At 63.4% G+C, this 222993-nt stretch carries 228 protein-coding genes, 3 tRNA genes and 2 pseudogenes; 137 read left to right on the top strand and 96 right to left on the bottom strand.

The genetic code is table 11. The features are described from left to right. Nucleotides 1-415 precede the first annotated feature (415 nt). A pseudogene (locus IB235_RS01155) lies at nt 416-1981 on the bottom strand (DEAD/DEAH box helicase); the annotation flags it as partial. A 277-nt stretch (nt 1982-2258) separates the two neighbouring features. Between IB235_RS01155 and IB235_RS01150 the strand changes: the two are divergent. The 7 genes from IB235_RS01150 (at nt 2259) to IB235_RS01120 (ending at nt 10007) form a co-directional block, all read left to right on the top strand. After that, nucleotides 2259-4208: a sodium:proton antiporter gene (locus IB235_RS01150; RefSeq protein WP_192334907.1), complete on the top strand. Its 1950-nt coding sequence runs from the start codon at nt 2259-2261 to the stop codon at nt 4206-4208. Between the two features lie 63 nt (nt 4209-4271). Next, entirely contained in the window at nt 4272-6017 is a 1746-nt protein-coding gene (gene argS / locus IB235_RS01145; protein WP_192334904.1) for an arginine--tRNA ligase, read from the top strand. 67 nt (nt 6018-6084) lie between these two features. Continuing rightward, nucleotides 6085-7257, top strand: a complete 1173-nt coding sequence (locus IB235_RS01140; RefSeq protein WP_192334900.1) for an SPOR domain-containing protein — start codon at nt 6085-6087, stop codon at nt 7255-7257. 5 nt (nt 7258-7262) lie between these two features. Then, nucleotides 7263-8249 (top strand): glycoside hydrolase family 3 protein, encoded by a 987-nt coding sequence (locus IB235_RS01135; protein ID WP_192334896.1) that lies wholly within the window; start codon nt 7263-7265, stop codon nt 8247-8249. A gap of 58 nt (nt 8250-8307) precedes the next feature. After that, entirely contained in the window at nt 8308-9144 is an 837-nt protein-coding gene (locus IB235_RS01130) for a ScpA family protein (protein WP_192334893.1), read from the top strand. After that, nucleotides 9141-9800, top strand: a complete 660-nt coding sequence (gene scpB, locus IB235_RS01125; protein ID WP_192334890.1) for an SMC-Scp complex subunit ScpB — start codon at nt 9141-9143, stop codon at nt 9798-9800. Before IB235_RS01130 ends, scpB begins: the two co-directional genes overlap by 4 nt. Nucleotides 9801-9803: 3 nt before the next feature. Next, a complete protein-coding gene (locus IB235_RS01120) occupies nt 9804-10007 on the top strand; it encodes a hypothetical protein (protein WP_155037767.1) in 204 nt (67 codons plus the stop codon). Here the strand turns inward: IB235_RS01120 and IB235_RS01115 are convergent. The 4 genes from IB235_RS01115 to ihfA form a co-directional block, all read right to left on the bottom strand. After that, a complete protein-coding gene (locus IB235_RS01115) occupies nt 10004-11077 on the bottom strand; it encodes a 2'-deoxycytidine 5'-triphosphate deaminase (protein WP_192334887.1) in 1074 nt (357 codons plus the stop codon). The two genes, IB235_RS01120 and IB235_RS01115, sit on opposite strands and share 4 nt — an antisense overlap. A gap of 60 nt (nt 11078-11137) precedes the next feature. After that, nucleotides 11138-11215: transfer RNA gene (locus tag IB235_RS01110), tRNA-Pro, on the bottom strand. A 123-nt stretch (nt 11216-11338) separates the two neighbouring features. Further along, nucleotides 11339-11902, bottom strand: a complete 564-nt coding sequence (locus IB235_RS01105; protein WP_192334883.1) for a MerR family transcriptional regulator — start codon at nt 11900-11902, stop codon at nt 11339-11341. After that, nucleotides 11902-12210, bottom strand: a complete 309-nt coding sequence (gene ihfA / locus IB235_RS01100; RefSeq protein WP_155037765.1) for an integration host factor subunit alpha — start codon at nt 12208-12210, stop codon at nt 11902-11904. Before ihfA ends, IB235_RS01105 begins: the two co-directional genes overlap by 1 nt. Nucleotides 12211-12406: 196 nt before the next feature. On the opposite strand from ihfA, the gene IB235_RS01095 reads away from it, so the two are divergent. Next, nucleotides 12407-12682: a DksA/TraR family C4-type zinc finger protein gene (locus IB235_RS01095; protein WP_192334880.1), complete on the top strand. Its 276-nt coding sequence runs from the start codon at nt 12407-12409 to the stop codon at nt 12680-12682. On the opposite strand, the gene IB235_RS01090 is transcribed toward IB235_RS01095, so the two are convergent. The 4 genes from IB235_RS01090 to IB235_RS01075 form a co-directional block, all read right to left on the bottom strand. After that, nucleotides 12683-13654, bottom strand: coding sequence for a beta-ketoacyl-ACP synthase III (locus tag IB235_RS01090; protein ID WP_192334877.1), 972 nt, complete (start codon nt 13652-13654; stop codon nt 12683-12685). Beyond that, nucleotides 13654-14778 (bottom strand): phosphate acyltransferase PlsX, encoded by a 1125-nt coding sequence (plsX, locus tag IB235_RS01085; RefSeq protein WP_155037762.1) that lies wholly within the window; start codon nt 14776-14778, stop codon nt 13654-13656. Before plsX ends, IB235_RS01090 begins: the two co-directional genes overlap by 1 nt. 13 nt (nt 14779-14791) lie before the next feature. Next, nucleotides 14792-14998, bottom strand: a complete 207-nt coding sequence (gene rpmF / locus IB235_RS01080; RefSeq protein ID WP_155037761.1) for a 50S ribosomal protein L32 — start codon at nt 14996-14998, stop codon at nt 14792-14794. A 302-nt stretch (nt 14999-15300) separates the two neighbouring features. Next, nucleotides 15301-16119, bottom strand: a complete 819-nt coding sequence (locus IB235_RS01075; RefSeq protein WP_192334875.1) for a sulfotransferase family protein — start codon at nt 16117-16119, stop codon at nt 15301-15303. 136 nt (nt 16120-16255) lie between these two features. Between IB235_RS01075 and IB235_RS01070 the strand changes: the two genes are divergently transcribed. Both IB235_RS01070 and IB235_RS01065 read left to right on the top strand, forming a co-directional pair. Further along, a complete protein-coding gene (locus IB235_RS01070; RefSeq protein WP_192334872.1) occupies nt 16256-17833 on the top strand; it encodes a DUF5928 domain-containing protein in 1578 nt (525 codons plus the stop codon). A gap of 17 nt (nt 17834-17850) precedes the next feature. Then, complete coding sequence (locus tag IB235_RS01065) at nt 17851-18225, top strand: histidine triad nucleotide-binding protein (protein ID WP_155037758.1); 375 nt, start codon at nt 17851-17853, stop codon at nt 18223-18225. A 3-nt stretch (nt 18226-18228) separates the two neighbouring features. On the opposite strand, the gene IB235_RS01060 is transcribed toward IB235_RS01065, so the two are convergent. After that, nucleotides 18229-19185, bottom strand: a complete 957-nt coding sequence (locus IB235_RS01060) for an ABC transporter ATP-binding protein (protein WP_155037757.1) — start codon at nt 19183-19185, stop codon at nt 18229-18231. Nucleotides 19186-19254: 69 nt separating this feature from the next. Here IB235_RS01060 and IB235_RS01055 point away from each other — a divergent pair, with 69 nt between their 5' ends. The 3 genes from IB235_RS01055 (at nt 19255) to IB235_RS01045 (ending at nt 23471) form a co-directional block, all read left to right on the top strand. Beyond that, a complete protein-coding gene (locus IB235_RS01055; protein WP_155037756.1) occupies nt 19255-19443 on the top strand; it encodes a zinc-finger domain-containing protein in 189 nt (62 codons plus the stop codon). 191 nt (nt 19444-19634) lie between these two features. After that, nucleotides 19635-22439, top strand: a complete 2805-nt coding sequence (polA, locus tag IB235_RS01050) for a DNA polymerase I (RefSeq protein ID WP_192334869.1) — start codon at nt 19635-19637, stop codon at nt 22437-22439. A gap of 102 nt (nt 22440-22541) precedes the next feature. Continuing rightward, entirely contained in the window at nt 22542-23471 is a 930-nt protein-coding gene (locus IB235_RS01045; RefSeq protein ID WP_192334866.1) for a cation diffusion facilitator family transporter, read from the top strand. Between the two features lie 3 nt (nt 23472-23474). Here IB235_RS01045 and hemN read toward each other — a convergent pair whose 3' ends face one another. Then, a complete protein-coding gene (hemN, locus tag IB235_RS01040; RefSeq protein ID WP_192334863.1) occupies nt 23475-24830 on the bottom strand; it encodes an oxygen-independent coproporphyrinogen III oxidase in 1356 nt (451 codons plus the stop codon). Nucleotides 24831-24881: 51 nt separating this feature from the next. Here hemN and fnrL point away from each other — a divergent pair, with 51 nt between their 5' ends. After that, nucleotides 24882-25631: a transcriptional regulator FnrL gene (gene fnrL / locus IB235_RS01035; protein ID WP_155037752.1), complete on the top strand. Its 750-nt coding sequence runs from the start codon at nt 24882-24884 to the stop codon at nt 25629-25631. Between the two features lie 12 nt (nt 25632-25643). On the opposite strand, the gene IB235_RS01030 is transcribed toward fnrL, so the two are convergent. Continuing rightward, complete coding sequence (locus tag IB235_RS01030; RefSeq protein WP_155037751.1) at nt 25644-26477, bottom strand: universal stress protein; 834 nt, start codon at nt 26475-26477, stop codon at nt 25644-25646. A 235-nt stretch (nt 26478-26712) separates the two neighbouring features. Here IB235_RS01030 and ccoN point away from each other — a divergent pair, with 235 nt between their 5' ends. From ccoN to ccoS, 8 genes are all read left to right on the top strand, one after another. Then, nucleotides 26713-28332, top strand: a complete 1620-nt coding sequence (gene ccoN / locus IB235_RS01025) for a cytochrome-c oxidase, cbb3-type subunit I (RefSeq protein ID WP_192334861.1) — start codon at nt 26713-26715, stop codon at nt 28330-28332. A gap of 9 nt (nt 28333-28341) precedes the next feature. Next, nucleotides 28342-29067 (top strand): cytochrome-c oxidase, cbb3-type subunit II, encoded by a 726-nt coding sequence (ccoO, locus tag IB235_RS01020; RefSeq protein ID WP_155037749.1) that lies wholly within the window; start codon nt 28342-28344, stop codon nt 29065-29067. Nucleotides 29068-29076: 9 nt separating this feature from the next. Further along, nucleotides 29077-29277, top strand: coding sequence for a cbb3-type cytochrome c oxidase subunit 3 (locus IB235_RS01015; RefSeq protein WP_192334859.1), 201 nt, complete (start codon nt 29077-29079; stop codon nt 29275-29277). Beyond that, nucleotides 29277-30311 (top strand): cytochrome-c oxidase, cbb3-type subunit III, encoded by a 1035-nt coding sequence (gene ccoP, locus IB235_RS01010; protein ID WP_225612009.1) that lies wholly within the window; start codon nt 29277-29279, stop codon nt 30309-30311. The genes IB235_RS01015 and ccoP overlap by 1 nt, the downstream gene beginning before the upstream one ends. 155 nt (nt 30312-30466) lie before the next feature. Then, complete coding sequence (ccoG, locus tag IB235_RS01005) at nt 30467-31924, top strand: cytochrome c oxidase accessory protein CcoG (protein WP_192334857.1); 1458 nt, start codon at nt 30467-30469, stop codon at nt 31922-31924. Further along, nucleotides 31924-32388 carry a FixH family protein gene (locus IB235_RS01000; protein WP_192334855.1) on the top strand — a complete coding sequence of 155 codons (465 nt, stop codon included), beginning with the start codon at nt 31924-31926 and terminating at the stop codon, nt 32386-32388. Before ccoG ends, IB235_RS01000 begins: the two co-directional genes overlap by 1 nt. Nucleotide 32389: 1 nt before the next feature. Continuing rightward, nucleotides 32390-34579: a heavy metal translocating P-type ATPase gene (locus IB235_RS00995; protein WP_192334853.1), complete on the top strand. Its 2190-nt coding sequence runs from the start codon at nt 32390-32392 to the stop codon at nt 34577-34579. A 12-nt stretch (nt 34580-34591) separates the two neighbouring features. Beyond that, nucleotides 34592-34750 (top strand): cbb3-type cytochrome oxidase assembly protein CcoS, encoded by a 159-nt coding sequence (ccoS, locus tag IB235_RS00990; protein ID WP_155037744.1) that lies wholly within the window; start codon nt 34592-34594, stop codon nt 34748-34750. Between the two features lie 62 nt (nt 34751-34812). Here ccoS and IB235_RS00985 read toward each other — a convergent pair whose 3' ends face one another. After that, complete coding sequence (locus IB235_RS00985) at nt 34813-36399, bottom strand: serine hydrolase (protein WP_192334851.1); 1587 nt, start codon at nt 36397-36399, stop codon at nt 34813-34815. 302 nt (nt 36400-36701) lie between these two features. Between IB235_RS00985 and clpS the strand changes: the two genes are divergently transcribed. Genes clpS through IB235_RS00970 form a run of 3 tightly spaced genes read left to right on the top strand, consistent with a single transcriptional unit; the run spans nt 36702 to nt 38851 of the window. After that, nucleotides 36702-37019, top strand: a complete 318-nt coding sequence (clpS, locus tag IB235_RS00980; protein WP_155037742.1) for an ATP-dependent Clp protease adapter ClpS — start codon at nt 36702-36704, stop codon at nt 37017-37019. A 3-nt stretch (nt 37020-37022) separates the two neighbouring features. Next, nucleotides 37023-38042, top strand: a complete 1020-nt coding sequence (locus IB235_RS00975; RefSeq protein WP_192334849.1) for a class I SAM-dependent methyltransferase — start codon at nt 37023-37025, stop codon at nt 38040-38042. Next, nucleotides 38039-38851 (top strand): SDR family NAD(P)-dependent oxidoreductase, encoded by an 813-nt coding sequence (locus tag IB235_RS00970; RefSeq protein WP_192334846.1) that lies wholly within the window; start codon nt 38039-38041, stop codon nt 38849-38851. Before IB235_RS00975 ends, IB235_RS00970 begins: the two co-directional genes overlap by 4 nt. On the opposite strand, the gene IB235_RS00965 is transcribed toward IB235_RS00970, so the two are convergent. After that, the gene (locus tag IB235_RS00965; protein WP_192334843.1) at nt 38848-39261 is read right to left on the bottom strand and encodes a hypothetical protein; all 414 of its coding nucleotides are present in this window, start codon (nt 39259-39261) and stop codon (nt 38848-38850) included. The two genes, IB235_RS00970 and IB235_RS00965, sit on opposite strands and share 4 nt — an antisense overlap. Nucleotides 39262-39339: 78 nt before the next feature. Between IB235_RS00965 and hemF the strand changes: the two genes are divergently transcribed. Next, nucleotides 39340-40200, top strand: a complete 861-nt coding sequence (gene hemF / locus IB235_RS00960; protein ID WP_192334841.1) for an oxygen-dependent coproporphyrinogen oxidase — start codon at nt 39340-39342, stop codon at nt 40198-40200. 36 nt (nt 40201-40236) lie between these two features. Here hemF and IB235_RS00955 read toward each other — a convergent pair whose 3' ends face one another. From IB235_RS00955 to abc-f, 4 genes are all read right to left on the bottom strand, one after another. Continuing rightward, complete coding sequence (locus tag IB235_RS00955) at nt 40237-40785, bottom strand: sugar O-acetyltransferase (protein ID WP_281353086.1); 549 nt, start codon at nt 40783-40785, stop codon at nt 40237-40239. Further along, complete coding sequence (locus IB235_RS00950; RefSeq protein WP_192334838.1) at nt 40782-41141, bottom strand: SUF system Fe-S cluster assembly protein; 360 nt, start codon at nt 41139-41141, stop codon at nt 40782-40784. Before IB235_RS00950 ends, IB235_RS00955 begins: the two co-directional genes overlap by 4 nt. A 75-nt stretch (nt 41142-41216) precedes the next feature. Then, nucleotides 41217-41963: a MipA/OmpV family protein gene (locus IB235_RS00945; protein WP_155037737.1), complete on the bottom strand. Its 747-nt coding sequence runs from the start codon at nt 41961-41963 to the stop codon at nt 41217-41219. A 102-nt stretch (nt 41964-42065) separates the two neighbouring features. Then, complete coding sequence (gene abc-f, locus IB235_RS00940) at nt 42066-43913, bottom strand: ribosomal protection-like ABC-F family protein (RefSeq protein ID WP_192334835.1); 1848 nt, start codon at nt 43911-43913, stop codon at nt 42066-42068. 126 nt (nt 43914-44039) lie between these two features. Between abc-f and ndk the strand changes: the two genes are divergently transcribed. After that, nucleotides 44040-44462, top strand: a complete 423-nt coding sequence (ndk, locus tag IB235_RS00935; RefSeq protein WP_155037735.1) for a nucleoside-diphosphate kinase — start codon at nt 44040-44042, stop codon at nt 44460-44462. A 73-nt stretch (nt 44463-44535) separates the two neighbouring features. Here ndk and IB235_RS00930 read toward each other — a convergent pair whose 3' ends face one another. The 5 genes from IB235_RS00930 to IB235_RS00910 form a co-directional block, all read right to left on the bottom strand. Continuing rightward, a complete protein-coding gene (locus IB235_RS00930; RefSeq protein ID WP_192334832.1) occupies nt 44536-45732 on the bottom strand; it encodes a cytochrome b/b6 domain-containing protein in 1197 nt (398 codons plus the stop codon). Then, entirely contained in the window at nt 45732-46307 is a 576-nt protein-coding gene (locus IB235_RS00925) for a thymidine kinase (protein WP_192334830.1), read from the bottom strand. Before IB235_RS00925 ends, IB235_RS00930 begins: the two co-directional genes overlap by 1 nt. 73 nt (nt 46308-46380) lie before the next feature. Then, nucleotides 46381-47943 carry a DEAD/DEAH box helicase gene (locus tag IB235_RS00920; RefSeq protein ID WP_155038516.1) on the bottom strand — a complete coding sequence of 521 codons (1563 nt, stop codon included), beginning with the start codon at nt 47941-47943 and terminating at the stop codon, nt 46381-46383. A 191-nt stretch (nt 47944-48134) separates the two neighbouring features. After that, nucleotides 48135-48584: a D-aminoacyl-tRNA deacylase gene (gene dtd / locus IB235_RS00915; protein WP_192334828.1), complete on the bottom strand. Its 450-nt coding sequence runs from the start codon at nt 48582-48584 to the stop codon at nt 48135-48137. 1 nt (nt 48585) lies between these two features. Next, entirely contained in the window at nt 48586-48813 is a 228-nt protein-coding gene (locus tag IB235_RS00910) for a hypothetical protein (protein ID WP_155037731.1), read from the bottom strand. Between the two features lie 110 nt (nt 48814-48923). Between IB235_RS00910 and IB235_RS00905 the strand changes: the two genes are divergently transcribed. Continuing rightward, nucleotides 48924-49175, top strand: coding sequence for a DUF2312 domain-containing protein (locus IB235_RS00905; protein WP_155037730.1), 252 nt, complete (start codon nt 48924-48926; stop codon nt 49173-49175). 27 nt (nt 49176-49202) lie between these two features. Here the strand turns inward: IB235_RS00905 and IB235_RS00900 are convergent, their stop codons facing one another. Continuing rightward, nucleotides 49203-50078, bottom strand: a complete 876-nt coding sequence (locus IB235_RS00900) for a hypothetical protein (protein ID WP_192334825.1) — start codon at nt 50076-50078, stop codon at nt 49203-49205. A gap of 162 nt (nt 50079-50240) precedes the next feature. On the opposite strand from IB235_RS00900, the gene IB235_RS00895 reads away from it, so the two are divergent. From IB235_RS00895 to IB235_RS00880, 4 genes are all read left to right on the top strand, one after another. Then, nucleotides 50241-51542 carry a lipoprotein-releasing ABC transporter permease subunit gene (locus tag IB235_RS00895; protein WP_192334822.1) on the top strand — a complete coding sequence of 434 codons (1302 nt, stop codon included), beginning with the start codon at nt 50241-50243 and terminating at the stop codon, nt 51540-51542. Next, nucleotides 51535-52197: an ABC transporter ATP-binding protein gene (locus IB235_RS00890; RefSeq protein ID WP_192334819.1), complete on the top strand. Its 663-nt coding sequence runs from the start codon at nt 51535-51537 to the stop codon at nt 52195-52197. The genes IB235_RS00895 and IB235_RS00890 overlap by 8 nt, the downstream gene beginning before the upstream one ends. A 142-nt stretch (nt 52198-52339) precedes the next feature. Continuing rightward, nucleotides 52340-52837, top strand: coding sequence for a phosphatase PAP2 family protein (locus IB235_RS00885; RefSeq protein ID WP_192334816.1), 498 nt, complete (start codon nt 52340-52342; stop codon nt 52835-52837). A 162-nt stretch (nt 52838-52999) separates the two neighbouring features. Continuing rightward, on the top strand, nt 53000-53707 hold the full coding sequence (locus tag IB235_RS00880; RefSeq protein ID WP_155037725.1) for a class I SAM-dependent methyltransferase: 708 nt from the start codon (nt 53000-53002) through the stop codon (nt 53705-53707). 80 nt (nt 53708-53787) lie between these two features. Here the strand turns inward: IB235_RS00880 and IB235_RS00875 are convergent, their stop codons facing one another. From IB235_RS00875 to IB235_RS00840, 8 genes are all read right to left on the bottom strand, one after another. Beyond that, entirely contained in the window at nt 53788-54120 is a 333-nt protein-coding gene (locus IB235_RS00875; RefSeq protein ID WP_192334813.1) for a YnfA family protein, read from the bottom strand. Further along, nucleotides 54120-56090 carry a DNA topoisomerase IV subunit B gene (gene parE / locus IB235_RS00870; protein ID WP_192334810.1) on the bottom strand — a complete coding sequence of 657 codons (1971 nt, stop codon included), beginning with the start codon at nt 56088-56090 and terminating at the stop codon, nt 54120-54122. The genes IB235_RS00875 and parE overlap by 1 nt, the downstream gene beginning before the upstream one ends. A 277-nt stretch (nt 56091-56367) precedes the next feature. Beyond that, nucleotides 56368-57027, bottom strand: a complete 660-nt coding sequence (locus IB235_RS00865) for a glutathione S-transferase family protein (protein ID WP_192334807.1) — start codon at nt 57025-57027, stop codon at nt 56368-56370. A gap of 33 nt (nt 57028-57060) precedes the next feature. After that, nucleotides 57061-58233: a membrane dipeptidase gene (locus IB235_RS00860; RefSeq protein WP_192334804.1), complete on the bottom strand. Its 1173-nt coding sequence runs from the start codon at nt 58231-58233 to the stop codon at nt 57061-57063. A gap of 39 nt (nt 58234-58272) precedes the next feature. Beyond that, entirely contained in the window at nt 58273-58758 is a 486-nt protein-coding gene (locus tag IB235_RS00855) for a GNAT family N-acetyltransferase (RefSeq protein WP_192334801.1), read from the bottom strand. Then, complete coding sequence (locus IB235_RS00850) at nt 58755-60614, bottom strand: M3 family oligoendopeptidase (RefSeq protein ID WP_192334798.1); 1860 nt, start codon at nt 60612-60614, stop codon at nt 58755-58757. The genes IB235_RS00855 and IB235_RS00850 overlap by 4 nt, the downstream gene beginning before the upstream one ends. Before the next feature lie 73 nt (nt 60615-60687). Continuing rightward, entirely contained in the window at nt 60688-61635 is a 948-nt protein-coding gene (locus IB235_RS00845; protein WP_192334795.1) for an alpha/beta hydrolase, read from the bottom strand. Nucleotides 61636-61653: 18 nt separating this feature from the next. Further along, entirely contained in the window at nt 61654-61938 is a 285-nt protein-coding gene (locus IB235_RS00840; RefSeq protein WP_155037719.1) for an SCP2 sterol-binding domain-containing protein, read from the bottom strand. Nucleotides 61939-62072: 134 nt separating this feature from the next. On the opposite strand from IB235_RS00840, the gene IB235_RS00835 reads away from it, so the two are divergent. The 6 genes from IB235_RS00835 (at nt 62073) to IB235_RS00810 (ending at nt 68003) form a co-directional block, all read left to right on the top strand. Then, nucleotides 62073-62696 (top strand): tetratricopeptide repeat protein, encoded by a 624-nt coding sequence (locus IB235_RS00835; protein WP_370576827.1) that lies wholly within the window; start codon nt 62073-62075, stop codon nt 62694-62696. 1 nt (nt 62697) lies between these two features. Beyond that, a complete protein-coding gene (locus tag IB235_RS00830; protein WP_192334789.1) occupies nt 62698-65634 on the top strand; it encodes a helicase-related protein in 2937 nt (978 codons plus the stop codon). Beyond that, nucleotides 65631-65909, top strand: a complete 279-nt coding sequence (locus IB235_RS00825) for an RNA-binding S4 domain-containing protein (RefSeq protein WP_192334787.1) — start codon at nt 65631-65633, stop codon at nt 65907-65909. The genes IB235_RS00830 and IB235_RS00825 overlap by 4 nt, the downstream gene beginning before the upstream one ends. A 160-nt stretch (nt 65910-66069) precedes the next feature. Beyond that, nucleotides 66070-66408 carry a ferredoxin FdxA gene (gene fdxA / locus IB235_RS00820; protein ID WP_155037716.1) on the top strand — a complete coding sequence of 113 codons (339 nt, stop codon included), beginning with the start codon at nt 66070-66072 and terminating at the stop codon, nt 66406-66408. Nucleotides 66409-66776: 368 nt separating this feature from the next. Then, complete coding sequence (locus IB235_RS00815; protein WP_155037715.1) at nt 66777-67286, top strand: CarD family transcriptional regulator; 510 nt, start codon at nt 66777-66779, stop codon at nt 67284-67286. A gap of 204 nt (nt 67287-67490) precedes the next feature. Then, nucleotides 67491-68003, top strand: a complete 513-nt coding sequence (locus IB235_RS00810) for a GNAT family N-acetyltransferase (RefSeq protein WP_192334785.1) — start codon at nt 67491-67493, stop codon at nt 68001-68003. 154 nt (nt 68004-68157) lie between these two features. Here IB235_RS00810 and IB235_RS00805 read toward each other — a convergent pair whose 3' ends face one another. Continuing rightward, nucleotides 68158-68481, bottom strand: a complete 324-nt coding sequence (locus IB235_RS00805; protein WP_155037714.1) for an FYDLN acid domain-containing protein — start codon at nt 68479-68481, stop codon at nt 68158-68160. Between the two features lie 139 nt (nt 68482-68620). Between IB235_RS00805 and IB235_RS00800 the strand changes: the two genes are divergently transcribed. Next, complete coding sequence (locus IB235_RS00800; protein WP_192334782.1) at nt 68621-69316, top strand: M48 family metallopeptidase; 696 nt, start codon at nt 68621-68623, stop codon at nt 69314-69316. Nucleotides 69317-69355: 39 nt separating this feature from the next. Continuing rightward, on the top strand, nt 69356-70006 hold the full coding sequence (locus IB235_RS00795; protein ID WP_155037712.1) for a GntR family transcriptional regulator: 651 nt from the start codon (nt 69356-69358) through the stop codon (nt 70004-70006). A gap of 68 nt (nt 70007-70074) precedes the next feature. Here IB235_RS00795 and IB235_RS00790 read toward each other — a convergent pair whose 3' ends face one another. The 4 genes from IB235_RS00790 to IB235_RS00775 all read right to left on the bottom strand — a co-directional run bounded on the left by IB235_RS00790 (nt 70075) and on the right by IB235_RS00775 (nt 73350). Continuing rightward, nucleotides 70075-71391: a homoserine dehydrogenase gene (locus IB235_RS00790; protein ID WP_155037711.1), complete on the bottom strand. Its 1317-nt coding sequence runs from the start codon at nt 71389-71391 to the stop codon at nt 70075-70077. 66 nt (nt 71392-71457) lie between these two features. Beyond that, the gene (locus IB235_RS00785; protein WP_192334779.1) at nt 71458-71991 is read right to left on the bottom strand and encodes a hypothetical protein; all 534 of its coding nucleotides are present in this window, start codon (nt 71989-71991) and stop codon (nt 71458-71460) included. Further along, the gene (locus tag IB235_RS00780; protein ID WP_192334777.1) at nt 71979-72803 is read right to left on the bottom strand and encodes a glycosyl transferase; all 825 of its coding nucleotides are present in this window, start codon (nt 72801-72803) and stop codon (nt 71979-71981) included. Before IB235_RS00780 ends, IB235_RS00785 begins: the two co-directional genes overlap by 13 nt. Nucleotides 72804-72861: 58 nt before the next feature. After that, nucleotides 72862-73350, bottom strand: a complete 489-nt coding sequence (locus tag IB235_RS00775; RefSeq protein WP_192334775.1) for a GNAT family N-acetyltransferase — start codon at nt 73348-73350, stop codon at nt 72862-72864. A 146-nt stretch (nt 73351-73496) separates the two neighbouring features. Between IB235_RS00775 and IB235_RS00770 the strand changes: the two genes are divergently transcribed. After that, entirely contained in the window at nt 73497-74015 is a 519-nt protein-coding gene (locus tag IB235_RS00770; protein ID WP_155037707.1) for a DUF4174 domain-containing protein, read from the top strand. A 114-nt stretch (nt 74016-74129) separates the two neighbouring features. Next, entirely contained in the window at nt 74130-74315 is a 186-nt protein-coding gene (locus IB235_RS00765; protein ID WP_155037706.1) for a hypothetical protein, read from the top strand. Here the strand turns inward: IB235_RS00765 and IB235_RS00760 are convergent. The 6 genes from IB235_RS00760 to IB235_RS00740 all read right to left on the bottom strand — a co-directional run bounded on the left by IB235_RS00760 (nt 74299) and on the right by IB235_RS00740 (nt 77186). Beyond that, complete coding sequence (locus tag IB235_RS00760; RefSeq protein WP_192334773.1) at nt 74299-74946, bottom strand: hypothetical protein; 648 nt, start codon at nt 74944-74946, stop codon at nt 74299-74301. The two genes, IB235_RS00765 and IB235_RS00760, sit on opposite strands and share 17 nt — an antisense overlap. A gap of 114 nt (nt 74947-75060) precedes the next feature. Then, entirely contained in the window at nt 75061-75273 is a 213-nt protein-coding gene (locus IB235_RS00755; protein WP_155037704.1) for a hypothetical protein, read from the bottom strand. A gap of 63 nt (nt 75274-75336) precedes the next feature. After that, on the bottom strand, nt 75337-75582 hold the full coding sequence (locus tag IB235_RS00750) for a hypothetical protein (RefSeq protein ID WP_155037703.1): 246 nt from the start codon (nt 75580-75582) through the stop codon (nt 75337-75339). A 130-nt stretch (nt 75583-75712) separates the two neighbouring features. Next, entirely contained in the window at nt 75713-76126 is a 414-nt protein-coding gene (locus IB235_RS00745; RefSeq protein WP_155037702.1) for a hypothetical protein, read from the bottom strand. Between the two features lie 93 nt (nt 76127-76219). After that, the gene (locus IB235_RS25515) at nt 76220-76354 is read right to left on the bottom strand and encodes a hypothetical protein (RefSeq protein WP_255524276.1); all 135 of its coding nucleotides are present in this window, start codon (nt 76352-76354) and stop codon (nt 76220-76222) included. A 187-nt stretch (nt 76355-76541) separates the two neighbouring features. Beyond that, entirely contained in the window at nt 76542-77186 is a 645-nt protein-coding gene (locus IB235_RS00740; RefSeq protein WP_155037701.1) for a DUF6497 family protein, read from the bottom strand. Between the two features lie 240 nt (nt 77187-77426). On the opposite strand from IB235_RS00740, the gene alr reads away from it, so the two are divergent. From alr to IB235_RS00710, 6 genes are all read left to right on the top strand, one after another. Next, nucleotides 77427-78446 carry an alanine racemase gene (gene alr / locus IB235_RS00735; protein WP_192334771.1) on the top strand — a complete coding sequence of 340 codons (1020 nt, stop codon included), beginning with the start codon at nt 77427-77429 and terminating at the stop codon, nt 78444-78446. Next, the gene (locus tag IB235_RS00730; protein WP_192334769.1) at nt 78443-79201 is read left to right on the top strand and encodes an ABC transporter permease; all 759 of its coding nucleotides are present in this window, start codon (nt 78443-78445) and stop codon (nt 79199-79201) included. The genes alr and IB235_RS00730 overlap by 4 nt, the downstream gene beginning before the upstream one ends. Further along, the gene (locus IB235_RS00725) at nt 79201-79938 is read left to right on the top strand and encodes an ABC transporter ATP-binding protein (protein WP_192334767.1); all 738 of its coding nucleotides are present in this window, start codon (nt 79201-79203) and stop codon (nt 79936-79938) included. Before IB235_RS00730 ends, IB235_RS00725 begins: the two co-directional genes overlap by 1 nt. Nucleotides 79939-80056: 118 nt before the next feature. Further along, nucleotides 80057-81160, top strand: a complete 1104-nt coding sequence (locus tag IB235_RS00720) for a PhoH family protein (protein ID WP_192334765.1) — start codon at nt 80057-80059, stop codon at nt 81158-81160. Next, nucleotides 81153-81677, top strand: a complete 525-nt coding sequence (ybeY, locus tag IB235_RS00715) for an rRNA maturation RNase YbeY (protein WP_155037698.1) — start codon at nt 81153-81155, stop codon at nt 81675-81677. Before IB235_RS00720 ends, ybeY begins: the two co-directional genes overlap by 8 nt. After that, nucleotides 81674-82606: a CBS domain-containing protein gene (locus IB235_RS00710; RefSeq protein WP_192334763.1), complete on the top strand. Its 933-nt coding sequence runs from the start codon at nt 81674-81676 to the stop codon at nt 82604-82606. Before ybeY ends, IB235_RS00710 begins: the two co-directional genes overlap by 4 nt. Here the strand turns inward: IB235_RS00710 and IB235_RS00705 are convergent. From IB235_RS00705 to IB235_RS00695, 3 genes are all read right to left on the bottom strand, one after another. Then, on the bottom strand, nt 82603-83415 hold the full coding sequence (locus IB235_RS00705) for a GNAT family N-acetyltransferase (RefSeq protein WP_192334760.1): 813 nt from the start codon (nt 83413-83415) through the stop codon (nt 82603-82605). The genes IB235_RS00710 and IB235_RS00705 overlap by 4 nt on opposite strands. Nucleotides 83416-83499: 84 nt before the next feature. Beyond that, entirely contained in the window at nt 83500-85671 is a 2172-nt protein-coding gene (purL, locus tag IB235_RS00700; RefSeq protein WP_192334757.1) for a phosphoribosylformylglycinamidine synthase subunit PurL, read from the bottom strand. 348 nt (nt 85672-86019) lie between these two features. Next, the gene (locus IB235_RS00695; protein WP_155037694.1) at nt 86020-86922 is read right to left on the bottom strand and encodes a LysR family transcriptional regulator; all 903 of its coding nucleotides are present in this window, start codon (nt 86920-86922) and stop codon (nt 86020-86022) included. Nucleotides 86923-87077: 155 nt separating this feature from the next. Here IB235_RS00695 and IB235_RS00690 point away from each other — a divergent pair. The 8 genes and pseudogenes from IB235_RS00690 to IB235_RS00655 form a co-directional block, all read left to right on the top strand. Next, nucleotides 87078-90479 (top strand): annotated as a pseudogene (locus IB235_RS00690) (indolepyruvate ferredoxin oxidoreductase family protein); the annotation flags it as partial. Between the two features lie 64 nt (nt 90480-90543). Further along, nucleotides 90544-91356: a glutamate racemase gene (locus IB235_RS00685; protein WP_192334752.1), complete on the top strand. Its 813-nt coding sequence runs from the start codon at nt 90544-90546 to the stop codon at nt 91354-91356. A gap of 18 nt (nt 91357-91374) precedes the next feature. Continuing rightward, entirely contained in the window at nt 91375-91818 is a 444-nt protein-coding gene (ccmE, locus tag IB235_RS00680) for a cytochrome c maturation protein CcmE (protein ID WP_155037691.1), read from the top strand. A 91-nt stretch (nt 91819-91909) separates the two neighbouring features. After that, nucleotides 91910-92521: a holin-associated N-acetylmuramidase gene (locus IB235_RS00675; RefSeq protein WP_192334750.1), complete on the top strand. Its 612-nt coding sequence runs from the start codon at nt 91910-91912 to the stop codon at nt 92519-92521. Continuing rightward, nucleotides 92512-93030: a holin family protein gene (locus tag IB235_RS00670; RefSeq protein WP_370576795.1), complete on the top strand. Its 519-nt coding sequence runs from the start codon at nt 92512-92514 to the stop codon at nt 93028-93030. Before IB235_RS00675 ends, IB235_RS00670 begins: the two co-directional genes overlap by 10 nt. An 87-nt stretch (nt 93031-93117) precedes the next feature. Next, nucleotides 93118-95079 carry a heme lyase CcmF/NrfE family subunit gene (locus IB235_RS00665; RefSeq protein WP_155037689.1) on the top strand — a complete coding sequence of 654 codons (1962 nt, stop codon included), beginning with the start codon at nt 93118-93120 and terminating at the stop codon, nt 95077-95079. A 4-nt stretch (nt 95080-95083) separates the two neighbouring features. Further along, nucleotides 95084-95536, top strand: coding sequence for a cytochrome c-type biogenesis protein (locus IB235_RS00660; protein WP_192334747.1), 453 nt, complete (start codon nt 95084-95086; stop codon nt 95534-95536). A 66-nt stretch (nt 95537-95602) separates the two neighbouring features. Then, nucleotides 95603-96373: an enoyl-CoA hydratase-related protein gene (locus IB235_RS00655; protein ID WP_192334744.1), complete on the top strand. Its 771-nt coding sequence runs from the start codon at nt 95603-95605 to the stop codon at nt 96371-96373. Between the two features lie 3 nt (nt 96374-96376). Here the strand turns inward: IB235_RS00655 and IB235_RS00650 are convergent, their stop codons facing one another. The 3 genes from IB235_RS00650 to IB235_RS00640 form a co-directional block, all read right to left on the bottom strand. Then, nucleotides 96377-97057: an NUDIX domain-containing protein gene (locus IB235_RS00650; protein ID WP_192334741.1), complete on the bottom strand. Its 681-nt coding sequence runs from the start codon at nt 97055-97057 to the stop codon at nt 96377-96379. Beyond that, nucleotides 97054-97455, bottom strand: coding sequence for a DUF983 domain-containing protein (locus IB235_RS00645; protein ID WP_192334738.1), 402 nt, complete (start codon nt 97453-97455; stop codon nt 97054-97056). The genes IB235_RS00650 and IB235_RS00645 overlap by 4 nt, the downstream gene beginning before the upstream one ends. A gap of 76 nt (nt 97456-97531) precedes the next feature. Beyond that, nucleotides 97532-98920 (bottom strand): diguanylate cyclase domain-containing protein, encoded by a 1389-nt coding sequence (locus tag IB235_RS00640; RefSeq protein ID WP_192334734.1) that lies wholly within the window; start codon nt 98918-98920, stop codon nt 97532-97534. Nucleotides 98921-99031: 111 nt separating this feature from the next. On the opposite strand from IB235_RS00640, the gene IB235_RS00635 reads away from it, so the two are divergent. After that, on the top strand, nt 99032-99301 hold the full coding sequence (locus IB235_RS00635; RefSeq protein WP_192334716.1) for a DUF3572 domain-containing protein: 270 nt from the start codon (nt 99032-99034) through the stop codon (nt 99299-99301). A 15-nt stretch (nt 99302-99316) separates the two neighbouring features. Here IB235_RS00635 and IB235_RS00630 read toward each other — a convergent pair whose 3' ends face one another. Then, on the bottom strand, nt 99317-100678 hold the full coding sequence (locus IB235_RS00630; RefSeq protein WP_192334713.1) for an aminotransferase: 1362 nt from the start codon (nt 100676-100678) through the stop codon (nt 99317-99319). Nucleotides 100679-100822: 144 nt separating this feature from the next. Here IB235_RS00630 and IB235_RS00625 point away from each other — a divergent pair, with 144 nt between their 5' ends. After that, nucleotides 100823-101269, top strand: coding sequence for a DUF2380 domain-containing protein (locus tag IB235_RS00625; RefSeq protein WP_192334710.1), 447 nt, complete (start codon nt 100823-100825; stop codon nt 101267-101269). Here IB235_RS00625 and IB235_RS00620 read toward each other — a convergent pair. Continuing rightward, complete coding sequence (locus tag IB235_RS00620) at nt 101248-101589, bottom strand: TfoX/Sxy family protein (protein WP_192334707.1); 342 nt, start codon at nt 101587-101589, stop codon at nt 101248-101250. The two genes, IB235_RS00625 and IB235_RS00620, sit on opposite strands and share 22 nt — an antisense overlap. 67 nt (nt 101590-101656) lie before the next feature. Here IB235_RS00620 and miaB point away from each other — a divergent pair, with 67 nt between their 5' ends. The 4 genes from miaB (at nt 101657) to IB235_RS00600 (ending at nt 104546) form a co-directional block, all read left to right on the top strand. Next, nucleotides 101657-103006 carry a tRNA (N6-isopentenyl adenosine(37)-C2)-methylthiotransferase MiaB gene (miaB, locus tag IB235_RS00615; RefSeq protein WP_192334704.1) on the top strand — a complete coding sequence of 450 codons (1350 nt, stop codon included), beginning with the start codon at nt 101657-101659 and terminating at the stop codon, nt 103004-103006. A 214-nt stretch (nt 103007-103220) separates the two neighbouring features. Then, nucleotides 103221-103601: a 50S ribosomal protein L21 gene (gene rplU / locus IB235_RS00610; RefSeq protein ID WP_155037679.1), complete on the top strand. Its 381-nt coding sequence runs from the start codon at nt 103221-103223 to the stop codon at nt 103599-103601. A 12-nt stretch (nt 103602-103613) separates the two neighbouring features. Continuing rightward, nucleotides 103614-103886: a 50S ribosomal protein L27 gene (gene rpmA / locus IB235_RS00605; RefSeq protein ID WP_155037678.1), complete on the top strand. Its 273-nt coding sequence runs from the start codon at nt 103614-103616 to the stop codon at nt 103884-103886. 111 nt (nt 103887-103997) lie between these two features. After that, the gene (locus tag IB235_RS00600) at nt 103998-104546 is read left to right on the top strand and encodes a GNAT family N-acetyltransferase (RefSeq protein WP_155037677.1); all 549 of its coding nucleotides are present in this window, start codon (nt 103998-104000) and stop codon (nt 104544-104546) included. A 43-nt stretch (nt 104547-104589) separates the two neighbouring features. On the opposite strand, the gene IB235_RS00595 is transcribed toward IB235_RS00600, so the two are convergent. Continuing rightward, on the bottom strand, nt 104590-105102 hold the full coding sequence (locus IB235_RS00595; RefSeq protein WP_225612005.1) for a hypothetical protein: 513 nt from the start codon (nt 105100-105102) through the stop codon (nt 104590-104592). Nucleotides 105103-105255: 153 nt separating this feature from the next. Here IB235_RS00595 and IB235_RS00590 point away from each other — a divergent pair, with 153 nt between their 5' ends. Continuing rightward, complete coding sequence (locus IB235_RS00590; RefSeq protein ID WP_155037675.1) at nt 105256-105663, top strand: SufE family protein; 408 nt, start codon at nt 105256-105258, stop codon at nt 105661-105663. Here the strand turns inward: IB235_RS00590 and mnmA are convergent, their stop codons facing one another. Further along, nucleotides 105664-106833, bottom strand: a complete 1170-nt coding sequence (mnmA, locus tag IB235_RS00585; RefSeq protein WP_192334701.1) for a tRNA 2-thiouridine(34) synthase MnmA — start codon at nt 106831-106833, stop codon at nt 105664-105666. It lies immediately after the preceding gene. Nucleotides 106834-107003: 170 nt separating this feature from the next. Between mnmA and IB235_RS00580 the strand changes: the two genes are divergently transcribed. The 4 genes from IB235_RS00580 to recG all read left to right on the top strand — a co-directional run bounded on the left by IB235_RS00580 (nt 107004) and on the right by recG (nt 112561). Beyond that, nucleotides 107004-107279 carry a DUF1153 domain-containing protein gene (locus tag IB235_RS00580; RefSeq protein WP_192334698.1) on the top strand — a complete coding sequence of 92 codons (276 nt, stop codon included), beginning with the start codon at nt 107004-107006 and terminating at the stop codon, nt 107277-107279. 90 nt (nt 107280-107369) lie between these two features. Then, nucleotides 107370-108083 (top strand): response regulator transcription factor CtrA, encoded by a 714-nt coding sequence (gene ctrA, locus IB235_RS00575; RefSeq protein WP_155037672.1) that lies wholly within the window; start codon nt 107370-107372, stop codon nt 108081-108083. Between the two features lie 102 nt (nt 108084-108185). Beyond that, complete coding sequence (gene ligA / locus IB235_RS00570; RefSeq protein WP_370576794.1) at nt 108186-110462, top strand: NAD-dependent DNA ligase LigA; 2277 nt, start codon at nt 108186-108188, stop codon at nt 110460-110462. Further along, nucleotides 110438-112561 (top strand): ATP-dependent DNA helicase RecG, encoded by a 2124-nt coding sequence (gene recG / locus IB235_RS00565; RefSeq protein ID WP_192334695.1) that lies wholly within the window; start codon nt 110438-110440, stop codon nt 112559-112561. Before ligA ends, recG begins: the two co-directional genes overlap by 25 nt. 335 nt (nt 112562-112896) lie before the next feature. On the opposite strand, the gene IB235_RS00560 is transcribed toward recG, so the two are convergent. Continuing rightward, nucleotides 112897-113340 (bottom strand): iron-sulfur cluster assembly scaffold protein, encoded by a 444-nt coding sequence (locus IB235_RS00560; protein ID WP_155037670.1) that lies wholly within the window; start codon nt 113338-113340, stop codon nt 112897-112899. Nucleotides 113341-113409: 69 nt separating this feature from the next. On the opposite strand from IB235_RS00560, the gene hisI reads away from it, so the two are divergent. Further along, nucleotides 113410-113775, top strand: coding sequence for a phosphoribosyl-AMP cyclohydrolase (hisI, locus tag IB235_RS00555; protein WP_155037669.1), 366 nt, complete (start codon nt 113410-113412; stop codon nt 113773-113775). Here hisI and gluQRS read toward each other — a convergent pair. From gluQRS to IB235_RS00540, 3 genes are all read right to left on the bottom strand, one after another. Further along, nucleotides 113757-114602: a tRNA glutamyl-Q(34) synthetase GluQRS gene (gluQRS, locus tag IB235_RS00550; RefSeq protein WP_192334692.1), complete on the bottom strand. Its 846-nt coding sequence runs from the start codon at nt 114600-114602 to the stop codon at nt 113757-113759. The two genes, hisI and gluQRS, sit on opposite strands and share 19 nt — an antisense overlap. After that, nucleotides 114599-115939, bottom strand: a complete 1341-nt coding sequence (gene trmFO, locus IB235_RS00545) for a methylenetetrahydrofolate--tRNA-(uracil(54)-C(5))-methyltransferase (FADH(2)-oxidizing) TrmFO (RefSeq protein ID WP_192334689.1) — start codon at nt 115937-115939, stop codon at nt 114599-114601. Before trmFO ends, gluQRS begins: the two co-directional genes overlap by 4 nt. A gap of 106 nt (nt 115940-116045) precedes the next feature. Continuing rightward, entirely contained in the window at nt 116046-116663 is a 618-nt protein-coding gene (locus tag IB235_RS00540) for a 50S ribosomal protein L25/general stress protein Ctc (protein ID WP_155037666.1), read from the bottom strand. A 193-nt stretch (nt 116664-116856) separates the two neighbouring features. On the opposite strand from IB235_RS00540, the gene IB235_RS00535 reads away from it, so the two are divergent. Continuing rightward, the gene (locus IB235_RS00535) at nt 116857-117861 is read left to right on the top strand and encodes an acyltransferase family protein (RefSeq protein WP_192334686.1); all 1005 of its coding nucleotides are present in this window, start codon (nt 116857-116859) and stop codon (nt 117859-117861) included. On the opposite strand, the gene IB235_RS00530 is transcribed toward IB235_RS00535, so the two are convergent. Both IB235_RS00530 and IB235_RS00525 read right to left on the bottom strand, forming a co-directional pair. Beyond that, complete coding sequence (locus tag IB235_RS00530; protein WP_192334683.1) at nt 117852-119015, bottom strand: alpha-hydroxy acid oxidase; 1164 nt, start codon at nt 119013-119015, stop codon at nt 117852-117854. The genes IB235_RS00535 and IB235_RS00530 overlap by 10 nt on opposite strands. Before the next feature lie 5 nt (nt 119016-119020). Next, on the bottom strand, nt 119021-119386 hold the full coding sequence (locus IB235_RS00525) for a hypothetical protein (protein ID WP_155037664.1): 366 nt from the start codon (nt 119384-119386) through the stop codon (nt 119021-119023). Nucleotides 119387-119484: 98 nt separating this feature from the next. Between IB235_RS00525 and IB235_RS00520 the strand changes: the two genes are divergently transcribed. From IB235_RS00520 to IB235_RS00475, 10 genes are all read left to right on the top strand, one after another. Continuing rightward, the gene (locus IB235_RS00520) at nt 119485-120069 is read left to right on the top strand and encodes a TetR/AcrR family transcriptional regulator (protein WP_155037663.1); all 585 of its coding nucleotides are present in this window, start codon (nt 119485-119487) and stop codon (nt 120067-120069) included. 42 nt (nt 120070-120111) lie between these two features. Beyond that, nucleotides 120112-122037 carry a DNA primase gene (gene dnaG, locus IB235_RS00515; RefSeq protein ID WP_192334680.1) on the top strand — a complete coding sequence of 642 codons (1926 nt, stop codon included), beginning with the start codon at nt 120112-120114 and terminating at the stop codon, nt 122035-122037. A 234-nt stretch (nt 122038-122271) separates the two neighbouring features. Next, a complete protein-coding gene (gene rpoD, locus IB235_RS00510) occupies nt 122272-124266 on the top strand; it encodes an RNA polymerase sigma factor RpoD (RefSeq protein ID WP_155037661.1) in 1995 nt (664 codons plus the stop codon). 1 nt (nt 124267) lies between these two features. Beyond that, nucleotides 124268-124681 (top strand): BLUF domain-containing protein, encoded by a 414-nt coding sequence (locus IB235_RS00505; RefSeq protein WP_192334677.1) that lies wholly within the window; start codon nt 124268-124270, stop codon nt 124679-124681. Between the two features lie 159 nt (nt 124682-124840). Further along, on the top strand, nt 124841-126289 hold the full coding sequence (rmuC, locus tag IB235_RS00500; protein ID WP_370576793.1) for a DNA recombination protein RmuC: 1449 nt from the start codon (nt 124841-124843) through the stop codon (nt 126287-126289). Beyond that, nucleotides 126286-126705, top strand: coding sequence for a secondary thiamine-phosphate synthase enzyme YjbQ (locus IB235_RS00495; protein WP_192334671.1), 420 nt, complete (start codon nt 126286-126288; stop codon nt 126703-126705). The genes rmuC and IB235_RS00495 overlap by 4 nt, the downstream gene beginning before the upstream one ends. A gap of 97 nt (nt 126706-126802) precedes the next feature. Beyond that, entirely contained in the window at nt 126803-127672 is an 870-nt protein-coding gene (locus tag IB235_RS00490; RefSeq protein ID WP_155037657.1) for an ABC transporter permease, read from the top strand. Beyond that, on the top strand, nt 127669-128475 hold the full coding sequence (locus IB235_RS00485) for an ABC transporter permease (RefSeq protein WP_155037656.1): 807 nt from the start codon (nt 127669-127671) through the stop codon (nt 128473-128475). The genes IB235_RS00490 and IB235_RS00485 overlap by 4 nt, the downstream gene beginning before the upstream one ends. Nucleotides 128476-128531: 56 nt before the next feature. Further along, nucleotides 128532-129629, top strand: a complete 1098-nt coding sequence (locus IB235_RS00480) for an ABC transporter ATP-binding protein (protein ID WP_192335891.1) — start codon at nt 128532-128534, stop codon at nt 129627-129629. 96 nt (nt 129630-129725) lie between these two features. Continuing rightward, complete coding sequence (locus tag IB235_RS00475) at nt 129726-130169, top strand: pore-forming ESAT-6 family protein (RefSeq protein WP_192334668.1); 444 nt, start codon at nt 129726-129728, stop codon at nt 130167-130169. Nucleotides 130170-130382: 213 nt separating this feature from the next. Here IB235_RS00475 and IB235_RS00470 read toward each other — a convergent pair whose 3' ends face one another. The 8 genes from IB235_RS00470 to IB235_RS00435 all read right to left on the bottom strand — a co-directional run bounded on the left by IB235_RS00470 (nt 130383) and on the right by IB235_RS00435 (nt 138380). Further along, nucleotides 130383-130520, bottom strand: a complete 138-nt coding sequence (locus tag IB235_RS00470) for a hypothetical protein (protein WP_192334666.1) — start codon at nt 130518-130520, stop codon at nt 130383-130385. Between the two features lie 126 nt (nt 130521-130646). After that, nucleotides 130647-130859: a hypothetical protein gene (locus tag IB235_RS00465; protein WP_192334663.1), complete on the bottom strand. Its 213-nt coding sequence runs from the start codon at nt 130857-130859 to the stop codon at nt 130647-130649. Between the two features lie 1858 nt (nt 130860-132717). Continuing rightward, nucleotides 132718-132792: transfer RNA gene (locus tag IB235_RS00460), tRNA-Val, on the bottom strand. 68 nt (nt 132793-132860) lie between these two features. Then, nucleotides 132861-133211 (bottom strand): HU family DNA-binding protein, encoded by a 351-nt coding sequence (locus IB235_RS00455; RefSeq protein WP_192334661.1) that lies wholly within the window; start codon nt 133209-133211, stop codon nt 132861-132863. A gap of 77 nt (nt 133212-133288) precedes the next feature. After that, nucleotides 133289-135706 carry an endopeptidase La gene (gene lon / locus IB235_RS00450; protein WP_192334659.1) on the bottom strand — a complete coding sequence of 806 codons (2418 nt, stop codon included), beginning with the start codon at nt 135704-135706 and terminating at the stop codon, nt 133289-133291. 173 nt (nt 135707-135879) lie between these two features. Beyond that, nucleotides 135880-136080: a CsbD family protein gene (locus tag IB235_RS00445; RefSeq protein WP_155037651.1), complete on the bottom strand. Its 201-nt coding sequence runs from the start codon at nt 136078-136080 to the stop codon at nt 135880-135882. 111 nt (nt 136081-136191) lie between these two features. Continuing rightward, the gene (locus IB235_RS00440) at nt 136192-137124 is read right to left on the bottom strand and encodes a LysR family transcriptional regulator (protein WP_155037650.1); all 933 of its coding nucleotides are present in this window, start codon (nt 137122-137124) and stop codon (nt 136192-136194) included. A gap of 71 nt (nt 137125-137195) precedes the next feature. Beyond that, nucleotides 137196-138380: a 4-hydroxyphenylacetate 3-hydroxylase N-terminal domain-containing protein gene (locus tag IB235_RS00435; RefSeq protein ID WP_192334657.1), complete on the bottom strand. Its 1185-nt coding sequence runs from the start codon at nt 138378-138380 to the stop codon at nt 137196-137198. 354 nt (nt 138381-138734) lie between these two features. Here IB235_RS00435 and IB235_RS00430 point away from each other — a divergent pair, with 354 nt between their 5' ends. Genes IB235_RS00430 through IB235_RS00405 form a run of 6 tightly spaced genes read left to right on the top strand, consistent with a single transcriptional unit; the run spans nt 138735 to nt 145884 of the window. After that, a complete protein-coding gene (locus tag IB235_RS00430; protein ID WP_225612004.1) occupies nt 138735-139805 on the top strand; it encodes an ABC transporter ATP-binding protein in 1071 nt (356 codons plus the stop codon). Next, nucleotides 139802-140737, top strand: a complete 936-nt coding sequence (locus IB235_RS00425; RefSeq protein WP_192334630.1) for an ABC transporter permease — start codon at nt 139802-139804, stop codon at nt 140735-140737. Before IB235_RS00430 ends, IB235_RS00425 begins: the two co-directional genes overlap by 4 nt. Beyond that, nucleotides 140734-141537 carry an ABC transporter permease gene (locus IB235_RS00420; RefSeq protein WP_155037646.1) on the top strand — a complete coding sequence of 268 codons (804 nt, stop codon included), beginning with the start codon at nt 140734-140736 and terminating at the stop codon, nt 141535-141537. The genes IB235_RS00425 and IB235_RS00420 overlap by 4 nt, the downstream gene beginning before the upstream one ends. Nucleotides 141538-141576: 39 nt before the next feature. Beyond that, on the top strand, nt 141577-142593 hold the full coding sequence (locus tag IB235_RS00415; protein ID WP_192334627.1) for an extracellular solute-binding protein: 1017 nt from the start codon (nt 141577-141579) through the stop codon (nt 142591-142593). Between the two features lie 52 nt (nt 142594-142645). After that, nucleotides 142646-144292: an amidohydrolase gene (locus IB235_RS00410; RefSeq protein WP_192334624.1), complete on the top strand. Its 1647-nt coding sequence runs from the start codon at nt 142646-142648 to the stop codon at nt 144290-144292. Next, entirely contained in the window at nt 144292-145884 is a 1593-nt protein-coding gene (locus tag IB235_RS00405; protein ID WP_192334621.1) for a GMC family oxidoreductase, read from the top strand. Before IB235_RS00410 ends, IB235_RS00405 begins: the two co-directional genes overlap by 1 nt. A gap of 39 nt (nt 145885-145923) precedes the next feature. Here the strand turns inward: IB235_RS00405 and IB235_RS00400 are convergent, their stop codons facing one another. The 5 genes from IB235_RS00400 to IB235_RS00380 form a co-directional block, all read right to left on the bottom strand. Then, nucleotides 145924-147993: an FAD-dependent oxidoreductase gene (locus tag IB235_RS00400; protein WP_192334618.1), complete on the bottom strand. Its 2070-nt coding sequence runs from the start codon at nt 147991-147993 to the stop codon at nt 145924-145926. A gap of 90 nt (nt 147994-148083) precedes the next feature. Then, complete coding sequence (locus IB235_RS00395) at nt 148084-149574, bottom strand: aldehyde dehydrogenase (RefSeq protein ID WP_192334615.1); 1491 nt, start codon at nt 149572-149574, stop codon at nt 148084-148086. Between the two features lie 11 nt (nt 149575-149585). Then, nucleotides 149586-150260: a DUF1028 domain-containing protein gene (locus tag IB235_RS00390; protein WP_192334612.1), complete on the bottom strand. Its 675-nt coding sequence runs from the start codon at nt 150258-150260 to the stop codon at nt 149586-149588. A 4-nt stretch (nt 150261-150264) separates the two neighbouring features. Next, nucleotides 150265-150681, bottom strand: coding sequence for a RidA family protein (locus IB235_RS00385; protein WP_192334610.1), 417 nt, complete (start codon nt 150679-150681; stop codon nt 150265-150267). Between the two features lie 107 nt (nt 150682-150788). Continuing rightward, on the bottom strand, nt 150789-152063 hold the full coding sequence (locus IB235_RS00380) for an NAD(P)/FAD-dependent oxidoreductase (RefSeq protein WP_192334607.1): 1275 nt from the start codon (nt 152061-152063) through the stop codon (nt 150789-150791). A gap of 242 nt (nt 152064-152305) precedes the next feature. On the opposite strand from IB235_RS00380, the gene argE reads away from it, so the two are divergent. Continuing rightward, nucleotides 152306-153463 carry an acetylornithine deacetylase gene (argE, locus tag IB235_RS00375; RefSeq protein ID WP_192334604.1) on the top strand — a complete coding sequence of 386 codons (1158 nt, stop codon included), beginning with the start codon at nt 152306-152308 and terminating at the stop codon, nt 153461-153463. A 75-nt stretch (nt 153464-153538) separates the two neighbouring features. On the opposite strand, the gene guaA is transcribed toward argE, so the two are convergent. Together guaA and IB235_RS00365 are read right to left on the bottom strand one after the other, a co-directional pair. Then, nucleotides 153539-155098: a glutamine-hydrolyzing GMP synthase gene (gene guaA / locus IB235_RS00370; RefSeq protein WP_155037636.1), complete on the bottom strand. Its 1560-nt coding sequence runs from the start codon at nt 155096-155098 to the stop codon at nt 153539-153541. A 155-nt stretch (nt 155099-155253) separates the two neighbouring features. After that, nucleotides 155254-155865: a thiamine phosphate synthase gene (locus tag IB235_RS00365; protein ID WP_155037635.1), complete on the bottom strand. Its 612-nt coding sequence runs from the start codon at nt 155863-155865 to the stop codon at nt 155254-155256. Nucleotides 155866-155952: 87 nt separating this feature from the next. Here IB235_RS00365 and IB235_RS00360 point away from each other — a divergent pair, with 87 nt between their 5' ends. Genes IB235_RS00360 through IB235_RS00350 form a run of 3 tightly spaced genes read left to right on the top strand, consistent with a single transcriptional unit; the run spans nt 155953 to nt 159350 of the window. Continuing rightward, nucleotides 155953-156681: an RNA methyltransferase gene (locus IB235_RS00360; protein ID WP_155037634.1), complete on the top strand. Its 729-nt coding sequence runs from the start codon at nt 155953-155955 to the stop codon at nt 156679-156681. A gap of 54 nt (nt 156682-156735) precedes the next feature. Next, on the top strand, nt 156736-157881 hold the full coding sequence (gene ctaA / locus IB235_RS00355) for a heme A synthase (protein WP_192334601.1): 1146 nt from the start codon (nt 156736-156738) through the stop codon (nt 157879-157881). Next, nucleotides 157878-159350 (top strand): carboxypeptidase M32, encoded by a 1473-nt coding sequence (locus IB235_RS00350; protein ID WP_155037632.1) that lies wholly within the window; start codon nt 157878-157880, stop codon nt 159348-159350. Before ctaA ends, IB235_RS00350 begins: the two co-directional genes overlap by 4 nt. 74 nt (nt 159351-159424) lie before the next feature. On the opposite strand, the gene IB235_RS00345 is transcribed toward IB235_RS00350, so the two are convergent. The 5 genes from IB235_RS00345 to IB235_RS00325 are packed head-to-tail and all read right to left on the bottom strand — an operon-like array spanning nt 159425 to nt 164073. Further along, nucleotides 159425-160771, bottom strand: coding sequence for a cytochrome P450 (locus IB235_RS00345; RefSeq protein WP_155037631.1), 1347 nt, complete (start codon nt 160769-160771; stop codon nt 159425-159427). Beyond that, nucleotides 160768-161967, bottom strand: a complete 1200-nt coding sequence (locus IB235_RS00340) for a hypothetical protein (RefSeq protein WP_192334597.1) — start codon at nt 161965-161967, stop codon at nt 160768-160770. The genes IB235_RS00345 and IB235_RS00340 overlap by 4 nt, the downstream gene beginning before the upstream one ends. 55 nt (nt 161968-162022) lie before the next feature. Next, complete coding sequence (locus IB235_RS00335; protein ID WP_192334594.1) at nt 162023-162706, bottom strand: M48 family metallopeptidase; 684 nt, start codon at nt 162704-162706, stop codon at nt 162023-162025. 27 nt (nt 162707-162733) lie between these two features. Further along, nucleotides 162734-163915 (bottom strand): VWA domain-containing protein, encoded by a 1182-nt coding sequence (locus IB235_RS00330; RefSeq protein ID WP_192334591.1) that lies wholly within the window; start codon nt 163913-163915, stop codon nt 162734-162736. Further along, complete coding sequence (locus IB235_RS00325; protein ID WP_170297577.1) at nt 163915-164073, bottom strand: hypothetical protein; 159 nt, start codon at nt 164071-164073, stop codon at nt 163915-163917. Before IB235_RS00325 ends, IB235_RS00330 begins: the two co-directional genes overlap by 1 nt. A 123-nt stretch (nt 164074-164196) precedes the next feature. Between IB235_RS00325 and IB235_RS00320 the strand changes: the two genes are divergently transcribed. After that, nucleotides 164197-165321, top strand: coding sequence for a Ppx/GppA phosphatase family protein (locus IB235_RS00320; protein WP_155037627.1), 1125 nt, complete (start codon nt 164197-164199; stop codon nt 165319-165321). Nucleotide 165322: 1 nt separating this feature from the next. Further along, nucleotides 165323-166090 (top strand): RlmE family RNA methyltransferase, encoded by a 768-nt coding sequence (locus IB235_RS00315; RefSeq protein ID WP_192334588.1) that lies wholly within the window; start codon nt 165323-165325, stop codon nt 166088-166090. A gap of 697 nt (nt 166091-166787) precedes the next feature. Here IB235_RS00315 and IB235_RS00310 read toward each other — a convergent pair. Further along, the gene (locus IB235_RS00310; protein ID WP_192334585.1) at nt 166788-167873 is read right to left on the bottom strand and encodes an AraC family transcriptional regulator; all 1086 of its coding nucleotides are present in this window, start codon (nt 167871-167873) and stop codon (nt 166788-166790) included. 100 nt (nt 167874-167973) lie between these two features. Continuing rightward, nucleotides 167974-168873 (bottom strand): tRNA (adenosine(37)-N6)-dimethylallyltransferase MiaA, encoded by a 900-nt coding sequence (gene miaA / locus IB235_RS00305; RefSeq protein ID WP_192334582.1) that lies wholly within the window; start codon nt 168871-168873, stop codon nt 167974-167976. An 84-nt stretch (nt 168874-168957) separates the two neighbouring features. On the opposite strand from miaA, the gene pyrH reads away from it, so the two are divergent. The 8 genes from pyrH (at nt 168958) to IB235_RS00265 (ending at nt 177524) form a co-directional block, all read left to right on the top strand. After that, on the top strand, nt 168958-169689 hold the full coding sequence (gene pyrH / locus IB235_RS00300) for a UMP kinase (RefSeq protein WP_155037624.1): 732 nt from the start codon (nt 168958-168960) through the stop codon (nt 169687-169689). Nucleotides 169690-169770: 81 nt separating this feature from the next. Next, the gene (gene frr / locus IB235_RS00295) at nt 169771-170334 is read left to right on the top strand and encodes a ribosome recycling factor (protein ID WP_155037623.1); all 564 of its coding nucleotides are present in this window, start codon (nt 169771-169773) and stop codon (nt 170332-170334) included. 4 nt (nt 170335-170338) lie between these two features. Next, nucleotides 170339-171067, top strand: a complete 729-nt coding sequence (uppS, locus tag IB235_RS00290; RefSeq protein ID WP_155037622.1) for a polyprenyl diphosphate synthase — start codon at nt 170339-170341, stop codon at nt 171065-171067. Then, nucleotides 171064-171912, top strand: coding sequence for a phosphatidate cytidylyltransferase (locus IB235_RS00285; protein WP_192334579.1), 849 nt, complete (start codon nt 171064-171066; stop codon nt 171910-171912). Before uppS ends, IB235_RS00285 begins: the two co-directional genes overlap by 4 nt. Before the next feature lie 3 nt (nt 171913-171915). After that, nucleotides 171916-173088, top strand: a complete 1173-nt coding sequence (gene dxr / locus IB235_RS00280) for a 1-deoxy-D-xylulose-5-phosphate reductoisomerase (RefSeq protein ID WP_192334576.1) — start codon at nt 171916-171918, stop codon at nt 173086-173088. Further along, nucleotides 173085-174413, top strand: coding sequence for an RIP metalloprotease RseP (rseP, locus tag IB235_RS00275; RefSeq protein WP_192334573.1), 1329 nt, complete (start codon nt 173085-173087; stop codon nt 174411-174413). Before dxr ends, rseP begins: the two co-directional genes overlap by 4 nt. A 97-nt stretch (nt 174414-174510) precedes the next feature. Further along, nucleotides 174511-176847: an outer membrane protein assembly factor BamA gene (gene bamA / locus IB235_RS00270; RefSeq protein WP_192334570.1), complete on the top strand. Its 2337-nt coding sequence runs from the start codon at nt 174511-174513 to the stop codon at nt 176845-176847. Beyond that, nucleotides 176847-177524 (top strand): OmpH family outer membrane protein, encoded by a 678-nt coding sequence (locus IB235_RS00265; protein ID WP_192334567.1) that lies wholly within the window; start codon nt 176847-176849, stop codon nt 177522-177524. Before bamA ends, IB235_RS00265 begins: the two co-directional genes overlap by 1 nt. A 3-nt stretch (nt 177525-177527) precedes the next feature. On the opposite strand, the gene IB235_RS00260 is transcribed toward IB235_RS00265, so the two are convergent. Together IB235_RS00260 and IB235_RS00255 are read right to left on the bottom strand one after the other, a co-directional pair. Further along, the gene (locus IB235_RS00260; protein WP_192334565.1) at nt 177528-178466 is read right to left on the bottom strand and encodes a nucleoside hydrolase; all 939 of its coding nucleotides are present in this window, start codon (nt 178464-178466) and stop codon (nt 177528-177530) included. Between the two features lie 68 nt (nt 178467-178534). Further along, a complete protein-coding gene (locus tag IB235_RS00255; RefSeq protein WP_192334562.1) occupies nt 178535-180991 on the bottom strand; it encodes a penicillin acylase family protein in 2457 nt (818 codons plus the stop codon). A 133-nt stretch (nt 180992-181124) separates the two neighbouring features. Here IB235_RS00255 and IB235_RS00250 point away from each other — a divergent pair, with 133 nt between their 5' ends. Both IB235_RS00250 and IB235_RS00245 read left to right on the top strand, forming a co-directional pair. Beyond that, nucleotides 181125-181991 carry an NAD(P)-dependent oxidoreductase gene (locus IB235_RS00250; protein WP_192334559.1) on the top strand — a complete coding sequence of 289 codons (867 nt, stop codon included), beginning with the start codon at nt 181125-181127 and terminating at the stop codon, nt 181989-181991. A 61-nt stretch (nt 181992-182052) separates the two neighbouring features. Next, nucleotides 182053-182128, top strand: a tRNA-Val gene (locus IB235_RS00245). A 20-nt stretch (nt 182129-182148) separates the two neighbouring features. Here IB235_RS00245 and IB235_RS00240 read toward each other — a convergent pair. Continuing rightward, nucleotides 182149-183294 (bottom strand): tyrosine-type recombinase/integrase, encoded by a 1146-nt coding sequence (locus tag IB235_RS00240; RefSeq protein WP_192334556.1) that lies wholly within the window; start codon nt 183292-183294, stop codon nt 182149-182151. After that, complete coding sequence (locus tag IB235_RS00235; protein ID WP_155037612.1) at nt 183284-183559, bottom strand: AlpA family transcriptional regulator; 276 nt, start codon at nt 183557-183559, stop codon at nt 183284-183286. Before IB235_RS00235 ends, IB235_RS00240 begins: the two co-directional genes overlap by 11 nt. 145 nt (nt 183560-183704) lie before the next feature. On the opposite strand from IB235_RS00235, the gene IB235_RS00230 reads away from it, so the two are divergent. Next, on the top strand, nt 183705-184076 hold the full coding sequence (locus tag IB235_RS00230; RefSeq protein WP_192334553.1) for a YgiW/YdeI family stress tolerance OB fold protein: 372 nt from the start codon (nt 183705-183707) through the stop codon (nt 184074-184076). Nucleotides 184077-184689: 613 nt separating this feature from the next. On the opposite strand, the gene IB235_RS00225 is transcribed toward IB235_RS00230, so the two are convergent. From IB235_RS00225 to IB235_RS00215, 3 genes are all read right to left on the bottom strand, one after another. Further along, nucleotides 184690-184926, bottom strand: a complete 237-nt coding sequence (locus IB235_RS00225) for a hypothetical protein (protein WP_192334550.1) — start codon at nt 184924-184926, stop codon at nt 184690-184692. After that, nucleotides 184923-185111, bottom strand: coding sequence for a hypothetical protein (locus tag IB235_RS00220; RefSeq protein ID WP_155037609.1), 189 nt, complete (start codon nt 185109-185111; stop codon nt 184923-184925). The genes IB235_RS00225 and IB235_RS00220 overlap by 4 nt, the downstream gene beginning before the upstream one ends. A 285-nt stretch (nt 185112-185396) precedes the next feature. Continuing rightward, nucleotides 185397-185705, bottom strand: a complete 309-nt coding sequence (locus tag IB235_RS00215) for a helix-turn-helix transcriptional regulator (RefSeq protein WP_155037608.1) — start codon at nt 185703-185705, stop codon at nt 185397-185399. Between the two features lie 443 nt (nt 185706-186148). Here IB235_RS00215 and IB235_RS00210 point away from each other — a divergent pair, with 443 nt between their 5' ends. The 5 genes from IB235_RS00210 to IB235_RS00190 all read left to right on the top strand — a co-directional run bounded on the left by IB235_RS00210 (nt 186149) and on the right by IB235_RS00190 (nt 188098). Beyond that, the gene (locus IB235_RS00210; protein ID WP_155037607.1) at nt 186149-186430 is read left to right on the top strand and encodes a hypothetical protein; all 282 of its coding nucleotides are present in this window, start codon (nt 186149-186151) and stop codon (nt 186428-186430) included. Then, nucleotides 186427-186891 carry a hypothetical protein gene (locus IB235_RS00205; protein ID WP_192334547.1) on the top strand — a complete coding sequence of 155 codons (465 nt, stop codon included), beginning with the start codon at nt 186427-186429 and terminating at the stop codon, nt 186889-186891. Before IB235_RS00210 ends, IB235_RS00205 begins: the two co-directional genes overlap by 4 nt. A gap of 262 nt (nt 186892-187153) precedes the next feature. Further along, the gene (locus tag IB235_RS00200) at nt 187154-187483 is read left to right on the top strand and encodes a hypothetical protein (RefSeq protein ID WP_192334544.1); all 330 of its coding nucleotides are present in this window, start codon (nt 187154-187156) and stop codon (nt 187481-187483) included. Continuing rightward, nucleotides 187476-187793, top strand: coding sequence for a hypothetical protein (locus IB235_RS00195; RefSeq protein WP_192334541.1), 318 nt, complete (start codon nt 187476-187478; stop codon nt 187791-187793). Before IB235_RS00200 ends, IB235_RS00195 begins: the two co-directional genes overlap by 8 nt. After that, a complete protein-coding gene (locus IB235_RS00190; RefSeq protein ID WP_192334538.1) occupies nt 187790-188098 on the top strand; it encodes a hypothetical protein in 309 nt (102 codons plus the stop codon). Before IB235_RS00195 ends, IB235_RS00190 begins: the two co-directional genes overlap by 4 nt. Here IB235_RS00190 and IB235_RS00185 read toward each other — a convergent pair. Continuing rightward, entirely contained in the window at nt 188088-188405 is a 318-nt protein-coding gene (locus IB235_RS00185) for a hypothetical protein (protein ID WP_192335926.1), read from the bottom strand. The genes IB235_RS00190 and IB235_RS00185 overlap by 11 nt on opposite strands. Nucleotides 188406-188450: 45 nt before the next feature. Here IB235_RS00185 and IB235_RS00180 point away from each other — a divergent pair, with 45 nt between their 5' ends. The 5 genes from IB235_RS00180 to IB235_RS00160 all read left to right on the top strand — a co-directional run bounded on the left by IB235_RS00180 (nt 188451) and on the right by IB235_RS00160 (nt 194398). Then, complete coding sequence (locus tag IB235_RS00180; RefSeq protein WP_370576790.1) at nt 188451-189587, top strand: hypothetical protein; 1137 nt, start codon at nt 188451-188453, stop codon at nt 189585-189587. Continuing rightward, nucleotides 189580-189828, top strand: a complete 249-nt coding sequence (locus IB235_RS00175; protein ID WP_192334535.1) for a hypothetical protein — start codon at nt 189580-189582, stop codon at nt 189826-189828. Before IB235_RS00180 ends, IB235_RS00175 begins: the two co-directional genes overlap by 8 nt. Further along, complete coding sequence (locus IB235_RS00170) at nt 189825-191675, top strand: phage/plasmid primase, P4 family (RefSeq protein ID WP_192334532.1); 1851 nt, start codon at nt 189825-189827, stop codon at nt 191673-191675. The genes IB235_RS00175 and IB235_RS00170 overlap by 4 nt, the downstream gene beginning before the upstream one ends. Nucleotides 191676-192023: 348 nt before the next feature. Next, a complete protein-coding gene (locus tag IB235_RS00165) occupies nt 192024-192878 on the top strand; it encodes a hypothetical protein (protein ID WP_225612003.1) in 855 nt (284 codons plus the stop codon). Between the two features lie 317 nt (nt 192879-193195). Then, entirely contained in the window at nt 193196-194398 is a 1203-nt protein-coding gene (locus tag IB235_RS00160; RefSeq protein WP_192334529.1) for a Hint domain-containing protein, read from the top strand. A 49-nt stretch (nt 194399-194447) separates the two neighbouring features. Here IB235_RS00160 and IB235_RS00155 read toward each other — a convergent pair whose 3' ends face one another. After that, a complete protein-coding gene (locus IB235_RS00155; RefSeq protein WP_155037599.1) occupies nt 194448-194939 on the bottom strand; it encodes a ferritin-like domain-containing protein in 492 nt (163 codons plus the stop codon). Between the two features lie 364 nt (nt 194940-195303). On the opposite strand from IB235_RS00155, the gene IB235_RS00150 reads away from it, so the two are divergent. From IB235_RS00150 to IB235_RS00060, 19 genes are all read left to right on the top strand, one after another. After that, the gene (locus IB235_RS00150) at nt 195304-196017 is read left to right on the top strand and encodes a hypothetical protein (RefSeq protein ID WP_225612002.1); all 714 of its coding nucleotides are present in this window, start codon (nt 195304-195306) and stop codon (nt 196015-196017) included. 151 nt (nt 196018-196168) lie between these two features. Continuing rightward, complete coding sequence (locus IB235_RS00145) at nt 196169-196831, top strand: DUF1441 family protein (RefSeq protein ID WP_192334526.1); 663 nt, start codon at nt 196169-196171, stop codon at nt 196829-196831. 8 nt (nt 196832-196839) lie between these two features. Further along, nucleotides 196840-198987, top strand: coding sequence for a terminase gpA endonuclease subunit (locus IB235_RS00140; protein WP_225612001.1), 2148 nt, complete (start codon nt 196840-196842; stop codon nt 198985-198987). A 9-nt stretch (nt 198988-198996) separates the two neighbouring features. Further along, nucleotides 198997-199221, top strand: a complete 225-nt coding sequence (locus IB235_RS00135; RefSeq protein ID WP_192334520.1) for a phage head-tail joining protein — start codon at nt 198997-198999, stop codon at nt 199219-199221. A 2-nt stretch (nt 199222-199223) separates the two neighbouring features. Beyond that, nucleotides 199224-200705 carry a phage portal protein gene (locus IB235_RS00130; RefSeq protein ID WP_192334517.1) on the top strand — a complete coding sequence of 494 codons (1482 nt, stop codon included), beginning with the start codon at nt 199224-199226 and terminating at the stop codon, nt 200703-200705. Beyond that, entirely contained in the window at nt 200702-202639 is a 1938-nt protein-coding gene (locus IB235_RS00125; RefSeq protein ID WP_192334514.1) for an ATP-dependent Clp protease proteolytic subunit, read from the top strand. The genes IB235_RS00130 and IB235_RS00125 overlap by 4 nt, the downstream gene beginning before the upstream one ends. A 222-nt stretch (nt 202640-202861) precedes the next feature. Next, entirely contained in the window at nt 202862-203197 is a 336-nt protein-coding gene (locus tag IB235_RS00120; protein WP_192334511.1) for a DUF2190 family protein, read from the top strand. Beyond that, nucleotides 203194-203520, top strand: a complete 327-nt coding sequence (locus IB235_RS00115; protein ID WP_370576789.1) for a hypothetical protein — start codon at nt 203194-203196, stop codon at nt 203518-203520. The genes IB235_RS00120 and IB235_RS00115 overlap by 4 nt, the downstream gene beginning before the upstream one ends. 9 nt (nt 203521-203529) lie before the next feature. Then, complete coding sequence (locus IB235_RS00110; RefSeq protein ID WP_192334508.1) at nt 203530-203964, top strand: hypothetical protein; 435 nt, start codon at nt 203530-203532, stop codon at nt 203962-203964. 51 nt (nt 203965-204015) lie between these two features. Then, nucleotides 204016-204441: a phage tail tube protein gene (locus IB235_RS00105; RefSeq protein ID WP_192334505.1), complete on the top strand. Its 426-nt coding sequence runs from the start codon at nt 204016-204018 to the stop codon at nt 204439-204441. 77 nt (nt 204442-204518) lie between these two features. Then, nucleotides 204519-204785, top strand: a complete 267-nt coding sequence (locus IB235_RS00100; RefSeq protein ID WP_225612000.1) for a hypothetical protein — start codon at nt 204519-204521, stop codon at nt 204783-204785. A gap of 11 nt (nt 204786-204796) precedes the next feature. Beyond that, nucleotides 204797-205099: a hypothetical protein gene (locus IB235_RS00095; protein ID WP_192334499.1), complete on the top strand. Its 303-nt coding sequence runs from the start codon at nt 204797-204799 to the stop codon at nt 205097-205099. A 3-nt stretch (nt 205100-205102) separates the two neighbouring features. Beyond that, nucleotides 205103-207508, top strand: coding sequence for a phage tail tape measure protein (locus IB235_RS00090; RefSeq protein ID WP_192334496.1), 2406 nt, complete (start codon nt 205103-205105; stop codon nt 207506-207508). 2 nt (nt 207509-207510) lie between these two features. After that, nucleotides 207511-208200, top strand: a complete 690-nt coding sequence (locus IB235_RS00085) for a hypothetical protein (RefSeq protein ID WP_192334493.1) — start codon at nt 207511-207513, stop codon at nt 208198-208200. After that, entirely contained in the window at nt 208197-208769 is a 573-nt protein-coding gene (locus IB235_RS00080; protein ID WP_192334490.1) for a hypothetical protein, read from the top strand. Before IB235_RS00085 ends, IB235_RS00080 begins: the two co-directional genes overlap by 4 nt. Beyond that, complete coding sequence (locus tag IB235_RS00075; protein ID WP_225611999.1) at nt 208769-209137, top strand: hypothetical protein; 369 nt, start codon at nt 208769-208771, stop codon at nt 209135-209137. The genes IB235_RS00080 and IB235_RS00075 overlap by 1 nt, the downstream gene beginning before the upstream one ends. Further along, nucleotides 209138-211183 (top strand): hypothetical protein, encoded by a 2046-nt coding sequence (locus tag IB235_RS00070; RefSeq protein ID WP_192334487.1) that lies wholly within the window; start codon nt 209138-209140, stop codon nt 211181-211183. Nucleotides 211184-211224: 41 nt separating this feature from the next. Further along, nucleotides 211225-213594: a hypothetical protein gene (locus IB235_RS00065; protein ID WP_192334483.1), complete on the top strand. Its 2370-nt coding sequence runs from the start codon at nt 211225-211227 to the stop codon at nt 213592-213594. Between the two features lie 358 nt (nt 213595-213952). Beyond that, on the top strand, nt 213953-214549 hold the full coding sequence (locus IB235_RS00060; RefSeq protein ID WP_192334480.1) for a hypothetical protein: 597 nt from the start codon (nt 213953-213955) through the stop codon (nt 214547-214549). Here the strand turns inward: IB235_RS00060 and IB235_RS00055 are convergent. Next, on the bottom strand, nt 214525-214734 hold the full coding sequence (locus tag IB235_RS00055; protein WP_192334477.1) for a hypothetical protein: 210 nt from the start codon (nt 214732-214734) through the stop codon (nt 214525-214527). The two genes, IB235_RS00060 and IB235_RS00055, sit on opposite strands and share 25 nt — an antisense overlap. Nucleotides 214735-215549: 815 nt before the next feature. Here IB235_RS00055 and IB235_RS00050 point away from each other — a divergent pair. From IB235_RS00050 to IB235_RS00035, 5 genes are all read left to right on the top strand, one after another. Then, nucleotides 215550-215813 (top strand): hypothetical protein, encoded by a 264-nt coding sequence (locus IB235_RS00050; RefSeq protein WP_192334474.1) that lies wholly within the window; start codon nt 215550-215552, stop codon nt 215811-215813. After that, a complete protein-coding gene (locus IB235_RS00045; RefSeq protein WP_192334471.1) occupies nt 215813-216712 on the top strand; it encodes a glycine-rich domain-containing protein in 900 nt (299 codons plus the stop codon). Before IB235_RS00050 ends, IB235_RS00045 begins: the two co-directional genes overlap by 1 nt. Continuing rightward, nucleotides 216709-216837: a hypothetical protein gene (locus IB235_RS25510; RefSeq protein WP_255524274.1), complete on the top strand. Its 129-nt coding sequence runs from the start codon at nt 216709-216711 to the stop codon at nt 216835-216837. Before IB235_RS00045 ends, IB235_RS25510 begins: the two co-directional genes overlap by 4 nt. Before the next feature lie 103 nt (nt 216838-216940). Next, nucleotides 216941-217681, top strand: coding sequence for an N-acetylmuramoyl-L-alanine amidase (locus IB235_RS00040; RefSeq protein WP_225611998.1), 741 nt, complete (start codon nt 216941-216943; stop codon nt 217679-217681). Nucleotides 217682-217683: 2 nt separating this feature from the next. Further along, nucleotides 217684-218232 (top strand): hypothetical protein, encoded by a 549-nt coding sequence (locus IB235_RS00035; RefSeq protein WP_225611997.1) that lies wholly within the window; start codon nt 217684-217686, stop codon nt 218230-218232. Nucleotides 218233-218549: 317 nt separating this feature from the next. Here the strand turns inward: IB235_RS00035 and IB235_RS00030 are convergent, their stop codons facing one another. The 5 genes from IB235_RS00030 to IB235_RS00010 all read right to left on the bottom strand — a co-directional run bounded on the left by IB235_RS00030 (nt 218550) and on the right by IB235_RS00010 (nt 221825). Further along, nucleotides 218550-218792, bottom strand: coding sequence for a hypothetical protein (locus IB235_RS00030; RefSeq protein WP_192334465.1), 243 nt, complete (start codon nt 218790-218792; stop codon nt 218550-218552). 438 nt (nt 218793-219230) lie between these two features. Next, on the bottom strand, nt 219231-219593 hold the full coding sequence (locus tag IB235_RS00025; RefSeq protein ID WP_192334462.1) for a hypothetical protein: 363 nt from the start codon (nt 219591-219593) through the stop codon (nt 219231-219233). A gap of 364 nt (nt 219594-219957) precedes the next feature. After that, on the bottom strand, nt 219958-220251 hold the full coding sequence (locus IB235_RS00020) for an addiction module antidote protein (RefSeq protein ID WP_192334458.1): 294 nt from the start codon (nt 220249-220251) through the stop codon (nt 219958-219960). A 49-nt stretch (nt 220252-220300) separates the two neighbouring features. Next, nucleotides 220301-220471, bottom strand: a complete 171-nt coding sequence (locus IB235_RS00015; protein WP_192334455.1) for a hypothetical protein — start codon at nt 220469-220471, stop codon at nt 220301-220303. A gap of 1036 nt (nt 220472-221507) precedes the next feature. Next, nucleotides 221508-221825 (bottom strand): Arc family DNA-binding protein, encoded by a 318-nt coding sequence (locus IB235_RS00010; RefSeq protein ID WP_225611996.1) that lies wholly within the window; start codon nt 221823-221825, stop codon nt 221508-221510. Nucleotides 221826-222620: 795 nt separating this feature from the next. Here IB235_RS00010 and IB235_RS00005 point away from each other — a divergent pair. Next, nucleotides 222621-222890: a hypothetical protein gene (locus IB235_RS00005; RefSeq protein ID WP_192334449.1), complete on the top strand. Its 270-nt coding sequence runs from the start codon at nt 222621-222623 to the stop codon at nt 222888-222890. The last annotated feature ends 103 nt before the right edge of the window (nt 222891-222993 follow it).

Below are 222993 nucleotides of genomic sequence, written 5' to 3'. Positions count from 1 at the left end.
CCGGGGCCTTGGGCTCGGCCTTGGCGGTGGCCTTGCGGGCCGCCGGTTTGCGCTTGGGCTTGACTACCTCGCCTTCGGCTGCCGGAGCATCGGTCGCCACGGGAGCGGCCTCGATCTGTTCTGCAGCAGTGGTTTCGGCCTTGGCCTTGGTTGCGCGCGGCTTGCGGCTGCGCGCAGGCTTTTTCGCGGGCGCTTCGGCCTCGATGGTCTCTACTGCCGGTGCGATCCCAGCGGCAACAGGCGCTTCGACGGCGGCTTCGGGCAAGACCACGGTTTCGACCGGCGCGGGTGCGCTGTCTTTGGGCGCGGATTTACGCGAGCGGCTGCGCTTGGGCTTGCCTGCCGGTTCGGCAGAAACCGGAGTGGCGACCGGCGCGGTTTGCGCGACCGGTGCAACTTCGACAACGACCGGAGCCTCGGCTGCGGGCTTGGCCGGTGCGGCCTGAGGCTCGTCGAATTGGTCGAACAATGCCGGACGGAAGCTGCGGGTCATGAATTCGGGAACGTGGTCGCCCATACCCATGACGGCGTTGCGGTCAGGGCGGCGGTCGTCCCGACGCTCGTGACCGCGGTCATGGCTACGCTCGCGGCGCTCCTGGCGGTCATCCCGACGATCTTCGCGGCGCTCCTCACGACGTTCTTCCCGGCGCTCCTCGCGACGTTCCTCACGGGCGGGGCGGGGCTCGACGGCGGCTTTGACTTCGACCGGCTGCTGCGGACGCTGCTCGCTATCGTCGCGGCGGCCGCGACGGTCACGGGTGCGTTCGCCACGACGGCTACCGGTTTCACGCGGTGCACGCGGCGCATTCTGCGCGGCCGAGGACAGCGTGAACCCTTCGGGGATTTCAGCGCGGGGCAGGGTCTGTTTGACCAGCGACTCAATAGCGGTGAGGTATTTTTCGTCCATGGGCGTCGAGATCGAGATGGCCGTGCCAAGGCGTCCGGCCCGGCCGGTGCGGCCGATGCGGTGGACGTAATCTTCGGCATGCGAGGGCAGGTCAAAGTTGAAGACGTGGCTGACGGCGGGAATATCCAGTCCGCGCGCGGCAACGTCCGAGGCCACGAGGAAGCGCAGCTTGCCCTCGCGGAAATCGTCCAGCGTCGCCATGCGGTGGCGCTGGTCCAGATCGCCATGGATCGGAGCGGCGTCAAAACCATGCGCTTTCAGCGACTTGGCGACGATATCCACATCCGTCTTGCGGTTGCAGAAGATGATGGCGTTCTTCAGTTCCTCACCCTCGGCGCGGATCATGGCGCGCAGCAGTTCACGCTTCTGCTTGGCCGATTGGTCGCGACGGGTGGGCGTGATCTCGACCAGCTTCTGGGTGATGGTTTCGCTGGTGGTGGCCTGACGCGCGACCTCGATCCGCTCGGGCGAATGCAGGAAGGTGTCGGTGATACGCTCAATTTCCGGGGCCATGGTGGCGCTGAAGAACAGCGTCTGGCGGGTAAAGGGCGTCAGCTGGAAGATGCGCTCGATATCGGGGATGAAGCCCATGTCCAGCATCCGGTCGGCTTCGTCGACGACCATGATCTGCACACCAGTCAGCAGCAGCTTGCCGCGTTCGAAATGGTCCAGAAGGCGACCCGGAGTCGCGATCAGCACGTCGACGCCACGGTCGATCAGCTTGTCCTGTTCGTTGAAGCTGACGCCGCCGATCAGCAGCGCCTTGGTCAGGCGGGTATGCTTGGCATAGACGTCGAAGTTCTCGGCGACCTGTGCAGCCAGTTCACGCGTCGGGCACAGCACGAGGCTGCGCGGCATCCGCGCCCGCGCCCGGCCACGGCCCAGAAGCGTGATCATCGGCAGGGTGAAGCTGGCGGTCTTGCCGGTGCCGGTCTGGGCGATGCCCAGCACGTCGCGACCTTCAAGCGCGGGCGGAATCGCCCCGGCCTGAATCGGCGTGGGGGTTTCGTAGCCCGCCTCGATGACGGCTTTCAGAACCTTGGGGTCCAGCTTCAGATCGGTAAACTTGGTCATTCGGGGCTTTCGTGTAAACGCGCAGAATGTTTACTGCGCTGGTCCTGCGTCCATCGCCGTGAACGGGCCCTGCTTCTATTCGAAGGTCCGAAAACGACGGTTCGGGACGCAATCTCCGCACGCCCCTCGCCTTGTCTGCCGGATGCAGACGGCTGTGGACCTAACCGAAATCGGGCGGCGCGTCAATCTGATCGCAGATTTTCCGTGACTGCCACGACGGGACAGAACATCTTGGGCGGTGGTTCGGACCGCAGGTCTGCCTGTCGCGAGGATTTGGATGGCTGCCGAGATTGCCGGGCTGAGCCCGATGGAGGCTTTTGCAATCGTCGGAATTGCCGGGATCGGGGCGCAATGGCTGGCATGGCGTTTCCGCATCCCGGCGATTGTGCTGATGCTGGCTACGGGCCTGCTACTGGGCCCGGTCACCGGGTTTTTCGTGCCCTCACGCGATATCGGTCCGCTGCTGGAGCCGATGATCTCGCTTGCCGTGGCGATCATCCTGTTCGAGGGTGGGCTGACGCTGAACTTCCGCGAATTGCACGATGCCAAGGCCGCCGTCCGGCATCTGGTCTATATCGGCGCGCCGCTGGGCTGGGCGCTGTCGGCCCTGGCGCTGAACCGGATCGCCGGCCTGCAATGGGAGGCGGCGATCGTCTTTGGCGGCATCATGATCGTGACCGGTCCCACCGTCATCGCACCGCTGCTGCGTCAGGCGCGGCTGCAACCCCGCCCCGCACAGGCCCTGCAATGGGAGGCCATCGTCAACGACGCGCTTGGCGGGCTGGCCGCAGTGCTGGCGCTGCTGGTGGTGCTGGTCGGCCATCAGAACCTGGGCGGGGCGGAAGCCTTGTGGAAGCTGATCTCGGGCGTGGGTTTTGCGTTGGCCTTGGGTCTTGCCGCCGGGGCGGGGATCGTCACGGCGTTCCGCCGCAATCTGGTCCCCGAATACATGAAGGTGCCGCTGCTGTTCGTCACCGTGCTGGGTGCCTTTACCGGGGCCAATGCCGTTCTGGATGAAAGCGGCCTGCTGACGGTGACGGTCATGGGCCTGCTGATCGCCAATGCCAACCTGCCCAGCTACACCGAAATCCACCGCTTCAAGGAAAGCGCCACGATCCTGCTGGTATCGGGCGTGTTCATCCTGCTGGGCGCGGGCTTCCGGTTCGAGACCCTGCAACTGCTGGACTGGCGCGCCGTGGCATTCGTGCTGTCGGTGATCCTGATCGTGCGCCCCCTGACGGTCTATGTGGCTTTGATCGGGACCGGGCTGCCTTGGCGGGAAAAGGCGCTGATCGCATTCACCGGCCCGCGCGGGGTGGTGCTGGTCGCGATCTCGGGGATATTTGCCGAAAGGCTGGTCGCCGAAGGGATCGCGGATGGGGCGCTGCTGGTGCCGCTGGCCTTTGTGCTGGTGGTGGCGACGGTGGTGCTGCATGGCTTCACGCTGGGGCCGATGGCGCGATGGCTGGGGCTGGCCTCGGGCGACAGGCCGGGGCTGATCATTGTCGGCGGCTCCGAATTCTCGACCGGTTTGGCGCAGGCATTGGAAAAGGCCGGGGTAGATGTGGTGATCGTCGACCCGAACCGCAGCCGCCTGCTGTCGGCGCGCCACGCCGGGCTGAAATACTATTATGGCGACATCCTGTCCGAGGCCGCAGAAACAAGTGTCGGCCTTGTCGCCTATAACGCGCTGCTCTCGGCTTCGGACAATGATGCCTATAACACGCTGGTGGCGACCGACCTGACCCCCGAACTGGGCCGCGACGCGATCTGGCAGGTGACGCGCGAAAAGGACGAGGTTGCCCGCTATGCCCTGCCCATTCAGCTTGGGGGGCAGGGGATCAGCGGCGGTCGGACACTCTCGCAATATCTGGCGCTGCTGGAGGCGGGCTGGCGGTTCCGCACCACGCGGCTGACGGCGGAATACACGCTGGCGCATTGGCGCGAGAGCCGGGCGGGGTCCATTCCGCTGGCCGTGGTCGATCGCGGCAAGGTGGCTTTTGTTTCGGACGAGGCGCGGATCGTGGCGCGCGCGGGCAGCCGGATCATTGCGCTGGCCCCGCCCGACGCGCCCGAGGTCGAGCGTAGGGACGAAAGCGAAGCCGATGCAGGCACACCCACCGGCCTGCCTGCCGGTATGGTCTGTCTGGGGCGCACACCCGAAGATACGCGCACAATCTTTGCCAATATGGGCAACCCGCGCCCACCCGCCGAGCAGCCGCGATGATTGGTGCGGTTGACGGCCCCCAAGCGCAGGCGGTATCCCGCAGCGAATTTACGGATGGATGCGATGAACCTCTTTTCGGATATCCGCGCGCTCGTGATCGACGCGCTGGCCCAGATGGAACTGGCGGGCGAGCTGCCCGCGGGTCTCGAAACCGCTGCCGTGACGGTCGAGCCGCCGCGAGACGCCGCCCATGGTGACATGGCGACCAATGCCGCCATGGTGCTGGCCAAGCCCGCCGGAAAGAAGCCGCGCGAGATCGCCGAGGCGCTGGCCGCCCGGCTGGCCGCCGATCCCCGCATCACCGCGGCTGATGTCGCTGGTCCGGGCTTTCTGAACCTGCGCCTTGCGCCGTCCGAATGGCAGGGCGTGCTGCGCGCCGCGCTGGGCGAAGGCGCCGATTTCGGGCGTTCGGAACTGGGCAAGGGCACCAAGATCAACGTCGAGTTTGTCAGCGCCAACCCGACCGGCCCGATGCATGTCGGCCATACCCGCGGCGCCGTCTTTGGCGATGCGCTGGCCTCGCTGCTGGATTTCGCCGGCTATGACGTCACCCGCGAATATTACATCAACGACGGCGGCGCGCAGGTCGATGTGCTGGCGCGCTCGGCCTATGAACGCTACCGCGAGGCGAACGGGCTGGAGCCCGAAATCCGCGAGGGGCTTTATCCCGGCGATTACCTGATCCCGGTCGGCGAGGCGCTCAAGGAAAAATACGGCGACAGCCTGCTGGACAAGCCGGAATCCGACTGGCTGGTCGAGGTGCGCGATTTCGCATCGGCGCGGATGATGGACATGATCCGTCAGGATCTGGCGCTGCTCAACGTCCATATGGATGTCTTCAGCAGCGAAAAGGCGCTGTACGGCACGGGCCGCATCGAAGCCGCCATCGACCGTCTGCGCGAAGCCGGACTGATCTATGAGGGCACGCTGGAGCCGCCGAAGGGCAAAACCCCCGAGGATTGGGAACCGCGCAAGCAGACGCTGTTCCGCTCGACCGCGCATGGCGATGACGTGGACCGCCCGGTGATGAAATCGGACGGGGCATGGACCTATTTCGCGCCCGACATCGCCTATCACTGGGACAAGATCGACCGTGGCTTCGACCAGTTGATCGACGTGTTCGGCGCGGACCATGGCGGCTATGTCAAGCGCATGACGGCTGCCGTCGCCGCGCTGTCGGATGGCCGCGTGCCGCTGGACGTCAAGCTGATCCAGCTGGTGAAGCTGTTCAAGAACGGCGAGCCCTTCAAGATGTCGAAGCGCGCCGGGACCTTTGTCACGCTGCGCGACGTCGTCGAACAGGCGGGCGCCGATGTGACCCGTTTCCACATGCTGACCCGCAAGAACGACGCGGCGCTGGATTTCGACTTTGACAAGGTGCTGGAGCAGTCCAAGGACAACCCGGTCTGGTATGTGCAATACGCCAATGCCCGCATCAATTCGGTGCTGAACAAGGCAACCGAAGGCGGCGTTGCGACCGACGACGCGTCCCTTGCTGGCGCCGATCTGGCCCTGCTGAGCCATCCGGCCGAACTGGAAATGGCCCGGAAAGTTGCCGAATGGCCACGCACGGTTGAAATCGCTGCCCGGGCTCATGAGCCGCACAGGATTGCGTTCTATCTGTATGATATCGCCTCGGAACTTCATTCGCTGTGGAATCGCGGCAATGATGAGCTGTCCTTGCGCTTCGTGCAGGATGGCGATCCTGCCGCAACTGCCGCGAAAATCGCGCTGGCGCGGTCCGTCGGCGTTGTCATTTCGGCGGGCCTTGCTATCTTGGGCGTGACCCCGGCCAAAGAGATGCGCTGAAAACAGCGTCCTGCCGGTGTCGAGCAGTGCAACGACAGACACCGGGCAAACCGGCAGGCAGGCAGGAATGGCAATCGTAGACTTCCGCTCCGGCGGTTTTCAGGGCGCGCAGCCGCAACGCTATGCGCAGGATTTCCCCTATGGCCAGGACGCGCAGAATTCCGGCTACCAGGAAGAGTGGCAGGAAGAGGACTGGGACGATCCCCGCTATGCCGATGCGCATCGCGGGGTCGCGACCGAGCCGCAGACGCTGCTGGCGCGGATCTCGCGGCTGACCCATTACCTTGGCGCGCTGGTTTCCGTGGGGTTGATCATCATCCTTGCGGTCTGGGCGTTCAAGCTGGCGGTCCGGGATGTGTCCGGCGTGCCGGTCATCCGCTCGATGCAGGGCGAGGCGCGCACCGCCCCCACTGATCCGGGCGGGGAACTGACCGACCGCACCGGGCTGGCCGTGAACGGCGTTGCCGCCGGAAACGCCGCCAAGGTCGCTGACAAGGTGGCGATTGCCCCGGTTGCGACCGGGCTTGAAACGCAGGATCTGGCCATGGGCGAATTCGGCGCGACTGCGCAGAAGCCGGCCAATCCCGTCGAACTGCCGCTGCTGGACGACACCGCCCGCGTCATCCCCCTGCCGGATGGCGAGGCGGCTGCTTTGGCGGAATCGACGATCGAACCCGATGAGGCGATCGACACCGCCGTGATCTCGGACGTGCCCGCCGCTGGCGAAGCCCCGGTGAACGAGGTTCTGACCGATCTGGCCGGGCGCGAAACCCAGGATGTCGCGATCAATCAGGCCCTGGCCGAGGCGAATGCCATGGTTCCGGTCCCGGTCGCTGCGGCGGTGCAGGAATCGCCCCGCCCCGCGCCGCGTCCGCGCCGTGTTGCCAGCGCCCAGACCGTCGCCACCGACGCAGCGCCTGTTGTCGCCGCCAGCCGCCCCGCACCCGAACCGGCTGCCGCCGAGGAACCGGCGCCTGCCAAGGTCGCCTCGGGTTCGGCCATGGTCCAGATCGGCGCCTTTGACAGCGATGCGCTGGCCAAGGGCGAATGGAAGCGTGTTGCGGGCAAGTTCGGCGGTCTTTTCGACGGCAAGTCCCGCATCGTGCAGGAAGCGCAAAGCGGTGGCCGTACCTTCTGGCGTCTGCGCGCGGGTGGCTTTGCATCCAAGGACGAGGCACGCAAGTTCTGCGCGGCCCTGATCGCGGGCGGCATCGACTGTATCCCGGCAACGGCGAAGTAAGCACAATGACCAATGCGACGATTCTTGGCGGTATCGCCGGGCCCGACCTTTCCGCGGCCGAGCGCGATTTCTTTCGCGCTGCCGATCCTTGGGGTTTCATCCTGTTCGGGCGCAATATCGACACGCCCGAACGCCTGCGCCGCCTGACCTCGGACCTGCGCGACGCGGTGGGCCGTGACGCTCCGGTGCTGATCGATCAGGAAGGCGGGCGTGTGCAACGTATGCGCGCGCCGCATTGGACCGATTGGCCCGCGCCGCTGGATCAGGCCGCGAATGGCGACCGTGCGATCTGGCTGCACCATCATCTGATGGCGCGCGAGCTGCGCGAGATGGGGATCGATTCGGATTGCGCACCGGTTCTGGACATTGCGCGCGAGGATACCCATCCTTTCCTGCGCAACCGCTGCCTTGGCACGGATGCGCAAAGCGTCATCCGACTGGGCCGGATCGCCGCCGATGCGATGCTGGCGGCGGGCGTCTTGCCGGTCATCAAGCACATGCCGGGCCATGGCCGGGCGCGGGTGGACAGCCACAAGAACCTGCCGGTGGTCGATGCCACGCTGGATGAGCTGGACCAGACCGACTTCGCGCCCTTCCGCGCGCTTTCGGACCTGCCGATGGCGATGACCGCGCATATCCGCTTCACCGCCGTGGATGAGGCTCCGACGACGGCTTCGGCCCCGATGATTGCGATGATCCGCAAGGGGATCGGCTTTGAAGGGCTGCTGATGTCGGACGATATCGGCATGGAGGCGCTGTCGGGCACGCCCGCTGAACGCGCTGCGGCGACCATCGCGGCGGGTTGTGATCTGGTCCTGTCCTGCAATGAGACATTGGCCCAGATGGAAAGCATCGTCGCTGCGGCGGGTGCGGCTTCAGCCGATACACTGCGCCGTGGGGCGCGGGCCTTGGCGCTGCGGCAGCCCGCAGATGTGCTCGAAACTGCGGATATGCGTGCCGAATTGCGTGCGCTTGGCGGGCTGGCCGCGTAAGATTGACTTGGCCGACCCGATGCCCGATTCTCGGCCGACACAATCGGCCTGAATTGAAATGACCAAAGTTCCCTATCTGACGCCCGTTCCCGACGAGGAATTGCCGGGCCAGCCCGAGCCATCGCCGGTGGTCGGGCCTGACGACGTTGCCCAACGGCAGGCCGATGAGGTGCTGCGCGTCGATGTCTCGGGCTTCGAAGGCCCGCTGGACCTGCTGCTGACGCTGTCGCGCATGCAGAAGGTGGACCTGATGCAGGTCTCGGTCCTAGAGCTGGCCGACCAGTATCTGGCCTTTGTCGAGCAAGCCCGCGAGCTGCGCATCGAACTGGCAGCCGATTACCTTGTCATGGCGGCTTGGCTGGCCTTCCTGAAGTCGCGCCTGCTGCTGCCGCCCGATCCCGAAACCGAAGGCCCCTCGGCCGAGGACATGGCCGCGCATCTGGCCTTCCAGCTGGAACGGCTGCAAGCCATGCGAGAGGCCGCCGCGCGGTTGATGGCGCGGGACCGGCTGGGGCATCAACGCTTCGCACGTGGCGCGCCGGAAACCGTCACCCGCACCCGGAAGGTCGCATGGCAGGCGACCCTGATCGACCTGATGCGGGCCTATGCGCGGCTGCGGACCAAGGATGAGTTCCGCCCCTTCGCCTTTGACCGCCAGAACGTCTTTACCATGGAACAGGCGCTGGATCGCGTGCGCGGCATGATCGGCTATGTCGGCGACTGGACCACGCTGGCCTCATTTCTGCCCGAGGGGTGGGACGGCGATCCCGCCCGCGTCCGATCGGCCACCGCCGCGACCTTTGCCGCGACACTGGAACTGGCCCGGCAGGGCCGTATCGAACTGCGCCAGTCCGAAACCTTCGCCCCCATCACCATCCGCAGGCGCACCGAATGACCCAATCCGAAACCCTCGCCCCCGAGGCCAATCTGTCGCTTCTGGAGCAGGAGCGCATGGTCGAGGCCGTGCTGTTCGCCAGCGCCGGTCCGATGACGCTGCGCGAGATCGCGGGCCGCCTGCCAGATGGCTGCGATGTCCCGGTGGCGCTGGAAAGCCTGCGCGCCCGCTATGAAGGCCGCGGCGTGCAACTGTCCCGCACCGGTGAGAACTGGGCCTTTCGCACCGCCGCCGATCTGGCTTTCCTGATGAAGGAATCCAGCACCGAGAGCCGGGGCCTGTCGCGTGCTGCGACCGAGACATTGGCGATCATCGCCTATCACCAGCCCGTCACCCGCACCGAAATCGAAGAAATCCGCGGGGTTGCCGTCAGTCGTGGCACGCTGGATCACCTGATTGAGCTCGATTGGGTTCGGGTCGGGCGTCGGCGTCAAACGCCGGGAAGGCCTGTGACTTTTGTCGTGACCGAAACTTTCCTTGACCATTTCGGGTTGGAAAGTGCGCGCGATCTGCCGGGGCTGGCCGAGTTGCGCGCCGCGGGCCTGCTGGAATCGCGCCCGCCGGGCGAAGCGGCGGCGTTGATGGCCCTGCGCGACGATGACGATGACGTGCCGCTGGACGAACCTGCGGCCGAAGATCTGTTCGAGGACGAATAGACGATGAACCTGAACCAGTTTTTCAACATGCTCAGCCGCATGATCACCCACAGGCTGCTGAACTGGGGGATCAACAAGGGCATCCGCCAGATGAATTCCAGTGGTGGCAAGCAGACCGTCCAGCAGCGGCAACGCGAAAAGGCGACACGGCAGATGGTGAAGCGCGCGCGGCAGGCGGCGCGCATCACTCGCAGGTTCGGGCGTTAATCCGCCCGGAACTGCTTGGCCAGTTTCAGCCCCTGACCCTGATAGTTCGAGGCGATGCCGGTGCCGTAAAGCCGCTCGGGCAGGGCGGCCATGCGCTCATAGACCAGACGACCGACGACCTGACCATGTTCCAGCGCGAAGGGGGCCTCGTGGCAGCGCACCTCAAGGACGCCGCGCGCGCCGTGACCGGCTGCACCATGGCCGAAGCCCGGATCGAAGAAGCCCGCGTAATGGACGCGGAACTCACCGACCATGGCCAGATAGGGAGCCATCTCGGCGGCATATTCGGGGGGGATCGCCACAGCCTCGCGGCTGACAAGGATATAGAAGGCGCCGGGGTCCAGAATCAGCTGCCCGTCGCGGGTGCGAAGTTCATCCCAGAAATCTGAGGCACGATAGGCGCCGATCCGGTCCAGATCGATCACGCCGCTATGCGGACGGGCGCGGTAGCCGACCAGATCGCCCTGTTCGGGACGCAGATCGACCGAGAAACCCAAGCCTTCGTCGATCAGCGCCTCGCCCGTGACCAGCGGTTCGCGGGCGTGCAGCGCGCGCAGGTCGGTATCCGACAGTACCGCCTGACCCTGACGCAGCCGCAACTGGTTCAACCGCATGCCGGGGCGGACCAGAACCGAGAAGCTGCGCGGGCAAATCTCGGCATAGATCGGGCCGTCATAGCCTTCGGGCAGGCGGTCGAACTCGGTGCCTTCGTCGGTGATCAGCCGGGTCAGCAGGTCCAGCCGTCCGGTCGAGGATTTCGCATTGGCGACCGCATCAAGCCCGGTGGGCAGCGACAGCCGCTCCATCAGCGGGACCAGATAGACGCAGCCTTTTTCCAGCACGGCGCCGTCCGACAGGTCCATGCGATGCATCTCGAAATCGGCCAGACGCTCACTGACCTTGCGGCCACGACCGGCCAGGAACGAGGCGCGCAGCCGCCATGCCGTCGTGCCAAGACGCAAATCAAGGCTGGCGGGTTGGATCTGTTCGGGAAGAATCGGACGTTCGGCCGTAATGCAGCCGGTTTCGATCAGTTGGCGCAGGGCATGGTCGGGAAGGACACCGTTCACGAAACATCCTTTAGAAAAGGGGAAGCGCCCATCCCCGGAAAGGGATGGGCGCTTTCGGAATGGTCGGGCCGGAGAGATTCGAACTCTCGGCCTTCCGCCCCCCAGACGGACGCGCTAACCAGGCTGCGCCACGGCCCGACGAGGGTCATATAGAGTGAAGCGGGCAGGCAGCACAAGGGGAAGAAGGCGGAAAAATGGGGATAAGTTCGCGATGCGCGAAAAAATATCCCGCGAGGCAGGAAGTCATGAAAAAACATGGGGCTAGAGCGCAGAGCTCAGCCGGTCGCGCAGACCTGCCGCGCCAGCGGGCAGCGAAGATTTCTGGTTCTCAAGTTGCCGCAACGCATGCGAAGTGGCGCAAAGCCGTGCTAGCCAATCCTGTGCCGTGGCAGGCGAGCGTTCGGCGAAAAGCGGCAATGATTCGAAATCGCGCGCCGGTTTGCGCCTTGGCGCAGCGGCACGGGTGACGTCGATCGGCGCAACCGGAGTTGGCGCAATCTCGGGGGCGGTATCGGCTGCGGGCTGGGGCGGGGCGGAAAGCAACTCTCCCAGACGCGATGCGCCGATGCGGCGCACGCTGGCACCGCGATCCGAGGTGATCAGCCGCTTGGCCCCGCGGATGCTAAGGCCTTCTTCGCGCATGACCTGACACAGGCCGGCGACCAGACGCACATCGTCAGGACGGTAATAACGCCGGCCATCGCCGCGCTTGACCGGCGATAGCTGGCTGAATTGCGTTTCCCAATAGCGCAGGACATGCGGCGCGACGCCAACGAGGCGGGAAACCTCGCCGATAGAACGAAAGGCGTCGGGCGACTTATCCATCAGCTACCGTTTTTATTTCCGGCTGCAACCCGATCCTTCATCAGGTGCGAGGGACGGAAGGAAAGCACGCGGCGGGGGGTGATCGGAACCTCTTCCCCGGTCTTGGGATTGCGGCCGATACGCTCATTCTTGTCGCGGACCGAGAATGTGCCAAAGGACGAAATCTTGACCTGTTCGCCCCGGACAAGGGCGTCCGAGATATGCCCCAGCACGCTTTCGACCAATTGGGCCGATTCGTGACGGGACAGGCCAACTTCGCGGAAGACGGCCTCGGCCAGGTCCATGCGGGTCAGGGTGGATTCGCTCATCAGGGAAACCTCTCTCTTGTAGCAAGGATGATTTTTTTGCGGCGACCTGTCAACCAGCAGCCCCCGCCATCGGTTCCCAAATGGCGGAATTCATTCGTCTTATTCTGGATTGTTGCCATTTCCCGGGCAGGAACGCGGTTTGAAAACGTCCCAAGCGCACCTATCTTGGTACGGATCGGCGATGACGGAGGATGCGATGGCCGGAGGATGGGCCCGTGACGACGCGGTAAACGACCAGATCGATGTCTCGACTCGCGAGGCGATCGAGCGGATGCGACTGCGCAATGCGCGCCGCGCGCATACTGAGAGCGCTGAATTCTGCGAGGAATGCGATGAGCCGATCCCCCAGGCCCGGCGTGAGGCCATGCCGGGGGTGCGGCTTTGCGTGGCCTGTCAGTCGGGCCATGACAAGGAATGGCGTCCGGCGGGCGGGATCAACCGGCGCGGATCGAAGGATTCGCAGCTGCGCTGATTACCAGCGCAGCACGACCGAGCCCCAGGCCAGCCCGCCGCCGATTGCCTCGGCGACCAGAATCTGACCGGGCTGGAACTTGCCCTGCGAATTGCCGACCGAAAGCGCCAGCGGGATCGAGGCGGCCGAGGTATTGCCGTGATCGGCGACCGTCAGCACGACCTTTTCCATCGGCAGATGCATGCGTTTGGCGGTGGCTTCGATGATGCGCAGGTTGGCTTGATGCGGAACCAGCCAATCGATCTGCTCGGGGGCAATTTCGGCCAGATCCAGCGCGTGATGCGCGGTATTGGCAAGCTTTTCAACCGCGTGGCGGAAGACCAGATTGCCCTGCATGCGCAGATGACCCGCCGTCCCGGTCGAGGCCACGCCGCCATCGACGTAAAGCAGCTCGCGATACTGGCCGTCGCTGTTCAGATCGGTGGCAAGGATGCCGCGATCTGCCGAGGTGCCGTCGCCTTCCTGCGCCTCAAGGATGACCGCGCCCGCACCGTCGCCAAACAGCACGCAGGTGCCGCGGTCGGTCCAGTCCATGATGCGGCTGAAAGTCTCGGCCCCGATCACGATGACGCGGTTGGCCTGACCCGAGCGGATCATGGCATCGGCATTGGCCAGCGCAAAGACGAAGCCGGCGCAGACCGCCTGAACGTCAAAGGCAAAGCCGCGCTTCATGCCCAGACCGGCCTGAACCATGGTCGCGACCGAGGGGAAGGTGAAGTCGGGGGTCGAGGTTGCCACGATGATCGCGTCGATCTGGTCCACATCCATGCCAGCATTGGCCAGCGCGGCTTTCGCGGCGGCAATGCCAAGATCGCTGGTGCGCTGGTCATCGGCTGCGAAATGGCGTCGCTCGATACCGGTGCGGGTGCGAATCCATTCGTCGCTGGTGTCCAGCTTGTCCTCGAACCAGCTGTTCTCGACCACACGTTCGGGCAGGTAATGGCCCGTACCCCGGACAACAGCGCGCCGCATCAGGATGTCCCCTTGTGTTCTGCGTGTTTTTTGCCGGTTGCTCCGGCATGTTCTGGCGTGATCGAATGCGCGACACGCGCTGCAAGCCGCTCGTGGAAGCCGGACTTGCCCAGCTGGAAGGCCAGCTTGATCGCGGCCGAAATCCCGGTCTCATCCGCCGAACCGTGGGATTTCACCACCGTCCCGTTCAGACCAAGGAATACGCCGCCATTGACGCGGCGTGGGTCGATCCGCTTTTGCAGCCGCTTCAGCGAGGTCATCGCCAGAAGCGCCGCGAATTTCGACATCACGGAATTTCCGAAGGCTTCCTTGAGGAAGTCGCCGACCAGCTTGGCGGTGCCCTCGCCGGTCTTCAGGGCGATATTGCCGGTGAAACCGTCGGTGACGATGACATCGACACGGGCCGAGGGCAGATCGCCGCCTTCGACAAAGCCGACATAGTCGAAATTGCCTTCTTCGGCATTCTGACCAATCAGCTCATGCGCCTGTTTCAGTTCGGCGCGGCCCTTATGTTCCTCGGTGCCCACGTTCAACAGCCCCACCCGAGGACGGGCGAGGCCAAGGCCGTTGCGGGCATAGGATGCGCCCATCAAGGCGTAGGTCAGCAGATCCTGAGCGTCGGCCCGGATGTCGGCACCGACATCGAGCATGACGTTGAAGCCCTGCGGATTGCGCGAGGGCCACAGGCAGGCGATTGCCGGCCGGTTGACGCCGGGCAGCTTGCGCAGCCGCAGCATCGACAGCGCCATCAGCGCGCCGGTATTGCCGCAAGAAACTGCGACGGTCGCCTCACCCTTGCGCACCGATTCGACGGCAGACCACATCGAGGTGCCTTCGCCTTTGCGAAGCACCTGACTGGGCTTGTCTTCCATCGTGACGACACCGGCCGCGTCGCGAATATCGCAACGCTCGGCCAGCCCGTCGCGGCGGGCGATGAGACGCTCGAGCTCGGCCTTGGGGCCGTGGACGATGAAGCGGATCTCGGGGTTCTTTTCAGCGCTCTGTGCGATGCCGGCCACGACCGCGGAAGGTCCGCGATCGCCGCCCATGGCGTCGACAGAGATCACCACGCTGCCCTTTGATTCAGACGCGCGCGAGCCGGTCGAGATTTCCGCCGAAGTCATGTCCGAAGTCGGCTCAGGCCGCGTCTTCGTCCAGGTCGACTTCGTTGGCCTGAGCCACGACCTCACGGTCGGCGTAGTGGCCGCAGGACGGGCAAACGTGGTGCGGGCGCTTCAGCTCGCCGCAGTTGGTGCATTCGTTCGGATTGCCAGCAACCAGGGCATCGTGCGAACGACGCATGTTGCGGCGGGAGCGGGTAACTCGATTCTGAGGGACGGCCATGTCACAACCCCAAGTGGTTCGGGGGGCGGCCTCACGGCGGCCCCGGATTCTGATATCGGTTCTGGGGCGGGGCTTAGGCCAAGGACGCGTCGTCCGCAAGGCACGAAACGCTGTCTCGTGCACGGGGGCCGCGGTCCGGGTCATCCCCCGCCGGTCGAATGAACGCGCGAAAATAGCGAAATCGCGCCGAATCGCAAGGGGAATCTTGGAGAAAGGAAAGCAGCGCGGGGCACCGCTGCCTACAGCGGGGGGATTTGGGAAACAGTGAAAGGCAGGCCCCGGGTGACGGGGCCAACCGCGTGTCAGCGGCCAAGCTTGGCGTGGACCTCGTCCAGATCGACTTCAGCCTTGGGCAGCTTGTTGTCGGGATTGTCGAAGTCGTATTTGAACAGCTGGAAGTCCTTCTTGTAGATCTCCCAGATCAGATGGCGGGACAGGTCGTCGAAATAGGCGCTGACCTTATGGGCGCGTTTCGGGCCGTGACCTTCGGATTCGTTGAACTTCGGCACGTCGTTGACGTCCAGCTTGACAGGGGTGGGGGCGGCGTTCAGCACCTTCTGCATGCCCTCGTTGAACTTCTCGGTGAAGAAGATCTGGTCGTAGCGGCCGCCGTTGACGATGAAGGTCGAGATATGGCCGGACATGGCCGACCAGTGGATGTCGGGCTCCATCGGACGGCGCCAGCGGATGGTATCGCGCGCAAACAGCAGGAAGCGGCGGAAGCTGGCGACCTGGTCGAATTCGAAATTGTTCTCGGGGCTGCCGACATCGACGCCGTAGCGCTGCATCAGCTGTGGGACCAGATTGCCCCGGTAGCGCTTGCCGTTGCGCTGGATGCCCGCAATCTTGTCGAAGAACGAGGACAGGATGCGCGCATAGGGGTTGCGCACGCAGGTGAAGGTCAGCGCGCCGTGGGACTTCACCATGCGTTCGATCGGAGTCTGGCTGCCCTCTTGCGCCCATTTGTGCAGGCCATCGGTCGAATCGTGGATGTCGCCGTCGAAGTAGCGCCCATGATCCGAATAGAACATGATCTGGCCAATGGACGAGCAGGCGCATTTCGGGACGACGCGATAGACCATGCTTTCGCTTTCAGTCATCCAGGTTCCGGGAAAGCCCATATGAGATATTCCTTGTTTGCCGGTCGGGTCGGGTTGCCGACCTTGCCAAAATCGTTAGACACAGAATGCAAATCACTGGGGGAGTTTCAACCTCGTGTGGAACCTGATGGACGTGAAGAACGGACTGATGAGTTAAATGGCGCGCATTGCCTTCATTCTGCTCTGCCACAAGGACCCGAAAGGCGTGATCGCACAGGCCAATCGCCTGACCGCATCGGGGGATTACGTGGCAATCCATTTCGACGCCCGTGCCAATCCCAAGGATTTCGACGAGATCCGGCAGGCATTGGGCGCGAACCCTTCGGTGGTTTTCTCGGCGAAGCGCTGGAAATGCGGCTGGGGCGAATGGTCGCTGGTGGCGGCCACGCTGGAGGCCGTGCGCTCGGCCATCGCGACATTTCCGCAGGCCACGCATTTCTATATGCTTTCAGGCGATTGCATGCCGATCAAGTCGGCGGAATATGCCCATGCGTTTCTTGATGCCGAGGAATGCGATTACATCGAATCCTTCGATTTCTTCGAGTCGGATTGGATCAAGACCGGCATCAAGGAAGAACGGCTGATCTATCGGCATCTGTTCAACGAACGCACCCAGCCCAGGCGTTTCTATGCCAGTTTCGAATTCCAGAAACGCTTCAACCTGAAGCGACCGATTCCCGCCGATATTCAGGTGATGATCGGTTCGCAATGGTGGTGTTTGCGCCGCCAGACGATCGAGAAAGTGCTGGATTTCTGTGCAAGCCGCCCGGATGTGATGCGCTTTTTTGCCACAACCTGGATCCCGGACGAGACGTTCTTTCAGACGATCGTTCGCCATGTCGTGCCCCGCAAGGAGCTGCGCACGCGCACGCTGACCTATCTGGTGTTCACCGATTACGGCATGCCCGTCACCTTCCATAACGACCATTACGACCTGCTGATGGGGCAGAATTACCTGTTCGCGCGCAAGATCAGCCCCGAGGCGCTGCGATTGCGCGAAAGGCTGGGGGCGCTTTGGGCGGCGAAGGGCGTGCATTTCCCGATCTCGAACGAGGGGACGGGTCTGTTCCGCTTCCTGACCGGGAGGGGCCGTGTCGGGCGTCGCTTCGCGCCCCGCTTCTGGGAGACCGAGGGCAGTCTGGGACGCGAGAACTCGTTGCTGCTGGTGGTGGCCAAGAAATGGCATGTCGCCAAGCGCCTGACCGCGTCGATCCGCAAGAACACTGAAATTCCCGCCGTCGATTACCTGTTCAACGAGAACAATGCCGGTCTGCCAGATCTGGGCGGGGTCGAAACCACTGTCTCGAAACGCACCCGGCATCGGCGGGCGCTGTTGCGGTTGCTGTTCGAGCAGTTCGAATCGAACAGTCTGGTGATCTGTCTGGATCCGTCGGCGCTGAAGCTGGTCGAGGATCTGATGCAGGACAAGGCCGATACCCGCATCCTGCTGATCGATTCGGAATTCGACGACGACTATATCCGCGGCCATATCGGCCGGGTCGGGCTGGCCGGACCCGAGACGCCGCCCGAGGTCATTGACCGGCTGCTGCCCACCGTACGCGCCGATCTGGAGCATGAGGCCGAGCGTCTGCGCGATCTGGGACTGCTCGGGTTCCATTCGATCTCGCCCTGGCGCTCGCCCGAGGACAATGCCGTGCAACTGGCACGGTTCCTTGACCTCATGCCCGAGAAGGCGCGCGAACTGGCCACGACACAACATCTGTTCAGCGACTGAAGAACCCGGAGGGGCCAATGCCTGCCTATGACCCGAACAATATCTTTGCCCGTATCCTGCGCGGCGAGATCCCCAACCGCACCGTGCTGGAAACCGAGCATACGCTGGCCTTCCACGACATCATGCCGAAAGCCCCCGTGCATGTTCTGGTCATCCCCAAGGGTGCCTATGTCAGCTATGACGATTTCGCCGCCAATGCCCCGGATGCCGAGATCCTGGATTTCACCCGTGCCGTGGCGCGGCTGACGCGCGAGTTGGGCGTCGATCTGGACAACGGGCAGGGTTACCGCGCCATCACCAATGCGGGTGAGCATGGCGTGCAGGAAGTGCCGCATTTCCATCTGCACATCCTTGGCGGGCGGAATATCGGCCGGATGATCGATCCGGCCTGAGGTCTAACGGGTTGGCCGCGAGGTCAACTGAACGAAGACATCCTCAAGATCCGGGGCCTCGACTGCCAGATCCCGGATCGGAAGGTCCGCGGCGCGCAAGGCGTCGATCAGGTCATCGGTCGGAATGCGTGAGGGTGTATAGCTCATCGCAAGGCGTCCGTCGTCGCGGCGCTGGGCATGGACGCCCTCGGGCAGGGTCGGGATGGCCGTTGCAGGGCCGGTATCCACCACCAGAGTTTTCGAATCGGCACGGCCCAGCAGGGCGGCAGTGTCTTCGCAAAGCAGCAGCTCGCCCCTGTCGATGATCGCGATGCGGTCGCACATTTCCTCGGCCTCTTCGAGGTAATGCGTGGTCAGGATGATGGTCATGCCCTGCTCGTTCAGCTTGCGCACATTGCGCCACAGCATGTCGCGCAGCTGAATGTCGACCCCGGCCGTCGGCTCATCAAGGACAAGGACCTGTGGGCGGTGGACCAAGGCCTTGGCCAGCAGCAGCCGGCGCTTCATGCCGCCTGAAAGGTGGCGGGAGTAGCTTTCGGCCTGCTCGGTCAGTCCGACCAGTTCCAGCAATTCATCGGTCCAGCGCTCGCGTTTCGGGACGCCGTAAAGCCCTGCCTGCACCTCAAGGCTGGCGCGTGGGGACAGGAACGGGTCGATGTTCAGTTCCTGCGGCATGACCCCGATAGCGGCGCGGGACTGGCGGGGATTGATGTCCTGATCAAAGCCCCAGATCGTGACCTTGCCCGAAGTCTTGCGCACGAGGCCGGCCAGGATGTTGATCGTGGTGGACTTGCCCGCGCCATTCGGCCCGAGAAGACCAAAGACCGAGCCCGCCGGGACCGTCAGGTCCAGCCCCTTCACCGCCTGTTTCGGGGCGGCGCCATTTGACGCCGCATAGGTCTTGGTCAGGCCGACAATGCGGATCGCATCTGCATTTCCGGGGCTTTGGGGGGCTGGCATCGGTTCATTCCAGTCTTTATGATGGCTGCCTGTTTAAACCCGTTTGTCGTCAGAGCTCAAGGAAACGCCATGACCCTCCCGGCCCCCGAGACCCAGACTGTCACCTCGTGGAAGGTGGCTTGCGATGGAGATGAGCAGCGTGGATCGGGGCATCCGCGCGTCTGGCTGGCGATTCCGCATGACTCGGGCGAGGTCGAATGCGGCTATTGCGACAAGCGTTTCGTGATCGACCGCGAGCACGCGCACGACGATCACTGATCGGTCCTTTGCGGCAGGAAGTTTCGGACCGTCGGGGTAGACCCGGCGGTCTTTTTGCGTTTGCGCGGTTGCTGGCCTCCGGCGGGGGTATTTGAAAAACGGAGAAAGCCCGGCACCGAGCGCGGGCTTGGACACGGCCCGGCTTCATGGCAGAAGGGGGCTTTGAAAGATGCAGGAAAGGCAGCGTGGACATGACTGAGGTATTCGGCAAGGGCCATCACCTGCATCTGATCGACGGATCGGCCTTTATCTTTCGTGCCTATCACGCGCTGCCGCCGCTGACGCGGCGCTCGGACGGGTTGCCGATCGGGGCGGTCGCGGGCTTTTGCAACATGCTGTGGAAGTATCTGCAGGACGGCAAGGGGTCGGACCAGCCGACCCATGCGGCGGTGATCTTTGACCATTCCTCGAAGACCTTCCGCAATGACATCTATCCGCTTTACAAGGCGAACCGTCCCGAAGCGCCCGAGGATCTGCGCCCGCAATTCCCGCTGACGCGCGAGGCGACGCGGGCCTTCAACATCGCCTGTATCGAGACCGAGGGCTATGAGGCCGATGACATCATCGCCGCCCTGTCCTGCAAGGCGCGCGATGCCGGTGGACGCGTCACTATCATCAGTTCCGACAAGGACCTGATGCAGCTGGTGGGCAATGGCGTCGGCATGCTTGACCCGATCAAGGGCAAGGATATCGGCCCCGACGAGGTGCGCGAGAAATTCGGCGTCGGCCCGGAGCGTGTGGTCGATGTCCAGGCCTTGGCCGGGGATGCGGTCGACAACGTGCCTGGCGCACCGGGGATCGGGATCAAGACCGCAGCCCAGCTGATCCAGGAATATGGCGATCTGGAGACGTTGCTGGAACGCGCCTCCGAGATCAAGCAGCCCAAGCGCCGCCAGACCCTGATCGACAATGCCGAGCAGATCCGCATCTCGAAGCGGCTGGTGCAGCTGGATTGCGACACGCCGCTGGAATACGGGCTGGAGACGCTGGAGCTGCGCGACCCGGATGCGGATGCGCTGATCGAGTTCCTGAACCGGATGGAGTTCCGCACGCTGACCACGCGCGTGGCGGATCGCTATGGCGCGGAAGCGCCCGCCGTCGTCGCCGAGAAGCCCGCATCGGCCGCGGTGGCTTTCGAGCTGCCGCCCATCGCCCGCAGCCACTATGTCATCATCCGCGATGAGGCGACGCTGGCCGAATGGGTCGCGGAAATTGCCGCGAAAGGTGTCGTTGCCGTCGACACCGAGACGACGGGTCTGGATGAGATGGTGGCCGATCTGGTTGGCGTCTCGCTATGCACGGGTCCGGGGCGGGCAGCCTATCTGCCGCTGGGCCATGTCAGCGAAGGAGCGGTGGGCGATCTGTTCGGTGGTCCGGTTGCCGCCGAGGGGCAGATGCCGATGGAACGCGCGCTGGCCATGCTGAAGCCGGTGCTGGAGGACCCTGCGGTCCTGAAGATCGGGCAGAACATCAAGTATGACTGCAAGATCCTCGCACGGCTGGGGCTGAACGTCGCGCCGATCGAGGACACGATGCTGATGTCCTATGCGCTGAATGCGGGCGACCACAATCACGGCATGGATGAATTGGCCGAGCGCTATCTGGGCCATGTCTGCGTGTCGATCAAGGAACTGATCGGCTCGGGCAAGGCGCAGATCGGCTTTGCGCAGGTTCCGGTCGAGAAGGCCGCCGAATATGCCGCCGAGGATGCCGAGGTAACATGGCGGCTGTGGCACCACTTCCGCCCGCGTCTGGGGCGCGAGCGGGTGGCCACCGCCTATGAGACGCTGGAGCGGCCGATGGTGCCGGTGCTGGCCCAGATGGAGATGGCGGGCATCCGCATCGATGCCGACCACCTGCGCCGCATGTCGAGCGCGTTTTCCCAGAAGATGGCCGCGCTGGAAGAGGAAATCCACGGGCTGGCCGGTGGCCCCTTCAACGTCGGCAGCCCCAAGCAGCTGGGCGAGATCCTGTTTGATCGCATGGGCCTGCAAGGCGGCAAGCAGGGCAAGACCGGAGCCTATTCGACCGGGGCTGACGTGCTGGAGGATCTGGCAGCCGAAGGCCATGACCTGCCGGCGCGGGTGCTGGACTGGCGCGGCATCTCGAAGCTGAAATCGACCTATACCGATGCGCTGCCTTTGCATGTGAACGCCGAGACCGGGCGCGTCCATACCAGCTATTCGATCACCGGGGCGCAGACAGGGCGGCTGGCCTCGACCGATCCGAACCTGCAGAACATTCCGGTCAGGACCGATGAGGGGCGGCGTATCCGCGAAGCCTTTGTCGCCGGGACGGGGATGCGGATCGTCAGCCTCGACTACAGCCAGATCGAGCTGCGTATCCTGGCGCATGTGGCCGCAATTCCGGCGCTGAAGCAGGCCTTCCGCGAGGGGATCGACATTCACGCCATGACCGCCAGCCAGATGTTCGGCGTCCCGGTCGAGGGCATGGACCCGATGGTCCGCCGCCGGGCCAAGGCGATCAATTTCGGCGTCATCTACGGCATTTCGGGCTTTGGTCTGGCGCGCAATCTGCGCATTCCCCGCGCCGAGGCGCAGGCCTTTATCGACACCTATTTCGAGCGCTTCCCGGAAATCCGCGCCTATATGGATCGCACCGTGGCCGAGGCGAAGCAGGACGGATTCGTGCGCACGCTGTTTGGCCGCCGCATTAAGACGCCGGGGATCAATCAGAACGGTCCTGCTGCCGGTGGCGCGCGGCGTGCGGCGATCAACGCTCCGATTCAGGGCGCGGCCGCGGACATCATCCGCCGCGCCATGATCCGCATGCCCGAGGCGATCCGCGATCTGCCCGCCAAGATGCTGCTGCAGGTCCATGACGAACTGGTCTTCGAGGTCGAAGAGGGCGCGGTCGATGCGCTGATCGCTGCGGCGAAGGGCGTGATGGAAAATGCCGCCGAACCTGCGGTGAAGCTGGACGTGCCGCTGATTGTGGACGCCGGTATCGGCGCGAACTGGGCCGAAGCGCATTGAACCGGCGGTCGCGCCTGTCATTGGCGCGGCTGGGGTATTTGTGAAACGATGAGATCCGGGGTTGGCGCCCGAGGACCGGGCGTCCCTGCAGGAGGCTTGCGGATGGCGCATCATCACGAGGGTCACGATCATGCCGGGCATGGTCACAGTCATCTGCCCTCGGGGGTGGGAGACGGGGCGATCCTGATCGCGGTGATCGTCAATCTGGGTCTGACTGTGGCCCAGATCGCCGGGGGTTATATCGCCGATTCGACGGCGCTGATCGCGGATGGGGTGCATAACCTCTCGGATGCGATGGCGCTGGTGCTGGCCTTTGGTGCGCGCAGGTTGGCGCGGCGTCCGGCCAGCCCGGCGATGAGCTTTGGCTGGAGCCGGGCCGAAATCATCGCGGCCTTCGTGAACTACATCGCGCTGATCGCGGTCTCGGTCTGGCTGGGGATCGAGGCGCTGGGCCGGTTGTTCGACCCGCCTCAGGTGCAAGGCGGGCTGGTCATGGCGCTGGCAGCGCTGGCGCTGGTGATCGATCTGGCGACCGCGGCGCTGGTCTGGCGCGCCTCGCGCGAAAGCGTGAACATCCGCGCGGCGTTTCTGCATAATCTGGCGGATGCGGCGGTCTCGGTCGCAGTCATCTTCGGTGGCTTGCTGATCTGGGCCCTTGGCTGGCAGATCGCCGACCCGATCCTGACACTGGCGATTTCCGTCGTGATCATGTGGCATGTGGTTCGCGAGTTGAGCCCGGTCATGCGCATGCTGATGCTGGCTGCACCGGACGGGGTCGATCATCAGGCGGTCGAGGAATCCTTGCGTGCCGTTCCCGGCATCGACAGCGTCCACCACATCCATATGTGGCAGATCGATGAGCGCCGCATCGCGCTGTCAGCGCATCTGGTGATGGGGCCGGATGTAGACGCACCCGGTGCGGTCCGCTTGGCCAAGGCCATGCTTCGTCGCGATTTCGGCATCGATCACGCCACCATCGAGACCGAGCGGCAGGGCGATCCCTGCGGTGACCATGCGCATGATCACCATTAGGCGTCAGATCGCCGTGGAATGCCCCGATGCGGCCATGTCGTAAGCGTCGAGCATCCGCGCGATCATGCGGGTAAGCGCACGGCCCTGCGGCGGAATGCGCAGGCCCCGATCGTCGACATGCACCATCATGCCGAATTGCCGCGAAATCGGGGCAAAGACCTGTGCCAATGTTTCGGGGGTAAAGCCGTGGTCGCGGATGAATTCATCGGCGCGGATCTCGAAGTCGCACATCAGCGCCTCGATCATGCGGGCGCGCCAGATATCCTCGGCCGAGAAAGCATGGCCCCGCGTGGTCGAGAAGCGCCCGTCGCGGATCGCGCCGACATGGCTGCCGGTCGCGGGCGAGTTCTGCGCATAGCCCTGCGGAAAGCGCGAGATCGACGAGGCGCCCAGACCGATCAGCACATTGGCCTGATCGTCGGTATAGCCCTGGAAATTGCGGCGCAGCCGACCGGCCTGCTGTGCCTCGGCCAGCCCGTCCGAGGGGCGGGCGAAGTGGTCGATGCCAATTTCGTCATAGCCTGCGTCCAGAAACAGCTCACGCGCGACCTCGAACAGGCGCAGCCGCTGATGCGGGTCGGGCAGCGTTTCCGACGGGATCATCACCTGCCGCTTGGCCATCCACGGCACATGGGCATAGCCGTAAAGCGCCACACGGTCGGGGTTCAGCGCGATCAGCTGCTCGACCGTGCGCGAGATGCGCCACGGGTCCTGATGCGGCAGGCCATACAGGATGTCGGCGTTCAGGCTGGCAATGCCACGGTCGCGGATCATGTCGATGGCGCGCTTGGTGATGTCGTAGCTTTGTTCGCGGCCGATGACCTTCTGGATTTCGGGGTCGAAATCCTGCACCCCGATCGAGGCACGGGTCAGCCCGGCCTCGGCCAGGGCATCCATGCGGGTCTCGTCGATCTCATTCGGGTCGATCTCGACCGAGAACTCCGCGCCATCGGCCAAAGGGAATTCCGACAGAACCGCGCCCGCGACCGTGCGGATCACGTCGGCGGGCATCAGGGTCGGCGTACCGCCCCCCCAATGCAGGCGCGAGAGCTTTACCCCCGGCGCGAGCGAGGCCTTCAGCAACGCCAATTCGTCCAGAAGGGTCTGGGCATAGGCGCGCACCGGGTCCTCGGATTGGGTGCCCTGAGTGCGGCAGGCGCAGAACCAGCACAACCTGCGACAGAATGGCACATGCATATAAAGCGAGATCGAATCCCCCGCCGGAATGGCCGAAATCCATTCCCGAAATCGCGATTCCCCAATGGAATTGCTGAAATGCGGGGCCGTGGGATAGCTGGTATAGCGAGGGACGCGTGCGTCGAACAAACCCAGCCGCTGAAGTTGCGATTGCTGTTCCATATGTCTATCTTGGTCTAAACCACGCCCCTCTTCCTTGATGCAGATCAAATCATGCCGCACGACCTGGCCTTCCAATCGTCGCAGCAAGCCTGTGATGTCTGTCCGATCCGCAGTCGGGCGGTCTGTGCCCATTGCGAGACCGATGAGCTCGCCGATCTGGAGGGCATGAAATACTATCGCAGCTTCGAGGCCGGGCAGGTCATCGTCTGGGCGGGCGACGGCATGGATTTCGTGGCCTCGGTTGTTTCGGGCATGGCCGGACTGACCCAGCAGCTTGAAGACGGGCGCACCCAGATGGTGGGGCTGCTGCTGCCCAGCGATTTTCTGGGACGGCCGGGGCGGCAGATCGCGCCCTATACCGTCACCGCCACCAGCGAGATCGTGCTGTGCTGCTTCCGCCGCAAACCCTTCGAACATTTGCTGGCGCAATCGCCGCATTTGTCGGGCCGCTTGTTGGAAATGACGCTGGACGAGTTGGACGCAGCACGCGACTGGCTGCTGCTTCTGGGCCGCAAATCGGCGCGGGAAAAGATCGCCTCGCTTCTGGTCATCCTTGCCCGGCGCGAGGCGGCCTTGGCACGGCAGCGGCCCAAGGGCCGTTTCGCGGTGGAATTGCCGCTGACTCGTGAGGCTATGGCCGATTATCTGGGGCTGACGCTGGAAACGGTCAGCCGCCAGATGAATGCCCTGAAACGCGAAGGTGTGATCGAGCTGGAGGGCAAGCGCCGGGTCGTCATTCCCGATTTCGAAGCGCTGGTCATCGAAAGCGGTGACGACTCCGACGGCGGCCTGCCCAGCTAGATCGCCCGCGGCCTAGCGCGCCATGAAGACCGGGACCGTGGCTTTCTCCAGCATATTGCGCGTGGCACCGCCCAGAATCGCCTGACGAAAGCGCGAATGGCCGTAAGCGCCCATCACCACCATATCTGCGCCGATCTCGGTGGCGCGGCGGTTGATGATCTCACTGATCTGGGGCAGCGTGCGGGCCAGAACGGCGATCTCGGCCTTGACGCCCTGACGGGTCAGCATCTGGCACAGCGCCCCGCCGGGGTCCGAGCGTTCGGGACCATTGGGTGAGGGATCGATCACCGTGATCTCGACCTGCTCGGCGGCCTGTAGCAGCGGCATGGCGCGGCGGACGGCCACCATGGCCTCGCTCGACTGGTTCCACGCGATCAGGATCTTCTTGCCGAAGGGCTCGCGCAGGTGGCCCGGCACGATCAGCACCGGGGCCGAGCCTTCGAACAGCGCGGCTTCGGTGATCGCCTCGGCATCGGGGGGCGCGTCCTTGCCATAGGGCTGACCCATCACCACCAGATCGGCATAGCGCGCGCGCATGCCGACCAAGGTGGACAGCCCGCCCATCTGGGCCACCGCCGAATCAACGGCCCAGCGGATATCCTCGGCATGCAGGCGGTCGCGGACCTTGTGTTCCAGCGCCGCGGCTGCCGCCATCGCCTGATCGATCGACTCCTGGAACACATAGGCCGATGCCCCGGCATAGTAGTAGCCGCTTTGCGTGTGGTCGATCCCAAGGCAGAACGCGTCCAGATGGCCTTCCTCGCGGCGGGTCATGGCGATGGCGGATTCCAGCTGTTCGTGCTGGGCCTCGCTCGTCATCACAGTCAGAATGGATTTGTACGGCATGGTCGCTCCTTTCCCCCGCGTATGACGCGGCGTCGTGATGCACCGGACTTTGGCATGTTCCGAATTTCATGTCCGGTATTTTTCCAAGTTTACACAGCTTTGCGCGGCGAAGGTTGACGCAGATCAAAGTAGCGTGAGAGGCTTCCCGCGTAGCTTCATTCCGTCAGGCCCGCGGACGGACGCGAGACGGCGTGCAATTTGCGCCCCTGACCGAGCAGGAAGGGACCAGAATCGCATGTTGGATACCGTCAAGCTGATCGTGCTGGGGGTGATTGCGGTGCTTGCCGCGATCGCCGCCAACTGGGCGCGGCCCGATGATCCGGCCTATATCGTCAACGCATTGATCATCATGCTGGTCGCGGGTTTCATGTTCATCCGCGTGCTGCGCCAGATGGGCAATGAACAACCCTCGCTGGAACCCCACCCCGAGACCGAATATTTCGACGGTGTCGTGCGGGCGGGGGTGATCGCCACCGCCTTCTGGGGTGTGGTCGGCTTTCTTGTCGGCGTGGTCATCGCCTTTCAGCTGGCCTTTCCGGCGCTGAACCTGAGCGAGATCACCCATGGCTACACCAACTTCGGCAAGCTGCGGCCGCTGCATACATCAGCGGTGATCTTTGCCTTTGGTGGCAATGCGCTGATCGCAACCTCGTTCTATGTGGTGCAGCGCACCTCGGCGGCGCGGCTCTGGGGCGGCAATCTGGGCTGGTTCGTGTTCTGGGGCTATCAGCTGTTCATCGTGCTGGCGGCGACCGGCTATATCCTTGGTGCGACGCAATCCAAGGAATACGCCGAGCCGGAATGGTATGTGGACTGGTGGCTGACCGTGGTCTGGGTCGCCTATCTGGCGGTATTCCTTGGCACGATCCTGAAGCGGCGCGAGCCCCATATCTATGTCGCGAACTGGTTCTACCTGTCCTTCATCGTGACCATCGCGATGCTGCATATCATCAACAACCTGTCGGTTCCGGTCAGCTTCCTGGGCAGCAAATCCGTGCAGCTGTTCTCGGGCGTGCAGGATGCGATGACGCAATGGTGGTATGGCCATAACGCGGTGGGCTTCTTCCTGACCGCAGGCTTCCTTGGAATGATGTACTACTTCATCCCCAAGCAGGCCGAACGCCCAGTCTACAGCTACAAGCTGTCGATCATCCACTTCTGGGCGCTGATCTTTCTGTATATCTGGGCCGGTCCGCACCACCTGCACTATACGGCGCTGCCCGACTGGGCCTCGACCTTGGGCATGGTCTTTTCGATCATGCTGTGGATGCCCTCATGGGGGGGCATGATCAACGGGCTGATGACGCTCTCGGGGGCATGGGACAAGCTGCGCACCGATCCGGTGCTGCGCATGATGGTCGTTGCGGTCGGCTTCTATGGCATGGCGACGTTCGAAGGGCCGATGATGTCGATCAAGGCCGTGAACTCGCTGTCCCATTACACCGACTGGACCATCGGACACGTGCATTCCGGCGCGCTGGGCTGGAACGGCATGATCACCTTTGGCGCGCTTTACTACCTGACGCCCCGGCTTTGGGGCCGGGATCGGCTGTATTCCAACGCGCTGGTCAGCTGGCACTTCTGGCTCGCGACCATTGGGTTGGTCCTTTACGCGGCCTCGATGTGGGTCTCGGGGATCATGGAGGGGCTGATGTGGCGCGAGGTCGACGCGCAAGGCTTCCTGGTCAACGCCTTTGCCGACACCGTGGCCGCGAAATTCCCGATGAACGTGGTGCGCGCGCTGGGCGGGGTCCTATACCTGACCGGTGGGGTGATCATGTGCTACAACCTCTGGGCCACGGTCAATCGCCAGCCCAAGACGCAGGCGACCACCATCGCCGTCCCGGCCGAGTGAGGACCGATCATGGCAATCCTTGAAAAGCACAAGATCCTTGAAAAGAACGCCACGCTGCTGCTGGTCTTTTCCTTCATCGTCGTCACCATCGGCGGCATCGTTCAGATCGCGCCGCTGTTCTATCTGGAAAATACCATCGAGAAGGTGACGGGCGTGCGTCCCTACACGCCCTTGGAACTGAAAGGCCGCGACATCTATGTCCGCGAGGGCTGCTATGTCTGCCACAGCCAGATGATCCGCCCGATGAGGGATGAGGTCGAGCGCTACGGCCATTACAGCCTTGCCGCGGAATCGATGTATGACCACCCGTTCCAATGGGGTTCCAAGCGCACCGGACCGGATCTGGCGCGGGTCGGCGGGCGCTATTCGGACGAATGGCATATCGACCACCTGACCAACCCGCAGGCCGTGGTGCCGGAATCGATCATGCCCGCTTACGGCTTCCTGCATGACCGGATCATCGACCCCTCGAACATGCGCGAGCGGCTGTCGACCGATGCCGTCGTGGGCGTCCCCTATAGTGACGAGATGGTCGAGGCCGCCATCACCGACTTCCGTGCGCAGGCCGACCCGGATGCTGACGCCTCGGGACTTGAGGAACGCTATCCCGGCGCGCAGCAGCGCAATTTCGACCGCCGCGCTGGCGTATCGGAAATGGATGCGCTGGTGGCCTATCTGCAGGTGCTGGGCACGATGGTCGACTTTTCGACCTTCGAGCCGGACCCGAACAGGTAGGGGGCGGGGATGGAGCATTATTCCTTCCTGCGTCAGCTGGCCGATAGCTGGGTGCTGGTGGTTCTGGTCCTGTTCTTTGTCGGGACCATCCTGTTCGCGTGGCGGCCGGGCTCGCGCCCGCTGCATCGCGACGCCGCCGAAAGCATCTTCCGCAATGAGAAAAGCCCGGCCCTTGAGGGGCAGCCCGAGGGCCCAGAGGAGGTCAAGTGATGGCCGACACGGATGACGAACACACCAGCCCCAAGAATCCTGACAACCGGATCGAGCTGGAGCGCGTGGCCGCCGACAAGACGCATGAGGCGCAGATCGCCGCCGACCCGCCGCTAGGCCCCGATGGCGAGCCACTGCACAAGCCCGGCAGCACCCGCGTCGTGCGCGACCGCAAGGGCGCGCGGGTGGTGGTCGAGGTGCCCTCGACCGGCCATAGCTGGGACGGAATCGAGGAATACGACAACCCTCTGCCGCGCTGGTGGCTGTGGACCTTTTACGCGACCATCGTCTGGGCGGTCATCTACATGTTCCTTTATCCGGCGATCCCGATGGTGACGCGGGCGACCCAAGGGTTGCTGGGAACCAACAACCGCGCCGAGGTCGCCGCCGACATCAGCCGCTTTGCCGAGGCCAATGCGCCGATTCAGGCCCGGCTGGTCGAAACCCCGCTGGAGCAGATCGCCGCCGACCCGGAACTGGCGAATTACACCCCAAATGCGGGTGGGGCGATTTTCCGGACATGGTGCGCGCAGTGCCACGGCTCGGGCGCGGGTGGGGCCACGGGCTATCCCTCGCTTCTGGACAATGACTGGCTGTGGGGAGGCTCGCTTGAGCAGATCTATGCCACCGTCCAGCACGGTATCCGCGATCCCAAGGATGGCGACACCCGCTATTCGGAAATGCCGCGCTTTGGCACCGACGGGATGCTGGACCGGACCCAGATCCGGCAGGTCGTGAATCATGTGCTGGAACTGGGCGGCAAGCCGCATGATGCGGCGATGGCGGCCGAAGGCGCGACGATCTTTGCCGACAATTGCGTGTCCTGCCACGGCGAGGACGGCAAGGGCGACCGCGAGCAGGGTGCGCCGGACCTGACCGACGCGGTCTGGCTCTATGGTTCGGACGCGGCCACGATCACCCGCATCGTGCATGACGGCCCCTTCGGCGTCATGCCGGCATGGTCGGGCCGCCTGTCCGAGGCCGATATCCGCGCCGTTGCCTCTTATGTCCACGGACTTGGCGGCGGCGAATGAATCCTGATCCGCGGCCCGGCAACGGGCTTCGGTGGTACCGGTCCCCGGACTTGCGCGTTTCCCCGGGGACCGGTGCCTGAATTCCAACTGCTGCGCTCGGTTCGGACGCAGATTCAGGCGCAAACCATCCGGTCGCGCGCCTTGAGGAGCCAGACATGTCGCAATCCGACATCGACCCGCCACGACTTTATGCCGCCCGCGAACCGATCTTTCCCCGGCGCGTCCACGGCTGGTTCCGCAATCTGAAATGGATCATCATGGCGGTGACGCTGGGGATCTATTACATCACGCCCTGGATCCGCTGGGACCGGGGTCCGCATCTGCCGGATCAGGCGGTTCTGGTCGATCTGGCCAATCGCCGCTTCTTCTTTTTCTGGATCGAGATCTGGCCGCATGAATTCTATTTCGTGGCCGGGCTGCTGGTCATGGCGGGGCTGGGGCTGTTCCTGTTCACATCCGCATTGGGCCGGGTCTGGTGCGGCTATACCTGCCCGCAGACGGTCTGGACCGATCTTTTCATCCTGACCGAGCGTTGGGTGGATGGCGACCGCAATGCCCGGATCCGCCTGTGGAACGCACCTTGGGACGCGCGCAAGCTGCGGCTGCGGCTGACGAAATGGACGATCTGGCTGATCATCGCGGTGATGACCGGTGGCGCGTGGATCTTCTATTTCACCGACGCGCCGACGCTGCTTGGCAACCTGTTTACCGGGCAGGCGCATCCCGTCGCCTATATCACCATGGGGGTGATGACCGCGACGACCTTTGTCTTTGGCGGCTTCGCACGCGAGCAGATCTGCATCTATGCCTGTCCCTGGCCGCGCATTCAGGCCGCGATGATGGACGAGGACACCCTGACCGTCGCCTATCGCGACTGGCGGGGTGAGCCGCGCGGCAAGATCGCCAAGGGTGAGGCCACGCGCTCGGATGGTGGGGACAAGGGCGACTGCGTAGATTGCATGGCCTGCGTGAACGTCTGCCCGATGGGCATCGACATCCGCGACGGGCAGCAGATGGAATGCATCACCTGCGCGCTGTGCATCGACGCCTGCGACGACGTGATGGACAAGATTGGCAAGCCGCGCGGGCTGATCGACTACATGGCGCTCAAGGACGAGACCGCCGAGCGCGCGGGCGAAAAGCCCAAATCCGTGCTGCGCCACATCCTGCGGCCACGGACGCTGTTGTATTTCACGCTTTGGGCCGGGATCGGGATTGCGCTGATTGCCGCGCTGTTCATGCGCTCACCCTTTGATCTGAACGTGACGCCGGTGCGCAATCCGCTTTACGTGACCATGGCCGATGGCGCGGTCCGGAACACCTATGTCCTGCGCCTGCGCAACAAGCAGGGGGCGAAGCACGAGTTCCGCGTCTCGGTCGCGGGGCCGGATGGCACGGCGCCGCAAGGGGCGGTGCTACTACTGGAAGGGCTGACCGACACCACCATCCCGGTCGAGGCCGACACCACCCACAGCCAGCGCATCTATCTGACCGCCGCGCCCGGTTCGGATCTGGCAGAGGGCGGGCAGGCCGAACTGACCCTTTGGGTCGAGGATGCAGGCGACGGCGTGAAATCCAGCATCGACACGGTATTCCACGGAAGGGGCGAATGATGAGCGGGCAACTGACCGGCCGGCATGTGCTGGCGATTACCCTTGGGGCCTTCGGGACCATCATCGCGGTCAATGTATTCATGGCGATCAAGGCCGTGGGCACGTTTCCGGGGCTGGAGGTCGCGAACAGCTATGTCGCCTCGCAAAGCTTCGATCATGACCGCAACCTTCAGCAGGCTTTGGGATGGGTGGTGACGCCCGAATATGACGGGCGCGAAATGACCCTGTCGATCCAGGATGCGCGCGGCAATCCCGCCCCGGTCGAAACGCTTGAGGTGACGGTGGGCCGCCCGACCTATGTCAAGGACGACCTGCATCCGCGCTTTACCTATGAAGGCGGGGTCTATGTTGCGCCGATGGAGTTGGCTTCGGGGGTGTGGAACATCCGCATCCGTGCGACCGCCCCTGACGGGACCGAGTTCCGCCAGCGCATCGACCATTATCATGGCAGCCGGGTGAAGTAAGATGAGCGACGCGACACTTCACGACGCCCGGCTCTCGGCCTGTCCCGCCTGCGACGCGGCCCCGCTCGCGCAGCGCATCGCCGGACGGGGCGGGGCCGAGGACATCATCCTGTCCCTGCCGACCATCCATTGCGCGACCTGCATTTCCGATGTCGAACGTGCGCTTCTGGCCCATCCCGGCGTGCGTGAGGCGCGGGTGAACCTGACCCTGCGCCGCGTCACTGTGGACGCACCCGGCCTTGCTGCGCCGGAGCTGATTCCCGTGGTCGAGGCCGTGGGCTATGAGGCGCATGAACTGGACCCCGCAGCGCTGAGCGCATCCGCCGCCGACCGGCAGGGCCGCGACATCCTGATGCGGATCGGCGTGTCGGGCTTTGCGATGATGAACATCATGATCCTGTCCGTCGCCGTCTGGTCGGGTGCGGCGGATGCCACCCGCGATCTGTTCCATTTCCTCTCGGGCGCGATCGCGCTGCCGACGGTGGCTTTTGCCGGGCAGCCGTTTTTCTCCAGCGCGGCGCGGTCGCTTCGGGCGGGGCGGCTGGGGATGGATGTGCCGATTTCGTTGGCGCTGATCCTTGCCAGCGCGATTTCGGTCTTTGAAACGCTGCATTCCGGTCATCACGCCTATTTCGACGCGGCGGTGATGCTGTGCTTCTTTTTACTGGTCGGGCGCTATCTGGATTACCGCACCCGCGCCGTGGCCCGTTCCGCCGCCGAAGAGCTGACCGCGCTGGAAGTGCCCCGCGCCTTTCGCCTGACCGCAAGCGGGGATGAGCCCGTCCCGGTTTCGGAACTAATCCTCGGCGACCTGATCCGCCTGCGTCCCGGTGCCCGCGTTCCCGCCGATGGCGAGATCATCGAAGGCGCCAGCGAGATCGACCGCGCCCTGCTGACCGGCGAAAGCATCCCGGTTCCCGCCGCGCCCGGCATGGCGCTGTCCGCCGGAGAGGTGAACCTGACCGGCCAATTGATCCTGCGCGTGACGGCGGCGGGGCGGGACAGTTCGCTGGCCCGGCTGACGCAACTGGTCGCGGCGGCGGAATCGGCGCGGGGGCGCTATACCTCGCTGGCCGAGCGTGCCTCGCGGCTTTATTCGCCCATGGTGCATCTGCTGGCCTTTGCCAGCTTCCTTTGCTGGTATCTGGCGACCCATGACCTGCGCCGCGCGGTGAATATCGCGGCGGCGGTCTTGATCATCACCTGCCCCTGCGCACTGGGGCTGGCGGTCCCGGCGGTGGTGACGGCGGCCTCGGGGCGGCTGTTCCGGCGCGGGCTGCTGATCAAGGACGGGACGGCGCTGGAACGGTTGGCCGAGGTCGATACCGTCGTTTTCGACAAGACCGGGACCCTGACCATGGGCGTGCCGCAACTGGTCTCGCTTGATCCGCTGCCGATGGAGCAGCGCCCCATGGCTTTGGCGCTGGCGCAGGCCTCGTCGCATCCGCTGGCGCAGGCTTTGGCGCAGGCGCTGATTGCGGTGGGAACGGTGCCCGCCGTGCTGGGCGATGTTCGGGAACAGCCGGGCAATGGCGTCTTGGCCATGATGGGGGACACTCAGGTCCGTTTGGGTCGTGCGGAATGGTTGGGGGCCAGTCATGGCGATGCCACCATGTCCGCAACATGGTTCCAGTTTGCGGACATGCCTGCAACCCGTCTGGATTTCGTCGATCGCCTGCGCCCCGGAGCCGAGGAGGCCGTTACGCAAATTCTGGCCAGCGGTCGTCGCGTGGTGTTGCTGTCGGGCGATGCCGAACCAGTGGTGCGCGATCTGGCCGGGCGGCTTGGCATTGCGGAATGGCAGGCCGATGTTTCGCCCATGGCCAAGGCCGACCGGGTCGGCGCCTTGGCGGATGAGGGATGCCATGTGCTGATGGTGGGCGATGGGCTGAACGATACGGCGGCGCTCAGCATGGCGCATGTCTCGCTGTCGCCCGCTTCGGCGCTGGATGCTGCGCGGACAGCTTCGGATATGGTGATGCTCGGGAATGACCTGAGCCCAGTGCCCGAGGCATTGACGGTTGCCCGCAAGGCCCGCGCGCGCATCAAGGAGAATTTCTCGATCTCGGTCCTTTACAATATCGTCGCCGTGCCCTTCGCGATTGCGGGCTTTGCCACGCCGCTGATGGCGGCGCTGGCCATGTCGCTCAGCTCGATCAGCGTTACGCTGAACGCGCTGCGGTTGCGCTGAAAGGAGGATGACATGGAAATCCTCGTGATTCTGATTCCCGTGTCGCTGGGGCTGGGTGCGGTAGGGCTTGCGGCATTTGTCTGGGCGCTCCGCGGCAGGCAATTCGAAGATCCCAAGGGGGATGCCGAACGCATCCTCAGCAAGGATTGGGACGACCGGCCAAAGCCGTAATAAGAAACCGCCCGGCATGAACCGGGCGGTAAAGTCTACTGCGCTGATTGCCTCGGGAACGGTTAAGGTCCGATTACCGTGCAGTTCTGCTGTCGCGCAGCAAGGCGGCCGCAGGCGAGTTCGGCCATGTCCTTGGACATGCCGAGGAAGTTCGCCTCGTATCCTCGTTTGGTGGTATCGACGCGGCTGGCGGCATTGCCCAGCGACGCGCTTTCCTGCAGGGCGGCGCGCTGCAGCAATTTGTGCGCCTCGGCCTCCGAGCGGTAAAGACCCAGCGAAACGCCATAGCCCGTATTGCCGCTGGTACGACGGCTCAGCGTCTGGGTCGCCTTGGTCTGGACCGAGTCGCTGTCGTCGCGGGCAGCAAGGATGATTTCGTCGCCGGTTTCGGCCTGTGCCTGCTCAACTTCTGGCTCGATCGCCGGGGCGGGCAGGGGGCTGAGCATGAACAATGAGGCCGCGCCGGGCTGCGCAAGGCTGGCGGATTCGTCGCGGCGCGGTGCAGCCACCGGGCGCGGAGTGATCGGGGTCACGTCGGCCGGCATGTCACCCTCGGGGCGGCTGCTCGGGCGCGGCGAGGCGACCGAGAGATCATCCGACCCCTTGGTCGAGGCCGAGGCCACCGGCGGCAAAGGCTTGCGCGTCGGGCGCGAGTCCGTCCCGGAAGCGCCTGCCTGACGCGAGGCAGCCTGTGCCTTGGCGACGGCCGCCGAAATCGCCTTGGGTGTCACGATGGCGACGGTCGAGGCGCGGGCCACCGGACGGTCCCCGTCCACGACCGTGACCGGCTCGGATGCCGGTGCCGAGACCGGCGTCGGCTCGATCCGCGCGACCTGAACGCGACGGGTCACTTTCTTTTCGACCATCAGATCGGGGGCGGCGGGCTTGACCTCGCCGACCGAGCGGGGGGCGCTGCCGAAGCCTGCGTCCAGCAATTGCGCCATCACCTGGTTGCGATGCGCGGTCGAATTGCCGCCCAGAACGGTCGCGATGATGCGTTTGGAACCACGCTTGGCCGAGGCGGTCAGGTTGAAGCCGGCAGCGCGGGTATAGCCCGTCTTGATGCCGTCCGCGCCTTCATAGCTGTCAAGGAAGCGCTTGTTCGTGCTGGAGACGGTGGCGATCCCCGCATCCGCCGAACGGCGCGAGAAGATCGAGTAATATTGCGGGAAATCATAGAACAGGCGGCGGCCCAGCAGGCTCATGTCGCGCGCGGTCGAGTAATGCCCTTCGACGGTCAGGCCGTTGGCGTTGCGGAAGTTCGAATTCCGCATCCCCAGCGCCTTGGCCATCGCGGTCATCTGCGCGGCGAACTTCGGCTCGGACCCGGCGAGGTTTTCGCCGATCGTCGTCGCAGCGTCATTGGCCGATTTCACCGCAGCCGCGCGGATCAGGTAGCGCAGCTCGATTTTCTGTCCCGGCTTCAGCCCCAGACGCGACGGCGGCTGGTTCGCGGCATGGCTGGACACGGTGAATTTGGAATCCAGCCGGACCTGTCCACGCTCAATGGCGGTAAACGCCATGTACAGCGTCATCATCTTGGTCAGAGAGGCCGGATGCAGGCGCGTGTCCGCATTCTGGGCGTAGATTTCCTTGCCGGTTCGCGCATCCATGACGAATGCCGCGAAAGGTGCCGCGGCAACAGCCATGGGCAGCGCCCACGCCAAAAGGATCATCAGTCCGAGTCGGACCTGTTTGGTGATTCTGCTCACTGTCCCGGTCTCTTCTGCCTCTGAGGCTCGGTCAAAACATGCCGAGCCTTCGTTAATATTCAGACAATATCACGGCTTCATTGTTGAGAAAACCGTAACCTTGCGTGGATTCCCCGGCTTTTTCTTCGCTTTTGCCCTGAATGCCATTGTGAACGGGGGCTTACATCGGATCAGAAAAATCCTATATTCGGTGCTTGATCCGATCCTACCCCATTGCAGCCGAAGTGACAGATCCGTTCATGACCAATCACCCCCATGACCGTGAGGATGTCGATCTTGCGGTCAAGACCAAGCCGCGCACGCAGCGCCCTCCGATGTACAAGGTCCTGCTTTTGAACGATGACTTCACCCCGATGGAGTTCGTCGTTCATGTGCTGGAGCGGCTGTTCAATATGACACATGCTCAAGCGATCGAGATCATGTTGACCGTCCACCGCAAGGGTGTGGCGGTTGTGGGCGTCTTCTCGCATGAGATCGCCGAAACCAAGGTGGCGCAGGTCATGGAACTTGCCCGCCGTCAGCAGCATCCGCTGCAATGCACCATGGAAAAAGAGTAACACGTGGCAGGTTCCCGACTGGAGCTCGTGTTTGGCGGTACGCCGCCAGAGGGTCGTCTGTTGCTGATCGGCGCAGATGCCCAGAGCGATCTGAATCATTTTGACCCGGCGCGGACGCAGATCGTCCAGCGCCAGTTTCCCGATTTCGCGGCGCTGAAGGGGCAGGGCTTTGCCCCCGTCACCGAGGCGCAGGGCGAATTCGACGCGGCGGTGGTCTTTCTGCCCCGCGCCCGGGCCGAGGCGCGGGCGCGTCTGGCCACGGTGGCGGCGCATGTGCCGCCCGGCGCCTCTGTCTGGATCGACGGGCAAAAGACCGATGGCGTCGATTCCGTGCTGAAGGAATTGCGCGGGATGGCCCCCGTCGATGAGGTGCAATCGCGCGCCCACGGCAAGATCTTCCGCCTGACCCTGCCGCAGCCCGGCTGGCTGCCCGAGGATTGGGCCGCCCGCGACCATATCGCGGCCGAGGGTTTCGTGACCCGTCCTGGCGTGTTCTCGGCCGATGCGCCCGATCCGGCATCCGTGGCTTTGGCCGCGCATCTGCCCGACAAACTGCCGAGCCGCATCGTCGATCTGGGCGCGGGCTGGGGCTGGCTGTCTGCGCAGATCCTGAAGCGTCCCGGCGTCGGCACCCTGCATCTGGTTGAGGCCGATGCCGTGGCGCTGGATTGCGCGCGCCGTAATATCACCGACCCGCGGGCGCAGTTCCACTGGGCCGATGCGCTGGATTTCCGCCTGCCCGAGCCGGTGAACGGCGTCGTCATGAACCCGCCCTTCCACGAAGGGCGTGCCGCCAATCCGCGGCTGGGCGAGGGCTTCATCCGCGCCGCCGCCGGTCTGCTGACCGGGGCCGGGCGGCTGTGGATGGTGGCGAACCGCCACCTGCCCTACGAACAGACCCTGCGTCAGGTCTTTGCCGATGTGGCCGAGATCGGCGGCGATTCCCGCTTCAAGATTCTGACCGCCACCGGCGCGCAGCGTCCGGGCAAGGCCAAACCCATGTCGAAGGGCCGCCGAAGATGAGCCTCTCTGTCCAGGGCAAGACTGCGATCGTGACCGGCGCCGCGCGCGGTCTGGGGCTGGCGATTGCCCGCCATCTGGCCGAGGCCGGCGCCAATGTCATGGTTGCCGACAGCGACGAAGCCGCACTTGATGCCGAACTGGGCGAGGAACTGAAATCCGACGGTCCGTTCCGCGGCTTTGCCGGCGATCTGGGGCAGAAGCTGACCTTGGCCAATCTGGTTTCGGCCACCATCGACGCCTTTGACCGCATCGACATTCTGGTGAACGCCCATCGCGCCGTGCAGCCCTGCGACCCGCTGGCCGTCAGCGACGAACTGATGGGCGACATGATGCGCGAGAACATGATCTCGGGGCTGAAACTGTCGCAGATGGTGGCGAAGCGCATGGTTGCGCAGGCCGAGGCCGAGGACAATCCGGAAGCCTTGCAGAATGGCGCGATCATCAACCTGACCTCGCTGGCCGCCGATCGACCGCAGCCGCAGATGCTGGCCTATTCCATTGCCAGCGCCGCGCAGGCGCAGGCGACGCGCTCATTGGCGATGGCGTTGGCTCCGAAGCGGATCAGGGTGAACGGCGTGGCCTTCGGCTCGATGATGTCGAACCAGTTGCAGCTGAACCTGCGCGAAGACCCGTCCCTGCGCGACCGGCTGATCGCGGCGACGCCGCTGGGCCGGATCGCGGGCGCTGATGAGTTGGGACCGGTCGTGCAGTTCCTGGCCAGCGAAGGCGCAGCCTTCATCACCGGGCAGATCATCCGTGTCGATGGTGGGCGCAGCATTGGCGACCCGCTGGGGCCGCACGCTTTCTAGCCCTTTTCCTCGGGATAGGCGGCCTTGCAGGCGTCGACCGCACGCTTGGCCGAGGTCGACAGCTCGGCCTTGCGCGCTGCCAGATTGTCGCGCTTGCGGGTCTCGGCGGCGGGGTCGATGGCGACGCGGTAGCGTTCGGTATCGGTCACGTCGCGCAGGCAGGTGCGATAGCCGACATGGCGATCCCCGTCGCGGTCATAGACGACAAAGGGGCAATTGTCCCATTCGGTCCGGGTGACCTGCCGTTCCTCCCAGGCGTAGCCGCGGGCAAGGTTTCCCTCGACCTCGGCCAGAAGCCGCGAGACGCTTCTGTATTCGCTGGTGTTCCGGCCGATGCAACGTTCCTGCGGGGTGCCGCAGGCGGTCAGGATCAGCACGGGCAACAAGCCAAGCACGAGGTTGCGGGACATGGTCGCGATCTCTAGTTGTTTCACCCAAGGATATGGCCGGTTCGTCGTCCCGGCAATTCACGAATGCAGGGTAACGGAATGAAGATGCAGGCAGAACGGGAAATGGCGGCGGCGTGGTTCCGCGAATTGCGCGACCGGATCGTCGCGGCTTTCGAGGCGCTTGAGGATCAGGGTCCGGGGGATCTGCCCGCGGGTCGGTTCGAGCTGCGCGAGACGCGCCGCGCCGAAGGCGGTGGCGGCGGGCTGATGTCGGTCATGCGCGAGGGCCGGGTGTACGAGAAGGTCGGCGTGAACTGGTCGGCGGTGCATGGAGAACTTTCGGACGCCGCCCGCAAGTCGATGGCGGCGCGCGGTGTGCCGGGGATCGACAGCGACCCGCGCTTCTGGGCCTCGGGGATCAGTCTTGTTGCGCATATGCGCAATCCGCACGCGCCTGCTGTCCATATGAACACGCGGATGTTCTGGACCCCTGGCGCGTGGTGGTTCGGGGGTGGAACCGACCTGAACCCTTGCCTTGAAGTCACTGAAGATACCGAACATTTCCACGACACTCTCCGCGCGGCCTGCGCGCCGCACGGGGCGGATTACTACGACCGCTTCAAGGCTTGGGCGGATGAGTATTTCTATATCCCGCATCGCGGTCGGGCGCGCGGCGTCGGCGGGATCTTCTATGACGATCTGAACAGCGGTGACTGGCAGGCCGACTTCGCCTTTACCAAGGCGGTGGGCGAGGCGTTCCTGCCCGCCTTCCTGCCCTTGGCCGAGCGCCGCATGAGCCAGCCTTGGACAGATGCCGACCGAGAGGCGCAGCTGATCCATCGCGGTCTCTATGCCGAATACAATCTGGTCTATGATCGGGGAACGAAATTCGGCCTTGCCACCGGGCATGATGCCGATGCCGTGCTGATGAGCCTGCCGCCCATGGCCAAGTGGGTGTGAAACAGCCGCCGCGCCTGAAAGGGCGCGGCAGTCCGGTCAGTCGGCCTGCTTGACGATGCGGGCCGGGTTGCCGGCCACGGTCGCGCCAGCGGGCACGTCATGGGTGACGACTGCACCCGCGCCGATGATCGCACCATCGCCGATGGTGATGCCCGGCAGGATGATGGCGCCGCCGCCGACCCAGACATCGTCGCCAATGGTGATCGGCGCGCCATATTCGATGCCACGACGGCGTTTGTCGGGATCGCGCGGGTGGTCGGGGGTCAAAAGCTGGACCATCGGCCCGAACTGGCAGCGCGCACCGATGCGGATTTCGCAGACATCCAGAAAGACGCAGCCGAAATTCACGAAGCAATCGGTGCCGAAATGGATGTGCTTGCCATAATCGACCGAGAAGGGGGCGCGGATCACCGCCCCGTTCCAGCTGCCCAGCAGTTGGGTCAGGGTGCGGGCCCGCGTCTTGTCCCCGACGATCGTCTGGTTGTAGTCGCGCATCAGGCCCTGAGCCGTCTTGCGCATCGACACAAGTTCTCCGTCGCCGGGCTCATAGGGGTGGCCGGCCAGCATGTCCTCGCGCGCGGTCAAATGAAGCCAAGCTCCAGCCGGGCTTCATCGGACATCATGTCCATACCCCATTGCGGCTGAAAGGTCATCTCGACATCGACCTGCTTGACGCCGGGCAGAGGCTCGACGGCATCGGCGACCCAGCCGGGCATCTCGCCCGCGACCGGACAGCCGGGGGCGGTCAGCGTCATGATGATGCGGACCGCGTTTTCGGCGTTGATGTCGATGGTGTAGATCAGCCCGAGGTCAAAGATATTGACCGGGATTTCCGGGTCGTAGACCGTCTTGCAGGCCTCGACCACGCTGTCATAAAGCGGGTGCTCGGTCGTCGAAGGGGCGATCAGCGGATCGCCTTCCTTGAGAATCTCGGAAGTCATGCGGCACGTCCTGTCAAAGCTTACGGATTATATAGGTCTCCGTGCCGCCTTGGTCCAGTGCGCAAGCCGCGATGATCAGAAGCGGAAATTCAACCGCCGCGCGATGCCCAGATTGATCTCGGGCTGGTTGCGGTCGCGGACGATGGGGCTGTCGCCCGCATCGTTGAGCAGCCGCCCATAGGTGATCTTGCCCAGGATCGAGGTCTTGGGCGTCAGGCTGTAGCGCGCCTCAAGGCCGATATTGGCGGCATAGATCCCGCCCGACGGGTCATATTCGCGGAAATTGCTGGCCGCCGATTCGTCGGCGGTCACGCCGAAATAGGTGTCGGTGAAGCTGTCATCGCCCAATTGCAGCTCGGCCGTGGTCCACAGCGTCAGCTTGTCGTTGATGATGAAGCGGTACTTCGTCCCGATTTCGCCCACCAGACCGTCATGGCCGCCAATGCCGACGCGCATTGCGCCATAGCTGGTCGCATCGCCATCGACATAGTTCACGCGCAGACCGACCTCGGCCGTCCAGTCGATATTGTCGAGACCGTGCAGTTCCTTGTGGTCGCCATCCTTGCGGGTGCCGATATAGCCGAACGACGGGATCAGCGAGAAACCCTGCTTTTCCTCACCGGTTTCGGTGCCCAGCGTCAGGTTGCGCATGGTGCCCCACGGACCCAGCTCGGTCTCGTCATCGCCGAAATAGCCCGGACCGTAGCTGATCCCGGCACCGACATCGAAGGATGCCTCGCTGATGTCGTTGATCCATTGTGCGCTGGCAGGCGCGGCAAGGGTCGAGGCAGTCATAAGGGCAATCGCAAACAGGCAGCGCATCATCGGTTCCGGGAACTAGGTGGCGCAAGCTATTGACGAAACCTTACCCCGCCCTCAACCCGTGAACAGATGGGGGCGGGTGAAATTTTTCGAGTGTGGCTTTCAGGTTCGCTCGGCTTCCTCAAGTCGCTCCAGCGCCTGCACCCACAGGCTTTCGGCGCGCTGCATGGCATTAACGGCCTCAGCGTGCTTGCGGCCGAACTGCTTGGCCCGAAGCGAATCCTCATAGGTCGCGGGGTCGGCGAGAATCGCATCAAGCTTTTTCGTCATCTCGGTCAGCTTCTCGATGCGCTCTTCGGCCTTGCGGACCTCGGCGCGCAGTTCCAGAATCTTGTCGCGCGAGGGCCGCTTGGGCGCGGGTTTTTCCTCAACTTTGACCATCGGCTTCTCGTCGCCTGCCAGCAGCATCCGGCGATAATCGTCCAGATCGCCCTGCCACGGCTCGACATCGCCCTGATCGACCAGCCAGAGACGGTCGGCGACCAGACTCAGCAGGTGCATGTCGTGGCTGACCAGAACCACGGCCCCGGTGTAATCGTTCAGCGCCTCGGTCAGGGCCTCGCGAGATTCGATATCGAGGTGGTTCGTCGGCTCATCAAGGATCAACAGATGCGGCGCGTCGATGGTCGCCAGCAGCAGTGACAGACGCGCCTTTTGACCGCCCGAAAGCTGGCCGACCTTGGTCGACGCCTGCGCCTCCATCAGGCCGAAACCGGCAAGGCGTGCCCGCAAACGGGGTGGAGCCTCATTTGGCCGCAAACGACGGACATGCTCAAGCGGCGTCTCGAGCAGATCAAGCTCATCGACCTGATGCTGGGCAAAGTAGCCGATGCGCAGCTTGCCCGAGCGGGCGATCTTGCCCGCGAGCGGCTCTAACCGCTCGGCGAGCAGCTTTGACAGCGTCGATTTGCCCTGACCGTTCCGACCCAGAAGCGCAATTCGATCGTCCTGATCGATCCGCAGATCAAGCTTGCGCAGAACCGGGCGGCCATCATAGCCGACGGCCAGATCCTCCATCGAGATGATCGGCGGCGAAAGCTGGTCGGGCTGAGGGAAGGTGAAGCGGTGGAACTTGGCCTCTTCCGGGGCGGTGATCGGTTCCATCTTGGCCAGCATCTTGATCCGGGCCTGCGCCTGAACGGCCTTGCTGGCCTTGGCACGGAAGCGGTCGACGAAGCTTTGCAGATGCGCGCGACGGGCGTCCTGTTTTTTGGCCTCGGCGGCTTGCAGTGCGCGCTTTTCGGCGCGGGTGCGGGCAAAGGTGTCGTAGCCGCCGGTGTAAAGCGTCAGCTTGCGCTCTTCGACATGCAGGATGTGGCCCACGGCGCGGTTCAGCAGGTCACGGTCATGGCTGATCACGATGACGGTATGTGGATAGCGTTGCAGATAGCTTTCCAGCCACAGCGCGCCTTCAAGGTCCAGATAGTTGGTCGGTTCGTCGAGCAGCAGCAGATCGGGCTGCGAGAACAGCACCCCCGCCAGCGCCATGCGCATTCGCCAACCGCCCGAGTAATCGCTGGTCGGGCGGGCCTGATCCTCGGTCGAGAAGCCAAGCCCCTTCAGGATCGCGGCGGCGCGTCCTTCGGCGGACCAGGCATCGATATCGGCAAGGCGGGCATGGATTTCGCCGATGCGGATCGGGTCGGTCGCATGCTCGGATTCGGCCATCAGGCTGGCGCGTTCGGTGTCTGCGGTCAGCACCGTGTCCAGCACGCTGATATCGGTCCCTGCGGCCTCTTGCGCGACACCGCCGATACGTGCCCGCGTGGGCAGGCTGATCGCGCCAGCATCCAGCGACAACTCGCCCCTGATCAGCTTGAACAGCGTGGTCTTGCCGGCGCCGTTCGGGCCGACAAGGCCAACCTTGTGGCCATAGGGAATGGAAGCCGAGGCCTGCTCGAACAGCGGCCGACCGGCAATGGAATAGTTGATGTCATCAATGCGCAGCATTCGCACGGCATGGAGCAAGGCGCGGCGGGCGTCAATGCCACGCCCGCTTTTCATCGCAGGCCGCGCGTGTTAACCGGGCGCGGATTTCAGGGCCGTCCGGCCCGACATTGCAAAAGGACATATGACATGGCGACCGAACGCACCCTTTCGATCATCAAACCCGACGCCACCAAGCGCAACCTGACCGGCAAGATCAACGCCAAGTTTGAAGATGCGGGCCTGCGCATCGTCGCGCAAAAGCGCATCCAACTGTCGCTGGCCCAAGCCGGCCAGTTCTATGCCGAGCACAAAGAGCGCCCCTTCTACGGCGAACTGACCGAGTTCATGATCTCCGAGCCGGTCGTGGTTCAGGTCCTGGAAGGCGAAGGCGCCATTCTGAAAAACCGTGAAGTGATGGGCGCGACCAACCCGGCCAATGCCGACGAAGGCACCATCCGCAAGGAATTCGCCCTGTCGGTTGGCGAGAACTCGGTCCACGGTTCGGACAGCCCGGAAGCGGCTGCTCGCGAAATCGCCTTCTTCTTCTCGGGCCTCGAACTGGTTGGCTGATCAGGCCCCGGCCTGACGGTTTCACCGTTTTCCAAATACCCGAAAAGGGCCGCCCATCGGGCGGCCCTTTTTCTTACTTGCGATTGGCGGTCAGATCGAAACGGATCGTGACCCCGAAACCCACGGTGCTTTCGTCGGCATAGCCCGCACCGATGCCGAAATCGCGCCGGTCCACCTTCATCTCGCCTTTGGCCGTTGCCTTGTCGCCGTCGACAGTCAGATCAACGGGCAGCTCGGCAGGGACGGATTTCCCGGCAATGGTCAGCGTGCCCCGCGCCAGATGCGCGGCACCCTCGGTCGTGGGCGGCAGGATCTCGGCTTCGAAGCGGGCGCCGGGGAATTGCGCGGCATTCAGGAAATCCGGGCCCTTGGCATTGTCGCTGACCGAACCCAGCGTCAGCGAGGCGATATCGATGTTCACGTCGACCTTGCCGGCCTGCGTTGCCGGATCATAGTCGATCGCCGCCTGCCATGTCCCGAACTGGCCCTGGATCGGTGTCCCGCCCTGCGCCACCTCGATACCCAGAACCCCCTGTTCGACCACCCAACCCGAGGCGGGCTGTTCGCTGCTGGCCACAGGCGCGGCCTGCTCGGGGTTGCCCGCCGACACAAAGGCCGTGCCAGCCCAGATCAGCAGCCCGGCCAATGCGGCCAGAACATGGGGCAGTACCGATCCATGAGCGACAGGCGGTTCCGGCGCGCGCGAGGCCGGGCCGGCCATGCGCGACATCGTCCCGTCGCGGTCCAGTAGGGCGTGCTTCAGCGCGCCTGCGACATGCAGCACGATCAGCCCCGCCAGAACCCACCACCCGGTAGAGTGGAAATGCCCGAACCGCTCGGCCAGCGCCGCATTCTCGGGGACAAAGGGCAGACGCTGGCCCAGCGGCCAAAGGATGCGGGAAAACCCGCCCGGAGCCGCCGAATGCAGCAACCAGCCGGTCAGCGGCATGATCACCATGCCGATCCACAACGCCCAATGCACGGTCTCGGCCAAGAAATGCTCAAGTTTGCGGTTCGGATGCAGCGGGCGCGGCTTTGACTGGGTCAAGGTCCACAGGATGCGCAGCACTGCCAGCCCCAGCGCCGCCACGCCCACGGTCTTGTGCCACGAGAAGGTTGCGAAAATCGCCTGCAATTCGATCTCGGTCCCGCGGGGCAGCGCATCCGCGTAAAGGCCCAAGGCGATTGCGGCCAGGATCAGGACGGCCACGCTCCAATGGAACAGGCGTGCCATCCAGCCATAGGCGCGGGCGGTGTTTCCGGCGTTCATCAGCATTCTCCCATAGCTTCGCGCCAGTGGCGGCGGCAAAGCGAGACATAGGTTTCATTTCCGCCGACCTGCACCTGCGCGCCCTCACGCAGGGCGCGGCCCTGATGGTCCTGACGCACGACCATGGTGGCCTTGCGTCCGCAATGACAGATGGTGCGCACCTCGCGCATGTCATCGGCCCAGGCCAGCAGCGCCGCTGAGCCGGGGAACAATTTTCCGCGGAAATCGACGCGCAGCCCGTAGCACATGACCGGCAGGCCAAGGTCATCGGCCACGCGGGCCAGTTGCCAGACTTGCGCCTCGGTCAGGAACTGCGCCTCATCGACAAAGACGCAGGCGCAATCGCGCCCCTGATCCTCGATCAGCGCGAACAGGTCGGATTCGGGGGTAAAGGTCACGGCGGGCTCGGCAATGCCGATGCGGCTGCCGATGGTGCCTGCGCCTGCGCGGTCGTCAAAGGCCACGGTCAGCAGCAACGTCCGCATGCCGCGTTCGCGGTAATTGTAGGACGCCTGCAGCAAGAGCGTGCTCTTGCCGGCATTCATCGTGGAATAGTGGAAATAAAGCTTGGCCATGGCGGCAGATAGCCTTGGCCGGAATGGGGTCGCAAGCCGCCGCGCGATCTACACGCGGCGGCTCACGCATTGTTCAGTCGCGTTGAGCCGCTTTCGGCGCACGCGAGGGGCGACGGGCCGGGCGCTTGCGCGCGCCTTGGGCATTGGTGTTGCCCGGACGACCGGCAGGGCCGCCACGTTCGCGCATCTTGCTGGCCTCGAAGGGCACTTCGCCGCCGACGACCGGAATCGTCGCCTTCATCGCCTTTTCAATGGCGCGCAGTTCGCCCATCTCGGCGGGCGAGCAGAAAGCGACGGCACGGCCTTCGCGACCGGCGCGGGCAGTGCGGCCGATGCGGTGGACGTAGTTTTCCGCGACGTTCGGCAGGTCGTAGTTGTAGATATGCGCGACCTCGGGGATGTCGATGCCACGGGCGGCCACGTCGGTTGCGACCAGCACCTTGGTTTCCCCGGCGCGGAAGCCCGACAAGGCGCGCTCACGCTGACCTTGCGATTTGTTGCCGTGGATCGCGGCGACCTTGAAGCCCCATTTCTCCAGCAGCTTCGACAGCTTTTCCGAACCATGCTTGGTGCGGCCAAAGACGATCGCCAGCTCATCGCGGTGCTTGGCGAGGTATTCGGCCAGCAGCGTCGCCTTGTCGCCTTGGTTGACGAAATGCACGCCCTGTTCGATCTTGGCGGCAGCCTGACCCGGCGGGTTCACGGCGACCTTCAGCGGATCGGTCAGGTAGCTTTCGGCCAGCTCTTCCATCAGCTTCGGCATGGTGGCCGAGAACAGCAGCGTCTGACGCTCGCGCGGCAGCATCTTGGCGATGCGGCGCAGCGCGTGGATGAAGCCGATGTCCAGCATCTGGTCGGCCTCGTCCAGCACCAGATACTTGGTCTGCGACAGGTCGACCGCGCCACGCTCGATCAGGTCGATCAGGCGGCCGGGGGTGGCGATCAGCACGTCGACGCCGCGCTCCATGCGCATGGTCTGGACGTTGATCGAGGCACCACCGACGACGCGGAACTGGCGGATCGCCGTGCCCGCAGCGTAGCAGTCGATGTTTTCAGCGATCTGGGTGGCCAGTTCGCGGGTCGGCGCAAGGATCAGCGCGCGGCAGGTCTTCGGCTCGGGCTTGCGACCGATATTCAGCAGACGCGTCAGCATCGGCAGGCCAAAGGCCGCGGTCTTGCCGGTGCCGGTCTGCGCCAGACCCAGCAGGTCACGGCCAGCGACGATGCCGGGGATGGATTTTTCCTGAATGGGCGAGGGAGCCTCGATGCCCATCGGCGGCAGGTTGACGGCGACGCGGGCGTCGATCCCCATGCGGGTGAACGGCGTGTCGATATCCGGGATGGCGCGGCGGATGAATTTCTCCTCCGGCTCGGCGCGCATGCGGCGGTGGTTGGTGTTGGGCTTGTCGCTGAAACGCGGCTTGCTGCCCTGTTCGCCACGGGGTTTGTCGGAATTGAAACGGGGTTTGCCACCCTGCTCGCCACGCGGCTTGTTGTCGCCGTGGTAGCGGGGATTGCTGCCCACGTCATTGCGCGGCTTGTCAGGGTTGTAACGGGGAGTGCCCGAACGGGTCGGACGCGAATTTTCGTTCGTCATGTCGTCTTTCAGCCATGACGCCCGCGTATCGGCGCGCATGGCACGGGGCCGCATGCCCGGTTCAATGGGGGCCTGCGACGGTTGCGAGGGGCGGGCGCGATACGGAACCCGCAAGCCTCCCCGCGTGAATGGGAAACTGAAAACTTGTGCCGACCTGACGCAGAAAAGCGTCGGCTGCTCACGCGGCAGCGGCGGCAACTCGTGGCAGATGGGGCAAAACGCCCGAAAAGTCAAGCTCGGTCGGCGGAATCCATCCAGATGGTCACCGGGCCATCATTGACCAGCGACACTTTCATATCCGCGCCAAAGCTGCCGGTTTCGACCGGCAGACCCAGCGAACGGAGGGATTCGGCAAAGCGCAGATACAGCGCCTCGCCGCGGGCTGGTGCCTCGGCCGAGGAAAATCCGGGGCGGTTGCCGGTGCGGGTGTCGGCGGCCAAAGTGAACTGGCTGACCACCAGAACCGATCCGCCGATATCGGTGACCGAGCGGTTCATCTTGTCGGCCTCATCGCGGAAGATGCGCAGCTTGGCCACGCGCGCGGCCAGCTTTTCGGGGGCGTCAACGGGATCGCCCTGCATGGCGCAGACCAGCACCAGCAGGCCCGGCCCGATGCGTCCGATGCTGTCGCCCGCGACCTTGACCTCGGCTTCCGAGACGCGCTGGATCAGGGCGCGCATGTCACTTGCCCAGCATGATGCCAAGGATCACGAACATCAGTCCAAAGACCGATGCCGCCAGCGCCGCCATGTTGACGGTGACGACGCGGCGCATGACCTGACGCATCTGTTCGTCGTCGATGGTGCGTGCCTTGGCCCGCGCGGCGGTCACGATGCACCAGCACAGCGCCGCAAGGCCCAGCACCGTCAGCGCCGTGCCACCCCAGATCAGCCCGTCCCAGATCGTCATTCCCGCTCTCCGTCCAATGTGCAGCCCGCCAAATACCCAAGGGGGACTACCGGCGATTGCACAAGCCCGCAAGACCGCCTAGACCGCTTCCGACGACAAAGGAGCGGACCATGAGTGACGACAACGCCTATGGCGTCGCAGCCGGCGAGCTGCGCCAGTTCATCGAGCAATTCGAGCAACTGGAGGCGGAAAAGAAGGACGTGGCCGAGCGCCAGAAAGAGTTGATGGCCGAAGCCAAGGCCCGCGGCTACGACACCAAGGTGATGAAAAAGGTCATCGCGCTGCGCAAGCGCGATCAGGATGACATCGCCGAGGAAGAGGCGATCCTTGAAATGTACAAGGCCGCCTTGGGCATGATCTGAAAAAGGGGGCCGCGAGGCCCCTTTTGCTTAGGGCGTGATGAATTCGACGCCGGGCATGGTTGCGATCTCGGCCACGTCCTCGTCGTAAAGATCGCTGATATGGTCGATCAGATCCTGATCCCAGCCCGGCAGATTCACCTCGATCTCGATCTGGTCGGGCAGGGCGTGGCGTTGAAGCGCCGCCGAAAAGATCGAGCGCCGGGTTTCTATCGTCAGGCGCTCCTGTTTGCCCATTTCCTCGCGCACCATGTCCAGCCCTTCGGGGCGCAGGATATCGGCCAGCATCTGCAGCCCGGCCTTCAGCGGCACGTCGCTGGGCATGGTGGCGACGCGGCGGACCACCTCGGGCCAGATCAGCGAGGTATCCTCGTGGCACCACAGGACCAGCCGACAACCGGGAATGGACTTGAGGATGCGGCGGATGGCCGGCGCCCAGCGAAGCTGCTCGGGCGGGATGGCCCCCATCACCTGCTCATAGGTGCCGCTGCCATCTTGCGACATGACAAAGGGAACCAGCGTTGCCGGGTTTTTCAGCGCCAGAAAGAACTCGACTTCGGAATTGGGAAACAGATTGGCCAGCGCCGCCATCTTGGCCCCCGCCCCGGCATAAAGCCCTTCGGATGAGATCGCACGCTCGGCCTTGCCCAGAAAGCCGGGGGTGCTGAAGATGATCCGCCGCGGGTTGTCGGTGTCGAGGATTGCGTCCAGCAGCACCTGTTCCATCTCGGGGGTCGAGGCGTTGCCCTTGAGCGCACCCAGAGCCTCGTTGAAGGCATCGCGGTGGCGGTTTGGGGTCAGTGGCTCTATCCCGTTGCTGTGCAGCCAGTCGCGGTTCTGCATCAGGGTCTTGACCATGCGGTAAAGATCCGTGCCGTGAGCCCCACAGTGAAAGGCGACCTGCATGCGATGCGAACTCCTGAATCGTTTCGGGCGACACTAACGGGCAAAGCCGGGCAGGGAAACCGGGGGCGTGTCACAGGGTCCGCACCGGGCTTCACACCGTTGTTGGCTTGCATATCGGGGCCTGACGCGCCAAGCAGTTGCGACCCAACTGACAGGTGACCGATGGCCAGCCCGGCTCCGTTCTCGCGCTTTGAATTCATGATCGCCTGGCGCTATCTGCGCGCAAGGCGGGCCGAGGGCGGCGTGAGCGTGATGACCTGGATCAGCCTAATCGGGATCACGCTGGGCGTCATGGCTCTGATCGCCACACTAGCCGTGCGTGCGGGATTCAGGGCCGAGTTCGTCGACACGATCCTGGGGGCCAACGCCCATAGCACGGTCTTCTACAGCCCCAGTTCGTTCTACAACGAACTGACCGAGGAAACCTACATCACCCCCGGCCGGATCGAGGATTACGACGCGCTGGCGGCAAAGATTGCTGCGATCCCCGGCGTGACGCGCGCCACTCCGGTCGTGCGCGGTCAGGTCATGGCCAGCCAGAACGACGCCAATAACGTGGCCGAGGTTTACGGCCTGACGCTGGAGGCGCTGAAGGCGATCCCGCGCGTTGCCGATCCGGAAACCGGCATGGGCAATATCGACGATTTCGGCACGGGCATCGCCATCGGCTCGGGCCTCGCACGAGAGTTGGGTGTGGGACTGGGCGATCGGGTGCGGCTGATTTCGCCTGATGGCGCGCAGACCGCCATCGGCACGGCGCCGCGCGTCGAAAGCTATGAAATCACCTATGTTTTCACCGCTGGCCGCTACGATATCGACCGCACGCGCATCTACATGCCGATGCCCGAGGCGCAAAGTTACTTCAACCGCGAGGGCGTCGCCGATGAGATCGAGGTCTTTGTCACCGACCCCGAAAAGGTCGATGACTGGACGATGAAACTGATCGAGGCCGCAGGCGAGCGGGCGCAGGTCTGGACCTGGCGTGATGCCTCGGGCTCGTTCCTCAAGGCGCTGGATATCGAAGATGACGTGATGTTCATCATCCTGTCGATCTTGGTGCTGATCGCCTCGATGAACATCACTTCGGGGCTGATCATGCTGGTCAAGAACAAGGGGCGCGACATCGGCATCCTGCGCACGATGGGGCTGACCGAGGGCTCAATCCTGCGGATTTTCTTTTTGTGCGGGGCGTTTACCGGCGTAATCGGAACCATTGCTGGGGTCGTGCTGGGCGTGATCTTTGCACTGAACGTGGACCATATCATGAGCGCGGTGAACTGGTTCTCGGGTGGCGGGGCATGGGACCCGGCAGTGCGCGGCATCTACGAGCTGCCCGCGAAGCTGCGCGGCGCGGATATCGCCAAGGCGGTGATCCTGTCGCTGGCTCTGTCCTTTATCGTCACCATTTTCCCCGCGCGCCGGGCGGCCCGCATGAACCCTGTCGAGGCGCTGCGCTATGAGTGATGTTCTGGTTCTTGACGCGATTTCAAAGACCTATGGCAAGGGCGGACCCGCGCCCGTGCCGGTCTTGCAGAACCTGTCGCTGTCGGTCGGACGCGGCGAGGTGGTGGCGCTGGTTGCGCCTTCTGGGGCAGGGAAATCGACGCTGCTGCATATCGCCGGGCTGCTGGATACCGCCGATACGGGCCGTGTGATCCTGAACGGGCGCGACATGAGCGGTCAGCCCGACCGCACCCGGACCGAGGCGCGGCGTCAGGATCTGGGCTTTGTCTATCAGTTCCACCATCTGTTGCCCGAATTCTCTGCAGCAGAAAATATCGTTCTGCCTCAATTGGCTAATGGCGTTTCATCAAGTTCCGCTCAGGCGCGTGCGCGTGATCTGCTGGGGCGCGTGGGCTTAAGCCATCGCGCCGACCACCGTCCGGCACAGATGTCGGGAGGCGAGCAGCAGCGGGTGGCATTCTGCCGGGCGCTGGCCAATGCGCCCTCGCTTCTGCTGGCGGATGAGCCGACCGGGAACCTTGACCCGGCGACCTCGGACAAGGTGTTCGACGTGCTGATGACGCTGGTGCGCGATACCGGGCTGTCGGCGCTGATCGCCACCCATAACATGGATCTGGCGGCACGCATGGACCGGGTAATCCGTCTGGGCGACTGACGGGAACAACCCCGCGCGGAGCTTTGAGCAGCGCGTCGGGCTGATGCGTTTCGGTCAGCATTTACTGAGTTTTTGCAGCGATATCTGTGCAGCGCGTGTCGACCGGCTGTAAACAGGTTGGGCAGGATTTCAGGGGGATGGCATGAAGGCGATGGTGGCGGTTTGCGCCCTTGGGATGGTTGCACCTGCGGCGGCGGACCCGTTCGAGCAATTCGGTACGGCAATGAAATACGGGCTGCCTTTGGCGGCAGCGGTTTGCGCGGCGGATCAGGACCGGCTGGAGGATTTCGCCGTCCGGGGCATTTTGCAGACGGCTTTGGTCTGGGGGATGAAGGAGTATTTCGACGGATCGCCGATCTCGCAGCGCCCCTCGGGCGAGGGTAAGGGCTTTCCGTCGGGCCATACGGCGGCGGCTTTTTTCGGAGCCTCGGATCTGGCCGGGAAATGCTTTGAGGATGAGGCGGCGGCTGGTGCCGTGGCCTATGGCGCGGCTGGCCTGACGGGCTGGAGCCGGGTCCATGCCGGAGAGCACACACCCGAACAGGTCTGGACGGGCGCGCTGATCGGTTTCACCTTTGGGGCCGCGAGTTTCGGGATCGGGTCCGAAGAGGCGCGGTTTGAGGTGGGGATGAAGTTTTAACGGCAACGGCAGCTGAAGGATCCCTGACGGGACCTTCGTCAGTCGCATCTGGCCTTCATCGACGCCGAAGTTCGCGCTTTCCCTCATCGCAGCAAATCAGCTTCCCCGCCCATTGTCTTTCACCTAGCTTGAGTTTGAATCTCGTAACGGTGTGAGGTTGTGGTGGAAGCAGCACAGTTAATCGACAGCATTTACGGCGAGAATATTTACACGTCATTCGACGGCTCGGGTTTTGAGCAGGACCTTCAAGGCTGGGGTGGGCATCAATTTCTTCTGAAGGTTATACAAGAGCTTCGTCCGCGCCTGATCATAGAGGTCGGTGTCTGGAAAGGGCGTTCGGCATTGGCAATGGCCGATAAGCTCAAGGAACTTCACCTATCTACGCCGATAATCTGCATCGATACATGGCTTGGTGCCCAAGAGCATTTCCAGACCAGATTTCGTCCAGACATGAATCGAAAGGCTGGCTGGCCAAGGCTCTACGAGCAGTTCTTGTTCAATGTCATAGATCGCAAACATCAGGATATCGTTGTTCCCCTTCCAGTTTCATCGCTTGCCGCAGCGCAAATGCTTCGCAAAATGGACGTGAAAGCGGACCTGATCCATATTGATGCCGGTCACGGATATCTTGAGGTGCGATCTGACATTGATGCCTTCTGGCCACTTTTATCCGAGGACGGTGTGGTCGTGTTTGACGACTATGGCGGATGGGCGGGGGTGACGCGTGCCGTAAATGAATTTGCTGCGGAAAAAGCGCTGCCACTCATCGGAACTCATGGAAAGGCGCTTATTTCGCCGAGTTTGAACATGCGCTTCCGGGCCGAGCTTGATAAAATTGAGATGGGGAAATGGGCACCTAAGAAAGGCTAGCGCCAAGCTTCGCAAAAGGCATGCGCGCGGTGCGGGTGCGAGCGGTGGCAGGGTCTAGCACAGCCGCTTGCGATCTATATCTACCCCCGCGACCCCGCCAGCACCACCATAGCCCCCAGCACGCATAACCCTCCGCCCAGCAGGTCCCAGCGGGTCGGGATCTGGCCCTCGGTCAGCCAGAGCCAGCCGAGGGAGGCGAGGACGTAGATGCCTCCGTAGGCGGCATAGGCGCGGCCGGCGAAGGTGACGTCAATGCGGGTGAGGAGCCAGGCGAAAAGCGCCAGCGACAGCATGCCGGGCAAAAGCCACAGCGCGGACTTGTCCAGCCGCAGCCATGCCCAGAACGCGAAGCATCCGGCGATTTCGGCCAGCGCCGCCAGCAGGTAGATGGCGAGCGGCGCGGCGAGGGTCATTACACGTCCAGTTCGTCGGCATCCGCGAATTGGGCGTTTTCCTGAATGAACTGGAAGCGCAGCTCGGGTTTTTTGCCCATCAGGCGCTCGACCAGATCGCCGGTCTCGCCGCCTTCATCCTCATCGATGGACACCCGGATCAGCTTGCGCGTCTTGGGGTTCATCGTGGTGTCTTTCAGGTCCTTGGCGTCCATCTCGCCCAGACCCTTGAAGCGCTGGACGTCGATCTTGCCCTTGCCGCCAAGGCCCTTGGCCAGCATCCGTTCCTTTTCCGCGTCGTCGGCCACATAGACGCGATGCGCGCCCTGCGTCAGGCGGTAAAGCGGCGGGCAGGCCAGATACAGATGCCCCTTGTCGATCATCGGGCGCATCTGGGTGAAGAAGAAGGTCATCAGAAGCGAGGCGATATGCGCGCCGTCGACATCGGCATCGGTCATGATGATGACCTTGTCGTAGCGCAGATCCTCGACGTTGAACTTGCTGCCCATGTTGACGCCAAGCGCTTGGCAGAGATCGCTGATCTCTTGGTTCGAGCCCAGTTTCGACGATGCCGCGCCAAGGACGTTCAGGATCTTGCCGCGCAGCGGCAGCAGGGCTTGGGTCTGACGCTCACGCGCCATTTTGGCGCTGCCGCCTGCCGAGTCGCCTTCGACGATGAACAGCTCGGTGCCCTCACGGTTGGTGGCCGAGCAATCGACCAGCTTGCCGGGCAGGCGCAGCTTCTTCGTCGCAGTCTTGCGCGCGGTTTCCTTTTCCTGCTTGCGGCGCAGGCGTTCCTCGGCGCGCAGGATCAGGAAATCAAGGATCGCGCCCGCGGATTTGGTATCCGCCGCCAGCCAGTTGTCGAAATGGTCGCGGACCGCGCCCTCGACCAGACGCGTGGCCTCGGTCGTGGCAAGGCGGTCCTTGGTCTGGCCCACGAATTCCGGTTCGCGGATGAAGCAGGACACCAGCGCGCAGCCGCCGGTCAGCAGGTCCTCGCGCGTGATGTTGGCGGCTTTCTTGTTGTTGATCAGCTCGCCATAGCCGCGGATGCCCTTGAGGATCGCGGACCAGAAACCGGCCTCATGCGTGCCGCCCTCAGGCGTCGGGACGGTGTTGCAATAGGACTGGATGAAGCCGTCGCGGGCCGGGGTCCAGTTGATCGCCCAATCGACCTTGCCGGGGACGTTGAACTTTTCCTTGAAATCCACCGTGCCGGCGAAGGGGCGGTCGGCATAGGTCGAGGATTTGCCCAAAGTCTCGGTCAGGTAATCGGCAAGACCGCCGGGGAAATGGAAGGTCGCTTCCACCGGCGTTTCGCCGTCGTCGATTTCCGATTTCCAGCGGATCTCGACGCCCGAGAACAGGTAGGCCTTGGATTTCACCATCTTGATCAGCCGCGCGGGCTTGAAGCGGTGATGGCCGAAGATCTGCTCATCGGCATGGAAGGTGACGGTGGTGCCGCGGCGGTTCGGGGCCGCGCCGACCTTTTCGACCGACCCCTGCGGGATGCCGCGCGAGAAGCTTTGCTGGAACAGTTCGCGGTTGCGGGCGACCTGCACGACCATGCTGTCGGACAGCGCGTTCACGACGGATGCACCGACGCCGTGAAGCCCGCCCGAGGTCTGATAAGCATCGCCCGAGAACTTGCCGCCCGCATGCAGCGTGCACAGGATGACCTCCAGCGCGGATTTGCCGGGGAATTTCGGGTGGGGGTCGATCGGGATGCCGCGGCCATTGTCGCGAACCACGACCGAGTAATCGGCCAGCAATTCGATCTCGATCCGCGAGGCGTGACCTGCGACGGCTTCGTCCATCGAGTTGTCGAGGATTTCCGCGACAAGGTGGTGCAGCGCGCGTTCGTCGGTGCCGCCGATATACATGCCGGGGCGCTTGCGGACGGGCTCCAGTCCCTCAAGGACTTCGATGGAGGCAGCCGAATAGCTCTCGGTTGCCTTATCCGAGACCGGGAAAAGATCGTCTGCCATCGCACCTGCTCGTCTTGTTCTTCTGGGTCGGGGTTATCTCATGCCGCGGTATGTCGGGGCAAGGGGAAGCGTCAGCAGAATCGGGAACCGCAAAGGATGGTAGGAACCGGATCACATTCCGCGACGTCATTGCAGACAAATCATGCAAAACTTGACCTGCGTCAACTTATGGACATGTCCCGGCCGTTAGCCCGGTTCCGTTCACCCGTATGGCGGAAACGCCGCTGTAATGAGTGGTCGCGGCGGGCGGAGCCATAAGCCGGCCGCCGCGATTTGATCATTCAGGCTCGGCCAGACGTTCCTGCCACATCTTCTGAAAGGCGGGGCGCGCCTGACAATCGGCAAGCCATGAGCGGACCGCGGGGAACTGGTCCATCAGCGCGTGATGGGACTGGGCGTAGCGCACGACCTCGGCCACGTTGATGTCGGCCACGGTGAAGCGGCCACCGACCAGATGGCCATGGCGCGAGATCTGTTCCTCAAGCACTGACAGCGGCCGGATCAGCCGTTCCGAGGCATTGGCCACCGAGGCCTGATCCGCCCCCGATTGCACCTGTCCGGCGCGGTGCATGAACAGGATGGTCAGCGCGTCCTGTTCGATGGCGGTGGCGGCGTAGAAGCTCCATTGCAGCATCAGTGCGTCCTCGGTCGCATCCGCCGGGCCAAAGGGCAGGCCGTGCTTGCGCGCCAGATACAGCGTGCAGGCCAGCGATTCCGACAGGACTAGATCGCCGTCCTCGATCACCGGAATCGCACCGGCGGGCGACAGCTTCAGAAAGCTGGCCGAGCGGGTGTTCAGGGGCGCGCCGGGCGCGTCGGGGTCGGAAAGGCGGTAGGCCTGAATGACCGGAACCTGCCGGAAGGGCAGGCCCAGTTCGTGGCAAAGCCAGATGATGCGCGAGGCGCGGGAACGGGTGACCCCGTGGATTGTCAGCATGATCTTCCCCTGTTTGGCGCGACAGTGGCGTGCCTAAAGCGTCTCGGCAAGATAGCGCATCATGTTGCCGCCCATGACTTTGGCGATCTGGCCGTCATTTAGGCCCGCATCCATCAGCGCCTGCGTCAGCGCGGGCAGATGGGCGGCATCAAAGGGCGCGTCGACCGAGCCGTCGTAATCCGAACCCAGCGCGACCTGATCCTCGCCCACCAGACGGATCGCGGCGGCGATGGCTCCGGCGATATCGGCAGGGGTCTTGCCGCAGACCACATCGGCCCAATAGCCGATGCCGATCAGCCCGCCCTTGGCCGCGATGGCGCGAACCAGATCGTCGGGCAGGTTGCGCGGGCTGTCGCAATGGCTGCGGATACCGGTATGCGAGATGATCGGGCGCGAGCCGGGAAAGGCCAGAACGTCGCGCACCATCTGGGGACCGGCATGGGCAAGGTCGACGATCATGTGGCGCTCTTGCGCCTCGCGCACGACCTCGCGGCCGAATTCGGACAGGCCGGAATTCGGGCCGCCCGAGCCATGCAGGCTGCCGCCCAACTCATTGTCGAAGAAATGCGTCAACCCGATCAGCCGGAAGCCCGCGCCGTAAAGCACGCGCAGATTGTCGAGCTTACCCTCAAGCGGGTGGGCACCCTCCATCCCAAGGATTGCGCCGACGGTGCGCGCGCCGTCGCGCCGCGCCTCTAGCAGGGATTGCAGATCCTCGGCCGAGCGGATCACCATGACCTGATCCGGGGCCTGTTCGGCGGCGCGGCTGAGGGCAGCAGCCTGCGCCAGCGCGCGTTCCTTGAGGCTGAACCAGCTGTGGATCGGGCGAAGCTGGCCGATGAACAGCGGCGTGATATTGTCCGGTGCCTCGGCGGCGTTATGGGTGTAATTCTGACCGCGCGGGCTTTTCGTGACCGTGGTGAAGACCTGCACCGCGACATTGCCGTCGGACAGGCGCGGAATATCGACATGGCCGCGATCAACGCGGGTCAGGATGTCGCGATCCCAGAGCAGCGCGTCGGAATGCAGGTCGCCGATGATCAGGCTGTCATGCAGCGCTTGTGCCTGAGGCGAGACCGGCCAGCCGTCCTTGGGCATGGTGACAGGGTTCAGGCTGCGCTCGACATAGGCCGGGCCCCAGACGGCGGTAGCGGTGGCGGCGGCAATGGTCAGGGCGACAAGGATGGTGAACAGGCGCCTGATCACGGCGGACCTCCGAATAGATAGCTTGGGTCGAATAAAGGGTTAGGTGAGGGCCGTGATGGACAGGTCCATGCGCAGGATGTGCTGGGGACCAATGCGACCGCCGTGATGCAGCCCGCCATCGTCCTGAAACCCGGCGGCAAGATAGACCGCGCGGGCGGGCAGGTTGATGACATTGACGGTCAGCACACAGGCGCGGGCCTGCGGGTAATGCCTCAGCAGATAGGGGCGTAAGGCCAACATCGCGGCCTTGCCGGTGCCGCGCCCCTGCTCATGGCGGTCGATCATCACGCCGCGCAGCCCGACCTCGTCAGGCTGCGCGAAACCGTATTGCGCGGCATAGTCGCGGTCGATCTTGAAGAAGCCGACAGGCTGACCGTCGCGGGTCACGACATGAAAGTCGCAACCCGGTTCGTTCATCTCGAAATGTCCGGCAATGGTACCGCAGAAGCCCTCCTGCTCGGGGGCGACGGCAATATGGGCCACCCGGTCGAACTCGTGCCGACCGAGCGGTTCAAGGGCGATCATGCCTCCATCGCTTCCAACTCGTCGATGAAGCCTTCGATCATCGACAGGCCCTTGTCCCAGAAGGCCGGGTCCGAGGCGTCCAGCCCGAACGGGGCCAGCAGTTCCTTGTGATGCTTCGAGCCGCCCGCCGAGAGCATGGCGAAATATTTCGACTGGAAGTCCGGCAGGCCGTCTTCGTAGGCGGCGTAAAGCGCGTTCACCAGCCCGTCGCCAAAGGCATAGGCATAGACGTAGAAGGGCGAGTGCACGAAATGCGGCACATAGGTCCAGAAGGTCTCATAGCCCGGCATGAACTCGAAGGCATCGCCAAGGCTTTCGCCCTGCACCGACATCCACAGCGCGTTGATGTCCTCGGGGGTCAGTTCGCCTTCGGCGCGTGCGGCGTGCAGCTTGCATTCGAAATCATAGAAGGCGATCTGGCGGACAACCGTGTTGATCATGTCCTCGACCTTGCCAGCCAGTAGCGCTTTGCGCTGGACCGGATCGGTGGTCTTGGCCAGCAGCGCGCGGAAGGTCAGCATCTCGCCAAAGACCGAGGCCGTTTCCGCCAGCGTCAGCGGGGTCGAGGCCAGCAGTTCACCCTGCGCTGCCGCAAGGCGCTGATGGACGCCGTGGCCCAGCTCATGCGCCAGGGTCATCACGTCGCGCGGTTTGCCCAGATAGTTCAGCAGCACATAGGGGTGAACGGTGGTGACGGTCGGATGGGCGAAGGCACCCGGAGCCTTGCCGGGCTTCACGCCAGCGTCGATCCAGCCCTTGTCAAAGAACGGCTCGGCCAGTTCCGCCAGTTCCGGTGCAAAGCCCGCATAGGCGTCTAGCACCGTGGCGCGGGCCTCGGGCCAGTCGATCAGGCGCGGGGTTTCGGTGGGCAGGGGGGCGTTGCGGTCCCAGACCTGCAGCCTGTCCAGACCCAGCCATTTTGCCTTCAGGCGATAATAGCGATGCGACAGGCGGGGATAGGCGGCAGTGACGGCATTGCGCAGTGCCTCGACCACTTCGGGTTCGACATGGTTCGACAGGTGCCGCCCGGTTTGCGGGGTCGGCATCTTGCGCCACTTGTCCTCGACGGCCTTTTCCTTGGCCAGCGTGTTGTGGATGCGGGCGAACAGCTTGATGTTCTTGCCGAAGACATGGGCAAGCGCGTGGGCACCGGCCTCGCGCTTTGCGCGGTCATGGTCGGTCAGCAGGTTCAGCGTGGCCTCGATGCCCAGTTCCTCGCCTTCGACGTTGAAGGTCAGGCCGGCGGTGGTTTCGTCGAACAGGCGGTTCCAGGCGGCGGCACCAACGACCGAATTGTCATGCAGGAAGCGTTCCAGTTCGTCCGACAGCTGGTAAGGGCGCATGGCGCGCATCCGGTCGAAGACGGGCTTGTAGCGCGCCGGACCGTCGGTGGCCGCAAAGACTTCCTCGTAGCGGGCGTCGGGGATGCGGTTGAATTCAAGGCTGAAGAAGACAAGCTTCGTCGTATGCTCGGTGATGTAATCCTGCAGGTCGCCCATCTGCTTGGCGCGGGCACCGTCCATGGTGTTCTGGTAGTAGCGCAGGCCCGCATAGGACATCAGCCGCCCGGCCAGAAGATCGATGGTCTGGTAGCGCTCGATGCATTCCAGCATCTGCGGCCCCTCCAGCGAGGCCAGCTTGCCTTCGTAATCGCGCGAGAACTGGCAGCAGGCCTTGCGCAGCTCGGCCATGTCCTCGGTCAGTTCGGGGGCGTCCGGGGAGGGGTAAAGATCGGTCAGGTCCCAGTCGGGCAGCGCGCCCAGATCGGCGGAAGGCGCTGCGGCAGCATGCAGGGCGTTTTCGTCGCGCGGGATATGGCGTCCGGCGATGGTGCGAATCGTGGCGGCAGTCGTCATGGTCGGTCCTTTCGATTGCGCATAGTTTTGCCGGGTTAGGCGCGGGGCTGCAACCCGGAGGCGCTGGGCGGTTTCAGGCGCTGGCCGAGGCCGCCGCGAAATGCGCGAGCATCGCTTGCAGGAACGGGGCGCGGATGCTGTCGCGTTCCATCAGCGGTTCATGCCGGGCACCGGGCAGCAGCATCAGCCGCGCCGAGGGCCAATCGGCCACCCGCCGCCGGATCGCGCTGCTTGAGACAATGCGTTCGTCGCTGCCAAGGCCGACAAGGACCGGCAGCGTGGGGGCGGGCAGGGTAGACATGCGGCGGATCTCGGCCAAAGCCTCGGACAGCCAATGGTTCGAGACCCCGCCAATGGCGCGCTCTGGCCAGCTTGCGGCCTCGGCGACGGTGCGCGCCCAGCGAAGGCCGTCAGTGGTCAGCAGGTTTGCCTGAAACGAGCAGCGCAGCACGAATGTGTCATAGCCACCCGAGCCGGGGGTTGGACGTTCGCCCCAGCCGAAGCGTTCGGCGGTGGCGGTGAAGGCGCGGGCGAACAGCAGGACCGGCGTGGAACGGTTCAACCCCAGCATCGGGGCCGAGAACACTGCGCTTTCTACCGGCAATCCGTCATGGAGCGCGGCAAAGCCGATCGCTCCGCCCATCGAATGCGCCAGCAGGTGCCAGGGCCGGGGCAGGGACAGTTCATCCGCCGCCACCACCAGTTCGACCACATCGCGCTGGTAATCGGTGAAGCGCCCGACATGGCCGGGGCGGGGATCGGCGATCAGCCGGTCCGACAGGCCCTGACCGCGCCAGTCGGCGGCCAGAACGTCATAGCCCGCGGCGTTCAGCTCGCGGGCCAGGCTATCGTATTTCTCAAGATATTCGGTGCGACCGGGAAACAGCAGGACCGAGCCGCGCGGGTTTTCGGCCTGCCAATGTCCCGCCCGCAGCCGCAATCCGTCCTCGGTCCGCAGCCAGAAGGCTTTCGCCGCCGGGCTGGGATCACCGGGTAGAGTGCCGAAGGGGGCGGGCGTCACCGGAAGCGACCCGTCGCGTCAGCCGAGCAGCGAGCCCAGCTTCAGCGCGGTGCCCATCGCGCCGTCGACCTTCAGCTTGCCGGTCATGAAGGCCATGGTCGGGTTGACGTCGCCGCTCAGCATGCCTTCAAAGGTTTCGCGGCTGGCGGTCAGGGTCACGTCGGCTTCGTCATCCGAGGCGCGCGCGCCATTGGCGTCGATATAGACCGAGCCTTCGCCCTCGATCACGAACTTGGCGGTGCCGTCAAAGCCTTTGGCTTTCGGGTCAAGTGCGGCCACGGCGGCCTCGATCACTTTGCTCATTTGATATTCTCCCCTGACTGTGTCTGGAAATGGGTCGGGCTGAAAGTTACATAGTGGTTATGCGTTGGCTAGGTCCCCATTACCAGATTGCCGTCGCGACAGCGTTAAGCCTAGGGCTGACACTGCCGTTGGCCGTGCATGCGCAGTCGGATGTGCCGCTGCCCGCCCCCGATGCGCCCTTCTCCGAGGATGCCCCGCAAGGCGAGCCGCAGGGCGAGGCCGCACCCGAATTCGCCCCCGCCGAACCAAGCGAACCCACCGCCGAGGCCCGGCTACGGGAACGCGAGGATCTGGACATGCTGTTTACCGAACTGGCCCAGACCGGCGGTGAGACATGGGCGCGGGCCGAAACCGATATCCTGCGCATCTGGTCACGCTCGGGGTCGGCCACGATGGATCTGCTTTACAAGCGCGGAGAGGCGGCACTGGATGCGGGCGATACCGAAGCCGCCGTCGGCCATCTGACCGCGCTGACCGATCACGCACCTGACTTTGCCGCCGGATGGTATCTGCGCGGCGTAGCCTTTTACCTGCAGGGCAATTTCGGCCCCGCAATCTCGGATATGGCCGAAGTGCTGAAACGCGAGCCACGGCATTTCGCCGCGCTGACCCAGCTTGGCACCATGTTCGAGGAATTGGGGGATGACGCGCGCGCCATGAAGGCGTATCGCGCAAGCCTGAAGATCCACCCGCATCAGGAAGATGCGGCCGACGCCGTGAAGCGTCTGGAAGAAAAGACGAAGGGCACGGACGCCTGACATGCAGGACAGATCACGGGTCACGGCCGTTCTCGGCCCGACCAATACTGGCAAGACCCATTACGCCATCGAACGGATGCTGGCTCATCGCACGGGGGTTATCGGCCTGCCGCTGCGGCTGCTGGCGCGTGAGGTCTATGACCGCATCGTGAAGGCGCGCGGCCCCTCGGTTGTGGCGCTGGTCACCGGTGAGGAACGCATTGTTCCCGACCGCGTGCAATATTGGGTCGCCACCACCGAGGCCATGCCCGAGGTCGGTGCCGATTTCGTCGCTATCGATGAGATCCAGCTTTGCGCCGATCCCGAGCGCGGTCATGTCTTTACCGACCGGCTGCTGAACATGCGCGGCCTGCATGAGACGCTGCTGCTGGGAAGCGACACCATGCGACCGGCCATTGCCGCGCTGGTCCCCAATGCGCAGTTCATGCGCCGCGAACGTTTCTCGACCCTGACATGGGCGGGATCGAAAAAGATCAGCCGGATGCCGCCCCGCTCGGCGGTGGTCTGCTTCTCGGTCGATGAGGTCTATGCCACGGCGGAACTGATCCGTCGGCAGAAGGGCGGCTGTGCCGTGGTCATGGGGGCGCTGTCGCCCCGGACACGGAATGCGCAGGTCGCCATGTATCAGCAGGGAGAGGTCGACTATCTGGTGGCGACTGATGCCATCGGCATGGGGTTGAACCTCGACATCAAGCATGTGGCCTTTTCGGGGACCGAGAAATTCGACGGTCGCCGCTACCGCCCGCTGTTCCCGCATGAGCTGGGACAGATCGCCGGACGCGCTGGGCGGCATACGGAACCTGGCACCTTTGGCGTGACCGGCGATGCCGGGCAGCTTGAGGAAGGGTTGATCGACGCGATCGAGAACCACCGCTTCCAGCCGATCTCGCGCCTGATGTGGCGCAATGCGGTGCTGGAATTCGGCACGATCGAGCGGCTGATCCAAAGCCTTGAAGCCAGCCCGCAATCGGAATGGCTGACCCGTGGCCGCGAGGCGGACGATCTGCGCGCGCTGAAAGCCCTGGCCGCCATGCCCGAGATCCGCGACCGGGTCAGCCATCCCAAGGATGTGCGGCTGCTGTGGGATGTCTGCCGGATTCCCGACTTCCGCGGGATCTCTCCTGCGGAACATGTGACGCTGCTGGCCCGTATCCTTGGTTTCCTGCAACAGGGGACCGTGCCCAGCGAATGGCTTGCAACTCAGATCAATCGCATCGACAAGGTGCAGGGTGACATCGATACCCTGTCGAAACGCTTGGCATTCATCCGCACATGGACTTATGTCGCGCAGCGTAGTGGTTGGGTTTCGGACGAAAGCCATTGGCGCGCCGAGACGCGCGCTGTAGAAGATCGCTTGTCGGATGCGCTGCATGCCGCACTGACTCAAAGATTCGTGGACCGGCGCACTTCTGTGCTCTTGCGCCGGCTCAAACAGAAGGAGAGCCTTTTGGCCGAGGTGAACGACAAGGGCGAAGTGACGGTTGAAGGCGAATTCGCCGGCCGTCTGGAAGGTTTCCGCTTCCACGCCGATCCCACTGCAACCGGGGACGAAGCGCGCATGTTGACGCGCGCCGCCTATGAGGCGCTGCGCCCCGAATTCCATCTTCGGGCCGACAGGTTCTACAACGCTCCCGATACCGAGCTGGACTTCACCGAGCAGGGCGGCCTCATGTGGGGCAGCTATGCGGTGGGCAAGCTGGTCAAGGGACCCGAGGCGCTGAAACCCGGCGTCGAGGCTTTCGTTGACGAAGAAGCTGGCCCCGAGATCATCGAGAAGGTCAAGCGCCGCCTGCAGCATTTCATCGACCGCAAGGTCGCGACGGCCTTCGAGCCGCTGCTGGCGCTGAAGAACGACGAGACGCTGACCGGTCTGGCCCGTGGCTTTGCCTTCCGGCTGGTCGAGGCGCTGGGCGTGATCCCGCGCGAAGGCGTGGCCACCGAAGTCAAGGAACTGGATCAGGAATCGCGGGGCGTGCTGCGCAAGCATGGCGTGCGTTTCGGTCAGTTCACCGTCTTCCAGCCGGCGCTGCTGAAACCCGCTCCGACCCGTCTGCGGCTGGTGCTGTGGGGTCTGGATCAGGGTCTGGGCGAGTTCCCGGAAAGCCCGCCTCCGGGTCTGGTGACGATCCCGAACCTGCCCGACGTTCCCAAGGGCTATTACACGCTGTCGGGCTATCACCCGGCGGGCGACCGCGCGATCCGCATCGACATGCTGGAGCGTCTGGCCGACATGCTGCGCACGCAGGACAGCCGCGCAGGCTTTGAGGCCACCGCTGACATGCTGTCGATCACCGGCATGACGCTGGAGCAATTCTCGGGGCTGATGGGTGGCCTTGGCTACCGTGCCGAGAAGGGTGAGCGCGCCAAGGCCCGCGCCGAGGCGACCCCGGTCGTCGAAGCCGTCGCCGCTGCCGAGCCCGATCACGACCGCCCGCTGACCGAAGAGGAAAGCGTGCTGGCCGCCGAGACCCGTGCCAAGTGGGAAGCCGAGCAGGCCGCCCGCAAGGCTGCCGAGGCCGAAGCAGGCGATGCCGCCCCCGAGGAGGCCGCCGAGGCCGCTGCGCCCGAGATGGAAGTGTTCTACACCTTCACCTGGGCTCCGCGTCCGCGTGGCAACCGTCGCCCCGAACGTGGTGGCGAGCAGGGTGGCGAACGTCGCGGTGGTGACCGCGCTGAGCGTCAGGGTGATCGCGGCCCGCGCCGCGACCGCGAATCCGCCGAAGGGCAGGGTGGCAAACCCCGCTTCGAGGGCAAGCGCGGCGAAGGCCGTGGCGAGCGTCAGGATCGTGGTCCCAAGGGCAAGCCCCGCCATGACGGCAAGGGCAAGCCGCGCCACGAAGGTCCGAAAAGCTTCGAGGCCCGTCCGCCCAAGGTCGAAAAGAAGATCGACCCCGATAGCCCCTTCGCCATCCTCGCCTCGCTCAAAAACAAGTCGTGAGCGAAGGCGAACATGCAGCCGGCCTTCGTCTTGATCGCTGGCTGCATCACGCCCGACTGTTCCGGACCCGCACCCTTGCTGCCGATGCCATCGGCCGGGGCGGGATCCGACTGAACGGCAAGCCCTGCCTGAAACCTGCGCAGACGGTCCGTCACGGTGATACCGTGACGGTTTCCGCGCATGGTCGGGTCAGGGCTTTGCGCGTTCTGGATCTGGGCGAACGCCGTGGGCCGGCGACCGAAGCCACGGCGCTTTACGAAGAGCTGGAAAGCTGAGCCGGGCAGGGGAACCTTTTTCCCCCAGTGGTGCATTCGCGCGAAAGGCTTTCCTCGCATCGGGCAGGTGGAACGATGCAGGTCTTTTCCCCTCGGGCGGCCTTGAATGATTTCGCCGGCGGGCGTAACTAGCCGGCAAGATACAGGATAGCTTGCCGCCATGACCTACGTCGTCACCGATAACTGCATCATGTGCAAATACACCGACTGCGTGGAGGTGTGCCCCGTGGATTGCTTCTACGAGGGTGAGAACACGCTGGTCATCCATCCCGACGAATGCATCGATTGCGGCGTCTGCGAACCGGAATGCCCGGCCGACGCGATCCGCCCCGATACCGAGCCGGACATGGAAAAATGGGTCGAGTTCAACCGCAAATATGCGGAACATTGGCCGGTCATCACCCGCAAGAAGGACCCGATGCCCGGCTATGCCGATATGGACGGCCAGACCGGTAAGCTTGAGAAGTACTTCTCGGAAGCGCCGGGCGAAGGCGATTGATCACAAACGCGCGGGTCAGGCCCGCGCGGATGCGCGTTTTGCCCCCGGAACGCCTGTGATTCGGGCAGTCCGGGGTTTCGCATTTCTAGGATGTGCGTGTAATACTATGACCAGTCAGGGGAATACTTATCCCCAATCTTGTGAACTGGTCGTTTCACCTCCGCTTTGATTTGAGGCGGATTTTATGATATGTTCCTGACATAAATCGCTGCACGGGCCGCGGGAGTGGCCTGATCGGCGATGCTGCCTTGCCCTGACCGTACTGCCCGGCCCGGGATGCAAAAACAACATTGGTGGCCCAAAAGGTCGGGGGAACCCGCCTTGGGGGCTTTTTGCGCCCAAGCTGGCGCCGCTGTGAAGGAAGCTCAATGTCGAAAGCCAAGAAGACCGAATTCCGCCCCGATGATTTCGTGGTGTATCCGACCCATGGCGTGGGGCGCATCGTTTCGATCGAAGAGCAGGAAGTTGCCGGACTGCGTCTGGAAATGTTCGTGATTTCCTTTGAAAAAGACAAGATGACCCTGCGCGTCCCGACGGCGCGCGCCTCGGAGATTGGCATGCGCGGCCTGTCGACCCCCGATCTGGTCGAGCAAGCTTTGGCCACGCTGAAGGGCAAGGCCCGCGTGAAACGCGCCATGTGGTCGCGCCGCGCCCAGGAATATGAGCAAAAGATCAACTCGGGCGACCTGATGTCGATCGCCGAGGTCGTGCGCGACCTGCACCGCAATGACGAGCAGCGCGAGCAATCCTATTCCGAGCGTCAGCTGTATGAAGCCGCGCTTGAGCGTCTGACCCGCGAAGTCGCCGCCGTCAGCGGCATGGATGAAGCCGGCGCCCAGAAAAAGGTCGATGCCGTGCTGGTCACCCGCGCCGCCTGATCGGTCGCGGTTCGAATTGGAAAGGGCGTCCCGCGGGGCGCCCTTTTTCGTTTTTACCCCACGGACAAACAATCGAATTTTTGGGCCGGTTTCCTGATGCGCCCCTTTGTCCGAGGCGCGTTGGAACTGCCATGCGGACAATTGCCGTCGTTGCTTGATTTACTTAGCATCCCCCGGAAGCCGCAGATCACTGGACGCTGAAGTATGAAGTTTCGCATAGCGGTACCGTCTGACGCTCCGATCCTTGCCGCAATTTCTATCGAGGTTTGGCTGGGGACCTATATCCGCAGAGGCATAAACGCCTTCTTTGCGGAATTTGCGCTGAACGAGTTCAAATCGGCCAGGTTCGCTGCCTTGCTCGAAGATCCGAGTGAACATGTGATCGTGTCGGAAAACTCGGACGGTCTTGATGGGTTTATCCGTATCAGCGAGGGAAAGACAGCTCCTGTTGCAGGTTGCTCAACTGTGGAGGTGTCGACTCTTTACGTTCAGCCTCGGCACCGTGGCAGAGGCCTCGGAAGGGCGCTACTGGAGCAAGGATTGCATTATGCTCGGGGCATCGACGCGCCGTCAGTCTGGCTGGCAACCAATTGTGAAAACGCTTCGGCGATCGCTTTCTATCTGAAGCAAGGCTTTGAAAAGGTCGGAACTACGCATTTTCATATTCATGACCAAGCATATCCGAACGAGGTGTTCAGGCGTGGGGTCTGTCCGTAGAGATCCAAACGCGCGAGCGTCCGCTGAGAGTTCAATTGACCTCTCATAGTCAGAAACCCAAAAGTCAGACTTGAGCAAACCGGCCCTAAAAAAGAACCCCGGTCAGGCATGCTGACCGGGGCCGATGTGTTTTCCTCGCGCCGGGGCGCAGGGATCAGTCGTCGTCGCTGTCCGGGACATCCGCGATGTCGTCCAGCGACACGTCGCCGTCGTCATCATCATCGTCCAGCAGATCATCGTCCAGATCGCCGCCATCGGCGTCGTCGTCCAGATCCTCGTCATCGACCAGATCAACTTGAGCCGCGCCATGCGCAGCGGTTTTCTCTGCGATCAGCGAGCGCGAACGGCCGTTGGTCAGGCTTTCCAGCGAAATGACGTTGCCGCAAGCGGGGCAGGTCATCGGGTCGTTCTTCAGATCGTAAAAGCGGGTCGCACAGTGGGGGCACAGGCGCTTGGTGCCCCATTCCTCTTTGGGCATGGTCTTCTCTTTCCGCCGCAGTTTGATAAATCCGCTGTCCCGTGCCACAGGTGGCGCAGGCTGTCAAAGCCTTTTCTCTTGCGCGCGGGCACCGGTCAAGGCGCAATAGGTAACGAGGGACAGTGGCAGGTTCAAGACCATGACGCAGCGGGACGAACGGATTTTGGTGGGCGGTGACATTCCGGTGCTGCTGCGCCGCTCGTCGCGGGCGCGGCGGATGACATTGCGGGTGACGCGGGCCGAGGGGCAGGTGGTGCTGACCCTGCCCTTGCGCGCCAGCCTGACCGAGGGGCGGGCCTTTGCCGAATCCCGTGCCGAGTGGCTGCGCAGTGTTCGGGCCGAGATGCCGCCCCTGGCGCTTGTGCAGCCGGGCGCACTGCTGCCGGTCGAGGGCCTGCGCTATGAGATCACTCCCGCCGCCACCCGCGCCGTCCGCATCGAGGGCGACCGGTTGCTGGTTCCCAAGGGCCGCCCCGTCGGCACGGTCGTCGCGGCCTACCTGAAGCACCTTGCGCATTCCCGGCTGGTCCCGGCCTGCGACCGTCATGCCGCGCGGCTGGGGCGGTCCTTCCGCGCCATTGCGCTGCGCGACACGCGCTCGCGCTGGGGCAGCTGCACCCATGATGGGCGGTTGATGTTTTCATGGCGGCTGGCCATGGCCCCGCGCGAGGTGCTGGACTATGTCGCCGCCCATGAGGTCGCGCATCTGGCGCATATGGATCATTCCCCCGACTTCTGGGCCGCGACCGAGCGGCTGTATCCCGGCTGTCAGTTGCAGCGGGGCTGGTTGCGCCAGAACGGGCACGAGATCCTTGCCTGGCGTTTCAGCGAATGACGCATTGACCTTGGCGCAGTTTGTGATCACAGGTGGCGCATGAGCATTTCTCCCACGCGAACCGCGGAAACCTCGGCGCATGAGCGGCTGTATCGCAGCCTGCGCGGCCGGATCATGCTGGGCGAATTGCCGCCCGGCCTTCCCTTGACGCTGCGCGGCATTGCGGCCGAGCATCGGGTCTCGATGACCCCTGCGCGTGAGGCGGTGCGGCGACTGGTTGCAGAAGGCGCGCTGACGCTGTCGTCCTCGGGGCGGATTTCGACGCCAGAGCTTTCTGTCGAACGGATCGAGGAACTGGCGGCCCTGCGTGCGCTGATCGAGCCGGAACTGGCGACGCGCGCGCTGCCCCGCGCGCATCAGGCGCTGATCGACCGGCTGGCGCTGATCAATGCCTCGATCGGCGAGGCGGCCGAGGCGCATGATGCGGTGGGCTATATCCGCACCAATCTGGAATTTCACCGCACGCTTTACCTGCGCGCGCAGGCCCCGGCGATGCTCGCGATCCTTGAGACGGTCTGGCTGCAGCTGGGCCCGACCATGCGGGCGCTCTATGGCCGGGTGAAGCGGCAAGAGCCGCCGCGCCACCACCGGCTGATCCTGGCCTCGCTGCGGGCAGGGGATGAGCCGGGCTTGCGGCTGGCGGTTAGGGCCGACGTGACGCAGGGGTTGCGCCACCTGTCGCAAAGCTGACCGAGCCGATGTTTCAGGGCTGTAAGATCAGCTGAAGACGCCCGCCATCTCTGGCGGGCGTCTTGATTTCAGACTTCCTCGATCCGCAGCTCGACCGGCTCTCCGGTGATGACGCCGGTCCGGGGTAGGGCCTCGATGGCAAGATCGATGGCCTCGGGCGTGGTCTTGTGGGTGACGATCAGCACCGGGGCGATGCCCTCAAGGTCATGCTTGCCATATTGGCGCATGCGGTCGATCGAGATCCCGGCATCGCCCAGAACCGCCGCCACCTTGGCCAGCGCGCCCGGCTTGTCAGCCAGATGCAGGCGGATGTAATAGGCGGCGGGAACGGCCGTGCGGGCCGCGATGGGCTTGGCCAACTGGCTGGCAGGCTGGGCAAAGGCGGGCATGCGCACGCCGCGCGCGATTTCCACGATGTCCGACATCACGGCGCTGGCGGTCGGGCCTTCGCCCGCACCGGCACCGCGCAGGACGATCTGGCCGACCGAGTCGCCCTCGATCACCACCATGTTGGTGCCGCCCTGCAATTGGCCCAGCGGGCTGTCGGCGGGGACGAGGCAGGGCGACATGCGCTGTTCCAGCCCGCGCCCGGTCATCTGGGCGACGCCCAGCAGCTTGATGCGGTAGCCCATGTCGGCGGCGCGGCGGATATCGTCGATGCTGACGCGCTCGATCCCCTCGATCTCGACCGCGTCGAAGGCCGGGCGGGTGCCGAAGGCGATCGAGGACAGGATCGCCAGCTTGTGGCTGGCGTCGATGCCGCCCACGTCCAGCGTCGGGTCGGCCTCAAGGTAGCCCAGCTGGCGGGCCTCTTCGAAGACGGTCTCATAGGGCAGGCCTGCATTTTCCATCCGAGTCAGGATGTAGTTGCAGGTGCCGTTCATCACGCCCATGACGCGGCGGATCTCGTTTCCGGCCAGCGACTCGGTCATGGTCTTGATCACCGGGATGCCACCGGCGACGGCGGCCTCGAAGCGCAGGACGCAGCCCTTGGCTTCGGCCAGCTCGGCCAGTTCCTGACCGTGGATGGCCAGCAGCGCCTTGTTGGCGGTGACGACATCCTTGCCCGCGTTCAGCGCGGCGGTCACGGCCTCGCGGGCGATGCCCTCGTCGCCGCCGACCAGTTCGACGAAAACGTCGACATCATCGCGCACGGCCAGCGCGCGGGCGTCGTTTTCCCAGCCATAGGCGGACAGGTCGACATCGCGGTTTTTCATGCGGTCGCGGGCGCTGACGGCGGTAATGGTGACCGGACGTCCGGCGCGGGCCGAAAGCAGATCGGCGTGCTTCTGGATGATCTTGACGGTGCCGGTACCGACCGTCCCAAGACCAGCGATGCCGAGACGAAGCGGAGAGGCGTTTTGCCCCGAGTTCTGGGCGGACATGTGAAGCTCTTTGCTATGGGTGAAGCGGTGTTACCGGATGGCGGTCGGGGTTGCAACGCAAGGCGCTCAACTCTCGTCGTCGCCCGCCCAGTATCCCAGAATGCCAGTGGCGCGCATGACGCGCAGGACCTCGGCCCCGATCCGCATCGTCTCTTCGCGGATGCGGGTCAGGTCCTCCAGCGACAGGTCCGGCTGATAGACCTCGCCCTTGGTGCTGACAAAGGCCGGGTGCCAGCGCCCCGGGTTCTCGGTCGGTCGCCATGAAGCGTGGCACAGCAGGTTGCGCTGATGCTTGATGCGGTTCAGGCGGTCGGTGATGCGGTCGCGGTCATGCAGGCCGGGATGGCGGCGCATTGCGGCATCCAATTGGTCGATCAGCGTGCCCATCGAATCATCCGCCAGATGACCCATCCGCACCATCCATGACTGCAATTGCTTATGGGTCAGGTCATCGGCCAGCCGTGCCTTATCCAAAGCAAAGATCGTGCGTTTGATGATCTCTTCAAGCCAGCCGAAACTGGCGACGCATTGCCCCAGACCCGCCGCGAAATCGGCGGGCAGGGGGTGATGGCTCTCGGGCGGGGCGCCTATTCGCGCCACAGCTTCTCGACCCAGCCGACGGGGCGCAGGTAATGGCGGACATGTTTGAACAGGCTTTCCCGGCGGCGCCCGTCAAAGCCCGCGCGCAGGTGATCCATCGGCGCACGGTGCGTGTCCTTGTGATCCCAGCGGCCCTCGATGGCGTCGGGCGGATTGAGGTTGCCCGGGAAAATCACGATCCGCGTGTCCTTGGGGATGCGGGCCTCGCGGAAATAGTTCAGCGGGAAGTTCGGCACGCAATGCATGCGGAAATGCGCCAGCCAGCGCTTGGGCCAGAACTTCACCCCGCCCGGAGCATTGCGGGTAACGAAGCGCTGTTCATAGCGGTACTTGTCGGCGGCAGCCTGCGGATCGGCGCGAAAGATGTCCTGCAGCGGCTTCAGCTTGCCCACCCGCATCCGATAGACCGAGGTCTGGCCCATCTTTTCCAGCGGAGTATTCGGGTTCAGCCCGACGACGGTGTCATCCGGGTCGCCAAAGGTGAAGAAGTCGTCAAGGTTGCCGGTGACGATGACATCCAGATCCAGAAACAGCACCACCCCGGTCACATCGCCCAGATCGCCCCATAGCCGCGATTTCGGCCATTTGCCGCGGGTGTTGACCGGGGCCTGGTACTCGAATTCGGGCAGGGGGCGGATGGCGATGTCAGGGTGCAGCCCGGTCCCGTCATCGGTAAAACAGAACAGCCGGAAGGGCGGGGTGATGTTTCTTGCGATCATCCCGTGCAGCCGGTTCACATATTCAGGCCCGAATTTCGTGCCCCATTTGATGCAGATGATCTGCTTGACCGTGCCGTTGCGACCGTCGTTCATGCCGTCCTCGTCTTTTCGGGCGACTCTTTCACAGGCCCCGCATGCTGGCAAGGCAGGCTCACAGGATCTTCTGCAGCAGAACCAGATCCAGCCAACGCCCGAACTTGCGCCCGGATTGCGACAGGCGGCCGACGGGCTCATAGCCAAGCGCCAGATGAAAGCTCACGCCCGCCTCGTTCTCGGCCGAGACTCCGGCCACCATCGTATGCGCGCCGCCCCTACGGGCATGGGCCTCGATCGCGGCCATCAGCGTCCGCCCGACCCCGCGCCCGCGTGCCGCTTCGGACAGAATGATCGTATGCTCCATGGCGTGACGATAGCCATTGCCGCCCCGGAACTGGTCATAGGTCACCAGCCCCAGCACCTGCCCGGCATCATCGGCGACAAGGAACTCGCGCCCGGCATCGCGGCGGGTGGCGATCATCCGTCCCAACCCCTCCAGCGTCTTTTCCTCGGATGAAAAGGTCACCGTCGTTTCGCGGATCAGCGGGTTCCAGAATTTCAGAATTTCGGGCAGGTCCTCGGGCGTGGCGGGTCTGATCTGCATCTTGTCCTCATCGACGGGGCGCAAGCGCCGCGCAGTTTCTTCGTTTCACAAATACCCAATGCTCTGCTCGCCGACGAAGCCCCGATCGCAGTTTTCACGCAAGGGACGGGCTTTCCTGTATTCCTTCCCGCCCTATATTGAGAGGCATGAAGGCAAACGTGAAACGGCTGATCCTGATCGCATTCGTACCGCTCATCATGGCGATGGGCGCAAGGACTGATGGGGCGCATCAGCCCTATGTACGGGGCGAGGTTCCTGCGGCCCGCGACGGCTCGGGGGCGGCTGCGGGCACCGCGACCGAGGAGTTGCGTTTCCTGCCTGCGGCCGAGGCCGATCCGGCCGAATTCCTGTGGCAGGCCCGCCCGGTTGTGGTCTTTGCCGACACCGCCGCCAGCCCCGCCTATGTCGAGCAGATCGCGGCACTGCGCCGCGATGCCAATGCGCTGATCCTGCGCGATGTGGTGGTCATCATCGACACCGACCCGGCGGCGAACAGCATCTGGCGACGGCAGTTGCGCCCCGAGGGCTTTTCGCTGGTGCTGCTCGACAAGGATGGGCAGGTCAAGCAACGCAAGCCCGCGCCCTGGTCCGCGCGCGAGATCTCGCGCGCCATCGACAAGTTTCCGCTGCGCCTGCAGGAGATCGGCCGTGCGGCGATGCATTGAGCCATGCAAGAATTCCGTACCGGGGCTTGCCAAGATCATTGAGTAATCCCCCCCGGCCCCCTATCTTGTAGACAGGACGCGCGATCCGCGCGCCCATGCCCCGAAGGAACCGCGATGGCGAAATCGACCTCACCGCGCAAGACCGAGACCCCCGCCGCTCCTGTCCGCAAACCCAGGGCCGAGCCTCGGGGCGAAACCTTTGTCGAACGTCTGGCCCGTGCGCGCACCGCCAATGAGATGAGCAGCATCATGGGCCTCAAGCCGATTACGGGCCGTTCGGGTCCTAAGATCGCCTATTGAGCCTTTCCCGCAGCCCGGCCAGTTCGTCGGGCAGCGTGACGCGGACGCGATCGCGCGCCGCTTCTTCCTCTCGTTCCAGCAATTCCATCACCGCTGCCTCGCCGCCGAAAATGCTGGCGATCAGAAGGCGCATGGCTTCCTGCCCGGTATCGCGCGCGGCCTCGGTCATTTCCAGATAATCGGCGAACATGTCGGCAGCGCGGCTGGGATTGATCTCGATCTGTCGCTGCACGTCGCGGGCCATCGCCGCCATGACCGCGATCTGGCGATAATAGGTCACCACCGGGTCGATCACCCAATGCGGCAGGACATGGACCTCCTCAAGGATGGCGGAATAGATCCGGTCATTGGCCTCGGCGGCGGCCGGATGGATGTAGCCGCCCTCGCGCAGCTTCTGGATCAGCGCCTGCGCCTCGGCGGCGTCCACGCGCTGCATCTCAAGGCTGACGACATGGGCGCGGATTTCGGCCAGCAAGGCGCGCTGAACGTCATTGACCCGCTCGATGCGCAGCCCGCGTGCCCGGCGTCGGTTCAGCAGATCATTGACCGGCCATGCCAGCACCGCCACCGCCGCCGCCACCAGCGACGCGACCACCGTGGGATTGAGCAGGGGTCCGACCCATTCCAGCATGTTCAGGCGACCTCAGGGTTGGCATGACCGCGCATGAAAAAGCCGCCCCGGCGACTGGCCGGGGCGGCTGAAACTCGTTTGACCGAGGCGGCGTTCGCGACGGTCAACGCGTCCTTACTGGCAAAGCTTGACGTCGTTGCAGAGCGCACCGGCAGCAGCACCCGCCGCGGCACCGCCAAGGACGTTGTGGCCCGACAGGTCGGCGATAAGCGCGCCGGTACCCGCGCCGATAAGCGCGCGGTCGGTGTCGGTCGGGTTGATGCCTTGCGTGCAACCAGCCAGACCCATGAGGCCCAGACCGAGGACGAGAGCGAATTTCTTGGACATGCGAGTAGCTCCGATGAGGGGGCCGCGAATCCCGTCAGGGCGTCGCGGCCAGCCGTGAATTGATCAGTAGCGGCGCTGGCAGACGCCGGCGTCGTCGCAAAGCGCACCGCCAGCTGCACCGATGAGGGCGCCGGTCGCGACATTCTCGTCCAGCACCTTGGCGACGGCCGCACCGGCCAGAGCACCGCCAGCCGCACGCTGCGCGTCGGGCGAAAGGGTCGAGCCGCCATAGGGGCTGGATTCGCAGGCGGCGAGACCAGCCACGAGCAGAACGGCGCCCGAAAGACGGAGGATGACGGATTTTTGCATAGCTCTTTGCCTGTATTATTGGCCCCTTGTGGGACCGTTTGGAAATAGGGTGCCGGCAATATTGCATGCCGATATTTCCGAAGAAACTGACAACGATGTGAAAAAAACAAGCTACGCGGCAATCCGCTCATCACTCCTCGTCGTCGTCCCAATCCTCGTCGTCACCCCATTCGATGTCGTCCCAGTTGAACTGGGTGGGTTGGGCGGCGAACAGCGCAGGAAAGGCGGCTTCGGCCTTTTTCATGTCGATGCGCAGGGGTTGCTCGTAATCGGTGGGGTCGAGCTTGCCGACCGCCACAACCTCTCGTCCGATCAGCCAGGACAGCCGTCCGGCGTCCAGATTGCCACGGACAAAGGTTTCCTCGCCAAAGCACTGGATCAGTGCGGCCATGAAGCCTTCATCGGCCTTGCGATCGGCAACCTTGCGGTCGCGGAAGCGTTCGCGCCGGACGATGGGCGTCGCGCCCTTCTTGTTGGCGCGGCGGATGACGAATTGGAAATCTGATCCGGGAAGACGGCCCGGAAAGCCGCGATGTTTCAACATGGCATGCCCCCTTCGTGAAATTTGGGTTCAGGCGGGATGCAGGGCAGTCGCGAATGTCGCGGGCCGCCAAGCAGCCCGCGCTCGGCAAGACGCTTAGTTGGCGCCGTATTTGCCCTGGTAGACCGGCTCGGTGGTGACCGGTGCCGGGGTGATGACTTCCGGTTCCTTCTTGGCGCAAGCGGCGGCGAGGCCAACGAGGATCAGGGCGAGTGCAAGCTTTTTCGACATGTTGTCGGGCTCCTGTATTGCGGGGTTCGCGCGGGGGCGGCCCCGACTGCTCGGGTTAGATTCGGCCGCCCTCTGCGACCGCGCGCAGACCATAACGGCCGGGGGCCTGATGGCACAGCCGAGTGGGAACCGCCAGTGCTGGGGGTGTCCCGGCTGTGGCAGGCATGCATCAGGGCGCAAAGGCCCGTCACCACGGCTCCCATTCGCATTCATCGCGGTCGGCGGGCAGGCGGAAGGCTTCGAACAATTGCAGCACTTCGGGGTCATACGCGCCGAAGGGGATGTCCTTGTCGGCGATGCTGATCATGATGACCTGCGGCCGCGGGGCGGGGCTGGCAACGCGGGGCAGAACCCAGTTCTGACACAGCCAGACCACATCGTCATGCAGCGGGTCCTGCGCCAGCACATCGGGCGCGGCGGGCAGGGCGGGTTCCTCAAGCATGTTGTCGGCCTCGACCTCGGCCGCCTCATCGCCCTCGACCGGGGTCATGTCCAGCTGGTCGGCGTCGATCATGCCGTCATCGCCTTCGACCGTGCCGGATTCGGTGTCGATCTCGATCGGGCCGCGATCGCCGCTGTCCTCGCCATCCAGTCCCGGTTCGCTGGCCGGGCCGGTGGTCGAGGGCACACGCTTGGCCAGATCGGTCATCAGGAAGCGGAAGCGATAGGTCAGCCCCGAGCCGCCGGAATTGTCATGCACGGTTTCCAGCCAGCGCAGCTCTGCCCCCGATGGCAGCTGGATCACCTTGTCCGGCCCGTCCGTTCCGGCGGCGGCTGCCGGAATGGCCAGCGTCGCAAGTGCTACGCCGAACGCGGTGGAACGTGCCTTCATGTCATCCCTCGGAGTGTTTTTGTTCTCTGGGCCGATATTATCGTGCCTTTTCCACGGATTGACCAGATTCTTGCTGCATGCGCGAAGCAATTGGCCGCTGGATGGTTGCCTTGGATGCAGGTTACGGCCAGCCGGGTGCTGCGGAAAGAAAAAATCCCGTTAGTTGCGTTTCCCGCAGTGCTGCTGCCCGCCCTTGCAAAGAGCTTGACGAAAGAAAAGGCGCGGGGCATGGCGTTGCGCATGGGACTTGTCATCGAACTCGCGGCCGTTCAGGCCAATTGGAAGGCCCTTGCGGAGCGCGCCCCTGGCGCGCGCGCCGGGGCGGTGGTCAAGGCGGATGCCTATGGCCTTGGTGCCGAACGTGTCGCGCCTGCCCTTTATGAGGCTGGCGCACGCGACTTCTTCGTGGCCTTGGCCGCGGAGGGGCGGGCGATACGCCCGCATCTGCCGGACGACGCACAGATATTCGTGCTTTCAGGCCATATGGAGGGCGAGGACCTGACCGGTCTGGTGCCGCTTCTGAACAGCCCCGAGCAGTTTTTCCGCGACCGCGCTTTGCGCCCGCGCGGACCCTTTGGCATCCAGCTGGATAGCGGCATGAACCGGCTGGGGCTGGAACCCGGCGAATGGGCCGCGATCCGCTCCGAGGCTCTGGCTGCCGGGCCGCGCCTGATTTCGTCGCATCTGGCCTGCGCCGATGAGCCGGACCACCCCGCCAATGCCGCCCAACTGGCCGCATTCCGGGCCATGACCGAGGGCGTCAGCGCCCCGCGCTCGCTGGCTGCGACCGGCGGCATCCTGCTGGGTCCGGATTTCCATTTCGACGTCGTGCGGCCGGGCGTCGGCATGTATGGCGGCCAACCCTTTGCCGAGGCGCGCCCCGTCGTCACCCTGTCGCTGCCGCTGATCCAGACCCGCGAGGTCAAGCCCGGCGAGTCGGTCGGTTACGGCTATAACTGGACCGCACAGCGCACATCGCGCGTAGCGACGGTTGCTGCGGGCTATGCCGATGGTCTGGCCCGCGCGCTGGCCCGTCATGGAGAGTTGAAGCTGTGGTCGGGTGACCGCGCCTGCCCGGTGATTGGTCGCATCTCGATGGACCTGATCACCGTGGACGTCACCGATCTGCCGGATGTGCCCAAGGAGCTTGAGATCCTGAACGCGCGTCAGGGCGTCGATATGTTGGCGGATCTGTCCGGCACTATCGGCTACGAGATCCTGACCTCGCTGGGACCGCGCTTTACCCGGACCTATCGGTGAGACCAATCCGCCTGATCGGTCGGGCAGGGATCGCGCTGACCCGGACGATCGGGCGCGTGGGCATCTTTGCCGCACGCGGACTGACACGGATCGGGGCGCATCCCTCGGAACTGGCGCGGCAGATGCTGCATATCGGCTGGCTGTCGCTGCCGGTGGTCGGGCTGACCGCTCTGTTCACCGGAGCGGCTTTGGCCTTGCAGATCCATTCCGGCGGTGAGCGTTTTCAGGCGGGCGACGTGGTTCCGGCCATCGTCGCCATCGGCATGGCCCGAGAGCTTGGCCCGGTTCTGGGCGGGCTGATGGTCGCGGCCCGTGTGGCCAGCGCCATCGCCGCCGAGCTGGGCACCATGCGCGTGACCGAACAGATCGATGCGCTGGTCACGCTGTCCACCGATCCGGTGGGCTGGCTGGTCTCGCCCCGGATCTGGGCCGCGATCCTTTGCCTGCCGGTGCTGGTCGGCGTCGGCGACATCATCGGCATTATGGGCGGCTGGCTGATCGGGGTGAATGCGCTGGGGTTCAACTCGGCCACCTATCTTTCCAACAGCTGGGCCTATCTTGAGGGCTGGGACGTGGGTTCGGGCCTGATCAAGGGCGCGTTCTTTGGCTTTGTCGTGGCGCTGTCCGGCTGCTGGTTCGGGATGAGCGCCGGGAACGGCGCCGCAGGTGTCGGGCGGGCGACCACCAATGCGGTCGTCGCGGCCTCGGTCGGGATTCTGGCGGTGAACTTCCTGCTGACGGGGCTGTTCTTCTGATGATCGAAGTGCGCGGCCTGACGAAAAGCTTCGGCCCCAAGCAGGTGCTGGATGGGGTCGATCTGTCCTTGTCCGACGGCGAAAGCCTTGTCGTGATCGGCGGTTCCGGGACCGGAAAATCGGTGCTGCTGCGCTGCATCCTTGGGCTTGAGGCCCCGGATGCCGGGCAGATCCTGTGGCGGGGGCGGCCGCTGGCCGATCAGCGCGCGGAATTCATGGACGGGTTCGGGATGCTGTTCCAGAACGCCGCCCTGTTCGACAGCCTGCCGGTCTGGCGCAACGTCGCCTTCCGCCTGCTGCGGACCATGCCATCGGCGCGCGCTCGCGACATCGCCGTGGAAAAACTGGCCCGCGTCGGTCTTGGCCCCGAGGTTGCCGATCTTTACCCGGCCGAACTGTCCGGCGGCATGCGCAAGCGCGCCGGTCTGGCCCGCGCCATTGCCGCCGACCCCAAGGTGATCTTTTTCGATGAGCCGACGACCGGGCTGGACCCGATCCGCGCCGCCGCCATCAACGCGCTGATCCGCGGCATTGTCGATGAGACGGGAGCCAGCGCCATTACCATCACCCATGACATGACCTCGGTCCGCGCGATCGGGGACCGGCTGGCGCTGCTGGATCGCGGGCAGGTGCGCTGGCAGGGCCCGGTGTCACAGATGGATCACGCGCAAGATGAATATCTGCAGGATTTCATCGCAGGCCGCGCACGGCCGATGGGGTCGCATCCTGCCGGATGACTGCATATATATGCGACAGAGCCTGCGTAAAAGCACATCACACAACCCGCAGGCCTTGTGCGAATCCCGCGCAGTTGCGACCATGAACCTGTACTTCTCGACCTGACCGGAGACGAATTTGGGTCTTTCCCCGACTGCCCCCGCGACCACGACTGCTGGCGAAACCCTGCTGGAGTTCCACGACAACAGGCTGCTGATCGATCTTTGCGGCCCTCATGACCGCCATCTGGCGCGCATCGAGGAAGCGCTCAAGGTCCATATCCTTCGCCGCGGCAATCTTCTTTCCGTTGTCGGTCCCGCCGACGCCCAGGCCGAGGCCGCGCAGGTTCTGCGCGGGCTTTATGCCCGGCTGGAGCAGGGCCGCCATGTCGAGCTGCCAGAAATCGAGGCGGCCTTGCGCATGGGTGTCGAGCAGGCACAGGAAACCCTGTCCCCTGCCGAGCAGCTGGAAATGTTCCAGACCGGCCATGTCGAGCTGCGCACGCGCAAGAAGACGGTCGAGCCGCGCACCGAGGCGCAAAAGGAATATGTCCGCAACCTGTTCGCCAACGAACTGGCTTTCGGCATAGGCCCCGCGGGCACCGGCAAGACCTATCTGGCCGTCGCCGTCGGCGTGACCATGCTGATCGGCGGCCATGTCGACAAGATCATCCTGTCGCGCCCCGCCGTCGAGGCGGGCGAGCGTCTGGGCTTCCTGCCCGGCGACATGAAGGAAAAAGTCGATCCCTACATGCAGCCGCTTTACGACGCGCTGAACGACTTCCTGCCCAGCAAGCAGATGCAGAAGCTGATGGAGGAAAAGCGCATCGAGATCGCGCCGCTGGCCTTCATGCGCGGGCGGACGCTGGCCAATGCCTTTGTCGTGCTGGATGAGGCGCAGAACGCCACCACCATGCAGATGAAGATGTTCCTGACCCGTCTGGGTGAGGGCTCGCGCATGGTCATCACCGGCGACCGCACCCAGATCGACCTGCCGCGCGGCGTTCATTCCGGCCTGACCGATGCCGAGAAGATCCTGAAGGACGTGAAGGGCATCAGCTTCAGCTACTTCACCGCCAAGGACGTGGTGCGCCACCCGCTGGTCGCCCGCATCATCGAGGCCTATGACACCGAAGCCGAATTGGCGCTTGCCCGTGGCGAACCGGTGGACGATCGCGGCCAGCGCATCCCGCGCCGCGAGCCGCGCTTCATTGCCACCGCTGGGGGCCAAAGCGATGCGTGAGCCCTTCGAGGACGAGGTCGAAGAAATGGGCATCATCGATCTGGTGATCGAGGATGAACGCTGGGAAGACGCCGACCTGATGGGCATGGCCGAACGCGCCGCCCATGCGGTCGGCGAATGGCTGGGGCTTGAGCAGTTTCAGGTCGTGGTCATGGGCTGCGACGACCAGCGCATCGCCGGTCTGAATGCCGAATTCCGCGACAAGCCCCGGCCGACCAATGTCCTCAGCTGGCCCGCGATGGAGTTCGAGGAACGCGAGCCGGGTGAAGCGCCCGAACTGCCCGAGATCGAGGAGCTTGGCGACATCGCCATCTCCTACGACACCTGCTGGCGCGAGGCCGAGGCGCAGGGAAAACCCTTTGCCGATCATGCCACACATCTGCTTGTGCATGCGATCCTGCATCTTGCCGGTTACGATCATATCGACGATCAGGATGCCGAAACCATGGAAGATGCTGAACGCGCGATCCTGAGCAAGCTCGGCATCCCCGATCCCTATCTGGAAATGGAAACATGAATAACGACCGAAGTCCCGACACCCCCGTCTCGGCCGAGCCCGCCTCTTGGGCGGATGGAGTCGGAGGGGACGGGCGGGATCTTCCGCAATCGCGCGGCTTTCTGGGCCGCATCCTTGGTGCGTTCGGCGGCGGCGACAGCGAGGCCGAGACGCCCGCCGAAAAGGCCACGGCAAACAATGCACCCAGCAAGTCCGGGCTGGGCATGGTCAATCTGCGCCGGATGCGCGTCGATGACGTGGCCGTTCCCAAGGCCGAGATCGTCGCGGTTCCGGTCAGCACCCCCTTGCCCGAACTGGTCGAGATATTCCGTGAGCATGGTTTCTCACGCGTGCCGGTGTTCAAGGGCACGCTGGACAGTCCGCTGGGGCTGATCCACCTGAAAGATCTGGCGCTGAAATACGGCTTTGGTGCCGAAGCTCCGACCAAGTTCAATCTGCGGCCGCTGCTGCGCCCGCTGCTTTACGTGCCGCCATCGATGCCGATCGGCGTGCTGCTGCAGCAGATGCAGCAAAAGCGCATCCACATGGCCATGGTCATCGATGAATATGGCGGGGTGGACGGCGTCGTCACCATCGAGGACCTGATCGAACAGGTCATCGGTGAGATCGAGGACGAGCACGACGAGATCGAAGGCGGCATGCTGATGGCCGAAAAGCCCGGCCAATGGCTGGTTCAGGCCCGCACGCCGCTAGAGGATGTCGAGGCAGAAACCGGGCTGCGGCTGGCCTCTGACGAAGAGGAAATCGACACGCTGGGAGGGCTGATCTTCATGCTGACCGGCCGGGTTCCGGTCCGGGGCGAGGTCATTCCCCATGACAGCGGCGTCGAGTTCGAAATCGTCGATGCCGATCCGCGCCGGGTGAAACGGGTGCGGCTGCGCCAGATTCAACCGGTGCAGCCTGCCGAGACGACCCCGGACGCCGGTTAAAGCGCCGCGAAAGCGGGGGCATGGGTGATGGCGCTGCCTTTGGGCAGCGCCGGACCCAGCGCCATCAGATGCGGACCAGCATAGGGTGAAGCAAGGTCTGCGGGTTCAAAGCCGAAGCGGCTGTAATAGGCCGGATCGCCCAGAACCACGATCGTATGGCCGGGAACGGCGTCCAGCGCCGCGCGGATCAGCGCGTCGCCGATCCCACGGCCTTGCGCCGCCGGATGCACCGCAACCGGGGCCAGTGCCAAAGCCGGGCCTTCGGCCTGCAGCGGCGACAGCGCGACATGGCCGATGATGCTGCCGCCTGCTTCCGCGACAAAGGACAGGGTCAGGTCGTCCTGATCGCGCAGCATCTCGACCAACCGCGCCTCATCCTGCCCGCCAAAGGCCAGCCGCAGCAGGGCCGAAATCGCGGCGGCCTCTTGCGGATGCTCGGCGCGAATGCGGGGCAGGACCTCAATGCGGTCAAAGGCGCGGGCGATGTCCGTGCTGCGCTGCCCCCATTCGCTGGCCTTGGTGCGGGCCTGATGGGCGGCAAAGGCCTCGGCATCGGCGAAAAGCTCATCCAGACGCCAGATCAGCGGGTCCTCGGTCTGCGACAGGTCAAAGCGCAGATTGCCGGGCTCGGCCCGGCTCAGGGCGACATGGTCGGGCAGCAGGTCCAGCGCCAGCATCATCTGGCTCATGTCCGCGCAGGTCAGATGGCCCGACAACGCGATCAGCGGTTGGGTCAGGGGGATCTCGGTCCCGCCCAATGCGGCGTCGTGATGGTGATGATGGTGATGTCCGCAGGCGCAGCCGCTCATGTCAGGTTGTCCTTTCATTTGCGGGCAAGCTAGCAGGGATTGCGGCAAAGAAAAGGCCGGGCGCTTGGCCCGGCCTTTGTTCGTTCAGGCGATGCCGAGGTTCAGGGTCTCGACAAAGGCGCTGCGATAGAGCGCCGACAGCTCGGCCAGCGCGGCTGCGTCGCCGCCAAGGCTGACGCCTTCGCCGTCGAACTCGCCGACCTTGGCGACCGGAACGCCTGCGCTTGCGGCGGCCTCCAGCAGCTTCGCGGCATTGGTCGCCGAGCAGGCGACCAGATAGCGGGCCTGATCTTCACCGAACAGTTGGGCGATGTCGGATTGCTCCAGCGTGACGCCCAGACCGGCGGCCTCGGCCATCTCGAATGCGGCCAAGGCAAGCCCGCCATCCGACAGGTCGGTCGCAGCCGAGAGCAGCTTGCGATTGGCGCGCAGGAACTCACCATGCTTGCGCTCGGCGGTCAGGTCGACATGCGGGGCGTCGCCGGATTCGACGCCGAAGGCTTCGACGGCCAGAGCCGACTGGCCAAGATGGCCTTGGGTCGTGCCGATGACCAGCGCCACGTCGCCAGCGACGGGCAGACCTGCGATCAGATCGTCCAGATGCGCGATCAGGCCGACGCCGCCGATGGTGGGCGTGGGCAGGATGCCCTTGCCGTCGGTCTCGTTGTAAAGCGAGACGTTGCCCGAGACGATCGGGAAGTCCAGCGCGGCGCAGGCCTCGCCGATGCCTTTGACCGCGCCGACCAGCTGGCCCATGATCTCGGGCTTTTCGGGATTGCCGAAGTTCAGGTTGTCGGTGGTCGCGAGCGGCAGCGCGCCGCAGGCGGTCAGGTTGCGGTAAGCCTCGGCCACGGCCTGCTTGCCGCCCTCATAGGGGTTGGCCTTGACGTAGCGGGGCGTCACGTCGCTGGTGAAGGCCAGCGCCTTGTCAGTGCCGTGGACGCGGACGACGCCAGCGCCCAGACCGGGGCGGCGGACGGTGTCAGCGCCCACTTGCGTGTCATACTGCTCCCAGACCCAGCCCTTATGGGCATGGCTGGGCGAGCCGATCAGAGCCTTCAGCGCCGCGATGGGCGTGATTGCGGGCAGGGTGGGCATAGCCGAGGCTGCGGGCGTTTCCACCCAAGGGCGGTCATATTCCGGCGCGCTGGAGGACAGTTTCGACAGCGGCAGGTCAGCCTTGACCTGATTGTGGTGCAGGATCAGGAAGCGGTCCTCGGCAATGGTTTCGCCGACAATGGCGAAGTCGAGGTCCCATTTTTCAAAGATCGCGCGGGCTTCTGCCTCTTTCTCGGGCTTCAGCACCATGAGCATCCGCTCTTGGCTTTCCGAGAGCATCATCTCATAGGCGGTCATATGCGCTTCGCGCTGCGGCACGTTTTCAAGGTTCAGCTTGATGCCAAGCCCGCCCTTGTCGCCCATTTCCACGGCCGAGCAGGTCAGACCCGCAGCGCCCATGTCCTGAATGGAAATGACGCTGTCGGTCTGCATCAGCTCAAGGCAGGCTTCCAGCAGGCATTTCTCGGTGAAGGGGTCGCCGACCTGAACGGTGGGGCGCTTTTCCTCGATCGTGTCGTCGAACTCGGCCGAGGCCATGGTTGCGCCGCCGACGCCGTCGCGACCGGTCTTGGCGCCCAGATAGACGACGGGCATGCCGACGCCCGAGGCCGCCGAGTAAAAGATCTTGTCGGCATCGGCCAGACCCGCCGCAAAGGCGTTCACAAGGCAGTTGCCGTCATAGGATTGGTGGAAGCGCACTTCGCCGCCCACGTTCGGCACGCCGAAGGCATTGCCGTAAGCGCCGATGCCCTCGACCACGCCCTTGACCAGATGGGCGGTCTTGGGGTGCTGGGGGCGGCCGAAGGACAAGGCGTCCATCGCGGCGATCGGGCGCGCGCCCATGGTGAAGACATCGCGCAGGATGCCGCCGACGCCGGTCGCAGCACCTTGGTGCGGCTCGATATAGGAGGGGTGGTTGTGGCTTTCCATCTTGAAGACCACGGCCTGACCGTCGCCGATATCGACGACGCCGGCGTTCTCGCCGGGGCCGCAGATGACCTGCGGGCCGGTGGTCGGCAGGGTGCGCAGCCATTTCTTAGACGACTTATACGAGCAGTGCTCGTTCCACATCGCCGAGAAAATGCCCAGCTCGGTGAAAGTCGGCTCGCGTCCGATGATCCCCAGGATGCGCTGATATTCGTCAGGCTTCAGGCCATGCGCGGCAATCAGGTCTTCGGTGATCTGCGGTTCATCCATATTCGAGCCCTTTCCCCGGATTTGGGGCCTTTTATGCGGGGACGGGCAATTAGGAAAGGGGCCGCGCGCGCGTAGGCGGACGGGGCTGCCGAAACCGGGATCAGACCGCATTGTCGGGACCGGGCTGTCGGGCAAAAAAAAGCCGGGCATAAAGCCCGGCCTAAGTCCAACAGGGAGGTTGAAGTTGATGAGAGTTTCCTCAAATCATCCCCTTCGACGCCTCAGATATGTGCAGTTTGCGAACCGTTCAAGGATGAAAGCGCAAACTTAGGACATGTCGGATATGCGCCTGTGGCATGGCTTTCGCGGATAGGGGAATCCTTACCATACAAGTGTAGTGGAAACGGATCAGTTGTCCGTTTCCGCCTGCAATTTGCGGATCGACTGGATTTCCTCGAGCACGAAATCGCGGAAAGCACTGACCCGACGAGATGTGCGCAACTCCTCGGGGAAGGCGAGGAAGACCGGGACCTCGCCGGATTCGATTTCCGGTAGCACACGGGTCAGCTGTGGAAAGTCCGCGGTCAGGTAATCGGGCAGCACGCCGATGCCGACATGGTTCAGCACGCCCTGCAGCACGCCGAAATAGTTATTCACCATCAGCATCGAGGTCATGTTGTGCGTGAGCAGCGTCTGCACCAGCACTGCGCCCGAGCTGACCTGCGGGGTCTGCGGGCTTTGGCAGATCAGGCGATGGGGGCGCAATTCCTCGAAGGATTGCGGCGTTCCGTGCCGCTCAAGATATTCCGGCGTCGCATAAAGCCGCATGCGGATGTTCAGCAGCCGGCGCCGGATCAGGTCCTGCTGCGCGGGTTCCTTCATGCGGATGGCCACGTCCGCCTCGCGCATGGGCAGGTCGAGGACGCGCTCTTCCAGCATCAGGTCGATTTTCAGGTCGGGATAGCGTTCGTAAAGCTTGGCCAGACGCGGCACCAGCCACATGGTCCCGAAGCCGGTGGTGGTGGTCACCTTCAGCTCACCAAAGACCTCTTCCTCGCTGTCCTTGATTCGCGCGGCAGTTGTGTCAAGCTTGCGCACCATCGAGGAGGTTGCCTCGAACAGCAATTCGCCCTGTTCGGTCAGGATCAGGCCGCGGGCATGGCGGTGAAACAGCGTGGTTCCCAGTGAATCCTCAAGCGCGCGGATCTGACGGCTGACGGCGGATTGGGACAGATGAAGCACGTCGCCCGCATGGGTCAGCGACCCAGCATCCGCGACGGCGTGAAAGATTCTCAGCTTGTCCCAGTCCATGATCCAGCTTTCTTGTGGCAGCAGCCATGCAATTTTCGCAACGCTTACCACATAGGTGCAATGGGACAATATGCACCCCCATGCAGAAAAATTCTTTATCGGTCAGTTTTGCTGACCTATAGTGCACTAAGACCAGTCATCGCGCTTGGGAGGGCAAGATGAACGTGCAGGATTTTACTCTGGCGGATCGGTTCGATCTTAGTAAGCGGCATGTGCTGCTGAACGGAACGCAGGCTTTGGTGCGGCTGATGCTGATGCAATCGGCTCGTGACAAGGCTGCGGGCTTCGATACGGCAGGGTTGGTGACAGGATATCGCGGATCGCCGTTGGGAGGCGTCGATCTGCAGATGATGAAATCAAAGAGTGAACTGACGGCAGCGCAGGTGCTGTTCCAGCCTGGTCTGAACGAGGATCTAGCAGCGACCGCGATCTGGGGCAGCCAGCAGGCCGAACTGCGCGGCGAGGGCAAGCATGACGGCGTCTTTGCCCTGTGGTACGGCAAGGGGCCGGGGGTGGACCGCTCGGGCGACGTGATGCGGCATGCGAACATGGCGGGCTCGTCGAAATTCGGCGGCGTGGTCATGGCCATGGGCGACGACCATACCGGCGAAAGCTCGACCGTGCTGCACCAGTCCGACTGGGCGATGGTCGATGCCTATATCCCGGTGCTGTCGCCTGCCGGTGTGCAGGAAATCCTTGATTTCGGGCTTTACGGCTTTGCGCTGTCGCGCTTTGCCGGGGTATGGACCGGTCTCAAGACGATGAAGGACACGGTCGAGGCGACCAGCGTCGTCGATGGTGACCCCTTCCGCATGAAGTTCGTCACCCCGGATTTCGCGATGCCGCAGGGCGGTCTGAACATCCGGCTGGGCGACACGCCCGTGGCGCAGGAAGCGCGGATGATCGACTATAAGCGCTTCGCAGCCGAGGCATTTGCCCGTGCGAACCGCATCGACCGCCCGGTCTGGAACGCGCCCGGCGCGCGGATCGGATTTGTCGCGGCGGGCAAGAATTGGCTGGATCTGGTCCATGCCCTGTCGCTTCTGGATATCGATGAAGACGAGGCCGACCGGCTGGGCATCTCGACCTACAAGGTCGGTCAGACCTGGCCGATGGACATGAAGTCCTTTCAGGAATGGTCCGAAGGGCTGGAGGTCATCGTCGTCGTCGAGGAAAAGCGCAAGCTGATCGAGGTGCAGGTCAAGGAAGCGATCTTTGACAACCGCCATGGTCGCCGCGTGCTGGGCTGGAAGCATGACCGCACCCATGAGGAGCTGTTCCCGACCCGTTACGCGCTGGACCCGGTGATGATTGCCCAGAAGCTGGGCAGTATCCTGATCGAAGAAGGCCGCGGGACCGAGGCGATCAAGGCGGGCCTGCAACGCCTGACCGAAGTGCGTCGCAACGACAACGCCCCCGAGGTTGCCACCCGCACGCCTTGGTTCTGTTCGGGTTGTCCGCATAACACCTCGACCCGATTGCCCGATGGCGCGCGCGCCTATGCGGGGATCGGCTGTCACTACATGGTGCAGTGGATGGACCGCGACACCTCGGGCTTCACCCATATGGGCGGCGAGGGTGCGAACTGGATCGGTGAGGGGCCGTTCAGCAAAAGAAACCATGTGTTTCAGAATCTTGGCGACGGAACCTATAACCATTCCGGGTCTTTGGCGATCCGTGCGGCCAAGGCCGCGAACGCGAATATCACCTATAAGATCCTCTTCAACGACGCCGTCGCTATGACCGGCGGCCAGCCAAACGAAGGTGGGCTGACCGCGCAGCAGATCGTGCGCGAATTGCAGGCCATGGGCGTGTCCCCGGTAATCGCCGTCTATGACGAGAAAGAGGAGATCGACCGCGGACAGTTCCCCTCGGGTCTGCGGTTTGAGGAACGCGCCTCGATGTTGGCGGTGCAGAAGGAGTTGGAACAGGTCGGCGGTGTCAGCGCCATCGTCTATATCCAGACCTGCGCTGCCGAAAAGCGCCGTCGCCGCAAGCGCGGCAAGTTCCCCGATCCTGACCGTCGCGTCTGGATCAACCCGGACATCTGCGAGGGCTGCGGTGATTGCGGGGTGCAGTCGAATTGTGTCTCGATCGTGCCCAAGGACACCGAACTGGGCCGCAAGCGCACGATCGACCAGTCCAGCTGCAACAAGGACTATTCCTGCGTGAAGGGCTTCTGCCCCAGCTTCGTCTCAGTCCGCGGGGCCAAGCTGAAAAAGCCCAAGGCGGCCGAGTTGGACCTGCCCTTGCTGCCGGAACCGGCGCTGCCTGCCATTCGCGGCACGCATAATGTCGTCATCACCGGGGTTGGGGGCACCGGCGTCGTGACCATCGGCGCTGTTCTGGCGCAGGCCGCCCATATCGACGGCAAGGGCGCTGGCATGATGGAGATGGCGGGCCTCGCCCAGAAGGGCGGCGCGGTTCATATCCACCTGCGTCTGGCCAATGCGCCTGCGGATATCAGCGCCATCCGCGTTGCCGTGGGCGAGGCCGATTGTGTCATCGGTGGCGATCTGGTGGTGACCGGTGGGGCCAAGACCATCGGGCTGATGACCAAGGGCCGGACCGGGGCGGTGGTCAATGACCACGAGATCATCACCGGCGAATTCACCCGCAACCGCGATTTTCAGATCCCGGCGGACCGGCTGCGCGTGTCGTTGCAGGCCCGACTGGGCGAGAAGGTCGCGTTCTTTGACGCCTCGACGCTGGCGCTGCGGCTGCTGGGGGACTCGATCTATTCCAACATGCTGGTGATGGGCGCGACCTGGCAGCAGGGGCTGATCCCGCTGTCGGAAGCTGCGATCCTGAAGGCGATCGAGCTGAATGGCGCCAAGGTCGCCGAGAACCAGCGCGCCTTCCAGATCGGCCGCTGGGCCATGGCCGAGCCCGCCGCCGCCGCGCAGGTGCTGGCAGCGGCACCCGAGCATGTCGAGGCGGTGGATCCCGCGGCCTACCGCGCTGCGCGGCTGGTCGAATACCAGAATGAGGCGCTGGCCAAGCGGTTCCGCGATCTGGTGGCGCTGGCCCCTGCGGCGCTGCAGGGCAGCGTGGCCGAGGGCTATTACAAACTGCTGGCCTATAAGGACGAATACGAGGTCGCCCGGCTGCATCTGGCCAGCGCCGCGCAGCTTTCCAATGAGTTCGAGGGCGACGCCAAGCTCAGCTTCCATCTGGCCCCGCCCTTCATGCCGGGGCTTGATCCCGACGGGCGGCCACGCAAACGTGAATTCGGCGCCTGGGTGCTGCCGCTGTTCAAGGTGTTGGCGCGGATGAAGGGATTGCGCGGAACTGCTTTGGACCCGTTCGGCCATGCGGCCGAGCGTCGCGCCGAACGCGCCGCCATCGCCGAGTTTGAGGCTGATATGCGCGAAGTCCTTGCAGATGTGACGCCCGCGACGATTGCGCTGGTGCGAGAGCTTGCGGAACTGCCGCTGTCGGTGCGCGGCTATGGTCCGGTCAAGGAGGCCGCAGCTCGTCAGGCCGCGGCGCGTCGGGTCCAGCTTCTGGATGCTTTCCGCAAGGGCGGCACGCCCATGGCGCAGGCAGCCGAATGACATAAATCATGGCGTTCGCCCGCGGCGCGTCCTAAAAAGGCGCGTCGCGAGCAGGAGATTAGTCATGGCGGTAGGGGTTTTCGATTCGGGTCTTGGTGGGCTGACGGTCCTGGACGCCATTGCCGCCCGTATGCCCGAATTGCCGCTGGTCTATCTGGGTGACAACAAGCACACGCCCTATGGCGTGCGCGATGCCGAAGATATCTATCGCCTGACCTGCGCCGGGGTCGAGCGGCTATGGGCCGAGGGCTGTGATCTGATCATTCTGGCCTGCAACACGGCCTCGGCTGCTGCCCTGAAGCGCATGCAGGAAACCTGGCTGCCGCCGAACAAGCGCGTGCTGGGCGTGTTCGTCCCGATGATCGAGGCCCTGACCGAACGCCGCTGGGGCGACAATTCCCCCCCGCGCGAGGTCGAGGTCAAGCATGTCGCGCTGTTCGCCACCCCGGCGACGGTCGCCAGCCGCGCCTTCCAGCGGGAACTGGCCTTCCGCGCCATCGGCGTCGATGTCGAGGCGCAGCCCTGCGGCGGCGTCGTCGATGCCATCGAGCAGGGCGATGAAATTCTGGCCGAGGCGCTGGTCACCAGCCATGTCGAGGCGCTGATGCGCCGCATGCCGCGCCCCGAGGCGGCGATCCTTGGCTGCACGCATTATCCGCTGGTCCAGCCCGCCTTCCAGAAAGCGCTGGGTGAAAATGTGAAGGTCTATTCGCAGCCGCAGCTGGTCGCCGAAAGCCTTGAGGACTATCTGGGCCGCCACCCCGAACTGATCGGTCAGGGCACCGAGTCCCGTTTTCTGACGACGGGCGATCCGGTCCGGGTCTCGGGTAAGGCGACGCAATTCCTGCGCTATGCGATCAAGTTCGAAGCTGCGTAAGAAACGTGTGACTAAGGAATGAAATCGCTCAAGAAAAAACGCCGCATTCAGATCATCATCGCAGCCACCGTCGCGCTGGTCCTGGCGGTCGGGCTGATCGGTTACGGCTTTCGCGATGGCATCAACCTGTACCGCTCGCCAAGCCAGATGGCTGGAAACCCGCCCGAAGCGGGTGAGGTGTTTCGCCTTGGCGGGCTGGTCGAGGACGGCACGCTGAAGCGTGGCGATGGTGAGACGGTCAGCTTCAGCGTCACCGATGGCGGCGCCTCGGTTCCCGTCCGCTTTACCGGCGTGCTGCCCGATCTGTTCGCGGAAGGTCAGGGCATGATCGGCACCGGCCGGATGGAGGGCGACACCTTCATCGCCTCGGAAATCCTGGCCAAGCATGATGAGAATTACATGCCGCGCGAGGTCATCGACTCGCTCAAGGAACAGGGCGTCTATGAGGAGCCCAATTCCTGACGCCCCATTCTTCGATGCAACGCGCGCCGGGTTAAGCAAGGGTTAACCCCGCCGGGCCAGCTTTCTGGACAGTTTCCAGAAGGGGGCCAGCATGAAGACCGTCGAACAGATCGCGGCCGAGATCGTCGCGCGTGAGGGGGGCTACGTCAACGATCCCGATGATCCGGGTGGCGCGACCAATCTGGGCGTCACGCTGACCACGCTGCGGGAATTGGGCGAAGATCGCAATGTCGATGGCAAGGTCGATCTGGCTGATCTCAAGGCGCTGACCAAGGCTGATGCCCAGCGGATTTTCGTCGAACATTACTTTCGCAAACCGGGGCTGGCCGCGCTGCCGGCGCAACTGCAGCCTTCGGTCTTTGACATGCAGGTCAATGCAGGGGCGAATGCGGTCAAGATCTTGCAGCGCATGCTGACCCGGATGGGCTTTGCTATCACGGATGACGGCACGGTCGGGCCAAAGACCGTCGATGCCGCGCGGCTGGCTGCCTTGGCCGCGCCCGCGCATCTGGCCGATGCTTACGGGATCGCCCGGCGGAATTACTACTATGCTTTGGCCGATGCACGCCCGGCCAGTCGCAAATTCGCCCGCAGCCAATCGGGGGGCAAGGGCGGCTGGATCATCCGGGCCGAGGAATTCATCTCGGCCCGCTATCATCTGACGATTGCCGAACACCGGGCGAGGGTTGCAGCATGGGCGTGATGGACCGTTTCCTTGGCGCAAGCAGCGCCGTCACCACCGTCGCCAATGCCGCGACCGGCATGGCCGAGGTGTTCCGCGAAAACTCGACCCGGCGGATGGAGCTGGACGAAGAAGCCTATGCCCGTGCCATGGCACAGCTGACGGCGGAATTTGCCGCGCAACCGGGGGGCTGGTTCGACGGGCTGATGAACGGGCTGAACCGCCTGCCACGCCCGGTGATGACGCTGGGGACGGTGGCGTTGTTCGTCTATGCCATGGTTGAGCCGGTGGGTTTCGGACTGCGCATGCAGAACCTCAACCTTGTCCCCGAGCCGCTGTGGTGGCTGCTGGGCGCGATCATCAGCTTCTATTTCGGGGCGCGCGAGGCGCATTATTTTCGCACCCGGCCGCGGATCACGACCACCGTGCCGACCCCACCCACAGCGCAAGGGCCCATGACCGCGCCAGATGACGATTTCGCGGATAATGCGGCTTTGCGCGACTGGGCAGCCTCGCGGGCTGGGACATGACGGAAATGCGATAAGATCGGTGGCGCTCGGGGCTGGCTTGCCCGACGCGCCGCCGCTATCCTCCGCGCAACTGCCGGGAGGAAGAACATGAACGCGGAAATAGGCCATTTTGCCCTGATCCTTGCCTTTGCCGTGGCCATGTTCCAGATGGTCGTGCCGATGATCGGCGCGGCCAAGGGCTGGAGCGGCTGGATCGACAGCGCGCGCCCCGCTGCCATCGCCCAGCTTGGGCTGATCGGAATCTCCTTCGCGGCACTGACGATTTCCTTCGTGACCTCGGATTTCTCGGTCCTGCTGGTCTATGAAAATTCGCATACCGCCAAGCCGCTGATCTACAAAATCTCGGGCGTCTGGGGGAACCATGAGGGCTCGATGCTGCTCTGGGTGCTGATCCTGGCGCTGTTCGGCGCGGCGGCGGCGGTCTTTGACGCGAACCTGCCGCCGCGGCTGCGGGCACGGGTGCTGTCGGTGCAGGCGGCGATCGGCGCGGCCTTTCTGGCCTTCATCCTGTTCACCTCGAACCCGTTCCTGCGGCTGGCGGATGCGCCCTTCAACGGGCGCGACCTGAACCCGCTTCTGCAAGATCCCGGTTTGGCGTTTCATCCGCCCTTCCTTTATCTGGGCTATGTCGGGCTTTCGATGGCCTTCAGCTTTGCCGTCGCCGCCCTGATCGAGGGGCGGGTGGACGCGGCATGGGCCCGCTGGGTGCGGCCATGGACGCTGGCGGCATGGGTGTTTCTGACCATCGGCATCGCGCTGGGGTCGTGGTGGGCCTATTACGAGCTTGGCTGGGGTGGCTTCTGGTTCTGGGACCCGGTCGAAAATGCCAGCTTCATGCCCTGGCTGCTGGCTGCGGCCCTGCTGCATTCCGCCATCGTCGTTGAAAAGCGCGAGGTGCTGAAAAGCTGGACGATCCTGCTGGCGATCATGGCCTTTGGCTTCTCGCTGATCGGAACCTTCATCGTGCGCTCGGGCGTCATCACCTCGGTCCACAGCTTTGCCAATGATCCCGAGCGCGGGGTGTTCATCCTTGCGATCCTTGCCGCCTTCGTTGGCGGCGCGCTGACGCTGTTCTCGGCGCGCGCGGGGTCGATGCAGGCCAAGGGGGTGTTCTCTCCGGTCTCGCGCGAGGGGGCGCTGGTCCTGAACAACATCCTGTTGGCAGTGTCGGCCTTTGTCGTGTTCATCGGCACGGTCTGGCCGCTGGTGGCCGAGATGCTGTGGGACCGCAAGCTGTCGGTCGGGCCGCCCTTCTTTGAAAAGGCCTTTACCCCCTTCATGATTGCGCTGGCCATCGTCCTGCCGATGGGGGCGATCATCCCGTGGAAACGGGGCAAGCTGGGCCGGGTCCTTGCGCCGCTGCGCGGGGCGTTGCTGTTCGCGGTGGCGGTCATGCTGCTGGTCTTTGCCGTCTCGACCGGGCATTCGGCGCTGGCGGTGATCGGGGCAGGGCTGGGGTCGTGGCTGGTTGCCGGGGCCGTGGTCGATCTGTTGCTGCGGACCGGCAACTCCGGCCTGTCGCGTCTGGGCCGCTTGCCGCGCGCCGATTGGGGCAGGGCCGTGGCGCATGGTGGGTTGGGTGTGACCTTCATCGGGGTCAGCCTGCTGATGGCCTGGCAGGTCGAAGATATCCGCGTCGCCCGGATCGGCGAAACCTTCACCGTTGCGGGCTATGAGATCACGCTGGAAAGCGTCGAGGATGTGCAGGGGCCGAACTATGTCTCGACCATTGCCGCGATGCGGGTCGCCAAGAACGGGCGCGAGGTCGCCTTGCTGCATCCCGAAAAGCGGGTCTATCCGGTGCAGGCCATGCCCACGACCGAGGCCGCCATTCAAAGCGGCTTGTTCCGCGACCTGTATCTGGTGATCGGCGATGCCCAGCAGAATGGCGGCTGGGCAGTGCGCAGTTACATCAAGCCCTTTGCCGGCTGGATCTGGTTCGGCTCGGCACTGATGGCGCTGGGGGGGCTGATCAGCCTTAGTGACCGGCGATATCGCGTGGCGGCTGGGGCGATGCGTTCCGCACCCATCGCCGGACCTGCGGAGTAGGACCATGCGCTATCTGATCCTGTGCCTTGCGCTGCTGCTGGCCGTTCCGGCTTGGGCCGTCCAACCTGATGAGGTCCTGTCCGACCCGGCGCTGGAAGCCCGCGCCCGCGACATTTCCCGCATCCTGCGCTGCCCGGTCTGTCAGGGCGAGACGATCGACGAATCGAACGCGCCGATCAGCCGCGACCTGCGGCTTTACCTGCGCGAAAGACTGATCGCCGGCGACAGCAATGAGCAGGCCGTCGATGCCGTCGTCGAGCGGTTCGGAGAATACGTGCTGTTCGAGCCCCGGGCGCGCGGCATCAACTGGCTGCTTTATCTGGCCGGACCATTGATGGCGCTTCTGGGGCTGCTGATCGGCTGGCGCTTCATCCGCTCTCGTGCCGAGCCCGAGACCCGCCCCGAGACGCTCTCGGAGGAGGAACGCGCGCGGCTGGACCGGATCATGCAGGACTGACGCCGGGTCGCGCTTTCGCATGTCCTTCGCAGCGGTCAGGATGCGCCGCAGAAAAGCGGAGGAACCATGACCACCCAGACCATTACCGTCACCCATCAGGACGGCATCACCCGGATCGCGCTGAACCGCCCCGAGGTCCGCAATGCGCTGAACAGCACCATGCGTGCCGAACTGACGGAAACGCTGCGCAACCTGCCGCAGGATACGCGCTGCGTCGTGCTGACCGGGACGGGGCAGGCCTTTTGCTCGGGGCAGGATCTGGGCGATGCGACGGCAGGACTGGATGTGGAGCGCATCCTGCGCGAGGAATATGAACCCATGCTGGCCGCAATCACCGAGGCGCCGGTTCCGGTCATTGCGGCGGTGAACGGCATTGCGGCGGGGGCAGGGGCCAATCTGGCGCTGGCCGCCGATGTGGTCATCGCGACGGAAAGCGCCGTCTTTGTGCAAGCCTTCAGCCGGATCGGGCTGATCCCGGATGCGGGCGGCACTTTCATCATTCCGCGCAGCGTGGGTAATGCCCGCGCCATGGGGATGATGCTGTTTTCCGAACCCGTCCCGGCCCGTCAGGCCGCGGATTGGGGCATGATCTGGGAGGCGGTTCCCGATGCCGAGTTCGAGGCGCGGGTGACGGCGCGGGCCACGACGCTGGCGCAGGGCGCGACCCAGGCATTCCTCGCGACCCGCGAGGCGATCGCGCGCTCCTCCAGCCACGACCTGTCCGAGCAATTGGCGCTTGAGGCCCGGCTTCAGGGGCAGATGGCCGCGACCTCGGACTTCATGGAAGGGGTTTCGGCTTTCATGCAGAAACGCCCGGCTAAATTCACCGGGCGCTGAGCGTCACGACAGCCAGCTAAAGCGCGGCACCTCGCCGCGATTGTCAAAGAAGGGGACCCGCTCGGGTCCCCTGAGCGGACCCGGCCTTGCGGCAATGGCGGCGATTTCGGCCAGAACGACCTCGGTGATGAAGGGCAGGTCCAGCGCGCGCGCCTCGGTCAGGGGAACCCAGTGCAGATGCGAAAGCTCATCGCAGGCGGCGCTGAAATCGTTGCGGTCGCCCTCTAGCCGATCCGCATCCAGCAGCAGGAAGCGCGCATCGAAACGGCGCGTATTGCGTGGCGGGGTGACCGCGCGAAAGACATAGATCAGCGCCGACGGATCGGGGGCCAGACCGCGCGCGGCGTGCAATGGCCAACCCTGCGGCGCATCCCCCGGCAGGCCCGCGATCAGCCCGGTTTCCTCGGCCAGTTCGCGCAAGGCGGCGGCGGCCAGCGCCTCGGGCAGGTCGGGATGTTCGCCAATGGGGTCAAGCGCCAGCAGGCGGCGCTGCTCGGCTGCAAGCGGTTTTGAGAGGCGCGCGGCCGCATCGCCCGGATCGACCGCGCCGCCAGGAAAGACATATTTCGAGGGCATGAAGGCCGCCGTCGCCCCACGCTGGCCCATCAGCACGGCGGGACCCTGCGGCGTGTCGCGGTCAAGGACGATGACGGTGGCTGCATCGCGGATCGGGGGCAGGTTCATGCGGTGCCCTTCTGCTCCAGTCCAAAGCCATGCATCCGCCGCGCCCATTGAAAGCCGACGAACGCGCCCTTGATCACAGGCAGAAGCGCCAGCGACAAGATTACCGCGCCCAGACCAAAGCCGATCAGCATCGCTGCGGGCGAGGGGCGGTAGGCGATATAGATGGCCAGCAGCAGCGGCGCGCCCAGATGCGAGACCAGTAGGATCGTCAGATAGGCCGGGCCGTCATCGGCGCGCTGGTGGTGCAGCGCCTCGCCGCAATGGGGGCATTGATCCTTGACCCGCAGATAGCCGTTAAACAGCGCACCCTCGCCGCAGGCGGGGCAGCGCCGCATGGCACCGCGCAGCATGGCGGGGCGCAGCGGGCGATCAGCGATGTTGTCGCGGGTCGTCGGCATTCGGGATTCCTTTCGCAACCTGCGACAAATCTAGGCATCGCGCTGGGGAAGCGAAAGTGGGACCTATGTCACAAGTTCAGGCCGCAAGCGCCGCTTCGGCCATGACGATCCGGTTGCGGCCCATAGCCTTGGCCAGCAGCAGCGCGCGGTCGGCGCGGGCCAGCAACTTTTCCGGCCCCGCAGCCAGTTCACCGCCCAGCACGGCCACGCCTGCCGAAAGCGAGACGTGGATTTCATTCGCAGCGCATTCGGGGGGCAGCGTCACCGGGCTTTCCTGCACCTGCAGGCGGATCTCTTCGGCAACGGCCAGCGCCGCGTCCGCGCCGTGGCGGGGCAGGACGGCCAGAAATTCCTCTCCACCCATGCGGGCCAGAAGCGCTTCGGGCGGCAGGGCGAGGGCAAGGCGCTGCGCAACGCTGATCAGGACCGCATCGCCAGCGGCGTGGCCGTGATTGTCATTCACCGCCTTGAAGCGGTCCAGATCCATGACGATGACGGCTAAAGGATCGCCCTCGGACAGTGCCTGATCGTGCAGGCGGGCAAGGCGCGGAAGGGCATGGCGGCGATTGTGCAGTCCGGTCAGCGGATCAAGACTGGCAAGCTGCATCTGGCGCTGTGCCGCCAGACGGCGCTGGTCTGCCTCGCGCTTGCGGTCAAGCTGGGTCTCAAGGCGAATGGCAGCCTCGGCCGCGGCGACCGGATTGGCCATATCCGCAGCCAGCACGTCGCCCGCCCCCAGATCCAGCGCCATCTCGGCCAACTCGGCGCGTTCCGCGTGCAGGGCGATGACAAAGCCCGCATCGCGCGATCCCGGGCGCGAGCGCAATTCCGACATCAACCGCAGCCCGTCGCCCGGCTGGTTCATGTCGGCGGCGATCAGGTAAAGCTCGGGGACACGGCCGCGTGCGGCATCGGCCAGCGCCCGTTCGGGATCGCAGACCGAGATCGAAAAATCCACCTGCCCCTGCAGCGCATGACGCCAGCCAAGCGCAATGTCGGCCTGGCCCGAGATGAAGACGGCGCGGGGTCGGCTGTCATGCTGGAAGGCCGTGGCAGGTTCGGCCAGACCGCTGGGTAGTGCGGCAGCGTCATTCTGGGGATCGGTGCGCATCAGACCGCGGATGCGCGCAAGCAGGGTCAGGTCGTCGTCCATATGGTCGATCAGCGCCGACGCGCCGGCCTGCAAGGCAGCGATCCGCGCCTCACCCTGTGCCTGCGCCAGAATTTGCAGGTCGCCACCGCCGGGCAGGGCGCGCAACCCGTGGCACAGATCGGCCGTGGTCATATCGGGCAGGCTTACCCCGATCACCACGATCCGGGGGCGAACTATCCCGGCCCGCCGCAACGCCTCGGTCCCCGAGGCGGCGGTGCTGACCGCATAGCAGGCTGAGGTCAGACGCACTTTCATGTTGATCCTGGTATGCTGCTCACCATCTACGACCAAGATGCGCCCTGTGAAATTCATGTGTTGTTCTTTACACCAGCTGCCACGTCCGCATCTTGCGTGGATATTGGTTAATAAACGGTTTCACGTCGGGGTATTCCCGGCAGCAAGTCATAAAATCATGAGGATGGAATGCAGATTTCCGAGGCGAGCGACATTGCCGATCAGGGCTTTCAGCACATAGCCGGGGATGCCGAGATGGTCTCGGAACTGCTGGCGCAGTCGGGGACCGATGTGGCGGGGCTGCGCGCCATGGCCGGGCGACCGGAATTCGCGCAATTCGTGCTGGATTTCCTGCTGGAACAGGATCAGCGCGTGCTGGATTTTGCGGCCAGCGCCGGTATTCAGCCGCAGCGCGTGGTCATGGCCCGCGCCGTGCTGGGTGGGGGCGATCCCTGGTAGGATCGCCCGTTTTCGTCAGGCCACTTCGGCAAAGACCTTGTCGAGCGCCTTTTCCAGCTTCTCGAACATCTCGTCCATCTGGCCCTCGGTCATGATGAAGGGCGGGCACAGCACCACCGACTGACCCAGCGGGCGGCAGATTAGCCCCAGATCGGTGCATGTATTGGCGATGCGTTCGCTGACCGAAAGCGCGCCATCGAAGGGGGTCTTGGTCGCCTTGTCCTTGACCGCTTCCAGCGCCCACATGAAGCCCACGCCGCGATATTCGCCGATATTGGGTTTCTGGGCGAGGCGCTGCAGCCCTTCCTCAAAGCGCGGGGCAAGGCGTTTGACGTTCTCGGCCAGACCTTCGTTCATCACCACGTCGATCGCCTTCAGCGCGATGGCGCAGCCGACCGGGTGGCCCGAGGCGGTGAAACCATGCGGGAACTCCTCGATCGCCTCGACCGCGTCCTGCACCCGCTTGGCCAATTCCCCGCCCAGGATCACCGCGCCCATCGGGAAGAAGCCCGCCGTCAGGTTCTTGGATGAGATGATCGCATCGGGCGTATAGTCGTAGGTCTGCGCGCCCCAGGTATTGCCGGTGCGCCCGAAGCCGCAGATGACCTCATCCGAGATCATCGGGATGTCGTATTTGCGCAAGATCGGCAGGATCGCCTGAAAATAGCCCTTGGCCGGGGGAATGACGCCGCCCGCGCCCATTACCGGCTCGGCGAAGAAACCTGCGATGGTGTCGGCACCCTCACGCGCGATGGTTTCGTCCAACTCGCGCGCAAGGCGCTGCACGAATTGCTCCTCGGTTTCGCCCGCCTCGCCAAAGCGCCAGTAATGCGGGCAGGTCAGGTGGATGAAGCCGGGCAGCGGCAGCCCGAAGACCGAGTTATAGGGCTTGCCGGTCATGCTGGCGGAAACGGCGGTGACGCCGTGATAGGCGTTCCAGCGGGTCAGGATCTTGCGTCTTTGCGGCTTGCCCTCGGCGGCATGCAGGAACCACAGGATCTTGACCATGGTGTCATTCGCCTCGGAACCCGAGTTGGTGTAGAACACCTTGCCCGTGGCAAAGGGCGAGACCTCGACCAGCTTTTCCGACAGCATCACCGTCTGGTCGGACATGCGGCCAAAGAAGGAATGATAGCCGGGGAAGCGCTCATATTGCGCCTTGGCGGCCTCGATCAGGCCCTTGTGGTCAAAGCCCGCGACCATGTTCCACAGGCCCGAATTCGCATCCAGATAGCGGCGGCCATGCACATCGACGATATAGGGCCCCTCACCATGGGTGATGACGACCGTGCCCCGCTGGTGGACTGACGGCATGTCGGTGAAGCCATAGAGCGAATACTCCTCGGCCCGCGCTTCCCAGCTTTGCGGTTGGTTCATGGTGTCAGCCTCCGTGTTTCAGGGTTGCAGGCAGGCTAGCCGGGCGCGGAAAACGGTTCAATGGTCGCGGGCAGCCCAGACGATTGTCGCGCTTGCCCAAGGGGTGCATGCGGCGCAGATTGACCCTGCTGGGGGAGGGTCATCATGCGGGGATTTCTGTTTGCCTTGGCGCTTCTGCCGGGGCTTGCCTGTGCCGAGGGGCTGTATGTCCTGCCGGTCAAGCTGCTCGATACCTCCAAGGAGGCGCTGGACCAAAGCGAGGCCCATGCCCGCCGCCAGCAGGCCTTTGCCGAGTCGCTGGCCGCCGATCTGAATGGCACGCTGGTTTCCCCCGAGGAGGTCGCCGCCGCCTGTCCGCGCGAAACACCGGCCTGCCTGATGGACCTGCTGGCGGCGAAATCGGCCGATCGCGGGCTGTTCATCGTGGTGCAGAAATCCAGCACGCTGATCCTTCAGGTCTTTACCGACCTGATGGACGTGAAAGCGCAAAAGCTGATCGCGCATCGCGAGCTGAATTTTCGCGGCGACAATGACGAAGGCTGGCGCCGCGCCGCGCGCTTCCTTGGCCGTCAGCTGCGCGAGCTGGACTGAGGCGCAATCAGCCCGATCTCGCGCAGGGCGGCGTCGATGCCTGTCAGGACGGGGCCGCGGACCTCACCGACCAGAGCGTCGAAATGGCGGCGCAGGGCGGTCTTTTCATCGCCGCGGCAGTCGTTCCACGGGCGGCCCTGAAGCGCCATGTGCAGGACGTAATAGCCGATGAAATGCGGACGCTCGCCGCTGGCAAGCAGGGCGCGATAGGCCTCATGCGCGCCGATGCGGCGCAGGGTGGCCGCATCGGGAATTCCGGCGGCAATCAGGGCCTTGGCGGTAGCAGGGCCGATATTGGGGATGTCGGTCAGATCACTCATTCGCGCCCAGACTTTCCAAAGCTTGAGCTTTCCTGTATCAGCGCCGGAACTCCAAGGACAGCACGGCATGACCGACCAAGCCAGCACCCCCGTTTCGGCGGCCAAGAAGCTCTTCATCAAGACTTACGGCTGCCAGATGAACGTCTATGACAGCCAGCGCATGGCCGAGGCCATGGGGGCCGAGGGCTATGTCCTGACCGAGAACCAGTCGGAAGCCGACATGGTTCTGCTCAACACCTGCCATATCCGCGAGAAGGCCGCCGAGAAGCTGTATTCGGATCTTGGCCGCCTGAAGCCGCTCAAGGCCGAACGTCCCGACCTGAAGATCGGCGTCGCAGGCTGCGTGGCGCAGGCCGAGGGTGCGGAAATCCAGCGCCGGATGCCGATCGTCGATCTCGTCGTCGGCCCGCAGGCCTATCACCGCCTGCCCGCCATGGCCCGCGCGGGTCGGGGTGTCGATACCGAATTCCCGGCCGAGGACAAGTTCGAGCATCTGCCCAAACCCGCCGCCACCCGCCGCGCGCCTGCGGCCTTTCTGACGGTGCAGGAAGGTTGCGACAAGTTCTGCGCCTTCTGCGTCGTGCCCTATACCCGTGGGGCCGAGGTCAGCCGTCCCGTCGACCGCATCCTGCGCGAGGCCCACGATCTGGTGTCGCGTGGCGTGCGCGAGATCACGCTGCTGGGTCAGAACGTCAACGGCTGGCATGGCGAAGGCCCATCCCTTGAAGGTCAGGGCGGCGAATGGGGCTTTGGCCGCCTGATCCGCGCCATGGCCGAGATCGACGGGCTGGACCGCATCCGCTACACCACCAGCCACCCCAACGACATGGCCGATGACCTGATCGAGGCGCATCGGTCCGAGCCCAAGCTGATGCCCTATCTGCACCTGCCGGTGCAATCGGGGTCGAACCGCATCCTCAAGGCGATGAACCGCAAGCATACGGTGGACCAGTATCTGCGCCTGATCGACCGTATCCGCGAGGCGCGCCCGGATATCTTGCTGACCTCGGACTTCATCGTGGGTTTCCCCGGCGAAACCGATCAGGATCACCGCGACACGCTGGATCTGGTGGCGCGGGTCAATTTCGGCACCGCCTTCAGCTTCAAGTATTCGCCGCGTCCGGGCACGCCCGCCTATGACCGCCCCGAGGTCGACACCGATCTCGCCGATGCCCGTCTGCAGGAACTTCAGGCGCTGCTGTCGAGCCAGCAAAAGGCCGTGCAGGAAAGCATGGTCGGGCGCGAGGTAAGCGTGCTGTTCGAAAAGCCGGGCCGCAACGAGGGCCAGATGGTCGGCAAGTCCGATTACCTGCATGCCGTCTTTGTCGAGGCGCCGCAGGCCAAGGTCGGTGATCTGGTCCGCGTCCGTATCACCCATAGCGCGGCGAATTCGCTGGCCGGTGAGCTGGTGGCGTAAGCCGTCCGAAGGATTGCGGCGACAGGCCGCAATCCGGTTGACTTTTCCCATCGAATCCGCCATATGACCGCGACCGGCCGGGTATCCCCCGTTGCCGGTGCGTTATTTTAATCTCACCCGATATACGGGTGCGCTGTCCGAAGGCGGGTCAAGGACCCGACGAACACCTGCCACGCAGGGGCCGCAGGACGCGATGGAAGCAAGGAAAGACGGAATGTTCGCAGTTCTCAAGACGGGCGGCAAGCAGTACCGGGTTCAAGCCGGTGATGTCGTGCGCGTCGAAAAACTGAACGCCGAAGCTGGTGACAAGATCCAGTTCAACGAAGTTCTGATGATCGGTTCGACCGTCGGCGCTCCGCTGGTTGCTGGCGCGGCTGTGCAAGCTGAAGTCATCGACAACATCAAGGCTGACAAGGTCATCACCTATGTCAAACGCCGCCGGAAGCACTCGTCGCAGCGCACCCGTGGCCACCGTCAGCAACTGACGCTGGTTCGCATCACCGAGCTGCTGGAGAAAGGCGCCGAGAAATCGGACGTCAAAGTTGCTGTCGGTGCGCGTCTTGCACGCCGTCACGACGCCGTAACCGCCAACTGAGGAGAGTGACCCATGGCACATAAAAAAGCAGGCGGTTCGTCCCGCAACGGTCGCGACTCGGCTGGTCGTCGTCTTGGCGTGAAACTGTTCGGTGGCCAGGCCGCCATCGCAGGCAACATCATCGTTCGTCAGCGCGGCACCACTTGGTGGGCTGGCGCCAATGTCGGCATGGGCCGCGATCATACCCTGTTCGCGCTGACCGACGGCAAGGTGACTTTCCGCAAGGGCCTCAAGGGCCGCACCTACATTTCCGTGCTGCCGGCCAATCTCGAGGCTGCCGAATAAGCCGATTTTAACACCACGGTGTCAAAATTAGGGGGATCGGCGAAAGCCGGTCCCCTTCCGCATTTCCGGGGAGTGCCTAGATGAATTTAGAGTACGAGGGAGGAAGGACCGATGAATGACCTGATCGCGCCGGAGCTGCTGACGCAGGCCGAGATCGCGACGGAGCGTTTCGCGTTGCGTCCGCTGCGGCGGTCGGATGCGGGATTGATCGCGCATTACACCCAGGATCGCCGCGTTGCCGAAGGCACGCGCTCGATCCCGCATCCGCTGCCGCCGGGCGCGGCCGAGGCCTATGTCAACCGCGCCATGGCCGAGGGCCGGGACGAGGATGTCTGGGCCATCGACGGCTCCAGCAAGCAGCTGGCCGAGCTTCTGGGCGTGGTCTCTCTGACCCGGATCGAGCCGGACCAGTCCGAGCTGGGTTTCTGGGTGGGCGCAGGCTTCTGGAACACCGGTTTCGCGACCGAGGCCGTTGCGGCCCTTGTCGCGGCCAACCCTCATCGTTCGCGTACCCTGTTTGCCGAAGCGTTTCAGGATAATCCCGGCTCGGCCCGGGTGCTGACCAATTGCGGTTTCGAATATCTGGGCGATGCCGAAAGCTGGTCGGTCGCGCGCAATGCCCGCGTGCCGACCTGGACCTATCTGCGCAAGATGGGCTGAGGCTCAGCCGGAAATGGAAAGGGCGCCCTTGCGGCGCCCTTTTTTATTTGTTCAGCGTGACGACATTTCCGGCGCCACTGATGACGACCTGATTGATGCCCGACAGGGCCTCTTTCGGGATGGTCAGGCCGACAGTGATCGTGTCGCTGGCCGGGTTGGGCGCGCTGCGTGCGGCGGCGCTGTCCTTGAGTGGCGGATAGGCCACGAAGCGCAGCCGCAGTACGCCCATGTCATCGGCGCGAATGCGGCCGCGCGGCATGGGTTCCTCGGTGATCAGCGCGGCGTTCCACCAGCCCTTGGTTGCCGGCAGGCCGGTCACGACCAGAAGACGGCCTTCATACATCGGCTCCCATTTGGCGCCCGAGATATAGGCGATGCCGCTGCGATTGTCCTGCGTGGTGGTGGGGTAGCCGCCTTCGGGCTCAAGGCTTTTGGGCTGGCTCGACCCGAACCATGTTGTCGGGTTCCAACTGCTGTCGCCCGCGCTGTCCCCCATGCTGTCGCCAAAGCGCCCGCATCCGGCCAGCATCAATGTCGCGCAGCCGATGAGAGCCATGGTCCTGATCCGCATTCCGCCTGCCCCGTTCCTTAACAGTTTCCGCGAGTGATAGGGCAAAGAGGGCAGCGGCGAAAGCCTCTTTGACCTTCGCCGGGCAACGCGCTATGCCAAAGGCCCCCTCGACATCGCATCGTTGCGAAAGGACGCCCGATGGCCACGCCTGCCTTTGAAGAAATCGCCGAGACCTTCGATTTTCTCGAGGACTGGGAAGAGCGCTATCGCCATGTGATCGAGCTTGGCAAGGCGATGCCCGCGATGGACCCGGCGCTGCAAGTTCCCGCAACCAAGGTCGAGGGCTGCGCCAGTCAGGTCTGGATCATGCCGCGCATCGGGGGTGGGGTGTTCGACTTTCAGGGCGACAGCGACGCGCTGATCGTTCGCGGGCTGGTCGCGATCCTGCACGCGCTTTATTCGGGCGTGCCGGTGGGGCAGGTGGGGGCGGTCGATGCCCCGGCCGAATTGCGCCGGCTGGGGCTGGAAGAACATCTTTCGGCCCAGCGTTCGAACGGGCTGCGCGCCATGGTCGAGCGCATCCGCTTGCTGGCGGCGAACGCCTGATCAGCCGCCGCGGCGCAGCGCGATCCAGCCGCCGCCAAGGACGCGCGTGCCCTCGGTCGCATAAAACACGCAGGCCTGACCGGGGCTGACGCCTTCCTCGGGGTCGAGCAGCTCAACCTCGGCCCGGCCTTTGCCGGTCGGACGCAGGATCGCCGGGCGCGGCGGGCGGGTCGAGCGGATGCGGGCCATGATCGGGATTTCGGCCTCGAAGGGTTCGTCGCCCAGCCAGTTGACCTCGGTCACCGAGACGACCTTCGTGGCGAGGGCTTCCTTGGGCCCGACGATGACGCGGCGGGTCTCGGGGTCAAGGCGGACGACGTAAAGCGGATCGCCCAAGCCACCGATGCCAAGACCGCGGCGCTGGCCGATCGTGTAGTGGATCACGCCGCGATGCTGGCCCAGCACATTGCCATCCATATCGACGATCTCACCCGGATCGGCGGCACCGGGGCGCAGCTTTTCGATGACGCTGGCATAGTTGCCGTTCGGGACAAAGCAGATGTCCTGGCTGTCGGGCTTATCCGCGACAGCCAGTCCGTATTTCGCGGCCAAAGCGCGGGTTTCGGCCTTGCTGGCCAGTCCGCCCAGCGGGAAGCGCAGATAGTCCAGCTGCTCGCCCGTGGTCGAGAACAGGAAATAGCTTTGGTCGCGGGCAGGGTCGGCGGCCATGTGCAGTTCGGCCCCGTTGTCGCCGTCGAAGCGCCGGATATAGTGACCTGTCGCCATGCAATCGGCGTCAAGCTCGCGTGCGGTTTGCAGCAGGTCGCGGAATTTCACCCGCTCATTGCAGCGGATGCAGGGCACCGGGGTCGCACCAGCCAGATAGGCGTCCGCGAACTCCTCGATCACCGATTCGCGAAACTTGTTTTCGTAATCAAGGACGTAATGCGGGAAGCCTACACGCTCCGCGACACGGCGCGCGTCGTGGATATCCTGCCCGGCGCAGCAGGCACCCTTTTTCGCCAGCGCAGCACCATGGTCGTAAAGCTGCAGTGTGACGCCGATCACGTCATAGCCTTCAGCCGCAAGCTGCGCCGCGACGACCGAGCTGTCCACGCCGCCGGACATGGCCACAACCACACGGGTCTCTGCCGGAGGTTTGGCAAAACCCAGCGAATTCAATGGCGTGTCCTGCGCGTCAGCGCGAATGGCGGTATTGCGGCTTGTCATGGATCGTCCTTTCGCGGCGCAGAGCGGGGGAGGCGCGCCGGATTTGGCAACATTTATAGATAAATTGACGGAATTCTCAAGGGTCGGAGGGGTGCGAATGCCGTCGCGCTTCACGGGCATTTAAGGATTTCCTGCCAGAAACGAAGGGGGAGCAGACAGGAAATGTTGCAATGTTCGTCAAGAAGTCGCGCGGCCCCCGCACCGCCGTCCTGCCAGATGGAACGATCCTCAGCCTTGCCGACCTGCCCGAACCGGGCATGCGTTGGGTGGCCAGCCGCAAGGCCGTGGTAGTTGCCGCCGTCAAACACGGTCTGCTGAGCAGGTCCGAGGTGATCGAACGCTATGATCTGAGCGAGGAAGAGTTCGCGTCCTGGGTCCATGCCATCGAAAGGCACGGCAGGGATGCGTTGAAAATCACGCAGTTGCAAAAGTTTAAGCAACTTTAGGTTGCATTATATGTGATGGGCTCTTCGGTAACGTGATATTAACGCTTTCGTGAAAACACTGTCCGGAATCGGATCAACGGGGGCAACGAAATGCGGATCCTTCTTGTCGAGGACGACCAGACCACGGCGCGCAGCATCGAGCTGATGCTGACCCACGCCAATTACAATGTCTATCGCACGGATATGGGCGAGGAGGGCATCGATCTCGCCAAGCTCTATGACTATGACATGATCCTTCTCGATCTCGATCTGCCGGACATGCACGGAATGGAGGTGCTGCGCCAGATCCGCATGTCGCGCGTCGACAGCCCGATCCTGATCCTGACCGGCTCGGATGATACCGAAAGCAAGCTGCGCGGCTTCGGCTTTGGCGCAGATGACTACATGACCAAGCCCTTCAATCGCGAAGAGCTTGTCGCGCGCATTCATGCGATCATCCGCCGTGCCAAGGGCCATAGCCAGTCCATTATCCGCACCGGTGAAATGGTGGTGAACCTTGATGCCCGCTCGGTCGAGGTCGGCGGGCGCCCGGTCAACCTGACCGGCAAGGAATATCAGATCCTTGAGCTGCTCAGCCTGCGCAAGGGCACGACCCTGACCAAGGAAATGTTCCTGAACCACCTTTACGGGGGGCTCGACGAACCCGAGCTGAAGATCATCGACGTCTTTGTCTGCAAGTTGCGCAAGAAGCTGGCCGCGGTGCTGAACGGCGAAAGCCATATCGAGACCGTCTGGGGGCGGGGCTACGTCCTGCGCGACCCGGTGGTCGAGGGTACGGTGGATCGGTTGGCGCTGCGCGCCTGAGGCGTTTGTTCAGTCCTGCACGCTGGACAAGGTCTTGTGCCAGAAGCTATCACCTTGGCCCTGATGAACGGCCCCAAGTGGGCTCAGGCGGCGGAGGCGGGCATGACCCAGGACAGCGAACACCAGCTTGGGATCGGACCGGGCGAGGCGATGCCTGAGCAGATCGACGCGACCACCGCTGCCGAGGAAATCGCCGCGCTGGTGCAGGAGCTGTCGCTGGCGGACAAGGCCTATCACGGTGAGGATGCGCCCTTCATCAGCGACGCCGAATATGACGCGAAAAAGCGCAGGCTCGCCCAGCTTGAGGCGCTTTTCCCGGATATGGCCGTGGCGGAAAGTCCGACCGCCAAAGTGGGACTGGCCCCGGACAGCCGTTTCGCCAAGGCAGAACACCGCCTGCCGATGCTCTCGCTGGAAAACGCCTTTGACGATGCCGATGTCGAGGCCTTCGTGCAGCGGGTACGGAACTTTCTCAGCCTGCCCGCGAATGCGCCGATCGAGGTCACTGCCGAGCCCAAGATCGACGGCCTCTCGTTGTCGCTGCGATACGACCACGGCGATCTGGTGCTGGCCGCGACGCGGGGGGACGGCTCGGTCGGTGAAAACGTCACCGCCAATGCCCGTACCATTGCCGATATTCCCCAACGCTTGCAGGGCGAAGACATCCCCGAGATCGTCGAGATCCGGGGCGAGGTCTATATGTCGCATGAGGATTTCGAGCGGCTGAATGCCTCGGACAGTGGCCGCACCTTTGCCAATCCGCGCAATGCCGCGGCAGGGTCGTTGCGGCAGCTTGACCCGGCGGTGACGGCGGCCCGGCCCTTGCGGTTTTATGCTTATGCCTGGGGGCAACTCAGTGCGCCGCTGGGCGCGACGCAGATGCAGGCCGTGGCCAGGATGCGCAGTTTCGGTTTCCAGACCAATCCGCATATGCGGCTTTGTCATTCGGTGCAGGACCTGATCGCGGTCTGGTCGGGGATCGAACAGATGCGCGCGACCTTGGGCTATGACATTGACGGTGTCGTCTACAAGGTCAACGATCTGGGCTATCAGGCGCGGATGGGCATGCGCTCGACCACGCCCCGCTGGGCGATTGCCCATAAATTCCCGGCCGAGCGCGCCTGGACCCGGCTGGAGGCCATCGACATTCAGGTCGGTCGGACCGGTGCGCTTAGCCCCGTCGCGCGATTGCATCCGGTGACGGTGGGCGGGGTCGTGGTTTCGAACGCGACGCTGCATAATGAGGATTACATCGCCGGTCTTGGCGCCGACGGGACGGAGATCCGTGGCGGCAAGGACATCCGCGTTGGCGACTGGGTCGAGGTCTATCGCGCGGGCGACGTCATCCCCAAGGTTGCGGATATCGACCTGTCCAAGCGCGATCCGGCTGCGCTTCGCTATGAGTTTCCTCATACCTGCCCGGAATGCGGCTCAGTCGCCGTGCGCGAGGAGGGGGATTCTGTCCGGCGTTGCACCGGTGGGATGATCTGCCCGGCGCAAGCCGTGGAAAAGCTGAAGCATTTCGTCTCGCGCGCGGCCTTCGACATCGACGGGCTGGGGGCGAAGGTGATCGAGGAACTGTTCCGCGACGGCTGGATCGCCGAGCCTGCGGACATCTTCACGCTGGAGGAACGTTTTGGTCCCGGCCAGATTCAGCAGTTGAAGAACCGCGAAGGCTGGGGCGAGAAAAGCGCCTCGAGCCTGTTCAACGCCATCGCCCGCAAGCGCGAGATCCCCTTGGCGCGGCTGTTGTTCGCCCTTGGCATCCGCCATCTGGGCGAGGTTGCCGCCGCCGACGTGGCGCGCCATTTTGGCAGCTTCGAGGCGCTTGCCGCAGCCATCGACCGGATGCATCCCGCAGCCGAGGCGCATCGCGCCGCCGATCTGGCTGCCGAGGTCGAGCGCGAGGCAGCACGGCAATCCGGTCGCCGCGCCCGCATCGCAGAGGCGCGCAATGCCGCGCTTGGTCAGCATCAACTGCCGCCGGAAGCCGCCGCCGCATGGGACGATATGCTGTCTGCCAATGGCATCGGTCCGGTTCTGGCCATGTCGTTGGCCGAGGCGTTTTCGAACGCCAAGGAGCGCGCGGCCATCGACCGGCTGACCGCCTTCCTGACCATCCTGCCACCCGAGGCGCGCGCGACTGACAGCGAGATCACTGGCAAGACGCTGGTCTTTACCGGCACGCTGGAAAAAATGACGCGAGCCGAGGCCAAGGCGCGGGCCGAGGCGCTGGGGGCGCATGTCGCGGGCTCGGTCTCGGCCAAGACCGATCTGCTGATAGCCGGACCGGGCGCGGGATCGAAGGCGAAAAAGGCGGCTGATCTGGGCATCAAGGTCATTGATGAGGACGAATGGCTGGCGATCGCCAAGGGATGATGGGCGGGGTGACGGGACGGCCTCCGGCGCTGTTCCCGCTGTTTGCGGGGCTGGAAACTCTGCCCGGTATTGGGCCTCGGGCTGCCGAAGCATTCGAGCAGATGGGTGTCACCCGTCTGCGCGACCTGATCCTGACCTTGCCCCATTCCGGCATCCGGCGTCGCCCGATAGGCAAGCTGGCCGAGGCGCGCCCGCCCGAAATCGTTACCATTACCCTGCGGGTTGAGCGTGTGAACCCGCCTACCGCCAAGGGGCGGCCTTGGCGGATGCATTGTTCGGATGGCGTTTCCGACCTGCAACTGGTGTTTTTCCATGCCAAGAAGGACTGGATCGAGGGGCAGTTCCCGATCGGCGCCCGGAGGCTGATCTCGGGCAAGATCGAGCTGTTCGACGGCATGGCCCAGATGGTCCATCCCGATCACGTCACCGCCGAAGGCGCGGCCCCGCCACCGGAATTCGAGCCAGTCTATCCCCTGTCCGCCCGCCTGACGCAGGGCGTGGTCCAGAAGGCCGCCCGCGCCGCCTTGACGCGGTTGCCGGATACGGCGGAATGGATCGATGCCAGCCTGCTGCAGCGCGAAGGCTGGCCCGGCTGGGCCGAGGCATTGCAGCGCGCCCATGCGCCCGAAGGCTTGCAGAACATTGCACCGACCGATCCGGCGCGGGCGCGGCTGGCCTATGATGAGCTTTTTGCCCATCAGATGACGCTGGCCCTGCTGCGGCGCGATCGGCGGCGGCAGGTGGGGCTGCAGACTGTGGGTGACGGGCATCTGCGCCAGAAGGTGCTGGCGGGCCTGCCTTGGCCGCCGACCGGGGCGCAGAGCCGCGCTGTTGCAGAAATCGCCGAGGATATGGCGGCCGCACGGCGCATGAACCGCTTGCTTCAGGGCGATGTCGGCGCGGGCAAGACGCTGGTTGCTTTCCTGTCGCTGCTGGTCGCGGTCGAGGCGGGCGGGCAGGGCGTGCTGATGGCCCCGACCGAGATCCTCGCGCGCCAGCATTACCGCGCGCTGGAACCGCTGGCCGCGCTGGCGGGCATCCGGCTTGAGGTGCTGACCGGTCGCGACAAGGGCGATGCGCGGGCCAATATCCTGACCGATCTGTCCGAGGGGCGGATCGACATTCTGGTCGGCACCCATGCCGTGATCCAGAAGACGGTCGAATTCCGCGACCTGCGGCTGGCGATCATCGACGAGCAGCATCGGTTCGGTGTGAACCAGCGGATGGAGCTGGGGACCAAGGGCACGCATCTGCCGCCCGACATGCTGGTGATGACGGCGACGCCGATCCCGCGCTCGCTGGCCCTGGCGCAATTCGGGGATATGGACCTGTCGGTGCTGGATGAAAAGCCAGCCGGTCGTCAGCCGGTGCGCACCACGGTCATTGCCGATAGCCGCATGGCCGAGGTTCTTGACCATCTGGACCGCGCACTGGCCGCTGGCGCGCGCGCCTATTGGGTCTGCCCGCTGGTCGAGGAAAGCGAGGCGGTCGATCTGACCGCCGCCGAGGCCCGCTTCAAGGAATTGCGGGCGCGTTTCGGCGATCAGGTCCGGCTGGTCCATGGCCAGATGCCGCCCGATGAACGCGACAGCGCCATGGCGGATTTCTCCTCGGGGCGGGCAGGGATTCTGGTCGCGACCACGGTGATCGAGGTCGGCGTCGATGTCCCGGAAGCGACGATCATGGTCATCGAGCGGGCCGAGAATTTCGGGCTGGCGCAACTGCACCAGTTGCGGGGTCGGGTCGGGCGGGGCAGCAAGGCCTCAAGCTGTGTGCTGATGTATCACGACCCGCTGACCGAAACCGGTCGTCGCCGCCTGTCCATTCTGCGCGAGACCGAGGATGGCTTCCGCATCTCGCAAGAGGACCTTGAAATGCGCGGCGCGGGGGATGTGATCGGCACCGCGCAATCCGGCTTGCCACGTTTCCGCATCGCCGATCTGGAACGGCAGGGCGGCCTGATGGCGCTGGCCCGCAAGGACGCGCAGGCATTCCTTGAGCGTGACCCGACCATGGAAAGCCCGCGCGGCCGCGCCGTGCGGCTGCTGCTGTGGCTGATGGAGCAGGACCGGGCCATCCGTCTGGTCACGGCGGGCTGACCACTTCCGTAAACGTAAAATCAAATGTTCCTAAAAAGTTCTTTACTTCGCTCCGATTCGATGAGAACAAAGTAGCAACTTAACGTGGAGGACTGACATGAGCCGTGACACTCTTGCCGATCTTGCCGGCGTCGTTGCTATCTCGCTGATGGCGATTTTTCTGTTTTCCCTGCCAAGCGTGGTTCCGACCGTCGCTTTCGCCTGATCTGACCCGATTGTTCTGCCCCGCGCTTTGCGGAACCCTCGCCCGGTTCCGCCGGACCGTCCCCGGTCGACCATGCGCGCAACTGCCGGCCCCTGCGGGGGTCGGCATTTTCTTTTCCGGGGTCGGGTTTTCAGGCCGGGTTCTGGGCCGCGTCGATCGCGCCAAGGGTCGCCTGCCATGCCAGCAGGATCGAGGCGTGGCGGTTCGGAAATTCGCGTGCGGGCAGCAGGGTTTCCAGTGCCGCGAAAGGCTCGGACGGGGCGGGGCCGCCGGATTTCAGCATCGCTTCCAGCTCTTCGGTGGCCTGCGCGATCACCTCGCGCGAGGCACCGATCACCGCCGATCCCAGCACCGAGGCCGAGGCCTGACCCAAGGCGCAGGCCCGCACCTCTTGCGAGAACTCCGCGACATTGTCGCCATCCATCACCACATGCGCCGTCACCGACGATCCGCATTGCGGCGAGCGGCGATGCGCGCTGCCTGTCGCATTCTCAAGCTTGCCCAGATGCGGGATATCCGAGGCAAGGGCCAAGATGCGGCGGGAATAAAGCTGCATCAGATCGCTGTCGGACATGTCGGCCTCGGGGTTTTCCTTGGGACGGGTCAGGCTTAGATAGGGGCGACCCAGCCGAAAGGAAAGCCGATGTTCGACCCTGCGACACTGAAATACGACGGGAACGGTCTGATCCCGGCGATTGCGCAGGACCACCGCAGCGGCGAGGTGCTGATGATGGCATGGATGAACGCCGATGCCGTCGCCCGCACGCTGGAGACGGCCAAAGTCACCTATTGGTCACGCTCGCGCCAAAGCTTTTGGGTCAAGGGCGAAAGCTCGGGGCACGCGCAGAAGCTGATCGAGATGCGGGTGGATTGCGACCGCGACTGTCTGCTGGTTCTGGTGGAACAGACCGGCCCGGCTTGCCACACCAACCGCCGCAGCTGTTTCTACACCGCGATCCGCGACGGCGCCGAGGTCGAGATCATGCAGCCTCAGAACCCCAGCGAGTGACGGATCTCGGCGGCGCTCATGCCCCCCTCGCGGTAAAGCCGCAGGGCGCGGGCGTCGTCGCGCTTCGCCAGCCGCTTGCCCTGATCGTCGCGGATCAGGCGGTGATGGTGATAGCGCGGGACGGGCAGGTCCAGCAGGCGTTGGAGCAGAACATGGATATAGGTTGAATCCAGCAGGTCCTTGCCGCGCGTGACCAGCGTGATCCCCTGCGCTGCGTCATCGACCACGACGGACAAATGATAGCTGGTGCCCATGCCGCGACGCGCCAGAACAACGTCTCCGATGCCCGAAATCATCTGTTCTGCCGACAGGTGGTGCGGAATGCCGGGGGCGATGTTTTCATCGTCAAACGCGATACCGTCAGTGGCCAGATGGTCCAGCGCGCGGGCCATGTTCAGACGGATCGCGTCATCGGGGCCAGCGTCGAGCACGTGGCGATGGCGGCAGGTGCCGGGATAGACCGGGCCGTCGGGGCCGATCACCGGCTCGGCCCCTTCCTGCGGGGCCGAAAGCGCCGCGCGGATATCGGCGCGGCGGCATTGGCAGGGATAGGTCAGGCCCAGTTCCCCCAGCCGGTCCAGCGCGGCCTGATAGGCGGGCAGGCGGTCGGATTGGCGCATCACCGGCAGCGGCCAGTCAAGGCCCAGCCAATGCAGGTCTTCGGCGATCAGAGCTTCATATTCCGGGCGGCAGCGGCTTTGGTCGATATCCTCGATCCGCAGCAAAAACTGGCCGGGATCGGCCAGTTTTGCTGCCGTCAGTGCCGCAAAGGCATGGCCCAGATGCAAAGGGCCAGTGGGTGAGGGGGCGAACCGCGTGCGGTTCAATTCTGCCCCGCAAGCCAGTTCTGGAAATCGGCTTTCGCGCGGTCGGTATAGGCCGGGTAGCGGTCCTTGCGCCCCTTGCGGCCGCCGCGCATCTCATCAAGCGGCGGATACAGGCCAAAGTTCACGTTCATCGGCTGGAAGGTCTTGGCATCCGCACCGCCGGTGATGTGGTTGACCAGCGCCCCCATCGAGGTCGTCACGGGCGGCGGCGACAGATCGCGACCCAGCGCCTCGGCGGCGGCGATGCGACCGGCCAGCAGGCCCATGGCGGCGGATTCGACATAGCCCTCGACGCCAGTCACCTGACCGGCAAAACGCAGGTTCGGACGCGCGCGCAGGCGCAGCCGGTCGTCGATCAGGCGCGGCGAGTTCAGGAAGGTATTGCGGTGGATGCCGCCCAGACGGGCGAAGCTTGCGTTCTGCAAGCCGGGGATGCGGCGGAAGACCTCGGTCTGGGCGCCGTATTTCATCTTGGTCTGGAAGCCTACGATATTATACAGCGTCCCCAAGGCGTTATCCCGGCGAAGCTGGACGACGGCATAGGCCTTTTCGGTCGGATTATGGGCATTGGTCAGGCCGACGGGTTTCATCGGGCCGTGGCGCAGGGTCTCGCGGCCACGCTCGGCCATGACCTCGATCGGCAGGCAGCCGTCGAAATAGCCGGCGGTCTCGCCCTCGTGGAACTCGGCCTTGTCGGCGGCCAGAAGCGCGTCGATGAAGCCTTCGTAATCCTCGCGGGTCATCGGGCAGTTGATATAGGCGGTGCGCTCTTCCTCGGTCTCGCCCTTGTCGTAGCGGCTTTGCAGCCAGCAGATCGACATGTCGATGCTGTCGGCATGGACGATGGGGGCGATGGCGTCGAAGAAGGCCAGCGAGCCCTCGCCGGTCGCGGTCAGGATCGACTGGCCTAGCGATTCCGAGGTAAGCGGCCCGGTCGCGACGATCCAGCGGCCCTCGGTGGGCAATTCGCGGATCTCGCCGGGGGCGAAGCTGACCAGCGGCTCATCGCGCAGGGCCTGCGTCACCGCACCCGAGAACGCATCGCGGTCCACGGCCAGCGCGCCGCCTGCGGGCAGGCGGTGGCGGTCGGCCATCGACATGATCAGGCCGCCTGCGGCGCGCATTTCCCAATGCAGCTGGCCCACGGCGTTCATCTGGTCATCATCGGAACGGAAGCTGTTCGAGCAGACCATCTCGGCGCAATCGCCGGTGCGATGGGCGAAGGTCTCGACCGTGGGGCGCATTTCATGCAGCACGACGGGCACGCCCGCGCGCGCGATCTGCCAGGCCGCTTCCGAGCCCGCAAGCCCCGCGCCGATGATGTGGATCGGTTCCATGTCTTACCCCTTCGCATCAGGCGGGCGTCATAGCACCGCGCCGGACCAAGAAAAAGGGCGGCATCCGCTGGGGATGCCGCCCGATCTTTTCAGCCTATGGCCGATATCAGGCTTCGGCGCCTTCGGCAGCTTCCGCATTGTCATCCGAACGCAGGCCCGAGGGTGCTGCGATGTTGGCGATGACGAAGTTGCGGTCGATCGTCGGCTTGACGCCGTTCGGCAGCACGATGTCGTTGATGTGGATGGTGTCACCGATCTGCTTGCCCGTCAGGTCGACGGTGATGTGATCGGGGATATCCGAGGCGGTGACGACCAGTTCGACTTCCGGACGGACGACAACCAGGGTGCCGCCGCGCTTCAGGCCCGGCGATTCTTCGTGGTTTTCAAAGGTCACGTGGATGAACAGGTTCACGCGGGTGTCGCGGTGCAGGCGCATGAAGTCGATATGCGTCGGCAGGTCCTTGACCACGTCACGCTGAACGCCGCGGCAGACGACGCGAACGTCCTCTTGGCCTTCGACTTTCAGGTTCCACAGCGTCGACAGGAAGCGGCCTGCGCGCAGTTTGGTCAGCAGCGAGTTGAACTCGACTTGGATCGGCTGCGGCTCTTTGCCGTCACCGTAAACGATGCCGGGCACTTTACCTTCGCGACGGGCTTGGCGGGCGGCCCCCTTGCCTGTCCCCGCGCGTGCCTCGACGACCAGATCAGGGATCTCTTTGGCCATGTTGGTATTCCTTACATTGAATGTTCGCGGCCATCCTCCAAGGGTGCATGGCCGAAGCGGGGCCTATAGCCGGAGTCGGGTAAAATGTGAAGGAGAAAATTTTTTCGGCCGCCCCGGTTGCATGGCCAGAAAGATAGTTGCCCTAGAATGGTGACGGTCCCACACTCAGCCGCATAGGGTTGAGGTTGTTATTTTGTCCCGAATCCATTCGCTCGACTACCTGAAGCTGCTTATGGCCGTTCTGGTCGCCTTTGCACATACGTATTGGATGCAAGCCCATGTAACACCTATGTGGTTCATGGTCGGCAATGGTCTGATGCGGATGATGGTGCCGCTATTCTGCATCATGGCGGGTTACTTCCTGTACAGAGCGGCAGTCCGGGGCGACGGGGTGCGCTGGCTGATGCGGGTTCTGGCGCTATATGCGTTCTGGAAGCTGGTCTATCTGCCCTTCTGGATCGGCGACGTGCATGGTGCGGTCTCGTTGGTCAAGACGTTGATTCTTGGCTTTTACCATCTGTGGTTTCTGGCTGGCATCCTGTTTGCCGGGTTTCTGCTGCTATCCATTCGACGTGTTGTGCACGTCTTTTCGCATCGGCTTGAGATTCCAGCCCTTATTGCGGCTGCGGGTCTTTGCGCGATTGTCGGATTGGCAATGCAATACATCCACCTGTCGGGCGGTGGGGTTCTGGGACAGCGCAAGTTCCAGAACGGTCTGTTCATCTGTTTTCCCTTCGTCACCATCGGCTATCTGCTTGCCCGGCATATCGCATGGAAGGGGATGACCGGCCTGCCGTCGCGCCGCATGGCTTTGGGGCTGACCTTGCTTGGGATGGGGGCGCTGATGGTCGAGGCCTGGCTGGTTCAGGCGCGCTGGGGCCTTGATGTGATGCTGGACATTCCGATCGGCAGCTACATCGCAGCGCCGTCGATGTTCCTGCTGGCTTTGATGACCGAAATGCCCAAGCCGCCGATCCGGATCGATCCGATTTCGGCGATGATCTATTTCATGCATGTGCTGATGATCATACTGGCGCGCAAGCTTGGCATTACAGGCTTGGGTGGGATGATGCTGTTTGCGGTCGGATTCCCGACGCTTATGGCTTTGGCGCTGGGAAGGCTGGGGATATTCGGTCCCAAAGGGCGGTCGGCAACCGGGCGCGACAATGGCGCCCGGTCGCTTGAGCCTTACAGGTAGGGTTCAAGGAAGTCCTTGGGGACCATGACGTTGTGGCGACCGACATTCTTCACGTCGCGTTCGCCGCATAGCGCCATCGAGATGTCCAGCTCTTTGCGGATCACCTCCAGCGCCTTGGTCACGCCCGCTTCGCCCATCGCGCCAAGGCCATAGATGAAGGCGCGCCCGATATAGGTCGCATGCGCGCCCATGGCCAAGGCTTTCAGCACGTCCTGACCCGAGCGGATGCCGCTGTCCAGATGCACCTCGATCTGGTCGCCGACCGCCTGAACGATCTCGGGCAGCATGCGGATGGAACTGGCCGCGCCGTCAAGCTGACGACCGCCATGGTTGCTGACGACAATGGCGTCGGCACCGAAATCGGCGGCAATTCGGGCATCGTCGGGATCGTTTATGCCCTTCAGGATCAGCTTGCCGCCCCACAGGTCGCGGATGCGGGCGATCTTGTCCCAGTCCAGCTGCGGATCGAACTGCTCGGCGGTCCAGCTCATCAGCGACGAGGTGTCGCCGACGCCTTTGGCGTGACCAACGATATTGCCGAAATGCCGGCGCTTGGTCTGCAGCATCTCAAGACCCCAGCGCCATTTCGTCGCCAGATCCATCATCACCGGCAGAGTCATTTTCGGCGGCGCGGACAGCCCGTTCTTCAGGTCCTTGTGGCGCTGGCCAAGGATCTGCAGATCCAGCGTCAGCACAAGCGCCGAGCAATTCGCCCGCTTGGCGCGCTCAATGATGTTTTCCAGAAACTCCTGATCGCGCATGACGTAAAGCTGGAACCAGAAAGGCGCCTGCGTGGCCTCGGCCACGTCCTCGATCGAGCAGATCGACATGGTCGACAGGGTGAAGGGGACGCCGAATTTCTTGGCCGCCTGCGCCGCCTTGATCTCGCCATCTGCCGACTGCATCCCGGTCAGACCGACCGGGGCTAGCCCCACCGGCATGGCGACCTTTTGGCCGATCATCGTGCTTTCGGTGGTGCGGCCCGACATGTCCACGGCCACCTTCTGGCGCAGCTTGATGCGGGCGAAGTCGGTGGTGTTCTCGCGGAAGGTGCTCTCGGTATAGCTGCCGCTTTCGGCATAGTCGTAGAACATCTTCGGCACCCGTCGACGATAGATCGCCTTGAGATCGTCGATACAGGTGATGACGGGCATTGGCCTTACTCCTTCTGGTCGCTGGCAGGTGGCGTATCGGGATCAGCGCAGGGCGCGGCCCCTTCGGGGCAGGCGTCCAGCGGGGTGTTGGCAAGTTCGGCCGCCCGCGCGCGCAGCGCATCGGCGCGGCGGGACAGTGCGGGGTCGGCGGCAACCGGGGCAGGGGCCGTGCCTGAGATGCGTGCCGCGCGGCTTTTCAGCGCATCTGTCGCCGCAGTCGGATCGGTCGCGGCATCGGCGGCATGGGCGGGCACATTGGGCTCGGCCAGGATCTGGTCGGTCGGCAGCAGATCCGGGTAATCCCCGATGCGGTCATCGCAGCCTGCCAGCGCCAGCAAGGCCAGCGCCCATCCGATCCGATTTGCCGTCATTCTCTTCCCCGTCCGAATGGGTCACACCATAGGCGCGGCGCATCGCCCGACACAAGATGCGCTCTTTCCCTGTGCGCGCCCCCGGCCTAGAAGACGGCATGGCCCGCACACAAGGTTCGAAAGCTGAAATCACCGGCCCGCTCGTTCGCGAGGCGGCGATGAGCCTGTTCGCGCGCCATGGCTACGGCGCGGTGTCGATGCGCCAGATCGCGGCCGAGGTCGGCGTGCAGGTCGGTGCGCTTTACGCCTATACCCCAGAAAAACAGGCGCTTCTGGCCGATCTGCTGCGCAGCCATATGGAGGAACTGCTGGCCGCGTGGCAGGACGATCCCACGCTGCCCGCCCTGTCGCGCTTGCAGGCGTTCCTGCGCTTTCACATCCAGACCAGCCTTGAGCGCCCCGAGGCGGTGTTTCTGTCCTATATGGAATTGCGCAGCCTGACCCCGGACAACCGGCGCGAGATCGCCGCCCTGCGCCGCCGTTACGAGGACGCGTTGGAATGCATCCTGACTGCGGGCGAGGCCGAGGGCGCCATGCGCATTCCCGACCGGCGTCTGACCACGATGGCGCTGATCTCGATGCTGACCGGCGTCACCAACTGGTACCGCGAGGATGGCCGTCTGGATCAGGACCATGTCGTCGCGATCTATTGGGAACTGGTCCGCGGCGCTGTCGGCGCCTGATTTCCCTTTCCAACCACCCCAGCCGATCGGATATAAGAAGGCATGAGTCTTCCGCCCCAATTCCTTGATGAAATCCGTGCCCGCGTCCCCTTGTCTCGCGTGATCGGGCGCAAGGTGGTCTGGGATTTGCGTCGCTCGAATCAGGCCAAGGGCGACTGGTGGTGCCCCTGTCCCTTCCACGGCGAAAAGACCGCGTCCTTCCATGTCGATGACCAGAAGGGGTTCTATTACTGCTTTGGTTGCCACGCCAAAGGCGACGCGCTGACCTTCCTGCGCGAGGCCGAAGGCTTGGGCTTCATCGAAGCGGTCGAACTGCTGGCCTCGGAGGCCGGGTTGCCCATGCCCGAACGCGACCCGCGTCAGGTCCAGCGCGCCGACCGCCGCACGGAACTGGTCGAGGTGATGGAACAGGCGGTGCGCTGGTTCCGCATGCAGCTGGGCACTGGGCTGGCCGAACAGGCGAGGGCCTATCTGGGACGACGCGGGCTGGACGGGGCCGCCTGCGAGCAGTTCGGCATCGGCTATGCCCCCGACCAGCGGCAGGGCCTGTTCAACGCGCTGCGCTCAAAGGGGATCTCGGATGCGTTGATCATCGAGGCCGGGCTTTGCGCCAAGCCCGATGACGGCGGCGCGCCCTTCGATCGGTTCCGAGGCCGGATCATGTTCCCGATCCGCGACGGGCGTGGGCGCTGCATCGCCTTTGGTGGGCGCTCGCTGGACCCGAATGCGCGGGCGAAATATCTGAACAGCCCGGAAACCGCGCTGTTTGACAAGGGACGCAACCTTTACAATGTCGGCCCGGCGCGGGCGGCGGTGGCCAAGGGCAAACCGCTGATTGTGGCCGAGGGCTATATGGACGTGATCGCGCTGGTCCGGGCGGGCTTCGAAGGCGCGGTGGCCCCGCTTGGCACCGCGATCACCGAGGATCAGTTGCGGCTGATGTGGCGCATCTCGCCCGAGCCGGTGATTGCGCTGGATGGCGATACTGCAGGTGTGCGGGCTGCGGTGCGGCTGATCGATCTGGCGTTGCCGATGACCGCGCCGGGTCAGGCGTTGCGCTTTGCCTTCCTGCCGACGGGGCAGGACCCTGACGACCTGATCCGCCAGAAGGGGGCGGCAGCCATGACCGGCGTGCTGGACGAGGCCCGCCCGCTGGTCGACCTGTTGTGGCGGCGCGAGACCGATGGTCGCGTGTTTGACAGCCCCGAACGCAAGGCGGCGCTGGACAAGGCGCTTGGCGACGCAATTGCCAAGATCCCCGACAAGGACACTCGCGACCATTACTTCGCCGCGCTGAAGCAGATGAAATGGGAGTTGTTCAATCCCCGTCGTCAGCCCCAGCAGGACCGCGCCCCGCGTCCGGTCTGGCAGCCCAAGGGCATGCGCGGTCCGATCGTTCCGGTGGCCCCGGTCGCCTCGACACGAGCGTCCTCGCTGTCCTCGCCCGATGCCGATGGGCGCACGGCGGAACAGATGATCGAGGCGATGATCCTGGCCATCTGCGCCACCCATCCGGCACTGATCGCCCCGGTCGAGACCCGGCTGGAGCGGCTGGAGCCCGAGGATGGCGAGCGCGCCGCGCTGATCCATGACCTGCTGGCCGGCAGCCAGTCGCAGGCTGGGCAGCGTGCCCTTGAAAGCATCATGGCCGAGCCCCATGTCAGGACCGCTCCGGCCATCCTGCGTCCAAGTGATGACGATTCGGCGGCCGGAATCCTTGCCAATGCGCTGGACCGGATCGAGGCGCGCCGTGCCGTGCGCGAAGAGATCGCCCGCGCCGAGACCGAAATCGAGGGGCTTGCCGATGAGGGGCTGACATGGCGCGTCGCGCAATCCGCCCGTGCCCGTCAGCAGGCCGACCACCCCTCGCTTGCCGACTTGTCGGATCTGGGCGAGGATCGCGCCGCGCTTTCGGCGGGGCTTAAGGCGGCGCTTGAAAACGAGATCTGGCGCAAGCCGCGCAAGTGATCGACCGTGCGGCACGTGCCGCGCAAAAGCAGACCGCGCGGCGCTGGCCGTGCGTTTGACCCTCGCGGCGGATGCCGCATCAATGACCCGCGCCGCCGTCCGAATCGGCAGCGCCGAATCACTTGGCCCTTCGCCGGGGCACGGGCTTTGAACTCGCCCGCGAACTTGGTTAGAAACGGCCGATACGCCGATCCCGATTCGCTGATTCGCGAATCACCGCTTAAGGGAGCCAGCATGGCAGCCAACGACGACGACCAGAAGCCCGAGACCAAGGACGACGATCATTCGCTGGACATGAGTCAGGCTGCGGTGAAGCGCATGATCGCCGAAGGGCGTGAACGCGGCTACATCACCTACGACCAGCTCAACTCCGTCCTGCCGCCCGAACAGGTCAGCTCCGACCAGATCGAAGATGTGATGTCGATGCTGTCCGAAATGGACATCCGCGTCGTCGAGAATGACGAAGAAGCGGACGAAGGCGAATCGGCGGGCGAACTGGCGACGACGGGCACCGGCTCTCGCGAGGTGGCGGTCGCCACCACCGAGACCGAGAAGCTGGACCGCACCGACGATCCGGTGCGCATGTATCTGCGCGAGATGGGCTCGGTCGAGCTGCTCTCACGCGAGGGCGAGATCGCCATCGCCAAGCGCATCGAGGCCGGTCGCAACACCATGATCGCCGGGCTGTGCGAAAGCCCGCTGACCTTCAAGGCCATCACCATGTGGCGGCAGGAGCTTCTTGAAGAAGAAATCCTGCTGCGCGACGTGATCGACCTGGAAACCACCTTCGGCCGCTCGCTGGACGAAGAGGGCGAGGGCGATGAGGTCGTCGACGTGGTCGTCGACACCGAGGCGCCGCGCGCCAACCCAACCGCCTCGCGCGACGAACCCGAATACGATGCCGACGGCAACCCGATGCGCCGCGCCGACGAGGAGGAAGAGGACGAGGACGGGCAGAACCTGTCGCTCTCGGCCATGGAAGCCTCGCTGAAGCCGAAGGTCCTTGAGACGCTGGAAGCGATCGCGCAGGGCTACGAAGAGCTGGCCCACATGCAGGACAACCGCATGTCCGCCACGCTGAACGAGGACGGGACCTTCTCGGCCACGGACGAGATCGCCTATCAGGTCCTGCGTTCGCGCATCGTTGGTCTGGTGAATGAGCTTCACCTGCACAACAACCGGATCGAAGCGCTGGTCGACCAGATCTATGGTATCAACCGCCGCATCGTGACCATCGATTCCGGCATGGTGAAGCTGGCGGACGCCGCCCGCATCAACCGTCGCGAATTCATCGACGCCTATCGCGGTTCGGAACTGGACCCGACCTGGGTTGACCGGATGATGGCCAACAAGGGTCGCGGCTGGCAGAGCCTGTTCGAGAAAGCGCGCGTTCAGGTCGAAAACCTGCGCGGCGACATGGCCATGGTCGGCCAGCACGTCGGCGTGGATATCGAAGAATTCCGCCGCATCGTGAACCAGGTTCAGCGCGGCGAGAAAGAGGCCCGTCAGGCCAAGAAGGAAATGGTCGAGGCGAACCTGCGTCTGGTCATCTCGATTGCTAAAAAATACACGAACCGTGGCCTGCAATTCCTTGATCTTATTCAGGAAGGCAACATTGGCCTGATGAAGGCCGTGGACAAGTTCGAGTATCGCCGCGGCTACAAGTTCTCGACCTATGCGACCTGGTGGATCCGTCAGGCGATCACGCGCTCGATCGCGGATCAGGCCCGCACGATCCGTATCCCGGTCCACATGATCGAGACGATCAACAAGCTGGTCCGCACCGGCCGCCAGATGCTGCACGAGATCGGCCGCGAGCCGACCCCGGAAGAATTGGCCGAAAAGCTGCAGATGCCGCTGGAGAAGGTTCGCAAGGTGATGAAAATCGCCAAGGAACCGATCAGCCTCGAAACCCCGATCGGGGACGAGGAAGACAGCCAGCTTGGCGATTTCATCGAGGACAAGAACGCGGTCCTGCCGCTGGATTCCGCCATTCAGGAGAACCTGAAGGAAACCACGACCCGCGTTCTGGCCAGCCTCACCCCGCGCGAGGAACGGGTTCTGCGGATGCGTTTCGGCATCGGCATGAATACCGACCACACGCTGGAGGAAGTCGGCCAGCAGTTCAGCGTGACCCGCGAACGCATCCGCCAGATCGAAGCCAAGGCGCTGCGCAAGCTCAAGCACCCGTCGCGTTCGCGCAAGCTGCGGTCCTTCCTGGACCAATAATTTGGAGACCGCGTTCTTTCTCTATCGCAGCCGCACTGAACTGACCGCAAAATCGGGGCAGTGTACGGATATCCTGAACGAGGCAAGGGCGCGGAATCTGGATCTGGATCTGACCGGCTATCTTCATCTGGAAGATGGCCGGTTTTATCAATGGCTTGAGGGGCCGGCTGAACCCTTGGCCCTTGTCCGCGACATGATCCTGCGCGACCCGCGTCACCGCAATGTCGAGTTCCTGTGGCAGGGCGGCCAACCCGAGCGGCTGTTTGACGGCTGGCGCATGGGGTTCGGCACATCCCATGCCGGGACGCTGTTCGACTGGGTTGCCGAGCGCGGGGTGAAGGTCAGCGATTTACAGGATTTCGCCCGAGGATTGCGCGATTTCATGCTGAACGCGCTGCCGACGAAATCGATCTGAGCAAGGCCGGGTTAACGCCCGGCCTTCGTCATTCAGCCATGCTTGCCGCTGATAGATGGCTGCACAACCCGAACTGCTTGATTTTACGGGGCAAAGGGTGAACACTTGCCGTGAATAACAAGCATGGCCGGCAATGACCGGCCCGGACGAGGGCAAGCAGTGCCGGAAAATATCCAAAGCTGGCTGGGGGATAGCGGGCATCTTCAGGCGCTTTTGCTGGGCGTGTCTGCGCTGGCCCTGACGCTTGGCCTGTCGCTGCGCCGGGCGCGACTGGCGGGCGAGCAGACCGCAGCCGCTCACCGCGCCGCCGAGGCCGAATTGCGCACCCGCCTTGAGGCCGAGCAACATGCGCTGCGCGATCAACTGCTGGCTGCCAGCCGGTTTGAGACCCGTGCCCAGTCCCTTGCCCAGCGGTTGGATGAGTTGCTTGAGGAACGCGACGGGCTGACCGACGCGCTGCATCTTGAACGCGGCGCCTTGGCGATGATGCAGCGCGAATTGGCCGAAACCCGGCTGGCCGCCGAAAAGGACCGCGAGGCGAGCGAACGCGAGATCCTGACCCTGCGCGAGTTGCGCGAGGAAATGACCGGCCAGTTCCGCCTGATGGCGAATGAATCCCTGCGTCAGCAGGGGACCGAGATGCAAAAGACCCACGGTGATCAGCTTAGCGCGCTGTTGACGCCCTTCCGTGAACAGGTCGACCGCTTCCAGACCGAGCTTCAGGCCCGCAACAAGGCCACGGATGAGGAGCGTGCCCGCCTGAAGGAGCAGATCGAATATCTGCATAAACGCTCCGAGCAGATCTCGCATGAGGCGGTGGCGCTGACCCGCGCGCTGAAGGGCGACAGCCAGAAACGCGGCGCATGGGGCGAGATGATCCTTGAGCGCATCCTTGAGGATTCCGGCCTGATCGCGGGCACGCATTACCTGACCCAGACCAGCCATCGCGACGACGAAGGCCGGATGTGGCGGCCCGATGTCATCGTCAAGATGCCGCAAAGGAAGTTGCTGGTCATCGACAGCAAGGTGTCCCTGAACGCTTATGAGGAAGCGGTGAATGCCGAGGACGGCCCGACCCGCGACGCTGCGCTGCGCCGCCATGTCGCCTCGGTTCGGGGGCATGTCGCGCAGCTTTCGGCCAAGGGCTATCAGGCGCTGGATCAGGGCTCGGTCGATTACGTGCTGATGTTCATCCCGGTCGAGGGTGCCTTTTCCGAGGCGCTGCGCGTCGATCCCGATCTGGCCCGACATGCGATGGAAAACCGGGTGGGGCTGGCCACGCCGACGACGCTGATGCTGACCCTGCGCACCGTCGATCACATTTGGACCGTCGAGCGGCGGGAATCGAATGCCGCCCAGATCGCTGCCCGTGCGGGGCAGCTTTACGACAAGTTGCATGGCTTCGTTTCGGCGGTCGAGGATGTGGGCGCAGCGCTGGACCGGGCGCAGAAAAGCCATGCCACGGCGATGGACCGGCTTAGCCGCGGCTCGGGCAATGTCATCCGGCAGGCCGAGTTGCTGCGCGAATTGGGCGCGCGTACGCAAAAGCGGTTGGGGGTGGATCATGACGGCGCGACGCTTGCTGCCCCTGAGGAGGCCGCCGAATGACCCTGACCCGCCTGACGGTCCAGACCCACGGCCCGGTCTGCCACGACATCACCCGCGAGGTTGCAGCGGTCATCTCGGGACTTGGCGACGGGGTCGTCACGCTGTTCCTGCGCCATACCTCGTGCTCGCTGCTGATTCAGGAAAATGCCGATCCGGACGTGCAGCGCGACCTGCTGGGCTGGCTTGAACGGATCGCGCCATCCGCTGATCATCCATCAATGGGGTGGATCACCCACCGCGCGGAAGGCCCCGACGACATGCCCGCACATCTGAAGGCTGCGGTCCTGCCGACCTGTCTGCAGATCCCGGTTGAGCGGGGTCGGATGGTGCTGGGGACATGGCAGGGCATCTACCTTGTCGAGCACCGCCGCGCGCCGCATCGTCGCGAAGTGGTGGTGAAGTTTCAGGCAGGCTGAAAGTCGGTCGTGGTCGGGGAAGAAAATGGTTCCACTTGACAGTTTCTTATGAAAACTAGCGTAAGAAAAAGGCACAGCTCGAACGAACAGGGCAGGGATGGCTTCAGGTAACCGATCACAATCCGTTCAGGGCCTGACCCTGATCTCACCCCCTCTGGCCTATGCCTTGCTGGTCATGGCTGCGCCGCTTCTGACCATTCTGGCCTACTCCTTCCTGAAGGATGGCTATCTGACGGTGGTCCGCGAATTCACGCTGGAGAATTACCGCGCCGTCTGGACCGACCCGATCGTTCGCACGATCATGCTGCGCTCATTGGGCGTGGCGGCGCTGGTGACCCTTGTGACGGTCGTTCTGGCCTTTCCGGTCGCCTATTTTCTCAGCTTCGTGGTCTCGCCGTCGCGGAAATCGATGTGGCTGTTTCTGATCACCATCCCGTTCTGGACCAGCTACCTGATCCGGGTGTTCCTGTGGAAGGTGATCCTTGGCTATAACGGCGTGGTCAATTCCGGTCTAAAAACGCTGGGCATCATCGAACAGCCGCTGAGCTTTCTGCTGTACAACGTCAACTCCATGGTCATCACGCTGGCCCATGCCTATGCGCCCTTCGCGATCCTGCCGATCTTCATCGCGCTGGAAAAGATCGACCGCTCGCTGCTTGAGGCCGGGCGCGATCTGGGCGAAAGCCGGGCGATGACCTTCTGGCGGGTGACGCTGCCCCTTGCCATGCCAGGCGTGGTTGCGGCCGCGCTGATCGTCTTCATCCCGACCATCGGTGACTATGTCACCCCGGCCCTGATCGGCGGCGGCAAGATCCCGATGATCGCCAACCTGATCCAGTCCCAGATGCTTGACCTAGACAACCGGCCGCTCGGCTCGGCGCTGGCGGTAACCGCCATGCTGATCGTCGCCGTCTTCAGCCTGATCTTCGTGGCGCTGAACCGCCGCTTCCTGAAGGTGCGGCAATGAAGGGCGGGGGGCTGCGCGCCTATGCGATCCTTTACCTGCTGTTCCTGTACGCACCGATCCTGCTGCTGCCGATCTTTGCCTTCAACTCGGGGACGGTGATCGCATTCCCCCTGAAGGGCTTCACCACCCAGTGGTTCGCCCAGATGGTCGGCAACGATTCAATGCGGCGGGCGCTGGGGAACTCGCTGACCATTGCGGTCTGCGCCTCGATCTTTGCCACCTGCCTTGGGATATTCGCGGCCCGCGCCTCGACCCGGTTCGAGTTTCCGGCCAAGGGCCCGATCATGGGCCTGATCATGCTGCCGCTGGTCCTGCCCGAGATCATCGTCTCGATCTCGCTGTTGGTGGTGCTGCTGTCGTTGGGCGTCAAGCTGAACATCCTGACGGTGATCCTTGGCCACACGCTGATCTGCATGCCCTATGCGACGGTGATCCTGTCCACGGCCTTCAACTCGCTGGACCGCTCGCTTGAGGAAGCGGCCTATGACCTTGGCGAAACGAAATGGAGCGCGTTCCGGCTGGTCATCCTGCCGCTGGTCATGCCGGGGATCATTTCCTCGCTGCTGATGAGCTTCACGATCAGTCTGGACGAATTCATCATCGCCTTCTTCCTTGCCGGGAATGAGCCGACGCTACCGACCTATATCTTCAGCCAGCTGCGCTTTCCCAAGCAGATCCCGACGATCATGGCACTGGGGACGGTGCTGGTGGTCATGTCGATCATCCTACTGACCATCGCCGAATATTTCCGCCGTCGCGGCATTGCCAAGACCGGCGCCAAGGATACCGGAGGCTTCCTGTGACCACTCCCGCAAGCAGCACGGCCGCGCATCGCGCCCGCACCGCCGCCGCGCGCCCGATGATCGAATGCCGGGGCATCCAGAAGCATTACGGCGATTACCACGCGCTGCGCGGCATCGACCTGACCATCCGCGCGGGTGAGTTCTTCTCGCTTCTGGGGCCGTCGGGCTGCGGCAAGACCACGCTTCTACGCACCATCGCCGGGTTTGAGGACATCCAGTCCGGCGTGATCCTGATCGACGGTCAGGACATGGATGGGGTGCAGGCCAATGCCCGCCCGACCAACATGGTCTTCCAATCCTACGCGATCTTTCCGCATCTGACCGTGGCCGAAAATGTCGGCTTCGGCCTGCGCCGCGATCCGCGCAGCAAGGCCGAAAAGGCCGCCGCGGTCGAGGAGGCGTTGGAGATGGTGGGCCTCAAGGGCTACGGAAAGCGCGCCTCGCATGCGCTGTCGGGCGGTCAGCGGCAGCGGGTCGCGCTGGCCCGCGCGCTGATCCTCAAGCCCAAGGTCCTGCTGTTGGATGAGCCGCTTTCCGCGTTGGACCGCAAGATGCGCGAACAGATGCAGGTCGAGCTGATCAAGCTGCAGCGGCAGGTGGGCATCACCTTTGTTCTGGTCACCCATGACCAGGAGGAAGCCCTGGTCATGTCCGACCGCATCGCCGTGATGTTCGAAGGTCAGATCGCCCAGCTTGACGGCCCCGAGGCGCTTTATGCCCGCCCGACCAGCCGCCGCGTCGCGAATTTCATCGGGGTGATGAACTTCCTGCCCGCGCATGTGCGGGGCGACACTCCGGACGGGGTCGAGGTCGAGGTTCCGGGTCTGGGCCGTGTGGAAATCCCCGCCAAGAACGTCAGCAGCAAGGACCCCGGCGACGAGGGGCCATCGGTCGGTTTCCGTCCCGAGGCCGTGTCGCTGGTCGGTGCTGGCCAGCCGGTGCAGGGCCGGGTGACCGAAGGCGTCATCGACGAGGTCGTCTATTACGGCGACATGACCTATTACGACGTGCGGCTGGATGGCTCGGCCAGTTTCGACGGCAAGGCTCGCCCGATCCGCATCGCCATGCGCAATGTCTTTGGCCGCGAGGTGCAGGATGTTGGAACACGCGCAAAAGTCAGCTGGTCGCCCGGATCCTTGGTGCTTTTTCGCTGATCACGCACAATCTATGCGTGAGCCAGCGTTACGTGAATTGCGGTAGAAGGATGGTCGTGCAAGGTTTAGGCCGAATGCAACAGACGGAGATCTGGAATGATCGCACGATCCGCCATCCTTCCCGCACTGGCACTTTCTGCCATGACCGCCGGCGTGGCCGTGGCACAGGCGACCGCCCCGACGACGGGCGGGCCCGAGGGAGCACCGACCGCACAGGCGACCACTCCCACGGTGCCTGACACGACGGCGGCCTATGAAAGCGCGCGCAACCAGCTGGGCGTTCTGACCTATTGCCAGGACAAGGGCTTTATCGACGGAAAAGCGGTCGAGACGCAGGTGAAACTTCTGGCGATGATCCCACCTGGCGATACCACTGCGGGCGATGCGGCGGAAACCAAGGGGAAATCCGGAACGGTCTCGGCCATGGGCGTCGAGCGCAGCCTGAGCGAAGCCGCAACCGAGCAAAAAACCACCGAGGACGCGCTCTGCAGGCAGATGGATACATTGCTGCATCAACTGGCAGCCCAGATCCCCAGCTGATCGCGCAATAGACCCGGCCTTGCTATGGCGTCAACGACAGGCAAGGCCGAGCGTCCGCCGTTTGCGGTGGAGCCGGCCCTCCTCAGCGATCTTCGTCAGATTCGTTGTGCTATCCACGAAAATGTAATGGATCCAGGTCACGCTGGGCAGCTTCGGTGGCCCCGTTTGTCCCGCCGATGGGATGACCGAAAAAACCTCGGATCGTGGAGTTACCTAATCCGATGGTCGGTGGTTACCCTTGGCAAGGTGCTGCTCCGGCGCCAGAGGAAGACCGATGGCCTCCTTGGCGTGAATGATGGGGTTGATGCCGTCCAAGGTATTGATGTGCAGCACATCGGTATTGGGCAGCAATCTATTTCCGCGGCCCTTCAATCAGATGTGGTAAGACGGTTCACCGTCATCGTTGGTTTCCTTGGACACCGCGCCCGGCTCCATCCGGTGCCGTTTGAGCTGTTCGCCCTTGCCGTTGCGCATCACCTACGCGAACCCGTGATCGCACAGCAGCGCGTCGCGGGTCAGCAGTTCACGTAATTCTACGCGGGTCCAGGGACTCGCCTCGCGATGGATCATCTCATAGCTCGGATGGCCCTTTTGCGCCTTGCGGGTGTCGCGGTCATGCGTTGTGAAGGGCGGGTTTCCGCAGGCTTCTGCGATCAGCCCGACAGCGGCAGTGACGGCAGGAACACGCATAGCGGTGGCGCTGGTGACAGCGATGCCGGATCCGCACCGGGACGCGGCCAAACAGGCTGTAAGCCTCGGGGACTGGTCAGTGCGAAATGTTTTGATTCAGTGGCACTTTGCCCGAAGAATCAATAAGGCACTGGATAATATTCATGAACTCGACTCTCGCAAAGATCGCTGCGTGTAATAATACAGCATGTGGTAATATTGTTGTAATTTCTCATGTTGTTCTAAATTTCCTATAATATTTATGTCAGGTAAAGCGCCGATTGCGCGGATTTTGGCGAAGAAAGAAATGTCAACGTAATCGTCAGATGTGGTGTGCCCGACGTGGCCTTGGATTTCATCGACAGTGCGAATATTTGCGTCGAGATCGCGTGCCTGCGTTTTGAAGCGATGCTGCCATGCGTAATTATGCAAATGCCATTCGGAGCGAAGTTGTTTCTTGAAGCAAAGTTCTCACACTTTTAGATATTATCACTGATTTGGCCGAATGCCTCACGAGTTTTCTGGTATGGAATGTACGATCCGGTAATTGGCACTCCGCAAAGGGATAAACTCTTTTGATAATCTACGCATGGAGCGCGACATCGCGGTAATGCCCTACCTTCGTCGTCAGCATCGGGTATGATCCGGATAACCCGCAGTCGCCATCTTGCCGCGCGTCCTCTTGCCGAAGCTGAGTGATCTCGGAAACGCGGGCACCCGAGAGTGCACAAATAATAGGCGTCTACTGTTGAGCACGGACGAATTTAGGGGTTTCGCGGATGCGCCCATATTCGTCAGCTTTCGTTTCATGGGACCGTGAAACATTCAAAGCCTTGACCGCCTCGGCGTCGGTATAACTGGCCTCAAGGTCACGCTGCTTCTTAGGCTTTGATTGCTTGATCGTTGAGTCGACGTTTTCCGGTAGTCTCCCCATTATCAGACGTCATCTAAAAGAGTGTCCGCACCTCTGACAAATACATGTGCCAAGCAGTCTTGGAAAATGGCGAAGTGAGTAACTGTTCGCGCCTGTTGAAAAGCTTCTTTTTTTGTCACCTTTCGGGTATCATTATTTCGAAAAAACTTGCGTAGGCTTTCAACTACAGGTCGTATGCGATTTACGCCATATTTCATAATGCCTGCTATAGCGCGCCTTGATATAATCAGTTCAAAGTTTTGCAAGATTTACCGGTTCGGGTGTATCCTCGGTCGGCGTGGCATTCACTAAAAGCGGTGTCGCGGGGTGGCCGGAATATTCACCTTCATTTCGCACCACCCACACGTGTCAGTGCCTCTAGCTGGATGCTGCGCAGGGCGCGGGCGATGATGGCCATTCATCGGAGGCGGGCGCGGCGTCGAAGTTTTTCGCTGAGCGCAACCGCTTGATGCGGGTCCCGATGATCTCGGGGAGGTCCTCGTCGGTAAACCGCTGCTCTGCAATTAGCGATCATCAATGCTGATGCTGGAGGTAACCGGTTACATCGGACTGTTACGCATCTGTCCGTCAAAGGTGAGGCGCTGCGAGTCGTTACTGGCCGAAATCTGGTTGGGTTCCGGCGGAAAGCGGGCAGGTGTGACCGTGTTGTTCGCCGAGATAGCTACCGCTCGGCCAGCGCGATCTGGTATTGTAGCGACAACAGCGCGCTGGGTAACAACTTCATTGCGGTTCTACGATCCGGCGCGAGGGGTGCACGTAGCTGGTCTTTTCGACGATGCCCAGGGTCTTTCTGGACCGCCAGTCGGGCGAAAAATCGTCCATCGCGGTTAAAAAGGGATCGTCGCGCCCCAGCCATCACAGACTCGCTTTGTAACAGAAACTGCGACGGTAAGACGAAATATCCCCAGCAAAACAAGGGTCTTCTTGGAATTGCTGGGGAAATTATGGTGGGCGATAACGGATTTGAACCGCTGACATCTTCGATGTGAACGAAGCGCTCTACCGCTGAGCTAATCGCCCGGTGCGGGCTAGATAGCCGCAGTCACCGGGGGCTGCAAGGGGTTTTGGGCGGAAAATCGTCCAACCGATCAATCATTTTCATCGTGGTCGTGACCCGCGTCTGCATCAGGTCCAGACTTGCGTCGGCGTAGCCGCAGCACGATCACCTCCGAGCCGGATACGTCCTTCTGCTTGCTGATCCGGGCGCGACCTAGCGGCGGCAGCGCCAGCGTCTGACCTGCCGAGATGGCTTCACCCAGTTCGGCCAGCGTCGCCTCGACGATCTCGCGAACCTCGGCGTTGCGACGTCCGACCCGTTGCGCGATCAGGGCGACCAACTGGCGTTTTTGCAGCACGGTCGCATTGTCGGGATCGGGGCGGTCGCCCGCTTCGGCCCGGCCCTTGCGTTTTCCTTGCCCCCCTGGCCCATTTTTCGCCATGGCATCTCCTGCATGATGATTATGCGGATGCGGATTGAAAAACCGCGCGAAGTTGCCCTCGCGCGGTTCGGTTTCCTTTAGTGGGCGACCGCTGTGCCGCCGCTGCCTTGCTCGCGCGCGGCGGCAAGCTTGCTGGCCTCGGCGGCTTCCTCGGCCGCTTCGTCCCATTCCACCGGCTCGGGCTTGCGCAGCAGCGCATATTCCAGAACCTCGCGGACATGGCTGACAGGGATGATCCGCAGCCCTTCCTTCACATTGACCGGAATTTCGGCCAGGTCCTTCTCGTTGTCGACCGGGATCAGTACCGTCTTGATCCCGCCCCGCAGCGCCGCCAGCAGCTTTTCTTTCAGCCCGCCAATCGCCATGGCATTGCCCCGCAACGAAACCTCGCCGGTCATGGCGATGTCCTTGCGGACCGGGATCTGCGTCAGCACCGAGACGATGGAGGTGACCATCGCGAGACCCGCCGAAGGCCCATCCTTGGGTGTGGCCCCGTCAGGCACGTGGACGTGGATGTCGATGGCATCGAATTTCGGCGGCTTCACCCCAATCTGGGGCGCGATCGAGCGCACATAGCTCGCCGCCGCGTCAATCGACTCCTTCATCACCTCGCCCAGTTTCCCGGTCGTCTTCATCCGGCCCTTGCCGGGCAGCTTAAGCGCCTCGATCTGCAGCAGATCGCCACCGACCTGAGTCCAGGCCAGACCGGTTACTACGCCGACCTGATCGTCCTTTTCGGCCAGACCATAGCGGTGACGGCGCACGCCCAGATATTCCTCGGCCTTGTCGGGGTCGACGGCGACGGACTTGACCTTGCCCTTAAGGATCTCGGTCACGGCCTTGCGGGCCAGTTTCGCGATCTCGCGTTCCAGCGACCGCACGCCCGCTTCGCGGGTGTAGTAGCGGATCACATGGGTCAGCGCCTCATCCGAGACCGAGAACTCGCCCTTGCGCAGCCCGTTCGCCGTAATCTGCTTGGGCAGCAGGTGCTGGCGCGCGATCTCGCGCTTCTCGTCCTCGGTGTAGCCGGCGAGAGAGATGATCTCCATCCGGTCGAGCAGGGGGCCCGGCATGTTGTAGCTGTTGGCCGTGGTCACGAACATCACGTTCGACAGATCGTATTCCACCTCAAGATAGTGGTCGACGAAGGTCGCGTTCTGTTCCGGATCAAGCACCTCAAGCATGGCCGAGGCCGGGTCACCACGGAAATCCTGCCCCATCTTGTCGATCTCATCGAGCAGGATGAGCGGGTTCGTGGTCTTGGCCTTTTTCAGCGCCTGGATGATCTTGCCCGGCATCGAGCCGATATAGGTCCGGCGGTGACCGCGGATCTCGGATTCGTCACGCACGCCGCCAAGGCTGATGCGGATGAATTCGCGTCCCGTGGCTTTCGCTACCGAGCGGCCAAGGCTGGTCTTGCCGACACCCGGAGGGCCGACAAGGCACAGGATCGGCCCCTTCAGCTTGGCCGAGCGGTTCTGCACCGCCAGATATTCGACGATGCGTTCCTTGACCTTTTCCAGACCATAGTGATCGGCGTCCAGCACGGCCTCGGCCTTGCCCAGATCCTTGCGGGTGCGCGACTTCACGCCCCAGGGCAGGGACAGCAGCCAGTCCAGATAGTTGCGGCTGACCGTGGCTTCGGCCGACATCGGCGACATCGACTTCAGCTTCTTCAGCTCGGCATCGGCCTTTTCACGGGCCTCCTTGCTGAACTTGGTCGCGGCAATCTTTTCCTCAAGCTCGGTCAGCTCGTTCGAGCCATCCTCGCCATCGCCCAGCTCCTTCTGAATGGCCTTCATCTGCTCATTCAGGTAGTATTCGCGCTGGGTCTTCTCCATCTGCGTCTTCACGCGGGACTTGATCTTCTTCTCGACCTGCAGGACCGACATTTCGCCCTGCATCAGGCCATAGACCTTTTCCAGACGCTCGGCGGTGTCCAGCGTCTCAAGCAGATCCTGCTTCTTGTCCAGCGCGATGCCGAGATGGCCGCTGACCAGATCGGCCAGACGCGAGGGCTCGCGCGCTTCGGCCACGGCCGAGACGACTTCCTCGGGGATGTTCTTGCGCACTTTTACATAGCGCTCGAATTCCTCGGCGACGGCACGGGTCAGGGCGGTGCGGGTTTCGTTATCGCCCTCGATCTCGGCAAGCGGTTCGCAGCTTGCTTCGAAGAAATTCTCGTTGCTGATGAAGTCCAGAATGCGCACACGCTGACGGCCTTCGACCAGAACCTTGACGGTCCCATCGGGCAGCTTCAGCAGTTGCAGAACATTGGCCAGCACGCCGGTGCGGAAGATGCCGTCCGCGGCGGGTTCGTCGACAGCCGCGTCTTTTTGCGCAGCCAGCAGGATCGGGCGATCCTGCTCCATTACAGCCTCAAGTGCCCGTACGGATTTCTCGCGCCCCACGAACAGCGGCACGATCATGTGCGGGAATACCACGATGTCCCGCAGAGGCAGGACAGGATGGGTGGCATGGGCGAATTCGTTCATGGAATCAGTCCTTTCTCGCCAAGAGACTTGGCCCCGGAAGCGGCAGCGCAGGTCTCCTGCTTCCGCACAAGATAGGTAGGCGGCGCGATCTGTTCAATGGCTCATTGGGGCGCACCCCCTGCACGCAAAAGACCCCCGCCAATGGCGAGGGTCTTGCTGCCCGTATGGCCGGGTCAGGCGCGTTCGCGCAGGAAATCGTCCATGCGACGTTCGGCTTCTTCCTTGGTCCAGCCGTATTTTTCCTGCAGCTTGCCGGCAAGCTTGTCGCGCTTGCCCGCGATTTCGGTCAGTTCGTCATCGGTCAAATCGCCCCATTGCTCTTTGACCGTGCCTTTGACCTGGTTCCATTTGCCTTCGACGATATCCCAGTTCATCGCGCTAGCCTCCATCGCTGATTGCACTGTATCGATGGCAGGACAACGGGCGGGAGAAGGGCTGGGTTGCCGCGCCTCACCCAGACGTGAGGTGGCGTGAAAAAGGGCGGGTCAGGCCTTCACGCCCAGAAGCCGGCCCTGATGCGCCGCGATCCATGTCTCGGCGTGTTTCATGAAGGCCTTGTGCAGCTGGGTTCGTTCGGTCCCCTCGCTGACCAGCACACCCAGCCGCATCGGGCGCTGCTGACCGGTCAGGGGGATGAAGCGCAGCGGTTTGCCGTCGGGGGCCACGTCATGCAGCGGCCGCACGTTCACGATCGAATAGCCGAAGCCGTTGGCAACAAGGCTGCGCATCACCGCCATGTCGCGGGTGCGCTCGGCGATATTGGCGCGCAGGCCTGCCTTGACAAAGAAGGACAGGAAGTAGTCGGCGCTCAGCGGCAGGTCCAGAAGCACCATCGGGTAGGGTGCCAGTTCGTGGATCGATACTGCGGGCAGATGCGCCAGCGGATGCGTCTCGCTAAGGGCAACCGTCGGCGGCAGGTCGAGAATGGGAAAGAAGCGCAGGTCGTTCGGCAGGTCCAGATCATAGGTCAGCGCCAGATCGATCCGCGCCTGCCGCAGCATGCCAAAGATCTCGGCCTGATCTGCCTCGATCTGGCTGATGCGGACCTCACTGTATTGCTCGATGAAGCTGCGGCGCAGGCCCGGCAGCACGATCTGTGCGAATGTGCTCAGACAGCCCACCGCCAGCGGACCCCGGATCGAGCCGGACAAATCCCCCGCCAGATCGCGCATGGCTGCCGCCTGACGCAGCACCGTCTGGGCCTGATCCAGCAGCTTTCGCCCCGCCAATGTCGGGGTCAGACCCTGCGCGTGGTAACGCACGAACAGCTTGACGCCCAGTTCCTCCTCAAGCTGCGAAATCCCGGCCGAGATCGAGGGCGAGGACACGTTCACCTGCTGCGAGGCGGCGGCGATGCTTCCGGTTTCGCCCACGGCGACGAAATATTCCAGTTGTCGCAAGGTATAGCGTAAAGGCATCCGTCATCCCGGTCCGAGCGGCGCAATATTGTCCGAAATGCCGGGGCGTTTCAATCGACCTTGGCGTGGTATCAGACGAGCGCAAGATCCCTTTCCATGGGCGCGTCAAGCTGGGCAATACGCTCGGCGATGGCGACCGGGCTGTCCCAGTCGAAGCTGCGCAAGAAGGCGGCGAGTGCGCCATGATCCATGTCGATTCCGGGGGCGTCCTTGTCCGTCAGTCTTTGTACAAAGGCCAGCAGTTCGGAGTGATCTGACATGTCCGCGGGAAGCGCACCGGTCAGCCGCGACAGCGCCAGCGCGCGCCCGGCATGCAGCAGCGACTGGTTGGGCATCATCAATCCGGCCGGGGATTTCTGGCCAAGGGCGACGGCGGCGGTCAGATGGGCGTGGATGCCCTCGCGCCACAAAGCCAGCCCCAGCAGATCGTCCCGCATGTCCCGCCCGCTCTGCAGCACCGTCCCGATCATCAGGTCGGCCACCCGCAGCAGGCGCTGCAGAAATCCGAACCCGGCATAGCGCGGCAAGCTGTCCGCCATCAGCCGCGCCGCATCCGGATCGCGGTGGAACAGCACGTTTTCCCATGGGACCAGAACGTCATCGAAGACCAGCCGGGTCTCGTCGATCAGGCTGCGCGCCTGATCCAAGCGGCAGCGGAAAGCCAATCCCGGCCTATCCAGATCGCAGATAAAGGACGTGTCGCCCCAAATGGCGATCCGATTGGCAATGGCGGCGGCGGGGGCAAGGCATTCTCCGCCGATGACGATGCCCGCATCGGTTTCCCGCAGGACACGCGGGCCAGGGGTCGTGGTGGCAGGGGTCGCGGCGACCATGAACATGTCCTGATCCAGCGCGCGGGCGATTTGGGTCTGCACATTCTCGGCAAATTCCGGGGCCAGATCGGCCAGCATCGGGGCCGCGTCATGCAGCGACCAGATCTCGCCCATGCCCTCGACCGGGCTGGGGAGGTGAACCGCGCCGCGGATATCCAACCCCAGATCGACTGCACGCCGTTTCGCCCACCAATCCGCCTGCGAGACGGGCAGCCGCGCAGTGATTGCGCAAGTCTCGCCGTTACGCGTGACGGTGAGGATGTCACGAGAGGCGTCCTCGTGCTGCAGGTCGTAAAGACGGGCGCGGGCATCGACCAGCGGGCCAAGGAGGGGGTCCACGGTCACGTCATCGACTCGGGTCCCGTCCAGAAGAATGTCGCGATTGCTCAGGGATTGGCGATACGCCCTGCCGGTGCGGATCATGGCGGCCTCATGCGCTGTGGCCCGACGGGCCCGTTGCGTGAGTATTTTCACGCATGAGGAGAGCGGCAAAGAAGCGCTTCGCTTACGGGTGCTTAGTCTTGCCCTAAGCACAGTTTGGAAAACTGCCGATACTTCGGGCAGGCTTGACCAAAACGATAGCATCCGGGCCGCAACCTTGCGAAATACGCCAATAATCGCAAGAGTTTCCTGACTTTAGTTTCTTCCTAATCAGGGGTTCCGCAAGTCCTCATTTACCCGCAGGGATGCATGCCGGATCAATGCGAAAATGGGTGCAGGAATAGGCCAAGGCGCGCGCGGCCACCCTTGCGCACTATCAGGACAAGGTCTCGCCAGATGAATCAGAAAGCCGTCGAAGTGATCGGGGTCTCGAAAAACTTCGGGTCATATCAGGCGCTGAAGTCGATCAGCTTCGACATCCGCAGCAATGAGTTTTTCACAATGCTGGGCCCGTCGGGATGCGGCAAGACGACGCTGCTTCGCATGCTGGCGGGATTCGAAAGCCCCGATACCGGCTCGATCCTGCTCAATGGCCGCGAGGTGGTCGAGATCCCGCCCCATAAGCGTCGGGTGAACACGGTATTCCAAAGCTATGCGCTGTTCCCGCATATGACGCTGGAACAGAACGTGGCCTTCGGGCTGGAAAATCTGGGCTGGCAGCGCAGCCGCATCCGTGCCCGCGTCGGCGAGATGCTTGAGCGTGTCCACATGACCCAATTCGCCACCCGCAAGCCCGCGCAACTGTCGGGCGGCCAGCGTCAGCGCGTCGCCCTGGCCCGTGCCCTTGCCCCCGAACCCGAGGTGTTGCTGCTGGATGAGCCGCTTTCCGCGCTGGATCTGAAGCTGCGGCAGGCGATGCGGGATGAATTGCGCATGTTGCAGCGCGACACCGGCATCACCTTTGTCTTCGTGACCCATGATCAGGAAGAGGCGCTGGATATGTCCGACCGTATCGCCGTGCTTGGCGGCGGCGAGGTCCAGCAGATTGGCACGCCCACCGAAATCTATGAGGAACCGGTGAACCGCTTCGTCGCCGATTTCGTCGGCGAGACGAACTTCCTGCCCGTCGACGTGCTGGAGGCCGCGGGTGGCATGGCGACGGTCCGCACGCCCTTTGGGCAGTTGATCCGCGTCTCTGCCCCCGCAGGCGTGACCAAGGGCGCGGCGACGCTGTCGGTGAGGCCCGAAAAGATCAATCTGGGCGATCAGGCTCCTGCGACCGCCTTCCCGGCGCAGGTGGTCAACAAGAACTACATGGGCGGCTACACGCATTACCTGCTTTCCGCCAACGGGACCGAATTCCGCGCCTCGCGCCGAAATGCGTCGCGCGAGGGGGATACGATCCCGGTTGGCGGCACGATTGCGGCGGGCTTTGCCGAGACCTCGGCGCGGGTGCTGCTGGCATGACCGACAGCGCCCATCATGGTCCGGTGACCGCGACTGCGCCGCGCGCCCGCACGCCCGGTTTTTGGCACAACCTCGCTTTCTGGGGGCTGCTGCCGTCATGGCTGCTGATGGGCGTGGCGCTGCTTTTGCCCATCCTTATCATCGCGGCCGTTTCGGTCGCGACACGCGGGGCCTATGGCGGGTTCGAATGGGGGTTCGATCTGTCCGGCTATCGCCAGATCCTGTTCAACGAGGGCTGGACAGGGGAACTGGAATTCACCCCGCAATATCTGGTCATCATCCTGCGGACGCTGGCCTTGGCGGGGGTGACGACGCTGATCTGCCTGATGATCGCGGTCCCCGTCGCCTATCACATCGCCTGCCAGCCGCCCCGGCTTAAAGCCGCGCTGGTCTATCTGATCACGCTGCCCTTCTGGGTGTCGATGATCCTGCGGGTCTATGCGTGGATGATCATCCTTGGCCGGGACGGGCCGCTGCCGCGCTTTCTGGAATTCTTCGGCGCGCCTGCGGGGCTGAGCTTCATGTATAATGACGGGGCGACGCTCGCGGCGATGGTCTATACCTACATGCCGCTGATGGTGCTGCCGGTCTTTGCCTCGATCGAGAAGCTGGACGGCACCCTGATCGAGGCCGCGCATGATCTGTATGGCAACCGCTGGGTCACGCTGCGCCGGGTCATCCTGCCCTTGACCGCGCCGGGTCTGATCTCGGGGGCGATCCTTGTGTTCGTGCCCTCGCTGGGCGCGGTGCTGGAGCCCTCGCTGATGGGCGGCGGCAAGCAGATGATGATGGGATCATTGATCCAGTTGCAGTTCAGCGGCGGGCGCAACTGGCCCTTTGGCGCGGCCATCGCCATGACGTTGCTGGTCTTTGTGATGATCGTCCTGCTGCTGATCGCACGCCGCGCCACCACCAAGGAGGCCACCGCATGAGCAAGCGCCATGACGTCAAACGCTACCCCGGCCTGAATGCGCTGAACCTGGCGTTCTTTGCCTATCTTTATGCGCCTTTGGCGGTGGTGGTCGCCTATTCCTTCAACGACAACAAGATCGCGGGCGTCTGGACGCATTTCTCATTGAAATGGTACGGCTCGGCGCTGAACAACCCGGCCCTGATGAAGGCCTTGGAAACGTCGCTGATCGTGGCGGCAGTGGCGACGGTGGTGGCGACGACCATCGCGCTGATGGCGGCATTGGCGATCATCCGTGGCCGCAATGTCCGCTACCGGCGGTTGTCGGAAACCATCGTCAACCTGCCGCTGCTGCTGCCCGAGATCGTGCTGGCCGTGGCAACGCTGATCCTGTTTTCGCTGATCGGGTTGCAGAACGGCATGGTCAAGCTGGTCATCGCCCATTCCGCCTTCTGCACGCCCTTCGCCTTCCTGCCGATCCGCGCTCGCCTGCAAGGCATGTCGCTGGATTTCGAGGAAGCCGCGACCGATCTTTACGCCTCGCGCTGGGTGACCTTCCGCCGGGTGACGCTGCCCTTGATCTTTCCGGGGCTGTTTTCGGGGGCGATGCTGGCCTTCCTGATCTCGATGGATGATTTCATCACCTCGAACATGCTGAGTTCTGGCGGCACGACCACGCTGCCGGTCTATATCTTCTCGCTGATCCGGGCGGGAACATCGCCGGAACTGAATGCCATCGCCTCGCTTCTGATCCTTGCCTCGCTGGTGCTGGCCACGACTGCGCTGCTGGTGGCGGCAAGGGGCAATCGCGACCGGCTGTAAACCACATAAAAACCCAGAAAAGTCCAACAGGAGAAACGAATGAAGAAGTATCTTGCGGCAACTGCGATCGGCCTTTGTCTTGCTTCCGCGGCGCAGGCCGAGGGCAAGCTGAACCTTTACGTCTGGTCCGAGTCGATCTCTCCGGCGCTGATCGAGAAGTTTTCCAAGGAAAACGACGTCGAGGTGCATGTCGACGGCTACACCTCGAACGAGGATCTGCTGACCAAGCTGCAGGCCGGGGCCTCGGGCTATGACCTTTCGACGCCTTCGCAGCATTTCCTGAAGATCATGATCGATCAGGGCCTGATCGAGAATTTCGAGGCGAACAAACTGACCGCCTATGAAAACATCGACCCGCGCTGGCGCAATCAGTGGTGGGACGAAAAGCAGGAATATTCGATCCCGATCGCCTATGGCACTGCGGGCTTCGTCATCAATACCGATCTGTACAAGGGCCCGACAGACAGCCTGAAATACTTCTTCGAACCCGAGGGCGAACTGGCTGGCAAGATCGCCATGCTGTCCTATCCCGATGAGGTGATCGGCGCGGCGCAGCTTTATCTGGGCGTGCCCTTCTGCTCGGAAGACCCGGCCGAGATGAAGAAGGTGCTGGACCTGTTGATGGCGCAAAAGCCCTCGGTCGCGGTCTATTCCTCGGACAACATCGCCAGCCGTCTGGGTTCGGGCGAGGTTTCGGCGCATTTCTGGTGGGATGGCGAGGAGTTGAAGGCCCGCGACGGCGGCGCGCCCTTCCAGCTGGCGATGACCAAAGAAGGTCTGGTCGGCTGGCTGGACAGCATGGTCATCCCGAAAGGCGCCCCCAACCGCGAGAATGCGGTCAAGTTCATCGAATTCATGTCGCAGCCGGAAAACGCCACCGAGCAGATGAACTTCTACGCCCATAGCTCGCCGATGAAGACCGTGGCGGAGAAGGTCGTCTACACCAAGGAAAAGGCCCCCGAGCTTTACCCTGAAGTGCCGGTCGAATTCTCGCGCACCTGCTCGCCTGCGGCGCAGGATCTGGTGACCAAGGTCTGGACCCAGCTTCTGCAGTAACCATCCTAAACGACGGGGGCGCAGGTCGCCCCCGTTTTCGTCCGAGGGACCCATGCCAGCCGATCTTGTCATCCTGAACGCGCGGACCCGCGCGCTGTTTGCGCCTGCGGGCAGCTCTGCCATCGCCATCAGGGATGGCCGCATTCTGGCCCTTGGCGACGATGCCGCGATGCGCGCCCTGTCCGGGCCCGCGACGCAGGTGATCGACGCCAAGGGGGCCGAGCTGCTGCCCGGCTTCATCGAAAGTCACCTGCACCTGTTCACCGGCGGCGCGACGCTGTCGATGCTGAACCTTGGGCCGGTGTTTGGGTTCGACGCGGTCAAGGCGGCCTTCGACGCTTTCATCCGCGCCAATCCGGGTCAGGGCATCCTGTTCGGCTATGCGGTGAATTACACCATCTTTGGCGAGGATCGCCGCCCCGACCGCCATATCCTTGATGCGATCTGCACCGACCGGCCGATCTGCCTGATGGCAACGGACCTGCATTGCGCTTGGGCCAATACCTGCGCGCTGGAATTGGCGGGGGTGCTGCATGGGGCCGATGTCGGACCGGGTTCCGAGGTGGTGATGGGGCCAGACGGGCTGGCCACGGGTGAGCTGCGTGAATTCGCCGCCATGAACCGGGTCAAGATGCTGTCGCCCCTGCGGGGGCGCGACGGGCTGGATTATCGTGGCGGCGATGCGGTTTCGGACGACGACCGGGCCCATGACCGTGCGCTGATCCAACTGGCGGGCGAATATTGCGCGCGCCACGGCATCACCAGCGCCGTGAACATGGATGGCAATGAATACCAAGCGGGGTTGATGCGCGATCTGGCCTTGGCCGGGCAGATGCCGGTCCGCGTCAGCCTGCCCTTGCGGCTTGAGGAGATCGACGGCCCCGAGGGCGTCGCCCGGATCGAGGATTTTGGCCCGGAAGTGCCCGGATGGCTGCGTTTCGGTCGGATCAAGCTGTTCATGGACGGAGTCTATGACACCTGGACCGCGCTGACGGTCAGCGATTATCCCAACCGTCCGGGGTTTCGCTCGGCGCCCTTGATCGCCCCCGCGATCTTCGTCGCGATCTGCATCGAGGCTGACCGGCGTGGGCTGCAAGTCGCGACCCATGCCGTGGGCGACGGCGCGGTGCGTGCGACCATCGACGGCTATCAGGCGGCCAGCCGCGCGAACGGCCCGCGCGATGCCCGCCACCGGATCGAGCATATCGACACGATCACGCCCGAGGATATGGACCGTCTGGTGCCACTTGGCATCACGGCCTCGATGCAGCCGGTGCATCCGCCGGGCTCGGCCGGGCTGCCGCTGGAGCCGACGACCACGATCATGGGCCGCGACCGTTGGCCCACGGCTTTCCCGTGGCGAATGATCCTTGATCGCGGCGTGGCGCTGGCCTTTGGGACGGATTGGCCGGTCTCTCCGATTTCGCCGCTTTACGCGATCCATTGCGCGCTGACCCGGACCCCATGGGCCCCCGACATGCCCGATCAGCGCCTGACGCTGGAGGAATGCCTGTCCGCCTATACCACCGGCGGCGCCTATGCCGATTTCGCTGAAACCCGGCGCGGCAGGCTGGAGGTCGGGCTGGACGCCGATCTGGTTCTGATTGCGGGCGCGCTGGAGGGACTGGCCCATGACTCCGATGCCGCGCGCATCGCCCTGACCGTTTGCGGGGGACGCATCACCCATATGGAGGCCTGATGGAACGCTTTGACTATATCGTCGTCGGTGCAGGATCAGCCGGTTGCGTGCTGGCCAACCGCCTGTCCGCCAATCCCCGCCACCGAGTGCTGGTGATCGAGGCGGGCGGCCACGACCGCGACATCCGCGTCAAAGTCCCCGCTGGCATCCTTGCCATGTATGGCCGTCCCCGTTTCGATTACGGCTATGTCGGCACACCGCAGCCAGAACTGAACAACCGACGCATCCCGGTGAACCGCGGGCGGATGCTGGGCGGCTCTTCCTCGCTGAACTCGATGCTTTATATCCGGGGGGCGGGTGCCGATTACGACGAATGGCAGGGTCTGGGCTGCGAGGGCTGGGGCTGGGACGATGTGCTGCCCGTCTTCAAGGCGCTTGAGCGCAACCAGAACGGACAGGACCCGGCCCTGCACGGGACGACGGGCGAGCTGATCGTCAGCCGTCCCCGCGATCCGAACCCGGTCTGTCAGGATTTCATTGCGGCAGGCGAGGCGCTGCAACTGCCGCGCAACGTGGATTTCAACGGCCCGAGCCAGCTTGGCCTTGGCGTCTATGACGTGACCCAGCGTGAAGGGCTGCGCTTCTCGGCCTATAACGCTTTTCTTGAACCGGTGCGGAACCGCCCGAACCTGACGATCTGGTCCGGCACCACCCTGCGCCGGTTGCTGATCGAGGAAGGCCGCGTCACCGGCATTGAGATCCGGCGCGGCATCGAAATCCAGCGCGTTCAGGCGGGCGAGGTGATCCTTAGCAGCGGTGCCATCGGCACACCCATGGCGCTGATGGCCTCGGGGATCGGGCCGGGCAAGGCGCTGGCCGGGCAGGGGATCGAGGTGATCCATGACATGCCCGGCGTGGGCGCGAACCTGCGCGACCATGTGGACGGGATGATCACGGTGCGCAGCGGCTCGACCCGGACCTTGGGGTTTTCGCTGGGGAATTGGCGCAGGCTTCTGGCCTCACCCTTCCGGTTTGCGGCCAATCGTAAGGGCGAGCTGTCGACCAACTACGTCGTCGCGGGCGGTTTCGCCCGTACGCCGCTGGCTGGTGATCTGCCCGATGTGCAGTTCCATTTCGTCCCCGGCTATCGCAGCCATCGCGGGCGTCTGGTCGAATGGGGGCATGGCTTTGCCATCCATACCTGCGTGCTGCGGCCGCGCTCGATCGGTGAAATCCGCATTGCGCGGCAGGGCGACAGCTTCGCCCCGCAGATCGATCACCGCTTCTTCAGCGATCCCCATGACGCGGCCACTTTGGTCGAAGGGATCAAGCTGGCGCGACGCATCTTTGCCGCAGCGCCCTTGGCCGGGTTGCAGGGGCAGGAAATCCTGCCCGGCCCGGATGTTCGGACCGATGACGCTATCCTTGCCTATCTGCGGGCCGAGGCGCTGACCGTCTATCACCCGGTCGGCACCGCCAAGATGGGCCGTGATCCGATGGGGGTGGTCGATCCGCGCAGCATGAAGGTTCACGGGGTCGAAGGGCTTCGGGTGGCCGATGCCTCGGTCATGCCGACGCTGATTGGCGGCAATACCAATGCGCCCTCGATGATGATCGGGGAAAGATGCGCCCGGGCGATGCTCGGGCAATGATCGTAGGGAAATGGGGGCGCATGATGCGCCCCCGTTCGTTCAATCCAGCGCGAGTTCGGTGATCTCGCGGCGGAAGGGCAGGTTGTCGCCGCGATCGGGCTCGTCCAGCTCGCGCGCGTAGCGGTGACCGGCATAGGTGGCCCATGCGATGGGACCGGGGGCGTTGGCGTCGCCGATGATCTTGACCGACTTGATCCCGGCATCGGCCCAGTCGGCCTCGCGCGATTTCAGGTCCAGATAGACCTGATTTTCTTCCTTGCGCGAGGCGACGATCATCACGGCGTCGCAGCCATGTTCCTGCAATTGATCGGTATAGGTGCAGTTCGACACCACATGCCCCTTGCCGATGGCCACCACGCCACGGTTCAAGACGATATTGACGCCCATTCCGGCCAGCCGGCGGTGGATGGTGTGTTGTTCCAGCGTGTTGACCGTCCAGTCCGAGATATAGGCCGAGGGGGTGATGAAGGTGACCTCGCAGCCCTCCTGCACCAGAAGCTCCGCCAGAACGCCACCCATGTAGTAATGGTCGTCGTCATAGATCACGACCTTTCCGCGCGGTTTGCGGCCCTCCATGATGTCGTCGGGTGTATAGACCGGCACCGACGCATCCATCGGGAAAGGCACGACGTGCTGGCGGCTGACGCCGTCGGCGCGCCATTTCGCCCCGGTGGCGATGCAGACATTCTGGAAGCCGAACTCAAGGATGCTGTCCGCGTCCAGCTGGCTGTCGAAATAGGTCTCGACATTGGCGCGCTGGCTGAGTTGGTATTCGCGATATTCGACCACGCGACCCCAAGCCGACAGGCCGGGAAGCAGCCGCTCGCGGGCGACGCGGCCACCCAACACGGTGCGGCCCTCGGCAATGGCCACGTCATAGCCACGCAGCGACAGGGCGCGTGCGGCCTCAAGCCCGGCGGGGCCGGAACCGACGATCAGCACGCTTTGGCTGTCGCCCTTGGCGTTCATGGTTTCCGGGTGCCAGCCCTTGCGCCATTCCTCCATGAAGGTCGGGTTCTGGGTGCAGCGGCTGATCGACATGGTCATGTCACCGGTGATGCAGATATTGCAGCCGATGCATTCGCGGATGTCCTCGATGCGGCCTTCCTCGATCTTCTTGGGCAGGAAGGGGTCGGCGATGGACGGACGCGCGCAGCCGATGAAATCCAGCGTGCCGGACTTGATCATCCGCACCATCGTATCGGGCGAGGTGAAGCGCCCGACGCCGACGACCGGCTTGTCGGTCAGCTCACGGATGCCGCGAACCAATTGTTCCTGCGCGGATTCCTCCTTGAAGCGTGAGGGGCCGGAGCAGTCCTCCCAAGTGCCCTGCGCCAGATCCCAGAGGTCGGGCAGGTTGCGGTTCATCTCGATGAATTCGCGGACCTCGGCGTTGGAAAAGCCTAATTCACCCACGGTCTCATCCAGGCTGACCCGCAAGGTGATGCCCATGGTGTCGCCCACCGCGTCGCGCATGTCGGCGATGACCTCGTTCACGAAGCGCGAACGGTTTTCCAGGCTGCCGCCATATTCGTCGCTGCGGTGGTTGGTGGCCCGGCTCAGGAAATGCTGGAAGATGCCAAAGCCATGCGCGCCGTAAAGACAGATCAGGTCGAACCCGCCCAGTTTCGAACGCTTGGCCGCATTCACGAACCAGCGGCGCAGGTTCTTGATGTCTGCCTTGTCCAGCGCGCGGGCTTGCACCGGGTCATTTGTGAAGGTGCGGATCGGCATGGCCGAGGGGGCCAGTGGCACTTCCTTGGTGTAAAGGTTGGGGCCGTTGATGCCGGAATAGGCCAACTGGATGCCAGCCAGCGCGCCATGGGTCTTCATTCTGTCGGCCATCTTGCGCAGTTGCGGGATGTCCTTGTCCTCCCACAGGCGCAGCTCGATGAAGGGCGTGATTTCCGAGGTATGGTGCATCTCGCATTGCTCGGTGAAGATGACGCCCCAGCCGCCTTGGGCCTTGATGCCGCGCATCTCGGCCGCCGCCGAAGGGTCGCGATAGCCGCCCCCATTGCAATGCGGCACCTGGTAGAAGCGGTTCTTGGCTGTGACAGGGCCGATCTGCATCGGCTGGAACAGGATGTCGTAGCGGGAATCGCGCAATGTCTTCTCCTTCAGGGGTCGTGATGCAAGGTGCGCCTGAGCACACCCTACGCGGGTTGTAGGGTGCGCTTCAGCGCACCACGCTTCGGGTCAGGTCCGGTACTTGATCCAGACCGTCTTCAGCGCCGTATATTTTTCCAAAGAATGCAGCGACAGATCGCGGCCAAAGCCCGATTGCTTCATGCCGCCAAAGGGTGTCTGCGCCGAAAGCGCATCGACCGTGTTGACGGAAACCGTGCCGACATGCAGCCGCTCCGAGACCCGGCAGGCGCGCGACAGATTGTCGGTCCAGACCGAGGCCGCAAGGCCATAGATCGAGTCATTGGCCATGCGCACCGCCTCATCCTCGCTGTCAAAGGCGATGACCGACAGGACCGGGCCAAAGATCTCGTCCCGCGCCAAGGGATCGCCGTGGCGCACATCGTCAAAGATCGTCGGCTGCACGAAGCAGCCCTTGCCAGCCACGGTCACCCGCTCGCCCCCGGCGACAAGGTTCGCCGTCTGCTTGCCTGCCTCGACAAAGCGCATGATGCCTTGGGTCTGCTTCTCGTCGACAATCGCCCCCATGCGCGAGGCCGGGTCCAGCGGGTCGCCGGGTTGCATGGCCGCCGCACGTGCGATCAGCTTTTCGACCAGCCGGTCTTTAACCGAGCGCTCGACATAAAGCCGCGAATTGGCCGAGCAGACCTCGCCCTGATTGAAGAAGATGCCAAAGGCCGCCATCTCGGCTGCCGCATCCAGATCCTCGCAATCGGCGAAGATGATATTGGGGCTTTTGCCGCCGGTCTCGGGCCAGACCTGCTTCAGGTTCGACTGGCCGGAATATTGCATGAACAGCTTGCCGGTCGCGGTCGAGCCGGTGAAGGCCAGACAATCGACATCCATATGCAGCCCCAGCGCGCGGCCCGCCGTCGCGCCAAAGCCCGGCACGACGTTGAAGACCCCGTCCGGCACACCCGCCTCGGCCGCCAGTTCCGCCAGTCGCAGCGCCGAAAGCGGCGATTGCTCGGCGGGTTTCAGCACCACCGAGTTACCTGCGGCCAAGGCGGCAGCCGCCTTCCACGTCGCCATGTCCAGCGGGAAATTCCACGGCACCACCGCGCCGACGACACCCAAGGGCACGCGCCGCACCAGCGCCAGATCGCCGGGTCCGGTGGGGGCGACCTCATCATAGATCTTGTCGATGGCCTCGCCGTACCATTGGAAGAAATGCGCCGAACCCGGTGCGTCGATCGTCGCGGCATCCGTGACCAGCTTGCCCATATCGAGGCTGTCCAGCAGCGCCATTTCCTCAAGATTGGCCCGGATCAGATCGGCCAGCTTCAACATCACCGCCTTGCGTGCGCCCGGAGCCATCCGCGACCAGCGACCGTCCTCAAAGGCCCGCCTGCCAGCGGCGACGGCGCGGTCGATATCCTCGGCGTCGCATTCGGCGACCTGCGCCAGCACCTCGCCCGTGGCGGGGTTGATGCTGTCAAAGACCCGACCCGAGGCCGCATCGACGAAACGCCCGTCGATAAAGGCCTTGTTGCGAAAGCTCAGTCCCGCTGCGCGCGATTTCCAACCCTGATGGTCCAGCATGTCTCGCTCCTTCATTCGTCGCCCGGAACGCCATATGACGGCGCCGCGCGGGGGTCGAGCGCGCGCTGGACATAGGCCTCCAGCTGCGGTTTGTAGATGTCCCAAAGCTGGGCGATTGCCTCGATCGGGCAGTCCTCAGACCAGTCACAGCGCAGGTCGGCGACCGGCCAGCTGACCTTGTCGACGATCTTCAGGCCCGCCGAATGTACCGGCCCGGCCTCGCCGCCCGCGGCCAACCCGGCGCGCATCGCGGCGATCAGCCGGTCACCGATATGGCCGGTCGCGGCCAGATAGCCGTCAACAATGGCCTGCGGGACACCGTCATTTGCCAGCATGTTCCCGCCCGAAGCGACGTTCGCTGCCTGAGCCTGCGTCCAGATCCCCAGCGAGTTCGGCCCCGAATGGATCGCCGTCCGGCCATTGCGGTCCACGGCCAGCACCTGCCGATACTCGATGAACCGACCGCGCCGCTGTATTTCGGCCACGGCATCGGTGGCGGACATGCCGCCCTCCATCAGGTCCAGCGCCAAGGGGCCAAGGCTGGGATCGGTCACGTTCTGCGAGGCGACCGCGCCCACACCCGCGCGGGCATAGGCACAGCGTGCGGCCACGGCGGGGGATGAGGATGAGATGGCGATACCGAACATGCCGGTATCGGGACAGCGCGCGACCAGCGAAAAGGTCATGACATCAATCCGGGATGACGGCGGTGCCGTCGATTTCGACCAGCCAGTCTGGACGGGCCAGCGCCTGCACCACCAGCCCGGTCGAGACCGGATGCACACCCTTCAGATATTCGCCCATGGTACGATAGACCGCTTCGCGGTGGCGGACATCGGTGATATAGACCACGACCTTGACCAGATGCTCGATCTGGCCGCCGGCTTCCTCGATCAGTTGCTTGATGTTCTGCATGACCTTGTGGGTCTGTTCGACCGGGTCATGGCTTTCGATGTTCTTGGCCGTGTCCAGATCCTGCGGGCATTGGCCGCGCAGCCATACGATGCGCCCGCCGGTGGTCACGACCGCCTGACACAGGTCGTTGTCCAGGTTCTGCTCGGGGTAGGTTTCCTTGGTGTTGAACTTGCGAATGCGGGTATGGGCCATCATGTTCTCCGTGGGCTCGGATTCAGGTTATGTTTTTGACGCAGCCTGAGGAATTGAAAAGAAAACTCTGGCTCATCCCTGCTAAGGGTAGGCCTAACTATCACCGTTCAGGCGTCCTGCGGTTGGCGCGCGGCCTGAGCGTGATAGTCCATGTATTTGCGCTGGATCGCGATCTGTTCGGCGATGTGGCGGGCATCGTGCCAGACGCCCCAGATGAAGCTTGAGCCCCGGCGCGATTGCCACGGCAGGCCAAGGAAGAAGATCCCCCGCTCGACCGAGACGCCGCGCTGATGGCGGGGTTTGCCGCTCTGGTCAAAAGCGTCCAGCTTGATCCAGCCGTAATCGGCGACAAAGCCCGTGGCCCAGATGACCGTCGTGATGCCCGCGTCGGCCAGATCCAGCGCAAGGATCGGGTCGGTCAGGCAGCCGGGATCGGGCTCGCGCTTGCGGGCGGCGGGCTCGGTCGGCAGGTCAAGGCCGTTGCGGGTGGCATAGGCATCGGCCTCATCCAGCAGGCCAAGGTAATTCGCGTCGCCGCGCTCAATGTTCTCGCGCAGGTCGGGGGCGAGGCTCAGGCTGCCGTCACCATACCCCTCGGTCCGGCCCAGCAGGGTGATGCCCTGATTGCCCAGCCGGCGGAAGTCGATGGTCTCGCCGCCACGCGCGCCGCTAACGGCGATGGTGACATGCTCGGTTCCCGGATTGGGCGCGGCCATGTCCCATTTGCCAAGGACGCCCAGCCACCAGCAGAAGTCGCGACCGCGATAGGCGCGTGGGGGGCGGTCATGGGGACCGACCGACAGATAGACCTTGCGGCCCGCCCGGTTCAGCTCATCCGCGATCTGCACCCCGGACGATCCCGCGCCGATCACCAGAACCGCGCCGGGTGCCAGTTGGTCGGGATTGCGATAGGCGCTGGAATGAATCTGCGCCACGCCCGCATCTTGGGGGATTACAGCGGGGATCACCGGGACCTGAAAGGGGCCGGTCGCCGCGACGACATGATCGGCCTCGATCACGCCTGCCGAGGTGGTGACGGTAAAGCCGGGACGGCCCTGATTGCGGCGAAGCTCCTGCACCTCGACCCCACAACGGACGGGGGCCTTGATCTGATCTGCATAGGCGACAAAGTAATCCGCGACCGCTTCCTTGCCGATAAAGGCATCGGGACCGGCATCAGGAAACTCCATCCCCGGAAAGCGGTCATGCCAGGCCGGGCCATTGGCGACCAGCGAATCCCAGCGGCCCGAGCGCCAGCGTTCGGCGATGCGGTCGCGTTCCAGCACCAGATGGGGAATGCCGGCGCGGGTCAGGTGTTCGCTCATGGCAATGCCTGCCTGACCCGCACCCACGACCAACGTGTCGACTTTCTCAACTGCCATTTCTGCGTCCTTTTCAGGGGGTTCCCGGTTGTTCCGGAATGTCTCCGGGGCTTTTCCCTGATCTAGCCTCAGGTTTGGGGAGGCGAAAATTACGGTTTCTTGCAGCAAGGCTTAGGCAGAACCTAATGCAGACCCCGCAACTTAGCTTTCGCCGCAGCACTGGCTTGGCAAAGGCTAATTTCATCGCCACCCGTCTTGCGGGATAGAGGACCGCCGGACGTCGCCGCCAAGGAAATCTGCCCATGACCGTTCCCTATCCCGAAACCCTTGCGTTGCTTGAGCGGCTGATCGCCTTTCCGACGGTCAGCGTGGCCAGCAATCTGGCGTTGGTCGATTTCGTCGAAAGCCACCTGCAGGGCGCTGGCTTCACGACGCATCGGCTGCCGTCGCCGGACGGGACGAAAGCAGGACTGATGGCCCGTCTGGGCGATGGGATGGGCGGGGTGATGCTGTCGGCCCATAGCGATGTCGTTCCTGCCGAGGGACAGGTCTGGACCCGTCCGCCCTTTGCGCTGACGCGGGAAGGTGACCGGCTGTATGGCCGGGGCACGACCGACATGAAGGGGTTTTTGGCGTCAATGCTGGCGCTGGCCGAACGGGCGGCGCGTGAGGGCGTCCAGCGCCCCTTGATGCTGGCGATGTCCTATGACGAGGAGGTCGGCTGCACCGGCATTCGCGACATGCTCCCGGGGATCAGGGCGCTTGGCTGGCAACCCGATCTGTGCGTCGTCGGAGAGCCGACCGGCATGCGCCCCGCCATCGGTCATAAGGGCAAGGCCGCGCTGCTGGCGACCTGTCGTGGCAGCGCCGGGCATTCCTCGCTTGCGCCGCGCTTCGTCAACGCCCTGCATCTTGCGGCCGAGTTCATCGCCGCCCTGCGCAAAATCCAGCAGGATTACGCCCTGTCGGCGCATCAGGACCCTGCCTATGACATTCCCTATTCGACAGTCCATGCCGGTCGCATGCAGGGCGGGTCGGCGCTGAACATCGTCCCGGATCAGGCCCGCATCGAGTTCGAAATCCGCCATCTGCCCGCCGACAGCCTGAGCGAATTCGAAACCCGCCTGCGAAATGAAGCCGCGCGCATCCTTGCGCCGCTCCGGGCGCAGGACCCGGCAGCGCAGATCGAGATCGCGGTCACGAATACCTATCCCGGCCTTGCGATTGCATCCGATCATCCCGCTGTCACGCGCGTCGCGCGGCTCTGCACCAACGCGCAGCCCATCAAGGTCGCCTATGGCACCGAGGCTGGCTATTTTGAGCAGCTTGGCATCCCGACCGTGGTTTGCGGCCCCGGCGACATGAATGCGCAGGGCCATAAACCGGATGAGTTCCTGACCATGCAGCAACTGGCAGAATGTGACGGGATGATGGACCGTTTGCTGGTTGAATTGGGCTGAAGCGATCCGCAAGAATGAAAATCGCCGGAAACTGTCTCCAGCTTCCGGCGATCTGTTCAGGTCAGGCCAGCGGGATCATTCCCACTCGATCGTTCCCGGCGGTTTCGAAGTGATGTCATAGGTGCAGCGGTTGATGCCCTTGACCTCATTGATGATCCGCGTCGCGGTTTCGCCCAGGAATTCATGGGTGAAGGGGTAATAGTCCGCCGTCATCCCGTCGACCGAGGTCACCGCACGCAGGGCACAGGCAAAGTCATAGGTGCGCCCGTCACCCATCACGCCCACGGTGCGGACGGGAAGGATCGCGACGAAAGCCTGCCAGATATCGTCGTAAAGGTCATGCTTGCGGATCTGGTCGATAAAGACCGCGTCCGCCTTGCGCAGGATCTCCAGCTTTTCGCGGGTGATCTCGCCGGGGCAGCGGATCGCCAGACCCGGACCGGGGAAGGGATGGCGGCCGATGAACTTCTCGGGCAGGCCAAGCTCGCGGCCAAGGGCGCGGACCTCGTCCTTGAACAGTTCGCGCAGCGGCTCGACCAGTTTCAGGCCCATCTTCTCGGGCAGGCCGCCAACATTGTGGTGCGACTTGATCGTGACCGAGGGGCCGCCGCTGAAGCTGACGCTTTCGATAACGTCCGGATACAGCGTGCCCTGAGCCAGGAATTCCGCGCCATCGATCTGGTTCGCGTATTTCTGAAACACGTCGATGAACAGCTTGCCGATGGTCTTGCGCTTGACCTCGGGGTCCGAGACGCCTTCCAGTTCACCAAGGAACAGGTCGCTTTCATCGGCATGGATCAGCGGGATATTGTAGGTGTCACGGAACATCGTGACGACCTCATCGGCCTCGTTCAGGCGCAGCAGACCGTGATCGACAAAGACGCAGGTCAGTTGGTCGCCGATCGCCTCGTGGATCAGAACCGCCGCGACCGAACTGTCGACGCCGCCCGAAAGGCCGCAGATCACCTGTTTGTCGCCGACCTGCTCGCGGATCTTGCGGATCGCTTCCTCGCGGTAGCTGGCCATGGTCCAGTCGCCGGTGAAGCCCGCCATGCGCACGAAGTTTTCCAGCATCGTGCGGCCGTTCGGGGTGTGGTGCACCTCGGGGTGGAATTGCACGGCAAAGAACTTGCGCGCCTCGTCCGCGATCATCGCATAGGGGGCGTTGGGCGAGGTGCCGATGACTTCGAAGCCGGGGGCCAGCAGGGTGACGCGGTCACCGTGGCTCATCCAGACTTCCTCGCGGCCGGTATCGAACAGGCCAGCGAAGATGCCGTCGCCATTGTGGCCCTCGGCTGCGGCGATGAAGGCGCGACCGTATTCGGCGTGATGGCCGGATTCGACGCGGCCACCCAGCTGCTCCATCATGACCTGCTGTCCATAGCAGATCCCGAACAGCGGGACGCCAAGGTCGAACAGGCTTTGGGGCGCGCGGGGTGAGTTTTCCTCGGTCACCGAGGCAGGCCCACCGGACAGGATCACCGCCTGGGGGGCAAAGCTTTTCAGGAAGGCGTCGTCCACCGAGTTGAAGGGGTGGATTTCGCAATAGACATTCAGCTCTCGCAGGCGGCGCGCAATCAGCTGCGTGACCTGGGAACCGAAATCAATGATGAGAAGGCGCTGGTGCTGGGTCATGGAAAGCCTTTAGGCCGCGTCATCGTTATTCGCAAGAGGCAGCCCTTGTCTGGGCTGCAACCTTGCTGGGGTATTTAAGAAACGAAGAAAGCCGGGCGCAGCGGCAGAGTTTCTTCGTTTCCCAAATACCCAATCCGGCAGCGATGCTCTCGTGCTCAGCGCCAAAGAAGGCCAAGCGCTTCAACCGGATCATCGGCGGCCCAGATCTCCAGCCCAAGCGCGATGAAGTCGCAGACCGGCGCAAGCTGTCCGATCAGGGCAGGGGTCAGCGCGCCTTCGGCCACGACGGGCGCCTCGATCATCTCGGACCACCATTGGAACAGGTCGTGCTCTGCAACCTGGCCGTGGCCCAAGGCGGTCGTGCGACAGGGGCCGAAGCTGATATAGTCCGCCCCGGCTTCGGCAGCGTTCATGCCGTCATGACGTGAGTTCCCGCAATAGGCACCGACGATCGCGTCGGGGCCTAGTTCTTTGCGGGCGTAGCGCACGCTGCGCGCACCATCGGTCAGGTGGACGCCGTCCAGACCGTGGCGTTGTGCCAGCTCGATATGGTCCTCGATGACCACGGCGACATCGCGGGCATGGGCGATCTCTCGGGTGATGTCGGCAAGACGCCCCAGTTCCTCTTCGCTGCCCGCGCCGGGAATGCGCACGCAGGCGACGGGAAAGCGGTCCATGACTTCGGCCAGAAGTGGCCCGATCGTCGATGCGGCCGCCCCGACTGGGGTGATCAGATAGAGTTGGGGCGAGTTGGGCTGTTCTGTCATGGCGCTGTCATCCTCGTGTTCCCGTCTGCAGATAGCGCAGCAAGCCGCGCCTTGCCAGTGGATCGCGGCAGGGATATTGCCGCGGGCATGGAACCTGCGATCATTCTCGTGCGCCCGCAGATGGGCGAGAACATCGGCGCCGCCGCGCGCGCCATGCTGAATTTCGGCCTGACCGACATGCGGCTTGTTGCGCCGCGTGACGGCTGGCCCAATCCCAAGGCGGTGGCGATGGCCTCGGGCGCGGCGGGACGGGTGTTGGATCAGGCCCGCGTCTTTCCGACTTTGGCCGAGGCCATGGCGGATATCGACTATGCCTATGCGACGACGGCACGCGGGCGCGAGCTGACCAAACCCGTGCTGACACCAGCCACGGCCATGTCCGACGCCCGTACCCGCCAGTCCGAAGGCGGTCGCGTGGCGGTGATCTTTGGCCCCGAGCGCGCCGGGTTGGAAAACGATGACGTCGCCCGCGCCAATGCGATCATCACCGTGCCAGTGAACCCCGATTTCCCGTCCCTGAATCTGGCGCAGGCCGTGCTGCTGACCGGCTATGAATGGTCGCGCGAGAGCCTGCCCGCGCAGCCTGCCCCGCAGGGTCGCCGCCCCGATGGCGAGGTCCCCGCGACCCGCATCGAGATCGAGAAGCTGGCCGACCACTGGGAGGAGCGGCTGGGTGAAGCCGGGTTCTTCTTCCCAGCGGAGAAGGCTCCGGCAATGAAACTGACGCTGCGTAACCTGTGGTCGCGGATGCCGCTGACACGGGCCGACACGCGCATCTTCCACGGCATGCTGCGCCAGCTGATCCGCCGTGACTGATTGATTTCCGGGTCCAAGCCCGTCAAGGTCTGGCCCAACGACAAGGAAACCGAGATGGCAAAACGCCCCGTTTTTCAGGATGTCTCTGATACGGCATCCCGCGCCGCGCCGCCTTCGGGCGGCATGATCGACGCTCGCGGACGGGGCGCGCGGGGCGTGATCCGGCTGTGGCTGATCGTCCTTTTCGTCCTTGTCGTGGCGATGATCGCTCTGGGTGGGGCCACGCGGCTGACCGGCTCGGGTCTGTCGATCACGGAATGGAAGCCGGTGACCGGTGCGATCCCGCCGATGGACCCGGCAAGCTGGCAGGCCGAGTTCGACAAATACAAGCAGATCCCACAATTCGTTCAGGTCAATCCGGACATGGATCTGGCCGGGTTCAAGCAGATTTATTGGTGGGAATGGTCGCATCGCTTTCTGGGTCGGCTGATCGGGCTGGTCTGGGCGGTTGGTTTCGTTGTTTTCCTTGCCACCCGCCGGATTCCGACTGGCTGGACGCCGCGCCTGCTGGTGCTGGGGGCTTTGGGTGGCGCGCAGGGCGCTATCGGCTGGTGGATGGTGCATTCCGGCCTCTCGGGTGATCTGGTCCGTGTTGCCTCGTATCGGTTGGCGATCCATCTGGGGTTGGCCTTTGCCATTCTGGGGTTGATCGCGTGGTCGGTGCTGTCGCTGTCGCGCCCCGAGGCAGCGCTGATGCGCGCCCGCCGTGCCGGAGAGGCCAAGCTTTTCTCGATGACGACCGGGCTGATGCATCTGGCCTTCCTGCAGATCCTGATCGGAGCGTTGGTCGCGGGGATCGATGCGGGCCGGACCTATACCGGCTGGCCGACCATGGGCGGCGAATGGATCCCGACCGAGATCTGGGATGCTACATTGGGCTGGCGGAATTTCTTTGAAAACCCGGCGCTGGTGCAGTTCATCCATCGCATGACCGGCTATCTGGTCGCGATCTTTGCAGTGGTCGTGTTCATGCGGGCGCGCCGCTCGCCGCATCCGGTGACGCGTGGGGCGTTTGCCGTCATGCTGGCCGCAGTCGCGGTGCAGGTCCTGCTGGGCGTCATGAACGTGCTGCATGCCTCGCCTTTGCCGCTGGCACTGGCGCATCAACTGGGCGCGGTCGCGTTGTTCACCCTGATCCTGCGGGCGCGTCACCATGCGCGCTATCCCATTGAAACCTCGGTACGGGGAACCATCCGATGAGCGCATTCGACGATCTTCTCGCGTTTCAGCGCCAGACCGAGGCGCTGTCCTCGATCGCCGAGCGGCTGGGTTGGGATCAGGAAACGGTCATGCCGCGCGGTGCGACTGAGCAGCGCGCCGAGGAAATGGCCGCGATCGAGGCTGTGCTGCATGAACGCCGCACCGATCCGCGTCTGGGCGAATGGCTGGATCAGGCCGAACCCGAGGATGACGAGGACCGCCGCATCATCGAGCTGATCTCGCGCGATTTCCACCGCGCCTCCAAGATCCCGGCGCGTCTGGCGACCGAACTGGCCCGCCAGACTTCGCTGGCACAAGGGGTCTGGGCTGATGCCCGCGCGAATGATGCGCCTGCGGATTTCCTGCCGGTCCTGTCCGATATCCTGATGCTGAAACGCGAAGAGGCGTCGCTGCTGGCCGATGGCGGCGATCTGTATGACGCGCTGCTTGAAGATTACGAGCCGGGCGCGACCCAAGCCCAGATCGCCAACCTGTTCGACGCCATGCGCCCGCGCCTTGTCGCCCTGCGCGAGGAGGTGCTGGGGGCCGACTTCCAGCCTCAGCCGCTGAACGGCCATTACGCGCAGGAACCGCAGTTGCGGTTGGCGCGGATCTGCGCCTCGGCCTTTGGCTATGACTGGTCGCGCGGGCGGATGGACATTGCCGTCCATCCCTTCAGTTCGGGGCGCTGGCAGGACAGTCGGATCACGACCCGCGTGGTTGAAACCGATCCATTCAATTGCCTTTACTCGACCATCCACGAGGTCGGCCATTCCAGCTATGAGTTGGGCATCGACAGCGACTACGCCTTCACGCCGCTGGGGCGTGGAGTGTCGATGGGTGCGCATGAAAGCCAAAGCCGTATCTATGAAAACCAGATCGGCCGCAGCCGCGCCTTTACCGGTTGGCTGCATCAGCGGATGTCGGACAGTTTTGACAGCCTTTCGGTCGCGGATGCCGAAGCCTTCTATGCGACAGTGAACCGGGTGACGCCCGGCTTCATCCGCACCGAGGCCGATGAGGTGCAATACAACCTGCATATCATGCTGCGCTTTGATCTTGAGCGGGACCTGATCTCGGGTCGGCTCGACACGACCGATCTGGTCGAGGCATGGAATGCACGTTTCCTCAAGGATTTCGGCGTCGCGGTCGACCGCCCGGCCAATGGCGTCCTGCAGGATGTGCATTGGGCTGTGGGTCTGTTCGGGTATTTCCCTACCTACGCGCTTGGCAATGTCTATGCCGGCTGTCTGCACCGGGCCTTGCGTCAGGCGGTCCCCGATCTCGATCAATCCTTGGCGCTGGGGGATGCCAGCCCGGCGGTCGAATGGCTGCGCGAGAATGTCCAGCGTCACGGCGGGCTTTACCGGCCGCGCGATCTGATCGAACAGGCGACCGGCGAGGCCGTCAGCGAAGCGCCGCTTCTGGATTATCTGGAAGAGAAATTCGGCGATATCTACCGGCTTTGACCGTCGCATGGGTATTTGAGAAACGGTGAAATCGAGGCGCCGCGCCCGAGTTTCACCGTTTCACAAATACCCAATCAACGCTTCTGCAAGCGCAGGTGGATGCCGTTCTTGCCCCTGAGCGTCAGCCGCATGATCGGGATCGGCGGCGTTGACGGCGGATCGATCCGATAGCGTGCAACGATTGCGGCAAGGATCAGCGGCCCTTCGATCATCGCAAATCCTGCACCGGGACAGGCGCGACTGCCCATCGAGAAGGGCATATAGGCCTCGCGCTGACATTTGCGGCCATTGGGCGTGTCCCACCGGCCCGGATCGAAATCGTCGGGCCGTTCCCACAGCCTTTCGTGGCGATGCAGGTGCCAAGGCGACAACACAAGCTGCGCCCCTGCCGGAGCCTTGCGGTCGCGCAAAGTCTCGGCATGGCGGCATTCGCGCACGGTCATGGCGACCGGCGGGTATAGCCGCAGCGCCTCGCGGAAGACGGCGCGGGCGACCAGAAGATCCTTCATGCAGGCGAAATCCGGGGCAAGGTGCTGGTTTGCCTCGACCGCGATCTTCTCCTGCCATTCAGGATATTCCGCCAGCAGATACAGCGACCATGCCAGCGCCGAGGCGCTGGTCTCATGCCCGGCAAGGAAGAATGTCGCGACCTCGTCGATCATCTCGCGATCGGTGAAACACTTCTTGGTGACCGGATCGGGTGTGGTCATGATCCGGGTCGCCAGATCGGCAGGGGCGGTGCCGTCGCGGATTTCATCGCTGCGGCGCGCGATCAGATCGCGGATCAGATCACGGATGCGGCGGGCGCTGGCCTTGGCGCGGCGGTTATGCATCCGTGCCCATTGCGGCAGCGCCAGCAGTCCCCCCAGATTGACCATCGGCTGGGCATCCTGATGTTCCCGGAATGATGAGAAGACCTGCGCGGCGGTCTGATCCTCGATCGGGATCGAGAACAGGCTGCGAAAGATCACATCGGCGGCGACATGGGCGGCCTGCGGTTCAATGTCGATCTCGGTCCCGTCGGCCAGCGGTTCCAGCCGCGCCACGGCGCTGTTGGCCGCATCCCACATGGCCGGGAAGGCCTCGCGCGTGCGGCCACCCTCGAAGGCGAGGTCGATGATGCGGCGCTGATGCTTCCACGTCGCCCCGTTCGAGATGAAGCTGGAATTGCCCAGAAGCGGTTGCAATCCCGCCGCCATGCGCGGGGATTTGGGGAAATCCATCGGACGGCGGCGCAGGATCATGTCGATCAGCTTCGGATCGTTGCAGGTGAAGCTGTGGACGAAGGGGCCGCGGAATTCGGCCATCCACGCGCGATACAGCCGGTCGGATTGCGCCGAGAGGATGTCGCCACGGAAATCGCGGATGAAGCGCCAGACCGAGCCCTTGCCCTTGCGCGATTTGGGTTTGGGAGGAATCATATTGCGGTCCAGCCGTTCACGGCGCGGGAAATTCGTCCGGGTGAGTGCGTGCGACCGGCGAAGCGTTCGCCCAAGGTCTGCGGGCCTGCGGTGATCGCGAAATAGTCGTAATCCGCAGGCCGGTCAAAGGCGCACAGATACTGAAAATGCAGCCGAAACCAGCGATTGCGCAGTGATTTCTGCTTTTCAGGGGACAAGGTCTGCCGAAATGCCGCGGACAGGATCAGCGGTTGCCGCCGGTCGGGTGGCTCAACCCCGGATACCGCAACCGGATCGCAAAGCCCGAAGGAGCAGGCATCCCCCGGTGCGGTCACATCGATCCAGTCAAGCTCGGCCCGCGCCGACAGATAACGCAGATCGGCACGCAGCCGGTTCGCGCGGGGCAGGAATGACGCCATTGGCACGACTTGGCCCAGCGACAGGAAGGACAGCTTCGCGCCATCATCCGTCACCCGACCCGAGCGGATCAGATCGGCCAGAACCGAGACGCCCAGATACGCCCCGGAGCTGTGGCCAACGACCAGAACCTCGTCCCAATCCTGCTCAAGACAGGTGGCGATCCGGTCGGCAAACTGACCGATCCGCTGTTCCAGCGCCTCGGGGTAGGCACCACCGTGCTGGGCGGTAAAGGCATAGTCATGCATCAGGTAATGGACGAAGATCCGGCCATCCAGACGCTGCCACAGCTTCAACCCGACCCATGTCAGGATCAGCATGATCGGCACGCCAAGCCACCAACCCAGCCCGGTCAGGTGTCCGGCGGTCCAACCGATCAGCCCGCCGACCAGCAGGCTGCTCAGCAGTTGCAGGATCAGCGCCACCACGGGGTAAAGCGCGGCCAGAACCGGTCCGCGACGCAGGCGCATCATGCGAAACAGCGCGCCCGAGGTGATATATGTCCATGCCGTGCGCAAAAGCTGGCCATAGGTCGCCGGGATCGACTGACCCATCGAGGCCTGCACGATGTCGGTCCAGATCAGCACTTCGACCTCGGCTTCGCCGCGCCCGTCGTTGAAATCTCCGCTGACACCCCAGCCGAAGCCGGTGCGGTCCCGGCGCGATCCGAATTCCAGCTGATAGCCCGAAATGCGGGCCTGTTCGGCCCCCTCACGCTTGTAAAGCTCGCGGTAGCGGCGCGGTGGGATCGGGTCAAATCCGGGAATGTAAAGGACGCGGCGGCGAAAGGGACGGGTCATCTGCGCTCGAATTGCAATGCGCCTGCAGCATAGGTGAAAAGCCGCGTCGGGCAAGTCAGCGCGGCTGCCAACGTGATTCAAGTTTTTCGATTGCCGCAATCCGTGCATCGGTCCGGGGATGGGACATCAGCCATGCCGGAGAGGCACCGCGCGGGCCAGCCAGACGGTCCAGCTTGCGAAACAGGCTTTTCTGCGGCTCGGTCCCCAGCCCCGCCTTGATCATCAGGGCGCTGGCAAAGGCGTCGGCCTCGAATTCGTCCTGGCGCGACAGGCGGGCGGCGACGACGGCGGCGACCAGCCCGGCCAGCCATGCGCCAATGCCCGGAATGAAACGACCCAGCACCCCGGCCAGCACGGCGCGGATCACGTTCTGGCCCGCGAAATCGACCATGCGGCGGCGGGAATGGCCATGTGCGACATGGCCCAGCTCATGCGCGATGACCGAGGCCAGTTCCGCCTCGGTGACCTCGTCCCGGTCCAGCCGGTCCAGAAAACCGCGGGTCAGGAACACCCGGCCATCGGGGGCGGCCAGCCCGTTGACCGCCGGGATTTCATAGACATGGGCGCGGATCGGGGGCAGGTCCATCGCCTTGCCCAGACGCTGAAGCATCGGTTTCAGACGTGGGTGGTCCAGCGGCGTTGAACGGCTGTTCAACTCGGCCTTCAGCCGCCAGAGCGAGAAATACCACATCGCGGCGGCGTAAAGCAGGATCAGCAGGATCGGCGTGAAGCGAAGCATGCAGCGAATATGGGGCAGGGGCGGCGTCTAGCCAAGGACGCGCATCGCCTGCGTCAACCCTTCCAGCGTCAGGGGCTGCATCCGGCCTTCGAAAATCTCGTCGATCATCGCGATCGAGCGGGTGTGCCGCCACTGCTCCTGCGGGACCGGGTTCAGCCAGACATGGTCGGGCCAGGTCTCGCGCAGGCGCTGCAGCCATGTCTGGCCGGATTCCGGGTTCCAATGTTCGGTCGCGCCGCCCGGCGCCGCGATCTCATAGGGCGACATCGAGGCATCGCCAACGAAGATCGCCTTGTAGTCGCGCCCGTAGCGGTTCAGCAGATCCCAGGTCGGTGTCGTTTCGGTCCAGCGGCGGCGGCTGTCCTTCCACACGGCCTCATAGACGCAATTGTGGAAGTAGAAATGTTCCAGATGCTTGAATTCGCTGCGCGCGGCTGAAAACAGCTCGTCCACGCGGCGGGCATGATCGTCCATGCTGCCGCCGACATCCAGAAACAGCAGCACCTTGACGGCGTTGCGACGCTCGGGGCGGGTCTGGACGTCGATATAGCCATGCTCGGCACTGGCGCGGATGGTGCCGGGCAGATCCAGTTCCTCGGCCGCGCCATGCCGCGCCCATTGCCGCAGTCGCTTCAGCGCGACCTTGATATTTCGCGTACCCAGTTCGACCGAATCGTCGAAATCGCGAAACTCGCGCTTGTCCCAGACCTTGACCGCGCGGCGATGGCGGCTTTCGCTCTGGCCGATGCGGACGCCTTCGGGATTGTAGCCGTAAGCGCCAAAGGGCGAGGTGCCCGCCGTGCCGATCCATTTGTTGCCGCCCTGATGGCGACCCTTCTGTTCGGCCAGCCGCTCACGCAACCGCCGCATCAGCTCGTCAAAGCTGCCGGGGCCGTCGATAGCGGCGCGTTCCTCGGGGGTCAGCAGCTTTTCGGCCAGCTTTTCCAGCCATTCCTGCGGGATCGACACCTGATCCACCAGCGCCTCGACCGGAATGTCGTCCAGCCCGGCGAAAGCCTCGGCAAAGGCGCGGTCGAAGCGGTCGATATAGGCCTCGTTCTTGACCAGCGTGGCGCGGGCAAGGTGATAGAATCCCTCGGGTGTCCAGTCCGACAGCCCGGCCTGCAATCCGGCCAGCAGGTCCAGATATTCCCGCAGGCTGGCGGGCACTCCATGCCGGCGCAGACTGTCGAGGAAAGGCCGGAACATCAGGTCATCCGGTCAATCAGAACGGTCAGGAACAGGCCCAGAACCGCAAGGCCAAGCGCATGGGCGGCGGCGTATTGCATCCGGTCGAACCGGGCTCCGCCCAGCCGGGCCGCGCGACGCCAGCCGATCAGGGCGCCAAGAATGAGTGCAGCGATCACGATCATATTCAGCCAGATACCCCCCGAACTTCGCTCTGTCGAGGGCTTGGCACAACCGCAGCCCCTTGAACGCAATAGAGGCGCGGGTTAACTTTGTTACAACAAGTAATCGGAGGGCGTGCAATGACGCCCAGGCGTCCCGCGGGTGCGGACGCGATCCCGAGCAATACGGTCGAGCCTTTCGTCACCCGCCCGGCCGAGGACGGGCCGCTTTATGCGGCGCTGGATCTTGGCACCAACAGCTGCCGGATGCTGATTGCCCGCCCCGCGGGCAGTCAATTCCAGGTGGTAGACAGCTTCTCGAAACCTGTCCAACTGGGGCAGGGGCTGGAAGCATCCGGCAGGCTTTCGCGTTCCTCCATGGCGCGGACGGTCCATGCCCTGCAAGTGTGCCGGCGCAAGCTTGAGGCGCATAAGGTCACGCGCATGCGCCTGGTCGCGACCGAGGCATGCCGTCGCGCCCGCAACAGCCGCGACTTTCTGCGCATGATCCGGCGCGAGACCGGCTTGCCGGTCGAGATCATCGATGCCGAGGAAGAGGCGCAACTGGCCGTCATCTCCTGCGCGCCGCTGGTCAGCCACCGGACCGAGCAATTGCTGGTCGTGGATATCGGCGGCGGTTCGACCGAGCTGGTCTGGATCGACCTCGAGGATGTCGAGCCCAAGGAGCGCCCGCGTGCTATCATGCGGCTGGCTGATGATTTTCGCAGCCCGCAGCCGGGTGGCGCGCGGGTGGTCGACTGGATCAGCGTGCCCTTGGGTGTCGCGACGCTGCGGGATCAGTTCGAGGATGTCGAAGAGGACGAGGGCCGCTTTGCCCTGATGTCCTGGCATTTCGAGGAGATGCTGTCGGATTTCAGCCCCTATTCGCTGACGCAGAAGATCGAAGAGAATTTCCAGGTCATCGGCACGTCAGGCACGGTCACCACCGTCGCCGCCAGCCATCTGGGTCTGCGTCGCTATGACCGGACCAAGGTGGACGGGCTGACCATGACCTCGGCCCAGATCGACCGGGTGATCCGCGATTACCTGACGCTGGGCCCGGAAGGGCGGCGCGCCGATCCGCGCATCGGCCGAGAGCGTCACGCCCTGATCATGTCAGGCGCGGCGATCCTGCAGACCTTGATGCGCGTCTGGCCGACGACAAGATTGTCGGTTGCGGATCGCGGTCTGCGCGAAGGCCTGCTATATGCGCAAATGGTAAAGGACGGGGTGCTGGCCCCCGACGGACTGAACGGGGTAGCATGAGATGAGTGAAGGCAAGAAACCGGGCGGCACGAAGAAGACTTCGGGCCGCGGGCAGCGCGATCTGCGCGTAAGGGTGAAATCGGCCAAGGGGCGCAGGCTGTCGAGCACGCTCTGGCTGGAGCGGCAGTTGAACGACCCCTATGTCGTTCGCGCGCGGAAGGACGGCTACCGCGGCCGTGCCGCCTACAAGATCATGGAGCTGGACGACAAGTATCGCTTCCTCGTGCCCGGCGCGCGGGTCGTCGATCTGGGCTGCGCGCCCGGCGGCTGGTGCCAGATCGCCGTGCCGCGCGTGAATGCGCTGGGTGAAAAGTCAGGCAAGAAGATCGGTCGCGTTCTGGGTGTCGACCTGCAAGAGATCGAGCCGATCGCCGGCGCCGAGGTCCATCAGCTGGATTTCCTGTCGGATGGCGCGGATCAACAGGTCAAGGAATGGCTGGGCGGTCGCGCCGATGTGGTGATGTCCGACATGGCGGCCGCATCCTCGGGGCATAAGGGCACCGACCACCTGCGTATCGTGGCCCTGATCGAGGCCGCGCTGCATTTCGCCTTCGACGTGCTGGAGCCCGGCGGCACCTTTGTCGCCAAGGTCTTGGCCGGTGGCGCCGAGAACGAGATGCAGACCCTGCTGAAACGCCGGTTCCGCAAGGTTGCGAACGTGAAACCTCCGGCCAGCCGCTCTGATTCCTCCGAGAAATTCGTCGTGGCGCAGGGGTTCCGCGGGCGTGAAGACGATGTCGCCGCCGAGGCGGAGGCGGATGAGGGCTAAGGTTTTACCGAGTGTTCTTCCTTGGTCAAGGACGGCCGCGGGCGTGACAAGCGTGTCGAACTAAAAGGTCGTGGTCGGCGGCGATGCGGTTGCCTCGTTCAACGCGACGCAAAATGGGCAGGTGTGCGGGGGCCGTGACCCTTCGGGGGTGCTATCCCGCCCATCTGCTCCATTGTCTCGTTCACTTGTTGCCGATCATCAAACGCGTCATTTGATAGACTGAAGTTGGTCTTTAAGCGCTTCATCTTGAGGCTATTGGCGTCGCGCCCTCATGCAGCACGATCATCATGCAATTTGCTGGTGTTTGTGACAGCGTGCCTGTGGATATCGAGGCGTCCGTTCCTTGGAATATCCATCGCGATGACGAGGGCAACGACCGCTTCGCTTTGAACCGATTGCCGGTCTTGCTCGCGTGGCGAACGAGGGACCGTGTCCCGCGCTTCCTCTAGGTAAGTCTGTGATATCGACCATCTCTCGCTACATACGTACTACGCGCGGCTCAGATAGGCAGCGCATCGGCGCAGCGAGACATTAGAATGCCGCCGGGGGTACGATGGCTGGAGCCTTGCAGGGCATTGTCGTTTAATGCATCACCCGATGTACCGTCGTAACTCGCAGATTTGCCGATAAATGGTCATCTGACAGCGATGCTGCGCTAAGCACCGGGAAACCCCATCAGGAAGCACCCGGAAACCGTCTAGTCAGCCCCGTCAGCCCCGCTCCAAGCCATTGCGCGGAACGCCTCGGGGGTGCGGCCGGTGGCGGCGGTGAAGACGCGCATGAAATGGCCGATACCGCTATAGCCGATTTCTTGTGCGATCGAGTGGATGGGCATGTCGGTGTCGCGCAAAAGCTGTGCCGCACGTTCCAGACGCAGCGAATACAGCAGTTCCAGCGGGGTACGACCGCGGCTGTCATGGCAGGCGCGGTCAAGCTGGGCCTGCGTGCAGCCCAGTTCCAGCGCCATATCGGCGATTGTGCGGCCATCGGCCAGATGGTTCGCGGCAAGCTCAAGGAAGCTTTCGGTCAAGGGGCGTGCCACCAAGGATTGCAGATGATCGCCGTCCTGAACCTGCGGCTTGTCGACGGCGCGGGTCAGGGCAAGGGCCAGCAGCCCAAGATGCAATGCCGTGGCGCTTGAGGCTCTGGGTCCCAGCGCGCGATCCTGTCCCAATGCCTGGAAAGCCGGCTCCAACAGCGCCTCGTCCGCCGGATGGGGTGTGCCCTGACGAAAGGCCAGCGGAAAGCCGACCGGCAGTCCGATCCCCAGATTGGGAGGCAAAAGCAGCGCCCAGCCGTCAATATCGGCGGGCGGCTGGAACGAAAACGCTGTTCCCGACGGAATAAAGGCGATGCGCCCCTGACCGATAGGCTGACGTTTGCGCGGAAAGTCGATATCCGCGGACCCTCGGGTGACCAGCAGGATGACGTGATCGCCGCGTACCCGCGGTTGGGCCGAGATCGGTCTGGCCCCTTGCCGGTTCTGCGTCGCACCACCCCAGATGAAGCCCGACAGCGGCATCAGACGCAGGCCGTCGCTGCGCGCGAAGGGGCGCGAGGTCGGGGTTTGGGGCGCGCCAGCCGGCTCGGCCGAGGGGATGACGGGCAGGTCATGGGGCTCGGGCAGCGCCACCCCGGCATAGCCGCGCACCGGGCGCGGATCGGTCTGCGAGGGTTCGAGGATGACATCGGCATTGATCGCCGCGCCGATCAGTTTTTCATCAACCTCATCCTTCGGAGGGGAGGCGTTTCCCTGATCACGCGAGCGCAGTTTTCCGGTCATGCGAGTGCTTTCACGATTCGATGAGTCAAGGCTAACCCGGCTTTTTCGTCCGACTCATGAATAATCCCGTTGAGGTTGAAAATTCGTTAATCTGTTGCTGTCAGGATGCAGCATCCATACGAATTTCTCGCCAGTCCTTCATGCGTCCGCGAAAGAAGATCCGCTGTGATTTTGCATATTGGCGCGAGGCGATGATGGCTCTTTCGACAGCCTCGTCCAAGGTCGTCTCAACACGCAGATAAGCGATCAGTTCCGGTGCACCGATCGCTTTTGCCCAAAGTGCCGTAGGGTCCCAATGCGGCAACATGGCGCGAACCTCGTCCAAGGCGCCCTGATCCATCATCGCGTGAAAGCGCCGCGCGATCCGGTCGGCCAGCCAGTCGCGATCCGATGTCAGGACAAGTCTTTCCGATTTCTCGTGTGGAATCAGGGCGGGGCCGGTTTCGGCCTGCCAGTCGGTGATGCCGCGCCCGGTGGTCTGCAGGACCTCCCATGCACGCTGGACGCGGGCGGGGTTGCGCAGGTCGATCCGCGCGCGCGTCGGCGCGTCCAGATCCTCGACCATGCGGGTCAGACCATCCTCCATCGCGATCAAGGCATTGCCGCGCGCCCGCACGTGGTCGGGGACGGGTGGGATGACCGCCAACCCGCTCGACAGGGCATGCAGATACATCCCGGTCCCGCCAACCACGATCAGGCGCTGGCCGGTGGCCAGAATTTCGGCCACCTGATCAAGCCATTGGCCCACGGAAAAGCTCTGGCCCGGATGCATGTTACCATAAAGCCGATGCGGCGCGGCAGCCTCTTCCTCGGCCGAGGGGCGGGCCGAGATCACCCGCCAGCAGGACCAGACCTGCAGCGCATCGGCATTCACGATCACGCCGCCCTGTGCCTGCGCGATGCGGATGGCCAGCGCCGATTTTCCGCTTGCTGTCGGTCCCGCGATCAGCACATGCTTGTCGCAAGATATCGACGAAAGAATTTCCTGGGGCTGCGTCACTATGCCCGCATGCTCTGGCTGTTGAACATGCGCCCTGTTTGCGACATTTAGCGCCCCAATGAAATACTGAAAGGTTCCTCGGCGATGTCCTCCCTAATCCCGCAAGCTGGCAAATATTCGCGTGTGATGCTGAAGATCTCGGGCGAGGCCCTGATGGGCGACCAAGGCTACGGGCTGCATCCGCCGACTGTTGCGCGCATCGCCCAAGAGGTGAAGTCGGTCCATGACATGGGCGTCGAGATCTGCATGGTGATCGGCGGCGGGAACATCTTCCGCGGGCTGCAGGGCAGCGCGCAGGGCATGGAACGGGCCACAGCCGATTACATGGGGATGCTGGCGACCGTGATGAACGCGCTGGCTATGCAGGCCGCGCTTGAGGCCGAGGATATCCATACCCGCGTCATCAGCGCGATCCGCATGGACGAAGTGGCCGAGCCCTATATCCGCCGCCGCGCCGTCCGTCATCTGGAGAAAAAGCGCGTCTGCGTCTTTGCCGCCGGCACCGGCAACCCCTATTTCACCACCGATACCGCAGCCACCCTGCGCGCCAATGAGATGAGCTGCGAAGCCATCTTCAAAGGCACCAAGGTCGATGGCGTCTATGACAAAGACCCCAAGAAGCATGCCGACGCCAAGCGCTACGACAATGTCAGCTATGACGAAGTGCTGCAAAAGAACCTGGGCGTGATGGATGCCTCGGCGATTGCGCTGGCGCGCGATAACAACCTGCCGATCATCGTCTTCTCGCTGGACGAACCCGGCGGTTTCCGCGGAATTCTTGCTGGAGAGGGTACTTATACGCGGGTTCATGGCTAAAATACCCGCATAGGCTTTGCCTTGCCTGCCCCTCTCGGCTAAAAGCGCTGAAAACCACAGCACAGAAGGCCATGATCGAGCATGTCCGACGAGATTGAGATCGACACCGACGACCTGGAACGCCGCATGAAGGGGGCGATGGACAGCCTGCGCCACGAGTTCTCCTCGTTGCGCACGGGCCGCGCCTCGGCCAGCATGGTCGAACCCATCATGGTGGACGCCTATGGTTCGCCGACGCCGATCAACCAGATCGGCACGGTGAACGTGCCCGAACCGCGCATGGTGACCATCAACGTCTGGGACAAGGCGCTGGTCAGCAAGGCAGAAAAGGCGATCCGCGATTCGGGTCTGGGGATCAACCCGCAGCTGAACGGCACCATCATCATGCTGCCGATCCCCGAACTGAACGAAGAGCGCCGCCGCGACCTGACCCGCGTGGCCGCGCAATATGCCGAGCATGCCCGCGTCGCCATCCGCAACGTGCGGCGTGACGGCATGGACCAGATCAAGAAGGCCAAGTCCTCGGGCATGTCCGAAGACGATCAGAAGTTCTGGGAATCCTCGGTGCAGGAGCTGACCGACAAGATGATCGGGGCGGTCGATCAGGCGCTTGAGGCCAAACAGGCCGAGATCATGCAGGTCTGACCATATGGCCGATCCCGCAGCCAGACTGTCCGATACGAACATCGCCCGACCCCGACATGTTGCCATCATCATGGATGGCAACGGTCGCTGGGCGGTCAACAAGGGCTGGCCGCGGCTGGTCGGTCATCGCCGCGGCGCCGAGCGCGTCAAGCAATTGGTCCGGGCCTGCCCGGATCTGGGCGTGAACTGGCTGACGCTCTATGCCTTCTCGACCGAGAACTGGAAACGCACGACCGAGGAAGTGCTCGGCCTGATGGCGATCTTTGCCCGCTACATCGAACGCGAAGCCGACGGCCTTGCAGCCGAGGGCGTGCGGATGCGCTTCATTGGCGCGCGCGAGCGGCTGGATGCGCGCCTGCAGCGCCTGATGGCCGGGATCGAGGCGCGCACCGCCGGCAATACCCGCCTGAACCTGACCGTTGCGATCAATTACGGCGGCCGGGACGAAATCTCTCGGGCGGCGCAACGGCTGGCACAGCGCGTGGCGCGTGGTGAGGTGACGAACCCGACCGAGGCCGATTTCGCCGCTTGCCTTGATACTGCGGGTCATCCCGACCCGGATCTGGTGATCCGCACCTCGGGCGAGACCCGGACCTCGAATTTCCTGCCCTTTCAGGCGGCCTATTCGGAATATGAATTCACAGAAACGCTTTGGCCGGATTTCACCCCCGAACATCTGGCCGAGATCCTCGACCGCTTCAGCATGCGCGACCGGCGCTTTGGTAGCGCATGAGGGTGCCTGATACTCCCCCCGGAGGTCTTCGCGGCAAGTTGAAGTCGGGCCAATGGGCCGATCTGCGAACCCGGTTCGGCTGGGGCGCACTGCTTCTGCTGTTGGGTGTGCTGCTGCTGGTCTCATCGGGCATGTGGCTGCATTTCGGCGTCGCCATCGTGGTCGGGCTGATGATGTGGGAGCTGGCGCGGCTGACCGGCTGGCGTCACCCCGAGTTTCACAGTCCGCGCCACCCCGTCCTGATTGCCGTCCTGTCGGCGCTGGTCCTGATCGCCATGGTCGAACTGCCGGGCGACTGGCCGTTGATCCTGATCCTTGTTCCGATCCTTGCGGGCCTTCCGGGCACACATAGCCACGAACGCCGCGCCTATATCGCCTTCACCGCGACCATCCTTGGTGCGGGCTATGCGCTGGTCGTCCTGCGCGAGGTGATGGGCCTGCCCACCGTGTTGTGGATCGTGGCGACCGTCGTGCAATCGGATGTCTTGGGCTATTTCGTCGGGCGCAAACTGGGCGGGCCACGCTTCTGGCCCTCGATCAGCCCGAAAAAGACCTGGAGCGGCACCTTGGCCGGCTGGGTTGGGGCGCTGGTCCTCTCTGGCATCCTGTACGCCTTCGGCTGCGCCGGACCAGGCATCCTGCTGATCGGGCCGTTGCTGGCCATTGCCGGGCAGTTCGGCGACATTGCCGAAAGCTGGCTGAAACGCCGGGTTAGCGCCAAGGACAGTTCCGACCTGATCCCCGGCCATGGCGGGGTGATGGATCGCTTTGACGCGATGGCGGGTGCGCTGCTGCTTGCGTTGGTGCTGATGCTTTTCCATATCCTTCCGGAAATCGGAGGCTGAGAGATGCGCAGCATTTCCGTGCTGGGGGCCACCGGCTCTATCGGCGAAAGTGCATTTGATCTGCTGATGCGGGCAGGCGGGCCGGAGACCTTCCGGACCATCGCCCTGACCGGCGCGTCGAATGTCGCACGGCTGGCCGAAATGGCCCGCGCTCTGCGGGCCGAGATCGCGGTTACGGCCATGCCCGAGAAGCTGCCCGAACTGCGCGAGGCGCTTGCCGGCACCGGGATCGAGGCTGCTGCCGGTCCCGAGGCTATTGCCGAGGCCGCCGCCCGTCCCGCTGACTGGACGCTGTCGGCGATCATCGGCGCGGCGGGTTTGCCTCCGGGGCTCGAGGTCCTGCGCCGTGGCGGGACGCTGGCGCTTGCCAACAAGGAAAGCCTTGTCGCTGCAGGGCAACTGGTCATGGCCGAGGCCGCCCGCAGCGGTGCCCGTATTCTGCCGGTTGATTCCGAACATTCCGCTATTTTCCAGTCTCTTAATGGTGAAAACCTCGAACAAGTCGAAAGCGTGACCATCACCGCCTCGGGCGGGGCGTTCCGCGACTGGCCGCTAGAGCGACTGGCCCGCGCGACGGTTTCGGAGGCGTCGTGTCATCCGAATTGGGCGATGGGGCAGCGCATCACCATCGACAGTGCCTCGATGTTCAACAAGGCGCTGGAAGTCATTGAGACACACGAATTTTTCGGCATTGATGAGGAACGCATCCGGGTGCTTGTCCATCCGCAGTCGATCATCCATGCCTTTGTCAGCCACCGCGATGGGGCGAGCATTGCCCATATGGGCGCGCCCGATATGCGTCATGCCATCGGCTACGCGCTGAACTGGCCGCATCGCGCGGCTTTGCCGGTCGCGGCGCTGGATCTGGCGGCGCTTGGCAGCCTGACATTTTCCGCCCCCGATGAGACGCGCTGGCCTGCCTTGCGCCTTGCCCGAGAGGTGATCCGCGCTGGCGGTGCCGCAGGCGCAGTGTTGAATGCCGCGAAGGAGCAGGCTTTGGACGATTTCATCGCCGGACGGATCGGTTTCATGGACATGGCTCCGGCGGTCGAACGGGCGCTGGAGGCCTGCGCACGCGAAACCGGCTTCTCGGCCAGCCCGGCATCGCTGGATGACGTTTTGGCATGGGACCTGCGCGGACGTCGTCTGGCTGCCAGCACGGCAGGTGCGGCATGAGCGCGCTGATTGCGGATCTGGGCGGGCTGATCTGGACGGCCTGCGCCTTTATTTTGGCGCTGTCGATCATCGTGACCGTGCATGAATACGGCCATTACATCGTCGGCCGCTGGTCGGGGATCAAGGCCGAGGTGTTCTCGTTGGGCTTTGGCCCGCGGCTGTTCTCTCGCCGGGACAAGCACGGGACGCTGTGGCAGGTCGCGGCGATCCCGCTGGGCGGTTACGTCCGCTTTCTAGGCGACAGCAATGCCGCCAGCGCGGGTTCTGGCGCAGCTGTTGACCCGAGTTTGGCCCGCCAATCCTTGCCCGGCGCACCGCTTTGGGCGCGTTTCGCGACCGTGGCGGCGGGACCGATCTTCAACTTCATCCTGTCGATCCTGGTCTTTGGCGGAGTCGCGATGTGGCAGGGCATGCCGGTCGATACGCCGCAGGTCGGCACGTTGCGGGCGGCACCCGCCTCGGTCCAGATCGGGCTGGAGCCGGGCGACCGCATCGTGGCGCTGGATGGGCAAAAGGTGGAAAACTGGGCCGATCTGGGCCGGATCGCCACCGATTTGCCACCCAAACCCGTGCATGACTGGACCGTCAGCCGCGACGGGCGGGAACTGACCGTGCCCGGCCCCGATCCGATGCCGGCGCTGCTGACGGGGATCGCGCCGCGCAGTGCTGCCGCCGATGCCGGGTTGCGCGCAGGCGACGTGATCCTTGCCATCGACGGCAAGCCGGTCTCGCGCTTTGACGAGCTGCGCGAGCGGGTGCTGGCAGCGCAGGGCGCGCCGCTGCTGCTGCGGGTCTGGCGCGAGGGGCAGGGCGAGGCGGACTATACCCTGATCCCACGCGAACAGGACCTGCCGACCGCTGAGGGTTACGAAAAGCGCTGGATGATCGGCGTGACCGGGGGCGGGACCTATTTCGACCCGGCCACGCGCTCGACCGGCGTCGTCGAGGCGCTGTCTTTGGGCGCGGCGCGGACCTGGGACATCATCGCCTCGTCGCTGTCGGGGCTGTGGGCGATGATCTCGGGCCAGATCGGCAGCTGCCATCTGGGCGGCGCGATCTCGATCGCGGAAAGCACCGGGCAGGCGGCCTCGGCGGGGGGCAGCGACTTCCTGTGGTGGATCGGCGTTTTGTCGGCGGCGATCGGTTTCCTGAACCTGCTGCCGGTGCCGGTGCTGGATGGCGGCCACCTGATGTTTTATGCCTATGAGGCGGTTGCGCGGCGCAAGCCTTCGGACCGGGTGATCGACATCCTGTCCGCGCTTGGCATGGCGGCTGTGCTGGCACTGATGGTCTTCGGTCTCACCAACGATCTTTTCTGTCCCTGACAAAGCCTTGCCTTTTGACAGTCAGGCCTGCTTCGCTGTATCCATCTTGGCAAATCCGGCGGGACGAACCTGCCAAAAAGGCAAGACGAGGGGCAGCATGACGGATCGAAAACTCGGCAAGGGCGCACTTGCGCTGATTTCGGCGTTGGCCGTGGCTGCACCAGCGGCGATGGTGCCCGGTGCCGCCGCCGCCTATGTCTTCAACAATGTCAGGATCGAGGGCAACCAGCGGATCGAACCCGCGACGATCCTGTCCTATCTGGATTTGCAGCGCGGTCGCGACGTGTCAGGCGGCGACCTGAACGCCGCCCTGCAGCGCCTGCAGAATTCCGGCCTGTTCGAAAAGGTCGAGCTGACGCCGACCGGGGGCACGCTGGTCGTCAGCGTCGCCGAATATCCGACGATCAACACCATCGCCTTTGAGGGCAACAAGCGGCTCAAGGACGAAAACCTGACCGAGGTCGTCAAGTCCAAGTCCAACCGCGTTTTTTCGCCCGCCCAAGCCGAGGCCGATGCCGCCGAAATCAGCAAGGTCTATGCCTCGCAGGGCCGTCTGGCGGCGCGGGTCGATCCCAAGATCATCCGCCGCAGCAGCAATCGCGTCGATCTGGTCTTCGAGATCCGCGAAGGCGACGTCACCGAAATCGAGCGCATCGGCTTTGTCGGCAACCGCGCATTCTCGGACCAGAAGCTGCGCAACGTGCTGCAGACCAAGCAGGCGGGCCTGCTGCGGACCTTCATCAAGCGCGACACCTTTGCGCCCGACCGCCTGCCGGTCGATGAAAAGCTGCTGACCGATTTCTACCGCTCGCGCGGCTATGCCGATTTCAAGGTGCAGGCCGTGGCGCCGGAAGTGGCACGCGAACGCGATGCGTTCTACATCACCTTCCAGATTCAGGAAGGCCCGCGCTACACCTTTGGCACGGTGAACACGATCAGCGAGATCCCGGGCGTCGATGCCGCAGATTTCGCCGCTCAGAACCGCGTCCGCAAGGGCGATGTCTATAACCCGACGATCATCGACACCACCATCCGCCGGATGGAGGCGCTGGCGATCAACAAGGGCCTGAATTTCGTCAATATCGAGCCGCGCGTGACCCGCAATCCGCGCAGCCAGACGCTGGACCTGACCTTTGCCCTGACCCGCGGCCAACGTATCTTTGTCGAGCGCATCGACATCGAGGGCAACACGACCACCATGGACGAGGTGATCCGTCGCCAGTTCAACTCGGTCGAAGGCGACCCCTTCAACCCGCGTGAGATCCGCAACTCGGCCGAGCGGCTGCGGGCGCTGGGTTATTTCGCGGATGTGCAGGCCGAAAGCCGTCCCGGCACTGCCGCCGATCAGGTCATCGTCGACGTGAACGTCGAAGAGCAGCCGACCGGCAGCCTGAACTTCGGCGTCAGCTATGGCGTCTCTACCGGGGTGGGCTTCAACGCCTCATTGTCGGAAAAGAACTTCCTTGGCCGCGGCCAGGAGGTGAACCTGTCCTTCTCGACCGGTGCGGACAACCAATCCTCGGGCGTGACCTTTGTCGAGCCCTTCCTGTTCGGTCGTGACCTGAAATTCCGCGGGCAGCTGTGGTACAACACCACCAACCGCTACAATTCGGATTACAACACCCGCTCGGTCGGCATGATGACCGGGCTGGAATTCCCGATCTCGGAACGCGGCCGCCTTGAGGTCCGCTACAAGCTGAGCAAGGATACGCTGTTCGACGTCGATCCGATCGAAGTAGATCCCGACAGCGGGGAACTGGATGGCTCGTCGCCGATCCTGTTCAATGAGCAGGGGGGCTATATCAGCTCGGCGCTTGGATATACCTACAGCTATGACAGCCGGATTGCCGGGCTTGATCCGCTGACCGGTTATCGCCTGCGCTTCTCGCAGGATTTCGCCGGGCTGGGTGGCGACGTGAAATCGGTGACGACGGCGTTCTATTCCGGCGTGGAAAGCAAGGCCTGGCGCGAAGGCGTGACCTTCCTTGGCGAGTTCGAGGCCGGGGCGGTTCATATGCTGGGCGACAAGGACTCGCGCTTCCTTGAACGCTATACCGGCAACGGCAAAATCCGGGGCTTTGAGCCGAATGGCATCGGCCCGCGCGACAATGCCGCGCCGAACGAAGACGCGCTTGGCGGCAACTATTTCTGGGCACTGCGCACCGAGATGCGCTTCCCGGTCGGGCTGCCCGAGGAATATGGCATCGCTGGCGGCCTGTTCGCCGATGCGGGCTCGGTCTGGGGGCTGGACAACAATATCGGCGCCTACGGAATCGAGGTCGATGACGGCATGCATGTGCGCGCCACAGTCGGGGCCTCGGTCTTCTGGACGACGCCGATCGGGCCGCTGCGCTTCAACTTCTCGAAGGCGCTCGCCAAGGAAGATTACGACCTCGAGCAGAACTTCGACATGACAATCTCGACGCAATTCTGATGCGCGGGCGCTCGGGCATCGCGGCTTTGCTGCTGGTTCTGGGCGCTCCGTTCGCGCTGGCGCAAGAGCCTGCGACGGTCGCCCCGCCGCAGGACAGCCTTGTCGTTCCGCCGGCGCTGGTCGTTGAGACGCCGGAACGTCCCGCCGATCAGAGCAACCCCGCCATCCTGACCATCGATCAGGAGGAACTGTTCAGTGCCTCGGCATGGGGGATGCGCGTGCAGGCCGATCTGGACCAGCGCGGAAGCAAGATTGCCGAAGAAAATGAACGTCTTGCGGTGCAATTCTCGAATGAGGAGGAGCAGCTGACCGCGCTGCGTTCCACACTAAGCCCCGAGGAGTTCCGCAAACGTGCGGATGAATTCGACAAGCGTGTCGTCGAGGTTCGCCGCCAAAGGGACAGCGTCGGGCGCGAATTGCAGGATCATGTCGAGGAAGAGCGCGCGGCGTTCTTCCGCGCGGCCCTACCGGTTCTGGCTCAGGTGATGAAAGAGCGCGGCGCGGTGGTGGTTCTGGATCAGCGCTCGATCTTTGTCTCGGCGCAATCGGCGGACATTACCGCGACGATGATCGAACGCATTGACCGGGAAATCGGGGCAGGCCCGGCCGAGCCTGCACAGAAGAAAACCCCCGAGAAAGCGCCCCCCGCCGCGCCGACGACCCCGCCGCAGCCCTGAGGATCAGCGATCCAGCGTCGTGATGCGCTGGGTCAGCAGGTCAAAGAAGCCGTCGCGGTCGATGTCGCGGATGAACAGCGCGTTGGGCTTGCGTCCCGAAACGCGCCACCAATCCGCGACGGTCATGCCCAGCGTGAATTCGCCCTTGGTCTCGATCTCGACATTGATCTCGCGGCCCGAAAACAGGTCGGGCCGGATCAACCATGCGATGGCGCAGGGGTCGTGCAACGGCGCGCCCTCGCTGCCGTATTTCTCTCGGTCATAACGCTCAAAGAAGTCGGTCCAGCCAGCCACGGCCCGGCCGACCGGACCGCTGGCGCGCATGGTCTCGATCCAGTCGCGATTGGTCACGGCCTGATGGGTCACGTCCAACGGCAGGACGGTCAGAGGCACGCCGCTGGCAAAGACCAGCTTCGCTGCCTCGGGGTCGACATAGATGTTGAACTCGGCGGCGGGGGTGATGTTGCCGACCTCGAAATAGGCGCCGCCCATCAGCACGATCTGCTGGACACGGGACACGATGTCCGGGGCGCGCTGAAAGGCGTGGGCGATATTCGTCAGCGGGCCGATCGGTACCAGTGTCACCGTTCCCGCCGGTTCGCTGCGCAGGGTTTCGATGATGAAATCGACGGCATGACCCTCGGCCAGCGGCGTTTCCGGTTCGAACAGCAGGATGCCGTCCAGCCCGCTTTTGCCATGGACATGTTCGGCGGTGACCAAGGGACGGGACAGCGGCGCGGGGCATCCGGCATAGACCGGGATGTCGCCCCGTCCCGCGATCTGGCAGACGATGCGCGCGTTAAGCTGGGTCAGGTCCAGCGGTACGTTGCCCGCGACCGTGGTGACGCCCAGCACCTCAAGCTCTGGGCTGGCCAAGGCCAGCAGCAGCGCCACCGCGTCATCCTGTCCGGGGTCGGTGTCGATGATGATCTTGCGCGGCATTTTGCGGCCCTCCTGAACGGTTTGGCGCAGAATGGCGGCAGCTGGCGGGGGGATTCAACCCCCCGATGCTATTCGGGAACAGGTTCCAGCCGCGTGACACCGGTGGCCGCCGCACGGGCAAGATCGGGGTCCAGCGACATTCGCACATATTCGCCACGCCGCCACAATTCGGACATGTCGTCGTAATGGCGCGACAGCGGATGGCCCGATTGTCCGGTCGAGATGATGAAGACCGAGCTGTCGGGATCGGCCAGATCATAGACCCCGCGATAGGTCGCACCGGTGACATTCAGATAGGGGTTCGTGCCCTCATTCAGCATCCCGGCCAAAGCGATGGTCGAATCCCCGCCCGAGGTCGGCTGCACGAGGTTCACGATATAGGACAGCCCGCGCAGATCCCCCAGCGCCGGATGGATATGACGAGCGCGGTGGACGTCGCCCCAACGCCAGCTGGCCAGATCCGGGCCGAAGCGGTCGGTCAGTTCCAGCAGCGCCGCGTCCAGCGCCTGACGCGCGATCTGGGTGCAGGTCTCGACGGGGGTGGATTGGCGGATGTCGCACCACTCGCCTGCGCCGTTGATGTTGCGGAACACGCGCTCGATGAATTCGGGATAGAACTCGGTCAGATGCTGGGTCAGAGGGCCAATCTCATCCTGCACGATGCGTTCCTGCAGAGCGCGCATCCATGAGGAGTAGATCAGCGGCTCGGGTAGGTGCTCGCTCATCGTGCCGTCCCAATTGGCCAGCAGGGACAAGGCGTCCTGACGCTGGCGCTCGGGCGTGCCTTGCGGGGCGGGCTCATCGGTGAACCACAGCTCGGCGGCGACGACGGGCAGCAGGGCGCGGGCGTCGGGGCTGACCACGTCGATCTGGGCGGCGATGAAGCTGTCGCGGGAATGGACCTCGCGACTGTCGATCAGATGGCGCAGCCGGTCCTGCCGATAGGGATTGGCGCGGTCAAAGCCGACGATCTGTTGGCCGGGCTGGGCGGCACCCGTTGTCGCGACCACACCGCCTTCGGGGCGCAGGTCGGTCAGTGTCGTGGGGGCAGGGTTCACCCCAAGCCAGCGATGCACCGCGCTCCAGCCCGGCTGAGGCATCCGGCCTTGGATCGGACTGTCGGGCGAACGCTCGGGCAGGGCACCGGCCAGCACCTGACCGACGCCGTTCTTGTCGGCCAGCGTGACGTTCAGCGCTGGCGCGACCAGCGGCACAAGCGCCTGCGCGGCATCCTCGCGGGTGCGAGATTGCATCAGGCTCATCAACGCGGTCATCGAGGTGTCGCCCGCCTGACCGCCAGTCCATGCCAGCGCTGCGACATGGCCTGCGGGCAGGATGCTGGCAATGTCCAGCTGCCCTGCTGGCAGGATCGGGCCGTTTTCGCTTTCGCGCAGGGTGATGGTGCGCGGGGCTTCGCCCTTGACGCGGATGGTCTCGTTGCGGGTGGTGAAGTCGACCCAGCCATTCGCGCCGCGATACCGGTCGGGATCGCCCGGCTGGACTTCTTCGATGAACAGGTCCTGATCGTCGATCTGGGCCGGGGTGATACCCCATGCCAGATCGGCACTGCGACCGGAGAGCACCGCCGGAATGCCCGGAATCGTGCCGCCGATCACCCCGCCCGAGGCGAGTTCCAACCGCGCCAGATACCACAGGCCCGGTGCGGTCAGCGCGAATTGCGGGTCATTGGCCAGCAGCGCACCGCCAGCAGCCGTGCGCCGTGGCGCCACCGCCCAGCCATTGGCCGATGCCCCGAGCGACGGCGACAGGTAGCCCGCTAAACCGGTGTTCCAGTCGGGGTGCGGCACGTGACGTTCGACCCCGGCAAAGCGGGCATCGGGGAACAGCGTGGCATAGGCGGGCATCGGCGGCTCGGCCGTTGTCGCGACGACCTCTTGGCCACGCTCGGGCGCGGCCAAGGACAGGCGCGCGCGCAGCACCTCGCGCCGCAACTGGGTGGTCGAACTGGCGGCAAGCAGCTTCAGGATGGCAAGGGAATCCGCAGGTTCCCAATAGGAAATCTCATCCGGGAACAGGAAGAATTCCGGTGCGCCGCGACCGCGTGCGCCAAGGTTCACCTGTTGAATCCAGGCATTTACGCCTTCGGAATAGGCGGCAAGTGCGGCGCGGGTCGGCGCATCCTGCGCCTCGACCGAGGCGACGGCATTGCGGAACAGCCCCAGACGGCGGGCCAGATCATCAGCGGGCAGGGCGCCCGCGCCATAGATCTCGGCCAGACGGCCTTGTGCCGCGCGACGCAGCACGTTCATCTGGAACAGGCGGTCCTGCGCATGGGCAAGGCCAAGGGCAAAGAAGACGTCATGGTCGTTCTTGCCAAAGATATGAGGAACGTCCTCGGTCGAACGGACGATCTCGACAGGCGAAGTGATCCCCGCGACATCATAGGTCGCGTTGTAGTCAGGCAGAGAACGGATTGCGAAATACCAGACGAGGGCGATCAGCGCGACGCCTGCCACAATCAGTCCGACCGTCAGGCGCACAAGCCAGCGGAAAAGTGTCACCATGAATTGGGCGCGGTCCCGATGCTTGGGCGCAGAGGCTGTTGACCCCTGCGGCAGGTGGTGAAATTCATTCGGCTGAATAGGACAGGGCGCGAGCCGGATCAACGCGCCTTTCAACTTTGGAGCAGAGAAAATTATGGCGCGCGTTTCTTTTCTTGGACTTGGCGTGATGGGCTTCCCCATGGCGGGGCATCTGGCGGCCAAGGGGCACGAGGTCACGGTCTGGAACCGGACGGCCTCGAAGGCCACTGCATGGGCGGAAAAGCATGGTGGCCGCGCGGCCCCGACCGCACGCGAGGCTGCCATGGGGGCCGAATTCGTCATGGCCTGCGTCGGCAATGACGACGACCTGCGCGCGGTCTGCACCGGACCGGATGGGGCCTTTGCCGGGATGGAGGCGGGGGCGATCTTTGTCGATCACACCACCGTCTCGGCTGCCGTCACGCGCGAACTGGCCGGAATTGCCCAAAGCGCGGGGCTGGGTTTTGTCGATGCGCCGGTCTCGGGCGGACAGGCCGGGGCCGAGAACGGCCAGCTTTCGGTCATGTGCGGCGGCGCCGCCGAGGATTACGCCCGCGCCGAGCCGGTGATCGCCGCCTATGCCAAGATCTGCAAGCTGATGGGCCCGTCCGGTGCGGGGCAGCTGACCAAGATGTGCAATCAGATCGCCATTGCCGGGCTGGTGCAGGGCCTCTCCGAATCGCTGCATTTCGCCGAGAAGGCGGGGCTGAGCATTTCTGAGGTGGTCGAGGTGATCAGTCAGGGCGCCGCCGGAAGCTGGCAGATGCAGAACCGCTACAAGACGATCGAGGAAAACCGCTTCGATTTCGGTTTCGCGGTCGACTGGATGCGCAAGGATTTGGGGATCTGCCTGTCCACGGCGGATGAAAATGGCGCGAGCCTGCCTGTCACCGCGCTGGTGGATCAGTTCTACAAGGAGGTCCAGCACATGGGCGGCGGCCGTTGGGATACGTCCTCGCTGATCGCGCGGCTGCGGCGCTGACCGAAATGCGTGAACTGGTGCTTGCCAAGCGACGCCGGTTCACGCTAATAGCCGCCACGGCGGGCGGTTAGCTCAGTTGGTAGAGCGCTTCGTTTACACCGAAGATGTCGGGGGTTCGAGTCCCTCACCGCCCACCATGTTTCAAAGACTTAGCGTCTTAATCTTCTGACATGTTCCCAATCCATGCTGGCGTGTTCCCAATTTCGGGAATTAGTAGCAGGGTTTCGGCGTTCATGGCCTCAACTTCAGCTCGTCTCGCATAATGCCGCGCCATCTTGTCTGAGAGGTGGCCAAGCATGGATTTTACCCTCTGGATCCCTCCGAACACATCCGGGTTTCTGGCGACAGCGTTGGCAATCTGGGTGGCATTTGTGTGCCTCAAGCCGTGGAACGTCGGAGCGAAGGCTTCATCCTCATATTCATCCTTCCGTTTGGGCCTGAGGCCTAAGCGGATCAGTTCAGTACGCCATGACGCTCCAAATCCACTCGGGGTCCATGGCTGCCCCCGCGAATTCGTCAGCAATGGACGCCGCGGATCGACGAGACCTGCTTTGCGACGGTCAGTGCGTTCGAGATCAAGGATCGACAGCACAACCGGATGCAGGGGCACGGGCACGCCGTTCCCGGTTTTGCCTTGCTGGAGATACCATGTCGCACCGTCGATGCTGCAGTCTGACAGTCGTTGGGTCACATCGCCACGGCGTTGCCCGGTGTAGATCGCAACAAGTGCGACCTTCACGATTTCCTTTTTGCCTTTGGTGATGAGCGTCTGCAGTGCTTCATCTGGCCAGGGCTCGTAAGCACCTTCGGACAAGACGCGTTCAATCTTGCTGCATGGGTTGACGTCAACAAACCCGCGCGGCTTGCCCCAACTAAAGGTGGCGCTGATGTCGTCCAGTCTGCGATTGGCGGTCGCTGGCCTATTTGACAAGCTGTCGTAAAGTGCCTGGACATGAACTGGTCGAATTGCCGCGGCTTCGAACTTTCCCCACCGCTCTGTCATAAGTGCCAAGGCTAGGTCTCGTAGCGTCTTAGACTGGCGCGGAAGCTTTCTATAGCGCTCGCTTTCTCGGTGTTGATGGATCATTGCGGCGATACCTGTCGGGCTTTCGCTCTCGCCAGGTGCCGTGCCGAAAACCTTGCGGTGCGCCGTGTCGTACGAGGAGCGATACTCCGCGGAGAAAGGGTGAGGTAGGGCGTGCCGCTCTTCTTTTCCCTGCTTTACTACGCGGAAGTAAAAGAACTCCCGACCAGCGCGGATTTTGCGCTGGACGTAACGCTCAAGCCTAAGATCAGCCGCCACGGCTTGCCCTCAAGATCGGATCATCGACTTCGCCTTCGGCATTTGGCGTAATCCGCTTCTCAACATCGGTCCATTTCCAGCGCGAGGAAACCCCGATTTTCACCGGGCGAGGTAGCAGACCTTTGCGGACCCACTCCCACAACGTGCTGTCGCTGATGTCTAGCATCTGGCAAAGCGTATTGGATCCGACATAAGCGATGATGCGCGGTTCGAGATTGACACGCTCCGGCATGGCCGCTGGCTGAATTGTGAGGTGCTTACCCATCACGCAGCCTCCTGCTTTCGGGTCTGTTGTTCGATGGCATGCGTGCACCTGGGAGGTTCATCGGCAATCCCAAATCGGGAATCCGTTTGCGCCTCGAACCGTTCTCCAGGCGGCCGCGTTCGACTGACTGGTAAGGAGAAACGCGATGAAAAAAATCTTGCTCGCAGCGGCTATGGTCATCACGACGTCCACGATGGCATTCGCACAGTACCGCGGTCCGTCCGACCTGAAGCAGGTTGACGAGGGAACGTATGTAACGACCACAGTGAAGCAGATCCTGGCGGCGCCGAAGGACGAGGCTGCCGTGCAGCTCGAAGGCCGGCTGGTCCGTCAGGTCGAGAAAGAAGTCTATACATTCCGCGATGACACCGGCGAAATCCGGGTGGAAATTGACGAGGACGATTTTCCCGGTACCGAAGTCGATGAAAACAACGTCGTACGCATCGAGGGAGAGGTGGACACGCATCTTCGGAAGGAGACCGACATCGATGTGGACCGGGTAACCATCGTGCAATGAAGGATTCAGCCATTGATTGCACTGACGAATGATCGCGCGGTGATGGCTCCGTATCGAGGAGAGGGACACAGTGGCACAGGCACGTAGTGGGCATGCCGCCATTGTTGGCAGCTGCCCCAACCGTTCCATGTCCCTCGAAAGATCCGCCAGTGACGCGCTTTGTGCGGTAGAGCACAGACCTTGTGTCGTAGCGCAATTATTACTCGAGCTATAACGAGTAACGTGTTGATCAATCGGCCTGCGCTTCGGTTTCCAAACCGGTCGCAGGCCGAAAATTTTGGCCAGTACATCCCTCCAGGTGAAGCTGGCCCATGAGTAGCCGTCCGCGTGTGTGCTCATGCGCCTCTCCAGCTTAGGGATTCATTGAACAGTTCGATTGGGTGGGGCGACACTGGCTGCTCAACAGCTCGATGCGCCGCGCGGGGGGCATCAGTTGCCCGGCCGCGACGAGTGCTTCGTCGGCCTTTCGGACATATTCGCGAAGCGAAACAGGTCCCGAAGGCCAGTTTGTCATGTTTCGTCCGCTTGGTCTCAGAAAAAGGCCCCCGGTCCGAGCAGAGACCGGGGGCAGTCATGCCCGGCAGAACAAGCGACTGTCTGGCGGGCGAATGGGTCATGAGAAAAGGACCGCGAGCATCGATCCGGCGGCGCCGATCACCATGAGTGCGGCGCACATTCCGGCGCCGACAAGGATAGTCACCAGCCGGTTCAGGACGCGTCTCTGGCGAGCCGTGAGTAGTCTCACGTCCATCGCTTCTTCTGGCGACATGTCGTCGGCCGAGACGTGGAAATCAGCTGCGGCGCGGCCCGATGCGAAAGGGTGACGGTCCTGATGGTCGTGATCCGTCATTGATGGGGTCCCTTCCGTGCCGGGCGCTGGCGCTGGCTCACCCGAATTCCGTGCTGGCTGGCCACGATCATGAATGCCACGCGGCGGAGGGTCTCGGGCAACCGCGCGGCCAGCTCGGGATCACAGATGACCATTCGCGCGTCGGTGACCGCCTGCGGGGTCGTGGGAACGAGAGGGATCTTCATCGGGCGCTCCATCCATGGGTTGCGGTTGTAATATAAATTGCGATAAACGCAAAATACTGCAAGACGCAATTTGCGATCATCGCAAAATAATTCGTGCGAATCCGTAGCTGGTTTGGGAGCAACCACACGAAGGCGGATGGCTGGGTGGTGCAAGTCCGCGAGCCATCTGCCCTCAAGGTCAACTTGAGCGAGTTCCCGGTCCTCCTACCATGCATGGTGGAGAGAGCATTGATTGGAATGAATTAATGGATGACCGGGTGTTCGTGATCGCGAAGCTAGATGAAATTACCGCTTTGCCACCTGGCGATGAGCGATCAGCCCGTCTGCGGCGCCTAGCAAAAGAGCCCGCTCTTCGTCGGTTAATTCTTGAATGCGATCGAGTAGCCGCTGCTCTAAAGGGTCAGGAGCGGCTTTAGAGGGCGGGCGGAAAAAGGCGACGATTAGAGCCATCTCGCCGGGCTGCACCCTGCGTTCGCCCTTCAGAATTTTGCTTATGACATCTGGCTTCACGCCAACGGCGCGAGCCAATTCGGTGAGCTCCCCACGCTTTCCGGTGAGCCGGTGCTTGATCCAGTCTGCGTCAATCAGTTCCATGGGCACATGTTGCGCAAATCGCAACTCAAAGATACTGCGTTAATCGCAAAGATTCCGCTTGCCAATAATTGCGATAATCGCAATTAGTATGTGCATGATGGAGCCAGCGCGAACGATCATTGAAATCTGTGGCGGCTTTCAAGCCGTCGCTAACATGACCGGGCGCACCCTTTCGAGGGTGCACCGATGGACCTATCCACGAGAGAGGGGTGGGACTGGCGGTCTAGTTCCGACCGATGTCCAACAGACCCTGTTGCGAGAGGCACAGAGCAGAAGCCTTCCTCTGACGCCACAGCACTTCTTTCCCGAGTTTCTCGAGGAAAGCTCGCGCACTTCATCGAGTTCTAAACCCGCCGCAACTGCGGCCCCAACCATCGAGCATCCCCATGTCCCAACTCCATAAGACCCCTGTGTCTCGTCAGGCTGCTTCGGCACGACATCAAATGTCCCGTGACAGGGTTTTTGATGGTCGTGCCCGCACGGCGGCGGCGGCGCGGCGCGCCCATGCCAGCTATTTCCTTGACCGCGACGCGTTCATGCGTCGCTGGTCGCTGCTGATGATCGCCAGCTTCGGGTCGCGTGAAGAGTGCGCGATGCATTTTGGCGTTGCATTCCAGACCGCATGCAATTGGTTCGACGCAATCAACCGCCCCTATGGCGATGCCGTCGCCCACGCTGTCGAAACGCTGCCCCGATACTTCGAGATCATGGGGGCGCGGTCATGACGCTGCAGGAGTGTCAGTTCATCAAGCTGAACTGGGTTCCGGCAGAGCCGAACTCGGCGGGCTTGGATCTGATCTCACACATGGTTTCTCAGGATGGTTTGAAGCTGGGCTTCCCAGTGGAATCCATCCAGTCAACGACCTGGCAGGCTTGGGTCAAGTGCGTGATCAAGGACACGGCCATTGGTTGGCTCAACTTGATGTCTTGGGTTCTACCTCTCGCGTCGATCAGTCGTAGATTCAGCGCGTCTCCAAAGACCGAAAGCGAATATGAGACGGCACCGTATGCTTGCGCCGCTTCGTACGGTGACTCCTCCGGAGGTTGCCGCTCAGCGATCTCATCAAGCGCGGCCTCGTATTGGGCCGCTGTCATTTTCATCGGCATCGGTGTCCTCATTGGCCTGATTACGGCTCGATATCGTCACCGGGCTGGCCGGTCAGGTCAAAGGAAATCCTCGAGATGAAACACGGGCTTTCAGGTTGCCCGGGGCGGGGATGGAGGAGGGGGCGCAGCACCTGTCCTCACGGAACCCGTCACGATCCTTGTTCGCCTCGGGCGGGTATGACCGGGATCGTGGAACCTGCGGCTGGCCCGGCCGAGAGCTGCTTTGGCAGCGGGGCGAAAATTTCCTCAGCCTCACTCCTCCTCCCTAGAGGCTGATGAAGCGGGGCGCGGCGGGACCACCACGCCGCCGCGCCCAACCATTTCAACCAGGGGATCACAGCATGAATGTTCAGAATGAATATCGCGATGTGCCCGCCATGCCGGTGAGCGGGGTGGCGTCGATCCATGCGCGGTTCGCGATGATGGCCATCGCCTATGGCGCGAAGCTCGATACCGTCGAGCCGGAGGCGATCGACCGCGCTGGCGCCTTGGTCTTTCAGACCTTCGGCCCCGATCACGACCTGACGCGCGAGATGGAGCATTTCATCGATACCGTCACCGAAGGCAATGGCCGTCCAGAACTTTGGAATGATGCCGGTGATCGATTGCTTCGCGCTGTCCATCGCACGACCTGGTGCGGCGCGCCGGCAAGGGCTGACATCGATGGCTGAGGCGGCGCGCCTGACAGTCCACGATCACACTCTGATCGCCGCCCTTGAGGTGCTATCGCGTCCAGCGCTGGTCGACAGGTCCTATCTGGACGATGTCGTCGAAATTCTGCGCGATGTCCTGCGGCATGTCTCGCGCGAGCAGGTGCGACTGATCCCGTTGATCCAGACCGGTGAGCAATTCCTGACCTATCGCCCCTTGCATCCGGGCTATTACGGCGGTCTGCACGACCGTGCCTGGAAGGTGATGAACGCTTGGGACCGGCAGCGACTGGCTGATGGCTGGGATGCCATTCGAGGGCATGCAGCATGAGTGGCGGCCTGACCTCGATCCAACGCATGGTTGTCGGGCATCTGGATAGCCTTGAACCTGCGTTTGGTCCCAAAGCAGATGTGACCATCGTCGAGGAGCTGTGCCGCGGCACCTCGATCGCGGCCATCGCCAAGCAGATCGGATGCACCGCAGATGATGTGGTCTCCCGTTGGCAGCAGATATTGTTTCCCGCCATCACCACGGATCATGGTGCGCTGACCATTGATGGGCGGCGTGACCTGATCATCGCGGTCCGGGCGCGAGAACAGCAGAGTATGCAGCCGTCGCAAGAGGCTAGTCTTTGATGATCGGCCTCTCCAGCTTGGTAATCAGATCCTCAAGCGTAGCGAGCTCTTGTTTGATCTCACTATCGGTCGGATCGCCTTGGTCGCTCGCTGTTTGCAGATACCGCATGAACGACAGCTCTCGTTCAGCGGCCTCGCGCATATCCGCGACGACAATTTCGCGCGTGCCGGGAAACATGTCCTCAAGCGTATCGACCAGGGTGAGGACCGCGATCTCCAAGGCGCTGGTTGCGCGTCTGGTGCCACGGTGCAGGCCATACAGCCTGTCGATGTCGTCTGCGATTTTCGCTGTGTTTTCGTCGCTCATCCTCTCAGCCATCCCGGCGCGTCCTTTCTGTTCGGTAGGTGCATCGTGAGCCATGATCACCGCCTTAGCGAGGCCAAAGCCATGCCGATGACCGATGTCATCGCGCGTCTGGAACTGGCCGGGTTGGTCCGCACCGGCGGCGAGCTGGTTGGGCCGTGCCCGCAATGCGGCGGCAAGGACCGGTTCGGCGTCAACCTGCAGACCGGGATATTCCAGTGTCGCAAGGAATGTGGGCCAAACGCCAAGGGTGATCAGATCGCGTTGGTGCAGCATGTCATGGGTATGGATTTCCGGGCGGCGCTGGATTGGCTTTGCGGCCCGGCCGAAGGTCTGTCGGATGCGGATCGCGCAGAGCGCCGGCGCAAGGCCGAGGACAATCGGCGCAAGCAAGATGGCATCGCGCGCCAACGCCGCGAGGATTCGATCCGGACGGCGCGCGAGATCTGGTTTGCCGCGCGCTCGGCCGAGGGCACTGCCGTCCGCCAATACCTGACATTGCGCGGCATCAGTCCGGACCTGTTGCCTACGCTGCCGCAGACCGTCCGGTTCGACCCAGCCGCCCGTTACACGATCCCTGCTGATCGTCCCGGCCAGTGGGATGTGATCCATGTCGGTCCGGCCATGATCTGCGCGGTGGTCGATGCCGCGGGTCGGGTCACCGCTGTCCACCGTACCTGGCTGGATCTGGACCAGCCCAAGGGCAAGCTGAACCTGTCGGACCCCCGCCAGAAGGGCGAGACCCTGCCGGCCAAGAAGGTGCTGGGTTCGAAGAAGGGCGGTGCGATCCGTTTTATTACCCCCAGAGGCTGCGACACCATGATCATGGCCGAGGGGGTCGAGACGACCCTTTCCGCCCTGATCGCGGATCCGGCACCGCAGGCCACCGCCTATTGGTGCGGCGTCGACCTGGGCAACATGGCCGGCCGCATGCAGCGTGGCACCGGCCTGAAATTCGCCGGTCTTCCCGACCTCGACGATTCCGAAGCATGGCTGCCGCCCGAGTGGTTCCGGCACCTGATTTTCGTCCAGGACGGCGACAGTGATCCCAAGCTGACGACCGCCAAGCTCAAGGCCGGCCTGCGCCGCGCCATGATCAAACGACCCGGTTTGCGCGGGTCGATCGTCCATGCCGGGGAGGGCAGGGACCTCAACGATATCCTGATGGGACAGAAAGATGTTTGACGAACACGCTGTGGTCGCTGCGGCAAACCATTTCAACCAGGTGCTATGCGATGCAATACCGCTGGACCAATTGGGCATCGATGAGGTCAGAGGGCTGTTCGTGGCGATGACCGATATCATGGCCGTCGTCGTGGTAAACGGAAGTGCCGAGACCGAGCCGTTTATCGCGCTCTTGCGGGCAAAGATCGATGAGTTGCGCCTGAGCGTGGCTGACCTTCCGGTACAGGCGCGCCTGCAATGACCGATGAACGCGATGATGATGCCGTCGGTCAGGTGCGGGCGGTGATGCAGAATGCCGAGGATGTCGATCTGCCCGAGGGTATGGGTGATTTTCCCGATGACGATCCGGGCATCCCGGATGACTATGTTCCCCCGCCGCCCCCTCCCGAGGATCGCGGGCCTGACGATGACGAGCCCGAGCATCCGGTTTCGCAGGCGTCGCGTCAGCCGCTGAACGACATCGGCAACGGGCACCGGTTCCGTATCCATTTCGGCGAGAACATTCGGTTTGTTTCACAAGTCGGTTGGTTCGTCTGGGACAGCGCGCGCTGGAAACGGGATCCTGAAATCAGCCGCGACTGTTCGCCCCTGATCCGTGGCAGGGCGCATGGCATGACCGCCATGATCGAACAGGAGGTCGATTTCCTGCAACCGTCCAAGCGCGATCGGCAGCTGCTGATCGAGGAACGGAAGTTGCGGACCCGGCGCATTGAGATCGAGGCCATGCCGGACTTTGCCGGCAATGAAGAGCTGATATCCGAACTGGGCGAGATCGGCGCACGGCTGCGAGCGATCGATGGCGCGCTGAAGACGCATAAAAGCCTGATCGGGCGCCGCATGACCCATGCCAAGAACGCTGGCAACAGTGGCCCGATGTCGAACATGATCAATGAGGCCCGGGTGATGCTGGCCCATTCCGTCGAAGACATGGACAAGGGCGATCTGGACGTGAACACGCTATCGGGCGTGCTGCGTTTCACACGCGTTGCCGGCGATCCCGCAAATGGCATGTCTCCGATGGCGGATGTCGAACTGGTCCCGCATGATCGCGCCCAGCTGCTGACCAAGGTCATGCCCGTGGCATATGACCCGGACGCGAAATGTCCGCGGTTCGATGAATTCCTGAGCCAGATCCAGCCCAATATCGAGATGCGCAGATTCCTGCAGCGCTGGTTCGGCCTGTCCATGTCCGGTCTTGATATCCAGAAGCTGGCCTTCTTCCACGGCGGCGGCGCCAACGGCAAATCCGTTCTGGTCGATCTGATGGCGCGGATGATGGGCGACTATTCCGCCACCGCCAAGATTGAGAGTTTGACCGGCAAGAACAAGAAGAGCGGCTCGGATTCCCAGCCGGACCTGATCCCGCTGATCGGGGCGCGGCTGGTGCGCACCTCAGAACCGGAAGAAGGTGAACGCCTGCAGGAGGGTTTGGTGAAGGCGCTGACCGGCGGCGAACCGATGATGGTCCGCGCGCTCTATACCGACATGATCACCTTCCAGCCGATCTTCAAACTGACCATCTCGGGCAACCACCTGCCGGATATCCGCGGCGGTGATGACGGGATCTGGCGCCGATTGATGCTGGTCACCTTCCCGGTCCAGATCGCCGAGAAGAAGCGGATCCCGAAAAAGGAACTGGACGATCTGCTGTGGCAGGAACGGTCTGGGATCCTCAACTGGTTGGTGCAGGGACTACTGGACTATCTGGAAGGCGGGCTGCGGGAACCCGAAGAGGTGATGGCGGCCACCGAGGGCTATCGCAAGGACAGTGACCCGATCGGAACCTTCCTCGGCGATGCCACAGTGGTCTCGGGCTATGAGCGCGACTTCATGACCGCGCGCGAGCTGATCGAGGCCTTCAACTTCTGGATCGAGGAACGCGGGGAAACCCGCTGGAGCAACCGCACCGTTTCCCTGCGGTTGAAAGCCAAGGCCGAGTCATGGCGACATCCTGAAACCCAGAAGACCTTCGCCTCGGGCAAATCAGGGGTGACAGGCTATCGCGGCATCAGGCTGTCCGAGGACTTCTCCTCTCGGATGCGCGCGGCCGAGGCCCAGAGCAGCCAGAGCGGGTGGGTACCGCGATGACCCCGCACCCCAATCATCCTCATCAATCGATCTGGCGGGCCTGCGGGCCCGTCACGCGTATCTGGGCCATGGGTTCGATGTTGGGCCGGACGGGCTTGAGATGCCCCAAGGATGGGCTTGAGACTTCTCCGGGGTCAGGGGGTGCCACATGCGCGACATCAACGGTTTAGACCATGATTTTGGGCCGGGCGGGCTCGACGGGCCTGAGAAATCGCCATGTACCCGCGCGCGTATTTCAGCGGGGTCTGGGGGAAAACTGCTCTTACGCAAAGGGTAAAAACTCAAGCCCTTCAAGCCCGTCAGACCCAAAAAAGTAGTTTAACCCATTGAATATCAACAAACGAATGAATGGGTTTTCTGTCATTTCTCAAGCCCAACTCTCAATCCTTCAAGCCCGTCAAGCCCAAGTCAGAAACAGCGAACCCTACAGACAGTGAGATAAGAGAAATGAACCACAAAATGTTGATTTCGGCAGACAAGGTGGAACAAGGTAGGGCGTTAGTTTCGGCGGCCAAGGCGGCGCGGCAGGCGCGTGAAGCGGAGGAAGCGGCGCGGCTGGCCGAAATCCGCGATGCAGGCGCGATACCCGAGGAATGCGGCCCTGACATTGCCCCGGCCCCGGCTCGTGGCGGCTTCGTACTGCATCGTAACGTCGAGCTGCTGCCAGTGGGCACAGACAAAATCGAGGCCGTGCATCGCGGCTATGGTGGGCGGGCGGCCATCCGTACGGCAGATGTCTTCGACCGGATGATCGCCGCTGCCTTGCGCCGCAAGAGGCCCTGTCCACTGACTCCCGGCCAGATCGCGATGGGCCGACGCTACTCAAACTTGGTCGAGTTGGCAGCTTCTGACGGCACTAAACTTTCCCGTCTTGATAGTTCGGGTGGCGGTGGCGACAGCATGGATTGGATGGATCGCCATTTGGACATCGGACGCGAACTCGATGTTCTTCGTAAACGGATCGGACTCGGGGTCGCAATGGCGGTGCGTCGGGTGCGTCCGACAGCGCGCGGCGCTGACCAGCGCGGCTCGATCACGGATCGGGTGTTGGTGGACATGGTCTGCCTCAAGGGCTGCGCGCTAGAGGATGTCCTGCTGGGTCATGGCTGGAAAAAGAATGGCCAGACTTATGATGCAGTCACACACGCCCTGAGTGAGGCACTGGACCGCATGATCGGCTATAGCGGGAAAAAAACTTCTTGACCGCTTACATCACTCTGTGAGACAGAATTCACTATTATCGAGAAGTGCGCCCGCAGGGATCAACCCTAGCGGGCGTTCTCATTCTCCTATCCTTTATCCGTTCTTCTGCCTTAGAGAAATGGTGTCGGGCTTTTGCAGCTGAAACGCAGATCGGCAAAGAGGCGATTACACGTCTCAGTTCCATTTTCGGCAGTCATACATCTTTTGATTGCATTGAGTGTCGTCGTGTAAACAAATGGTGACGCTGACCGGCAGATTCGTGCCGTGAAGTGAATTCGAATTGCCCGCATTCCAGGCTTTCTGAAAGGATTCACTCTATGCCAAGCGTTACCCAACTACCGGATTCAACTATCGATCTTGAGGTCGAGACGCCCATTCTTTCGTTGGGCGAGAACTTTGTGCTCAATGATCTGAATACGTCGCAATCCTTCGACCTTTATGATGTCGAAGGCGGTGGCGGATCGGATGTCACCATCCAACCTGGCGATGAATTTTCTACGGTGACCGCAGAGGGCACTCCTGTCGTGACAGGAACCTATGCCGGCGAGGTCACCATTTCGACGGCTGCTGTCGACGTGGGTACACCCTTCCTTCTCGGCGCGACCATCCAGCTCAACGATATCACCGGGAGCCTGCTCGCCGACGAAAGCGGAAACGCGTATATCGTGACGGATGATCCGCTTGATGAGGATCATCTAACGGCAACGGTGACCGTGACGATTGCGGGTATCCCGACGACAATCACCGCACCCATTTCTGAGCTTGCGGCCGAACTCAACCTCCTTCCCGGGATCGGCACTCTGACCGATACTATTACGGATGCTGTACAGGGAGTTCTTGATACCGCCATCCTGACCATCGACCAGGATGAGACGGCGTCGACCACATTGGCGGCAAGTGAGATCTTCTGCTTTGTGGCGGGGACGTTAATCGAGACTGAAAACGGGCCGATTGCTATTGAGAATCTTGTCCCAGGGGACATGGTTCTGACCAAGGATAATGGCTTTCAGGCAATCCGCTGGATCGGTAGGGTACGTATTGCGGCAACATCCCTTGAGCGGAATCCCAAGCTGCGCCCGATCCGGATCAGCGCAGGTGCGCTGGGTGCAGGCACCCCGACTGTAGACTTGCTGGTATCGCCGCAGCACCGAGTGCTGGTTCGCTCGAAGATCGCGATGAAGATGTTCGGTGCGCTTGAAGTGCTTGTGGCCGCCAAGCAGCTTATACGTCTGGATGGTGTGGATATTGCGACCGATTTGACCGAGGTTGAGTATTTCCACATGCTGTTCGACCGACATGAGGTGGTGATCTCAAACGGCGCCGAGACGGAATCGCTTTACCCGGGTCCCCAGGCGTTGAAGTCGGTCGGTAAGGCCGCCGCAGACGAGATCTATGCACTCTTCCCGGAGTTGCGCGATCTGCACTGTGTTCCAGAACCTGCACGGCCGATTGCGTCCGGGCGTCAGGGTCGCCGTCTGGCTGATAGGCACGGGCAGAACGCACGCAGCCTGGTTGCGTGATAAAATTGCGCCCGCCGGGATCAACCCTAGCGGGCGCTCATCGCCTCGGTCACTTCTTGTCGGCTTTACCCGCCTCGTTGATCGACATCACAGCTAAGGCGGTCAGCTTGGCATTGGCGGCCTTCTCCTCGTCCAGGATTGAAGACAGAAGCGTGTGGGCCTCCTCGTGACCGAGGACCTTGGCCCATTCGCGCAACGTGCCGTAGCGCGCGATCTCGTAGTGCTCGACCGCTTGGGCCGCGCCGATCAAACCAACATCAAGCGCGTGACCTGATGCTTCCTCGATCAGTCCGTCAGCCTCTTTGATGAGGCCTTCCATGGCATCGCACTTCTCGCCCTTTGCCTCTTGACCGAGGGATTGGAAAACGGCCTCAAGTGTCTTGATGTGGCCCTTGGTTTCTTTCAGGTGCCCATCGATCGCGAGCTTGAGCTCGGCGTTGTTAACGGCCTTGGAGACTTTGGGCAGGGCCTTTGTCAGGGCATTCTCTGCCCAATACATATCTTGAAGGGTATGTTCGAACGCGTCCTTCACGGTCTTCATCAGAAGCTCCTCCGCAAGTTACATTCCTCGTTCCCACGCATAGTGAACGTCAGGTTGTTGGAGCAGTTCCAACTGATCCGGGAGCTAAGAGACGGTAGGCGGGATAGCGCCGCGATGGCGTTTAAACAGAAAACGCCCGCCGGAGCTTCGGGGCGGGCGCTTCAAGTCACGGGATTGTACTTGTTTGGAGATCAGAACGTACCGGTGACCAGCAGGATGATCGTTACAATTGGCACTCCAAAAAACCAGGCGACAATAGCTCTCATAGCTGCCTCCTTCGATCAATTGGCGAAAATGTAACGCTTGGCGCGCGTCTCGGTTTCCGAGCAGATCATCACAGATCGGCCAGCAGAGGAGTTTTTTGATGCTGATCCTCACGATCGATGACCGGGATCTGCAGGAGAACCTGCGGGCCTTGGCTGATCGCAAGATCAACATCGCGGCCAGCTGGGCGTTGAACGATACGGCCAAGGATGTGCTGACGCATGTTCAGGACCGGATGCAGGCGGTGTTCGACCGCCCGACACGGTACACGCTGAACGCGTTCACGATCCGGGGCGCGCGCCCGAAGAGGCTCGAGGCTGAGGTCAAGGAACGGCCATCGGTCGGCAGGCGACATTATCTGAAGACCCAAGAATTCGGTGGGGCGCGCGGACGCACTGGGCTCGAAGGTCTGCTCGATGCACGCCTGGCCTATGATGGTATCATCACGGCGGCCACTCCGGCATCGGGTGCGAAGCTTGATGCCTATGGCAACTGGTCGTCGGGCCAGCGCAATCAGGCGCTTTCCGCGGTCCAGGCGCAGCGCGACAAGTCATCGAACACGACCGCGAAATCACGCAGTCGCAAGCGCAAGCGGGCGGGTTTCTTCGTACCGCGGGCCAACAGCAAATTGTCGCCGGGCATCTGGAAGCGCGATCCGGATGGCTCGATCAGCAAGGTGCTGCACTTCACCCGCGGTATGCCGGTCTATGATGAGCGGCTCGGCTTCTTCGATGGTGCAGCGGAGGTCTATCAGGCGCGGTTGCCTGAGCATCTGGCCCGCACCATCGCGAAGATGGCTGCACAGGGGGCGTAGCGGCGGGCGGCTCGGACCGTCCGGTCGGGCCCCGGGTCCTTCCCGGATATGTGGTGCACGGGGGTCATTCGCGCCCCGTGACATTTGGTACGGAATTTCTGCCGAGGGGTGCAGGTTCCGGTACTTGTTGTTGTTATTGAAAGGATCATCGGTGTCGCACCTCATCACGCTGGCGGATGGGGAGGTGCTGGACGTGTCGGCATGGCCTCTGCCCGATGGGGTTGAGGATTTCGTGCTGAACCGATCGCAGCTCGCCAAGGCCTTCACGGTCACAGAAAACACGATCACCAAATGGATGGGGCAGGGCATGCCAGCCCTCTCCGAAGGCCAGAACGGGGTCGCCTACGAATTCCAGCTGTCGCATTGCCACGCCTGGCGGCAGGCGCGCGACGACAAGGCGCGGCACAGAAAGCAGCGCGGTGATCAGATTGCAGCGCAGGCGGCGCTGGCGTTCCGCAACCTCGATGCCGATCAGGAAGAGGCCGAGGCGGGACTGACCGCGGAGGAAGTTCGCAAGTGGTCGCAAGCCGAGTATGAGCGCAACCGTCTTGCCGAACAGCGCGGCGACCTGATCCGGGCCGATCGTACTCGGGCGGTCATGGAGGAGGTGCTGGTGATGACCGCGACCTCACTGGAGACGCTGCCCGACTATCTGGAAATGAAGTTCGGCCTGTCCACGGAACAGGTGGCCCAGGTGGTCGAGCGTACCGACCAGCTCCGCGACGAGATCAAGGCCAAGATCGACGACCTTCTGCGTCGCCCGGCTTCGGTGGTGGCGTTCGGGGGAGGTCGCCAGGGAGAAATGGATATCTGATGGTGGTCATGGCTGATCGCGGCCTCGGAGCGCTTGCGCGCATCCCGCCCTTGCCGCCTTTCACGACGCCGGAAGAGCTGCTCGGTGATGCGCTGCCGCTTCTCGATCCGCCCAGCAGGATCTCGGTGACCGATGCGGCGGAACGCTTTCTGCGCGTTCCGGTCCAGGGCAACTGGGTCGATTATGACCGCACGGTCGCGCCCTATACCGTCGAGCCTCAGGACATGAGCCAGTCCCGACTGTTCAAAACGGTGTGCTTCGTCGGACCGTCGCAGTCGGGCAAGTCGCAGATGCTGCTCTCGGTCTCGGCGCATGCGATCATGTGCGCGCCGTCGCCGGTGCAGATCATCCATATGACCAAGACCGATGCGGATGCCTGGGTCGAGGAAAAGCTGGATCCGGCGATCACTAACAGCCCCTTTCTGCGCGAAAGGCTGGGCAACGGTCGCGATGACAGCACCTTCAGCCGCAAGCGGTTCAAGGGGATGCGTGTGACCATCGGCTACCCGGTGGCCAACCAGCTGTCCTCTCGATCCCAGCGCATGGTGCTGGAAACGGATTACGACCACATGCCGCAGCGGTTGGGGCCGAAAGACAGTCCGGAGGGAACGCCGCACGGCATGGCGCTGCAACGCATCCGGACCTTCATGTCGCGCGGCTGCGTCTTCGTCGAAAGTACTCCGGCTTTTCCGGTCGACCCGGAACAGGTCTGGGAATTCGATCCCGCGGCCCCGCATCGCCTGCCGCCGGTGACCGGCGGTATCGTGAAGATCTACAATGAGGGCACGCGCGGGCGCTGGTATTGGGAATGTCCGAATTGTGCCGAGATGTTCGAACCGCGTTACGATCGTCTCAGCTATGACAAGACACTTGAACCGGGTGCGGCCGGGGCCGAGGCCCGGATGCAATGCCCTGATTGCGGCCACCTGATCAGCCATCGCGACAAGACGCGGCTGAATACCCTGGCGATGACCGGACGGGGCGGATGGTTTCATGAATCCCGCCTGCTCGATGCAACCGGCGCCCGGATCCTTTGTCGAATTGATGATCCCAACATCCGCCAAACGCCGATCGCGAGCTATGCGCTGAATGGTGCTGCTGCTGCCTTTTCGGCCTGGGACGAGTTGGTCGAACGTTATGAAACGGCACGCCGGGCTTTCGAGGCGTCGAAGGACGATATCGATTTCTCGCGCGTGCATTATACCGACATCGGTGTGCCCTATGCGCGGCCCTCTGACGATGACAGCGCCCTGTCGGCCGTGGCGCTGAAGGATGCGGCCTGCGACCTGGCGCCGATGACGTGTCCGCATTGGACTCGGTTCATCACCGTTTCGGTCGACGTCAACGGAAGCTGGTTCGCGGTTCTGGTCACGGCTTGGGGCTTGGATGGACGCCGGATGGCGTTGGATCGCTTCGACATCACGCAGCCGCCGGACAGCGCCCCCAAGGCGCGCGATGCCGAGGGGCGGTATCGCGCGCTTAATCCGGCCCGCTATGTCGAGGACGCGGTGGTGCTGCTCGGTCTGCTCCAGCGCGAATATGCGGTTGCGGGCGAAGACTGGACGTTGACGCCCTGCGCGGTGGTGATCGACTTTAACGGCCCGGCGGGTTGGGCGGATAATGCCGAGAAGTTCTGGCGTCAGCGCCGTCGCGACGGCCAGGGTCATCGCTGGTTTCTATCGATCGGCCGGGGCGGCTTCCGGCTGGAAAGCCGGGTCTGGCTGTCCGCCCCCGAGCGGGGTTCGCAGAACAAGAAGGCGCGGTCGATCAAGCTGCTGAACATGGCGACGGACCGCCTGAAGGATACGGTTCTCGCCGGGGCGGCACGGATGGATCAGGGGCCGGGCGCCTATCTCTTCGCACGGGCGATCGAACGCGAGCGGATCGAGGAGCTGCTCGCCGAGCGTCGCCACGAGGACGGCTATAGGAAGCGCCCTGGTGCCGGGCGGAACGAGACCCTCGACCTTTCGGTGCAGGCGCAGGCGGTGGCCGAACACAAGGGACTGTCCCGCATCAATCCTGACGCGCCGCCGGAATGGGCGACGCTCAGCGAAATGAACCCCTATGCGATCTGGACGGGGCGGGCCGCGCCGCCTCCGATCAGCAAAGATCACCCCGATGCCGATGACGGCGTCATCGAATGGCTTCGGCGTTGAGAGGATGACATGGCGATTGACCAGGCCGAACTGATCCAGCTGCGGGACGAGTTGGTGCGGAACCGGGCCAAAGGTGTCCGTTCCGTTCAGATCAACGGCGAGCGGGTCGAGTTTGTCGATGATGCCGTCTTCGCGCGCCGGATCGCGGATCTGAATGCCCAGATCGCCGCGCTTCAGGGGCAGAGGGACGACCCGTTCGCGACTGTCTATCCTGCTCTTGGCCGGGGTCTCTGATCATGGGATGGGTCGGGAAGGCGCTCGACGGGTTCATCGCGGAGATCGCCCCGATGATCGGCAGCAAGCGGATGCTGGCGCGGCGCGCCATGGGTCTTGCCATGAACTATGACGCGGCCTCGCGCGGGCGTCGGACGGAAGGGTGGAAGGCACCCGCGACCGATGCCGACGCGGCTGCCTTCGGTTCGCGGGAAAGGCTGCGGCAACTCAGCCGCGACATGGTTCGAAACCGTCCTTACGCAGCGAGGGCGCGAGAGGTCGTGGTTTCGAACGTCGTCGGCACGGGAATCGTCCCCTCGGTCGTGCATGGCGATGCGGCAAAGCAGGCGAAGATCTGGGCCGTGCTCAGGGAACACCTGTTGACGCCTGCGCTCGATGCCCGCGGAGAGCTTGATCTCTATGCGCAGCAGGAAGTCGTCATCGGAACCGTCTTCACCGACGGTGAGGTTCTGGCCCGGCGGCGGATACGGCGCGGCAAATATGCGCGCGATCTGCCGCTTGGCTTCCAGATCGAACTGCTCGAATGCGACTATCTCGACACCACGATCACCATCTGGGGCGCGAATGAGGTCATTGAGGGCGTCGAATACAGCCCGATCGGTGACATCGAGGCCTATCACCTGTTCCGGGAGCATCCCGGCGCGGCGCGAATGCGCGGTGCACCTCTTGTTTCGGAGCGGGTGTCCTGGCGCGACATCCTGCATATCAGGCGACTCGACCGACCGGGCCAGTTGCGCGGCGTGCCGTGGCTCGCGCCGGTGATGCTGACCATGGGCGATCTCAGCGACTACCAGGAAGCCGAGATCCTGAAGCAGAAAATGGCCGCGCTGCTCGCCGGGGTGGTCACCTACGACAAGGACGATGCGGGGGCCGAGGATGTCAAAAAGCTGCGGGGCCTGTCGAAGCTGGAGCCCGGGGCCGTGGTTGCGGCGCCGCAAGGGGCGCAGGTCACCTGGACGACGCCGCCGCGAGTCGAGGGCTATCCGGAGTTTGTCCGCGAAAACCTTGGCGCGGTCTCTATGGGCATCGGCATCACCCGGGAATCTCTCACCGGGGATCTTTCCGGGGTGAACTTTTCCAGTGGCAGGATGGGCCGGATGGAAATGGATCGCAATGTCGAGCGCTGGCAGCGGCTGGTGATCGGCCAGTTCTGCGCTGGTGTCGAACGATGGGTGCGCGAGGCGTGGCGGCTGCAACAGGTGCTGCCGGCCGAGGAGTTCGCGCTTGCCCACACGGCCCCGCGTCGGCCTTTGATCGATCCCAACGACGAAATCGACGCGATGGTCAAGGCGGTCGAGGCTGGGGTGAACAGCCGCCAGAATGTGCAGCGCACGCTCGGTCTCGATCCCGAGCAGATCCGGCGTGAGCGCGCGGAAGACCAGAACAAGGATACAGAGGCCAATCTGGCGCCAGTCGCTGTGCAGGGCCTGCCCTCGGCACGCGAAGCCCGTGCCAAGGCGAACATACAGGAGAAACAGGCATGAAACGACGTGGGGCTGATCTGATCATCGGCGGCGATCTTGTCCTGTCGGGCTATGTCATGTCCGACGAGGCGGCAGGGTGGACCTGGGAGGAGGAAGTGTTCTTCTGCCCGTCCCTGGTCCGCGATGCGCTCCTCGCGATGGGTGAGGGGCAGGTGACGGTGCGGCTGAACTCGGCCGGCGGCGATCCGGTTGCAGGCGAGGCCATCCGCGCGACGCTTGCGGGTCATCCCGGCGGCTGCCGCATCATCGTCGAAGGTCAGGCCTCGTCGGCAGCTTCCCTGATCCTGATGGGCGGCGCGCAACGCGAGATGACGACCGGGTCGTTCATCATGCTGCACAACCCGAAGAGCTATGTTTATGACGGCGCGGAAGGGATGCGGGCGCAGGCCGATTTCCTCGACATGCTCGCCCGGGTCTATGCGCAGGTCTATGCCGAACGCTCAGGCCAGTTCGTCGAAGCCGTTCTCGCGATCATGGCGGCTGAAACCTTCTATACCGCCGAGGCCGCGATCGAGATCGGCTTTGTCGATGCCGTCGCCGAAGAGATCACGGCACGGCCGGTCCCCGTCATCGACGACACGCTGCGCACCCAGATGCGCCGCGACATCACCACCTATGCCGCGCTGATGCGCGACAAGGCCCCGGGCCGCACTTTCTTCGCGCCCCGCGATCCTGCCGCCCCGGGCGGTCTAACGGCCCCGGTGGCCGCAACCATGGAGCTTGTCATGACGACCCCGAACCTCGAGAACACGCCGACCCCGCCCACTGTCCAGACCCCACCCACGCCCGATCCGCAAGCGGCGGTGATGCAGGAGCGCATGCGTATCCGCATGCTTCGCGACATGGCCGCGCCGTACATGGCTGCCGGTCGCCTGACCGAGGCCGACGTGACCGCCCTGGTCGACGACGGGACCGCTGCCGAAATGGCCGGGTCGCGCTTCATGGCTGTGATGGCGGCGCGTGAAACCAACCCCGCGCCCCGCGTAACCGAGCGTGGCCGCGACGAGACCGAAACCCGCCGCTTGGCGATGGAAGGGGCGCTGACCGCGCGCCTGTCCGGGTCGCAGCCCGAGGATGTCGCCCGGCCCTACATGGATTTTTCCATCGTCGACATGGCGGCCGAACGCGTGGGTCAGCGGCGTGTCCCCGGGAACTTCGCGGCGCGCGAGGACGTGCTGCGCATGGCCTTCCACTCGACCAGCGATTTCCCGGTCCTTCTGGAAAATGCCATGAACCGGTCGCTCGCCGCGCGCTACCGTCAGGCCCAGCCGACCTATCGTCGCCTTGCCCGGCAGCGGACCTTTCAGGATTTCCGGGATCACACGACGGTGCGGGTCGGCGATTTCCCCAACCTCCAGCCGGTGAATCCCGAAAGCGGCGAGTTGAAGGCCGGGACCTTCAGCGAGTCGAAGGAAAAGACCTCGGTCAAGGCCTATGGCGTGCAGGTGCTGTTCTCGCGCGCCCTCCTGGTCAATGACAGCCTCGACGGCATCATGCAGATCCTCAACGATCGCGGTGCCGCGGTGGCGCGCTTCGAGGACCGGACTTTCTACGCGATGATGATCAGCGGCGCGAACGGGGACGGCCCGACCCTGAACGAGACCTCGCGCCAGGTCTTCAATACCACCGACAAGACCAAGGCGGCGACGGCGGCCGCAATCTCCGTCGCGTCACTCAGCCTGGCGCGTGCGGCGTTGCGCAAGCGCCAGAGCATCGACAAGACCGAGCTGGAAATCACCCCGGCGCTGTTGCTGGTCGGCCCCGACAAGGAAACCGAGGCACAGCAGCTGCTCTACAAGGGCATCCTGCCCGAACAGGCCGGCAACGTGAACGTCTTCAATGATGGCTCGCTGAGCCTGGGCGTCACTGCCAAGATCACCGACAACGCATGGTATGTCTTCGCTTCGCCTTCCGAGGCGCCATGCTTTGAATGAGGTCTGCTGGAGGGCTACACCGCGCCGCGTTTCCGCATGGAGGAACCGTTCGGCGTCCAGGGGACCAAGTTCTCGCTGGAGCATGATTTTGGCTGCGGCGCGATCGATTTCCGCGGCGGTTACAAGAACGCGGGCGCCTGATCGGTGGCTTGACCGGTTTGGAAAAGGGGCGGCAGGAGCCGCCCTTTTCCGTTTTGCGCGATCATCAGAAAGGATCGGATCATGAAGAACTTCATCCAACCGGGTCAACAGATCTCGGTCCCGGCGCCGGCCGCTGCCGTCTCGGGGCAGGGCGTACTTGTTGGCTCGCTGTTCGGTGTCGCCGTCCATGACGCGGCCTCGGGCGCGAGCGTGGAGCTTTCGCTTCGCGGTGCCTACCGCATGACCAAGGCTGCCGGCTCGGCCTGGACCGTCGGCGCGCGGCTTTACTGGGACGATACCGCCAAGGCGGTGACGGTAACGGCCAGCACCAACAAGCTGATCGGCGTGGCCATCGAGGCGGCGGATAGCGCTGCCACCAGTGGGTCCGTGCTGCTGACGGCGTCGTTCACGCTGTGACCCGCATCTTCGACGGGATGACCGGGATCCTGTCCGGTGTCCTTGGCGGGATGGTGACCTATTCTCCCGCCGGCGGCACCGGGCGCGATCTGCGGTCGATCTTTCGCGAGGCCCCGATCGAAGTCGAAGGTGCGGACGGCCAGATCGTCCGCATCGAGGCGCCCACTTGGCGGGTCGGCCGCGACCTGGCACCCGAGGTCCGACGCGGTGACCAAATCACGGTGCCGGACGGTCGCACCTTCACGGTCATGGTGGTGCATCCGACCGGGTCGCCCGCCTCGGATGCGTACCTGATCTGCGAAATGCAGATCGTCGACAGCTGAGGCGGTAAAATGGCGCATTTCCGAACGGATTGCCGCAATGCGGTGCGCGAGGCATTGTCTGGCCATGCCCACTTCGCGGGCTTCACCGTCTTGCGCGTCTGGTCGGGCGTGATCGATCACGACACCCTGCCGGTGCTGGGGGTGCTGACGCCGCAGGATCGCTGCGAGCAGGACAGTATGACCAGCACGGCGCGTCGGACCCTGCTGCAGGTTGCGCTGCGCCGCGCCGGTCTTGACGAGGTCGAAGACGTGCTCGATCTGGACAGCGCGGTGATCGAGGCGTTGGTGATCGCGGCGTTGCGGCGTCCGCATCGCGCCTGCGTCCTCGAGGAGACCTCGGTCGTCACCAATACAGATGGCCAGCGCAATGTCGGTACTTTGGTCATGAGCTTCCGCCTGACGCATTGGCTGCCGCCGGCAACACTACCGCCTGCTGTGCCCTGATCGGCGCATCAGACTCCCCCGAAATCATGGTCAATTTGAAAGGTATTCGTCATGGCTGACGGTATGCTTGGCTACGGCACCACGGTCCGCATTGGGCGTGGCGCCACCCCCACCTGGACGCCCCTGGCCCTTCTCGGGGACATCGAGATGCCGGACGAGCAGGCAGATGAGGTCGATGTCACCCATATGCAATCGCCCGGACGGCGCAAGCAGTTCATCGCCGGGCTGCTGGACAGCGGTGAATTGTCGATCCCGATGAACTACATCCCCGGATCGGCGAGCGATACGCTGTGCAAGGCGATCAAGACTTCGGGTGAGCAGGTGCTGGTGGAGATCACCCTGCCGGTGCCGTCGGGCGAGACCGCCGTGCCGGAAGTCTTCTCGGGGTTTCTGAAGGGCTATGCCCGCAATGCCCCGATCAATGACAAGATGGCGGCGACGGCAACCTTCCGTCTGTCGGAGGCGGTGGAACCCTGATGGCAAACCGGTTTCTGGGAGAGGTTTCGGCCTCGGCCGAAGGTCAAACCTTTACGTTGCGCATGGATTTCAATGCCATGATCGAGTTCGAGGACGCGACGGGCAAGCCCGCGATCGATGCCTTTCAGGAAGCGGAGCAAGCCGCTGCCGAGGGGCGGGTCGATTTCAAGCTGCTTCGCAACATCGTCTTCGCGGCGCTGAAACGCCACCATCCTGATGCAACGATCGAGACCGCGGGCACCATCCTCTCGGAGGATACCCAAATCGTGCAATCCTTGCTGGCGGCAGTGGCCCCGGAGGTGAAACCGGGAAAGGCCCGGGCCGGAGCGAAGAGACCGGCCTGAACTACCTGCTCATGCTGGAGCGGTACATCGAGGCTGGCCACCAGGCTGAGGCTTTCTGGGGCCTGACGCTCCGGCTCTACCAGATCCACATGCAGGGTGCGGCGGTGCGCATCCAGCGCGACCATGATCACGCCAAGGCCATGGCCTGGCTGACCGCGGGTCTGAGCCGCGCCGCGAAAATGCCAAAGCTGGACAGGTTGCTCCAGCGTGACGGCGAAATTATCGACACAGGTTTCCGGCTCAGCACCATCAAGGCGCAACTCCCGGTGATCACGATGGCGGAATGGGCGGCGCGACAGGGCGCCATGGGGTAAGCAATGGCAACATCTGTCGTCGGTAAACTGCGCGTCATCATGGATCTGGATGCGGCTTCGCTGCGCTCGGGCATGAAGCAGGCCAGCGCCAGCCTCGCCCGGATGGGCGATACGATGAAGTCCATGGGCCAATCCATGTCGCTTGCGCTCACCGCCCCGCTCACCGGCTTCGCGGCCTTGTCCCTCCGTGCCGCTGGCAATTTCGAGGCGTCGATGAACCGGGTCCAGGCGGCGACCGGCGCGAGCCAGGCGGAGTTTGCTGCGCTGCGCAAGGCCGCGCTGGATATGGGCAAGACCACCCAGTTCAGCGCCAGCGAATCCGCGGATGCGATCGAGGTCCTCGCCAAGAACGGGGTCAGCGCCGCAGACATCCTCGGCGGTGCTCTCCAGGCGTCCATGTTGCTGGCCGCGTCGGCGGGCACCGATCTTGCCAGTGCCGGCGATGTCGCCACCGACGTCATGCTGCAATTCGGCAAGCAGGCCAGCGATCTCACCTCGCTGGTTGATGGCATGAACGGTGTCATGCTGGCGTCGAAATTCGGCTTTGAAGATTACCGTCTGGCTTTGGCACAAGCGGGCGGGGTTGCCGGCGGTCTCGGTGTTTCGTTCGAAGATTTCAACGCCAGTATTGCGGCGACCTCGTCGCTGTTTGCCAGCGGCTCTGATGCAGGGACCTCGTTCAAGACGTTTCTGACGCGTCTTGTCCCGGCGTCTGATCCGGCTGCCGCAGCGATCAAGGAGCTTGGCCTGGAGTTCTTCGACGCCAACGGCAAGATGAAGTCGATGGCCGAAATCTCGCAGGAGCTTCAGGACGGCTTGAAGGGTTTGTCCGACGAGGCCCGCAACGACGCCCTGTCCACGATTTTCGGCAATGATGCCCTGCGCACCGCCATTGGTCTTGCCGAGCAAGGCGCGGATGGCATCGACAAGCTCAAGGCGTCGATCGGCAAGACTTCGTCCGAGGAGCAGGCCGCAGCCCGTATGAAGGGGCTGAATGGCGCTCTGAAAGAGTTCTCCTCGGCGATTGAGGCATTGCAAATCGCCATCGCGGATTCCGGCTTGCTGAAATTCGTTGAGGAGCTGGTGCGTGGGATGACGCAGCTTGTCGCCAAACTCTCGGAGGCAAACCCGGAGTTGCTGAAATGGGGCGTCATCATCGGCGCTGCTGCGGCAGCCCTCGGCCCGCTGCTGCTCGGGTTTGGCGCGCTCGCAGCGGGTCTGCCCGTCGTGCTCGGTGGGCTGACAGCTGCCGTCGTGGCGATAGGGGCCGTTGGGGCGCCGGTGGCGGCTGCGGTTGCAGCCATCGCGGCGGCCGCAGCGACGATCATCTTCCATTGGGAGACAGTAGGCCCGTGGTTCACGACCTTGTTCACCAGCATCGGTGACATGTTCATGGGGCTGGCAAAAACGCTGGCCGGGATCGTCACCGGGGATATGACGCTTGCTGTCGACAGCCTGAAGCAGGCGTGGTCCGGCCTCGACACGTTTTTCCGGACGCTATGGGATGGCGTGGTCGCGGTGTTCAATGAAGCCTGGGCGAAGATTCAGCCGATCGTCGACAAGATCAAATCCGCTGCCGAGATGGCCCAAGACATCCACGATCGTGCCCTCGGCAGCCGCGACGGCCCGATCAGCAGCGGTGCTTATACGGGGGGCGCGACCGGACCGATCCTGCCCGGCACGACCTCGACCGAGATGATCAACGGGGTTGCCGTGGGCACCGGAGCTGCCGGGGCGCAGGGTGCTTCGGATGCCGCCAGCTATGAGCAGGGCTGGCGTGATCAGATGCAAATCAAATCACCGTCCAAGGTCATGATGGAGATCGGCCAATACCTGACCCAAGGCTTGGGCGCGGGCATTGCCAATGAACAGCCCTATTTGCAGCGGGTCACGGCAGATGCGGGCGAAACCTTCGAGCACACGATGATGCGGCACTTCAGCGGCGTCATCAAAGGCACGACCTCGGTCAAGGAGGCCTTCGCCAATATGATCCAGGACATGGCGGCGCAGGCAGCGTCCAGCAGCCTGAGCAACCTGTTCGGCGTTCTCGGTAATGTGCTCTTTCCGGACCCGCTGACTTCGGCCCTGGCCGCTGCGGGCGCCCCGGTCATTCCCGGCTTCGCCTCCGGGGTACGCAACTTCAAGGGTGGCTGGGCGCGGATCAATGAATTGGGGGGCGAGATCGTCAAGCTGCCCAAGGGCTCGGATGTGATCCCACACGACATCAGCACCCGCATGGCCGACAATGTGGCGAAAGGGCAATCGCTGCAAATGCAGGCGTCCGAACTGACGCTGACCGATGACGGCAAGATCATGGCGACTGTGCAGGCCAGCTTCACGCAATATGACCGCAACCTTCCGCAGCGCATGCGTCGGATCGATGCAGACAATCAGCAGAGGCATGGCTGATTATGGTCGAGCTTATCGAGTGGCCGACCGATTTCCTGCGCTGGACCTATGGGCGGCTCTTCATCAAGAACACCAGCCGTTCAGCTGGTGTCGCGATGAACGGGGTGCGGCAGATCATCGCGCCGAAAACGCAGGTGTGGAATCTGTCGATCACCATTCCTGTTGATGGCGATGAGACGAGGATCAAGCAATTCGAGGCCTTGGTCTCGGAAATGGACGGCCAATACAATGTCGCGAATGTTCCGATTGTTGATCGCTACCGCTACGGTGTTGACGTCGCGCCGCGGCAATATCCGTTCGATGACGGTCAGTGGTTCGATGATGGCACCGGATACTCGGACGGAACCGGTGGGACTCAACCGCTTGTCACTACTGCGGCAGCGTCTGCAGGCGACACATCGCTCTATGTCGATCTGACGAACCCGGTGCGCCCACCCATGCGCGTGGGTGACACGTTCAGCCGCAGTGGTTTCTTGTATCGTGTGGTCGCCAGAAATAATGCCGGCTGGATGAAGCTCAAGCCGGCGCTTCGGGCCGACATTCCGGCGGGGGCCACACTGATTACCAATCCGCCGCGCTTCTATTGCCGGTTTGCATCTGATGACGAAGGCGCGCGGGGGCGCGATGCGATGTCTTTTGGGGAATCCATCACGCTCAATCTCGTCGAAGCCTTTGATCGGAGCTTCACATGACGCCTGCGCTTGCCGCCTTCCTCGACACCGACCCGGAAGTGGTGCCGCTGGTCCGGCTGTTTCACCTGAACTTCGGCTCGGTCCAGTATTACCTGAACGAGACGGAAGTGCCGCTGACCTTCGACGGTCAGCTCTGGCAGCCATCCTATGGCTGGATCGGGGCCGATCCGATCTCGCTCGAGGCCAGCCCGTTTGAAGCGAACGCGGCCCATTACACAGTCTGGAATGTCGGCACCATGCAAGGTGCGGACCTGGCCTATGAGGCCCTGAACAATCCGGCCAGCTGGTCGGGCAAGATGGTGCGCCAGCTGTGGGCGGTGCGCGGCTATCCGAATGACGCCATCGTCATGCATGTCGGCCGCATCGTCGACGTGACCCCGCGCGAGAATGTCGGGCTGGCCGAGATCCGCATTCGGGCGGAAACGCTGGCGGCCTCGCGCAATTACACGCCGCTGGGCGAATACACGCCCCGCGACCAGGCACGGCGCTATCCCGGCGTGGTCGATCGGGGTCTCGACTATGTCGCCACCATGCCCGGCAAGAAGATCAAGGGCTGGCTGCGCGGCTGATGCAGCAGCTTGATGATTACGTCCAGCGCACGGCCTTGCTGCCGTGGGATTGGGGCGTGCAGGACTGCACCATCTGGGTGGCGGATTGGTGCCTGCTGCGCTGGGGCTTCGATCCGGCGTGCCGGTTCCGGGGTCGTTACCGCAGTGCCGCCGGCGCCCATCACCTGACGGCTTGCGGGCTGGTGGTGCGGGTGGGGCCGGAGATCCCGCTGCCGCGCAAACCGGTCGCGGGCGACGGCGATCCGGGCGTCATCGACATCACCGGCCGCCAGGTTGCGGCCATCAGGTCGGGCAGCCACTGGCTGTTCCGGACCCCGCGCGGCGTCGGCATGGCGCGGCGCGACGCAATCGCAATTTGGGGTGAATGAATGCCACAGGTAGGAGCTTGGGTCGCGACGGCGCTGCTCGGGTCGGCGGCGGCAGCCGGTGCTGCCGGTGCCGTGGTCGCCGGGCTGGTCAACCTGGCGGTCAGCGCCGTGATCAGCATGGCGGTGGCCAAGATCAATGCACCGAAGGGGCCTCGCCCCTCGGAGCTCACCACGGAGCTGAAGTCCAGCAACGCCAAGCGGATTCGACATCTGGGCCGGGTCCGGGCCAGCGGCACGGTGGTTTTCTACGAATGGGCGGATGTCGGCTTCACCCGGCGGCTGTTCAAGCTGATCGCGGTGGCGGATGGCGGCATGACCAATGTCGTGCGCTGGTATCTGGATGGCCAGCCGGTCAATGTCGATGCCGATGGCTATGTGACCACGGCGCCGTGGAACAAGGGCAATATCCGCCTGCGTTACCGCAAGGGCTTGGTGAGCGATGAGTGGGACGGCGGAAACTGGGCAGAGATGCGCAGCGCCTTCCCGGGCTACTGGACCACCGATCACCGGCTGCGCGGCATCGGCACCATTCTCGCCACCTTCGATGATGTGGACGGCGAGGACATTGCCGAGGTCTATTCCGGCGGCGAACCAGAGGTCTCGGCGCTGATCGACGGCGCCCCCTGCTACTGGATCCCGTCCGACGATTTTGCCCATAGCCGCAACCCGGCGCGCCAGCTTTGCGACGTGCTGGTCAATCCGACCTTCGGTCCGCTGGCGGCTGCCGACATTAACGCGGGCGCGCTGGCCGGCGCGCGGGCGGTCGCGGTCGAAGAGATTGCCACGGCTGGCGGGACCCGTGAACGCTACCAGTCCGGCATCAGCTTCGCGATGTCCGATCCGTTCAAGGATGTCGCCCAGAAGCTGCTCGATGCCATGGGCGGTCGCGCCTGGATCGATACCGATGGCCGGCTGAAGGTCGAGGCGGGCGCATGGACCCCGCCGACGGTCACCATCCTTGAGCGCCACATTGTCGAGATGGAATACGGGGCAGGGACCGAACGCATCAAGCGGGTCACCAGCCTGCAGCCGACCTATGTCGCGCCCGAGGTGCGCTGGCAGGAAACCGTCGCCGATATCTGGGAGGACACCGACGCCATCGCCAAATGGGGCGAGGGCGAGCCCAAGGGCGTTGATCTGCTGGCGGTGCAGCATCACGGCCAGGCGCGGCATCTGTGCAAGCAGATGCTGGCCCGGATGAATCCGGCTCGGCGCATGACCCTGACCCTGCGCGCCTTTGGCTTGCGGCTTCTCGGGGAGCCGCGGGTGGCGGTGCATATCCCCCGCCTCGGGCTGAGCAATACCCCGTTCTGGGTCGACAGCTGGGGCTTTGACGGCACCAATGTCACGGTCGAGCTGATCGAGGCCGATCCGGCGTCGTTCAGCTGGAGCGCGGCGCAGGATGGCGAGCCTCCGACCGAGGCCGAGGAGTTCGACCGCGCCACCCTGACCTTCAGCACGACGGTCGACAGCCTGACCGTCGTCACCGACGACGGCGCGCCCTATCTCCGCGTCTCCGGGACCTATGCCGCCTCCTGGGGCTATATCGGCATGATCCAGTTCCGCCGCACCGGGTCGAGCGAATGGACCGATGGCATCCGCGAAACCGCCGCCAGCGGGCAATATCGCTACCGCACCCCGCCACTGGCCGATGGCGGCACCTATCAGCTCCGCAGCTATGTCGCCCCTGGCGGGCAGACCTGGAAGCAGAAATCCACCCCGGTCGTGGTCTCGGATATCGACATCATCGCCAATGCGACCGCCCCCGATGCCCCAGTGGTGATCTCGGAGAGCGGCGCGTCGGGCGGCACGCTGTCGGTCACCTTCGGCCCCGATCTCGGTGTCAACTACCGCCGCACCGGGCTCTATCGCGGCCCGGTCGGCACGCCCTTTGGTTCGGCGTCTTTCGTCAAGTGGACCTACGCCACCTCGGCGGAAGTGACGATGACCGACGCCATTCCGGGCGGTGGCGCGCGCTACTGGCTGCAGTCCGAGAACCAATCTGGCGTCCCCTCGGCTGCGGCCTTGGTCGGCAATTATTCCTAACGGCCTGAACGGCCCATCCCTTAGACAATCTGTGAGGCAACATGTCGTTCAGTTCGGACGGTAATTCCGCATATCAAAACGGCCAGCCTGTTCCGAAAGGATTGGTGCGCGCGCTTTGGGCGGCTGTCGACGGGGTGGTGGCCAACGGGGGCAAGGTCTTCGCGTCGCGCGCCGAGGCGGTGTCGTTTACCCAAGAGAAACTGGCGGCCGCCTATTCACGCATCTTGGTGATTAACGGCGACTACCTCGAGATCCGTGCCGCCAACAGTGGCTCGGACCCGCTGTTCGGGGTTAACCCGGTCTGGGGTGTTTTTCAGAGAGTCCCCCTCAGCGGTTTGGTGGAGGCCATCAGCGCCCATGGCGATGTGGCGATGCCGTCGATCATCGATGCATCGTCAACGGCGCAGTCGGTGATGGCGACCTCCAATGCCGCGCAAGCCCATATCGGCAAGGCGGTGTCGCGCAAGATCCAGATCCGCTGGGTCGCCACCAATACCGGGCCAGACCCGGTGGTGGTGCTGGACGGCACCTCCTATGTGGTCAAGGGCATGAACGGTCAGGCCCTTGCGGCGGGCGACTTGGTCGGGTCGGGCCGTTACCTGATGTATTTTGCCAATGTCACTGCCGGTTCCGAGCAGCTGAAGCTGATGTTCCCGGTGCAGATCGCCGACATCAATGGTCTGGCGGCGATGGTGAACAGCATCCCGACCTTGCAAGCCGCCGTCGCCGATGTGGCGGCGATCACCCCGGACGCGGCGTTCATGGCCGAAAGCCTTGTCCAACATGCCACGCGCAGCGATGGGCAGACGGCTGATTTCTCTGCCATGACCCACACCAGCGCCGGCGGGTCGAAGACCATGGTGCTGGGATCAGGCGCCGCCTATCGCTATGCCAATGGCGGGGTCTGCGACCAGTTCGACATCTATCTGACCGCGGCGGGACGGTTTTCCGTGAGCAGCTGGAAGGAGGATGTGCCCGGCGCTGGCACGATCTTCTCGCCTTACCAGGTCAAGTATTTCAACGGCACCGTGGGCTGGAACCGGGTGACACCGAATATCGCGGTGCCGAAGGGCGGTCTGGTCGGCTGCGGAGCCTCGGTCGCCGGCAGCATCGGCATCAATTCCGGGCTGGCCAATCTCGGCGTCCGCGCCACCTCCACCACCGAGAACGAACAGTTCACCGCGGCCTCGACCAACAGTTTCCGCTTCATGATCGCCTTCCGGGTCAAGCAGCCGGTGGCGCTCGCCGCGCCTGCGGTCGCCAGCAAAGCGATGCGCCTGCTGCTGGCCTATGGCCAGTCGAATATGTTCGGCTCCACCGCCATGGCCATCGTGGCCCCGGCCTATGGCAACAAGATGTTCCTGGGCGGGTTGAATGTCCGCGCCTTCACCATCGATTATGACCAGACCGAGGCGATTGCCGAGGAAGAGACCAATACCGGATTGGCGATCGGCCTCGCCTATGCCACCGAATTGGAGATGGCGGCCAAGGGCTTCACCGACTTCACCGACGCCTCGCCCTGGTTCGCGGCATCGCCGTCTTCGCCCGGTCAGAACATCAACAATCTCCTCGGCGATTACGGCAGCATCTGGCCGTCCTGCGACAAGGTCCTGCGCGAGATGGGCGATGCGGTGCGCGGCGACGGCTTCGATCCGCTGTTCTCGGCGGTGGCCTGGGTGCAGGGTTATGCCGACCGGGGGGCGACGCGCGCCGCCTATGCCGATGCCTTGCGCGAGGGCTTCAGGAAGATCCTGGCGCGCGCCGGCGGCAATGTCGCCGGGACGCCCACATTGATCATCGGGCAGATGTGCCAGTCGGGAGAGACCGGCAATCGCTTCCCGGAGATCCCATTGGCGCAGCGCGACGTCGCCCGCGAGGTCAAGGGGCATGTGTTCAGCCTCTACCCCTGCGAGTGGCACGATCTCGGCGTTCACCTTTCCAGCAAGGGTCAGACCCATAAGGGGCTGATGCTGGGCAAGATCCTCCATGACCTTACTATTGGTAACGGCTACCAGGAGGTGCACTGGACCGTCGCCAACTGGGGCGGAACCGCGCTGACACTGACCCTGCGCGGCGGCTCCGGCAGCTATGCGATCGACACCACCCGTATTCCGGCGGTGGCCAATCGGGGTTTCGACATCTGGTCACCGGCCGGTGTCCTGCAGGACATCATCACCGGCGTCTCGCTCGCGGGCAGCACGGTGACGCTGACCCTGTCGCGGGCCGTCGCATCAGGTGAGGTGCTGACCTATGGCAAAGGTCGAAATGGTGTCACGCCGATGCCGACCGATGAAGTACCGGGCCCGTACCAGATCGGCAACCTGCGTGACACCGACAGCCGATCACGCGTGGTCGATGGCGTGACCTTCCCGTTGTTCAACTGGTGCAGCATCATGGATGTGGTGAGGTAACTGCATCAAAGCACCAGAAGGCGGAAGCACCATTGTCACCAAAAGAAACGTAACGGCCCCGCGCTTTCGGCGCGGGGCCGGTGGCAGGGTGCAGGCATTTTGTCGGTTCCCTCGTGGACGGTTAGTAAAACGCTGCTCTCGTCAGGAGATTCTGTCAATATTCCATCCTTCGTGGCTTTGTCTTGCTTATCTATTCTTCGAAGCGAGGCAAAAAAAATAGCCCCGCATTCGTCGCGGGGCTCAAGTGTCGGGGCAAAGCTTTAGTCGCAATTCGAAGCTGTGGCCGAGAGTCGATTCTGTCAACACCCCGCCCCGTGCGGGTTTTTTCATGACCCCACATTCACGGAGACGCCCATTCATGACGCAGACCATCGAGAGCAAGGGACAGCGCATCGTCCCGACCCTCGGTTTCTTTCTGGACCGCCTGTGGGTCTGGCTCACCGGCATTGCCTTCTGGCTGGTTGGTGCCGTGGTGCTGGCCGTTTTTACGCCGTTTTGGGACAACGCGCGGGCTGTCTGGGACAGCCCGGCGCTGCTGACCGCGCTGCAGAAGGATGTGCTTGCGCTGCGCACTGAATTGGCGGCCGCGACGGGCGACAACCGGGTCATTCGCCAGCCGCCCGGTCTGAGCTATGTCACCGAGCCGGTGCGCATGGGCGAGCCGGTGATCCTCAACCTGGTGATTGAGCGCACGGAACTCGGCGCGCAATGTCATTTCGTGTCCGGACAATCATTGTTCACCGAGGCAGGTGGGGTGATCACACCCGGCTCGGAAATCGAGCCGTCGCGTCAGATCAGCGAGGAGCAGACCCGGCTGCGGGTCAAGCTGATCCCGCCCGACACGCTGCGGCCGGGCCGGATCGAACTCTACATCGCGTTGGAATATGACTGCGACGGTCGCAAGGTCTACGACCGCACCGACGTCGTGACTTATTCGCTCTTGCCGAAAGGCTGATCGACTTCGCGGGTGAGGCGTTCCAGCTCGGCAATAGTGGCATCGTACTTGCCAGCCGCCTTGGAGTGCAGATCGCGTTGCTGACGATAAAAGCCCAACCAACTGGGCAGATCTTCGAGTGGATAGGTGCCTGACCAATGGGTGCCGGTCAGTGTGAATGCGGTGTCATCATATGTTGCCTTCATGGGGCATTGTGCCCTCCGCCGTCCCAGGCATCAACCCCAGTCCGCCGCGGCCTTGTGTGGAGGGCTTGCAAGATCACATGATGAGAGCTGCCGTTCGCCTTTACCAATTCGCAAAGCGCTTATGAACATCCTGAGTTTCGGGCTTTATGGGGATGAAGCGGCGGGTCCCGTCCTCGTTTGATAGCGTCACAATCGTGCAAATCGTGTGTTTCCGGATCTCTTCGAGATGCCACGGTGGACTGTGATAAAACGTGGTGATGCCGGTCAGCGCGTCAGTGAGAACTACGGTCTTTCTCATGAACTTCACTCCGAGAGTGTTTATCTCGATGCGAAGGCAGGAGGCTAATTCAGCCATCTTGCCTTTCAGAAAAATTCAAACACCGGTGACGCAAAAGGGTTCCGACAATGGTGCCGACCGCTACAAATTGGGCCTGAATATGATGGAGGGTTTCCCGTTAACGCCCGCGACACTGGTTATCCCGCGTGCACCTACCCAGCTAGAAATGAAGGAAGCATGAGGCGAATGCTTAAGGATGATCGGCTGGAAAGCGGGCAACGTTCTCAAAATGAGAAGCCATTTTCTATCCTACCCGCTGCCTCGCCTCGCCATCGGAAGGACTATGTCGGGGGGGGGACCGGCTAGGAACACCCCCCGCCCTTCGTACGCGCCCCCTTACTGCCGGAAGAGGCGTGTCGCCGGTCGGGATGACGTAACTCGAGCCCCATCCCGACTCTAGGGATCGGGTAACCGAGATCCAATCCAAATGTTCCCGCTCACCCGCCATCGCGCGGGTTTTTGCTTTTCTGGAGAATCTATGCCTGCAAACCGCTTCAGTGCCTTCACCCATGGCACCAATGCCCCGGCACTCGGCGCCTTTGCCGTCACGCCCAGTGATAGCGCCGACCTGGCCGAAGCCATCCGCGCCGTGACGATCAATGTCGGCGGCACGCTGTCATTCATCGGTCTGGACGGCGTGATCTACACCACTGCGGCGCTGCCCGCTGGCACCTATGCCGTCAGTGCTGCCCGCATCCGCGCCACCGGCACCACGGCGACCGGTATTACGGGCTGGGTCTGATGTTTGTCGGGCTCGGACTGGGGCTGGGGGTCACACTGCCCAGCATGGCCGCGAAGGCGCTCCCCACCATCACGGTCAGCGGCGGCCTTATCACATCCTTCTCGCGGGACGGCGTCGACTACAATCAGATCACGTTCCACCAATCGGGGTCATGGCTGGTTGAGGGCGTCGTGGCCCTTGCGGCCGAGATCGGCTGGAAGCGGGCTCTGGGCGCCGGGGCCGCCACCGGCGCCCGCAGCACCAACTCGATCTATCTGCCCGGACCGGGTGGGGCAGGCGGGTTGATTGATGATGACCCGATCGGGCCTCTTGTCGACGGAACCTATACCGTCGGCATTGGCGCCGGCGGGCCAGCGATTGCCACCGCCGTCAACATCGCCAATCAGGGCTCAGACAGCACCCTGTCGCATCCGGGTGGCCTTGTCGAAACGGCGACAGGCGGTGGATATGGCGCCATCTCCGGGTCCTATGCCAACGCTGGTCCGGGCGGGTCTGGGGGCGGGGCACGGGCTCAGACCAACGCGACCGGGACCAATACGAACTTCGGCACCGGGGTTGATGGTCAGGGGTATCGCGGTGGCTCGGCGAATAGCAGCTCCACCGCGGGAAATGCCGCATCGGGAGGGTCCGGCGGTGCGGGTGGTCCGGGTGGAAACGCAGCTGCTGGGGTGGCCGGGGCCGCCGGTCCGGGCGTCGAGCTGGACTGGCTGGCGGATCCAACCATCGTCTGCGCTGGTGAGCGCGGCATCTTGCTCTCGGAATCCGGCATCGCCTCTGAGGACAAGACTCTCGGCTCAGGCTCTAGGGGCGCGCTGAGCGCCAATGTCGGCAAGGCAGGTGACGGATTCCTGTTTGTCCGGGTTCGCGCCGACCAGGTCAACGTAAGGATGGCCGCATGATCTATGTCGCGCATATTGAATTCGGGATCGTGGCTCAGGTCACCGTCGAACCGGATGATTGCCCGCCCGGACCGGATCACGTCGTCATCGGTCCCGAGAATATCGTCGGGGTGGGCTGGACTTAGGATGGCAGTGCCTTCGCGCCGCCGAACCCACCCCTCGACGAACCCTCCGAATAACCCCTTCCGGCCCGCCTCGCGCGGGCCTTTTCATTTTCAGAGGACTGGAATGGAACGGATCATCATGCACTGGTCCGCGGGCACGCATGCCGTGTCGGCACTGGACCGCCAGCATTATCACTATGTCATCGACGGCTCCGGCATTGTCGTCGAAGGCGACCACGCCATCGAGGACAATCTCGGTCCGTTGGTGTCGGGGCGCTATGCGGCCCATACCCTCAATTGCAACACCGGCTCGATCGGGATCGCGCTGGCGGGTATGGCCCGCGCCGTTGAGGCCCCGTTCTCCTCAGGGCCATGGCCGATCACCGAAGCGCAGCTTGCCGCACTGGTCCAGCTCTGCGCCGGGCTGTGCCGGCGCTACCAGATCCCGGTCAAGCGCGAGACCGTGCTGTCCCATGCCGAGGTCCAGCCGACGCTAAAGATCGTGCAGCGGGGCAAATGGGACATCGCCTGGCTGCCCGGCATGACCAAGCCCGGCAATCCCGTCGAGGTCGGTGACCAGATCCGGGCGCGGATCCGCGAGGCGATGGCGGTGGTCGTGCCCTCGGGGCTGTTGAGCCCGGCGCCAGACATTCCACCGACCCTGCAGCGCGGCGATGTCGGCGAGCCAGTGCGTCGGGCTCAAGCCCTCCTGACCGCCAAGGGCTTCAACCTCGGACAGATCGATGGCGACTTCGGCCCGAAGACCCGCGCCGCGGCAGTCGCATTCCAGCGCGCTTTCAGACTCCACGACACCGGCAACATCGATGCGGCGACCTGGGCCGCCCTGCTTCTGAAAGGAAACTGATCATGATGCTTTTCTTCCTGCTGGCCCTCGTGGCCCTTGCGGCTATCGCACTGTTGCTGTGGACCATCCGCGAGCCTCGCGGCTGGCCGCTGGCCATGATGATACTCGCCGTGATGATGATGCCTTGGCGGGCATCGGCCGCGGCGCTGGACACTTTCCTGACTGCGGCGACGCCCGGCTTGCTCGAACTGATCGGGCTGGTGATCGCTGCCATCATCGCCTGGGGGACCAAGAAGGCGCGTGAGAAATGGGGGATCGAGATCGAGGCCAGATATCGCGAGGCGCTGCAATCCGCATTGATGACCGGCACGCGGTTGGCGCTGGCCCGTCAGCTGACCGGCTCGGCGGCGATTCAGGTCATCCTTGAGCATGTGCGCGATGTCGGCGCACCGGATGCCGTCAGACACTTCGACCTCGATGCCGGAACTCTGACAAACTTGGCCGAGGCAAAGCTGGAGCAGGTCGCGACCGAAAAGGTGAAGGGACTAACCAAAACCAGCGTTGACGACGTGCTCAAAGCGATTGATCGCCGCGCCCAACGCTATGGCTGATCACGAAGGAAACTATCTTGCCATGTGCAGTAGAGAATAATTGCCTGATCGTAGTACTTTCTCATTTTCGCTTGGCGAAATTGCTGAATCACTGCATCATAACTCATGGCAATGGGAGAAGGTGACTCTGGTCGCCGAAGGGTCGGTCTCTGCGGGATCGACCCTTTCTTTTGCAGAGTCGTTTTTAATTTTTTGCCTCGGGCACTTAGTGCCGGGTCGAAGCGGCTCTCGCTGAAGATTCAGTGCCCAACTTGAGCACGTGTAAAGTGCTGGTATGACGAACCCGCCCCGGCTGTCCCAAGGCGGGTTCTTACTCTTCAGGCCACACGAGCCACATCGTTCGAGTCTGGACGCTTGCTGTCCAGAACCTCGCATTGCAGCATATCTGCGATGAACATAAGCCAGTTCTCAAGCCCGAAGTGGGGGTTGAACTGTTCAACGTGGTCTATGGCCCATGTCAGCGTACGGGCCACCAGATCTTCGGCAGCATCATCATCAAGTCCCAGGCTTTTAGCCCGGTCGAGTAGTTCTGGTACGCATTCGATTACGGTTTTCTGCATCTTTCCCCCTTAATTCTTGAGGGGAGCGTTGCGCGGAGCGGGCGCGATCCGAGAAGTTCAGTTCGGCAGCTTTAATAGGCATTGCGACCTCCAAGGTGGGGTCTCAAGAGATGGCTCGCAACCGCCCGGTCCCGGGCGCTGCCGTCATCTTCTGGGAGTATACCCCATTTCCTTGAAGTGGCCTCAAACAAATGTGTGGTTAGACACGCGGAACAGAATTGGTGAGATCCGCATGCCCGATGCGTTCACTGACAAGCTGTAAGCTTCCAGGAAAAATCTGCTCACCTATCGTATAGTAAACCATGCGGCGGCCATGGGACGCGCGCTGTCGGCTCGCTGTGACTGCGACGATCCATAATCAGGTGGGGGCCGAAGCGGTTCTGGCGCTGCACAATGGCGAGATAGAACCGGAAGTCGCGCGCGACTCATATTGGTCGGTTAACCATCGCCTAGCGCGCAATACCGGATGCTCCAATATTCTTGGTGTCGCGCTTTTTCGCGCTTCGCTTCGTCGCGGCGATCAGTTTCCCGTTGAAAGCCTGGATCCACAATAGCAATTGGTATGGCCGTATAGCTAAGGACAGGCGAAACAACGGAAGACGCAGGGGCAGGGGCAACTTCAGCTTGTGAATGGCGCGCGCTATCCCCGATGCCTCCTTCATTGCGCATCCGTTGGGCTGCAAGCGCATCACAGTCTTTTTCGGTCAAGTTGTCGTATACATTGCTATGACGTGTTGAGCCGCTGTCAACGTGCCTATGCGCACTATCGGCAGCCTTCCATGTAAATGTTTTGTGTTCCATTTTCGGATCCTTTCCAAATCGGCCATATAGCGTCCTAGTGGATATGGGTCTTTTGGGACAAACTGCATCTGGGCAGCTTTTCCCTCAGCCTGCACGACGTGGAAATTGCTCGAGACTATATTTTACCACTTTGGGTGGCGTGGAGATTTATAGGATATTTGATAAGTATCCGCGTCTGGCAGAAGGTGTTGTGAATCGAGCGTTCCAAGCTGCGCCCGCAGAAACTGAATAGCATTGCGATTGCGTCGCGGGCGCGGATTGGCGAGAGGTCGGCGTGTGGCCCAAGGGAGTCGGGGCGGTGTCCAGTAATGCGATGTCCTATTTGCCCCGCTGTGCGCACACATCCGCGATGTAAAAGACGAGATCATTCCGGCGGAATCGCGGAAGCCTCAAGGCGGATGTTCAGCGCCTTGGTCACGCCCAGCAGGGTGGAAAGTTTCGGGTTCCCCGTCGCGGAAAGCACTCTGTAGAGTGCCTCCCGGCTCAGGCCGGCGTCACGCGCCACCTGAGAGACGCCACGAGCGCGAACGATTTCGCCGAGGGTTTGGGCGATGAACCCTGCATCCCCAGTTTGCAAAGCGTCACGTAGGAGAACGGCATGAGCTTCCGGGTCGCCCAGACACTTGGCCGGGGCAGAAGGGGTGGTATCTATAGTCATAGCCGCTCTCCTGCGCCATCTTCGACATCAGTATCGGTATGGCACAGTTCTATATATCACCGGAACTGTCTGCTTCGAGCGGATGCTGCTCAGCATCAATACGCGCAACCAGTTCCTGGAACATTTCCTCGACCTCATCGTCACTAAGGTCACTAACAGCGGGAGCATCCGTTACGCTTCGGTCGGCGTTTTGGGAGCTCAGCTTTTCATTATTCGACATAGCAGCCTCCTTCGCACCAGCTAACGGATTCTGATGAGAAGCTAAAATCATATCATAAAGTATGTAAAAATGGGACTTCGGTCATGGCGGGCGTGAGCTTCAGGTGTTGCTGATCTGTCAGAAACCTTGCCAACAGTCTTTACGCCGAGCCTGACCTTTTGGACAAGTAGCTGAATGAGCTCCACGGCCGCATGATGTTTCTGCCGAAGCATGGCCAAGAGGGATGGCGACTTAGTTCGCCGGAAGGGTCGGTCTGGAGAGAGGGCCGACCCTTTTCCTTTTCAGAGTTAGCACCGATTTTGACGGCAGGCCCTGGCGCCAATGTTCTGATCGTCAGGCGAGGCAGAAGTCAGACACCAAGACATACAGAAGGCTAAAGGTACCCCCTCGTTTCCTTTCTAGCTCGATCTGTCGGGCGTAGTTTGATTTAGCCCCACACACCCCCCTTCGGCAGCATTTGATCTTGGCAGGAATCAAGCATCCTGTAATCCTACTCCTACCCGCCGGGCGCCGGGGATAGAAAGTGCGTCTTCTAGCCGTACTAACCTATTCGCCCAGCCTCTGACTGAACGCTCTGTTTTCCTTTTGACTGAGTAGCTGAATGGGAGTTCGATATTGCGACGATTTTGACATGTCGCACTGTTCGTCTGCGCGATCAGCACCACTCGGCACCAGAGCCACAATCTCCTATCAGGTATCACATTGCAGTAGCCTACAAATCGCAACCGGGGCGTAGGATGACGGGCCATTACTGGACGCACATTTTCACTTGGCACGGTAGAGCCGACGATTGGACGATTTCACGTGATGGATTGGTTGTAGGACGAATTCTTTGCGACACAGTCCAGAACCCGTATCGCCAGGTGTGGCGTTGGTCGGTCATCACGACCCCAACCGCTAACGGCTATGCTGAGACGTTCGGATCCGCGCTAGAGGAGATCAGGTCAAGGGCGACGCATGAGTAGTCGCACAACCCGGATCCGTGGACAGCGCGGGACTGAGGGGTTCCATCTACACGCGAGGTGTCACGTAGGCGTCAGCCGGTAGGGCTAAGCTGTTTCGCAATGGCTCGTAGTGCTTCAAGGTTTGCTTCAAGGCTTGTGAATATTTTGGCGTTTTCAACCGACGGGGGCGATGATCTAAAGCCATCGATCGCCACTTCGATGTTCCGAATGGCGTCACAAACTGCCTCGTCGATGCCTGGCGACGGATACTTCTCCTCCAACGCCGCGACCATCTCGGAATTCATTGATCTATTGTTCGCCTCGGCGGCTACTCTAATCCGGTTCCGCATCCCTTCGGGGAGGCGGAGCATGAAGCGGTCACTTTCTCGGTTAACATGTGCCCTGGGCATAAGCGTACTCACTTTCCACTGCCGCCGCTCCCGATGCACGCTGAGAACATTCCATCCGCTCTAACTATATCTTTGTGAACTATGCAGGGAAGCCACCTGCCAAAGTCAGGCGGCTTCGAAAGAATAATCCGATAGTCGGATTGACCAGGGCCCTTCAGCCACTCGTTAGCTTCGTTAGCTAACATCTTGGCCTCTTCCTCTGATGTGGAGAGTAGCACCCTGTCGCTCCACTCGACTACCTGCGCGTACTGCTCTTGTTCTGACGGGGCAGGGGCAGGGGCAGGGTACTTCTCTTCAAGTATCTCAATAATCTGAGCATTAATTGACTTATCACCAGCCGCTATCTTTACCCGCTCATAAAGATCGGTCGGGACACGTATCGTGTAACGGCTGTAGCTGTCTTGTCTTGCCATACTCTGAAAGATGCACAAAATTGGTGTGAAGCGCAAGAAAAGACGATCCGAGTTGCCGATTTGTAGCTGTGCTCTTGGACAGGATAGAAAACATGGCATTGTAACTTGCCGGCTATCCTTTCGCCTAATCGTATTTCCTAAACTTCGGTTTCTTCCGGATGAGATGGGGGTGTTTCCGCAGTTTCGGTGGGAATGCAAAATTAAGCTGTTACAAATGGTTAGAGTGCCTTTGACCGCGTACGGGCTAGAGATACCGGAGTTATAGTTCCTTACTTTCCACAACTTTCGGCTCACGTGAATAGAGAAAAGGACAACATTCGTTGACGTGCGAGCGTACCGATTAGTAGCCTTTCGAATGGCAGCTATTCGGAAGGAGTGAGTCGTGGCACAACTGACCTTCGATACTGACGCTATTGCGACCGGGAACAATGTTGGAGGTGGCCTCGAGGTTTCGTCCCTCCCCATCAATGACTTTCTGGTTAGTCAGGGTATCACAGATACATCGAACGCTGTTTTCATCATGGAATTCAATGATGAGGACTTGGAGTATTCCGACGTCACCGGGGATGGCCAGCCCGAATACTGGGTTCCCAGCGGTACTCAGCCAACGGCCATGTATATCGATGTCGGCGCTGTTGTACAAATCAGTTGATGACCGCAGTTCCCCTTTCCCCGGACACACTTATCCCAATGCCACGGTGACCGGGATGCCGAGGGCCGTGAAGCGGTTGAGGACCGCCACCCGGATCTGGACC

It is taken from the genome of Paracoccus sp. PAR01, from assembly GCF_014851995.1.
GTDB classification, from domain to species: Bacteria; Pseudomonadota; Alphaproteobacteria; order Rhodobacterales; family Rhodobacteraceae; genus Paracoccus; species Paracoccus litorisediminis.
This window is presented reverse-complemented; position numbering and strand designations above follow the sequence as displayed.

Bases quoted from the DNA above. Each gene is read 5' to 3' on its own strand.
- IB235_RS01150 (WP_192334907.1), top strand. From the start codon at position 2,259: ATGGCTGCCGAGATTGCCGGGCTGAGCCCGATGGAGGCTTTTGCAATC.
- argS (WP_192334904.1), top strand. From the start codon at position 4,272: ATGAACCTCTTTTCGGATATCCGCGCGCTCGTGATCGACGCGCTGGCC.
- IB235_RS01140 (WP_192334900.1), top strand. From the start codon at position 6,085: ATGGCAATCGTAGACTTCCGCTCCGGCGGTTTTCAGGGCGCGCAGCCG.
- IB235_RS01135 (WP_192334896.1), top strand. From the start codon at position 7,263: ATGACCAATGCGACGATTCTTGGCGGTATCGCCGGGCCCGACCTTTCC.
- IB235_RS01130 (WP_192334893.1), top strand. From the start codon at position 8,308: ATGACCAAAGTTCCCTATCTGACGCCCGTTCCCGACGAGGAATTGCCG.
- scpB (WP_192334890.1), top strand. From the start codon at position 9,141: ATGACCCAATCCGAAACCCTCGCCCCCGAGGCCAATCTGTCGCTTCTG.
- IB235_RS01120 (WP_155037767.1), top strand. From the start codon at position 9,804: ATGAACCTGAACCAGTTTTTCAACATGCTCAGCCGCATGATCACCCAC.
- IB235_RS01105 (WP_192334883.1), bottom strand. From the start codon at position 11,902: ATGGATAAGTCGCCCGACGCCTTTCGTTCTATCGGCGAGGTTTCCCGC.
- ihfA (WP_155037765.1), bottom strand. From the start codon at position 12,210: ATGAGCGAATCCACCCTGACCCGCATGGACCTGGCCGAGGCCGTCTTC.
- IB235_RS01095 (WP_192334880.1), top strand. From the start codon at position 12,407: ATGGCCGGAGGATGGGCCCGTGACGACGCGGTAAACGACCAGATCGAT.
- IB235_RS01090 (WP_192334877.1), bottom strand. From the start codon at position 13,654: ATGCGGCGCGCTGTTGTCCGGGGTACGGGCCATTACCTGCCCGAACGT.
- plsX (WP_155037762.1), bottom strand. From the start codon at position 14,778: ATGACTTCGGCGGAAATCTCGACCGGCTCGCGCGCGTCTGAATCAAAG.
- rpmF (WP_155037761.1), bottom strand. From the start codon at position 14,998: ATGGCCGTCCCTCAGAATCGAGTTACCCGCTCCCGCCGCAACATGCGT.
- IB235_RS01075 (WP_192334875.1), bottom strand. From the start codon at position 16,119: ATGGGCTTTCCCGGAACCTGGATGACTGAAAGCGAAAGCATGGTCTAT.
- IB235_RS01070 (WP_192334872.1), top strand. From the start codon at position 16,256: ATGGCGCGCATTGCCTTCATTCTGCTCTGCCACAAGGACCCGAAAGGC.
- IB235_RS01065 (WP_155037758.1), top strand. From the start codon at position 17,851: ATGCCTGCCTATGACCCGAACAATATCTTTGCCCGTATCCTGCGCGGC.
- IB235_RS01060 (WP_155037757.1), bottom strand. From the start codon at position 19,185: ATGCCAGCCCCCCAAAGCCCCGGAAATGCAGATGCGATCCGCATTGTC.
- IB235_RS01055 (WP_155037756.1), top strand. From the start codon at position 19,255: ATGACCCTCCCGGCCCCCGAGACCCAGACTGTCACCTCGTGGAAGGTG.
- polA (WP_192334869.1), top strand. From the start codon at position 19,635: ATGACTGAGGTATTCGGCAAGGGCCATCACCTGCATCTGATCGACGGA.
- IB235_RS01045 (WP_192334866.1), top strand. From the start codon at position 22,542: ATGGCGCATCATCACGAGGGTCACGATCATGCCGGGCATGGTCACAGT.
- hemN (WP_192334863.1), bottom strand. From the start codon at position 24,830: ATGGAACAGCAATCGCAACTTCAGCGGCTGGGTTTGTTCGACGCACGC.
- fnrL (WP_155037752.1), top strand. From the start codon at position 24,882: ATGCCGCACGACCTGGCCTTCCAATCGTCGCAGCAAGCCTGTGATGTC.
- IB235_RS01030 (WP_155037751.1), bottom strand. From the start codon at position 26,477: ATGCCGTACAAATCCATTCTGACTGTGATGACGAGCGAGGCCCAGCAC.
- ccoN (WP_192334861.1), top strand. From the start codon at position 26,713: ATGTTGGATACCGTCAAGCTGATCGTGCTGGGGGTGATTGCGGTGCTT.
- ccoO (WP_155037749.1), top strand. From the start codon at position 28,342: ATGGCAATCCTTGAAAAGCACAAGATCCTTGAAAAGAACGCCACGCTG.
- IB235_RS01015 (WP_192334859.1), top strand. From the start codon at position 29,077: ATGGAGCATTATTCCTTCCTGCGTCAGCTGGCCGATAGCTGGGTGCTG.
- ccoP (WP_225612009.1), top strand. From the start codon at position 29,277: ATGGCCGACACGGATGACGAACACACCAGCCCCAAGAATCCTGACAAC.
- ccoG (WP_192334857.1), top strand. From the start codon at position 30,467: ATGTCGCAATCCGACATCGACCCGCCACGACTTTATGCCGCCCGCGAA.
- IB235_RS01000 (WP_192334855.1), top strand. From the start codon at position 31,924: ATGAGCGGGCAACTGACCGGCCGGCATGTGCTGGCGATTACCCTTGGG.
- IB235_RS00995 (WP_192334853.1), top strand. From the start codon at position 32,390: ATGAGCGACGCGACACTTCACGACGCCCGGCTCTCGGCCTGTCCCGCC.
- ccoS (WP_155037744.1), top strand. From the start codon at position 34,592: ATGGAAATCCTCGTGATTCTGATTCCCGTGTCGCTGGGGCTGGGTGCG.
- IB235_RS00985 (WP_192334851.1), bottom strand. From the start codon at position 36,399: ATGGCTGTTGCCGCGGCACCTTTCGCGGCATTCGTCATGGATGCGCGA.
- clpS (WP_155037742.1), top strand. From the start codon at position 36,702: ATGACCAATCACCCCCATGACCGTGAGGATGTCGATCTTGCGGTCAAG.
- IB235_RS00970 (WP_192334846.1), top strand. From the start codon at position 38,039: ATGAGCCTCTCTGTCCAGGGCAAGACTGCGATCGTGACCGGCGCCGCG.
- IB235_RS00965 (WP_192334843.1), bottom strand. From the start codon at position 39,261: ATGTCCCGCAACCTCGTGCTTGGCTTGTTGCCCGTGCTGATCCTGACC.
- hemF (WP_192334841.1), top strand. From the start codon at position 39,340: ATGAAGATGCAGGCAGAACGGGAAATGGCGGCGGCGTGGTTCCGCGAA.
- IB235_RS00950 (WP_192334838.1), bottom strand. From the start codon at position 41,141: ATGACTTCCGAGATTCTCAAGGAAGGCGATCCGCTGATCGCCCCTTCG.
- IB235_RS00945 (WP_155037737.1), bottom strand. From the start codon at position 41,963: ATGCGCTGCCTGTTTGCGATTGCCCTTATGACTGCCTCGACCCTTGCC.
- abc-f (WP_192334835.1), bottom strand. From the start codon at position 43,913: ATGCTGCGCATTGATGACATCAACTATTCCATTGCCGGTCGGCCGCTG.
- ndk (WP_155037735.1), top strand. From the start codon at position 44,040: ATGGCGACCGAACGCACCCTTTCGATCATCAAACCCGACGCCACCAAG.
- IB235_RS00930 (WP_192334832.1), bottom strand. From the start codon at position 45,732: ATGAACGCCGGAAACACCGCCCGCGCCTATGGCTGGATGGCACGCCTG.
- IB235_RS00925 (WP_192334830.1), bottom strand. From the start codon at position 46,307: ATGGCCAAGCTTTATTTCCACTATTCCACGATGAATGCCGGCAAGAGC.
- IB235_RS00920 (WP_155038516.1), bottom strand. From the start codon at position 47,943: ATGCGCGCCGATACGCGGGCGTCATGGCTGAAAGACGACATGACGAAC.
- dtd (WP_192334828.1), bottom strand. From the start codon at position 48,584: ATGCGCGCCCTGATCCAGCGCGTCTCGGAAGCCGAGGTCAAGGTCGCG.
- IB235_RS00910 (WP_155037731.1), bottom strand. From the start codon at position 48,813: ATGACGATCTGGGACGGGCTGATCTGGGGTGGCACGGCGCTGACGGTG.
- IB235_RS00905 (WP_155037730.1), top strand. From the start codon at position 48,924: ATGAGTGACGACAACGCCTATGGCGTCGCAGCCGGCGAGCTGCGCCAG.
- IB235_RS00900 (WP_192334825.1), bottom strand. From the start codon at position 50,078: ATGCAGGTCGCCTTTCACTGTGGGGCTCACGGCACGGATCTTTACCGC.
- IB235_RS00895 (WP_192334822.1), top strand. From the start codon at position 50,241: ATGGCCAGCCCGGCTCCGTTCTCGCGCTTTGAATTCATGATCGCCTGG.
- IB235_RS00890 (WP_192334819.1), top strand. From the start codon at position 51,535: ATGAGTGATGTTCTGGTTCTTGACGCGATTTCAAAGACCTATGGCAAG.
- IB235_RS00885 (WP_192334816.1), top strand. From the start codon at position 52,340: ATGAAGGCGATGGTGGCGGTTTGCGCCCTTGGGATGGTTGCACCTGCG.
- IB235_RS00875 (WP_192334813.1), bottom strand. From the start codon at position 54,120: ATGACCCTCGCCGCGCCGCTCGCCATCTACCTGCTGGCGGCGCTGGCC.
- parE (WP_192334810.1), bottom strand. From the start codon at position 56,090: ATGGCAGACGATCTTTTCCCGGTCTCGGATAAGGCAACCGAGAGCTAT.
- IB235_RS00865 (WP_192334807.1), bottom strand. From the start codon at position 57,027: ATGCTGACAATCCACGGGGTCACCCGTTCCCGCGCCTCGCGCATCATC.
- IB235_RS00855 (WP_192334801.1), bottom strand. From the start codon at position 58,758: ATGATCGCCCTTGAACCGCTCGGTCGGCACGAGTTCGACCGGGTGGCC.
- IB235_RS00850 (WP_192334798.1), bottom strand. From the start codon at position 60,614: ATGACGACTGCCGCCACGATTCGCACCATCGCCGGACGCCATATCCCG.
- IB235_RS00840 (WP_155037719.1), bottom strand. From the start codon at position 61,938: ATGAGCAAAGTGATCGAGGCCGCCGTGGCCGCACTTGACCCGAAAGCC.
- IB235_RS00830 (WP_192334789.1), top strand. From the start codon at position 62,698: ATGCAGGACAGATCACGGGTCACGGCCGTTCTCGGCCCGACCAATACT.
- fdxA (WP_155037716.1), top strand. From the start codon at position 66,070: ATGACCTACGTCGTCACCGATAACTGCATCATGTGCAAATACACCGAC.
- IB235_RS00815 (WP_155037715.1), top strand. From the start codon at position 66,777: ATGTCGAAAGCCAAGAAGACCGAATTCCGCCCCGATGATTTCGTGGTG.
- IB235_RS00810 (WP_192334785.1), top strand. From the start codon at position 67,491: ATGAAGTTTCGCATAGCGGTACCGTCTGACGCTCCGATCCTTGCCGCA.
- IB235_RS00805 (WP_155037714.1), bottom strand. From the start codon at position 68,481: ATGCCCAAAGAGGAATGGGGCACCAAGCGCCTGTGCCCCCACTGTGCG.
- IB235_RS00800 (WP_192334782.1), top strand. From the start codon at position 68,621: ATGACGCAGCGGGACGAACGGATTTTGGTGGGCGGTGACATTCCGGTG.
- IB235_RS00795 (WP_155037712.1), top strand. From the start codon at position 69,356: ATGAGCATTTCTCCCACGCGAACCGCGGAAACCTCGGCGCATGAGCGG.
- IB235_RS00790 (WP_155037711.1), bottom strand. From the start codon at position 71,391: ATGTCCGCCCAGAACTCGGGGCAAAACGCCTCTCCGCTTCGTCTCGGC.
- IB235_RS00780 (WP_192334777.1), bottom strand. From the start codon at position 72,803: ATGAACGACGGTCGCAACGGCACGGTCAAGCAGATCATCTGCATCAAA.
- IB235_RS00775 (WP_192334775.1), bottom strand. From the start codon at position 73,350: ATGCAGATCAGACCCGCCACGCCCGAGGACCTGCCCGAAATTCTGAAA.
- IB235_RS00770 (WP_155037707.1), top strand. From the start codon at position 73,497: ATGAAGGCAAACGTGAAACGGCTGATCCTGATCGCATTCGTACCGCTC.
- IB235_RS00765 (WP_155037706.1), top strand. From the start codon at position 74,130: ATGGCGAAATCGACCTCACCGCGCAAGACCGAGACCCCCGCCGCTCCT.
- IB235_RS00760 (WP_192334773.1), bottom strand. From the start codon at position 74,946: ATGCTGGAATGGGTCGGACCCCTGCTCAATCCCACGGTGGTCGCGTCG.
- IB235_RS00755 (WP_155037704.1), bottom strand. From the start codon at position 75,273: ATGTCCAAGAAATTCGCTCTCGTCCTCGGTCTGGGCCTCATGGGTCTG.
- IB235_RS00750 (WP_155037703.1), bottom strand. From the start codon at position 75,582: ATGCAAAAATCCGTCATCCTCCGTCTTTCGGGCGCCGTTCTGCTCGTG.
- IB235_RS00745 (WP_155037702.1), bottom strand. From the start codon at position 76,126: ATGTTGAAACATCGCGGCTTTCCGGGCCGTCTTCCCGGATCAGATTTC.
- IB235_RS25515 (WP_255524276.1), bottom strand. From the start codon at position 76,354: ATGTCGAAAAAGCTTGCACTCGCCCTGATCCTCGTTGGCCTCGCCGCC.
- IB235_RS00740 (WP_155037701.1), bottom strand. From the start codon at position 77,186: ATGAAGGCACGTTCCACCGCGTTCGGCGTAGCACTTGCGACGCTGGCC.
- alr (WP_192334771.1), top strand. From the start codon at position 77,427: ATGGGACTTGTCATCGAACTCGCGGCCGTTCAGGCCAATTGGAAGGCC.
- IB235_RS00725 (WP_192334767.1), top strand. From the start codon at position 79,201: ATGATCGAAGTGCGCGGCCTGACGAAAAGCTTCGGCCCCAAGCAGGTG.
- ybeY (WP_155037698.1), top strand. From the start codon at position 81,153: ATGCGTGAGCCCTTCGAGGACGAGGTCGAAGAAATGGGCATCATCGAT.
- IB235_RS00710 (WP_192334763.1), top strand. From the start codon at position 81,674: ATGAATAACGACCGAAGTCCCGACACCCCCGTCTCGGCCGAGCCCGCC.
- IB235_RS00705 (WP_192334760.1), bottom strand. From the start codon at position 83,415: ATGAGCGGCTGCGCCTGCGGACATCACCATCATCACCATCACGACGCC.
- purL (WP_192334757.1), bottom strand. From the start codon at position 85,671: ATGGATGAACCGCAGATCACCGAAGACCTGATTGCCGCGCATGGCCTG.
- IB235_RS00695 (WP_155037694.1), bottom strand. From the start codon at position 86,922: ATGGACTGGGACAAGCTGAGAATCTTTCACGCCGTCGCGGATGCTGGG.
- IB235_RS00685 (WP_192334752.1), top strand. From the start codon at position 90,544: ATGGCGGTAGGGGTTTTCGATTCGGGTCTTGGTGGGCTGACGGTCCTG.
- ccmE (WP_155037691.1), top strand. From the start codon at position 91,375: ATGAAATCGCTCAAGAAAAAACGCCGCATTCAGATCATCATCGCAGCC.
- IB235_RS00675 (WP_192334750.1), top strand. From the start codon at position 91,910: ATGAAGACCGTCGAACAGATCGCGGCCGAGATCGTCGCGCGTGAGGGG.
- IB235_RS00670 (WP_370576795.1), top strand. From the start codon at position 92,512: ATGGGCGTGATGGACCGTTTCCTTGGCGCAAGCAGCGCCGTCACCACC.
- IB235_RS00665 (WP_155037689.1), top strand. From the start codon at position 93,118: ATGAACGCGGAAATAGGCCATTTTGCCCTGATCCTTGCCTTTGCCGTG.
- IB235_RS00660 (WP_192334747.1), top strand. From the start codon at position 95,084: ATGCGCTATCTGATCCTGTGCCTTGCGCTGCTGCTGGCCGTTCCGGCT.
- IB235_RS00655 (WP_192334744.1), top strand. From the start codon at position 95,603: ATGACCACCCAGACCATTACCGTCACCCATCAGGACGGCATCACCCGG.
- IB235_RS00650 (WP_192334741.1), bottom strand. From the start codon at position 97,057: ATGAACCTGCCCCCGATCCGCGATGCAGCCACCGTCATCGTCCTTGAC.
- IB235_RS00645 (WP_192334738.1), bottom strand. From the start codon at position 97,455: ATGCCGACGACCCGCGACAACATCGCTGATCGCCCGCTGCGCCCCGCC.
- IB235_RS00640 (WP_192334734.1), bottom strand. From the start codon at position 98,920: ATGAATTTCACAGGGCGCATCTTGGTCGTAGATGGTGAGCAGCATACC.
- IB235_RS00635 (WP_192334716.1), top strand. From the start codon at position 99,032: ATGCAGATTTCCGAGGCGAGCGACATTGCCGATCAGGGCTTTCAGCAC.
- IB235_RS00630 (WP_192334713.1), bottom strand. From the start codon at position 100,678: ATGAACCAACCGCAAAGCTGGGAAGCGCGGGCCGAGGAGTATTCGCTC.
- IB235_RS00625 (WP_192334710.1), top strand. From the start codon at position 100,823: ATGCGGGGATTTCTGTTTGCCTTGGCGCTTCTGCCGGGGCTTGCCTGT.
- IB235_RS00620 (WP_192334707.1), bottom strand. From the start codon at position 101,589: ATGAGTGATCTGACCGACATCCCCAATATCGGCCCTGCTACCGCCAAG.
- miaB (WP_192334704.1), top strand. From the start codon at position 101,657: ATGACCGACCAAGCCAGCACCCCCGTTTCGGCGGCCAAGAAGCTCTTC.
- rplU (WP_155037679.1), top strand. From the start codon at position 103,221: ATGTTCGCAGTTCTCAAGACGGGCGGCAAGCAGTACCGGGTTCAAGCC.
- rpmA (WP_155037678.1), top strand. From the start codon at position 103,614: ATGGCACATAAAAAAGCAGGCGGTTCGTCCCGCAACGGTCGCGACTCG.
- IB235_RS00600 (WP_155037677.1), top strand. From the start codon at position 103,998: ATGAATGACCTGATCGCGCCGGAGCTGCTGACGCAGGCCGAGATCGCG.
- IB235_RS00595 (WP_225612005.1), bottom strand. From the start codon at position 105,102: ATGGCTCTCATCGGCTGCGCGACATTGATGCTGGCCGGATGCGGGCGC.
- IB235_RS00590 (WP_155037675.1), top strand. From the start codon at position 105,256: ATGGCCACGCCTGCCTTTGAAGAAATCGCCGAGACCTTCGATTTTCTC.
- mnmA (WP_192334701.1), bottom strand. From the start codon at position 106,833: ATGACAAGCCGCAATACCGCCATTCGCGCTGACGCGCAGGACACGCCA.
- IB235_RS00580 (WP_192334698.1), top strand. From the start codon at position 107,004: ATGTTCGTCAAGAAGTCGCGCGGCCCCCGCACCGCCGTCCTGCCAGAT.
- ctrA (WP_155037672.1), top strand. From the start codon at position 107,370: ATGCGGATCCTTCTTGTCGAGGACGACCAGACCACGGCGCGCAGCATC.
- ligA (WP_370576794.1), top strand. From the start codon at position 108,186: ATGACCCAGGACAGCGAACACCAGCTTGGGATCGGACCGGGCGAGGCG.
- recG (WP_192334695.1), top strand. From the start codon at position 110,438: ATGGCTGGCGATCGCCAAGGGATGATGGGCGGGGTGACGGGACGGCCT.
- IB235_RS00560 (WP_155037670.1), bottom strand. From the start codon at position 113,340: ATGTCCGACAGCGATCTGATGCAGCTTTATTCCCGCCGCATCTTGGCC.
- hisI (WP_155037669.1), top strand. From the start codon at position 113,410: ATGTTCGACCCTGCGACACTGAAATACGACGGGAACGGTCTGATCCCG.
- trmFO (WP_192334689.1), bottom strand. From the start codon at position 115,939: ATGGAACCGATCCACATCATCGGCGCGGGGCTTGCGGGCTCGGAAGCG.
- IB235_RS00540 (WP_155037666.1), bottom strand. From the start codon at position 116,663: ATGGCCAAAGAGATCCCTGATCTGGTCGTCGAGGCACGCGCGGGGACA.
- IB235_RS00530 (WP_192334683.1), bottom strand. From the start codon at position 119,015: ATGCCCGTCATCACCTGTATCGACGATCTCAAGGCGATCTATCGTCGA.
- IB235_RS00525 (WP_155037664.1), bottom strand. From the start codon at position 119,386: ATGACGGCAAATCGGATCGGATGGGCGCTGGCCTTGCTGGCGCTGGCA.
- IB235_RS00520 (WP_155037663.1), top strand. From the start codon at position 119,485: ATGGCCCGCACACAAGGTTCGAAAGCTGAAATCACCGGCCCGCTCGTT.
- dnaG (WP_192334680.1), top strand. From the start codon at position 120,112: ATGAGTCTTCCGCCCCAATTCCTTGATGAAATCCGTGCCCGCGTCCCC.
- rpoD (WP_155037661.1), top strand. From the start codon at position 122,272: ATGGCAGCCAACGACGACGACCAGAAGCCCGAGACCAAGGACGACGAT.
- IB235_RS00495 (WP_192334671.1), top strand. From the start codon at position 126,286: ATGACCCTGACCCGCCTGACGGTCCAGACCCACGGCCCGGTCTGCCAC.
- IB235_RS00490 (WP_155037657.1), top strand. From the start codon at position 126,803: ATGGCTTCAGGTAACCGATCACAATCCGTTCAGGGCCTGACCCTGATC.
- IB235_RS00485 (WP_155037656.1), top strand. From the start codon at position 127,669: ATGAAGGGCGGGGGGCTGCGCGCCTATGCGATCCTTTACCTGCTGTTC.
- IB235_RS00480 (WP_192335891.1), top strand. From the start codon at position 128,532: ATGATCGAATGCCGGGGCATCCAGAAGCATTACGGCGATTACCACGCG.
- IB235_RS00475 (WP_192334668.1), top strand. From the start codon at position 129,726: ATGATCGCACGATCCGCCATCCTTCCCGCACTGGCACTTTCTGCCATG.
- IB235_RS00465 (WP_192334663.1), bottom strand. From the start codon at position 130,859: ATGCGTGTTCCTGCCGTCACTGCCGCTGTCGGGCTGATCGCAGAAGCC.
- IB235_RS00455 (WP_192334661.1), bottom strand. From the start codon at position 133,211: ATGGCGAAAAATGGGCCAGGGGGGCAAGGAAAACGCAAGGGCCGGGCC.
- lon (WP_192334659.1), bottom strand. From the start codon at position 135,706: ATGAACGAATTCGCCCATGCCACCCATCCTGTCCTGCCTCTGCGGGAC.
- IB235_RS00445 (WP_155037651.1), bottom strand. From the start codon at position 136,080: ATGAACTGGGATATCGTCGAAGGCAAATGGAACCAGGTCAAAGGCACG.
- IB235_RS00440 (WP_155037650.1), bottom strand. From the start codon at position 137,124: ATGCCTTTACGCTATACCTTGCGACAACTGGAATATTTCGTCGCCGTG.
- IB235_RS00435 (WP_192334657.1), bottom strand. From the start codon at position 138,380: ATGATCCGCACCGGCAGGGCGTATCGCCAATCCCTGAGCAATCGCGAC.
- IB235_RS00430 (WP_225612004.1), top strand. From the start codon at position 138,735: ATGAATCAGAAAGCCGTCGAAGTGATCGGGGTCTCGAAAAACTTCGGG.
- IB235_RS00425 (WP_192334630.1), top strand. From the start codon at position 139,802: ATGACCGACAGCGCCCATCATGGTCCGGTGACCGCGACTGCGCCGCGC.
- IB235_RS00420 (WP_155037646.1), top strand. From the start codon at position 140,734: ATGAGCAAGCGCCATGACGTCAAACGCTACCCCGGCCTGAATGCGCTG.
- IB235_RS00415 (WP_192334627.1), top strand. From the start codon at position 141,577: ATGAAGAAGTATCTTGCGGCAACTGCGATCGGCCTTTGTCTTGCTTCC.
- IB235_RS00410 (WP_192334624.1), top strand. From the start codon at position 142,646: ATGCCAGCCGATCTTGTCATCCTGAACGCGCGGACCCGCGCGCTGTTT.
- IB235_RS00405 (WP_192334621.1), top strand. From the start codon at position 144,292: ATGGAACGCTTTGACTATATCGTCGTCGGTGCAGGATCAGCCGGTTGC.
- IB235_RS00395 (WP_192334615.1), bottom strand. From the start codon at position 149,574: ATGCTGGACCATCAGGGTTGGAAATCGCGCGCAGCGGGACTGAGCTTT.
- IB235_RS00390 (WP_192334612.1), bottom strand. From the start codon at position 150,260: ATGACCTTTTCGCTGGTCGCGCGCTGTCCCGATACCGGCATGTTCGGT.
- IB235_RS00385 (WP_192334610.1), bottom strand. From the start codon at position 150,681: ATGGCCCATACCCGCATTCGCAAGTTCAACACCAAGGAAACCTACCCC.
- IB235_RS00380 (WP_192334607.1), bottom strand. From the start codon at position 152,063: ATGGCAGTTGAGAAAGTCGACACGTTGGTCGTGGGTGCGGGTCAGGCA.
- argE (WP_192334604.1), top strand. From the start codon at position 152,306: ATGACCGTTCCCTATCCCGAAACCCTTGCGTTGCTTGAGCGGCTGATC.
- guaA (WP_155037636.1), bottom strand. From the start codon at position 155,098: ATGACCCAGCACCAGCGCCTTCTCATCATTGATTTCGGTTCCCAGGTC.
- IB235_RS00365 (WP_155037635.1), bottom strand. From the start codon at position 155,865: ATGACAGAACAGCCCAACTCGCCCCAACTCTATCTGATCACCCCAGTC.
- IB235_RS00360 (WP_155037634.1), top strand. From the start codon at position 155,953: ATGGAACCTGCGATCATTCTCGTGCGCCCGCAGATGGGCGAGAACATC.
- ctaA (WP_192334601.1), top strand. From the start codon at position 156,736: ATGGCAAAACGCCCCGTTTTTCAGGATGTCTCTGATACGGCATCCCGC.
- IB235_RS00350 (WP_155037632.1), top strand. From the start codon at position 157,878: ATGAGCGCATTCGACGATCTTCTCGCGTTTCAGCGCCAGACCGAGGCG.
- IB235_RS00345 (WP_155037631.1), bottom strand. From the start codon at position 160,771: ATGATTCCTCCCAAACCCAAATCGCGCAAGGGCAAGGGCTCGGTCTGG.
- IB235_RS00340 (WP_192334597.1), bottom strand. From the start codon at position 161,967: ATGACCCGTCCCTTTCGCCGCCGCGTCCTTTACATTCCCGGATTTGAC.
- IB235_RS00335 (WP_192334594.1), bottom strand. From the start codon at position 162,706: ATGCTTCGCTTCACGCCGATCCTGCTGATCCTGCTTTACGCCGCCGCG.
- IB235_RS00330 (WP_192334591.1), bottom strand. From the start codon at position 163,915: ATGTTCCGGCCTTTCCTCGACAGTCTGCGCCGGCATGGAGTGCCCGCC.
- IB235_RS00320 (WP_155037627.1), top strand. From the start codon at position 164,197: ATGACGCCCAGGCGTCCCGCGGGTGCGGACGCGATCCCGAGCAATACG.
- IB235_RS00315 (WP_192334588.1), top strand. From the start codon at position 165,323: ATGAGTGAAGGCAAGAAACCGGGCGGCACGAAGAAGACTTCGGGCCGC.
- IB235_RS00310 (WP_192334585.1), bottom strand. From the start codon at position 167,873: ATGACCGGAAAACTGCGCTCGCGTGATCAGGGAAACGCCTCCCCTCCG.
- pyrH (WP_155037624.1), top strand. From the start codon at position 168,958: ATGTCCTCCCTAATCCCGCAAGCTGGCAAATATTCGCGTGTGATGCTG.
- frr (WP_155037623.1), top strand. From the start codon at position 169,771: ATGTCCGACGAGATTGAGATCGACACCGACGACCTGGAACGCCGCATG.
- uppS (WP_155037622.1), top strand. From the start codon at position 170,339: ATGGCCGATCCCGCAGCCAGACTGTCCGATACGAACATCGCCCGACCC.
- IB235_RS00285 (WP_192334579.1), top strand. From the start codon at position 171,064: ATGAGGGTGCCTGATACTCCCCCCGGAGGTCTTCGCGGCAAGTTGAAG.
- dxr (WP_192334576.1), top strand. From the start codon at position 171,916: ATGCGCAGCATTTCCGTGCTGGGGGCCACCGGCTCTATCGGCGAAAGT.
- rseP (WP_192334573.1), top strand. From the start codon at position 173,085: ATGAGCGCGCTGATTGCGGATCTGGGCGGGCTGATCTGGACGGCCTGC.
- bamA (WP_192334570.1), top strand. From the start codon at position 174,511: ATGACGGATCGAAAACTCGGCAAGGGCGCACTTGCGCTGATTTCGGCG.
- IB235_RS00265 (WP_192334567.1), top strand. From the start codon at position 176,847: ATGCGCGGGCGCTCGGGCATCGCGGCTTTGCTGCTGGTTCTGGGCGCT.
- IB235_RS00260 (WP_192334565.1), bottom strand. From the start codon at position 178,466: ATGCCGCGCAAGATCATCATCGACACCGACCCCGGACAGGATGACGCG.
- IB235_RS00255 (WP_192334562.1), bottom strand. From the start codon at position 180,991: ATGGTGACACTTTTCCGCTGGCTTGTGCGCCTGACGGTCGGACTGATT.
- IB235_RS00250 (WP_192334559.1), top strand. From the start codon at position 181,125: ATGGCGCGCGTTTCTTTTCTTGGACTTGGCGTGATGGGCTTCCCCATG.
- IB235_RS00235 (WP_155037612.1), bottom strand. From the start codon at position 183,559: ATGGGTAAGCACCTCACAATTCAGCCAGCGGCCATGCCGGAGCGTGTC.
- IB235_RS00230 (WP_192334553.1), top strand. From the start codon at position 183,705: ATGAAAAAAATCTTGCTCGCAGCGGCTATGGTCATCACGACGTCCACG.
- IB235_RS00225 (WP_192334550.1), bottom strand. From the start codon at position 184,926: ATGACGGATCACGACCATCAGGACCGTCACCCTTTCGCATCGGGCCGC.
- IB235_RS00220 (WP_155037609.1), bottom strand. From the start codon at position 185,111: ATGAAGATCCCTCTCGTTCCCACGACCCCGCAGGCGGTCACCGACGCG.
- IB235_RS00215 (WP_155037608.1), bottom strand. From the start codon at position 185,705: ATGGAACTGATTGACGCAGACTGGATCAAGCACCGGCTCACCGGAAAG.
- IB235_RS00210 (WP_155037607.1), top strand. From the start codon at position 186,149: ATGTCCCGTGACAGGGTTTTTGATGGTCGTGCCCGCACGGCGGCGGCG.
- IB235_RS00205 (WP_192334547.1), top strand. From the start codon at position 186,427: ATGACGCTGCAGGAGTGTCAGTTCATCAAGCTGAACTGGGTTCCGGCA.
- IB235_RS00200 (WP_192334544.1), top strand. From the start codon at position 187,154: ATGAATGTTCAGAATGAATATCGCGATGTGCCCGCCATGCCGGTGAGC.
- IB235_RS00195 (WP_192334541.1), top strand. From the start codon at position 187,476: ATGGCTGAGGCGGCGCGCCTGACAGTCCACGATCACACTCTGATCGCC.
- IB235_RS00190 (WP_192334538.1), top strand. From the start codon at position 187,790: ATGAGTGGCGGCCTGACCTCGATCCAACGCATGGTTGTCGGGCATCTG.
- IB235_RS00185 (WP_192335926.1), bottom strand. From the start codon at position 188,405: ATGAGCGACGAAAACACAGCGAAAATCGCAGACGACATCGACAGGCTG.
- IB235_RS00175 (WP_192334535.1), top strand. From the start codon at position 189,580: ATGTTTGACGAACACGCTGTGGTCGCTGCGGCAAACCATTTCAACCAG.
- IB235_RS00170 (WP_192334532.1), top strand. From the start codon at position 189,825: ATGACCGATGAACGCGATGATGATGCCGTCGGTCAGGTGCGGGCGGTG.
- IB235_RS00165 (WP_225612003.1), top strand. From the start codon at position 192,024: ATGGGTTTTCTGTCATTTCTCAAGCCCAACTCTCAATCCTTCAAGCCC.
- IB235_RS00160 (WP_192334529.1), top strand. From the start codon at position 193,196: ATGCCAAGCGTTACCCAACTACCGGATTCAACTATCGATCTTGAGGTC.
- IB235_RS00155 (WP_155037599.1), bottom strand. From the start codon at position 194,939: ATGAAGACCGTGAAGGACGCGTTCGAACATACCCTTCAAGATATGTAT.
- IB235_RS00150 (WP_225612002.1), top strand. From the start codon at position 195,304: ATGCTGATCCTCACGATCGATGACCGGGATCTGCAGGAGAACCTGCGG.
- IB235_RS00140 (WP_225612001.1), top strand. From the start codon at position 196,840: ATGGCTGATCGCGGCCTCGGAGCGCTTGCGCGCATCCCGCCCTTGCCG.
- IB235_RS00135 (WP_192334520.1), top strand. From the start codon at position 198,997: ATGGCGATTGACCAGGCCGAACTGATCCAGCTGCGGGACGAGTTGGTG.
- IB235_RS00130 (WP_192334517.1), top strand. From the start codon at position 199,224: ATGGGATGGGTCGGGAAGGCGCTCGACGGGTTCATCGCGGAGATCGCC.
- IB235_RS00125 (WP_192334514.1), top strand. From the start codon at position 200,702: ATGAAACGACGTGGGGCTGATCTGATCATCGGCGGCGATCTTGTCCTG.
- IB235_RS00120 (WP_192334511.1), top strand. From the start codon at position 202,862: ATGAAGAACTTCATCCAACCGGGTCAACAGATCTCGGTCCCGGCGCCG.
- IB235_RS00110 (WP_192334508.1), top strand. From the start codon at position 203,530: ATGGCGCATTTCCGAACGGATTGCCGCAATGCGGTGCGCGAGGCATTG.
- IB235_RS00105 (WP_192334505.1), top strand. From the start codon at position 204,016: ATGGCTGACGGTATGCTTGGCTACGGCACCACGGTCCGCATTGGGCGT.
- IB235_RS00100 (WP_225612000.1), top strand. From the start codon at position 204,519: ATGATCGAGTTCGAGGACGCGACGGGCAAGCCCGCGATCGATGCCTTT.
- IB235_RS00095 (WP_192334499.1), top strand. From the start codon at position 204,797: ATGCTGGAGCGGTACATCGAGGCTGGCCACCAGGCTGAGGCTTTCTGG.
- IB235_RS00090 (WP_192334496.1), top strand. From the start codon at position 205,103: ATGGCAACATCTGTCGTCGGTAAACTGCGCGTCATCATGGATCTGGAT.
- IB235_RS00085 (WP_192334493.1), top strand. From the start codon at position 207,511: ATGGTCGAGCTTATCGAGTGGCCGACCGATTTCCTGCGCTGGACCTAT.
- IB235_RS00080 (WP_192334490.1), top strand. From the start codon at position 208,197: ATGACGCCTGCGCTTGCCGCCTTCCTCGACACCGACCCGGAAGTGGTG.
- IB235_RS00075 (WP_225611999.1), top strand. From the start codon at position 208,769: ATGCAGCAGCTTGATGATTACGTCCAGCGCACGGCCTTGCTGCCGTGG.
- IB235_RS00070 (WP_192334487.1), top strand. From the start codon at position 209,138: ATGCCACAGGTAGGAGCTTGGGTCGCGACGGCGCTGCTCGGGTCGGCG.
- IB235_RS00065 (WP_192334483.1), top strand. From the start codon at position 211,225: ATGTCGTTCAGTTCGGACGGTAATTCCGCATATCAAAACGGCCAGCCT.
- IB235_RS00060 (WP_192334480.1), top strand. From the start codon at position 213,953: ATGACGCAGACCATCGAGAGCAAGGGACAGCGCATCGTCCCGACCCTC.
- IB235_RS00055 (WP_192334477.1), bottom strand. From the start codon at position 214,734: ATGAAGGCAACATATGATGACACCGCATTCACACTGACCGGCACCCAT.
- IB235_RS00050 (WP_192334474.1), top strand. From the start codon at position 215,550: ATGCCTGCAAACCGCTTCAGTGCCTTCACCCATGGCACCAATGCCCCG.
- IB235_RS00045 (WP_192334471.1), top strand. From the start codon at position 215,813: ATGTTTGTCGGGCTCGGACTGGGGCTGGGGGTCACACTGCCCAGCATG.
- IB235_RS25510 (WP_255524274.1), top strand. From the start codon at position 216,709: ATGATCTATGTCGCGCATATTGAATTCGGGATCGTGGCTCAGGTCACC.
- IB235_RS00040 (WP_225611998.1), top strand. From the start codon at position 216,941: ATGGAACGGATCATCATGCACTGGTCCGCGGGCACGCATGCCGTGTCG.
- IB235_RS00035 (WP_225611997.1), top strand. From the start codon at position 217,684: ATGATGCTTTTCTTCCTGCTGGCCCTCGTGGCCCTTGCGGCTATCGCA.
- IB235_RS00030 (WP_192334465.1), bottom strand. From the start codon at position 218,792: ATGCAGAAAACCGTAATCGAATGCGTACCAGAACTACTCGACCGGGCT.
- IB235_RS00025 (WP_192334462.1), bottom strand. From the start codon at position 219,593: ATGGAACACAAAACATTTACATGGAAGGCTGCCGATAGTGCGCATAGG.
- IB235_RS00020 (WP_192334458.1), bottom strand. From the start codon at position 220,251: ATGACTATAGATACCACCCCTTCTGCCCCGGCCAAGTGTCTGGGCGAC.
- IB235_RS00015 (WP_192334455.1), bottom strand. From the start codon at position 220,471: ATGTCGAATAATGAAAAGCTGAGCTCCCAAAACGCCGACCGAAGCGTA.
- IB235_RS00010 (WP_225611996.1), bottom strand. From the start codon at position 221,825: ATGCCCAGGGCACATGTTAACCGAGAAAGTGACCGCTTCATGCTCCGC.